Source organism: Actinomycetospora lemnae, from assembly GCF_028737315.1.
Taxonomy (GTDB): Bacteria; Actinomycetota; Actinomycetes; order Mycobacteriales; family Pseudonocardiaceae; genus Actinomycetospora; species Actinomycetospora lemnae.
Genome location: NZ_JAQZAO010000002.1, coordinates 398839 through 629524, shown reverse-complemented (window position 1 = coordinate 629524; position 230686 = coordinate 398839). Strand labels below are relative to the sequence as shown.

General features: G+C 74.9%; 217 protein-coding genes and 1 tRNA gene (2 of these 218 running past the window's edge). 122 read left to right on the top strand and 96 right to left on the bottom strand.

Annotation, left to right across the window (positions count from 1 at the left end; genetic code table 11):
* Positions 1-1997, top strand: partial view of a RelA/SpoT family protein gene (locus tag PGB27_RS06645; RefSeq protein WP_274199632.1) — the 3' portion only. Its footprint begins 301 nt before the window's first position; 1997 of the gene's 2298 nt are visible here — the last part of the coding sequence; its start codon lies off the left edge, out of view; the stop codon is at positions 1995-1997.
* Between the two features lie 16 nt (positions 1998-2013).
* Here PGB27_RS06645 and PGB27_RS06640 read toward each other — a convergent pair whose 3' ends face one another.
* Positions 2014-3339, bottom strand: a complete 1326-nt coding sequence (locus PGB27_RS06640) for an AI-2E family transporter (protein WP_274199550.1) — start codon at positions 3337-3339, stop codon at positions 2014-2016.
* A gap of 87 nt (positions 3340-3426) precedes the next feature.
* Between PGB27_RS06640 and pyk the strand changes: the two genes are divergently transcribed.
* Positions 3427-4845 (top strand): pyruvate kinase, encoded by a 1419-nt coding sequence (gene pyk, locus PGB27_RS06635; RefSeq protein ID WP_274199549.1) that lies wholly within the window; start codon positions 3427-3429, stop codon positions 4843-4845.
* A 1-nt stretch (position 4846) separates the two neighbouring features.
* Positions 4847-6031, top strand: a complete 1185-nt coding sequence (locus PGB27_RS06630) for a MalY/PatB family protein (protein ID WP_274199548.1) — start codon at positions 4847-4849, stop codon at positions 6029-6031.
* Positions 6032-6063: 32 nt separating this feature from the next.
* Here PGB27_RS06630 and PGB27_RS06625 read toward each other — a convergent pair whose 3' ends face one another.
* Both PGB27_RS06625 and PGB27_RS06620 read right to left on the bottom strand, forming a co-directional pair.
* Entirely contained in the window at positions 6064-6369 is a 306-nt protein-coding gene (locus PGB27_RS06625; RefSeq protein WP_274199547.1) for an antibiotic biosynthesis monooxygenase family protein, read from the bottom strand.
* 83 nt (positions 6370-6452) lie between these two features.
* Positions 6453-9446: an FAD-binding and (Fe-S)-binding domain-containing protein gene (locus PGB27_RS06620; protein ID WP_274199546.1), complete on the bottom strand. Its 2994-nt coding sequence runs from the start codon at positions 9444-9446 to the stop codon at positions 6453-6455.
* Between the two features lie 109 nt (positions 9447-9555).
* Here PGB27_RS06620 and PGB27_RS06615 point away from each other — a divergent pair, with 109 nt between their 5' ends.
* The 4 genes from PGB27_RS06615 to acs all read left to right on the top strand — a co-directional run bounded on the left by PGB27_RS06615 (position 9556) and on the right by acs (position 13103).
* A complete protein-coding gene (locus PGB27_RS06615; RefSeq protein ID WP_274199545.1) occupies positions 9556-9972 on the top strand; it encodes a CoA-binding protein in 417 nt (138 codons plus the stop codon).
* Entirely contained in the window at positions 9969-10484 is a 516-nt protein-coding gene (locus PGB27_RS06610; protein WP_274199544.1) for an STM3941 family protein, read from the top strand. Before PGB27_RS06615 ends, PGB27_RS06610 begins: the two co-directional genes overlap by 4 nt.
* The gene (locus PGB27_RS06605) at positions 10481-11092 is read left to right on the top strand and encodes a protein-L-isoaspartate(D-aspartate) O-methyltransferase (RefSeq protein WP_274199543.1); all 612 of its coding nucleotides are present in this window, start codon (positions 10481-10483) and stop codon (positions 11090-11092) included. Before PGB27_RS06610 ends, PGB27_RS06605 begins: the two co-directional genes overlap by 4 nt.
* 94 nt (positions 11093-11186) lie before the next feature.
* Positions 11187-13103, top strand: a complete 1917-nt coding sequence (gene acs / locus PGB27_RS06600; protein WP_274199542.1) for an acetate--CoA ligase — start codon at positions 11187-11189, stop codon at positions 13101-13103.
* Here the strand turns inward: acs and treZ are convergent.
* On the bottom strand, positions 13091-14866 hold the full coding sequence (gene treZ, locus PGB27_RS06595) for a malto-oligosyltrehalose trehalohydrolase (protein ID WP_274199541.1): 1776 nt from the start codon (positions 14864-14866) through the stop codon (positions 13091-13093). The genes acs and treZ overlap by 13 nt on opposite strands.
* Before the next feature lie 86 nt (positions 14867-14952).
* On the opposite strand from treZ, the gene PGB27_RS06590 reads away from it, so the two are divergent.
* Complete coding sequence (locus PGB27_RS06590) at positions 14953-20058, top strand: SpoIIE family protein phosphatase (RefSeq protein ID WP_274199540.1); 5106 nt, start codon at positions 14953-14955, stop codon at positions 20056-20058.
* Here the strand turns inward: PGB27_RS06590 and PGB27_RS06585 are convergent.
* Positions 20055-20708, bottom strand: a complete 654-nt coding sequence (locus tag PGB27_RS06585) for a response regulator transcription factor (protein ID WP_274199539.1) — start codon at positions 20706-20708, stop codon at positions 20055-20057. The two genes, PGB27_RS06590 and PGB27_RS06585, sit on opposite strands and share 4 nt — an antisense overlap.
* Positions 20705-22807, bottom strand: a complete 2103-nt coding sequence (locus PGB27_RS06580) for a sensor histidine kinase (protein WP_274199538.1) — start codon at positions 22805-22807, stop codon at positions 20705-20707. Before PGB27_RS06580 ends, PGB27_RS06585 begins: the two co-directional genes overlap by 4 nt.
* A 155-nt stretch (positions 22808-22962) precedes the next feature.
* Between PGB27_RS06580 and PGB27_RS06575 the strand changes: the two genes are divergently transcribed.
* The 5 genes from PGB27_RS06575 to PGB27_RS06555 all read left to right on the top strand — a co-directional run bounded on the left by PGB27_RS06575 (position 22963) and on the right by PGB27_RS06555 (position 27152).
* On the top strand, positions 22963-23706 hold the full coding sequence (locus tag PGB27_RS06575) for a hypothetical protein (RefSeq protein WP_274199537.1): 744 nt from the start codon (positions 22963-22965) through the stop codon (positions 23704-23706).
* A gap of 109 nt (positions 23707-23815) precedes the next feature.
* A complete protein-coding gene (locus PGB27_RS06570) occupies positions 23816-24856 on the top strand; it encodes an aldo/keto reductase (protein WP_274199536.1) in 1041 nt (346 codons plus the stop codon).
* Positions 24857-25158: 302 nt separating this feature from the next.
* A complete protein-coding gene (locus PGB27_RS06565; RefSeq protein WP_274199535.1) occupies positions 25159-25791 on the top strand; it encodes an alpha/beta fold hydrolase in 633 nt (210 codons plus the stop codon).
* A 313-nt stretch (positions 25792-26104) separates the two neighbouring features.
* Positions 26105-26284, top strand: coding sequence for a hypothetical protein (locus PGB27_RS06560; protein ID WP_274199534.1), 180 nt, complete (start codon positions 26105-26107; stop codon positions 26282-26284).
* A gap of 7 nt (positions 26285-26291) precedes the next feature.
* Entirely contained in the window at positions 26292-27152 is an 861-nt protein-coding gene (locus tag PGB27_RS06555; RefSeq protein WP_274199533.1) for a ferric reductase-like transmembrane domain-containing protein, read from the top strand.
* 156 nt (positions 27153-27308) lie between these two features.
* Here the strand turns inward: PGB27_RS06555 and nhaA are convergent, their stop codons facing one another.
* From nhaA to glgX, 3 genes are read right to left on the bottom strand one after another with little or no spacing between them, the layout of a single operon-like run.
* The gene (nhaA, locus tag PGB27_RS06550; RefSeq protein ID WP_274199532.1) at positions 27309-29201 is read right to left on the bottom strand and encodes a Na+/H+ antiporter NhaA; all 1893 of its coding nucleotides are present in this window, start codon (positions 29199-29201) and stop codon (positions 27309-27311) included.
* A gap of 11 nt (positions 29202-29212) precedes the next feature.
* Entirely contained in the window at positions 29213-31543 is a 2331-nt protein-coding gene (gene treY / locus PGB27_RS06545; protein ID WP_274199531.1) for a malto-oligosyltrehalose synthase, read from the bottom strand.
* Positions 31540-33753 (bottom strand): glycogen debranching protein GlgX, encoded by a 2214-nt coding sequence (gene glgX, locus PGB27_RS06540; RefSeq protein ID WP_274199530.1) that lies wholly within the window; start codon positions 33751-33753, stop codon positions 31540-31542. Before glgX ends, treY begins: the two co-directional genes overlap by 4 nt.
* A 122-nt stretch (positions 33754-33875) precedes the next feature.
* Here glgX and PGB27_RS06535 point away from each other — a divergent pair, with 122 nt between their 5' ends.
* From PGB27_RS06535 to PGB27_RS06515, 5 genes are all read left to right on the top strand, one after another.
* Entirely contained in the window at positions 33876-34304 is a 429-nt protein-coding gene (locus PGB27_RS06535) for an HIT family protein (protein WP_274199529.1), read from the top strand.
* 7 nt (positions 34305-34311) lie between these two features.
* Complete coding sequence (locus PGB27_RS06530; RefSeq protein ID WP_274199528.1) at positions 34312-34923, top strand: histidine phosphatase family protein; 612 nt, start codon at positions 34312-34314, stop codon at positions 34921-34923.
* A 7-nt stretch (positions 34924-34930) separates the two neighbouring features.
* Positions 34931-35587 carry a TMEM175 family protein gene (locus tag PGB27_RS06525; RefSeq protein WP_274199527.1) on the top strand — a complete coding sequence of 219 codons (657 nt, stop codon included), beginning with the start codon at positions 34931-34933 and terminating at the stop codon, positions 35585-35587.
* A 79-nt stretch (positions 35588-35666) separates the two neighbouring features.
* Positions 35667-37292 carry an MFS transporter gene (locus PGB27_RS06520; protein WP_274199526.1) on the top strand — a complete coding sequence of 542 codons (1626 nt, stop codon included), beginning with the start codon at positions 35667-35669 and terminating at the stop codon, positions 37290-37292.
* A gap of 61 nt (positions 37293-37353) precedes the next feature.
* Positions 37354-38913, top strand: a complete 1560-nt coding sequence (locus tag PGB27_RS06515) for an amidase (protein ID WP_274199525.1) — start codon at positions 37354-37356, stop codon at positions 38911-38913.
* A 168-nt stretch (positions 38914-39081) separates the two neighbouring features.
* Here the strand turns inward: PGB27_RS06515 and PGB27_RS06510 are convergent, their stop codons facing one another.
* Complete coding sequence (locus tag PGB27_RS06510; protein WP_274199524.1) at positions 39082-39309, bottom strand: DUF2630 family protein; 228 nt, start codon at positions 39307-39309, stop codon at positions 39082-39084.
* A 10-nt stretch (positions 39310-39319) separates the two neighbouring features.
* The gene (locus tag PGB27_RS06505; protein ID WP_274199523.1) at positions 39320-41575 is read right to left on the bottom strand and encodes a bifunctional lysylphosphatidylglycerol flippase/synthetase MprF; all 2256 of its coding nucleotides are present in this window, start codon (positions 41573-41575) and stop codon (positions 39320-39322) included.
* Between the two features lie 160 nt (positions 41576-41735).
* On the opposite strand from PGB27_RS06505, the gene PGB27_RS06500 reads away from it, so the two are divergent.
* The 3 genes from PGB27_RS06500 to PGB27_RS06490 all read left to right on the top strand — a co-directional run bounded on the left by PGB27_RS06500 (position 41736) and on the right by PGB27_RS06490 (position 44137).
* Entirely contained in the window at positions 41736-42647 is a 912-nt protein-coding gene (locus PGB27_RS06500; protein ID WP_274199522.1) for a cation diffusion facilitator family transporter, read from the top strand.
* A complete protein-coding gene (locus PGB27_RS06495; protein ID WP_274199521.1) occupies positions 42644-43210 on the top strand; it encodes a hypothetical protein in 567 nt (188 codons plus the stop codon). Before PGB27_RS06500 ends, PGB27_RS06495 begins: the two co-directional genes overlap by 4 nt.
* Before the next feature lie 87 nt (positions 43211-43297).
* Positions 43298-44137, top strand: coding sequence for a helix-turn-helix transcriptional regulator (locus tag PGB27_RS06490; RefSeq protein ID WP_274199520.1), 840 nt, complete (start codon positions 43298-43300; stop codon positions 44135-44137).
* Here the strand turns inward: PGB27_RS06490 and PGB27_RS06485 are convergent.
* Positions 44110-45705: a Na+/H+ antiporter gene (locus tag PGB27_RS06485; protein WP_274199519.1), complete on the bottom strand. Its 1596-nt coding sequence runs from the start codon at positions 45703-45705 to the stop codon at positions 44110-44112. The genes PGB27_RS06490 and PGB27_RS06485 overlap by 28 nt on opposite strands.
* On the bottom strand, positions 45702-46388 hold the full coding sequence (locus PGB27_RS06480; protein ID WP_274199518.1) for a class I SAM-dependent methyltransferase: 687 nt from the start codon (positions 46386-46388) through the stop codon (positions 45702-45704). The genes PGB27_RS06485 and PGB27_RS06480 overlap by 4 nt, the downstream gene beginning before the upstream one ends.
* Before the next feature lie 114 nt (positions 46389-46502).
* Between PGB27_RS06480 and PGB27_RS06475 the strand changes: the two genes are divergently transcribed.
* A complete protein-coding gene (locus tag PGB27_RS06475) occupies positions 46503-47444 on the top strand; it encodes a cation diffusion facilitator family transporter (protein WP_274199517.1) in 942 nt (313 codons plus the stop codon).
* Here PGB27_RS06475 and PGB27_RS06470 read toward each other — a convergent pair.
* Positions 47431-48390 carry a GlxA family transcriptional regulator gene (locus PGB27_RS06470; protein ID WP_274199516.1) on the bottom strand — a complete coding sequence of 320 codons (960 nt, stop codon included), beginning with the start codon at positions 48388-48390 and terminating at the stop codon, positions 47431-47433. The genes PGB27_RS06475 and PGB27_RS06470 overlap by 14 nt on opposite strands.
* A 111-nt stretch (positions 48391-48501) precedes the next feature.
* Between PGB27_RS06470 and PGB27_RS06465 the strand changes: the two genes are divergently transcribed.
* Together PGB27_RS06465 and PGB27_RS06460 are read left to right on the top strand one after the other, a co-directional pair.
* Positions 48502-49086 (top strand): hypothetical protein, encoded by a 585-nt coding sequence (locus PGB27_RS06465; RefSeq protein ID WP_274199515.1) that lies wholly within the window; start codon positions 48502-48504, stop codon positions 49084-49086.
* A 17-nt stretch (positions 49087-49103) separates the two neighbouring features.
* Positions 49104-49604 carry a methylated-DNA--[protein]-cysteine S-methyltransferase gene (locus tag PGB27_RS06460; protein WP_274199514.1) on the top strand — a complete coding sequence of 167 codons (501 nt, stop codon included), beginning with the start codon at positions 49104-49106 and terminating at the stop codon, positions 49602-49604.
* 15 nt (positions 49605-49619) lie between these two features.
* Here PGB27_RS06460 and PGB27_RS06455 read toward each other — a convergent pair whose 3' ends face one another.
* Together PGB27_RS06455 and PGB27_RS06450 are read right to left on the bottom strand one after the other, a co-directional pair.
* On the bottom strand, positions 49620-51122 hold the full coding sequence (locus PGB27_RS06455) for a hypothetical protein (protein WP_274199513.1): 1503 nt from the start codon (positions 51120-51122) through the stop codon (positions 49620-49622).
* A gap of 10 nt (positions 51123-51132) precedes the next feature.
* Positions 51133-51369 (bottom strand): hypothetical protein, encoded by a 237-nt coding sequence (locus PGB27_RS06450; RefSeq protein ID WP_274199512.1) that lies wholly within the window; start codon positions 51367-51369, stop codon positions 51133-51135.
* A gap of 20 nt (positions 51370-51389) precedes the next feature.
* On the opposite strand from PGB27_RS06450, the gene PGB27_RS06445 reads away from it, so the two are divergent.
* Positions 51390-52208 (top strand): (2Fe-2S)-binding protein, encoded by an 819-nt coding sequence (locus PGB27_RS06445; RefSeq protein ID WP_274199511.1) that lies wholly within the window; start codon positions 51390-51392, stop codon positions 52206-52208.
* A gap of 5 nt (positions 52209-52213) precedes the next feature.
* Here the strand turns inward: PGB27_RS06445 and PGB27_RS06440 are convergent, their stop codons facing one another.
* A complete protein-coding gene (locus PGB27_RS06440) occupies positions 52214-52948 on the bottom strand; it encodes a M50 family metallopeptidase (protein WP_274199510.1) in 735 nt (244 codons plus the stop codon).
* Positions 52949-53088: 140 nt separating this feature from the next.
* On the opposite strand from PGB27_RS06440, the gene PGB27_RS06435 reads away from it, so the two are divergent.
* Entirely contained in the window at positions 53089-54540 is a 1452-nt protein-coding gene (locus PGB27_RS06435) for an MFS transporter (RefSeq protein WP_408630024.1), read from the top strand.
* Here PGB27_RS06435 and PGB27_RS06430 read toward each other — a convergent pair.
* Entirely contained in the window at positions 54537-55562 is a 1026-nt protein-coding gene (locus PGB27_RS06430; RefSeq protein WP_274199508.1) for an aminotransferase class V-fold PLP-dependent enzyme, read from the bottom strand. The genes PGB27_RS06435 and PGB27_RS06430 overlap by 4 nt on opposite strands.
* A gap of 521 nt (positions 55563-56083) precedes the next feature.
* Here PGB27_RS06430 and PGB27_RS06425 point away from each other — a divergent pair.
* A complete protein-coding gene (locus PGB27_RS06425) occupies positions 56084-57484 on the top strand; it encodes a serine hydrolase (protein ID WP_274199507.1) in 1401 nt (466 codons plus the stop codon).
* A 30-nt stretch (positions 57485-57514) separates the two neighbouring features.
* Positions 57515-57796: a metal-sensitive transcriptional regulator gene (locus PGB27_RS06420; RefSeq protein WP_274199506.1), complete on the top strand. Its 282-nt coding sequence runs from the start codon at positions 57515-57517 to the stop codon at positions 57794-57796.
* Here the strand turns inward: PGB27_RS06420 and PGB27_RS06415 are convergent, their stop codons facing one another.
* The 3 genes from PGB27_RS06415 to PGB27_RS06405 form a co-directional block, all read right to left on the bottom strand.
* Positions 57797-58174, bottom strand: coding sequence for a hypothetical protein (locus PGB27_RS06415; protein WP_274199505.1), 378 nt, complete (start codon positions 58172-58174; stop codon positions 57797-57799).
* A gap of 95 nt (positions 58175-58269) precedes the next feature.
* On the bottom strand, positions 58270-59451 hold the full coding sequence (locus tag PGB27_RS06410; protein WP_274199504.1) for an acetyl-CoA hydrolase/transferase C-terminal domain-containing protein: 1182 nt from the start codon (positions 59449-59451) through the stop codon (positions 58270-58272).
* Positions 59452-59552: 101 nt separating this feature from the next.
* On the bottom strand, positions 59553-60740 hold the full coding sequence (locus tag PGB27_RS06405; RefSeq protein WP_274199503.1) for an acyl-CoA dehydrogenase family protein: 1188 nt from the start codon (positions 60738-60740) through the stop codon (positions 59553-59555).
* A gap of 71 nt (positions 60741-60811) precedes the next feature.
* Here PGB27_RS06405 and PGB27_RS06400 point away from each other — a divergent pair, with 71 nt between their 5' ends.
* Positions 60812-61399, top strand: a complete 588-nt coding sequence (locus PGB27_RS06400) for a carboxymuconolactone decarboxylase family protein (RefSeq protein ID WP_274199502.1) — start codon at positions 60812-60814, stop codon at positions 61397-61399.
* Here the strand turns inward: PGB27_RS06400 and sigJ are convergent.
* Positions 61371-62255 carry an RNA polymerase sigma factor SigJ gene (gene sigJ, locus PGB27_RS06395; RefSeq protein ID WP_274199501.1) on the bottom strand — a complete coding sequence of 295 codons (885 nt, stop codon included), beginning with the start codon at positions 62253-62255 and terminating at the stop codon, positions 61371-61373. The two genes, PGB27_RS06400 and sigJ, sit on opposite strands and share 29 nt — an antisense overlap.
* A 10-nt stretch (positions 62256-62265) precedes the next feature.
* The gene (locus PGB27_RS06390; protein ID WP_274199500.1) at positions 62266-63741 is read right to left on the bottom strand and encodes a peptide MFS transporter; all 1476 of its coding nucleotides are present in this window, start codon (positions 63739-63741) and stop codon (positions 62266-62268) included.
* 144 nt (positions 63742-63885) lie between these two features.
* On the opposite strand from PGB27_RS06390, the gene PGB27_RS06385 reads away from it, so the two are divergent.
* From PGB27_RS06385 to PGB27_RS06375, 3 genes are all read left to right on the top strand, one after another.
* On the top strand, positions 63886-65595 hold the full coding sequence (locus tag PGB27_RS06385) for an L-lactate permease (RefSeq protein ID WP_274199499.1): 1710 nt from the start codon (positions 63886-63888) through the stop codon (positions 65593-65595).
* A 125-nt stretch (positions 65596-65720) separates the two neighbouring features.
* Positions 65721-66284: a hypothetical protein gene (locus PGB27_RS06380; protein ID WP_274199498.1), complete on the top strand. Its 564-nt coding sequence runs from the start codon at positions 65721-65723 to the stop codon at positions 66282-66284.
* Complete coding sequence (locus PGB27_RS06375; protein ID WP_274199497.1) at positions 66281-67345, top strand: protein kinase domain-containing protein; 1065 nt, start codon at positions 66281-66283, stop codon at positions 67343-67345. Before PGB27_RS06380 ends, PGB27_RS06375 begins: the two co-directional genes overlap by 4 nt.
* Positions 67346-67418: 73 nt before the next feature.
* On the opposite strand, the gene PGB27_RS06370 is transcribed toward PGB27_RS06375, so the two are convergent.
* Together PGB27_RS06370 and PGB27_RS06365 are read right to left on the bottom strand one after the other, a co-directional pair.
* Entirely contained in the window at positions 67419-68225 is an 807-nt protein-coding gene (locus PGB27_RS06370; RefSeq protein WP_274199496.1) for a hypothetical protein, read from the bottom strand.
* Between the two features lie 32 nt (positions 68226-68257).
* On the bottom strand, positions 68258-68740 hold the full coding sequence (locus PGB27_RS06365; RefSeq protein WP_274199495.1) for a MarR family winged helix-turn-helix transcriptional regulator: 483 nt from the start codon (positions 68738-68740) through the stop codon (positions 68258-68260).
* 53 nt (positions 68741-68793) lie between these two features.
* Between PGB27_RS06365 and PGB27_RS06360 the strand changes: the two genes are divergently transcribed.
* From PGB27_RS06360 to PGB27_RS06345, 4 genes are all read left to right on the top strand, one after another.
* A complete protein-coding gene (locus PGB27_RS06360) occupies positions 68794-69609 on the top strand; it encodes a tryptophan-rich sensory protein (protein ID WP_274199494.1) in 816 nt (271 codons plus the stop codon).
* A gap of 71 nt (positions 69610-69680) precedes the next feature.
* Positions 69681-70286 (top strand): alpha/beta hydrolase family protein, encoded by a 606-nt coding sequence (locus PGB27_RS06355; protein WP_274199493.1) that lies wholly within the window; start codon positions 69681-69683, stop codon positions 70284-70286.
* On the top strand, positions 70283-71011 hold the full coding sequence (locus PGB27_RS06350; protein ID WP_274199492.1) for an MBL fold metallo-hydrolase: 729 nt from the start codon (positions 70283-70285) through the stop codon (positions 71009-71011). The genes PGB27_RS06355 and PGB27_RS06350 overlap by 4 nt, the downstream gene beginning before the upstream one ends.
* Positions 71012-71030: 19 nt before the next feature.
* On the top strand, positions 71031-72323 hold the full coding sequence (locus tag PGB27_RS06345) for an Nramp family divalent metal transporter (protein ID WP_274199491.1): 1293 nt from the start codon (positions 71031-71033) through the stop codon (positions 72321-72323).
* Between the two features lie 51 nt (positions 72324-72374).
* Here the strand turns inward: PGB27_RS06345 and PGB27_RS06340 are convergent, their stop codons facing one another.
* Positions 72375-73298: an NADP-dependent oxidoreductase gene (locus PGB27_RS06340; RefSeq protein WP_274199490.1), complete on the bottom strand. Its 924-nt coding sequence runs from the start codon at positions 73296-73298 to the stop codon at positions 72375-72377.
* A 50-nt stretch (positions 73299-73348) separates the two neighbouring features.
* Between PGB27_RS06340 and PGB27_RS06335 the strand changes: the two genes are divergently transcribed.
* On the top strand, positions 73349-73864 hold the full coding sequence (locus PGB27_RS06335) for a methylated-DNA--[protein]-cysteine S-methyltransferase (RefSeq protein ID WP_274199489.1): 516 nt from the start codon (positions 73349-73351) through the stop codon (positions 73862-73864).
* 415 nt (positions 73865-74279) lie between these two features.
* Here PGB27_RS06335 and PGB27_RS06330 read toward each other — a convergent pair whose 3' ends face one another.
* The 3 genes from PGB27_RS06330 to PGB27_RS06320 are packed head-to-tail and all read right to left on the bottom strand — an operon-like array spanning position 74280 to position 76913.
* Entirely contained in the window at positions 74280-75083 is an 804-nt protein-coding gene (locus PGB27_RS06330; RefSeq protein WP_274199488.1) for an SDR family NAD(P)-dependent oxidoreductase, read from the bottom strand.
* Between the two features lie 2 nt (positions 75084-75085).
* A complete protein-coding gene (locus PGB27_RS06325) occupies positions 75086-75937 on the bottom strand; it encodes a 3-hydroxyacyl-CoA dehydrogenase family protein (RefSeq protein ID WP_274199487.1) in 852 nt (283 codons plus the stop codon).
* Positions 75938-75977: 40 nt separating this feature from the next.
* A complete protein-coding gene (locus PGB27_RS06320; protein ID WP_274199486.1) occupies positions 75978-76913 on the bottom strand; it encodes a LysR family transcriptional regulator in 936 nt (311 codons plus the stop codon).
* Between the two features lie 108 nt (positions 76914-77021).
* Here PGB27_RS06320 and PGB27_RS06315 point away from each other — a divergent pair, with 108 nt between their 5' ends.
* On the top strand, positions 77022-78209 hold the full coding sequence (locus PGB27_RS06315; RefSeq protein WP_274199485.1) for an MFS transporter: 1188 nt from the start codon (positions 77022-77024) through the stop codon (positions 78207-78209).
* A 60-nt stretch (positions 78210-78269) separates the two neighbouring features.
* Here the strand turns inward: PGB27_RS06315 and PGB27_RS06310 are convergent, their stop codons facing one another.
* A complete protein-coding gene (locus tag PGB27_RS06310) occupies positions 78270-79187 on the bottom strand; it encodes an AEC family transporter (protein ID WP_274199484.1) in 918 nt (305 codons plus the stop codon).
* Positions 79188-79256: 69 nt separating this feature from the next.
* On the opposite strand from PGB27_RS06310, the gene PGB27_RS06305 reads away from it, so the two are divergent.
* Complete coding sequence (locus tag PGB27_RS06305; RefSeq protein WP_274199631.1) at positions 79257-80018, top strand: SDR family NAD(P)-dependent oxidoreductase; 762 nt, start codon at positions 79257-79259, stop codon at positions 80016-80018.
* A 21-nt stretch (positions 80019-80039) separates the two neighbouring features.
* A complete protein-coding gene (locus PGB27_RS06300) occupies positions 80040-80726 on the top strand; it encodes a hypothetical protein (RefSeq protein WP_274199483.1) in 687 nt (228 codons plus the stop codon).
* 3 nt (positions 80727-80729) lie between these two features.
* Here PGB27_RS06300 and PGB27_RS06295 read toward each other — a convergent pair whose 3' ends face one another.
* Positions 80730-81512, bottom strand: a complete 783-nt coding sequence (locus tag PGB27_RS06295; RefSeq protein ID WP_274199482.1) for a helical backbone metal receptor — start codon at positions 81510-81512, stop codon at positions 80730-80732.
* A gap of 76 nt (positions 81513-81588) precedes the next feature.
* Between PGB27_RS06295 and PGB27_RS06290 the strand changes: the two genes are divergently transcribed.
* Positions 81589-82974, top strand: a complete 1386-nt coding sequence (locus tag PGB27_RS06290) for a wax ester/triacylglycerol synthase family O-acyltransferase (protein ID WP_274199481.1) — start codon at positions 81589-81591, stop codon at positions 82972-82974.
* Positions 82975-83002: 28 nt separating this feature from the next.
* Here PGB27_RS06290 and icmF read toward each other — a convergent pair whose 3' ends face one another.
* Positions 83003-86236 (bottom strand): fused isobutyryl-CoA mutase/GTPase IcmF, encoded by a 3234-nt coding sequence (gene icmF, locus PGB27_RS06285; RefSeq protein WP_274199480.1) that lies wholly within the window; start codon positions 86234-86236, stop codon positions 83003-83005.
* 217 nt (positions 86237-86453) lie between these two features.
* On the opposite strand from icmF, the gene PGB27_RS06280 reads away from it, so the two are divergent.
* Positions 86454-87191: a proprotein convertase P-domain-containing protein gene (locus PGB27_RS06280; RefSeq protein WP_274199479.1), complete on the top strand. Its 738-nt coding sequence runs from the start codon at positions 86454-86456 to the stop codon at positions 87189-87191.
* Positions 87192-87221: 30 nt separating this feature from the next.
* Here the strand turns inward: PGB27_RS06280 and PGB27_RS06275 are convergent, their stop codons facing one another.
* Complete coding sequence (locus PGB27_RS06275; RefSeq protein WP_274199478.1) at positions 87222-87644, bottom strand: NUDIX domain-containing protein; 423 nt, start codon at positions 87642-87644, stop codon at positions 87222-87224.
* 198 nt (positions 87645-87842) lie between these two features.
* On the opposite strand from PGB27_RS06275, the gene PGB27_RS06270 reads away from it, so the two are divergent.
* Positions 87843-87998 (top strand): hypothetical protein, encoded by a 156-nt coding sequence (locus tag PGB27_RS06270; RefSeq protein ID WP_274199477.1) that lies wholly within the window; start codon positions 87843-87845, stop codon positions 87996-87998.
* Here the strand turns inward: PGB27_RS06270 and PGB27_RS06265 are convergent.
* From PGB27_RS06265 to PGB27_RS06210, 12 genes are all read right to left on the bottom strand, one after another.
* On the bottom strand, positions 87989-89095 hold the full coding sequence (locus PGB27_RS06265) for a nitronate monooxygenase (RefSeq protein ID WP_274199476.1): 1107 nt from the start codon (positions 89093-89095) through the stop codon (positions 87989-87991). The two genes, PGB27_RS06270 and PGB27_RS06265, sit on opposite strands and share 10 nt — an antisense overlap.
* Positions 89096-89133: 38 nt before the next feature.
* A complete protein-coding gene (locus PGB27_RS06260; protein WP_274199475.1) occupies positions 89134-89655 on the bottom strand; it encodes a 2'-5' RNA ligase family protein in 522 nt (173 codons plus the stop codon).
* The gene (locus tag PGB27_RS06255; RefSeq protein ID WP_274199630.1) at positions 89652-90521 is read right to left on the bottom strand and encodes an RluA family pseudouridine synthase; all 870 of its coding nucleotides are present in this window, start codon (positions 90519-90521) and stop codon (positions 89652-89654) included. The genes PGB27_RS06260 and PGB27_RS06255 overlap by 4 nt, the downstream gene beginning before the upstream one ends.
* Positions 90522-90591: 70 nt before the next feature.
* A complete protein-coding gene (locus PGB27_RS06250) occupies positions 90592-91344 on the bottom strand; it encodes a DUF5995 family protein (RefSeq protein WP_274199474.1) in 753 nt (250 codons plus the stop codon).
* Positions 91337-94507, bottom strand: coding sequence for a helix-turn-helix transcriptional regulator (locus PGB27_RS06245; protein ID WP_274199473.1), 3171 nt, complete (start codon positions 94505-94507; stop codon positions 91337-91339). The genes PGB27_RS06250 and PGB27_RS06245 overlap by 8 nt, the downstream gene beginning before the upstream one ends.
* Before the next feature lie 287 nt (positions 94508-94794).
* Positions 94795-95952 (bottom strand): cobalamin-independent methionine synthase II family protein, encoded by a 1158-nt coding sequence (locus tag PGB27_RS06240; protein WP_274199472.1) that lies wholly within the window; start codon positions 95950-95952, stop codon positions 94795-94797.
* A 73-nt stretch (positions 95953-96025) separates the two neighbouring features.
* Entirely contained in the window at positions 96026-97657 is a 1632-nt protein-coding gene (locus PGB27_RS06235) for an amidase family protein (protein ID WP_274199471.1), read from the bottom strand.
* Positions 97657-99219, bottom strand: a complete 1563-nt coding sequence (locus PGB27_RS06230) for an MFS transporter (protein ID WP_274199470.1) — start codon at positions 99217-99219, stop codon at positions 97657-97659. Before PGB27_RS06230 ends, PGB27_RS06235 begins: the two co-directional genes overlap by 1 nt.
* A 113-nt stretch (positions 99220-99332) precedes the next feature.
* The gene (locus PGB27_RS06225) at positions 99333-100151 is read right to left on the bottom strand and encodes an IclR family transcriptional regulator (protein ID WP_274199469.1); all 819 of its coding nucleotides are present in this window, start codon (positions 100149-100151) and stop codon (positions 99333-99335) included.
* A 4-nt stretch (positions 100152-100155) separates the two neighbouring features.
* On the bottom strand, positions 100156-101295 hold the full coding sequence (locus tag PGB27_RS06220; RefSeq protein ID WP_274199468.1) for a histidine phosphatase family protein: 1140 nt from the start codon (positions 101293-101295) through the stop codon (positions 100156-100158).
* Positions 101292-102230 carry a catechol 2,3-dioxygenase gene (locus PGB27_RS06215; protein ID WP_274199467.1) on the bottom strand — a complete coding sequence of 313 codons (939 nt, stop codon included), beginning with the start codon at positions 102228-102230 and terminating at the stop codon, positions 101292-101294. Before PGB27_RS06215 ends, PGB27_RS06220 begins: the two co-directional genes overlap by 4 nt.
* Before the next feature lie 44 nt (positions 102231-102274).
* Positions 102275-103189, bottom strand: a complete 915-nt coding sequence (locus PGB27_RS06210) for a catechol 2,3-dioxygenase (protein WP_274199466.1) — start codon at positions 103187-103189, stop codon at positions 102275-102277.
* A 137-nt stretch (positions 103190-103326) separates the two neighbouring features.
* On the opposite strand from PGB27_RS06210, the gene PGB27_RS06205 reads away from it, so the two are divergent.
* The 7 genes from PGB27_RS06205 (at position 103327) to PGB27_RS06175 (ending at position 108044) form a co-directional block, all read left to right on the top strand.
* On the top strand, positions 103327-104016 hold the full coding sequence (locus PGB27_RS06205) for a hypothetical protein (RefSeq protein ID WP_274199465.1): 690 nt from the start codon (positions 103327-103329) through the stop codon (positions 104014-104016).
* The gene (locus PGB27_RS06200) at positions 104013-104804 is read left to right on the top strand and encodes an IclR family transcriptional regulator (RefSeq protein WP_274199464.1); all 792 of its coding nucleotides are present in this window, start codon (positions 104013-104015) and stop codon (positions 104802-104804) included. The genes PGB27_RS06205 and PGB27_RS06200 overlap by 4 nt, the downstream gene beginning before the upstream one ends.
* Positions 104805-105608, top strand: a complete 804-nt coding sequence (locus PGB27_RS06195) for a 2-keto-4-pentenoate hydratase (protein WP_274199463.1) — start codon at positions 104805-104807, stop codon at positions 105606-105608.
* A gap of 46 nt (positions 105609-105654) precedes the next feature.
* Entirely contained in the window at positions 105655-106422 is a 768-nt protein-coding gene (locus tag PGB27_RS06190) for a 2-keto-4-pentenoate hydratase (protein ID WP_274199462.1), read from the top strand.
* A gap of 55 nt (positions 106423-106477) precedes the next feature.
* The gene (locus PGB27_RS06185) at positions 106478-106681 is read left to right on the top strand and encodes a 2-hydroxymuconate tautomerase (RefSeq protein ID WP_274199461.1); all 204 of its coding nucleotides are present in this window, start codon (positions 106478-106480) and stop codon (positions 106679-106681) included.
* A gap of 7 nt (positions 106682-106688) precedes the next feature.
* Positions 106689-107030 (top strand): Rieske (2Fe-2S) protein, encoded by a 342-nt coding sequence (locus PGB27_RS06180; protein ID WP_274199460.1) that lies wholly within the window; start codon positions 106689-106691, stop codon positions 107028-107030.
* Positions 107031-107126: 96 nt separating this feature from the next.
* Positions 107127-108044, top strand: a complete 918-nt coding sequence (locus PGB27_RS06175; protein WP_274199459.1) for a proprotein convertase P-domain-containing protein — start codon at positions 107127-107129, stop codon at positions 108042-108044.
* A 44-nt stretch (positions 108045-108088) separates the two neighbouring features.
* Here the strand turns inward: PGB27_RS06175 and PGB27_RS06170 are convergent, their stop codons facing one another.
* From PGB27_RS06170 to PGB27_RS06155, 4 genes are all read right to left on the bottom strand, one after another.
* Positions 108089-109429 carry an HNH endonuclease signature motif containing protein gene (locus PGB27_RS06170; RefSeq protein WP_274199458.1) on the bottom strand — a complete coding sequence of 447 codons (1341 nt, stop codon included), beginning with the start codon at positions 109427-109429 and terminating at the stop codon, positions 108089-108091.
* A 95-nt stretch (positions 109430-109524) separates the two neighbouring features.
* Positions 109525-109764, bottom strand: a complete 240-nt coding sequence (locus PGB27_RS06165) for a hypothetical protein (protein WP_274199457.1) — start codon at positions 109762-109764, stop codon at positions 109525-109527.
* Between the two features lie 11 nt (positions 109765-109775).
* Positions 109776-111125, bottom strand: coding sequence for a Rieske 2Fe-2S domain-containing protein (locus PGB27_RS06160; protein WP_274199456.1), 1350 nt, complete (start codon positions 111123-111125; stop codon positions 109776-109778).
* Positions 111126-111262: 137 nt separating this feature from the next.
* Positions 111263-112246 (bottom strand): GlxA family transcriptional regulator, encoded by a 984-nt coding sequence (locus tag PGB27_RS06155; protein WP_274199455.1) that lies wholly within the window; start codon positions 112244-112246, stop codon positions 111263-111265.
* Between the two features lie 72 nt (positions 112247-112318).
* On the opposite strand from PGB27_RS06155, the gene PGB27_RS06150 reads away from it, so the two are divergent.
* From PGB27_RS06150 to PGB27_RS06140, 3 genes are read left to right on the top strand one after another with little or no spacing between them, the layout of a single operon-like run.
* Positions 112319-113617, top strand: a complete 1299-nt coding sequence (locus tag PGB27_RS06150; protein ID WP_408630015.1) for an MFS transporter — start codon at positions 112319-112321, stop codon at positions 113615-113617.
* Positions 113614-114234 carry a carboxymuconolactone decarboxylase family protein gene (locus tag PGB27_RS06145; RefSeq protein ID WP_274199454.1) on the top strand — a complete coding sequence of 207 codons (621 nt, stop codon included), beginning with the start codon at positions 113614-113616 and terminating at the stop codon, positions 114232-114234. Before PGB27_RS06150 ends, PGB27_RS06145 begins: the two co-directional genes overlap by 4 nt.
* Before the next feature lie 10 nt (positions 114235-114244).
* A complete protein-coding gene (locus tag PGB27_RS06140; protein WP_274199453.1) occupies positions 114245-115021 on the top strand; it encodes an IclR family transcriptional regulator in 777 nt (258 codons plus the stop codon).
* Here the strand turns inward: PGB27_RS06140 and PGB27_RS06135 are convergent.
* The 3 genes from PGB27_RS06135 to PGB27_RS06125 all read right to left on the bottom strand — a co-directional run bounded on the left by PGB27_RS06135 (position 114987) and on the right by PGB27_RS06125 (position 119216).
* Positions 114987-116231 (bottom strand): MFS transporter, encoded by a 1245-nt coding sequence (locus PGB27_RS06135; protein WP_274199452.1) that lies wholly within the window; start codon positions 116229-116231, stop codon positions 114987-114989. The two genes, PGB27_RS06140 and PGB27_RS06135, sit on opposite strands and share 35 nt — an antisense overlap.
* Before the next feature lie 61 nt (positions 116232-116292).
* On the bottom strand, positions 116293-117414 hold the full coding sequence (locus PGB27_RS06130) for a PEP/pyruvate-binding domain-containing protein (protein ID WP_274199451.1): 1122 nt from the start codon (positions 117412-117414) through the stop codon (positions 116293-116295).
* Between the two features lie 20 nt (positions 117415-117434).
* Positions 117435-119216: a PEP-utilizing enzyme gene (locus PGB27_RS06125; protein WP_274199450.1), complete on the bottom strand. Its 1782-nt coding sequence runs from the start codon at positions 119214-119216 to the stop codon at positions 117435-117437.
* Between the two features lie 144 nt (positions 119217-119360).
* On the opposite strand from PGB27_RS06125, the gene PGB27_RS06120 reads away from it, so the two are divergent.
* The gene (locus PGB27_RS06120; protein WP_274199449.1) at positions 119361-120128 is read left to right on the top strand and encodes an SDR family NAD(P)-dependent oxidoreductase; all 768 of its coding nucleotides are present in this window, start codon (positions 119361-119363) and stop codon (positions 120126-120128) included.
* A gap of 7 nt (positions 120129-120135) precedes the next feature.
* On the opposite strand, the gene PGB27_RS06115 is transcribed toward PGB27_RS06120, so the two are convergent.
* Positions 120136-120945 carry an alpha/beta hydrolase gene (locus tag PGB27_RS06115; protein WP_274199448.1) on the bottom strand — a complete coding sequence of 270 codons (810 nt, stop codon included), beginning with the start codon at positions 120943-120945 and terminating at the stop codon, positions 120136-120138.
* 17 nt (positions 120946-120962) lie between these two features.
* On the opposite strand from PGB27_RS06115, the gene PGB27_RS06110 reads away from it, so the two are divergent.
* Positions 120963-121943: a methionyl-tRNA formyltransferase gene (locus tag PGB27_RS06110; RefSeq protein WP_274199447.1), complete on the top strand. Its 981-nt coding sequence runs from the start codon at positions 120963-120965 to the stop codon at positions 121941-121943.
* Here the strand turns inward: PGB27_RS06110 and PGB27_RS06105 are convergent.
* The 7 genes from PGB27_RS06105 to PGB27_RS06075 all read right to left on the bottom strand — a co-directional run bounded on the left by PGB27_RS06105 (position 121940) and on the right by PGB27_RS06075 (position 126545).
* The gene (locus PGB27_RS06105) at positions 121940-122650 is read right to left on the bottom strand and encodes a pentapeptide repeat-containing protein (protein ID WP_274199446.1); all 711 of its coding nucleotides are present in this window, start codon (positions 122648-122650) and stop codon (positions 121940-121942) included. The two genes, PGB27_RS06110 and PGB27_RS06105, sit on opposite strands and share 4 nt — an antisense overlap.
* A gap of 14 nt (positions 122651-122664) precedes the next feature.
* The gene (locus tag PGB27_RS06100) at positions 122665-123177 is read right to left on the bottom strand and encodes an SRPBCC family protein (protein WP_274199445.1); all 513 of its coding nucleotides are present in this window, start codon (positions 123175-123177) and stop codon (positions 122665-122667) included.
* A complete protein-coding gene (locus PGB27_RS06095) occupies positions 123174-123515 on the bottom strand; it encodes an ArsR/SmtB family transcription factor (RefSeq protein ID WP_274199444.1) in 342 nt (113 codons plus the stop codon). Before PGB27_RS06095 ends, PGB27_RS06100 begins: the two co-directional genes overlap by 4 nt.
* A 119-nt stretch (positions 123516-123634) precedes the next feature.
* A complete protein-coding gene (locus tag PGB27_RS06090; RefSeq protein ID WP_274199443.1) occupies positions 123635-124039 on the bottom strand; it encodes a tautomerase family protein in 405 nt (134 codons plus the stop codon).
* A gap of 1 nt (position 124040) precedes the next feature.
* Positions 124041-125075, bottom strand: a complete 1035-nt coding sequence (dmpG, locus tag PGB27_RS06085) for a 4-hydroxy-2-oxovalerate aldolase (protein WP_274199442.1) — start codon at positions 125073-125075, stop codon at positions 124041-124043.
* Positions 125072-125980 (bottom strand): acetaldehyde dehydrogenase (acetylating), encoded by a 909-nt coding sequence (locus PGB27_RS06080; protein ID WP_274199441.1) that lies wholly within the window; start codon positions 125978-125980, stop codon positions 125072-125074. The genes dmpG and PGB27_RS06080 overlap by 4 nt, the downstream gene beginning before the upstream one ends.
* 106 nt (positions 125981-126086) lie before the next feature.
* Entirely contained in the window at positions 126087-126545 is a 459-nt protein-coding gene (locus PGB27_RS06075) for a nuclear transport factor 2 family protein (protein ID WP_274199440.1), read from the bottom strand.
* A 75-nt stretch (positions 126546-126620) separates the two neighbouring features.
* Between PGB27_RS06075 and PGB27_RS06070 the strand changes: the two genes are divergently transcribed.
* From PGB27_RS06070 to PGB27_RS06040, 7 genes are all read left to right on the top strand, one after another.
* On the top strand, positions 126621-127952 hold the full coding sequence (locus PGB27_RS06070) for an alpha-hydroxy-acid oxidizing protein (RefSeq protein ID WP_408630014.1): 1332 nt from the start codon (positions 126621-126623) through the stop codon (positions 127950-127952).
* Positions 127953-127971: 19 nt separating this feature from the next.
* Positions 127972-128772 carry a histidine phosphatase family protein gene (locus PGB27_RS06065; protein WP_274199438.1) on the top strand — a complete coding sequence of 267 codons (801 nt, stop codon included), beginning with the start codon at positions 127972-127974 and terminating at the stop codon, positions 128770-128772.
* A 91-nt stretch (positions 128773-128863) separates the two neighbouring features.
* Positions 128864-129169 (top strand): hypothetical protein, encoded by a 306-nt coding sequence (locus PGB27_RS06060; RefSeq protein ID WP_274199437.1) that lies wholly within the window; start codon positions 128864-128866, stop codon positions 129167-129169.
* Positions 129166-129918: a DUF4383 domain-containing protein gene (locus PGB27_RS06055; RefSeq protein ID WP_274199436.1), complete on the top strand. Its 753-nt coding sequence runs from the start codon at positions 129166-129168 to the stop codon at positions 129916-129918. The genes PGB27_RS06060 and PGB27_RS06055 overlap by 4 nt, the downstream gene beginning before the upstream one ends.
* A gap of 111 nt (positions 129919-130029) precedes the next feature.
* Positions 130030-130818 carry an enoyl-CoA hydratase gene (locus tag PGB27_RS06050; protein WP_274199435.1) on the top strand — a complete coding sequence of 263 codons (789 nt, stop codon included), beginning with the start codon at positions 130030-130032 and terminating at the stop codon, positions 130816-130818.
* Positions 130819-130864: 46 nt separating this feature from the next.
* Positions 130865-131266, top strand: a complete 402-nt coding sequence (locus tag PGB27_RS06045) for a VOC family protein (RefSeq protein ID WP_274199434.1) — start codon at positions 130865-130867, stop codon at positions 131264-131266.
* A 154-nt stretch (positions 131267-131420) separates the two neighbouring features.
* Positions 131421-132077: a winged helix-turn-helix transcriptional regulator gene (locus tag PGB27_RS06040; protein ID WP_274199433.1), complete on the top strand. Its 657-nt coding sequence runs from the start codon at positions 131421-131423 to the stop codon at positions 132075-132077.
* Positions 132078-132133: 56 nt separating this feature from the next.
* Here PGB27_RS06040 and PGB27_RS06035 read toward each other — a convergent pair whose 3' ends face one another.
* Positions 132134-132928, bottom strand: a complete 795-nt coding sequence (locus PGB27_RS06035; protein ID WP_274199432.1) for an alpha/beta fold hydrolase — start codon at positions 132926-132928, stop codon at positions 132134-132136.
* Between the two features lie 120 nt (positions 132929-133048).
* The gene (locus tag PGB27_RS06030; protein ID WP_274199431.1) at positions 133049-133948 is read right to left on the bottom strand and encodes an enoyl-CoA hydratase-related protein; all 900 of its coding nucleotides are present in this window, start codon (positions 133946-133948) and stop codon (positions 133049-133051) included.
* A gap of 240 nt (positions 133949-134188) precedes the next feature.
* Between PGB27_RS06030 and PGB27_RS06025 the strand changes: the two genes are divergently transcribed.
* Both PGB27_RS06025 and PGB27_RS06020 read left to right on the top strand, forming a co-directional pair.
* Positions 134189-134455 carry a hypothetical protein gene (locus PGB27_RS06025; protein ID WP_274199430.1) on the top strand — a complete coding sequence of 89 codons (267 nt, stop codon included), beginning with the start codon at positions 134189-134191 and terminating at the stop codon, positions 134453-134455.
* A gap of 86 nt (positions 134456-134541) precedes the next feature.
* On the top strand, positions 134542-134778 hold the full coding sequence (locus PGB27_RS06020; RefSeq protein WP_274199429.1) for a hypothetical protein: 237 nt from the start codon (positions 134542-134544) through the stop codon (positions 134776-134778).
* Here the strand turns inward: PGB27_RS06020 and PGB27_RS06015 are convergent.
* From PGB27_RS06015 to PGB27_RS05995, 5 genes are all read right to left on the bottom strand, one after another.
* A complete protein-coding gene (locus PGB27_RS06015) occupies positions 134691-140387 on the bottom strand; it encodes an ATP-binding protein (protein WP_274199428.1) in 5697 nt (1898 codons plus the stop codon). The genes PGB27_RS06020 and PGB27_RS06015 overlap by 88 nt on opposite strands.
* Positions 140388-140489: 102 nt before the next feature.
* The gene (locus PGB27_RS06010; protein ID WP_274199427.1) at positions 140490-140711 is read right to left on the bottom strand and encodes a hypothetical protein; all 222 of its coding nucleotides are present in this window, start codon (positions 140709-140711) and stop codon (positions 140490-140492) included.
* Positions 140712-140722: 11 nt separating this feature from the next.
* Positions 140723-141385: a hypothetical protein gene (locus PGB27_RS06005; RefSeq protein ID WP_274199426.1), complete on the bottom strand. Its 663-nt coding sequence runs from the start codon at positions 141383-141385 to the stop codon at positions 140723-140725.
* Positions 141382-141948 (bottom strand): peptidase associated/transthyretin-like domain-containing protein, encoded by a 567-nt coding sequence (locus tag PGB27_RS06000; RefSeq protein ID WP_274199425.1) that lies wholly within the window; start codon positions 141946-141948, stop codon positions 141382-141384. The genes PGB27_RS06005 and PGB27_RS06000 overlap by 4 nt, the downstream gene beginning before the upstream one ends.
* Before the next feature lie 25 nt (positions 141949-141973).
* A complete protein-coding gene (locus tag PGB27_RS05995; protein ID WP_274199424.1) occupies positions 141974-142912 on the bottom strand; it encodes a nicotianamine synthase family protein in 939 nt (312 codons plus the stop codon).
* Positions 142913-142995: 83 nt separating this feature from the next.
* On the opposite strand from PGB27_RS05995, the gene PGB27_RS05990 reads away from it, so the two are divergent.
* Genes PGB27_RS05990 through PGB27_RS05980 form a run of 3 tightly spaced genes read left to right on the top strand, consistent with a single transcriptional unit; the run spans position 142996 to position 145054 of the window.
* Positions 142996-143364: an ArsR/SmtB family transcription factor gene (locus PGB27_RS05990; protein ID WP_274199423.1), complete on the top strand. Its 369-nt coding sequence runs from the start codon at positions 142996-142998 to the stop codon at positions 143362-143364.
* Positions 143365-143375: 11 nt separating this feature from the next.
* Positions 143376-144524, top strand: a complete 1149-nt coding sequence (locus PGB27_RS05985; RefSeq protein WP_274199422.1) for an adenylate/guanylate cyclase domain-containing protein — start codon at positions 143376-143378, stop codon at positions 144522-144524.
* A gap of 5 nt (positions 144525-144529) precedes the next feature.
* Positions 144530-145054, top strand: a complete 525-nt coding sequence (locus tag PGB27_RS05980; protein WP_408630013.1) for a VOC family protein — start codon at positions 144530-144532, stop codon at positions 145052-145054.
* 69 nt (positions 145055-145123) lie between these two features.
* On the opposite strand, the gene PGB27_RS05975 is transcribed toward PGB27_RS05980, so the two are convergent.
* The 4 genes from PGB27_RS05975 to PGB27_RS05960 form a co-directional block, all read right to left on the bottom strand.
* Entirely contained in the window at positions 145124-146230 is a 1107-nt protein-coding gene (locus PGB27_RS05975; RefSeq protein WP_274199421.1) for a hypothetical protein, read from the bottom strand.
* A gap of 239 nt (positions 146231-146469) precedes the next feature.
* Positions 146470-147252 (bottom strand): crotonase/enoyl-CoA hydratase family protein, encoded by a 783-nt coding sequence (locus PGB27_RS05970; protein ID WP_274199420.1) that lies wholly within the window; start codon positions 147250-147252, stop codon positions 146470-146472.
* A complete protein-coding gene (locus PGB27_RS05965) occupies positions 147249-148007 on the bottom strand; it encodes an SDR family NAD(P)-dependent oxidoreductase (protein ID WP_274199419.1) in 759 nt (252 codons plus the stop codon). The genes PGB27_RS05970 and PGB27_RS05965 overlap by 4 nt, the downstream gene beginning before the upstream one ends.
* 61 nt (positions 148008-148068) lie before the next feature.
* The gene (locus tag PGB27_RS05960) at positions 148069-149268 is read right to left on the bottom strand and encodes an MFS transporter (RefSeq protein ID WP_274199418.1); all 1200 of its coding nucleotides are present in this window, start codon (positions 149266-149268) and stop codon (positions 148069-148071) included.
* Between the two features lie 92 nt (positions 149269-149360).
* Between PGB27_RS05960 and PGB27_RS05955 the strand changes: the two genes are divergently transcribed.
* Positions 149361-150254, top strand: a complete 894-nt coding sequence (locus tag PGB27_RS05955) for an SDR family oxidoreductase (RefSeq protein WP_274199417.1) — start codon at positions 149361-149363, stop codon at positions 150252-150254.
* An 11-nt stretch (positions 150255-150265) separates the two neighbouring features.
* Complete coding sequence (locus tag PGB27_RS05950) at positions 150266-150721, top strand: MaoC family dehydratase (protein ID WP_274199416.1); 456 nt, start codon at positions 150266-150268, stop codon at positions 150719-150721.
* Between the two features lie 7 nt (positions 150722-150728).
* Here PGB27_RS05950 and PGB27_RS05945 read toward each other — a convergent pair whose 3' ends face one another.
* The gene (locus tag PGB27_RS05945; protein WP_274199415.1) at positions 150729-151055 is read right to left on the bottom strand and encodes a GNAT family N-acetyltransferase; all 327 of its coding nucleotides are present in this window, start codon (positions 151053-151055) and stop codon (positions 150729-150731) included.
* 261 nt (positions 151056-151316) lie between these two features.
* Here PGB27_RS05945 and PGB27_RS05940 point away from each other — a divergent pair, with 261 nt between their 5' ends.
* From PGB27_RS05940 to PGB27_RS05930, 3 genes are all read left to right on the top strand, one after another.
* Positions 151317-152177, top strand: a complete 861-nt coding sequence (locus tag PGB27_RS05940) for an esterase/lipase family protein (protein WP_274199414.1) — start codon at positions 151317-151319, stop codon at positions 152175-152177.
* Between the two features lie 114 nt (positions 152178-152291).
* Positions 152292-152585 carry a WhiB family transcriptional regulator gene (locus PGB27_RS05935; protein WP_274199413.1) on the top strand — a complete coding sequence of 98 codons (294 nt, stop codon included), beginning with the start codon at positions 152292-152294 and terminating at the stop codon, positions 152583-152585.
* A gap of 38 nt (positions 152586-152623) precedes the next feature.
* Positions 152624-153031: an OsmC family protein gene (locus PGB27_RS05930; RefSeq protein ID WP_274199412.1), complete on the top strand. Its 408-nt coding sequence runs from the start codon at positions 152624-152626 to the stop codon at positions 153029-153031.
* A gap of 125 nt (positions 153032-153156) precedes the next feature.
* On the opposite strand, the gene PGB27_RS05925 is transcribed toward PGB27_RS05930, so the two are convergent.
* Positions 153157-153405, bottom strand: a complete 249-nt coding sequence (locus PGB27_RS05925; protein WP_274199411.1) for a nuclear transport factor 2 family protein — start codon at positions 153403-153405, stop codon at positions 153157-153159.
* An 18-nt stretch (positions 153406-153423) separates the two neighbouring features.
* Entirely contained in the window at positions 153424-154200 is a 777-nt protein-coding gene (locus PGB27_RS05920; RefSeq protein ID WP_274199410.1) for an SDR family NAD(P)-dependent oxidoreductase, read from the bottom strand.
* A gap of 114 nt (positions 154201-154314) precedes the next feature.
* Here PGB27_RS05920 and lon point away from each other — a divergent pair, with 114 nt between their 5' ends.
* The 11 genes from lon to PGB27_RS05865 all read left to right on the top strand — a co-directional run bounded on the left by lon (position 154315) and on the right by PGB27_RS05865 (position 166128).
* Positions 154315-156618 carry an endopeptidase La gene (gene lon / locus PGB27_RS05915; protein WP_274199409.1) on the top strand — a complete coding sequence of 768 codons (2304 nt, stop codon included), beginning with the start codon at positions 154315-154317 and terminating at the stop codon, positions 156616-156618.
* A 1-nt stretch (position 156619) separates the two neighbouring features.
* A complete protein-coding gene (locus PGB27_RS05910; protein WP_274199408.1) occupies positions 156620-156937 on the top strand; it encodes a winged helix-turn-helix transcriptional regulator in 318 nt (105 codons plus the stop codon).
* A 22-nt stretch (positions 156938-156959) separates the two neighbouring features.
* A complete protein-coding gene (serA, locus tag PGB27_RS05905; RefSeq protein WP_274199407.1) occupies positions 156960-158159 on the top strand; it encodes a phosphoglycerate dehydrogenase in 1200 nt (399 codons plus the stop codon).
* A 152-nt stretch (positions 158160-158311) separates the two neighbouring features.
* Positions 158312-158385 (top strand) — tRNA-Leu (locus PGB27_RS05900).
* A 225-nt stretch (positions 158386-158610) separates the two neighbouring features.
* Entirely contained in the window at positions 158611-159240 is a 630-nt protein-coding gene (locus PGB27_RS05895; RefSeq protein WP_274199406.1) for an ANTAR domain-containing response regulator, read from the top strand.
* A 196-nt stretch (positions 159241-159436) separates the two neighbouring features.
* On the top strand, positions 159437-160627 hold the full coding sequence (locus PGB27_RS05890; protein ID WP_274199405.1) for a branched-chain amino acid ABC transporter substrate-binding protein: 1191 nt from the start codon (positions 159437-159439) through the stop codon (positions 160625-160627).
* A gap of 184 nt (positions 160628-160811) precedes the next feature.
* On the top strand, positions 160812-162011 hold the full coding sequence (locus PGB27_RS05885) for a branched-chain amino acid ABC transporter substrate-binding protein (RefSeq protein WP_274199404.1): 1200 nt from the start codon (positions 160812-160814) through the stop codon (positions 162009-162011).
* A 256-nt stretch (positions 162012-162267) separates the two neighbouring features.
* On the top strand, positions 162268-163212 hold the full coding sequence (locus PGB27_RS05880; RefSeq protein WP_456298473.1) for a branched-chain amino acid ABC transporter permease: 945 nt from the start codon (positions 162268-162270) through the stop codon (positions 163210-163212).
* The gene (locus tag PGB27_RS05875) at positions 163209-164414 is read left to right on the top strand and encodes a branched-chain amino acid ABC transporter permease (protein WP_274199403.1); all 1206 of its coding nucleotides are present in this window, start codon (positions 163209-163211) and stop codon (positions 164412-164414) included. Before PGB27_RS05880 ends, PGB27_RS05875 begins: the two co-directional genes overlap by 4 nt.
* Positions 164415-164530: 116 nt before the next feature.
* Positions 164531-165412, top strand: coding sequence for an ABC transporter ATP-binding protein (locus PGB27_RS05870; protein ID WP_274199626.1), 882 nt, complete (start codon positions 164531-164533; stop codon positions 165410-165412).
* Positions 165409-166128 (top strand): ABC transporter ATP-binding protein, encoded by a 720-nt coding sequence (locus tag PGB27_RS05865; protein ID WP_274199402.1) that lies wholly within the window; start codon positions 165409-165411, stop codon positions 166126-166128. Before PGB27_RS05870 ends, PGB27_RS05865 begins: the two co-directional genes overlap by 4 nt.
* A 14-nt stretch (positions 166129-166142) precedes the next feature.
* Here the strand turns inward: PGB27_RS05865 and PGB27_RS05860 are convergent, their stop codons facing one another.
* The 3 genes from PGB27_RS05860 to PGB27_RS05850 are packed head-to-tail and all read right to left on the bottom strand — an operon-like array spanning position 166143 to position 171063.
* The gene (locus PGB27_RS05860) at positions 166143-167735 is read right to left on the bottom strand and encodes an FAD-dependent monooxygenase (protein WP_274199401.1); all 1593 of its coding nucleotides are present in this window, start codon (positions 167733-167735) and stop codon (positions 166143-166145) included.
* 45 nt (positions 167736-167780) lie between these two features.
* A complete protein-coding gene (locus tag PGB27_RS05855) occupies positions 167781-170579 on the bottom strand; it encodes a helix-turn-helix transcriptional regulator (protein ID WP_274199400.1) in 2799 nt (932 codons plus the stop codon).
* Between the two features lie 40 nt (positions 170580-170619).
* Complete coding sequence (locus PGB27_RS05850) at positions 170620-171063, bottom strand: PaaI family thioesterase (RefSeq protein ID WP_274199399.1); 444 nt, start codon at positions 171061-171063, stop codon at positions 170620-170622.
* 161 nt (positions 171064-171224) lie between these two features.
* Here PGB27_RS05850 and polA point away from each other — a divergent pair, with 161 nt between their 5' ends.
* From polA to PGB27_RS05820, 6 genes are all read left to right on the top strand, one after another.
* Positions 171225-173915, top strand: coding sequence for a DNA polymerase I (gene polA, locus PGB27_RS05845; protein WP_274199625.1), 2691 nt, complete (start codon positions 171225-171227; stop codon positions 173913-173915).
* Positions 173916-173999: 84 nt separating this feature from the next.
* The gene (locus tag PGB27_RS05840) at positions 174000-175487 is read left to right on the top strand and encodes a flavin-containing monooxygenase (protein WP_274199398.1); all 1488 of its coding nucleotides are present in this window, start codon (positions 174000-174002) and stop codon (positions 175485-175487) included.
* Between the two features lie 501 nt (positions 175488-175988).
* Complete coding sequence (locus PGB27_RS05835) at positions 175989-178349, top strand: sensor histidine kinase (RefSeq protein WP_274199397.1); 2361 nt, start codon at positions 175989-175991, stop codon at positions 178347-178349.
* A complete protein-coding gene (locus PGB27_RS05830; protein WP_274199396.1) occupies positions 178346-178765 on the top strand; it encodes a roadblock/LC7 domain-containing protein in 420 nt (139 codons plus the stop codon). Before PGB27_RS05835 ends, PGB27_RS05830 begins: the two co-directional genes overlap by 4 nt.
* Positions 178762-179142 carry a DUF742 domain-containing protein gene (locus PGB27_RS05825; protein WP_274199395.1) on the top strand — a complete coding sequence of 127 codons (381 nt, stop codon included), beginning with the start codon at positions 178762-178764 and terminating at the stop codon, positions 179140-179142. The genes PGB27_RS05830 and PGB27_RS05825 overlap by 4 nt, the downstream gene beginning before the upstream one ends.
* Positions 179123-179722 carry a GTP-binding protein gene (locus PGB27_RS05820; RefSeq protein WP_274199394.1) on the top strand — a complete coding sequence of 200 codons (600 nt, stop codon included), beginning with the start codon at positions 179123-179125 and terminating at the stop codon, positions 179720-179722. The genes PGB27_RS05825 and PGB27_RS05820 overlap by 20 nt, the downstream gene beginning before the upstream one ends.
* Here PGB27_RS05820 and PGB27_RS05815 read toward each other — a convergent pair whose 3' ends face one another.
* Positions 179723-180700, bottom strand: coding sequence for a GNAT family N-acetyltransferase (locus PGB27_RS05815; RefSeq protein ID WP_274199393.1), 978 nt, complete (start codon positions 180698-180700; stop codon positions 179723-179725). It abuts the gene before it with no gap.
* The gene (locus PGB27_RS05810; protein ID WP_274199392.1) at positions 180697-181572 is read right to left on the bottom strand and encodes a class I SAM-dependent methyltransferase; all 876 of its coding nucleotides are present in this window, start codon (positions 181570-181572) and stop codon (positions 180697-180699) included. The genes PGB27_RS05815 and PGB27_RS05810 overlap by 4 nt, the downstream gene beginning before the upstream one ends.
* A 322-nt stretch (positions 181573-181894) precedes the next feature.
* Between PGB27_RS05810 and rpsA the strand changes: the two genes are divergently transcribed.
* Entirely contained in the window at positions 181895-183412 is a 1518-nt protein-coding gene (rpsA, locus tag PGB27_RS05805) for a 30S ribosomal protein S1 (RefSeq protein WP_274199391.1), read from the top strand.
* Between the two features lie 307 nt (positions 183413-183719).
* Here the strand turns inward: rpsA and PGB27_RS05800 are convergent, their stop codons facing one another.
* Positions 183720-183929, bottom strand: a complete 210-nt coding sequence (locus PGB27_RS05800; RefSeq protein ID WP_274199390.1) for a hypothetical protein — start codon at positions 183927-183929, stop codon at positions 183720-183722.
* A gap of 135 nt (positions 183930-184064) precedes the next feature.
* Between PGB27_RS05800 and coaE the strand changes: the two genes are divergently transcribed.
* Positions 184065-185102 (top strand): dephospho-CoA kinase, encoded by a 1038-nt coding sequence (gene coaE / locus PGB27_RS05795; RefSeq protein ID WP_274199389.1) that lies wholly within the window; start codon positions 184065-184067, stop codon positions 185100-185102.
* 65 nt (positions 185103-185167) lie between these two features.
* On the opposite strand, the gene PGB27_RS05790 is transcribed toward coaE, so the two are convergent.
* From PGB27_RS05790 to PGB27_RS05775, 4 genes are all read right to left on the bottom strand, one after another.
* Positions 185168-185695, bottom strand: coding sequence for a hypothetical protein (locus PGB27_RS05790; protein WP_274199388.1), 528 nt, complete (start codon positions 185693-185695; stop codon positions 185168-185170).
* A gap of 87 nt (positions 185696-185782) precedes the next feature.
* Positions 185783-186289, bottom strand: a complete 507-nt coding sequence (locus PGB27_RS05785) for a DUF402 domain-containing protein (protein ID WP_274199387.1) — start codon at positions 186287-186289, stop codon at positions 185783-185785.
* A gap of 79 nt (positions 186290-186368) precedes the next feature.
* Positions 186369-186785, bottom strand: coding sequence for a VOC family protein (locus tag PGB27_RS05780; RefSeq protein WP_274199386.1), 417 nt, complete (start codon positions 186783-186785; stop codon positions 186369-186371).
* A 27-nt stretch (positions 186786-186812) separates the two neighbouring features.
* The gene (locus tag PGB27_RS05775; protein ID WP_274199385.1) at positions 186813-187256 is read right to left on the bottom strand and encodes a DUF6069 family protein; all 444 of its coding nucleotides are present in this window, start codon (positions 187254-187256) and stop codon (positions 186813-186815) included.
* Positions 187257-187342: 86 nt separating this feature from the next.
* Between PGB27_RS05775 and PGB27_RS05770 the strand changes: the two genes are divergently transcribed.
* From PGB27_RS05770 to uvrB, 3 genes are read left to right on the top strand one after another with little or no spacing between them, the layout of a single operon-like run.
* On the top strand, positions 187343-188068 hold the full coding sequence (locus tag PGB27_RS05770) for a TetR/AcrR family transcriptional regulator (protein ID WP_274199384.1): 726 nt from the start codon (positions 187343-187345) through the stop codon (positions 188066-188068).
* The gene (locus PGB27_RS05765; RefSeq protein WP_274199383.1) at positions 188065-188460 is read left to right on the top strand and encodes a nuclear transport factor 2 family protein; all 396 of its coding nucleotides are present in this window, start codon (positions 188065-188067) and stop codon (positions 188458-188460) included. The genes PGB27_RS05770 and PGB27_RS05765 overlap by 4 nt, the downstream gene beginning before the upstream one ends.
* A 47-nt stretch (positions 188461-188507) precedes the next feature.
* On the top strand, positions 188508-190718 hold the full coding sequence (gene uvrB, locus PGB27_RS05760; protein ID WP_274199382.1) for an excinuclease ABC subunit UvrB: 2211 nt from the start codon (positions 188508-188510) through the stop codon (positions 190716-190718).
* A gap of 6 nt (positions 190719-190724) precedes the next feature.
* On the opposite strand, the gene PGB27_RS05755 is transcribed toward uvrB, so the two are convergent.
* Positions 190725-191384, bottom strand: coding sequence for a UdgX family uracil-DNA binding protein (locus PGB27_RS05755; protein ID WP_408630012.1), 660 nt, complete (start codon positions 191382-191384; stop codon positions 190725-190727).
* A 172-nt stretch (positions 191385-191556) separates the two neighbouring features.
* Between PGB27_RS05755 and PGB27_RS05750 the strand changes: the two genes are divergently transcribed.
* The 4 genes from PGB27_RS05750 (at position 191557) to PGB27_RS05735 (ending at position 195548) form a co-directional block, all read left to right on the top strand.
* Positions 191557-191979, top strand: a complete 423-nt coding sequence (locus PGB27_RS05750; protein ID WP_274199381.1) for a VOC family protein — start codon at positions 191557-191559, stop codon at positions 191977-191979.
* Between the two features lie 368 nt (positions 191980-192347).
* Positions 192348-193613, top strand: coding sequence for a GAF domain-containing protein (locus PGB27_RS05745; RefSeq protein WP_274199380.1), 1266 nt, complete (start codon positions 192348-192350; stop codon positions 193611-193613).
* 49 nt (positions 193614-193662) lie between these two features.
* Positions 193663-194718, top strand: coding sequence for a 2,3-butanediol dehydrogenase (locus PGB27_RS05740; RefSeq protein WP_274199379.1), 1056 nt, complete (start codon positions 193663-193665; stop codon positions 194716-194718).
* Positions 194715-195548: an acetoin reductase gene (locus tag PGB27_RS05735; protein ID WP_274199378.1), complete on the top strand. Its 834-nt coding sequence runs from the start codon at positions 194715-194717 to the stop codon at positions 195546-195548. The genes PGB27_RS05740 and PGB27_RS05735 overlap by 4 nt, the downstream gene beginning before the upstream one ends.
* A gap of 8 nt (positions 195549-195556) precedes the next feature.
* Here PGB27_RS05735 and PGB27_RS05730 read toward each other — a convergent pair whose 3' ends face one another.
* Positions 195557-197659, bottom strand: a complete 2103-nt coding sequence (locus PGB27_RS05730; RefSeq protein ID WP_274199377.1) for a protein kinase domain-containing protein — start codon at positions 197657-197659, stop codon at positions 195557-195559.
* 348 nt (positions 197660-198007) lie between these two features.
* On the opposite strand from PGB27_RS05730, the gene PGB27_RS05725 reads away from it, so the two are divergent.
* Positions 198008-198283 (top strand): hypothetical protein, encoded by a 276-nt coding sequence (locus tag PGB27_RS05725; RefSeq protein WP_274199376.1) that lies wholly within the window; start codon positions 198008-198010, stop codon positions 198281-198283.
* 24 nt (positions 198284-198307) lie between these two features.
* On the top strand, positions 198308-200263 hold the full coding sequence (locus PGB27_RS05720; RefSeq protein ID WP_274199375.1) for an ATP-dependent Clp protease ATP-binding subunit: 1956 nt from the start codon (positions 198308-198310) through the stop codon (positions 200261-200263).
* A gap of 51 nt (positions 200264-200314) precedes the next feature.
* Here PGB27_RS05720 and glmS read toward each other — a convergent pair whose 3' ends face one another.
* From glmS to PGB27_RS05700, 4 genes are all read right to left on the bottom strand, one after another.
* Positions 200315-202126: a glutamine--fructose-6-phosphate transaminase (isomerizing) gene (glmS, locus tag PGB27_RS05715; RefSeq protein WP_274199374.1), complete on the bottom strand. Its 1812-nt coding sequence runs from the start codon at positions 202124-202126 to the stop codon at positions 200315-200317.
* Between the two features lie 14 nt (positions 202127-202140).
* A complete protein-coding gene (locus tag PGB27_RS05710; RefSeq protein ID WP_274199373.1) occupies positions 202141-202398 on the bottom strand; it encodes a hypothetical protein in 258 nt (85 codons plus the stop codon).
* Positions 202399-202772: 374 nt separating this feature from the next.
* The gene (locus PGB27_RS05705; RefSeq protein ID WP_274199372.1) at positions 202773-203609 is read right to left on the bottom strand and encodes an ABC transporter permease; all 837 of its coding nucleotides are present in this window, start codon (positions 203607-203609) and stop codon (positions 202773-202775) included.
* Entirely contained in the window at positions 203606-206509 is a 2904-nt protein-coding gene (locus PGB27_RS05700) for an alpha/beta fold hydrolase (protein ID WP_274199371.1), read from the bottom strand. The genes PGB27_RS05705 and PGB27_RS05700 overlap by 4 nt, the downstream gene beginning before the upstream one ends.
* 308 nt (positions 206510-206817) lie before the next feature.
* On the opposite strand from PGB27_RS05700, the gene PGB27_RS05695 reads away from it, so the two are divergent.
* From PGB27_RS05695 to PGB27_RS05675, 5 genes are all read left to right on the top strand, one after another.
* Entirely contained in the window at positions 206818-207870 is a 1053-nt protein-coding gene (locus PGB27_RS05695; RefSeq protein ID WP_274199370.1) for a TerC family protein, read from the top strand.
* Between the two features lie 104 nt (positions 207871-207974).
* Entirely contained in the window at positions 207975-209093 is a 1119-nt protein-coding gene (locus tag PGB27_RS05690) for a hypothetical protein (RefSeq protein ID WP_274199369.1), read from the top strand.
* Complete coding sequence (locus tag PGB27_RS05685) at positions 209090-210091, top strand: ABC transporter ATP-binding protein (protein ID WP_274199368.1); 1002 nt, start codon at positions 209090-209092, stop codon at positions 210089-210091. Before PGB27_RS05690 ends, PGB27_RS05685 begins: the two co-directional genes overlap by 4 nt.
* Complete coding sequence (locus PGB27_RS05680; RefSeq protein WP_274199367.1) at positions 210088-211110, top strand: ABC transporter permease; 1023 nt, start codon at positions 210088-210090, stop codon at positions 211108-211110. Before PGB27_RS05685 ends, PGB27_RS05680 begins: the two co-directional genes overlap by 4 nt.
* 87 nt (positions 211111-211197) lie before the next feature.
* Positions 211198-211641 (top strand): response regulator, encoded by a 444-nt coding sequence (locus PGB27_RS05675; protein WP_274199366.1) that lies wholly within the window; start codon positions 211198-211200, stop codon positions 211639-211641.
* On the opposite strand, the gene PGB27_RS05670 is transcribed toward PGB27_RS05675, so the two are convergent.
* Both PGB27_RS05670 and PGB27_RS05665 read right to left on the bottom strand, forming a co-directional pair.
* Entirely contained in the window at positions 211584-213257 is a 1674-nt protein-coding gene (locus PGB27_RS05670; protein WP_274199365.1) for a sensor histidine kinase, read from the bottom strand. The two genes, PGB27_RS05675 and PGB27_RS05670, sit on opposite strands and share 58 nt — an antisense overlap.
* Positions 213258-213323: 66 nt before the next feature.
* Positions 213324-214190, bottom strand: coding sequence for an esterase/lipase family protein (locus tag PGB27_RS05665; RefSeq protein WP_274199364.1), 867 nt, complete (start codon positions 214188-214190; stop codon positions 213324-213326).
* A 52-nt stretch (positions 214191-214242) separates the two neighbouring features.
* Here PGB27_RS05665 and PGB27_RS05660 point away from each other — a divergent pair, with 52 nt between their 5' ends.
* Entirely contained in the window at positions 214243-215130 is an 888-nt protein-coding gene (locus tag PGB27_RS05660; protein WP_332843762.1) for an SCO6745 family protein, read from the top strand.
* Positions 215131-215132: 2 nt separating this feature from the next.
* Here the strand turns inward: PGB27_RS05660 and PGB27_RS05655 are convergent, their stop codons facing one another.
* A complete protein-coding gene (locus PGB27_RS05655) occupies positions 215133-215339 on the bottom strand; it encodes a hypothetical protein (RefSeq protein WP_274199363.1) in 207 nt (68 codons plus the stop codon).
* Positions 215340-215419: 80 nt separating this feature from the next.
* Here PGB27_RS05655 and PGB27_RS05650 point away from each other — a divergent pair, with 80 nt between their 5' ends.
* The 4 genes from PGB27_RS05650 to PGB27_RS05635 all read left to right on the top strand — a co-directional run bounded on the left by PGB27_RS05650 (position 215420) and on the right by PGB27_RS05635 (position 219781).
* Complete coding sequence (locus tag PGB27_RS05650) at positions 215420-216469, top strand: FAD-dependent oxidoreductase (protein WP_274199362.1); 1050 nt, start codon at positions 215420-215422, stop codon at positions 216467-216469.
* Between the two features lie 43 nt (positions 216470-216512).
* Positions 216513-218423 (top strand): translational GTPase TypA, encoded by a 1911-nt coding sequence (typA, locus tag PGB27_RS05645; protein ID WP_274199361.1) that lies wholly within the window; start codon positions 216513-216515, stop codon positions 218421-218423.
* A gap of 38 nt (positions 218424-218461) precedes the next feature.
* Positions 218462-219157, top strand: coding sequence for a DedA family protein (locus PGB27_RS05640; protein WP_274199360.1), 696 nt, complete (start codon positions 218462-218464; stop codon positions 219155-219157).
* Between the two features lie 114 nt (positions 219158-219271).
* Entirely contained in the window at positions 219272-219781 is a 510-nt protein-coding gene (locus PGB27_RS05635; RefSeq protein WP_274199359.1) for a DUF1360 domain-containing protein, read from the top strand.
* 22 nt (positions 219782-219803) lie between these two features.
* Here PGB27_RS05635 and gndA read toward each other — a convergent pair whose 3' ends face one another.
* The gene (gene gndA, locus PGB27_RS05630) at positions 219804-221240 is read right to left on the bottom strand and encodes an NADP-dependent phosphogluconate dehydrogenase (protein ID WP_274199358.1); all 1437 of its coding nucleotides are present in this window, start codon (positions 221238-221240) and stop codon (positions 219804-219806) included.
* Between the two features lie 147 nt (positions 221241-221387).
* Between gndA and PGB27_RS05625 the strand changes: the two genes are divergently transcribed.
* From PGB27_RS05625 to PGB27_RS05610, 4 genes are all read left to right on the top strand, one after another.
* The gene (locus PGB27_RS05625) at positions 221388-221897 is read left to right on the top strand and encodes a GtrA family protein (RefSeq protein WP_274199357.1); all 510 of its coding nucleotides are present in this window, start codon (positions 221388-221390) and stop codon (positions 221895-221897) included.
* 82 nt (positions 221898-221979) lie between these two features.
* Positions 221980-222798 (top strand): GH12 family glycosyl hydrolase domain-containing protein, encoded by an 819-nt coding sequence (locus tag PGB27_RS05620; protein WP_274199356.1) that lies wholly within the window; start codon positions 221980-221982, stop codon positions 222796-222798.
* 26 nt (positions 222799-222824) lie between these two features.
* The gene (gene hisD, locus PGB27_RS05615) at positions 222825-224153 is read left to right on the top strand and encodes a histidinol dehydrogenase (protein ID WP_274199355.1); all 1329 of its coding nucleotides are present in this window, start codon (positions 222825-222827) and stop codon (positions 224151-224153) included.
* The gene (locus PGB27_RS05610) at positions 224153-225289 is read left to right on the top strand and encodes a histidinol-phosphate transaminase (protein ID WP_274199354.1); all 1137 of its coding nucleotides are present in this window, start codon (positions 224153-224155) and stop codon (positions 225287-225289) included. Before hisD ends, PGB27_RS05610 begins: the two co-directional genes overlap by 1 nt.
* Positions 225290-225308: 19 nt before the next feature.
* Here PGB27_RS05610 and PGB27_RS05605 read toward each other — a convergent pair whose 3' ends face one another.
* On the bottom strand, positions 225309-225809 hold the full coding sequence (locus PGB27_RS05605; RefSeq protein WP_274199353.1) for a winged helix-turn-helix transcriptional regulator: 501 nt from the start codon (positions 225807-225809) through the stop codon (positions 225309-225311).
* A 102-nt stretch (positions 225810-225911) separates the two neighbouring features.
* On the opposite strand from PGB27_RS05605, the gene PGB27_RS05600 reads away from it, so the two are divergent.
* A complete protein-coding gene (locus PGB27_RS05600; RefSeq protein WP_274199352.1) occupies positions 225912-226571 on the top strand; it encodes a dihydrofolate reductase family protein in 660 nt (219 codons plus the stop codon).
* A gap of 8 nt (positions 226572-226579) precedes the next feature.
* On the opposite strand, the gene PGB27_RS05595 is transcribed toward PGB27_RS05600, so the two are convergent.
* The gene (locus PGB27_RS05595; RefSeq protein WP_274199351.1) at positions 226580-226834 is read right to left on the bottom strand and encodes a hypothetical protein; all 255 of its coding nucleotides are present in this window, start codon (positions 226832-226834) and stop codon (positions 226580-226582) included.
* Positions 226835-227003: 169 nt separating this feature from the next.
* Between PGB27_RS05595 and hisB the strand changes: the two genes are divergently transcribed.
* The 7 genes from hisB to PGB27_RS05560 all read left to right on the top strand — a co-directional run.
* The gene (gene hisB, locus PGB27_RS05590) at positions 227004-227609 is read left to right on the top strand and encodes an imidazoleglycerol-phosphate dehydratase HisB (RefSeq protein WP_274199350.1); all 606 of its coding nucleotides are present in this window, start codon (positions 227004-227006) and stop codon (positions 227607-227609) included.
* 34 nt (positions 227610-227643) lie between these two features.
* The gene (locus PGB27_RS05585) at positions 227644-227808 is read left to right on the top strand and encodes a hypothetical protein (RefSeq protein ID WP_274199349.1); all 165 of its coding nucleotides are present in this window, start codon (positions 227644-227646) and stop codon (positions 227806-227808) included.
* A 92-nt stretch (positions 227809-227900) separates the two neighbouring features.
* Entirely contained in the window at positions 227901-228617 is a 717-nt protein-coding gene (locus PGB27_RS05580; RefSeq protein ID WP_274199348.1) for a class I SAM-dependent DNA methyltransferase, read from the top strand.
* 41 nt (positions 228618-228658) lie between these two features.
* Positions 228659-229312, top strand: a complete 654-nt coding sequence (gene hisH / locus PGB27_RS05575) for an imidazole glycerol phosphate synthase subunit HisH (protein ID WP_274199622.1) — start codon at positions 228659-228661, stop codon at positions 229310-229312.
* A 136-nt stretch (positions 229313-229448) separates the two neighbouring features.
* Positions 229449-229883 carry a YciI family protein gene (locus tag PGB27_RS05570; protein WP_274199347.1) on the top strand — a complete coding sequence of 145 codons (435 nt, stop codon included), beginning with the start codon at positions 229449-229451 and terminating at the stop codon, positions 229881-229883.
* A 46-nt stretch (positions 229884-229929) separates the two neighbouring features.
* Positions 229930-230355: a YciI family protein gene (locus PGB27_RS05565; protein ID WP_274199346.1), complete on the top strand. Its 426-nt coding sequence runs from the start codon at positions 229930-229932 to the stop codon at positions 230353-230355.
* A gap of 10 nt (positions 230356-230365) precedes the next feature.
* A protein-coding gene (locus PGB27_RS05560) for an RNA polymerase sigma factor (RefSeq protein ID WP_274199345.1) crosses the window boundary here: on the top strand, positions 230366-230686 show its beginning. 945 nt of this gene lie beyond the right edge of the window; only the first 321 of its 1266 coding nucleotides appear in the window; its start codon is at positions 230366-230368; its stop codon lies off the right edge, out of view.

The window sequence follows — 230686 nt, the reverse complement described above, 5'->3', positions numbered from 1 at the left end:
ACGACACCGTCGAGGACACCGACTACTCGCTGGACAAGCTCTCGGCGGACTTCGGCGCCGAGGTGGCCCACCTCGTCGACGGCGTCACCAAGCTCGACAAGGTCCAGCTCGGCGCGGCCGCCGAGGCCGAGACGATCCGCAAGATGGTCGTGGCGATGGCGCGCGACCCGCGCGTGCTCGTCATCAAGCTGGCCGACCGGCTGCACAACATGCGCACGATGCGCTTCCTCAAGCCCGAGAAGCAGGCCAAGAAGGCCCGCGAGACCCTCGAGGTGCTCGCGCCCCTGGCCCACCGGCTGGGGATGTCGACGGTCAAGTGGGAGCTCGAGGACCTCGCGTTCGCGATCCTGCACCCCAAGCGCTACGACGAGATCGTGCGCCTGGTGGCCGACCGCGCGCCGAGCCGCGACACCTACCTGCGCACGGTGATCGACGAGGTCTCCGGGCAGCTCACCGAGGCGCGGGTGAAGGCCGAGGTGCTCGGCCGACCGAAGCACTACTACTCGATCTACCAGAAGATGATCGTCAAGGGGAAGGACTTCGACGACATCCACGACCTGGTGGGCGTGCGGGTGCTCGTCGAGGACGTCCGCGACTGCTACGCCGCGATGGGCATGGTCCACGCGCTGTGGCAGCCGATGCCCGGGCGGTTCAAGGACTACATCGCCCAGCCGCGCTTCGGCGTCTACCAGTCGCTGCACACCACGGTGATCGGGCCGGACGGGCAGCCGCTCGAGGTGCAGATCCGCACCCACGAGATGCACCGCACCGCCGAGTACGGCATCGCCGCGCACTGGCGGTACAAGGAGACCAAGGGCGCGCACAAGAACGGCTCGGCCGGGGACGGCACCCTCGAGCTCGACGAGATGGCCTGGATGCGCCAGCTGCTCGACTGGCAGCGCGAGGCCGCGGACCCCGGCGAGTTCCTCGAGTCCCTGCGCTACGACCTCGCGACCCGCGAGATCTTCGTCTTCACGCCCAAGGGCGACGTCATCACGCTGCCCAGCGGGTCGACGCCGGTCGACTTCGCCTACGCCGTGCACACCGAGGTCGGCAACAAGTGCATCGGCAGCCGCGTCAACGGCCGCCTCGTCGCGCTCGAGCGCGAGCTCGAGAACGGCGAGGTCGTCGAGATCTTCACCTCGAAGGCCGAGGGCGCCGGGCCGTCGCGCGACTGGCTGTCGTTCGTCGCCTCGCCGCGGGCCAAGCAGAAGATCAAGCAGTGGTTCGCCAAGGAGCGCCGCGAGGAGGCGATCGAGGGCGGCAAGGAGGCGATCACGCGCGAGGCGCGGCGCACCGGCCTGCCGCTGCAGCGCCTCGTCTCCGCCGACTCGATGACCGCGCTGGCCCACGAGCTGCGCTACCAGGACGTCTCGTCCCTGTACGCCGCCGTCGGCGAGCACCACGTCTCGGCCCGCCACGTCGTGCAGCGCCTCGTCGCCCTGCTCGGCGGGGTGGAGCAGAACGAGGAGGAGCTCGCCGACCGCGCGACGCCCTCGACCGTCCAGCGCCGCCGCGGGACCGGCGACGTCGGCGTCGTCATCGACGACATGGAGGACGCCGACGACTCCTCCGACGTCTGGATCAAGCTCGCGCGGTGCTGCACGCCGGTCCCGGGCGACGGCATCCTCGGCTTCGTCACCCGCGGCGGCGGGGTCAGCGTCCACCGCACCGACTGCACCAACGCCGACGAGCTGCGCAGCGAGCCCGAGCGGCTGGTCAACGTCCACTGGGCGTCGTCCTCGAGCGCGCTGTTCCTCGTCGCGATCCAGGCCGAGGCGCTCGACCGGCACCGCCTGCTCTCCGACATCACCAAGGTCCTCGCCGACGAGAAGGTCAACATCCTCTCGGCGTCGGTGACCACGTCCCGCGACCGCGTGGCGGTCAGCCGCTTCTCGTTCGAGATGGGCGACCCCAAGCACCTCGGGCACGTGCTCAAGGCCGTCCGCAACGTCGAGGGCGTCTACGACGTCTACCGCGTGACCTCGGCGAGCTGAGGGTCCCGCCGGCGACTCAGGAGGTGCGTCGGCGGATGAGGCCGGAGAGGCGTCCCCGCAGCCGCGAGGGCGAGGACCCGGTCGCGAGCCACTCGGGGCGGGCCGAGTGCGGGTCGAGCGGGTTGACCGTCGCCGGGTCGACCTCGCCGTCCGAGGGCCGGACCAGCGAGCGGATGCCGGAGTCGAGCACCGTCACCAGCGGCACCGCGAGCAGCGCGCCGGGGATGCCGGCGAGGACCAGGCCGCACGCGATCGGCAGCACGACGGCGAGCGGGTGCAGCTTGATCGACCGCCCGAGCAGGAGGGGCTGGAGGATGTAGCCCTCGATGTTCTGCACGAGCAGCAGCAGCAGGACGACGAGCAGGGCGTCGGTCAGCCCACCGCTGACCAGGGCGACGAGCACCGCGACGACACCGGTGACGACGGCGCCGAGGGTCGGGACGAAGGCGCCGAAGAAGATCAGCGCGGCGAGGGGGACGGCCAGGGGCACCCCGATGAGCCAGAGGCCGACGCCGGCGGTGATCGCGTCGGCGGCCGCGACGAGGACCGTCGCCCGGGTGTAGCCGACGAGGGAGGCGAAGGCGCGGCGGCCGGCGACGTCGGCCCGGTCGCGCGCCGCCTTCGGGACCCCGGACAGCACGAAGCGCCAGACGATGCCGCCGTCGTAGACGAGGAAGATCAGCGTGAACAGCGTCAGCAGCATCTCGGTGAACAGCTCGCCGACCGTGCCGACGGCGCCGAGCGCGCTGGTGGCGAGCGTCGCCTGGCTGGACTGGAGGTAGGCGATGGCCTGGTTGCCGATCGCCGTGAACTGCTCGTTGTTGAGCCCGAGCGGTCCAGTGCGCAGCCACTGCTGGATGCCGGTGAGGCTCGCGGTGAGCTGGGTCGTGAGGTCGGGCAGGCCGGAGATGAAGGCGAGCACGACGCCGTAGAAGACGCCGCCGACGATCGCGATGCCGGCGAAGAGGACCAGCGCCGTCGCGAGCGCGTGCGGCACGGGACCGAAGCGCCGCGACAGCGCGTGCGCCTCCGGCGCGAGCAGGGAGGCGGCGATGACCGCGAGCACCACCGGGATGAGCACCGCCTGCAGCAGGCCCATGACGTAGAGGACCGCGTAGCCCGCCGCAGCGAGCAGCAGCACCCGCCAGGCCAGGCCGCTGGCGATCTCCAGGGCGACCGGGACCTCCCAGCGCCGCGCCGGGGTCACGACAGGAGACGGTCCGCGGTCGACGGTGCTGCCGCCGGTGACACCGCCGGGGAGGTCGCCGATGTCGCGTGGCGGGCCCGCGGCGACGGCGGGTCCCGGGTCGTCGGGACCCGGGGGATCCGCCGCCGCGCTCATCGGCTCACCGTAGTCGGACGCCCGCCCGTCGGCTCCGGGTCCGCCGGAGCGCTGCTGGATCGGTGCAGTGCTGGCTAGCATGGGACCGTGAGCCGACGAGCCAAGATCGTGTGCACGCTGGGGCCCGCGACCTCCACCCCGGAGGCCATCCGCGACCTCGTCCGCGCCGGGATGGACGTGGCCCGGCTCAACTTCAGCCACGGCACGCACGCCGAGCACGAACGCATCTACCGGCTCGTCCGCGAGGCGGCGGACGCCGAGGGCCGCGCGGTCGGCATCCTCGCCGACCTCCAGGGCCCGAAGATCCGGCTGGGGACGTTCGCCGACGGCCCGCAGATGTGGGCGACCGGCGAGACGGTGCGCATCACCACCGAGGACGTCGAGGGCACCCACGACCGGGTCTCCACCACCTACTCCGGCCTCGCCGACGACTGCCGCGTCGGCGAGTCCCTGCTGGTCGACGACGGCAACGTGGCCCTCGAGGTCACCGCGGTGGAGGGTCGCGACGTCGTCGCCCGCGTGGTCGAGGGCGGCAAGGTCTCCGACCACAAGGGCATCTCGCTGCCCAACACCGCGGTGTCCGTGCCGGCGATGAGCGACAAGGACGAGGCCGACCTGCGCTTCGCGCTCGGGCTGCGCGTCGACATGATCGCGCTGTCGTTCGTGCGCTCGCCCGCCGACGCCGAGCTGGTCCACAAGATCATGGACGAGTACGGCGCCCGCCTGCCGGTGATCGCCAAGCTGGAGAAGCCCGAGGCCGTCGACGCGCTCGAGGCGATCGTGCTGGCCTTCGACGCGATCATGGTCGCCCGCGGCGACCTGGGCGTCGAGCTGGCGCTGGAGGACGTCCCGCTGGTGCAGAAGCGCGCGGTGCAGATCGCACGCGAGAACGCCAAGCCGGTGGTTGTCGCCACCCAGATGCTCGAGTCGATGATCCACAACTTCCGGCCGACGCGCGCCGAGGCGTCCGACGTCGCCAACGCGGTGCTCGACGGCGCCGACGCGGTGATGCTCTCCGGCGAGACGAGCGTCGGCTCCTACCCGATCGAGACGGTGTCGACGATGGCCCGCATCGTCGCGGCGGTCGAGGTCGGGCCGGCGTCGGTGCCGCCGATCCAGCACGTGCCGCGCACCCAGCGGGGCGTGGTGACCACGGCGGCGCGCGACATCGGGGAGCGGCTCAACGCCCGCGCGCTGGTGGCGTTCACGCGCACCGGCGACACGGTGCGCCGCCTCGCGCGGCTGCACACCCGCCTGCCGGTGCTGGCGTTCACCCCGATCCCCGAGGTCCGCAGCCAGCTCTCGCTGAGCTGGGGGGTGGAGACGTTCCTCGTGGACTGGGCCGACACCACCGACGCGATGATCCGCCAGGTCGACGCGTGCCTCCTGGAGATCGGGCGCTTCGCGGCGGGCGAGCTCGTCGTCATCGTCTCCGGCTCGCCACCCGGCACGGTCGGCAAGACCAACCTGCTGCGCGTGCACAAGATCGGCGAGGACAGTCGCTGAGGTGACGGACACGGCGCACCGGTTCGACGCCCTCACCGCCGAGCACATGCGGGCCGGCGGGTCGTGGAAGTGGTCGACGCCGGGGGAGTGGCACGGGCACGGTCGGTCGGGCCTGATCGGGGCGTTCGTCGCCGAGATGGACTACCCGGTGGCCGACGCGGTGGCGGACGCGGTGCGGGCGAGCGCCGACGGGTCGCGGTTCGGCTACCTGCCCGACGACTGGGTGGCCGACATGGCGGCCGCGACCTCGGCGTTCTGGGGCGACCGGTTCGGGTGGACGCCAGACCCCGCGTGGGTGCGCCCGGTGCCCGACGTGCTGACCGCGTTTACGGCGACGGTCCGGCACTTCACGCGCCCGGGCAGCGCGATCCTGCTGCCGACCCCGGCGTACATGCCGTTCCTCACGGTGCCGGCGATGCTCGACCGGCCGCTCGTGCAGGTGCCGATGGCGCGGTCCGGCGGGCGGTTGGTGCTCGACCTCGACGCGATCGACCGCGGTTTCGCCGACGGGGCGGGCCTGCTGGTGCTGACGAACCCGCACAACCCGACCGGGCGGGTGTTCGACGCCGACGAGCTCGCCGCGGTGGCCGAGGTCGTCGAGCGGCACGGGGCGCGGGTGTTCGCCGACGAGATCCACGCGCCGCTGACGTTCTCGGGCGCGCGCCACCGGCCCTACGCGACGACGTCCGCCGCGGCCGCGGGGCACACGATCACCGCGACCTCGGCGTCGAAGGCGTGGAACACCCCGGGGCTGAAGTGCGGGCAGGTCATCCTGTCCGACGCCGCCGACGCCGAGCACTGGACGGCGACCGGCTACCTCGCCGAGCACGGCACCGCGACCCCCGGCGTGCTGGCGACGACCGCGGCGTACCGCGACGCGCGCGGCTGGCTCGACGACGTGCTCGCCTACCTCGACGGGAACCGCGCCCTGCTCGCCGCGGCCGACCTGCCCGGCATCGACGTGACGGTCCCCGACGGCACCTACCTGGCGTGGCTCGACGCCCGCGGGCTGGGGCTGGACGAGCCCCCGTCGGCGTTCTTCACCCGCGAGGCGGGCGTGGTCATGACCGACGGCGCGGCGTGCGGCGAGGCCGGCCGCGGCGGCATGCGGCTCAACATCGCCATGGCCCGCCCCGTCCTCGCCGAGGCCCTGGACCGCATCGATGCCGCCGTCCGACTCATGTGAGCGATCTTCGGTGCTACAGCACCGAAGATCGCTCACGAAGGGTCGCGGCGGTCCGGCGGGGCGATCAGGTAGTTGTGGACCTCGGCCATCGTGACCTCGGGGCGGTCGATCCCGAGGTGCTCGAGGACCGGGGCGAGCCGCCCACCGACGAACCGGTCGAACGCCTCGGCCGACTCCCACACGTCCACGCCGCGGAACCCGTCGTCGGTCGGGACCGTGTAGTGGAACAGGCAGCCGGGTTCGGAGTCGCCGCCGCGGCGGAACTCCAGACGCCGGAGCAGGTCGTCGTACGTGGTCAGCGAGACCCCGTGGAAGGTGGTCTCCACCGCGATCGCCATCGTCGCCCCCCGTGGTGCGTGACACGGTCCCCGACGTCATCGTCGCGGGTGCCGGGGACGCCCGCCAGGCTCCGTCCGGCCGCTCAGCCGGGCCAGGGGAGGTCCTCCGGAGGGAGCCCCGAGGCGAGCAGCGAGGCGAGGTGGTCGCCGCGGCGGGTGGTGAGCTGGTCGATCTGGGTGCGGCAGGAGAACCCGTCGGCGACCACCGCGGTGTCCTCGGCGGCCCCGCGGACGCGGGGGAGCAGCACCTGCTCGCCGCACGCCACCGACACCTCGTAGTGCCCCTCCTCGAACCCGAAGTTGCCCGCGAGCCCGCAGCAGCCCGAGTCGAGGACCTCCACCTCGGCGCCCGCTCGCGCCAGCACCGCCGTCTCCGCGCCGTAGCCACCGGTGGCGTGCTGGTGGCAGTGCTGCTGGACGATGACGTCGCGGCCGGCGAGCCCGGGCGGCGTCCAGTCGGGGGCGCGCTCGGCGAGCAGGCGGCCCAGCGTCGTCGTCGCCGCCGCGATCGCCTCCGCACGCGGGCCGGGCAGGAGGTTCGGGGCGTCGTCGGTGAAGACTGCGGTGCAGCTGGGCTCGAGGCCGACGATCGGCATGCCCTGGCCCACCGCCGGGGCCAGCGCGTCGAGCGTCCGCCCGAGCACGCGCTTCGCGACGTCGAGCTGGCCCGTCGTCACCCACGTCAGCCCGCAGCACAGCTCCTGCGGCTTTCCCCGGGTCGAGCTCCGCTGCGCCACGTCTCCCGGCAGTCGCACCCGGAACCCCGCGGCCTCCAGCACCCGCACCGCGTCGGCGCCGGCCCGCGGGTGCAGGAACTCGGTGAACGTGTCCGGCCAGAGCAGCACCTCGCCGCGCGTCGCCGTGCCGCCCTGCGGGAACGGCCCGCGGGCGCGGTACCAGTGCGAGAACCGCGGGGTGGCGAACGTCGGGATCGTGCGGCGGGCATCGATGCCGCCGGCGCGCTTGAGCAGGCCCGCGGCCCGGGACGACGTCAGGCGGTTGACCAGCGGTGCCAGCGGCGACGCGACGCGGGCGATGGCGGGCAGCCAGCCCATCGACAGGTGCGAGCGCGGGCGGCGCCACGGCCGGCCCTCGTAATGGTGGTGCAGGAACTCGGCCTTGTAGGTGGCCATGTCGACGTTGACCGGGCAGTCGGACAGGCAGCCCTTGCACGCCAGGCACAGGTCGAGGGCGTCGCGGACCTCGGTCGAGCGCCAGCCGTCGTGGATGGGCGAGTCGGCGTGGCCGCGCAGCATCTCCCACAGCAGCCGCGAGCGTCCGCGGGTGGAGTGGTGCTCCTCGCCGGTGACCCGGTACGAGGGGCACATGACGTCGCCCTCGGTGCGCCGGCAGCGCCCCACGCCGATGCAGCGCTCGATCGCGCGGGTGAAGCGGCCGTCGTCGGACGGGTAGGCGAACGCCGACGGCGGGTCGGCGGGGTCGTAGTCGGCGCCGACGTGCAGGTGCTCGTCGAGGCGGTAGGGGTGCACGACCTTGCCGGGGTTCATCCGGTTGCGCGGGTCGAACACCGCCTTCACCGACTCGAACGCGTGCACGAGCTCGGGGCCGTACATGCGCTCGAGCAGCTCGCCGCGGGACTGGCCGTCGCCGTGCTCGCCCGAGAGCGACCCGCCGTACTTCACGCACAGGTCCGCCGAGCGCTCCATGAACGACCGGTAGGCCGCGATCCCGGCGGGCGAGCCGAGGTCGAACGGGATGCGCGTGTGGATGCAGCCGTGCCCGAAGTGCCCGTAGATCGCGGTGCCCTCGGTGAACCCGTACTCGTCGACGAGCGCGACCCACTCGGCCAGGTAGTCGGCGAGCCGGTCGGTGGGCAGGGCCGCGTCCTCCCAGCCCTCGTAGTTGTCGATCCCGGTGCGCGGATCGCGGGCGGACACCGCCAGCGCCGACTCGCGGATCGCGAAGAGCTCGGCCTGCTCGGCGCGGTCGGTGACGGTGAGGACGGAGCAGGTCCCCTCCAGTTCGGCGGCCAGGGCCCGCGCGCGTTCCTGGGCCCGGCCGGCGTCGTCGTCGCGCATCTGGGCCATCAGCCAGCTGTGGCCCGCGGGCATCGCGGCCATCGCCCGCTGGTGCACGCCCTTGGCCCGCTCGAACTCGACGATGTTGCGGTCGATGCACTCCAGGAAGTGCGGGGCGTGGGGGAGGATCGTGTCGACGGAGCGCGCGGCGGCGACGACGTCGTCGAACCCGAGCACCACCAGCGCGGTCTCGGGCGCCTCGGTGACGAGGTCGAGCTCGGCGTGCAGCACCGTGACCAGCGTCGACTCCGACCCGACCAGCGCCTTGGCGAGGTCGAAGGACGAGCCGGGCACGAGGTCGTCGAGGTTGTAGCCCGAGACGCGCCGCGGGATGTCGGGGAAGCGCTCGGCGACGAGCTGCGCGTGGTCCTCGGCGATCGCCCGCAGGCCCCGATAGATCTCCGCGCGGCGCCCGCCGGCGGCCTGGATCGCCGCGTACTCCTCCGCCGAGGTCGGCCCCACCCACATCCGCAGGCCGTCGTAGGTGAGCACCTCGAGGCGCCGGACGTTGTCGGCGACCTTGCCGAACACCTGCGCGGTCGATCCGCAGGAGTTGTTGCCGATCATCCCGCCGAGCGTGCAGCTGACGTGCGTCGCGGGCTTCGGGCCGTAGATGAGGCGGCCGGGCAGGGCGGCGTTGAGGTCGTCGAGCTTGATGCCGGGCTCGACGACGCAGGTGCGCTGCTGCTCGTCCACCGAGACGATCCGGGTGCAGTACTTCGACCAGTCGATCACCACCGCGGCGTTGCAGCACTGGCCGGCGAGGCTCGTGCCGCCGCCGCGGGACAGCACCGGCACGTCGTGCTCGCGGCACACCGCGAGCGCGGCGACGCCGGCGTCGATCGTGCGCGGGACGACGACGCCGATCGGGACCTGGCGGTAGTTCGAGGCGTCGACCGCGTAGGCGGCGCGCGAGCCGGCGTCGAAGCGGACCTCGCCGTCGACCCGCGCGGCGAGGTCCCGGGCCAGCGCCTCCTCGGGGCCCGACGGAGGGCTCTGCGGGCGCGTGCGCGGGGAGGGCAGGTCGACCGTGGCCACCGTCCGACCTTGGGCGCCCCTCGTCCCCGGCGCAAGTTCTCCCTCTCGTGAGCACTTTCCACGGCCATGGGCGGCGAAAGTGCTCACGAGGGTGCGGGAGGATGACGGCGTGGAGAGCGACGAGGCCGTCGGTGCGCTGCTGGGCAAGGTCCAGCGCGTCGCGGTCGTCGGCGTCTCCGACCGCTTCACCCGCCCCAGCTTCCGCATCGCCGCCTACCTGCTCGACCGCACGGCGTGGACGGTCGACCTCGTCAACCCGCACGTCGTCGAGACGCTCGGCCGGCTCTGCGCCCCGACCCTCGCCGACGTCCCCACCCCGGACCTCGTCGTCGTCTTCCGCGCGCCGGAGGCCTGGGACGCGGTCGTCGACGAGGCCGCCGCGGCCGGGGCGGGCGCGGTGTGGCTGCCCGGCGGGGTCGCCGACGCGGACACGACGGCCCGGACGGTCGCGCGCGCTCGGGCCGCCGGCGTGGCGGCCGTCGCCGACCGCGACGTGCGCGCGGAGCACAAGCGGTGGTGCGCATGAGCGACGTCGTCCGTGAGCCCGGCCGCCTCGAGGTCCGCGCGCCCCGCACCGCGCCCGCCGTGGCGCTCGCGACCGCCGTCGTCGGGCTCGCCGCGGGTGTGTGGCTGGTGCTCGGAGGCGGGACGGCGAGCGACGTCGTCGGCGTCGTGCTCGTCGTCTTCTTCGGGATCGGCGCGGTGCGGGCGGCGATGCGCCTGGTCCGCTCGCGCCCGCTGCTCGTCGCCACCGCCGAGGGCATCGACGACGGCGGGTCGATCGTCGCGGCGGGCTTCCTGCCCTGGTCGGAGCTCGGGTCGATCGACGTCCTGCCCGCCCGCGGCGGCGGGATGCTCGTCATCGGCGTGCGCGACCCCGAGGCGGTGCTCGCGCGCACGACCCCGGCCCGGGCGAAGGTCGGCCGCGCGCAGGCCGGGCGCCTGGGCAGCCCCGTCGTCCTGCCGCCGACGGTGCTGCCGGTGCCCGCCGAGGAGCTCGCCGCCGACCTGCAGGCACTGCGCCCGGACGACGCATGAGCGTCCACGAGCGGCGCCGCCACGCGATGGTCGCCGAGCTGCGCCGCCAGGGCATCCGCGACGAGCGGGTCCTCGCGGCCATGGCCGCGGTGCCGCGCCACCGGTTCGTGCCGGCCCACCGGGCGCACGAGGCGTACGGGTCGGGCCCGCTGCCGATCGCCTGCGGGCAGACGATCTCGGCGCCGGCGATGGTCGCCGCGATGGCCGAGGCGCTCGGGCTCACGGGCCGCGAGCGCGTGCTCGAGGTGGGCGCGGGCAGCGGCTACGCGGCGGCGGTGCTCTCGCGCCTCGCCGCCGAGGTCGTCGCGATCGAGTACCACCCGTCGCTGGCGGCCTCGGCCCGCGCCGCCCTCGCCGCGACCGGGCACCCCGTCGAGGTGCGCCACGGCGACGGCCGCCTCGGCGCCCCCGACCGGGCGCCGTTCGACGCGATCTCCGTGGCGGCCATGGCCGAGGGCGAGGTGCCCGCCGCGCTGCTCGAGCAGCTCACCGACGACGGCGTCCTCGTCTGCCCCGTCGGCCACGGCCGCCACGGCGACCTGCTCCGCGTGTTCGCGGACGGCCGCGAGGAGCGGCTCATGGCGGTGTCGTTCGTCCCGCTGCTCTGACGTGCACTGCGTGCTGGCGAGCAGAAAAGAGTGCTACAGCACGCTTTTCTGCTCACCTGCGCGGAGCGCACCACGCGGGGGCACCCGGGTGGGCATGAGCGACGTCGTCCCTCCCCGGCCCGGCCTCGCGGCCGACGCCAACGTCCCGGCCGCCGAGGCCCCGGCGCTGCGGGAGCGCGCGGCCGCGGACCCCGAGGCGTTCTGGCTCGAGCAGGCCCGCCGGCTGGAGTGGACGACGCCGCCGACCGAGGCCTACGACGGCGCCGACTTCCCCTTCGTCCGCTGGTTCGCCGACGGCACGCTCAACGTCGCGCGCAACTGCGTCGACCGGCACGTCGACGCCGGGCACGGCGAGAAGACGGCGCTGCTGTGGGAGGGCGAGCCCGGGGACGAGCGCCGCCTGACCTACGCCGACCTGCAGGCCGAGGTCGCCCGCTGCGCGCACGCGCTGACGGCGCTGGGCGTCGGGCGCGGCGACGTCGTCGTGGTCTACCTCCCGGTCCTCGTCGAGACCGTCGTGGTCATGCTGGCCTGCGCCCGGATCGGCGCGGTCCACTCGATGGTCTTCGGCGGCTTCTCGGCCGAGGCGCTGCGCTTCCGGGTGGTCGACGGCGCCGCGAAGCTCCTCGTCACCACCGACGGCCAGTACCGGCGCGGGCGGACGGTGCCGGTCAAGGACAACGCCGACGCCGCGGTCGACGGGGTCGACAGCGTCGAGCACGTCCTCGTCGTGCGCCGGACCGGCCAGGACGTGGCGTGGACGCCCGGGCGCGACGTGTGGTGGGACGAGGTCGTGGCCGGGCAGCCGGCCGAGCACGAGGCCGAGGCGCTCCCCGCCGAGACGCCGCTCTTCCTCATCTACACGTCGGGCACCACGGGGAAGCCGAAGGGCCTCGTGCACACCATGGGCGGCTACCTCACCCAGACCGCCTGGACCGCCTGGGCCTGCTTCGACCACCGCCCCGACGACGTCTACTGGTGCCAGGCCGACCTCGCCTGGGTCACCGCGCACACCTACGAGGTGTACGGGCCCCTGGCCAACGGCGTCACGCAGGTGCTCTACGAGGGCGCGCCGGACGCCCCGCACCGCGGCCGGCACTTCGAGATCGTCGCCAAGTACGGCGTCACCGTGTACTACACGGCGCCGACGCTGGTCCGGACGTTCATGCAGTGGGGCGAGGACGTCCCGGCGGCCCACGACCTGTCGTCGCTGCGGCTGCTCGGCTCGGTCGGCGAGGCGATCAACCCCGAGGCGTGGCGCTGGCTGCACACGCACGTCGGCGGCGGGCGGTGCCCGATCGTCGACACGTGGTGGCAGTCGGAGACGGGCGCGGCGATGGTCGCGCCGCTGCCCGGGGCCACGCCGCTCAAGCCCGGCTCGGCGACCCGGGCGCTGCCGGGCCTGTCGGTGCGGGTCGTCCACGAGGACGGCAGCACGTGCGCCCCCGACGAGGGCGGCCTGCTGGTCGTCGACCGCCCGTGGCCGGCGATGGCGCGCACCGTGTGGGGCGACCCCGACCGGTTCGTCACCTCCTACTTCGCCGACTTCCGCGACCGGGGCTGGTACCTCGCCGGCGACGGTGCCCGGATCGACGGCGACGGGTACGTCTGGCTCGAGGGGCGGGTCGACGACGTCATGAACGTCTCCGGGCACCGGCTGTCCTCGATCGAGGTGGAGTCGGCGCTGGTCAGCCACCCGCGGGTCGCCGAGGCGGGCGTCGTCGGGGCGCCGGACGCGACCACGGGGCAGACGATCGTCGCCTTCGTCGTGCTGCGCGACGGCGACACCGCCGATCCCACCGACGACCTGCGCGCCCACGTCACCCGCGAGCTCGGGCCCGTGGCCCGCCCGTCGCGGGTGGTGGTGGTCGACGCGCTGCCGAAGACCCGCAGCGGGAAGATCCTGCGACGGCTCCTGCTCGGCCTGACCCGTGGCGAGGAACCGGGCGACACGACCTCGCTCGTCGACCCCGAGGGCTTCGCCGCCCTCGCCGCGGACTACCGCTGCTGATCCACCCGCGTCAGCGCGAACGACTCCGGCGCCAGGGTCAGCGACCCGTCGCCGACGTCCACCCCGGACGGGGCGTAGAGCACCTCGCGGGCCGGGACCGGCAGGGTCGCCGGTGCCCCGCCGAGGTTCACCGCCAGGCGCAGGGTCCCGCGGTGCACGACGAGCGTGCGGGCCTGCGCGTCGTGGTCGACGCGCACCGGGTCGAGGTGCGGGTCGGTGAGCTCCGGGTGGGCGCGGCGCAGGGCGATGAGCTCGCGGTACACCCCCAGCAGTCCGGCGTGGGGCTCGCGCGTCGGCTCCGACCAGTCCAGCTTCGACGCCTCGAACGTCGCGTCGGCCGTCGGGTCGGGCACCTCCTCGGCGCCCCAGCCGTGCTCGGCGAACTCCTTGGTCCGCCCCTCGCGCACCGCGACCTGCAGGTCCGGGTCCTCGAAGCCCACGAAGAACGCCCACGGGGTGCGGGCGCCCCACTCCTCGCCCATGAACAGCATCGGCGTGTAGGGCGAGCAGAACACCAGCGCGGCCCCGCACCCCAGCAGGCCGGGCGAGAGCGTCGCCGAGAGCCGGTCGCCCGAGGCGCGGTTGCCGACCTGGTCGTGGTCCTGCAGGTAGGCCAGGAACCGGTGCCCGGGTGTGCGCAGCAGGTCGACGGGCCGCCCGTGGAGGCGGCCGCGGAACGTCGACCACGTGCCGGCGTGGTGGAACGGGTGGTGCAGGACCTCGGCCAGCGTGGCCAGGTCGCCGAAGTCGACGTAGTAGCCCTGGGTCTCGCCGGTGAGCGTCGAGTGCAGGGCGTGGTGGATGTCGTCGCACCACTGCGCGTCCAGGCCGTAGCCGCCGGCCTCCCGCGAGGTGATCAGCCGCGGGTCGTTGAGGTCGGACTCGGCGATGAGTGTCAGCGGGCGGCGCAGGTGGGCCGAGAGCGACGCGACGTGGTCGGCCATCTCCTCGAGCAGGTGGGTGGCGCGGGCGTCGCGCAGGGCGTGCACGGCGTCGAGGCGCAGCGCGTCGACGCCGTAGTCGCGCAGCCACATCGTGACGTTGTCGAGGATGTAGGCCCGCACGGTGTCCGAGCCGGGCCCGTCGAGGTTGAGCGAGGGCCCCCACACGTTCTCGCCGAGGAAGTAGGGCCCGAACCGGTCGAGATAGGCCCCGGACGGCCCGAGGTGGTTGTAGACGACGTCGAGCACGACGCCGAGACCGCGTGCGTGGCAGGCGTCGACGAACCGGCGGAAGGCCGCGGGCCCGCCGTAGTTCTCGGTGACCGCGTACCAGAGCACGCCGTCGTAGCCCCAGCCGCGCGTGCCGTCGAAGGCGTTGACCGGCAGGACCTCGACGAAGTCGACGCCGAGCTCGACGAGGTGGTCGAGGCGCTCCTCGGCGGAGGCGAACGTGCCCTCGGGCGTGAAGGTCCCGACGTGCATCTCGTAGATCACCGAGCCCGGCAGGGACCGTCCGGTCCAGGCCGCGTCGGCGGGGGAGGGCTCGACCTCGACCAGGCGCGACGCGGCGTGCACCCCGTGCGGCTGCCAGCGCGAGCGCGGGTCGGGCAGCGGGTCACCGCCGTCGAGGGAGAACGCGTAGTCGGTGCCGGGCCCGGCGTCGGGCACGCTCGCGTGCCACCACCCGCCGGTGCCCGCCGTCATCGGCTCCGTCCGGCCGCCCGGCCCACTCAGGACCAGCCCGACCGTCGTACGGTCGGGGGCCCAGACCGCGAACTCGTGTGTCACGGCCCGATGCTTCCCGACGGGCCGGTCGCGCATGCGCACTCGCGGCCGACCATGATGGTCGCCGGGTGCGACGACGCTCACGCGCGCGGGACGGGCACGACGGGCAGGAAGGGGAGGCGATGAGCACGGAGCCCCGCTCCGGCACGTCCGACCTGCTCGCCGGTGGGGGCCGGGTCGGTGCCGACATGGCCGGCGTCGACTGGGCCGCGACCCCGGTCGGCACGCCCGAGGAGTGGCCGACGCCGCTGCGCACGATCGTGCGCATGCTCCTGACCTCGCGGTTCTCCATGTGGATGGCGTGGGGCCCGGAGCTCACCGTCTTCTACAACGACGCCTACTGGCGCGACACCCTGCAGGCCAAGCACCCGTGGGCGCTGGGCAAGCCCGCGCGGGTCATGTGGTCGGAGATCTGGCCCGACATCGGCCCGCGGATCGCCTCGGTCCTCGACACCGGCGTCGCCACGTGGGACGAGGACCTGCTGCTCTTCCTCGAGCGCTCCGGCTATCCCGAGGAGACGTACCACACGTTCTCCTACAGCCCGCTCGCCGACGCCGACGGCTCGGTGGCCGGGATGCTGTGCGTGGTCACCGAGACCACCGAGCGCGTCATCGGCGACCGGCGGATGGCGACGATGCGCGACCTCGCGACGGCGATGGGCCCGGCGCGGTCGCGCGGGGACGTGCTGCAGGCGGTGGAGGGCACGCTCGGGGAGAACGACCGCGACCTCCCGTTCGCGCTGGTCTACCTGCTCGACGAGGACACCGGCGAGGCCCGCCTGGCCGCGAGCGCCGGCGCCACGCCCGGCTCGCCCGTCGCGCCGCGGGTGCTCGCGGACGGGGCGGGGCCCTGGGCGGCGGGGCTGTCGGGGGAGTCGGTCGTCATCGACGACCTCGCCGCCCGCTTCGGCGACGCCGTGCCCCGCGGGGCCTGGGACCGGCCGCCCGGGCAGGCCGTGCTCGTCCCGCTCGCGGCGGCACCGGGCACGGGGCCCGACGAGGAGACCGCGGGGCTCGCCGGGTTCCTCGTCGTCGGGGTCAACCCGCACCGGCCCTACGACGAGCGGACCGCGAGCTTCCTGCAGCTGCTCGGCGGCCAGATCAGCGCGGGGCTCGCGCACGCGGGCGGGTTCGAGGCCGAGCGCCGCCGCGCCGAGGCACTCGCCGAGCTCGACCGCGCGAAGACCGAGTTCTTCTCGAACGTCAGCCACGAGTTCCGCACCCCGCTGACCCTGATCATGGGACCGGTCGAGGACCTGCGGGCCGCGCCGACGGTCGATCCCGAGCGCTGGCGCGCCGAGCTCGAGGTGGTGCACCGCAACGGCCGGCGCCTGGGACGGCTGGTCAACAGCCTGCTCGACTTCTCGCGCCTCGACGCGGGACGGCGCCAGGCGCGGTACGTGCCCACCGACCTGGGCCCCGCCACCGAGGAGCTCGCCGGACTGTTCCGCTCGGCGATGGAGCGGGCCGGGCTGGAGTACGTGGTCGACTGTCCGTCCACGGGGCGCCCGGTCCTGCTCGACCGGGCCGCGTGGGAGCAGATCGTGCTCAACCTGGTCTCCAACGCGCTGAAGTTCACGACGGCCGGCCGGGTGTCGGTGCGGGTCGAGACCGCGGACGACGCCGCGGTGCTCCACGTCGCCGACACCGGCGTCGGGGTGCCCGCCGACGAGCTGCCCCGGCTGTTCGAGCGCTTCCACCGCGTCGAGGGCGCGGGCGGGCGCTCCGGCGAGGGCAGCGGCATCGGGCTCGCCCTCGTCCGCGAGCTCGTCGGGCTGCACGGCGGCGAGGTCACCGCGAGCAGCGAGTTCGGCGCCGGCACCACGATGACCGTCCGCCTGCCGTTCGGGCGGGCGCACCTACCGGCCGACCGGGTCGTCGACGTGCTGGAGCCCGTGCCCGACGCGCCCGCCCCGCCGTCCGCGGACGCGGAGTCGTTCGTCGCCGAGGCGATGCGGTGGCTGCCCGAGGGCGACGACGACGGCGAGTCCGAGCCCCCGGCCGGCGCCCCCGACGCCACGCGCGGCCGGGTGCTCGTCGCCGACGACAACGCCGACATGCGCTCCTACCTGCACCGGCTGCTCGCCCCGCGGCACGCCGTGCGCCTGGTGGCCGACGGCGAGGAGGCGCTGGCCGCGGCGCTGGCCGACCCGCCCGAGCTCGTCGTCTCGGACGTGATGATGCCCCGCCGCGACGGCCTCGAGCTGCTGTCGGCCCTGCGCGCCGACGAGCGCACCGCGCGGGTCCCGGTGCTGCTGCTCTCGGCGCGTGCCGGGCAGGAGGCCGCCGTCGAGGGTCTCGCCGCACGGGCCGACGACTACCTGGTCAAGCCCTTCACCGCCCCGGAGCTGCTGGCCCGCGTCGACGCGCACCTCCAGCTGGGCCGGGCGCGGCGCCGCGCGGAGGCCCGGTTCACCGCGATGGCCGACCTCGCGCCGGCGATGATCTGGGTGGCCGACCCCGACGGCGCACGCACCTTCCACAACACCGGCTGGCGGCGCTTCACCGGGCGCGCCGACGCCGACGACCGCGGGACGGCCTGGCTCGCCGGCGTCCACCCCGAGGACCGCGGCCGCTACCGCGCGCTGCGCGACCGGGCGATCCGCGCGGGGGAGGGCTGGGAGGCCGAGTACCGCCTGCGTCGCGGCGACGGGGCGTACCGGCGGGTCTCCGAGCACGCCGTCCCGCTGCCCGGCGACGGCGGGGTCACCGGCTTCGTCGGCAGCTGCGTCGACGTCCACGCGCGTTGGCTCGAGGCCGAGCGCCAGCGGTTGCTCGCCCGCGTCGGGGCCGAGCTCGACGCCGAGCCGGAGGTGGCCGGCCGCCTCGAACGCCTGGTCCTCCTGCTCGTCGAGGTCGGCCTCGCCGCCCGCGCGGCGGCCCGTCCCCTCGACGACGAGGGCGAGCCCGGCGAGGGTCGGGAGGCGCGGCGGCCGGACAGCACCACCGACGTCGCCGCGCCGTCCGAGGCCACCGCCGTCCCGCTGCCCGCCGGGACCTTCGGCGACGGCGAGCGACGGGCCCTGGAGCGGCGGTCCGCGGCCACCGAGGCGGGCGTGCTGCACCTGCCGCTCGTGGTCCGCGACCACCCGGTCGCCCTGGTCACCCTCGAGCGCGGCGACGGCGCGCCGGGCTGGAGCGACGACGACCGCGACCTCGTCGAGGAGATCGCCGCACGCGCCGCCCTGGCGCTCGACAACGCCCTGCTGCTCGCCGAGGAGCGCGCGACCGCCGCGCGCCTCTCGCTGCTGCAGCGCGCCAGCACCCAGCTCTCCGCGGCGGCCACGCCGGTCGAGGTCGCCGAGGTGACCGTCGGGCACCTCCGGGCGCTCTTCGGCGACACCGCCCGCGTCGCGGTGTTCGAGTACGACCCGCGCACGGGCGCCCTCGCCCCGCTCGCCGCGGAGAACGGCGACCCGCCGGTCGTCGGCCCGGACCGCTCGGACCCGACGCTCGTCGGCGCCGCGGTCGACGGCGGGGAGCCGTTGTGGCTGGTCGGCGGGCACGACGGGGCGTCGAGCGACCACCCGGTGCTGCGGGCGCTCATGCGCGACCGGGGCATCCGGGGCGCGATGGCGCTGCCGCTCGTGGCCGCGGGGGTGACCGTCGGCGCGATCGGCATCGGGCTGCCCGACCGCGCCCGCATCTCGCACACCGAGCGCAGCGCCCTCGTCGCGCTCGCCGAACCGTGCGGGATCGCGCTGGACCGGGCGCGCCTCTACCGCGCCGAGCACCAGATCGCCGACACGTTGCAGCGCAGCCTGCTGCCGCAGGGCCTGCCGACCCTCGACCGCATCGGGCTCGCGGTGCGCTACCTGCCCGGAGCCACGGGCACCCAGGCCGGCGGCGACTGGTACGACGTCGTCGACCTCGGCGAGCACCGCATCGCGGTCGCGGTCGGCGACGTGGTCGGGCAGGGCACGGCCGCGGCCGCGGTCATGGGCCAGCTGCGCACCGCGCTGTCGGGCTACCTCCTCGCCGGCCACGGCCCCGCCGAGGCCCTCGGCCTGCTCGACGGCCTGACCTCGCGGATCCCCGGCTCGCAGGCGTCGACGGCGATGTGCCTGATCCTGGACACGGTCACCGGCGAGTTGCGCCACGCCCGTGCCGGGCACCTCCCGGCCCTCCTCGCGCCGGCCGACGGCTCCCCGGTGCACTTCCTCGACGACCCCGCCGGCCACGGCCCCCTGCTCGGCCTGCCGCCCGGCCTGCGCGACCACGGCGAGGCCGTGACCACGATCGACCCCGGCACGGTGCTGGTCCTCTACACCGACGGGCTCGTCGAGCGGCGGGACGAGACCCTCGACGAGGGGTTCGACCGCCTGGTGACCTCGGCGGAGCGCCATCGCGACGCCGACCCGTCGACGCTCGCGAGCGCCCTGCTCGCCGATCTCGGCACGCGCTCCGACGACGTCGCCCTCGTCGTCGCCCGGTTCGTGCCGCCGCCGCTGGAGCTCGTCCTGGTCGCGCGCCCCGACTCGCTCGCCGTCCTGCGCCGCCGCACCGCGCGGTGGGCGCGGGCCGCCGGGGTCGGCGAGGTCCCGCTCGGCGATCTCCAGCTCGCCCTCGGCGAGGCCGCCACCAACGCCATCGAGCACGGCTACCGCGACGACGAGGGCTCGGGCCAGGTCGAGGTGGGCCTCGCGCGCTGCGACGACGGGTCCGTGGAGGTCCGCGTGGTCGACCACGGCTCGTGGCGTCCCGTGCCCGACGACCCCGGCTTCCGCGGACGGGGGCTGACGCTGCTGCGCGAGGTGACGCGCGACGCCACCGTCACGCCCGTGTCCGGCGGCGGCACCCAGGTCGTCTTCCGGGTCCCGCCCGACGAGGAGGACGAGGACGTCACCGGGTCGCAGGGGTCCGAGTCGCAGGGGTCCGAGCCGCGGGGGTCCGAGCCGCGGGGGTCCGAGCAGCGGGTCGTCGGCCGGCCGGCGCACCTGGAGGTCCGCGACGACGACGGCGGGCGGCACGTGGTGCTCCGCGGCGACCTCGACCTGGTGGGGGTCGCGGCGTGTCGCGACGCGGTGGACGCGGCGCTCGTCGACGCGGCGACCGTCGTGATCGATCTGCGCGACGTCGGGCACCTCGCGAGCGCCGGGGTCGGCATGGTGCTGCACGCGCTGCAGGACGCGCGCGGGCGCGGCGCCGTCGCCCGCCTGCGGACCGCGCCGGGCAGCCCGGCCGCCCGCGTGCTCGCCCTGGCGCTGCCCGGCGAGACCGGGATCTAGCCGCCCGTCCGCCCCAGTCCGGCCTCGCGCGCCCGCACGATGGCCTCGGCGCGGTCCGCGACGTGCAGCTTCGTGAAGATCGCCGAGACGATGTTGCGGACGGTCTTGGGCGACAGGAACAGCGCCGACGCGATCTGCGGGTTGGCCCGGCCCGCGGCGACGAGGTCGAGCACCTCGCGCTCGCGGGCCGTGAGCTCGGGGAACACCTCGACCGTGGCCTGCCGCGGCGCGAGGAACTCGACCACGCGCCGGGCCAGCGCCGGGCCGAAGATCGCGTCGCCCTCGGCCACCGCGGTCACCGCGCGCACGATCTCGTCCTTCGTCGCGCCCTTGAGCAGGTAGCCGCGGGCGCCGGCGCGCAGGGCGGCGAAGACGGTCTCGTCCTCCTCGCTCATCGTCAGCACGACGACGCCGATCGAGGGGTCGGCGTCGACGATGCGCCGGGTCGCGGCGATCCCGTCGAGCTCGGGCATGCGGACGTCCATCACGACGACGTCGGGGCGCAGCGCCGCCACCGTCTCCACGGCCGCGGCCCCGTCGGTCGCGGTGCCCACCACCTCGAGCCCGTCGACCGTGGCCAGCAGCCCGGCCAGGCCGTCGAGGTAGACGGGGTGGTCGTCGGCGAGGACGACCGTGATGGGCCCGGTCACGGGTCCTCCAGGGGGATCTCGGCGGCGACGACCGTGCCGCCGTCGGGTGGGCAGGACACGCTCGTGCGTCCGCCGAGCTCGGCGGCGCGCTCCCGCAGCGACAGCGTCCCGACCCCGGCGACGACGTCGGCGCCGATGCCCCGCCCGTCGTCGGTGACGGTGACGACGAGCCGCCCGGGCCGGCGCTCGAGCAGGACGATGGCTCGGCTCGCCCCGGCGTGGCGCACGACGTTGGTGACGGCCTCCGAGGCGATGCGGAAGGCGGCGACCTCGACGGCGGCGGGCAGCTCGCCCGGCTCGCCATCCACGACGATCTCGAGCCCGTCGTCCGAGAGCCGCCGGGCCTGGGCCCGCAGGGCGCCCGCGAGCCCGAGCTCGTCCAGCGCGGGTGGGCGCAGGTCGTGGACGAGGCGGCGCACGTCGGTGAGCAGGGCCCCGACGTCCGCGACGGCCTGCGCGAGCACCCCGTCGGCGGCCGCGGGGTCCGTCGCGGCGAGGCCGCGGGCGGTCTCGATGCGCAGGGTCACCGCGCCGAGCCCGGGGCCGACGCTGTCGTGGAGGTCGCGACGCAGCCGCCGGCGCTCCTCCTCGCGCGCGGTGACGAGGTCGACCCGCGCCTGCTGCAGCGACGCCGACAGGGCCCCGGCCCGCGCGGCGCCCGCGGCCTGGCGCAGCAGGTCGCCGAGCAGGCGCTGGTCGGCCTCGGAGAGCCGCCGGCCCTCCGCGACCGCGACCCGGCCGATCGTCTCGTCGCGGTAGCGGATCGGGAGGGCGACGGTCGGGCGGTCGGTGTGCCCGTGCTCGACGACGGCCTGGGCGCCGTCCGCCCGGTCGATCTCGACGCGCACGTAGGGCAGGCGGAACGCCTCGGCCACCGAGCGGGCGAGCGCCGCGAGCTGCTCGCCCGGCGCGGCCGCGGTCTCGAGCCGCCCGGCGAGGGTGGCGACGGCGGCGTACGGGTCGTCGCGGGAGCCGCGGGTCAGGCGGCGGGCGGCGCGCCAGAGGCGGCTGCGCAGCGGCGTGTAGAGCACGGCGACGACGGCCACCGCGAGCAGCGCCGAGTCGCGCCCGCCGAAGGCCGCGCCGGCGACCAGCAGCACCAGCCCGTCCACGGCGAGCACGAGCACGCCGAGGGCGAGGGCGACGACCGTCGTCGGCAGCAGCCGGTCGATCTCGTAGAGGCGCTCGCGCACGGCCGCGGTGGCGATCGCCCCGGAGGTCACGGTGATCGCGACGAGCAGGGAGAGCGTGGGCCACGGTGCGGGCAGCAGGACGCCGACCCCGACGAGCAGGACGTCGACCAGACCGGCCCAGACCAGCCAGCGCAGCTGGAGACGCCGCCGCCCGCGCGCGCGGTGGTGGCGGACGGCGACCACCACGAACGGCACGACCATCCCCAGCGGCACGAGCGCGAAGGCGACGCCGAGCAGCTGCGGCCAGAACGGCAGCGGGATCGAGTGGGGGTCGAGGTCGAGGGCCGCGACGCGCGGGGTGAACGGCATGCCGCTGCGCGCCTCGACCTCGCGGGACGGCACCACGAGCAGCACCAGCGGCAGCAGGGCGGTGCCCGCGAGGCTCGCGAGGGCGACCGGACGCCCGATCCGCCCGCGGGGCAGCCGGCCGTCGGGGAAGAGCAGGATCACGAGTGGCAGCGCGAGCAGCAGGAACGCGCCGTAGCGGGCGCTGACGGCGTAGGCGAACGACGTGCCCGGCAGGCCCGGCGTGACGTAGAGCCCCTCGACGATCCAGGCCGACGCCAGGCCCGTCAGCAACCAGCCCGCGCCCGCCGCGGTCAGGACCCACCCGACGGGCCGCCCGCGCGGGTCCGCGCCGCGCAGCACGAGCAGGCCGGCGGCGAGCAGGACCGGGCCCGCGAGGATCTCGATGATCCCGCCGCCCTCGTCCGGCCCGGTGACGACGTCGCGGTGGCGGACGGCGAGGGCGACGCACAGAGCGAGCACGACCAGCCCGGCCAGCGCGATGAGCCCGAGGAGGAGGTCGCGGGCGCGTCCCGTCTCCTCGGCGGTCACGAGCGGTGGCGGGGCCTCGGGCTCGTCGACGACCTCCGCGCTCGCGCGCTGCTCGGTCGTCGGTCGCACGCGACTGATCGTTCCAGGTCGGGGGCCCCGTGTCCCCGCGCCGCGGTCCCGTCGTGCGTCCCGAGTCGTGTCCCGGCGGCTCGGGACATCGTCGGGACGATCACGGGGCGCGCGGCCCTGCCGGGGCGGGACGGCCGGCGCGCAGAGTCCTCGCCATGCCACCGGCCGCCCGCCGCGACACCGACCGTTTCACCCGGGAGCCCGCCATGACGACGATCCGCACCACGCCCGCCCGTGTCCGTACCGACGCCGCCGCCGGGTCTGCGGCGACGCCGACCGAGGCCGTGCCCGCCCCCGGCGCCGCGCCCGGCTCCGGGAGCCCGGGGGTGCGCACCCCCGGGGACGGCGCCCTGCGGGCCCTCGGAGCCGGCCTCGCCGTCGGCGCCACCGCGTACGGCATCCCGTTCATGCTGTTCGGGGCGCAGGAGGCGGGCCTCGGCCGCTTCGTGATCGACCTGACCGGCGTGTTCTTCCAGCTCGGCGTGTTCTGCCTGCTGGCGGCGATGTGGCGCACGCAGGCCGCGGGCACGTCGCGGCTCGCCCGCACCATGATCATCGTGGAGTCGGTGGTCCTGGGGCTCGCGACCGTGCAGTCCCTGACGACGCTGCCGGCGATGGGCGGCGAGTGGAGCACCCTCGCGACGGTCCTCGACCCGTTCTGGCCGCTGTCGATGCTGGGCATGGCGATCCTCGGGGTGAAGGTGGCCGTGGCCGGCCGGTGGCGCGGTGCGCTGCGGGCGTGGCCGGTCGTCGCCGAGACGTGGATCGTCGTCGCCCTGCCCGCGATGATGCTGTTCGGCCCGGTCGTCGGCTCGATCGTCGCCGGCGCGCACTTCCTCGTCGGCTACGCGACCCTCGGTGTCCTGCTGGCCGTGCGCCCGGGCCTCACCCGCCGCTGACCGCTCGCTCGGTGCCGACCGAAGGGCCCCTCCGCTCGATCTAGTCGAGCGGAGGGGCCCTTCGCTCATCTCACGTTCCCGGGCGACCGATCAGGGGCAATCGATCGGCATGGAGTACCGCACTCTCGGACGGTCGGGCCTGCGGGTCTCGACGATGACCATGGGCACGATGACCTTCGGCGGCAAGGGCGGGTTCTCCAAGCTCGGCAGCACCGACGTCGAGGGCGCCACCCGCCAGATCGACCTGTGCGTCGACCACGGCGTGAACCTCGTCGACACCGCGGACATGTACTCCGCCGGCGTGTCCGAGGAGATCGTCGGGCAGGCGACGAAGAACCACCGCGACGACCTCTACCTCGCCACCAAGATGCGCTTCCCGATGGGCGACGGCCCGAACGACGGCGGCGCCTCGCGCTCCCGCATCGTCCGGTCCTGCGAGGACAGCCTGCGCCGCCTCGGCGTCGATCACATCGACCTCTACCAGCTGCACGGGTGGGACGGCGTGACGCCGCTCGAGGAGACCCTCGAGGCCCTGGACACGCTGGTCTCCAAGGGCAAGATCCGTTACATCGGCTGCTCGAACTACTCGGCCTGGCACATCATGAAGGCCCTCGGGGTGTCCGAGCGCCGCGAGTACCAGCGCTTCGTCTCCCAGCAGATCCACTACACGCTGCAGGCCCGCGAGGCCGAGAACGAGCTGGTCCCGGTGTCGATCGACCAGGGCCTCGGCATCCTCGTCTGGAGCCCGATCGCGGGCGGGCTGCTCTCGGGCAAGTTCCGGCGCGGCCAGGACGACCCGGAGACCTCGCGGCACCTCGGCGAGTGGTCCGAGCCGCCGGTCCACGACCGCGAGCGTCTCTACGACATCATCGAGGTCGCCGCGGAGATCGGGGACGCGCACGGGGTCTCGGTCGCGCAGGTGGCCAACGCGTGGCTGCTGCGCAAGCCCGGGGTCACCTCGCTCGTCATCGGGGCCCGGACCGAGGAGCAGCTCACCGACAACCTCGCCGCCGCCGAGCTCGCGCTCACCGACGAGGACGTGCGCCGCCTCGACGAGGTCTCGGCGATGCCGCTGCTCTACCCCTACTGGCACCAGAAGAACACGATCACCGACCGGCTCTCGCCGGCCGACGCGTCGCTGCTGGCCTGACGGGTCCCCGGGACACCCCGCACCGCCGGGGTGTCCCGGGACCGCCGGCCCGATCCGTCCTGGTCGCGCCCCTGTCCCTCGGGCGGTTCGGGGCGGGACGCTGGGAGGGCCGCTCCGCCGACCCGCCTGGAGGACGCCGTGCGCGCACCACCGACGCTCCACCACGTCACCTCCGCCGACGGCACGCGCCTCGCGCTCGAACGGGTCACCGACGGACCCCGCCCGCTCGTGACCTTCGCCGGCGGCCGACGGGCAGGGCGGTCTGGGCGGGGACCGCCCGGGAGCTCGACGGCCGCTTCGCGGTGTGGCTCGCCGACCGGCGCGGCAAGGGCGACTCGGGGGACACGGAGCCGTACTCGTTCGACCGCGAGCACGAGGACCTGCGCGCGATCGCGATCTGGTTCGACGGCGAGGCGGTGCTCGCCGCCCACTCCTCGGCCGCGGTCTGCCTGCTCGGGGCGGCGGCGGACGGGCTGCCCGCGTCGACGCTCGTCGTCGACGAACCGCCGTGGCCGCTCGGCGGCCGCGACGACCCGACCGGGGCCCTCGATGCGATGGAGGCGCGGCTCGCCGCCGGCGACCCGGAGGGCGCGCTGGAGATCGGCCTGCTGCGCCTGGTCGGGGTGCCGGAGCCCGCGCCGGCGGGGATGAAGCAGGCCCCCGGCTGGGCCGAGCGCGTCGCCAACGCTCACACCTGGCCCCGCGAGGGGCGGGAGCTGGAACGCATGCCGGCGGGGACCGACGTCCTGCGTGACGTGCGGCTGCGCACCGTGATGCTGCTCGGGGAGCAGAGTCCCGAACATCTCCGACGCTCGACCGCAGCGGTGGCCGACGCCCTGCCGGACGTCGAGGTCGTCGACCTGCCGGGCCAGGGGCACACCGCGCTGCAGACGGCGCCGGCGCTCGTGGCGGATGTCCTCCGGCGGCATCTCTGACGGCTTCCGGGTCAGGTCTGGACCCGGGATGCTCCGTGGCGTCAGCAGCATCCCGGTCGCCGTGGCGACGGTGGGCCGCGAGCGGGACCGCGACGTCGACCAGGGCGCGTGGGTGCGGGCGGACCGCCGCCGGTGATCTGCGGCGCAGGGTCGGCCGGAGATCGTGTGTCTCGACGTGCATGCGGGCCTTGGACGCCGAAGCCGACGCCGGTGGCGTGCCGCTCCTGTCCGGGCACTGATCGGTGGCGCCCCCTGATCCGGGTCACACTCCGCGATCGTCCATCCTGGACGGGCGACGAGGAGGGAGGCGCCGGTGCCCGGTCGACGCACGGCGAAGGCCGTCCAGCACGAGGAGAACAAGCGCACGATCGTCGAGCTGACCGCGTGGATCACGGTCGCCGCGGCGATGCTCGTGGTGGCGCTGCACGCCGGCATCTCCGCGTCCTCGACGGCGGCCGACGTCCCGCGGGTCACGACCGCCGAGTACCGCTGAGCGGCGCGTGATCGAGCTCTGGAACATCTCGCGGGCGCTCGGCCTCGTCGCGCTCCTGATGCTGGGCGTCGTGCTCGCGCTCGGCGCGCTGCACAACACCTCGCTGACCACGCTCCTCGGCCAGGCGCTGCCGCGGTTCGTGCTCGTCGCGCTGCACCGCAACCTCGCGCTGATCACCGTCGTGTTCGTGGTGCTGCACGTCGTGACCGTGCTGGTCACGCCGTACCTGCCGCTGCGCTGGTACCACGTCGTGGTCCCGGGGACGGCGTCGTTCAACCCGTGGCCGGTCGGGTTCGGGGCGCTCGCGCTCGACCTGCTGCTCGCCGTGGTGATCTCGTCGAGCCTGCGGAAGTACCTGTCCAAGCGCGCCTGGCTCGTCGTGCACTGGACGTCCTACGTCTGCTTCCCGGTGGCCGTCGCCCACGCCGTCGCCAACGCCTCGCTGCGCGGCGGGACGTGGTGGACGCTCGTGGTGCCGTTGGTCGCGACCGCGCTGGTCGTCGCGGCCCTGCTCCACCGCCGCGCCGCGCGCCGCCGCCCGTCGTCGGTGCCCCTCGCCGACCGCGGGCGCACCGACCCCGCCGAGGCCCGGAAGGCCGCGGACCACGCCACCGGAGCCCAGCCCGCGGTGGGCGGCGAGGAGCCGGCGAGCGAGGATGCAGCGAACGCGCGGTTCGCTGCTTCTCTGCGAACGACCGCGCCGTTCGCTGCGCAGCTCGACGACCACGCGGGCGAGGACGAGGGCTCGTCGGCCGGGCGGCACGCCGCGGACCCCGGGGACGGCGCGGACGCCGACGCGCGCACCGACACCCTCGGCGGCCCCGAGGCCCCGACCGTCGCCCTGCCCCCGCGCCCGCGCCGCCGCTGAGCCGGCCCGCTGGCACCAGCGAGCGGGGAGTTCGAGCGCCTAGAAGCCGCGAACAGCGCGTTCGCTGCGATCCGGGCGAGCCGCCAGCGCGCGTGAACGGGGAGTTCGCGCGCGTAGAAGCCGCGAACAGCGCGTTCGCTGCGATCCCGGCGAGCCTCAGCGCGGGTCGGCCGCGTTGCTCGCCTCGGCGGCCTGCTCCGCGCGCATGCGCTCGAGCTCGCCGATGAGGGTCTTGGCGTCGTAGGGCCCGAGGTGGCGCTGGGGCACGGCGTCGCCGGCGGCGAGGTAGAACGTCGGCGTGCCGGGCAGGTCGCTGCTGCTGGCGTCGATCTCGTCGTCGGCGACGTGGTTGTGCGGGCCGCCGTCGCGCAGGTCCTCCTCGAGGCGGTCGATGTCGAGCCCGAGGTCGGCGCAGTAGCGCAGGAGGTCGTCGTGCTCGAGGGCGTCGGCGTGCGCGAAGAACGTGTCGTGGACCTCCCAGAACCGTCCCTGCGCGGCCGCGGCCTCGGCGACCTCGGCGGCGTCGCGGGCGTGGGGGTGGTACTCCTCGAGAGGGAAGTGGCGGAACACGTAGCGCAGGTCGTCGCCGAAGTGCTCGCGGACCTGGCGGATGTTGCCCGTGGCCTTGCCGCAGAAGGGGCACTCGAAGTCGCCGTACTCGACGATCGTCAGCGGTGCGTCGACGGGCCCGCGGACGTGGTCGCGCTGCAGGTCGACGGGGCGCAGCAGGTCGCGGGAGGGCTCCTCGGGCAGCGACGACCGGGCCACCCGGAACACCACCGCGCCGAGCCCGAGCGCGATGAGCGACGCCGCGAGGACCCCGACCCGGGCCTGGTCGGCGAGGGCCTCGTCGGCGAGCGCGAGGTCGACGATGAACAGCGAGATCGTGAACCCGATGCCCGAGAGCGCCGCGCCCCCCGCGATCTGCGGCATCGTCAGCCCGGGCGCGAGGCTGCCCGGGCGCAGCCGGTGCAGGAGCGCGGTGGCGCCGGTGATGCCGACGAACTTGCCGCCCACGAGCCCGAGCACGACGCCCCAGGTCAGCGGCGACGTCGCGGCCGCACGCAGGGTCTCGGCGGTCAGGGGCACGCCCGCGTTGGCCAGCGCGAACACCGGCACGATGATGAAGGCGCTGTAGGGCTGCCAGAGCCGCATGAGGCGCTCGTTGACCGACACCGCACGCTCGAGCCCGAGCCGGGCGCTGCGCGCGTACTCGGGGTTCGGCGACTGGCGGAAGGCCCGCGCGAGCGCCGCCGCCCGTTCGACCTCCTTGCGCTTCGGCGGGTACACGGGCAGCAGCAGGGCGATGAGCACCCCGGCGAGCGTCGCGTGGACGCCCGACTCGTAGAGCGCCACCCAGGTCACCACCGAGACGACGAGGTAGCCGCCGCCGCGCCAGACCCGCAGCCGTCGCAGCTGCCAGATCAGGAGCAGCCCGCCCACCGCGACGAGCAGCGGGACGAGGTTCAGCTCGTCGGTGTAGACGAGCGCGATGATCGCCAGCGCGCCGATGTCGTCGGCGACCGCCAGCGTGAGCAGGAAGATCCGGAGCCGCTCGGCGCGTCCGGGACCGATCACCGCCAGCGCGCCCAGCAGGAACGCCGTGTCGGTGGAGATCACGACGCCCCAGGCCGCGGCCTGGGGTCCGGTCGGGTTGAGCAGCAGGAACAGCACGGCGGGCAGCGCGAGGCCGGCGACGGCCGCGGTGAGCGGGACCGCCGCCTTCGACCGGTCCCGCAGCTCGCCGAGCGCAAACTCGCGCTTGACCTCCAGGCCGACGACGAAGAAGAACAGCGCCATGAGGCCGTCGTTGACCCAGTGCTGCAGGTCGAGGTCGATCGACATCTCGCCGAACGAGATCGCCAGGTGCGTGTGCCAGAACGCGTCGTAGGACGCACCCCACGGCGAGTTCGCCCAGACCAGCGCGAGCACGGTCGCACCGAGCATGAAGACCGCCGCGAGCGACTCGCTCGAGTCGCCGCGACGGGCCTCCGCGATCCGCTCGAGGACGCCGTGCCACCGGGGACGGTTCTCCGTCACGTCGGTCATGCGGGGCAGTCTCAGGCAGGTCGGACCAGCAGCGCCACGGGGTAGCGGTCGAGGAGCTGTGTGAGACGCGGCGCAGCGCCGTCGACGGCACGTCCGGTCACGACGTCGGTCCAGTCGTCGGCGCCGCCGGGGAGCGGGAGCACGGTGTCGCGCCAGCCGCCCGCCGCCTGCAGGCCGACCGGCAGCCGGGTGGCGACGGCGACCAGCCGCTCGCGCCCCGCCGGGCCGCCCCGCGCGAAGGCGAGCGCGTGGTCGGCCGCCTCCCCGGAGGCCGGCAGCGGCGCGTAGCCGTCGAACAGCTCGGGGCGGAACCGGCGCAGGCGCAGGGCCGCCGTGACGACCGCGAGCTTCGTCGCCGCGACCTCCTCGAGGTCGTCGGCGTCGACCGCCGGCGACCATCCGCTGTCGAGGCGCTCGAGCAGCCGCCGGCGCAGGTCGAAGTCGACCGGGCGCCGGTTGTCCGGGTCGACCAGCGAGTACTCGAAGAGCTCGGTGCCCTGGTAGACGTCGGGGATGCCGGGCCCGGCCAGCTGCAGCAGCTTCTGGCCGAGCGCGTTGGACCGGCCGTGGCGGTCGATGCTCGCGACGAACGCCTCGATCTCGGCGACGGCGTCCGCGTCGCCCAGCACCTGGGCGGGCCACGCCGCGATCGCCTCGTCGACCTCGGGCACCGCGTCGACGTGTGCGGTGACGAGCTTGGCCTCCTTGGACGCCTTGGTCAGGTAGCCCTGGAGGCGCTCCTCGGTGAGGGGCCAGGCCCCGAGCACCGACTGCCACGCCAGCAGCTCCAGCGACGGCGAGGGCAGCGGGTGACGCGCCGCCGCGATGCGCAGGAACGCGCCCCACTCGGCGGTGAGCTCGCTGAGCACGGCCAGGCGGGCCCGGACGTCCTCGCTGCGCTTGGTGTCGTGGGTCGAGAGCGTGGTCATCGTCGCCGGGGTCGCCGCGTCGCGGGCGGCGGCCTTGGTGTGGAACTCGACGGGGGAGACCCCGAAGCGGTCCGGGGCCCCGCCGACCTCGTTGAGCGCGACGAAGCGGTTCCAGCGGTAGAACGTGGTGTCCTCGACGCCCTTGGCCGTCACCATGCCGCTGGTCTGCTCGACCCGGCGGGTGAGCCGGCCGTCGGGCTCCGCGGTCATCGCCGCGTGGATCCGCCGGAGGATCTCGGCGAGCTCGGGCCGCGCGGTGGCCGCGGTGTCGACGGCGCGGTCGAGGTCGGCGCGGCCCTCGGGCAGGTAGGAGCGGTAGACGGGGTAGGCGCCGAGCAGCTCGGCGACCGCGTCCTGCACCTTCTCCGGGTCGTCGTCACCGGGCACCAGCGCGGCGATGCGCTTGACCTCGGCCACGAGGATCTCGTCCGTGACCAGCCGCTTCGCGACGTGCTCGGTGACGGACAGGCCCTCGCGGGACCCCGTGTGCTGGGCGGTCACGGCGTCGATGAGCGCCTCGCCCCGCGGGTCGACGAACAGGCCCTGGACCTCGCGCAGCGCCTCGTAGCCCGTGGTGCCGTCGACGGGCCACGACAGCGGCAGCGCCTCGTCCGGCCCGAGGATCTTCTCGACGAGCAACCACGCATCCTCACCGAGCGCCGCCCGCAGCCGCCGGACGTAGGCGCCGGGCGCGGTCAGCCCGTCGGGGTGGTCGATGCGCAGGCCGTCGAGCTCGTTCGCCGCGCGCCAGCGCAGGACCTCGGCGTGGGTGACGTCGAAGATCGCCGGGTCGTCGACGCGCACCGCCGCGAGGTCGGAGACGTCGAAGAAGCGGCGGTAGGTCAGCTCGGCGTTGCCGCGCCGCCAGTGCACGAGCCGATAGTGCTGGCGCTCGTGCACCTCCTGCGGCGTCCCCTCCTCCCCGGTGCCCGGGGCGACCGGGTAGCGGTGCTCGTAGTAGCGCAGCTCGGAGCGGTCGTCGGAGAGCGTCAGCTGCTCGACGTCCTCGGGCGAGCCGAGCACCGGGACGAGCAGCGGCTGGGTGAGGTCGGCGTCGTACCAGTCCGCGTAGGGCGAGTCCGCGCCCTCGCGCAGCAACGACCACCACGACGGGTTGGCCTCGGGCACCGCCACGCCCATGTGGTTGGGCACCAGGTCGACGAGCACGCCCAGCCCGGCGCTCCGCAGCGCGGCGACCAGCTCGCGCCGGCCCTCCTCGCCGCCCAGCTCGTCGTTCGCCCGCGTGGGGTCGACGACGTCGTAGCCGTGCATCGAGCCGGGGGAGGCCTGCAGGATCGGCGAGCAGTACAGCGCCCCGACGCCCAGCCCGTCGAGGTAGCCGACGAGGTCGCGCGCGGCGGCGAAGGGCTGGTCGGGCGAGAGCTGGAGCCGATAGGTGGACGCCGGGATCACGCCTGCTCCGTCACGTCGGTGCGCTGCAGCAGGAGCATCGAGCGGGAGGTGACCGTGAGGACGTCGCCGCCCACGCGGTCGTCCAGGTCGTCCGGCAGCGGCGGGGTGTTCCAGGTCTGGGTGGTGCGGGTGGTGCCCACGACGACCTCGCCGGTGGTGGTGTCGAGCACGGTGGCCCAGCGGTGCGGGAAGCCCTCGCCGGGCAGCGTGACCTCGACGTCCTCGTGGTGGGCGTTGAAGATCAGGAGGAAGGTGTCGTCGACGACCCGCTGGCCGCGCGGGTCGCTCTCGAGGATGCCGTCGCCGTTGAGGAACACGGTGAGCACGGCGGCCTCGCCCGACTCCCAGTCCTGGTCGGTCATCTCCTCGCCCGACGACGTGAACCAGGCGATGTCGCGCTGGACCTCCGGCTCGCCGGCGGCGGGCCGGATCGGGCGGCCGTTGAAGAAGCGGCGCCGGCGGAAGACCGGGTGCGACGCCCGCAGCTCGGAGACCTTGCTCGTGTAGTCCATGAGCTCGGAGTCCGACTTCTCGGGCGACCACTCCATCCAGGAGATCTCGGAGTCCTGGCAGTAGCCGTTGTTGTTGCCGTACTGCGTGCGCCCGATCTCGTCGCCGTGCAGCAGCATCGGCACGCCCTGCGAGAGGAAGAGCGTCGCGAGGAAGTTGCGGCGCTGGCGCTGGCGCAGCTCGAGGATCGCCGCGTCGTCGGTGGGGCCCTCGACGCCGTGGTTCCAGGAGTTGTTGTCGTCGGCGCCGTCCTGCCCGCCCTCGCCGTTGGCCTCGTTGTGCTTCTCGTTGTAGGAGACCAGGTCGTTGAGGGTGAAGCCGTCGTGCGCGGTGACGAAGTTGACCGACGCGTAGGGCCGGCGGCCGTCGTCCTGGTAGAGGTCCGACGAGCCCGTCAGGCGCGACCCGAACTCGCCGAGCGTGCCCGGGGTGCCGCGCCAGAAGTCGCGCACCGTGTCGCGGTACTTGCCGTTCCACTCGGTCCAGCCGGGCGGGAAGTTGCCCACCTGGTAGCCGCCGGGGCCGACGTCCCACGGCTCGGCGATGAGCTTCACCTGCGAGATCACCGGGTCCTGCTGGACGAGGTCGAAGAAGGTCGACAGCCGGTCGACGTCGTAGAACTCCCGGGCGAGGGTGGATGCGAGGTCGAACCGGAAGCCGTCGACGTGCATCTCGGTGACCCAGTAGCGCAGCGAGTCCATGATCAGCTGCAGCGTGTGCGGCTGCCGGACGTTCAGCGAGTTCCCGGTGCCCGTGTAGTCCATGTAGTACTGCGGCTCGTCGTCGACGAGGCGGTAGTACGCCTGGTTGTCGATGCCGCGCATGGACAGCGTCGGGCCCTGGTGGTTGCCCTCCGCGGTGTGGTTGTAGACGACGTCGAGGATCACCTCGATGCCCGCCGCGTGCAGGTCGCGCACCATCGCCTTGAACTCCTGCACGTGCGCGCCGGGTGCGGGCGCGCCGGTGATGCCGACGCTCGCGTAGCCGTAGTGCGGCGCGAAGAACGCGATGGTGTTGTAGCCCCAGTAGTTGCGCAGTCCGCGCTGTACCAGCGCGTCGTCGTGCACGAACTGGTGCACGGGCATGAGCTCGATGGCGGTGACGCCGAGCCGCTGCAGGTGGGCGATCACCGCCGGGTGCGAGACGCCCGAGTAGGTGCCGCGCATCTCCTCGGGGACCTCGGGGTGCAGGTTGGTCAGGCCCTTGACGTGCGCCTCGTAGATGACGGTGTCGTGGTACGGCGTGCGCGGCGGGCGGTCCTCGTGCCAGTCGAAGAACGGGTTGACCACCACGGACTTCGGCACGTGCTGTGCCGAGTCGTCGTGGTTGGTCTCGTCGGGGTCGTCGAAGTGGTAGCCGAACAGCGCCTCGTCCCACGCGTAGGTGGTGCCGAGCGTGCCGTCGAGCGCCTTCGCGTAGGGGTCGATGAGCAGCTTGTGGCTGTTGCAGCGCAGCCCCTGCTCCGGGTCGTGCGGGCCGCGCACCCGGTAGCCGTAGCGCTGGCCGGGGACGACGCCGGGCAGGTAGCCGTGCCAGACGAAGCCGTCACGCTCGGGCAGCGGGACGCAGGTCTCCCGGCCCGCCTCGTCGAACAGGCAGAGCTCGACACCCTCGGCGACCTCGCTGAACAGGGCGAAGTTCGTCCCGGCGCCGTCGTAGGTCGCGCCCAGGGGATAGGACGTGCCGGGCCAGGGCTGCATCGGGCTTCCTCCGAGGGGGTGGGGGGTGAAACGCGGACGGGGTGCCCGAACGTGCCCGCCGAGAATACGGGCGGGGCCGACGACCCGACCCGGGCGACGCCGGCATCGCTACGATCCCCGCCGTGGCCACCGTCTTCACCAAGATCATCAACGGCGAGATCCCGGGACGGTTCGTCTGGTCGGACGAGCAGGTGGTCGGGTTCCTGTCCATCAACCCCCTCGGGCCCGGTCACGTGCTGGTCGTGCCTCGGGAGGAGGTCGACCAGTGGATCGACGCCCCCGACGGCCTGTTCGAGCACGCCATGGGGGTGGCGAAGACGATCGGGACCGTGATCCGTGACACCTGGTCGCCGCCGCGCGTGGCGCTCATGGTCGCGGGCTTCGAGGTGCCGCACCTCCACGTGCACGTCCACCCCGCCTGGGGGCTCGAGGCGTTCGACTTCTCCCGGGCCGAGAGCGACCCGGACCCGGCGGAGATGGACCGGCACGCCGAGGCGATCCGCGCCGGGCTGCGCGCCGCCGGGCACGGCGCCGCCGTCCCGGACGCCTGACCGCCCGATGCAGCTGCTGCTCGTCCGCCACGCCGAGCCCCTCGCGGCGACCGCCGAGCCGGGGGCGGCGGGCGCGGACCCGGCCCTGTCCGCGCGCGGGCAGGAGCAGGCGGACCGCTTCGCGACGTGGCTCGCCGGCGGCCCCGACCGCGACGGCGTCGCCGAGATCGTCACCTCGACGATGCTCCGTGCCCGGGAGTCGGCGGCCCCGGCCGTGCGCCTCCTCGGCACCCCGGAGCCGGCCGCCGTCGAGGACCTGTGCGAGTTCGACCGCGGGCGCGGGTCCTACCGCCCGGTGCACCTGCGCGACGACGCCGACGAGGACTGGCAGGCCATCCGGTCCGGGGTGTTCCCGTCGTACGTCGACGGCCCGGCGTTCACCGCGCGCCTGGTCGGCGCCCTCGACGCGGTCGTCGCGCGGCAGGACCCGCGGGCCACCGCGGTGGTCGTCTGTCACGCCGGCGTGATCAACACCTACGTCACCGGGATCCTCGGCATCGACCGTCCGCTGACCTTCCCGCTGCACCACACGTCGGTGACCCGCGTGCTCGTCTCGCGGTCGGGCGCCCGCCGGGTGAGCTCGGTGAACGAGACCCAGCACCTCGCCGGGCTGCTGTGATGTCCTGATGGCCGAGGCGGGGGAGGACGCGCAGGTCGACGAGCAGGGCGACTGGCTCGGGCCCGAGCGCCTGCTCGCGTTCAGCGACGGTGTGGTCGCCATCGCGCTCACCCTGCTCGTGCTGCCCCTGGCCGAGCTCGTCCCCGAGGTCGCCGAGCCGGAGACCTCCGGGCTGACGGTCATCACCGACAACCTCGCGGCGATCGGCAGCTTCGTCCTGAGCTTCGCGGTCATCGCGCGCTTCTGGGCGGCCCACCACCGGGTCTTCGACCGGGCGCGGCGGGTCAGCCACACCCTGGTCGGGGTCAACACGGCGTGGCTGTTCACGATCGTCGTGCTGCCGTTCCCCACCGAGATGATCGCCTCGTTCCCCGAGGACCCGTTCACGCTGCGCTTCTACGTCGCGACCCTGTTCGCGAGCAGCGCCCTGCTCACGGTGACCGCGGTGCTCGTGCGCCGCTCGCTGCCGGGCGACGAGGCCCAGGGCCTGCGCAACACGGCAGCCGGCGGCACCGCCCTGCTGTTGCTCCTCGTGCTCGTGGTGACGCTCGTGGCGCCGTCGCTGGGCTACTGGCCGCTGCTGCTGCTCTTCCTGACCTCGCCGATCGAGCGCGTGCTCGGGCCCCTGGTCGAGCGCCGCCTCGCGCGTCCCCCCTCCGGCTGACCCCTCCGGCTGACCACGCCCTTGTCGGCGGCCTCCGCACCGGCCAGGCTCGACGGGTCACGGTCGGTGGGGGAGGCGCATGAGCACGGCGACCGCGCCGCGCGCCCGACGGCGCACGGTCCTGGCGGCGATGACGGTCGCCAACGCGATGATCCTCGTGGACCAGACGGCGGTGCCGCTCGCGCTGCCCGACATCGCGCAGGACTTCGGCGTGAGCTCCCAGCTCGTGCAGTGGGTGCTCACCGCGAGCCTGCTGCCGCTCGCGGGGCTGCTGGTGCTCGGCGGGCGGCTCGGCGACCTGTTCGGGCGCCGGCGGGTGTTCCTGCTCGGCTCGGTGGTGTTCGCCGGTGCCTCGGCGGTCGGGGGCCTGGCGCCGGACTTCGCGGTGCTGCTCGCGGCGCGGGTGTGCCAGGGCGCGGGCGGCGCGCTGATGCTGCCCGCGACCGTGGCCATCCTCAGCGACGCCTTCGACGCGAAGGAGCGCGGCCAGGCGCTCGGCACGATGGGCGGCGTCGCGGCCACCGCCGGCGCCCTCGGCCCGACCATCGGCGGCCTGCTCACCTCGGGGGTGAGCTGGCGCGCGGTGCTCCTGATCAACCTCCCGCTCCTGGTGGTGACGCTGTGGGCGACGCTGCGCGCGGTCCCGCCCGACGGCCCGCGGCGCAGCGGGGTGCACGTCGACCTGGTCGGGGCGGCGCTGCTGGGCTTCGTCCTCGTCGGGCTCGTGTTCGGGTTCGCGCAGACGACCACCGAGGGGTGGACCGCGCCCGACGTCGTCGTCTCGCTCGCCGTGGCCGTCGTCGCCGCCGTGGTGTTCGTGTGGTGGGAGCGGCGCACCGCGGACCCGCTGCTCGACCTGGACCTGCTGCGCGAGAGCCGTGACTACCGCGGTGCGACGGTCTCGCAGGGCATCGCCGGCATGGCGGAGATGGGCCTGGGGCTGATCCTGCCCCTCGCGCTGGTGCTCAACCTGCGGCTGGACCCGGCACTCGCGGGCCTCGCGCTGCTGGCGACCACGGTGCCGATGGTGGTCATCGCGCCGCTGGTCGGCCGCTGGTACGACGCCGCGGGCGGGCGGCCGCCGCTCGTCGTCGGGTTCGGGCTGCTCGCCGTCTCCGGGGTCCTGCTCGCGCTCGGGATGCCGCAGAACGCGTTCTGGTGGCTGCTCCCGGGGCTGGTGGTCTACGGGGTCGGGCTCGCGGTGGTGCTCACGGTCAACGACCCGGTGAGCCTCGACACCGTGCCCGAGCACGCGCACGGCCAGGCCTCGGGGGTGTCGGCGACCGCCGAGCAGGGCGGGGGCGCGATCGGGATCGCCCTGCTCTACGCCCTGCTGCACCTGACCTACCTGCAGGCGCTGGCCGATGGGGCCGCCGCCCGCGGCCTGCCGCCGCTGAGTCCTGAATCCGGGGCCGAGCTGCGCGACGCGATCGAGAACGCCGAACAGACGGGGCTGCGGCCCTCGACGTTCGACCCGCGGGTCGTCGAGTACCTCGAGGTCGCCGAACGCGCGTCGGACCAGGGCTACGTCGTCGCGTTCCTCGCGGTCACGGTGCTCTCGGTGATCGGGATCGTCACCTCCGCCTGGCTCGTGCGCCGGCCCCCGGACCCCGACACGGCGGTCACCGAGGAGGAGACGCCCGACGTGGCGTGGGGCGAGGACGGCACCCGCGACGGACCGGGAGGCACCGTCACCCCAGCGTGACCTGCGCGCCCGTCACGCTCCCTACGGTGGGGCTCCCGCCCCGCGGCCGACAGGAGACGCCGTGCCCGTCACCCCTCCCACGCCCGAAGAGCTCGCCGCCCTGGCCGAGCGCGACCGCCTCGGTCTCGACCCCGAAGGACTCGCGGCCTTCGCCCCGCTCGTCGAGGGCTCGTTCGGCGCCTACGACCGCGTCGAGGAGCTGTGGGCCGCCCAGGCGCCGACCGCGCCGGACCGCGCCTGGTCGTGGCCCGCCGAGGGCGAGAACCGCTGGGGTGCGTGGTACGTGCGCTGCCGCGTCGAGGGGGCGCCCGACGGCCCGCTCGCCGGGCGCACGGTGGCCGTCAAGGACAACACCGCGGTCGCCGGCGTGCCGATGGCCAACGGCTCGCGCCTCGTCGACGGGTACGTCCCCCAGCGCGACGCGACGGTCGTGACGCGCCTGCTCGAGGCCGGCGCCACCGTCACGGGCAAGGCCGTCTGCGAGGACCTCTGCTTCTCCGGGGCCAGCCACACCTCGCACACCGGGCCCGTGCGCAACCCGTGGGATCCGACCCGCACCACCGGCGGCTCGTCGAGCGGCAGCGCGGCCCTGCTGGCGGCCGGCGAGGTCGACCTCGCCACCGGCGGCGACCAGGGCGGCTCGGTGCGCATGCCCGCGGCCATGAGCGGCATCGTCGGGCACAAGCCCACCCACGGCCTCGTGCCCTACACCGGCGCCTTCCCGATCGAGGCCACGATCGACCACCTCGGGCCCATGACCCGCACGGTCGGCGACGCGGCGCTCGCCCTCGGGATCATGGCCGGCCCCGACGGCCTCGACCCCCGCCAGCCCGACGCCCTCGCGCCGGTCGACTTCCTCGCCCAGATCGCCCGCGGCGCCGAGGGCCTGCGGGTCGGCGTCGTCACCGAGGGGTTCGGGCACGAGGGCCTCTCGGTGCCCGGGGTCGACGCGAGCGTGCGGGCGGCGCTCGACGTGCTCGCGGGCGCCGGGCTGTCGGTCGAGGAGGTCTCGGTGCCGTGGCACCGGCACGCCTTCGACGTGTGGACGGTCGTCGCCACCGACGGGGTCGTCGCGCAGATGATCGAGGGCAACGGCTACGGCATGAACTGGGAGGGTCTCTACGACCCGGACCTCATCGCGCACTACGGCGGGCGCCGGGCCGAGGGCGGGCACCTCTTCTCCGACACCGTGAAGATGGTGACCATGGCCGGGCGCCACGCGCTGGCCCGCGAGCACGGGCGGCACTACGCGATGGCGCGCAACCTCGTCCCGACGGCCCGCGCGGCCTACGACGCGGCGCTCGCCGAGCACGACGTGCTGGTCATGCCCACCGTGCCGATCCTGCCGACGACGCTGGTCGCCGAGGGTGCGCCGGCGGCGGAGAGCGTGACCCGGGCGCTGGAGATGATCATCAACACGGCGCCCACCGACGTCACGGGTCACCCCGCGACCTCGGTCCCGGCCTCGCCGGTCGACGGGCTGCCGGTCGGCATGATGATCATCGGTCGGCGCTTCGACGACGCCACCTGCCTACGCGTGGCCCACGCGTTCGAGCAGGCGGTCGGGGGCTTCCCCTCGCCGCCGGGGCTCGAGGCGCGGGCGGCGGTGCCGGCGGGCTGAGGGCGCGCCGGGGTTCCTGAGCGAAGGGCCCCTTCGCTCGGATAGACCAGCGAGGGGCGCCCTTCGCCAGCTCGAGGCGCCGGCCGAGGAGCGCGTTCAGCGTGATCGGCAGGCTCGGCGACCTGCGCGCCGTGCCCCCTCGCCTCGTCCTGCGCCGGGAGGCGGCGCCTACTGCAGGTAGTCGTGCACCTGCTTCTCGGTCGCGTAGCCCGGGTCGCCGCCGAAGTCCCGCCCCGCGCGACGGCGTCGCAGGGCGTCCCAGCACTGGTCGAGCTGCTCCTCGATCTGCGCCAGGCGGGCCCGGTCCTCGTCGTTGATCGCCTCCCCGTGCCCCCGCAGCCGGTGCTCCTCGTCGACCAGCGCGTGGATGGTGCCCAGGGTGTCGTCGTCCGCCATGTGAGCGAGCCTAGCCCCGCACCAGCGCCACGAGATCGCGGACGCGGGCGTCGGGGAGGTAGGCGCGCCCGATGCCGATCCCGACCCGCGGGAGGTCGGCCTCGTCGCGGTAGAGCAGGAACATCGGCTCATAGCGCGGCTGGAACTTGGCCTTGAAGGTGTGCAGCGAGCGGAAGCCGTAGTAGGGCTCGAGGAGCTCGCCCATGCGGTCGAGGACGCGGTCGAGCACCTGCGCGTCGCCCTCCCCCTCGGCCCGGGCCAGCGGCGCTCCGGACAGCGACAGGAACCGCGCGCCCTCGGCCTGGAACGTCAGGCACGCCGAGGCGATGAGGTACTCGACGACCGCCCGGAACCCCTCCTGCCGGCGGCGCATGACGTCGAGGGTCCAGCCGACCACGACGCGCTCCGACGGGTCGAGCTCCGCTCCACTCCGTCTCCCGGCGGGCCCGTACACCGGCAGCCACGAGGTGACGCCGTGGACGGTGCCCTCGGCGTCGACGGCGAGGCCGGTGCGCACCTCCGGGTCGAGGGCCTCCTCGACCCCGCCGAGCGTGAAGCCCATCTCGGGCAGGCCCTTGTCGCCGACCCACTCCTCGGAGATCGCCCGGACCTGCGCCACGACCGACCGCGGCTCCTCGGCGAGGTGCACCATCCGGTGCTCGATGCCCGCCTTGCCGGCGCGGTTGAAGGCGCTGCGCACGTTCTGCCAGGGCTTGCCCTTGAACTCGAGGCCCTCGAGGTCGATCAGCGTGTCCTCGGCGACCTGCAGCGCCCGCCAGCCGTCGGCCCGCGCGACGTCGGCGAGCGCCTCGGTGGTCGAGAACAGGCACGGCACCCAGCCGGAGCGCTCGGCCATCGCCCGGAAGTCCTCGAGCGCGGCGGACCGGTCGGCGGGGGCGACGATCGGGTCGCCGAGGGCCACCGCCACCCCGGCGTGGGCGCGGTAGGCGGTGACCCCGTCGGTCCCCGTGGTCGAGGCCCGCTCCGCTGCGTCTCCGGTGTGCGCGAGGTACCGGTTCTCCGGCCACGTCGCCATCCACGACAGCGTCGACCCGCCGTGGCGGTGCAGCGCCTCGCGGGCGACCTCGGGGCCACTGGCCGCCGCTCCGGAGCGACGGCGCAGCCGCCGGCGCGACGGGACCGCGAAGGCGTGGCGGCCCACGACCAGCCACACCACGAGCGCCGACCACAGCACCGCGTTCGGCACGAAGACCGCGAGGCCGACGAGCTCGACCTGGTCCATCTGTTCGGTGGCCTGCGCGTACACGACGACGCCGACCACGACGAGCCCCAGGAGCAGGTAGAAGGCGCCGAGCAGCAAGCCCGCCACCCACGCCGGGCGGCGCCCGCGGCGCAGTCCCTCGGCGAGCAGCAGCGCGATCGCCACCGACACCAGGGTCTCGACGACCGTCGAGTCCGAGGCGGTGTTGCCGAGGGGCCCGACGACCGGCACGACGAGGGTCAGCACCCGGATCACGGCGATGACGACGAGGCCCGCGGCGGCCACCAGGCGGAACTCGCGGCGGCCCGGCCGCCCGGCGGGTGACGGCACCGCGGCGGGCCCGGCGAGCCGGCGGCCGAGCGGCAGCGCGACGGCCAGCGCGAGCGTGTGGGCGGCGTCGGCGAGGTGGCCGAGGAAGAGCAGCCCGACGAGCGCGATCCCGGCCAGCACGAGGCGCAGCCGCAGCCGCCACGGCGCGTGGAGGGTCGCCGACGCGACGGCGAGCACGGCGAGCACGCCGGTGGAGACGCCGCCGGTCAGCGCACCCGCGAGCGCCACCGCCCAGACCCAGCCGGACGCCGCGAGCAGGGCCACCAGGCCGGTCGCGGCGAGCACCGCGGCCAGCTGGCCGACGACGAGCACGAGCGCCGTGCGCCCGGAGCCGAGGCGTCCCTCGGCCCACCCGAGCCCCACCGCCGCGACCAGGAGCCCGAGCACGGCGCCGACCGGGTGCGCGCCGACCAGCGCGGCCGACAGCGGCGTCCACACGTGGCCCTCGGCGAGCGCGGGCACGCCCGTGAGCACCGAGGACGCCCAGGACCGGTCGGCCGCGGGGCTCCAGAACGCCCCGGTCGCGATGCCGGTGACCAGCAGCAGGAGCACCGTTGTCGCGGTGACCGGCCGCCAGCGGGCGACGCCCTCGACCCGCGCCCGGGCGGCACCCAGCCGCTTCGGCGACTCCCGGCCGTCGGAGGAGTCGGAGGAGTCGGAGGAGTCGGCGGGGCCGGCCGGGTTCGCCGGCTCCCGCGGGGCGGTGACCGTCATCGGCGATCTCCTGAGCTGTCACACAGCGCGATGTCCCGCTCGCTCGGTGCGGCTGAACGGGTGAGCGTGCGACGAGTGTCCGACGGGAGCCTGCCGATGACAATCCTCTGGGTGATCGAACGTCTCGACGTGGGCGCGCGCGACCGTCACGATCACCGGCGTGGAGACGAGCGAGACCGGCGGCCGTGACCGGCGCCTGCTGCTCCTGTCGGTGTGGGCGTCGGCGGCGTTCGCCCTGATCTCGTCGGTGTGGGGGGTGCTCAGCGGCTCCTCGATGATCGTGTTCGACGGGCTCTCGTCGTTCGCCAGCATCGGGCTCTCGATGCTGGCGGTGTTCGCGCTGCGCACCTCGCGGCGCGGGGCCGACGAGCGCTACCCGTGGGGGCGGGAGTCGTGGGAGCCGGTCGTCGTGGTGGTCAAGGCCGTCGCGCTGGCCGCCCTGTGCGTGTACGCCGTGGTCGGCGGCATCACCGACCTCGTCGCCGGCGGCCGCGAGGTCGCCACGGGGTGGGCCCTCGCCTACGCGATCGTCGCGACCGTCGCCGGCGTCGTCGTCACGGTCCTCATGCGCCGGGGCGGCCGGTCGGACCTCGTCCGGGCCGAGGCCGCCGAGTGGTTCGGCGACACCCTGCTCTCGGTCGGCGTGCTCCTCGGGTTCGTCATCGCGGTGGTGCTCGTGGCCAGCGGGCGTCCCGACCTCGCCGCCTACGTCGACCCGGCCATGGTCGTCGTCGTGTCGCTCGCGTTCCTCCGCATCCCGGCGCGCCTCATCGGCGGGGGCATGCGGGAGATCCTCGCGATGGCGCCGCCGGCGCAGACCCAGGCGGAGCTCGACGACGCGGTCGAGGCGGTGCGCGAGGAGTTCGGGCTGGCCGAGGCGTTCCTGCGGGCATCGAAGGTCGGCGCGCGGGTCGACGTGGAGGTGGACTACGTGGTGGGGGAGGGGTCGTCGGTGCACACGGTCGCCGACGGGGACGTCGTCCGGCAGGCCCTGCACGACCGGCTCGCGGCGCTGGGCCACGAGCGCTCGGTGGTCGTCGCGTTCACGACCGACCGGCGGTGGGCCCTGTGAGCGGGCGCGAGGTCGTCGTGCACCTGACCCGCCCCGAGGACCTGGTCACGGTCGATCCGGCGGGCCTCTACGACGACCCCGACGCCCGCAGCGTCCCGGGCGCGGAGGAGATCGTCGACGAGCTCCTGGCCCGCGGGCGGCCCGGGCGCCACGACCGGGTCGTGGTGACGCTGCCGCCCGCGACGGCCGGACCCGACCCGGCGGCGACGGCCGCGCACCTGCAGACCGTCCTGCGCCGCTGGTGCGTGCGTCGCAACGAGCGGGGCGAGCGGGAGGGCGCGGTGCTGTGGCGCCAGGGCCTGAACTCGCTGCGCCCGGGCATCCCGCTGTTCCTGATCGGCCTGCTGTTCTCGACCGGCTTCCTCGAGCCCGACGTCCCCGCGTTCCTCCAGGACGTGCTGGGCAACGGGGTCTTCCTCGTCATCGCGTGGGTCGGGCTCTGGTACCCGCTGGACCTGTTCTTCTTCGCGCGCCTGCCGCTGCGCCGCGAGCACCGGGTGCTGGACGCGCTGCTCGCCATGCCGGTCGAGGTCCGTGTCCGCGAGGTTGCCCCACGCGAGTGACTCCAGCCGCCGCTCGGGTGAGGCGGGGTGCAGGCGGTGTCGCTCCGGGTGGATCCTCGCGCGCGCGAGCGTCGGACGGGGGGCGTCATGGGTGTCGGGGGCACGGCCACGCGGGAGGGGGAGTGGCTGGACCTCGTCGCCGACCTCGTCGCCCGGCCGCTCACCACCTGGCCGGTGGACCGCGTGCTCCCGCTGCTCGCGCGGTCGTTCGACGCCCCGGCCGGCGCCTACCACGGGCAGGAGGCGTGCGGTCCGGTCGAACGACGACCGTGGCCACCGGACTTCTACGACGACCGCCTCGCCGACGTCCAGTGCTGGAGCCGGCTCCACGCCGCGACCGACCACCCGCTGCTGCGCTACTACCTCGCCACCGGGCGGGCCGAGGTCATGCAGGTCGCCGACGTTCCGGACCGCGTCGCCGACCACCGCGTGCAGCAGCGCTGGCGGGCCGTGTGCGACGACCTGCTCGGCAGCGACGTCGTCTCCCAGGTCTCGCTGCCCGTGTGCCTGGACGAGCGCACCCACCGCGCGTTCCTCGTCGGCCGTGCCGACGAGTACTCGCCGCAGGAGATGGGCCTGCTGCGCCGGGTGCAGCGCGTGCTCGTCGGCCTCGACCGCCAGATCAGCGCGCACGCCCGGTGGGCGGCGCGGACCGGGGCGCTCGCCGCCCCCACCGCCGAGCAGGTCGGGCTGACGCCGCGGGAGAGCGTGGTCCTCGACATGCTCGCCACCGGCGCCACCGCCCGGGCGATCGCGCGGCGCCTCACGGTCGGCGAGCGGACCGTCCAGAAGCACCTGCAGCGGGTCTACGCCAAGCTCGGCGTCGCCGACCGCCTCGCCGCCGTGCAGCGCGCCCAGCTCCTGGGCCTGCTCCCACCGCCGGCCCTGGGCTCGGCCACCTACCGGTCCAGCATCGCTTCCTCGTAGTCGAGCCCGCGGAGCATGTCGCGCAGGATGCCCTCGTCGATGCGGCCCATGTCGCGGAAGCGCACGAACGTCTCGCGCTCGGCGCTGAGCATGCCGCGGCGCAGGCGGTTGAACACGACCGAGGGCGCCTCGCCGATCTCCTCGTCGGGGCGTCCGAGACGTTCCCACGGCTCGTTCGCGCGGTGCTGCGCCCAGGTCCGCAGCTGCTCGGTGACGTGCGCCGGCGTGCTGTCGTCGCTCATCTCCTCGAGGCGGTGCAGCGCGGCCTCGGCGGCGGCCTGCTTGACCTGGGCCTCGTCGAGGACGTCGCGCTGGGCGCCCTTGTCGCGCACGTGCAGGCGCTGGATGAGCGTCGGCAGCGTGAGGCCCTGGAGCAGCAGGGTGCCGACGGTGACGACGAACGCGGCGAAGACGACGACGTTGTAGCCGGGCATCGCCGGGCCGGTGTCACCGCCGTGGGGGATCGCGAACGCCGCGGCCAGCGTGACCACGCCCCGCATCCCCGCCCAGGAGATGACGAACGGCACCCGCCACGACACGGCGGGCCCTCGTCGTCGCACCTTCGGGAGCAGGCGCGGGAGGTAGATCGTCGGGTAGACCCAGGCGAAGCGGGCCAGGATCGTCACGACGAGCAGGGCCAGCGAGACGAGCAGGATCCGCCCGGCGTCGTCCCCGAGGCCGTCGACGACGATGCGCAGCTGCAGCCCGATGAGCGCGAACACCAGCGCCTCGAGCAGGGTGTCGAGCGCCTTCCACACGGCCTGGTCCTGCAGGCGGGTGGCGTAGCCCGCCTCGGGGGCCTTGTGCCCGAGGTAGAGGCCCGCGAGGACGACCGCGAGCACCCCCGAGGTGTGCAGCTCCTCGGCGAGCAGGTAGATGGCGAACGGCACGAGCAGGCCGACCGAGCTCTCCAGCACGCCGTCGTGCAGCGCCATGCGCACGCGGTGCAGCAGCCAGCCCGCCGCCGCACCGATCGCGACGCCGCCGACCGCGGCCAGCGCGAACTCCTCGAGCCCGGCGAGGATGGTCGCCCCGGTGCCGACCGTCGTCGTCGCGAGCGCCGCGGCGAGCAGCACCCGGAACAGGGTCAGCGCCGTCGCGTCGTTGAGCAGGCTCTCGCCCTCGAGGATCGTCATGATCCGCCGCTGCAGGCCGAGCCGGCGCCCGATCGACGCCGCGGCCACGGCGTCCGGGGGCGCGACGACCGCCCCGAGCACCAGGGCACTCGCGAACGGCAGCTCGGGCACCAGCAGCCACGCGACGACGCCGACCACCGCCGTCGTGAAGACGACGAGCCCCACCGCGAGCTGGCTGATGCGCTGCAGGTTCTCCCGCAGCCGCAGCGTCGAGCTCTCCAGCGCCGCCGAGTACAGGAGCGGCGGGAGGACGAGGAACAGGACGAGGTCGGGGTCCAGGGGCACCGACGGCACGCCGGGGACGAACGACACCGCGAGTCCGACGACGACGAGCAGCAGCGGCGCGGACACCGAGAAGCGGCGGGCGATCGCCGAGACGCCCAGCGCGACGACGAAGACGACGAGCAGGGCCCGCGGGTCGGTCTCGGTCACGGGGTCGAGGGCTCCGGGGCCGAGGTGTCCTCCCGCGACCGCAGCAGGTCGAGCTCGCTCCTGGTGGGCTTCTCGTGGACGCTGACGGCGTAGCCGCCGCCCTCGTAGGGTTCCTCGCCCTCCCAGTCCGCCGTGCGCGTCACCGGGCGCAGGCCCGCGGCGGCGCACCCGTCGTCGTAGGCGGCGAGGGTCGGGAACGGGACGCCGTCGGGCAGCGTGAAGGGCACGTGCTCGGCGTCGAGCCCGAACCCGGCGACCAGGAGGCCGCCGGGGCGCAGGTGACGGGCCAGGACCTCGATCACCGCGGCGTGCGTGCCCGGCGTGAGCAGCGGCCACAGGTTGCCCGCGGCGACGACGGCGTCGACGGGGTGGTCGAGGCGCAGCTCGGTGAGGTCGACGAGGCGCCAGTCGAGCTCCGGAGCCGCGGCCCGCGCCTGGTCGAGCATCGAGGCGTCCAGGTCGGCGCCGACCACCCGGTGCCCCAGCCGCGCGAGCGCGATGGCGACCCGCCCGGTGCCGCAGCCCGCGTCGAGGACGTCGCTCGGCCGGCCGCCCAGGAGCGCGTGCACCCGGCGCGCCTCGCCGTCGAGGTCCTCGCCCTGCGCCGCGAGGTCCGCGAACCGGGCGGCGTAGCCCGGTCCGGCCGTGCCGCCGGTGACCGTGAGCCAGGGATTGTCGGGCACCGGCACACTGTAGGGCCGGGTGTGGTGGCAGTGTGGTGTCCTCCGTCCGGGGGTATCGGAGGCGTGCGGCACGTCGCGTGTCGCATGCGTATACGTGCATGTATGGTCGGCGCCGTGGGTCACGGACACGGTCACGGCGGCGCCGCCGACGACCGCCGGCGCCTCGGCCTCGCGCTCGCCGTCACCGCCCTGGTGGCGGTGGTGGGTGCGGTCGGCGCGGTGGTCACGGGCTCGCTCGCCCTGCTCGCCGACCTCGGCCACGTCGGCACCGACGTCGTCGCGCTCGCGACGGCGGTGATCGCCGCCGGCCTCGCCACGCGGCCCCCGTCCCGACGGCGCACCTTCGGGCTGGGGCGCGCCGAGGTGCTCGGCGCCGCGCTCAACGCCGTCCTGCTGCTCGGGGTGACGGTGTGGGTCGCCGTCGAGGCCGTCGAACGGATCGCCACGCCCACCGAGGTGCCCGGCGCCGGGCTGCTCCTCTACGGCCTCGTGGGTCTCGTCGGCAACCTCGTCTCGCTCGCGGTGCTGCAGCGTGGCGGGGGCGGGATGAACGTGCGCGGGGCCGCGCTGCACGTGCTCGGCGACGCCCTGGGCTCGGTCGCGGTGCTCGCGGCCGCGGTGGTCACGCTGACCACCGGCTGGGTCTACGCCGACACCGTCGCCTCGCTGGTCATCGTCGCGATCCTCCTGCCGCGCACCGTCGGGCTGCTGCGCGAGACCGGGCACGTCCTGCTCGAGGGCACCCCGGCGGGCATCGACGTCGACGACGTCCACGCCGCGCTCCTCGACGTCGAGGGCGTCGCGGAGGTCCACGACCTGCACGTCTGGTCGATCAACGACCGCAGCCCCGCCGTCTCCGCGCACCTCGTGATCTCCGACGAGGGCTGCGCCACCGCCGACTGCGGCGAGCACGGCGTCCTCGACCGCGCGTCGACCCTGCTGCGCGACCGCTTCGGCCTGCACCACAGCACCCTGCAGATCGAGGCCCTCGAGCACGCCGACCACGAGGAGGCCTGCTCGCCGCTGCCCGCCGTCGAGGGCGTCAGACGGCCGTGACGAAGGCCCGGCGGTGCTCCGAGGGCGTGCGTCCGTAGACCTCGAGGAACGCCGTCCGCATCGTCTCGGTGGAGCGGAAGCCGCAGCGTGCGGCCACGCGCGCGAGCGGGACTTCCGTGGTGGTCGCGAGGTGGGCGGCGGCCTCGGTGCGCGCGCGGCGGACGTGCTCGGCGGGCGTGCGCCCGAGGTGGGCGCGGAACAGGCGCGTGAGGTGCCGCTCGCTGACGCCCGCGCGGGCGGCGAGCGCGGCGGCGCCGAGGTCGCCGTCGAGGTGCCCGGCGACGTGGTCGACCACCCCGCGCACGACGTCGTCGGCGGGGACCGGGGCGGCGACGTGCACGCTCATCTGGGCCTGGGTGCCGGGACGTTGCAGGTAGGTGACGAGCGCCCGGGCGACCTGGCGGGCCAGGGCCGGCCCGTGGTCCTCGTGGACGAAGGACAGGGCGAGGTCCAGCGCGCTGGTGACACCGGCCGAGGTGGCGATCTTCCCGTCCCGCACGAAGATCGGGTCGGGGTCGACGTGGACCGCGGGGTGCGCGCGGGCGAGCTCGGGGGCGAACCACCAGTGCGTCGTGGCCCGGCGCCCGTCGAGCAGGCCGGCCGCGGCCAGGATGCTCGCCCCGGTGCACACCGACGCGACCCGCCGGGCGTCGCGCGCGAGGCGCCGGACGTGGGCGAGGAGCACCGGGTCGGCCGCCGCCCGGGGGCTGCCGAGGCCGCCGACCACGACGAGCGTGTCCACCGGGCCCGTGTACTGCTCGAGCGCCCCGTGCGCCTCCAGGCGCAGGCCGGGCCGGCAGGTGATCGCGTGCCCGCCGGGGGTCAGGAGCGTGACGGCGTAGGGCGGGTCGGCGCCGAGGTCGTTGGCCGTCGAGAACGTGGAGCTCACGCAGGCGACGTCGAGCAGCTCGGCGTCCTCGTAGCCCACGATGACCGTCGCGCCCACGGCCGGGAGCCTAGCGCCGAGTGTGTCCCGTCGGACCCCTTCCGCAGGATTCCGGACACGACCTCGTCGATACCCCCGAGGGGTATCGGTGCCCGGCCATGCTCCTCGGCCATGACGACCCACGACACCGCACCCGGCACCACCCACGTCCGCCGGTCCCTGCTCCGGGCGCTCGCGCGGCGCTGGCCGATCGCCGCGGGCCTGCTCGCGGCCGGCGCGAGCCTCCTGACCGGTCCCAACGGTGCCGCTGACCTCTCCCTGATCGTCGTCATCGCCGCGTCCTGCTACGTCGCCGCCGCGGCCTTCGCGCGCCCGGCGATGGCGTGGTGGTGGGTGGCGGTGGCCACCGCGCTGGTGGTGGCGTCCAAGGTGCTCGACGTCTCGCCGCTGCTCGTGAACGCGGTGGCGGGCAGCGCGCTGGTGGTCGTCGGGGTCGTGCTCGGCGTCGCCCGCCCGGCGCTCGCGCGGCAGACGGCGGGGTTCGTGGGCTACGGCCTGGTGGCCCTCCTGGCGCTGGTGCTCCCGCCCGGCCCCGGTCTCGCGCTCGCCGCGCTGACGCTCATGGCGCACGGGGCGTGGGACCTGTGGCACCTGCGGCGCCACCGCGACGAGGTCCCGCCGGCGCTCGCCGAGGCCTGCGTCGCGCTCGACGTGCCCGCCGGCCTGGCGGTGCTGGTCCTGGCGTTCCTGGTGTGAGTGGTTCCATGGTCGGCGTGACGGTCACGCACACGGTGGTGGAGAGCCCCCTCGGCCCGCTCACCCTGCGCGCGGACGACGGCGTGCTCTCCGGCCTCTTCATGACCGAGCACCGGCACGGGCCCGCCGCCGACGCCCTCGGCGACGGCGACGACGACGGGCTGCCCGCCGCCCGCGAGCAGCTCGCCGCGTACTTCGCCGGCGAGCTCACCGCCTTCGACCTCGACCTGCACGTGCACGGCACCCCGTTCCAGCAGCGGGTGTGGGCGGCGCTGCGGGAGATCCCGTACGGCGCGACCGTGACCTACGGCGAGCTCGCCGCGACGATCGGGCAGTCGACGGCCGTCCGCGCCGTGGGCCTCGCCAACGGCCGCAACCCGGTCAGCATCGTCGTGCCCTGCCACCGCGTCGTCGGGGCGAGCGGCTCGCTCACCGGCTACGGCGGCGGCGTCGAGCGCAAGCGGGCGCTGCTCGACCTCGAGTCCGGCGCGCCGGTCGGCCTGTCGCTCGACGCCTGACGCGCCGACTGACCGTCAGCGACCGTCGCCCGTGCCCGCCTGCGCGGCGCGCTGGGCGGCGGCCTCGCCGTCGGGGTCGAACCATGGGTGGCCGGCCGGGGCTCCGGAGCCGGTCCCGGCCGCCGCGCCCGACCCGGTCGGCGCCGGCGCGCCGTTGCCCGGCCCCGCGCCGGAGCCGGTGCCGGTCGTGCCGGTCGTGGCGGTCGTGGCGGTCGTGGCGGTCGTGGCGGTCGTGGCCGGCTCGTCGAGCTCGTCGGCCGCGTCGGTCTCATCGAGCTCGTCGGCACCGTGGATGTCGTCGGCACCGTCGATGTCGTCGGCGTCCGCCGCCGGCTCCTCATCGACATCCTCGCCGACGACCACGGTCTCGGTGTCGCCATCATCCGCTGCCGAGGCTTCGGGAACCGAAGCGTTCGCCGGCGTCGAGGTGTCCGAGCCGGCGTCGCCGACGGCAGATGCTCCGGGCACCGACGAGGTCGCCGCGATCGAGCCCGTCTCGCCGGCGAGGTCGTCCTCGTCGTCCGCGGGCTCCGCGTCGGGGTCCGGGTCGGGGTCCCTGACGGCGGATGCTCCGGAAACCGAAGCATCAGGCGCGACCGGGGCGCCCGCCACGCCCTCGAGGTAGCCCGGGTACTCGGTGGTCGCGGGGTCGTCGTCCTCGGCCCCCTCGTCGGGGTCGCGGGTCTCGTCGGTCGACCCCGCGGGTCCGGTGCCGTCGGCCTCGGCGGCGACGTCGGTCTCAGCAGCGACGTCAATCTCGTTGGGGCCCTCGGGCAGCTCGTCGCCCGCGTCCTCGGGCCTGTCCTCGGGCACCGGCTCCTCGTCGCGCGGGCCGACGGTCGGGACGGGCGCGGCGAAGGGTGGCGGACCGGCCGGGCCGCGACCGGGCGGCGGGCCGACGGGTCCCGGCCGCGAGATCGACGGCAGGGGCGAGCTGCCGGGCCCACCCGCGGAGGTGCCGGGCCCACCCGTCGGGGCGCCGGGCCGGCCGGCGCCGGACGTGGGCAGGGGACCGGTCGGCGGCGCGAGGTCGGGCGGGGCGCCGGGGGTCGTGGTCGCCGCCGCACCGAGACCCACCCCGGCACCGGCGGCCCCCGCAGCGGCGCCGACCGGCAGCAGGACCGTGCCGGCGTCGGCGACCACCTGGTCGCCGCGGTCGTCGAGCAGGGCGTGGCGGCCGGTCGGGGTGCGGTCCTCGGGCGCCGGCGGCAGGCGGCGGAAGAGCGCGATGAGCAGCAGCGTCCAGGACACGACCTGCAGCAGGATCAGCACGAGCCCGAGGGCGCTGGCGACCGGCAGGAGGGTCTGGTCGGACAGCCCGAAGACGTGCAGCGAGGTCTCGGCCACGAGGAACGTCGAGATCAGCGTGACGACGAGCTGCACCGCGAGCCCGGCGATGGCCGGTGTCGCCACCGCGGGGATCGTCCGACGGCGGAGCACGGCCACCACGAGCCCCACGAGGACGGGGATCCCGACGGGGAGCAAGGCGGCGGCGATGCGGGCGCCCGAGTCGAGCATGGCGACGAACCTAACGGAACGGGACCGAACGACCGAGGAGCGACCTCACCGATGCGGGTCGGCAGTGGCGCAGCGTCACCGGGCACACGCGGTGCGTGGTCAGGACGCCGAGCCGGGCGCCCCGGCGCGTGCCGCTGCCGCGCAGGTCGTAGCGCAGCAGGACCGGGCCGAGCGTGCCCGCCCGGTCCACCCAGAACGTGAAGCGCGCCGGGCGGGGCGCGCGGCCGCGCGTGCTCGCGGCGGTCATGTCCGCCAGCATGGGCGTTCGTGGACAGGGAGACGACCGGCGGACAGGGCAACGTCACCGCCTCCCGTGCTGCTCCGGACGCCGACGCCGAGCGGGTCCGGACGGTCCTCGCGGAGGCCGACGCCGTCGACGGGTTCTTCGCGATCTCCACGCGCGTCGAGGAGTCCGCCGACCCCTCGTGGCGCCCGCTGGCCGAGCTCCTGGCGGTGCCCGACGAGGGGCCCGACCCGGTGGGGGAGCGCCTCGACCAGGTCGCCGCCGGGCTCGGCGCCGACCGGCGGGTCGCGGCGTCGCTGCTGGCGCAGTCGCTGGCGTCGCGGTCGGTGTCGGTGCTGCTCGCGACGGCCGCGGCCGGCGTGCTGCCCGACCTCTCGCCGGCGACCGTGCTCCACGCCCGTCCGTGGCCGGGCGGGCCGGTGCCGCTGTGGGTCGACCCCGAGCGGCTCACCGGCGTCGAGCTCGGCCCGCCCGACGACCCCGCAGCGGCGGCACTGCTCGCGCGCGCCCTCGCCGAGGAGCACGTCGCCCCGCTCGTCGCGGGCATCCGGGCGCGGGCGTCGGTGTCGGCGCGGGTGCTGTGGGGCAACGCGGCGGGGGCGCTCGGCGGGGCCGTGCGGGTCCTGGGCGGGGCGCGCCCCGACCGCCACGCCGCGGCGCTCGCCCTGGCCCGCGGGGTGCTCGCCCAGGAGCCGTTCGCCGGGCTCGGGGGCTTCGTGGCCGACCCCGGCCACCCCAGCGGCCTCGGGTTCCGCCGCACCACGTGCTGCCTGTACTACCGCGTGCCCGGCGGCGGGATGTGCGGCGACTGCGTGCTGCAGGGCAGAGAGCAGGTCGGGTAGCGGGTCTACAGCGGCGGCCACACCACGAGCAGGCGACCGGCCCCGAGCAGCGAGAACACCCCGACCAGCAGGAACAGGGCCACCCAGATACCGGCCGGGACGCCGGTGAGGCGCTCGAGCTGGTCGGCGTCGGAGTCGGGCGCGCGGCGCCGGGAGCGCTTGCGCTGCACCTCGAGCACCGTGCGCAGGCCGCCGACGATGAGGAACCACGTCACGAAGCACGCGAACCCGTACTGCACGTTCGCCGAGCCGTAGGCCGCGACGACGACGAACACCGCGCCGGTGAGCACCACCGAGAACACGCCGTAGGCGTTGCGGATGAGGATCAGGGTCGCGAGCAGCAGGATCACGGCGATCACGAGCATCGCGGCGATCTCGTCGGCGGCCACGAGCGCCGCCGCGCCGACCCCGAGCAGCGGCGGCGTCGCGTAGCCGGCGGCGGCCGTCGCGACCATGCCGGGGCCGTCGCGCCGCCCCCGCGACACGGTCACGCCGGACGTGTCGGAGTGCAGCAGGATCTTGGTCAGGGTCCGCCCCGAGCAGATGGCGACCAGGGCGTGCCCGCCCTCGTGCGCGATCGTCACGACGTTGCGCGCCAGCCGCCACGAGCCGTGCACGCCGACGACGAGCAGGGCGACGAGACCACCGAGGATCACCAGGGTGGCCTGGGTCTGCCCGAGGCTGAGCTGGTCGAGACCGTCGAAGGGCAGCTCGAGGGCGGTCGCGGGGCCGGTCGTCACGATGGGTGCACGGTAGCGGCGACCGCCGACGATCACGGGTCCGCCTCCTCGCCCTGTCACCGCCCCCGGACCTCGTCACCTCCCGGTGAGGCGGTCATGCTGGCGGCGTGACGGAGACCGTGGGGCCGACCGACGTCCGCATGGGCACCGCCCGGGGCCGGTGGATCCTGCTGACGACGGTGCTCGGGTCCGGGCTCGCGATGCTCGACTCGACGGTGGTCAACATCGCCCTGGAGCGCATCGGGTCCGAGTTCGACGCGAGCTTCGCGGCGCTGCAGTGGACGGTGAACGGCTACACGCTCACGCTCGCCGGCCTCATCCTGCTGGGCGGCTCGCTGGGCGACCGGTTCGGCCGCCGCAAGATCTTCGTCATCGGGGTCGTGTGGTTCGCGGTGGCCTCGGCGCTGTGCGGGCTCGCGCCGTCGATCGAGTTCCTCGTCGCGGGGCGCGCGCTGCAGGGCGTCGGCGGTGCGCTGCTGACCCCGGGCAGCCTCGCGCTGATCTCGGCGTCGTTCCACGGCGAGGACCGCGCGGCGGCGATCGGGGCGTGGTCGGGCCTGGGCGGCGTGGCGGGGGCGGTCGGCCCGTTCCTCGGCGGCTGGCTCGTCGAGTGGACCTGGCGCGCGGTGTTCCTCATCAACCTGCCGCTGGCCGCGGTCGTCGTGGCGGTCGCGCTGCGCCACGTCCCCGAGTCGCGCGACCCGCAGGCCGTCCCGCACCTCGACGTCCCCGGCACCGTCCTCGCGGTCGCGGGTCTCGGCGCCCTGACCTGGGCGCTGACGGCCGCAGGAGAGGGCGGTTCCCCGGTGTCGGCGATCGTCGGCGGCGTCCTCGGGGTGGTCGCGCTGATCGGGTTCGTGCTGGTCGAGCGCCGGTCGCGGGCGCCGCTCGTGCCCGGCGAGCTCTTCGCCAACCCGCGCTTCACCGGCACGAACATCATCACGCTGCTCGTCTACGGGGCGCTGGGCGTGAACTTCCTGCTCGTGGTGCTCCAGCTGCAGGTCGTGGCCGGGTTCAGCCCGCTCGCGGCCGGGACGGCGACGCTGCCGATCACCGTGATCATGCTCGCGCTCTCGGCGCGGTCCGGTCGTCTCGCCCAGCGGATCGGCCCGCGCTGGCCGATGACGATCGGGCTCCTGCTCGCGGCCGCCGGCATGCTGTGGCTGCGCGGCATCGGGCCCGACACGTCGTACCTGACCGACGTCCTGCCCGCCGTGGTGCTCTTCGGGCTGGGGCTCGCGGGCACCGTCGCCCCGCTCACCGCGACCGTCCTCGACGCCGCCGACGACCGCCACGTCGGCATCGCGTCGGGGGTCAACAACGCCATCGCCCGCGCGGCGGGCCTGCTCGCCGTCGCGCTGATCCCCGCCGTGGCCGGCATCTCGGGCCAGGACTACACCGACCCGCCCGCCTTCGCGGAGGGCTTCGCGAACGCCATGGCGATCGCCGCGGGGCTGCTCGTCGCCGGCGCCGTGCTCTCGGCGGTGCTGCTGCGTCCCGGGCGCACCGCCGAGCCGCCCCCCACCCGCTTCCGCACCGAGGACTGCCCGCACTGCGGCATCACCGCGCCGCAGCAGTACCCCCGCGACTAGTCCCGCGACCGACCCCGGACCGCCGCCACCACCTCGTCGGCGTCGTCCTCGGTGTTGTGCAGGTGGAACCCGAGCCGGGCCGCCCCGCCACGCACCGCGCAGCGCACGCCCGCGCGACCGAGCCGGTCGGGGGCGTCGGGGTGGCGCACCGACACGATCGCCGACTCGGCGGGTGGCAGGTCGAGGCCCACCCGGACGCGGTTGGCCAGGCCGACGGAGTGGTCGCGCACGGCCTCGGCGTCGAGCGAGGCGATCCACGGCAGGGCCACGGCCGCGCCGACCTGGGCGAGCCAGACGGGGGAGAGGTCGAAGCGGCGGGCGTCGGGGTGCAGGCGCAGCGGCAGCCCGTAGATCGCGTCCCAGCCGCCCGCGTACCAGCCGGACTGGACGGGTGCGATCCGCTCGGCGAGGCGGTCCGAGAGCGCCATCCACGCCGCGCCGCGGGGCGAGAGCAGCCACTTGTACCCGCCGGCGACGACGACGTCGGCCCACGAGAGGTCGGCGGGCAGCCAGCCCAGCGACTGCGTCGCGTCGAGGACGACGAGCGTGTCGGGGCCGACCTCGGCGCGCAGGGCGTCGAGGTCCACCACCGCCCCGTCGGCCGACGCCACGACGCTGACCGCGACGACGTCGGCCGCCCGGGTGCGCTCGGGCAGCTCGTCGAGGGGCAGCTCGACCACCTCGTGGCCTGCCGAGACGAACGGGAACGTGACGCTGGTGAACTCGCGGTCGGCGGTGAGCACCCGGGCGCCCGGCGGCAGCGACGCGGCGACGAGCCCGAGCAGCCCCGAGACCGCGGTGCCCAGCACCACCGACGACGCCGGCACGCCCACGAGCTGCGCGAACGCCGCCCGTGCCGTCGCGACCGGCGCGTCGAACTGCGGCGCCGAGGTCTCCGCCCGCCCCCAGGCCGTGACCGCCTCGGTCACCGCGGCGACCACCGGCTGCGGCGGCAGCCCGATGGACGGGGTGTTGAGGTAGACGCCGTCCACGTCGAAGGTCGTGCCGAACGCATCACGCACGATCTTCAGATTAGGCGTCGGTGGCGGGGGTGCGCGACGGCGTGCCTCCTCGAGGGGGGAACCGCCGGAGGCGCATCGCCACCCCCGGGGGTACGCGTGTCACACCGACACGGTGGTTCCGGGCGGGTGGTCGTCGATCACGCGGAGCGAAGTGGTGTGATGCTTCCGTGACCTCCCACCGGCCGCCGCGGTCGGGGCCGGACGGACCACCGGGACATCCCCGTCCACCCGGCTCCGGCGGGCCCGTCGCCGCGCCACCGCGCCACCGCAGCGGCCACGGTGGCCACGGCGCGCCCGCGGACCCGTGGGCGGACGCACCCGGCGGCGCCGGTGTCGCCGTGCTCGCACCGCCGCCGCCCGTCCGGCGGCACCCCGTCCCGACGGCCCACGCGACGCACGTGGCGCCGCCGCCGCGACGCCGCCCGGGTGCCCCCGACGCGGGACCGGGCGTGCGTCCGGGCGGGCACCCGCCCGCGGGACGTCACGGCGCACCCGAGCCGCGGCCCGGCACCGGCCACCCGGTGCCCGTCCCGGCCCCCGACCGCGCGGGTCCGCGCCACGGCGGCCGCCACGCCGGGGGCACGGTCACCGCGCCGCCGCCCGTCGGCGTCGACCCCAGCCCGTCCGGACGTCACGGACGCCCGGAGACCGCCCTAGCCACCGCCGCCGCCACCGCCGCCGCGCCCGCCGCAGCACCCGCCCGCCCCGCCCCGGCCCGCGCGGCGACGGCACGCGCCGCCGACCCCGTGCCCCGGGAGGCCCCGCGCCGTCGGACCGCGACCGGCACCGCGCCGGGGCTGCCCGTCCCCCTCACCCCCCGCCGCGCCGACGAGGCGCGCCGGAGCGGGCGCGCCGACACCGCCGACCGCGCCGTCACCGGCGGGCACCGCGCAACGGGCGGCCCGCGTCCGCGCACCGGCACGACACGCACCACCACGGCCACCGCGGCCTCCGGGGCGGCCACCGCGGCGGCCACCGGGGCGGCCACCGGGGCCGCCCCCCGGCGCCGCGGTCTGTCCCGCGGGCTGGGCGCCGCGATGGTCGGCGCCCTCGCCGCGGGCACGGTGATCACCCTGGACACGGTCTCGACCGGCACCGCCGACCCGCTGGCCTCGGCCGACCGCCTCCTGGCCGAGCTGCCCGGCGGCGACGAGCCCGTCGAGTCGGTCGGGCCCGCCACCGCCCCGGACGCGCCGCGGGTCGACCTCGCCGCCGCCGTCGCCGCGGGCGAGGAGGCGGGTGCGCAGAACGGCGCGACGGTCGGCGTCGCCGCCATCGACACCGCGACCGGGGAGCTCGCCCCCGGCTCCGGCGGCGACCAGCGCTTCGACACCGCCTCGCTGGCCAAGCTCTTCGTCGTCGTCGACATGCTCCAGCGCCAGCGGGACGGCGAGGTGACCCTCGGTGCGCGCGACCTGCGCCTCGTGCGCGCGGCGCTGAGCTCCAGCAGCGACCCGGCGATGAACGCCCTGTGGTCCCAGTACGACGGGCCGGGCGCGATCACCCGCGTGTCGGAGGCGATCGGCCTCGAGGACACCACCCCGCCCGAGGACACGTCGCAGTGGGGCGAGGTGCAGACCTCGGCGCGCGACATGGCGAAGCTGCTGCGGCACATCCAGGTCGAGCTGCCGCCGCCCGACCGCGACCTGGTGCTCGGCTCGATGGGCCAGGCCGTGCGGATCGCCGGCGACGGCTTCGACCAGGCCTTCGGGTTCCTCGACGGCCGCACCCCGGTCAAGCAGGGCTGGATGTGCTGCATCGCCGGGCGCGCCGAGGTGCACTCGGCGGGCGTCGTCGACGGGCGCTACATGGTCGCGGTGCTCACCAGCCAGCCCCCGGGGTACGACCAGGCCCGCCAGGTCGTCAACGCCGCGGCGGGGGCCGTGCGCGCGCGGCTCGGACCGGTGCCCGACGCCCGGTAGCCTCGGAGCACACCCGGCGCGAGGAGGGTCATGCACGGCTACGCGGACCACAAGGACGACCACCTGCGGCGGTTGCGCCGGATCGAGGGCCAGGTCCGCGGCATCGCCCGCATGATCGAGGACGACAAGTACTGCATCGACGTCCTCACCCAGGTCTCCGCGGCGACGCGGGCGCTGCAGAACGTCGCGCTCGGCCTGCTGGAGGAGCACATGAACGGCTGCGTCGTCGACGCCGCGAAGGCGAGCGACGAGCAGGCGGCCGAGAAGGTCCAGGAGGCCTCCGCGGCCATCGCCCGCCTCGTCCGGTCCTGATCAGGCGCGGGCGGGCGCCGTGCCCTCGACGCGGGCCCGCAGCTCGGCCGCGAGGGCCTCGACGCCCCCGAACCGCCGGTCGACGACGAGCTGGGTCACGACCGCCAGGAGCACGGACGGCCACTCGATCAGCCCGACGATCCCGGCGCCGAGGTAGAGCCCGTAGAGCACCAGGCTCGACGTCTCCGGGGTGTGGGCCCGGACCCAGAGCTTCACGGCCTCCTCGTCCCCGCGGTCGAGCGCGGCCAGGAGGTCCGGTGCGTCCCCGGGCTCCGGCGCGGTCTCCGAGGGCAGCGGGGGCGTGCGGGTCGGCGACCCGTCCGGCACGGCGGCGAGGTGGGCGCGGGTGGCGGGCAGGGCGGTGGTGCCGTCGGCCATGGGGTGTCCTCCGGGGGTCGGCGGGGTGAACACGTGCTGTCGGGCAGGCGTACCCACCCTAGGCGGCCGAGGGACGCCGGATCTCCGCGAAACGGTCAGCCGGGGAACAGCGGGTCGAGCGCGCGCCGGCGCTCGGCGCGGTCGAGGCCGCGCAGGTCGGCGACCCCGTGCTCGGTGACGACGACGTCGACGTCGTGGGCGCCCGTGGTCACCGGACGGGAGAGCCGCTCGACGCGGGTGGAGCGCCCACGGTGCTGCGACGCCAGCGCCACGACCGACAGCCCGCGGGGCGAGCGCGCCGCCGCGGCGGCGTAGTCGGGGTGCCCGCCGATGCCGCCGACCAGCGCGTCCGCGGTGCCCTCGACGTTGACCTGACCGTCGAGGTCGATCTCCACCGCGGTGTTGACGGCCACGAGCGGCGGGTCGGCGGACAGCCGGCTCAGGTCGTGGGTGTGCTCGATGCGGTGCAGCACCGGACGCCCGGCGCGCCCGCGGACGTCGGCCCAGCCGTAGAGCGCGGCGGTGCCGACGAGGTAGGTGGCGACGGGGTCGCCGATCAGCAGCCCGGCCTCGTCGAGGGCGACGACCCCGTCGCCGAGCAGCCCCGAGTCGGTGCGCACCCGCACCCCGGCCGCCCGCACCCCGTCGACGACGGCCGCGCCGAGCTGCCCGGGGCCCCACTGCAGGCGCACCCCGTCGGTGAGCAGGCCCGCGACGTGCCGCCCGATCGCGGCGTGCTCGGCGCTGGGCTCGCCCGAGGGGACGACGTGTGGGCCGTCGTCGACCTCGCCGAGCACGAAGACCTGCGCGTCGGGCAGGGGCGGCCCGGACGCGGCCCGCGGCAGCCCCCGGTCGAGCACGACGGCGAGCGGGACGCCCAGGTCGATCACCGCGCGGACCCAGCCGACCTCGGCGCCGAGGACCGGGCCCACCGGCCCGGGCGCCGCGGCCACCACGAGGACGTCGGGGCGCAGCGGACCCGCGACCAGCGCGGGCACCGCCGACAGGCGCGCCGGCACCGCGCGCACGTGACCGGCGTCGACGGCCCGGCGCAGGCCCCAGCCGGGCATGACCGTGCGGGCGTCGGCGAAGGCCTCGAGGTCGAGCCCGTCGGGCGCGCCGGGCAGCCAGCCGGTGACCAGGCGCAGGTCGCCGCGCTCGCGGGCGAGCTCGGAGAGCAGCGGGTACGCCGCGCGCGGGCTGCCCGTGCCGTCGGCCAGCGCGATGCGCGCGCCGGGCCGCACGAGCCCCGCGAGGATGCTCCCGTCGAGCGTCATGATCTCCGATCCAAGCAGGGTGGGCCGCGCACGTGGAGCGAGGGTCACCCTGGCTGCGTGGCACGCGGCGAGGAGTTTCTCGCTCCACCACGCGGGCCGGCTCAGCCGCGGGCGGCCGACCCGAGCAGGCCCCGGGCGATGATCACCTGCTGGATCTGGCTCGTGCCCTCGTAGATCCGGAACAGGCGGGCGTCGCGGTAGAAGCGCTCCACCGGCACGCCGCGCATGTAGCCCGAGCCACCGTGCACCTGCACCGCCCGGTCCGCGATGCGCCCGACCGCCTCCGAGCAGAAGTACTTCGCCGTCGACGGGCCCATCGTGGTGTCCGAGCCGTCGTCGTAGGCCCGCGCGGCCTCGCGGACCAGCGCGCGCCCGGCGTGCCAGTCGGTGACCGAGTCGGCCACGAGGCCCTGTACGAGCTGGTAGGCAGCGATCTTGTGCCCGCCCTGCTCGCGCTCGGTGGCGAACAGGCGCATCTCCTCGACCAGGCGCGCGGACATCCCCGTGCACAGCGCCGCGATGTGCAGGCGCCCGTGCGCGAGGCAGCGCATCGCGGTGACGAAGCCGCGGTGCAGGCCACCTCCCCCCTCCTCATGGTCTCCGCCGACCAGGTGCGACGCCGGCACCCGGACGTCGTCGAGGTAGACCTCGCAGGTCCACGAGCCGCGCTGGCCCATCTTCGCGTCGTGCTCGGAGAACGAGACCCCGGCCGCCGACGTGGGCACGAGGAACGTGGAGATGCCCTTGGCCGGCGCGACCGTGTCGTCGCCCGGCCCACCCCGAGTGCGCGCGAAGACCATGAGCACGTCGGCCAGCGGGGCGTTGGTGATCCAGCGCTTCGCCCCGGTGATCACGAACTCGTCACCGTCCCGGACGGCGCGCGTCGTCAGCGACGACGGGTCGGAGCCGGCGTCGGGCTCGGTGAGCGCGAACGACGCCACGACCTCGCCGGTCGCCAGCCGCGGCAGCCACTCGGCCTTCTGCTCCGCGGTGCCGCCGGTGAGCAGCACCTGGCCCGCGATGCCGTTGTTGGTGCCGAACATCGAGCGCAGCGACGGGGTCGTCCAGCCGAGCTCCATGGCGAGCTCGACCTCCTCGGCCATCGACAGCCCGATGCCCCCGTACTCCTCGGGGATGGCGAAGCCGTAGAGCCCCATGGCCTTGCACTGCTCGCGCAGCTTCTCCGGGACCTCGTCGGCCGCCTCGATCTCGTCCTCGCGCGGCACCACCTGCTCGCGGACGAACTCGCGGACCGAGGTCAGGACGTCGGCGAAGTCGGAGGCCTCCATGGCGGACACCGTGTCACGTCGCGCCGGGCTGCGCCGTCCTCCCGGTACCACGTCACGAGAGGAGTCCCCCGATGGCCCGCATCCCCCTCGTCGGCGACCGCGAGGCCGGCGTCCTCGGCCGCCTGGCCTACGCGTTCGCCCGCCGCCGCTTCGGCGACGTCCCCGAGCCCTTCGCCGCCCTGCGCCACCACCCGGGCCTGTTCTGGACCGCGGCGGTGGCCGAGTCGCTCACCGAGAAGGTCGCGACGGTCCTGCCGGCCCGCCTGCGCGAGCTCGCCGTGTACCGCACGGCGACGCAGGTGGGCTGCGCCTGGTGCGTCGACTTCGGCGAGATGCTCTGGATCCGCGAGGGCCTCGACGCCGACCACCTGCGGCGCGCCGCGGCCGACGGCGCGCCCGACGACCCGGGCTTCGACGCCGACGAGCGCGCCGTCCTCGCCTACGCCGACGCCGTGACGGCCCAGCCGCCGACCGTCACCGACGCCCAGGTCGCCGACCTCGACGCCCGGCTGGGCCACGCGGGCCTGGTCGAGCTGACCCACCTCGTGGCCGTCGAGAACCAGCGCGCCCGGGAGAACGCCGCCCTCGGCCTGCGCGCCCAGGGGTTCGCGGCGTCGTGCGAGGTGCCCGTCAGGCCCGGAGCTTCTCGGGGGTCATGACGACGTGCACCCCGACCGCCCGGCCGTCGGCGACGGTGAGGACCCCGACCATCGGCGGCCCCACCTGGTCCGGGGCGGGCAGCAGCATCCCCACCTCGCCGTTCACCGTCACCGGGCGGACGGCCGCGAGCAGCTCCGGCCCGGTCTCCTGGGCGAGCGCGACGAGAAGCCGCGCGATCCGGTCGGCCCCGCGGACCACCCGGCGGGCGGCCTTGACGATCCCGCCGCCGTCCGTGCGCAGCTCGGCGTCGGGGTGCAGGACGGCGACCGGCGCCGGCACGTCGCCCGCGGCGAGCGCCGCGAGGAACGCGTCGAGCACCCGGCGCTGCTCGGGTGCGGGGACCGGGTCGGGGAGCCGGCCCGCCGCGGTCGCTGCAGCCACCGAGCGCCGGGCCCGCGAGGCGTGCTGGCGGGCCGTCGTGGTCGTGCAGCCGAGGACCTCGGCGACGTCGTCGAAGCCGACGCCGGCGCCGTCGTGCAGGACGAACGCGACCCGCTGGTCGGGGGTGAGGTGCTCGAGCACGAGCAGGGCGGCCATCCGCACGTCCTGCCGGGCGGCGACGGCGTCGAACACGTCGTCGGGACCCGTGGTCACCAGCGGCTCGGGCAGCCACGGCCCGACGTAGCGCTCGCGGCGGGCGGGGGCCGACCGCACCCGGTCCAGGCACAGCCGCGACACCGTCGTCGCGAGCCACGCCCGGACGTCGCGCACCGCGGCCCGGCCCTCGTCGCCGAGCCGGTCCCAGCGCAGCCAGGCGTCCTGCACCGCGTCCTCGGCGTCGGCGCGCGAGCCCGTCAGCCGGTAGCCGACGGCGAGCAGGTGGGGGCGGTGCTCGGCGAGCGGGTCCGCGGTCACGCCGACGGGTCTACCGCACCCCCCGCATCGCGCGGCGGATCCACGGGCTCAGCGCGAACAGCGCGAGGCCCAGGACGATCGCCGCGGCGCCGGTGATGCCGAAGTAGGCGCCCTCGGTCTCGGGGGAGTAGAAGCCCGCGAGCGTGCCCGCCAGCGCCGAGCCCAGCGAGATCGACAGGTAGAACAGCGCCACCGCGAGGTTGCGGAAGGCGGCGGGCCCGACGCGGGTCGAGAGCGAGAGCCCCACCGGCGAGAGGTTGAGCTCGGCGAGCGCGAACACCAGCAGGATGAGCACGATCGCGAGCACCGGCGTGGTGTTCACGCCGCCGCCGGCCCAGGGCAGGAACAGCAGGAACGCCGCGCCCATCCCGCCGGCGCCGAGGGCGAACTTCACCGGCGTCGACGGGGCCCGGTCGCCGAGCGTGGTCCAGAGCACGGCGAACAGCGGCGCGAGCACGATGACCCAGAACGGCTGGATCGAGTTCACCCAGGCGATGGGCATCTCCCAGCCGAACAGGTCCCGGTCCAACCGCGTGTCGGAGTAGAGCGTCACGACGGTGAACTGCTGCTGGAACAGCGACCAGAACACCACGCTGCCGAGCCACATCGGGATGAACGCCCGCACGCGGCTGCGCTCGTCGTCGTCCACCTCCCGGCTGGTCAGCATGATCGCGAAGATCACGATCGAGATCACGGCGACGACGATCGCGACGCTCGTCGACAGGGTGGCCGCCGACAGGACGCCGGTGGCGAAGCCGACGCCGACGAGCACCACGACGGCGACCGCGACGACGGCCGGGCGCACCCAGGCGCCGGTCGGCAGCGGGTTGGGCACGACGGCCGCGCTGGCGGGCAGGCCGCGCCGGCCGAGCGTGTAGATCGTCAGGCCGAGCGCCATCCCGATGGCGGCGAGCCCGAACGCCCAGTGGAAGCCGGCCAGCTCCTGGGTCAGGCCGGTGAGGAGCGGCCCGACGAGCGCGCCGATGTTGACGCCCATGTAGAAGATCGAGAAGCCGGCGTCGGCGCGCGGGTCGTTGCGGTCGTAGAGCGAGCCGACCACCGTCGTCGCCGAGGTCTTCACCCCGCCGCTGCCCAGGGCGACCAGCACGAGACCGACCGAGACACCGGCGACCCCGGGCAGGACCGCGAGGGCGAGGTGCCCGGCCATGACCGCGATCGCGGAGACGAACAGCGTCCGTTCGGCGCCCAGGAGACGGTCGGCCACCCACGCGCCGACGACGGCCGCGAGGTAGACCAGGCCGCCGTAGGCGCCGATGACGCTCGTCGCGGACGCCTCGGGGAACCCGAGCCCGCCCTCGGTCACGGCGTAGTACAGGTAGTAGGCCATGACGGCCTGCATCCCGTAGAACGAGAAGCGCTCCCACAGCTCGACCGAGAACACGGTGCCCAGGGCCAGGGGATGGCCGAAGAAGCGGCGGTCGGTCGAGCCGGTCGTCGCTGTCGTACCCGGGGGGGTCGTCGTCACGGAGAGCAGGGTGCTCCTCGCGGAGCGCGATCGCCAGCAGCCTCACCGAGATTCGACGCCCGTTCGTGTCGACACCGAGCGAGGAAACGGGCACTCTGCGCCACCACGCGCGGCGCGGTGCCGGGCGGTCGGGAGGTGAGCACCGTGTACGTCCAGAACGACACCCCGCTCGGCGGGTCCCTGGCCCTGAGCTCGCTGGTCGCGGTGCTCCCGCTGCTCACGCTGTTCGTGCTGCTGGGCGGTCTGCGGATGCGCGCGTGGCTCGCGTCGCTGATCGGGCTGGCCGTCGCGCTGGCGGTCGCGATCGTGGCCTACGGCATGCCCGTCGGGCAGGCGCTGCTGGCCGGCGCCGAGGGCGCGGTCTTCGGGTTCTTCCCGATCCTCTGGATCGTCATCAACGCGTTGTGGATCTACCAGATGACGGTGTCGACGGGACACTTCGACGTGCTGCGCCGATCCTTCGGGTCGGTCTCCGACGACCAGCGGGTCCAGGCGGTGATCATCGCCTTCTGCTTCGGCGCGCTGCTCGAGGCGCTCGCCGGCTTCGGCACCCCGGTCGCGATCTGCACCGTGATGCTCATGGCCCTGCGGTTCAGCCCGCTCAAGGCTGCCGTGGTGGCGCTGGTGGCCAACACCGCACCGGTCGCCTTCGGCGCGATCGCCGTGCCGATCACCACGCTCGCCTCGGTGACCGGCCTGCCCGAGGAGGCCCTCGGGGCGATGGTCGGGCGGCAGACCCCGATCCTGGCCCTGTTCGTCCCGTTCGTCCTCGTCGCGCTCGTCGACGGCGCCCGGGGTCTGCGCGAGACGTGGTCGGTGGCGCTCGTCGCCGGGGTCGTCTTCGGCGTCGCGCAGTTCGTGACGTCGAACTACATCTCCCTCGCGCTCACCGACATCGTCGCCGCGCTGCTCGCGGCGGGTGCGGTGGTCCTGCTGGTCCGGGCCCGCCCGCCCCGACGCAGCGCGGTGGTGACGGACGCGTCGGAGGACGCCCGGGAGTCGGTGGGCGTGGCCGGCGGTGGGTCGGCCGGGGGAGGCGGCTCCGGAGGCGGTGCGGCCAGCACCGACGCCCCGGCGGGCTCCGACCACGACGACCACAGCCGGGACACCCGCCGGGACGTCGTCCTCGCCTACGCGCCGTACCTGATCATCATCCTGCTGTTCTCGCTGCAGCAGATCCCCGTGATCGACGACGCCCTGAGCGCCACGACGGTGAAGTTCAACTGGCCCGGGCTCAACGTCCTCACCGAGGCGGGGCGGCCCGTGTCGACGCAGGCGTTCACGTTCAACTGGCTGGAGTCGGCGGGCACGATCCTGCTCATCGCCGGCATCGTCACCGCGCTGGTGCTGCGCGTGCGGCCCGGCGTCGCCGTCGCCGCCTACGGGCGGACGCTCGTGCAGCTGCGCACCGCCATCGTCACGGTCATGGCCGTGCTGGCGCTGGCCTACGTCATGAACACCTCGGGCCAGACGCTGACCCTGGGCGGGCTGCTCGCCGGCACCGGCGGGTTCTTCGCCGTGCTCTCCCCGGTACTGGGCTGGCTGGGCGTCGCCGTGACCGGCTCGGACACCTCGGCCAACTCGCTGTTCGGCTCCCTGCAGGTCACCGCCGCCCGGGGTGCCGGTCTCGACCCGATCCTGCTCGCGGCGGCGAACAGCTCCGGCGGCGTCCTGGGCAAGATGATCTCGCCGCAGAACCTCGCCATCGCCGCCTCGGCGGTGTCCATGAGCGGGCGCGAGGGCGAGATCTTCCGCAAGGTGCTGCTGTGGAGCCTCGTGTTCCTGGCGGGGATGTGCGTGCTGGTACTGCTGCAGTCGACGCCGGTACTGGGCTGGATGGTCGTGCCCGGCTGATCGGGACGGCGGAGCCGGACGAACCGTTCGGCGACTGTTCACCCGAACGGGGATCGCGGACCGGGCGGACCGGGAACCGGGTGGTTTGATCGTCCTGCATGCCGTCGGGACGCGCGGAGGGGTTCATGGATCCGGTCGTCATCGCCGTCATCGTCGCGGTCGCCGTCCTCGTGATCGGGGTCGTGCTGGTCGTCGTGGCGCGCAGCCGCTCGCGGTCGCGCCGCGCTGCGCTGCGCAGTCAGTTCGGCGGCGAGTACGACCGCGTCGTCTCCGAGTACGGCGTCAGGGATGGGGAGCGCGAGCTGCGGGCCCGTCTCAAGCGCCGTCGGGAGCTGGAGATCCGCGAGCTCGACGAGGGCGAGCGCGACCGGTTCGGCAAGGCGTGGGACTCGGCGCAGTCGACCTTCGTCGAGAACCCGTCGACGGGCCTGCGCGACGCCGACCTGCTCGTCCAGCAGGTGATGCGGGAGCGCGGCTACCCCAACGAGCGTTTCGAGGACCGCGCCAAGATGATCTCGGTCGACCACCCCGACCTCGTCGAGCGCTACCGGGCGTCCCACCGCACGGTCACCGACGTCGAGGAGGGCAGCGCGGGCACCGAGGACATGCGCCAGGCGATGGTCGACCAGCGCTACCTGTTCGACGCCCTGCTCGGCGGCGGGGACGCGGCGCGGACCCGACGGATGTGAGCGCCCCGGAGGCCGGGGCCGGGTCGGGCGCCGCGCCGGTCCTGGCGGACCGCTACGAGCTGCGCGGGCTGATCGGCCGCGGCGGGATGGCCGAGGTGCACCGGGCGCTCGACCGGGAGCTCGGGCGCACGGTCGCGGTGAAGCTGCTGCCGGCCGAGTTCCGCGGCGACGCCGAGTACGGCGGGCGCCTGCGCGACGAGGCCCGCGCGGCGGCGGTCATCGACCACCCGCACGTCGTCGCCGTGCACGACGTCGGGTTCGCCGAGGGCGGCGAGGTCTTCGTCGTCATGGAGCTCGTGCGGGGGCGCACCCTGCGCGACGAGCTGCGCGACCGCGGCCGCCTCCCGCCGGACGAGGCGGCGTCGGTGCTGGTGCCGGTGTGCGAGGCGCTCGCCGCCGCCCACGACCGCGGGATCGTGCACCGCGACGTCAACCCGGGCAACGTCATGCGCTGCGAGGACGGCACCGTCAAGCTGATGGACTTCGGCATCGCACAGGTCGCCGACGTCGAGGGCTTCACCGGCACCGGCGTCGTCATGGGCACGGCCGCGTACCTCTCGCCCGAGCAGGTCCGCTGCGAGCCGCTCGACGGGCGCTCGGACGTCTACGCCGTGGGCTGCACGCTCTACGAGCTGCTCACCGGCGAGATCCCGTTCCGCGGCCCGAGCTCGGTCGAGGTGGCCTCGCAGCGCCTGCGCGAGTCACCGGTGCCGCCGCGCGAGCGCGAGCCGGCGATCTCCCCGGACCTCGACGCCGTCGTGCTGCGCGCCCTGGCCCTCGAGCCCGCGATGCGCCACCACGACGCCCGCGAGCTCGCCGACGACCTGCGCCGCTTCGCCGCGCCCGACCCCGTCCGGCGCACCGAGGTGATCACGCGGCCGGCGCCCGACGCCCCGGCCCGGCGTGGCCCGGCGGGCACCCGGCCCCAGGACGTCCCGCACGAGGGGCCCGACCCGGGCGAGAGCGAGCCGTGGTCGGCGGTCCGCCGCCTCGGGATCGCGCTGGTCGTGCTCGCCGTGCTCGTGCTCGTCGGCGCCGGGGCGCTCCTGGCCCTGCGCTGACCGGCGTATCAGCGAAGTGCCGTGGCAGACACTCAACGTCCGTATCGGTACTTCGATCACTCCTCGGCGCGGCTCAGGGCTGGCCGATCCGCCGCAGCGCGAGGCGCCCGTCCGCCGGGCCGGCCTGCTCCCACGCGCCGGAGGTGACGGTCCAGGTCCGCCCGTCGTAGGTGACGCTCTCGAGCGCGAGCCGCTCCGCGTGGGCGACGAGCCACGTCGCGATCGCCCACCCCTCCTCGGCCGGCTGCGCGCCCGACAGCCGCCGCGTGCCCAGCTCCGCGGCGGCGAGCTCGGCGACGGCGCCGCCCGAGGGGTCGGCGGGCGGAGCGGCGGGCAGGTCCGTGCAGGTCCACGACGCCGGCGCCTGCCCGAGCAGCGACACCGCCATGAGGCGCGCCTCGGGCTCGTGGTCGGCGTACGCCTCGGGGAAGCCGCTGCGCTGCACCGTCTGCGCGGCCACGGTGACGTCCATGCCCGCCCAGCCGGGGACCCGCAGGAGCGCGGTGTAGAAGGCGGTCGTGCTGTAGACGGGGTCGAGGATCTCCTCCTCGGAGCCCCAGCCCTGGCTCGGGCGCTGCTGGAACAGGCCGAGGGAATCGCGGTCGCCGCCGCGGAGGTTCGCCAGCCCCGACTCCTGGATGGCGGTGGCCAGGGCGACCGTCACGGCGCGGTCGGGGACACCGAGACGCCGGCCGACCCCGACGATCGTCGCCGCGCTGTCGGCCTGCTCCGTGCTGAGCGTCCACGTGGCGGGCAGGCCGGGGGAGTCGGGCGGCGCGGTGATCGTGCAGCGGGGACGGGCGGCGATGTCGCTGCGGGCGAGCACGACGATCAGGGTGACGAGCAGGGCGAGGACCGCGAGGACGACCGCGACGACCACCGCGAGGCGGGCCGGCGCGCCGATCGGGGAGCTCAGGACGACCCTCCCTGCGACACCTCGGCGCGGTGCTCGGCCACCGACGCGACGACCTCGGTGAGGAAACGGTGGACGACGGCCAGTTCGGCGGGCGTGTAGCCCCCGAGCACGGCGTCGAGGCGGGCGGCGAGCGGCCCGAAGAAGGCGCGCCCGACGTCGGCGCCCGCGGGGTCGTGGTGCAGCGTCACCCGGCGGCGGTCGGCGCCGTCGCGGCGGCGGTGGAGGTGCCCGAGGCGCTCGAGCCGGTCGACCGCGGCGGTCGTCGCCCCCGATGACAGGCCGACCTCCTCGCCGAGCCGCCCCGGCGTCAGCGGGTCGCCGTCGCGCTCGGCGCGCAGGACGGCGAGCAGCGCCGCGGCATCGGTGCGGTGCAGCCCCTGCCCGGCGGCGAAGGCGTGCCCCAGCCGCCCGGCCTCGTCGGCGTAGGCCTGGAGCAGCTCGACCAGGTGCTCGCGCTGCTCCCGGCCACCGTCCGTCACGGGGTGCAGCCTAGCGGCGATCGCTGTACTCTCGACAATCGAGAGGTTCGACGATGGAGGAGTTCCGGGTGACGACGTCGGTGCGGTCGCGGGTGACGGTGGCGGACCGGGTGCGGGCCGGGGCGCTGCTGCTCGGCGCGCTGGTGCAGGTGGTCGCGGGCGGGCTGGGCGGCTCGGGTGCGTTCGGCCTGTCGGTGGGCCAGGTGGCGCAGGAGAACACCACGGTCGTCATGCCGGTGCCCGCGGCGTTCTCGATCTGGGGCGTGATCTACGCGGCGCTGCTGGTGCTCGCTGTGCGCGGCGTGCTGCCCGGCCAGCCCGAGCGCCCGGTGCAGCGGGCCACGGGCTGGTGGCTGGTCGCGTCGGCGGCGCTCAACGCCGGCTGGATCCTCGCCTTCTCTGCGCAGGCGGTCCTGCTCGCGCAGGCGGTCATCGTCGCGCTGCTCGTCGTGCTCGCGGTGGCGCTGGCGCGGCTGACCGCCCACCCCGCGGACGGGGCGGCGGACCGCTGGATGCTCCACGGCCCCGTGGCGCTCTACGCGGGCTGGGTCAGCGTCGCGACCGTGGTCGGCGCGGCCACCACGGGCACGTTCCTCGGCGCGCCGGGCACCGGCGGCGTCGCGACGGTGCTGGGTGCGCTGGTCCTGCTCGTGACCGGGGCGATCGCCGCCGCCGTCGTCGCCCGCACGGCCGGGGCGCTGCCCTACGCGGCGTCGGTGGTCTGGGCGCTCGGGGCGATCGTGGTCATGGGCCCGCCGCTCGCGGTGACCGTCGCGGCGCTCGTGGCCCTGGTCGCCGTCGTGGCCGTGGCGGCCCGGCGCGTGCTCGCCGCGCCGCGGGGTCGGCGGGTGGCGGCGGCCTTCGGGTGACGCGGTCCGCCCTCGCTGCGACGCCCCGCCCCGCGTGGTGAGGGGATCACCGAGCGGAGGAGGGCACGCGGGTGCTGGTGTGGCTGGTGCGCGTGCTGGCGGTGGTGTGGCTGCTCGGGGTGCTCGTCGTCGCGGTCGGCACGTACGCGCCGCGGCTGCCGGTCGTCGGCTTCCTCCGGTCCTTCGTCACCGGGCAGTACCCGCTGCACGCGGCGCTGGCGGCGCTCGCCGGGGTCGGGCTGGGCGTGCTGGCCCGGGTGCTCGGGGCGCGGACCGACGGCGCGGTCGTCGCCGGCGTGGCGCTCGTCGCCGTCGTCGCCCTCGTCGGGGTCCTCGTCACGCAGGCCCGCGCGTCGGACACCCGGATCGACTGGTGGCAGGCGCTGACCGTCACCGGGCAGCCCGACGGCGGACCCGACCGCACCGAGCCCTACGCCGTCGACGAGCTCGGCCGGCCCCTGGTCCTCGACCTCTACCGGCCCACCGGGCCCGGCGCGCACCCGGTGGTGGTCTGGGTGCACCGCGCGCTGCGGGCCGCGGGCGTGCCGGGACGGCTGGTCGAGGTGCCGCACGCCGACCACGTCTTCGACTTCCCCTTCGGCAGCCCGGGCGCCCAGGCGACGCGGCCGCAGGTGGCCGCGTTCCTCGCCGAGCACGTGGGGACCCGCACGCCGTGAGGATCGAGGAGGTCGCCGACGGCGTGCACCTCGTGCGCGGGTCGGCGGTGAACTGGGTGCTCGTCGTCGACGGCGAGGCGGTGACGCTGGTCGACGGCGGCTACCCGGGCGACGCCGCAGCCGTGGAGGCCTCGCTCGCGGCCGTGGGGCGCGCGCCGGGCGACGTGGTCGCCGCCCTGGTCACCCACGCCCACGTCGACCACGTCGGCGGGCTCGCACCGCTGGTCGCGCGCCACGGGATCCCGGTGCTGACCAGCCCGGTCGAGGCACGCCACGCCCGCCGCGAGTTCCTCGAGCAGGCGGGCCCGGCCGACGTCGTCCGGAACGCCTGGCGTCCACGGGTGCTGACGTGGGCGGTGCACGCCGCGCGGCTCGGGGCCCTGCGCCAGGTCGCGCTGTCGGAGGCCCGCGGGATCGCCGGGGGTGCACCGCTCGACCTGCCCGGCCGCCCCGTCCCGGTCGCCACGCCCGGTCACACCAGCGGGCACACCGCCTACCTGCTCCCCGACGCCGGCGTGCTCGTCACCGGCGACGTGCTCGTCACCGGGCACCCCACCAGCCCGCACCACGGACCCCAGCGCCTACCCGCGTTCTTCGACCACGCGCGCGCCCCGCTCGAGCCCCTGGCGGGGCTGGCGGCGGATGTGCTGCTCCCCGGGCACGGACCGGCCTGGCGTGGCACGCCCGCCGAGGCCGTGACGCAGGTCTCCCGACGCGAGGGGTGATCGTGGTGGACTGCCCCGCATGACCGATCGGGGGACCGAGGACGTCGTCGCGGGCCAGCAGCCCCGCCGGCGCTGGAGCATCGTCGGACCGGGCATCGTCGTCGCGGCGACCGGCGTGGGCGCGGGCGACCTCGTCGCCACCCTCGTCGCCGGCGCCGAGTACGGCTACACCCTGCTGTGGGCGGTGGTGCTCGGCGTCGTCGTCAAGATCGCGCTGGCCGAGGCCACCGGCCGCTGGCACCTCGCGACCGGCTCGACGATCTTCGCGGGCTGGCGCTCGCTGGGCGCGTGGACGACCGTCTACTTCGTCGTCTACGTCGCGATCTGGGGGTTCGTCTACGGCGCGACGGCGATGACGTCGTCGGCGCTGCCGCTGGCGGCGATGTTCGGCGGCTCGATCCCGGCATGGGGCATCCCGTGCGGCCTGGTCGGGCTGGTGCTCGTGTGGTTCGGCTCGTACCCGCTGTTCGAGAAGATCATGACGGTGCTCGTGGGCGTCATGTTCGTCGTCGTCGTGGGGCTGGCGATCCTCGTGCTGCCCGACGTCCCGGCGATGCTCGCGGGCCTGGTCCCGACGCTGCCGGAGGGCTCGGGGATCTACACGCTCGGCCTCGTCGGCGGCGTCGGCGGCACGGTGACGATGGCGGCGTACGGCTACTGGGTCAACGCCAAGGGCTGGCGCGACAGCTCCTGGATGAAGATCATGCGGCTGGACAACCGCGTCGCCTACATCACCACCGGCATCTTCGTCGCCGCGATGCTCGTCGTCGGCGCGGAGCTGCTCTACACGGCCAACATCGCGCTGGTCGAGAGCGACCGCGGCCTGCTCGACCTCGACGCGATCCTCGCCCAGCGCTTCGGCCCGGTGATCGCGACGCTCTTCCTCGTCGGGTTCTTCGCGACGTCGTTCTCGTCGCTGCTCGGCGTGTGGCAGGGCGTGAGCCTGATGGTCACCGACTTCGTCCGCACCCGCCGCGAGGCCGTCGCCAGGACGCCGGAGGAACTCGCCGCGGCCGGGCAGCTCTCCGAGGACGCCGAGCGCAGCCTGCCGTTCCGGGCCTACCTGCTCTGGCTCACGTTCCCGCCGATGGTGCTGCTGTTCCTCGGGCGGCCGTTCGCGCTGGTCGTTGCGTACGGCGCGCTCGGGGCGTTCTTCATGCCGTTCCTGGCGATCACGCTGCTGTGGCTGCTCAACAGCAGCCGCACGCCGCGGGAGTGGCGCAACGGCTGGCTCTCGACGACCCTGCTCGTCGGCGCGGCGGTGCTCTTCGGCGTCCTCTGCGTCACGGAGCTGATCGACACGTTCGGCTGAGTACGTGAGCGAACTCCAGAGCCATGGCTCGAGAGTTCGCTCACGACGGGGTCAGAACGTCAGCACCAGCCGGCCGCGGACGCCGCCGGCCTCGAGGCGCCGGTGGGCCTCGGGCGCCTTGTCGGCGGGGATGGTGTCGGCGACGCGCAGGGTCAGCACACCCTCCTCGGCCTGGCGGCGCAGCGTCTCGAGGGCCGCGTGGTCCTCGGCGACCTCGCGCACCAGCACCGGGTGCCACGTGATCCCGCGTTCGTCGGCGCCCCGGTGACCGCGCACCGTCGCGATCTTGCCGCCGTCGCGGACCGCGTCGAGCAGCGCGTCGCCCTGCAGGGACGCGTCGACGACCGCGTCGACCCCGCCCGGCTGGTCGTCGCGGATGCGCTGGGCCACGTCGTCACCCCGCCGCACGACGACGTCGGCGCCGAGCTCCCGCACCAGGGCCTCGTCGGCCTCGGACGCGTCCGCGACCACCGTGAGCCGGTCGGCCTTCGCGAGCTGCACGACGTAGCCCCCGAGCGCGCCGGCGGCGCCGGTGACCGCGAGCGTCCCGCCCGGCGCCAGCGCGAGCGTGTCGAGCGCGAGGCGGGCGGTCAGGGCGTTCATCGGCAGCGTCGCGGCCTCGACGATCGACGCGGTCGCCGGCGCCCGCACCACGGAAGCGGCGGGCACGACGACGTGCTCGGCGTAGGCGCCGTGGCTGCCGTCGGGCACGACGATCGCCATCGCCGCGTCGCCGACGTGCAGCTCGGTGTCGGTGCCCTCGCCGATCTCGTCGACCTCGCCCGCGGCGTCCATGCCCGGCACGTACGGCGGCGGGTCCTTGCGCTGGCGCTCCGCGCGGGAGCCGTCCCGGACGAGGGTGTCGGTGGGGTTGACCGCCGCCGCCCGCACGCGTAGCCGGACCTCGCCGGGACCGGCGTGGGGGTCGGGCAGCTCGACGACCTCGAGGGCGTCGGGGCCTCCGTACGAATTCACTCCGATGGCACGCACATCCCCGGCCTACCCGGCGGGGTAGACCGGGACGCGTGACGCCCCCGGTGACGCCCTCCACCCGCCGCTTCCGCGTCGTCGACAGCCCGATCGGCCCGCTGACGCTCACCTGGGACGACGAGCGCGACGCGGTCGTCGGGGTGCACGTCCACGACCAGCGCGAGCGCGAGCCCGACCCGGCCTTCGGCGTGCCCGACGACGGCGCCTGCGCGGGCCTGGACGCCCTCGCCGCCGAGCTCGACGAGTACTTCGCGGGGGAGCGGGAGCGGTTCTCGGTGCCCGTCGACCCGCCCGGGACGGCCTTCTCGCGCGCGGTGTGGGCGGCGCTGGCCGAGGTGCCCTACGGGTCGGTGACGACGTACGGCGCGCTCGCGGCGGCGGTGGGGAAACCGCGCGCGGCCCAGGCCGTGGGGACCGCGAACGCTCGTAATCCGGTCAGTCTGCTCGTTCCGTGTCATCGCGTCGTCAACGCCGCGGGCGAACCCTCGGGTGGGGGACCCGGTATCGCACGCAAGCGATTGCTGTTGGCACTGGAGCGTCGGACCCCTTGACCCCGCCCGTGCCGGGAGTACCGTCGGAGGTGTCGCTGTGGTGCCGGCCACACGAGCTGAGGGTTGGTCCGCACCGCGCACACGACCGCAGTGGAATGACCGGGAAGAGGTGATGGATTGGACGCAGGGAAGACCCCGCACCGCATCACGAGGACCCGGTCGTCCCGGCGCCGCACCGCGCACGGGAGCTGATCCACACCAGACTCCACGCCGCTGAGCGCAATCAGTCGGTCGGTGGGACGACCGGGACCGTGCGGGTCCCGAGCTGACACTTCCTCCCAGATACGAACCGGCGTCCCCGTCACGGGGGCGCCGGTTCGTCTGTGTGCGGGGCCGGGTCCTCGGCGGTGATCAACGGGGACTTCGGACGCGTAGAAGCAGCGAACAGCGCGTTCGCTGCGTCCCCCGGCGCGCCTCAGTAGTGCACGACCCCGCGCTCGCCGCCCGCGGCCGCGACGGCGCCGCCGGTGACGCTGACCGCGCGGGGCGAGGCGAGGAACGCGACGACGTCGGCGACCTCGTCGGCGGTGATGATCCGCCGCAGGCTGGTGGCCTGCGCGAGCTCGGCGCGGACCTCGTCCTCCGAGCGCCCGCTCGCCGCCACCCGGTCGGCGATCATCCCGGCCGTCCGCTCGGTCTCGGTGTAGCCCGGGTGCACGACGACGACGCCGACGCCGTGCGGGCCGAGCTCGTCGGCGAGGTTCGCGGTCAGCGCGGCGACGCCGACGTTGCGGATCGTCCCGGCGATCGACCCCGTGCGCCGCGCGTTGAGGCCCGAGATGTTGACGATCCGCCCCCAGCCCTGGGCGGTCATGTGCGGCGCCACGGCCCGGGCGGTGCGCAGGTAGCCGAGCACCTTGGTGTCGACCTCGGCGAGCACCGCGTCGTCGGTCAGCTCGGTCAGCGGCGGGATCGACGTCCCGCCCGCCGGGCGCGCCGCAGCGTTGACCAGCACGTCGACGCCGCCGAGCTCGCCGACCGCCCGCTCCACCATGGCGCGCACCGCCGTGTCGTCGGTGGTGTCGGCGACGACCGGCAGCACCGTCGACGCGGGCCCGGCCGAGCGCACCCGCCCCGCCGCGCCCTCCAGCGTGTCCGCGTCGCGGCCGACGAGCACGACGTGCGCGCCCTCGGTCGCGAGCGCCCGCGCGCACGCCAGGCCGATGCCGCGCGAGGCGCCGGTGACGATGGCGACCCGCCCGCCCAGGTCGAGGTCCACGCTCAGCTCCAGTCGTAGAAGCCGCGCCCGGACTTCTGCCCGAGCTCGCCGCGCTCCACCTTGTCGCGCAGCAGCTGGGGCGGGGTGAACCGCGGGCCGAGCTCCTGCGTCAGGTGCTCGGCGATCGCCAGGCGCACGTCGAGGCCGACGACGTCGGTCAGGCGCAGCGGGCCCATGGGCCAGCGGTAGCCCAGCTGCATGCCGGTGTCGATGTCCTCGGGGCTGGCGACGCCCTCCTCGACCATGCGGATCGCCTCGAGCCCCACGGTCAGGCCCAGGCGCGAGGTGGCGAAGCCGGGCGCGTCGTTGACGACGATCGACGTCTTGCCCAGCGCGTCGACCCAGTCGCGGCAGGCCTGCGTCGTCGCCTCCGACGTCCCCGGGTGCACGACGAGCTCGACGAGCTTCTGCGCGGGCACCGGGTTGAAGAAGTGCATGCCGATGACGCGCTCGCCGGGCAGCTCCGCGGCGATCGCGCCGATCGACAGCGACGAGGTGTTCGACGCGAGCACGGCCTCGGGGCAGGCGCGGGCGGCGGCGCCGAGCACCGTCTGCTTGACGTCCACCCGCTCGGGCACCGCCTCGACCACCAGCGCGGTGTCCGCGGGCAGCTCGTCCACCGCCGTGGTGGGCGTGAGGCGGGCGACGAGGTCCTCGCGCGTGGTGCCCTCGGGCAGCTTCCCGCGCTGCGCGGCACCGTCGAGGCTCGTCGACACGGCCTGCGCCGCCGCGTCCAGCCGGGACCCGTCCGCCTCCACGAGCACCACCGGGGAGCCGGCGGCGAGCAGGACGTGGGCGATCCCGGCGCCCATCGTGCCGCCGCCGATGACGGCGGTCGTCGGGCGTGCGTCCATGCGGTGGGACCTCCTCGAGCGATCGTTCCGTGGGCCCGTGTCATAGCACGGCGGGCCCGCGCAGCGCCGCCGTGACGTGGTCGGGCATGAGCACCGCGTGCCGGGCGACGTCGCCGAGGAAGCGGTTGGTCAGGGCGTCGGGGTCGGCGCCGGTGTAGGCCGCGAGCTCCCGCTCGACGCGGGGGACCGGGCGGGCGACGGTGCCCGGGAAGTCCGTCGGGACGATCGCCGCGGGCACCAGCGACGGCCCGATCCCGGCCGCCGTGAGCAGGGGCGCGACGGCGGTCTGCTCGGTGCGCACCGCCACCCGCGGCCGGTAGCCGACGCGCTCGCAGGCGTCGAGCAGGACGTCGGCGAGCGCGTGGTCGGGCGCGTACTGCACCCACGGGACGTGCTCGAGGCGCGTGAGGGCGATCTCACCGCCGGCGGGGGCCATGACGTCGTCGGGGCCGAGGTTCGGCGGCAGCAGCACGACCATCTCCTCCTGGCCGAGCGTGCGCTGCCGCCCGCGCCACCGGGCGGGCACCGGCCCGACGCCGACGTCGGCCTGCCCGTCGGCGATGGCCGCGGCCAGCGCGTCCCCGTGGCGGTGCTCGAACAGGCGCACGGTGACGTCGGGGTTCTCGGCGCGCCACCGGCGCAGCACGCCGGGCAGCAGGCCGAGGCTCACCGAGTAGACGCAGGCGATGCGCAGCTCACCGCCCTCGGAGCCGGTGACCTGACGCGCCGCGGCGTGCCCGCGCTCGGCCGCGGTGACCGCCGTGCGGGCGTGGGGGAGCAGGGCCCGCCCGGTGGGCGTGAGGTGCACCGCACGCGGGAGGCGGTCGAACACCGACCCGCCCAGCTCTTTCTCCAGCGCCGCGATCTGCTGCGACAGGCCGGGCTGGGTGACGAACAGCCGGTCGGCGGCCCGGGTGAACGAGCCCTCCTCGACGACGGCGAGGAAGGACTCGAGCTGCCGCAGGGTCGGTGCCATCAGCTCATCTTATGGATTCTGGCACTGAACTTCTTCGACTTATGGCGGCTGGCGGCGAACCGTGGATCGGGACGACAGCAAGCCCGTCGAACCCCCGAGGAGCTCCCCGTGCCTCTGGCCCTGCTCGCCCTCGCCCTGGGCACCTTCGGCATCGGTACCACCGAATTCGTGATCATGGGCCTCCTGCCCGAGGTCGCCGGCGCCCTCGGCGTCCCGGTCAGCGAGGCCGGCCACCTCGTGTCCGCCTACGCGGCCGGCGTCGTGGTCGGCGCACCCCTGCTCGCCGTCGCCACCGTCAAGCTCCCGCGCCGCCCGGTGCTCATGGCGCTGATGGGCGTGTTCGCCGTCGGCAACCTGCTCTCGGCGATCGCGCCCGGGATGGGGTCGCTGCTGGCGGTCCGCTTCCTCACCGGCCTGCCGCACGGTGCGTTCTTCGGGGCGGCGTCGGTGGCCGCGGCCGCGATGGTCGGCCGCGACCGGCGCGCCACCGCCGTCTCGCGCGTGTTCCTGGGCCTGACCATCGCGAACGTGGTCGGCGTGCCGCTGGGCACGCTGCTCGGCCAGGCCGCCGGCTGGCGCGCCACCTTCGCGGTGGTCGGCGTGATCGGTCTGCTGGCCGTCGCCGGGATCGCCGCGTTCGTGCCGGCCGCGCAGCCCGCGGCGCCCGGCCGGGGTGCGCTGCGCACCGAGGTCGCGACCCTGCGCCACCCGCAGGTCGTGCTCGCCCTCGCCGCCGTGGTCTTCGGCTTCGGCGCGATGTTCGCCTGCTACAGCTACGTCACCCCGATGCTCACCGAGGTCGGCGGCTTCTCGACGGCCACGGTCACGCTGCTGCTCGCCGTCGTGGGCCTGGGCATGACCGCGGGCTCGGTACTGGGCGGGCGCGCCGCGGACCGGGCGCCGATGACGACCCTGTACGCCTGCCTCGTGGCGCTCGCCGGGGTCCTCGTGAGCTTCGTCGTCACGGTGCACCACCCCGTGCTCGCGGTGCTCTCGCTGTTCGGCGCGGGCATGTTCTCGCTGGCCCTGGGCCCGGCGATCCAGACGCGCATCCTCGACCTGGTCGGCGAGGCCCCGACGATGGCGTCGGCGGCGATCCAGTCGGCGTCGAACATCGCCAACTCCCTGGGCGCCTGGCTCGGCGGGATGGTCATCGCCGCGGGCCTGGGCTACCTCGCCCCGGCGGTGGTGGGCGCGGTGCTCGCGGTCGTCGGCCTCGCCGTCCTCGGGCTCTCCGGGGGCCTGGAGGTCCGCGTCCGTCGCCGCGACGCCCGGGCCGCCCTGGCCGCCGCCTGACCCCCTACGTGAGCAGTTACCACGCCTATAGGCGTGGTAACTGCTCACATGGCGACGTGGTCACAACGCCACCACGAGCAGCACCGGCACGCTGACCAGGGTCGTGAGCAGCGCTGCGTCGCGCGCCAGCGGGACGCCGGTGGCGAAGCGCACGGCGTAGCCGAAGACGTTCTGCGCGGTCGGCAGCGCCGCCGAGACCACGACCGCGAGCAGCGCCGGGCCGGTCAGCCCGAACGCCGACCCGATCGCCCAGGCCAGGAACGGGTGCACGAGGTTCTTGAGCACGATCACCGCGCCGAGGCACACGGGGTCGTCGTCGCGGCCCGGCCGCTGGGCGTGGGCGAGCGAGAGCCCGAACGCGAGCAGCATCGCCGGGACCGCGAGGTCGGCGAGCAGCTCGACCGGCTCGAGCAGGCCCTCGGGCACGGCGACGCCGGCCACGTTGAGCACCAGGCCCGCGACCGTGGCCAGCAGCAGCGGGTTGCGCAGCGGCGCGACCACGGCGTCCGCGAGGCCCGGCTCCTCACCCCGGCGGCGCGCGGCGACGACGTCGAGCAGCGTCGTGTAGGTGGGCGTCAGCACGGCCAGCTGGAAGATCAGCGACGGCGCGATCTCGGCGGCGCTGCCCAGCGCGTAGGTCGCGATCGGGATGCCGAGGTTGCCGGCGTTGAGGTAGCCGCTGGCCATCGAGCCGACGACGGTCTCGCCGCGCGGGCGGCGCCGCAGCAGGCCGACCGGGACGTAGAGCAGGCATACCGCCACCGCCGCGAGCGCGGTGACGACGAGGCCGGTCGAGAGCACGCGCGCGACGTCGGCGCGCAGCAGGGTGACGAAGAGCAGCGCCGGGCTCGCGACGAAGAAGGCGACACGCGAGAGCGTCTCGGTCGCCCCGTCGGGCAGGACGTCGAGACGCCCGACGACGACCCCGACCGCGACGACGACCCCGATGACGAGGAAGCCCTCCAGCACCCCGCTCACCGGTCGACCACGCCCGGCACCCTAGGAGCGCTGCGCACCCCGCGTGGCGTGCCCTACGGTCCCGTGACCATGGGCATCCTCGACCGCTTCCGACTCGACGACCGCGTCGCCGTGATCACCGGCGCCTCCTCCGGGCTGGGCGTGGTGTTCGCCACCGCGCTGGCCGAGGCGGGCGCCGACGTCGTGCTGGGCGCCCGGCGCGCCGAGAAGCTCGAGGACACCCGCAAGGCCGTCGAGGAGCGCGGGCGCCGCGCGCTCACCGTCAGCACCGACGTCGCGTCGCCCGACGACTGCCGCGCGCTGGCCGACGCCGCCGCGACCGAGTTCGGGAAGATCGACATCCTGGTCAACAACGCCGGCATCGGCACCGCCTACCCGGCGACCAAGGAGACCCCGGACCAGTTCCGCCAGGTCATCGACGTCAACCTCAACGGCTGCTACTGGATGGCCCAGGCCGTCGTGCCGCACATGCCGCAGGGCAGCGCGATCGTCAACGTCTCGAGCATCCTCGCGCTGACGACGGCCGGCCTGCCGCAGGCCGCCTACTCGGCGTCGAAGGCGGGGCTGCTGGGCCTGACCCGCGACCTCGCCCAGCAGTGGACGCCGCGCAAGGGCATCCGCGTCAACGCGCTCGCCCCGGGCTTCTTCACCTCGGAGATGACCGACAGCTACCAGGAGGGCTACCTCGAGAAGATGATGCCCCGCGTGCTCGCCGGGCGGATCGGGGATCCGGAGGAGCTCGCGGCGTCGCTCGTGTGGCTGGTGTCCGACGCGGGCTCGTACGTCACCGGGACCACCGTCACGGTCGACGGCGGGGTGACGACCACCTAGCGGTCGGGTAGCCCGGCGGTCATGGACGACACCCTCACCGAGGAGCAGAAGCTGACCGCCCGCGCCGTGCTCGAGCGCGAGGGACGTGGGTTCGCCGAGGAGATCGGGCTCGGACGCACCAACAACCCGGCGAGCCTGTTCGGTCTGCTCGTGGCGGCGGTGCTCGTCGCCCCCCGCGGCGAGGCGACGGGTCCCGCGCGCGCCGCGCACGAGGTCACCAACCGCTGGCACACCGCCTCCGACCTCGCGGCGGCGAACGAGAAGGACGTCGCGAAGGAGCTCGGCGCCGCCGTCGAGGGCTTCGACCGCGACGACGACCGCGACGACAGAGCCTCCGGCGACGCCGGGACGCTGGTGGCCCTCGCGTCCTCGCTGTCGGCGGACTGGGGCGGCGACCTGCGCGCGCTGCGCGACGAGGCCGGCCGCGACCCCGCCCGCGAGCGCGAGCTGCTCACCGCCCTGCCCGGGGTCGACGACGCCGTCGCCGACGTGTTCCTGCGCGAGGTGCAGGTGCTCTGGGAGGAGGTCTCCCCGTTCGCCGACGACCGCGCCCTGCGGGCCGCGGCGACGCTGGGGCTCGGCGAGACGGCCGCGGACCTGGCCCGCTACGGCAGCGACGCCGAGAAGACCGGGCGCCTCGCCGGGGCCCTCGCCCGGATCGAGGTCGAGGGCTCCCACGACGAGGTGCGGCGCACGGCCTCGTCGTAGCGACTACGGGGTCGTCGCGGACTCGTCCGCCGCCGCCAGCGCCTCGGGCAGCACGCGGGCGGCCTCGAGCAGGCTCGGCCCGTACCACGTGAGCAGACGCCCGCTGACCAGCGCGGACGGCGCCTCGAACGCCTCCGGGCCGTCGTCGGCGGTGAAGCGGTACGGCTCGTCGGGCAGCACGACGAGGTCGTGGGCCGGCAGGTCGGCCGGGTCGAAGCGCGGGTAGCGCTCGGGGCTGTCGGCCAGCACGTTCTCGACGCCGAGGCGGGCGAGCACCGACCCGGTGAAGGTGTCCGACCCGACCGCCATCCACGGCTTGCGCCAAATCGGCACCACGGCCCGGCGGGTGTGGTCGGGCAGGGCCAGCGAGTCCCACGCCGCGCGGGCGCCGTCGATCCACGCCGGGCGGTCGAGCCCGCACGCGGCGAGCACGCGCTCCAGCGAGCGCAGGGCGCCGTCGACGGTGCGGATGTCGGTGACGTAGACCGCGAGGCCGGCCGCGCGCAGCTTCTCGAGCTCCTCCGGCTTGTTCTCCTCGGCGTTGGCGAGCACGACGTCGGGCGCCAGCGCGACGATCGTGTCGATGTCGGGGTTCTTCGTCCCGCGGACGCGCGTCACCCCGTGCTCGTCCAGGTCGTCGGGGTGGGTGCACCAGTCCGTCGCACCCACCAGCAGGCCCGGCTCGGTGACCCCGACGGCCTCGGTGAGCGATGGGACGAGGCTGACCACACGCCTGACGGTCGCGGGGAGCGGGACGCGGCGGCCCTCGTCGTCGACGACGTTCATGCCCCCAGCGTGCCACCCGAGCGAAGTCCGATACCGTCGGTACCGGCATCTTCTGCGTGACCGGAGGCACACCGTCGTGGATCGTTGGGCGTCGGGCATCGACACCGCGTGGCTGCAGCTCGAGCAGCCCGCCAACCGCATGGTCGTGCACGGGGTGCTGTTCTGCGACGGGCCGGTCGACGTCGCGACGGTGCGGGAGCGGGTCGCGGAACGGTGGCTGCCCGCCTACCCGGGGCTGCGCCAGCGCCCGACGTGGTCGCCGAGCGGCCTCGGGCCCGTGCGGTGGGTCGACCACGACCCCGACATGACCGCGCACGTCGACACCGTCGCCCTCGAGGCGCCGGGCGACGACGCCGCCCTGACCCGGCACGTCGGGCGGTTGATGTCCCGCCCGCTGCCCCCCGACCGACCGTGGTGGGCGATGCACGTGCTCACGGGCTGGCAGGGGTCCGGCACCGCGGTGATCGTGAGCATCCACCACGGCCTGGCCGACGGCGTGGCGCTCAACCACCTCTTCCACGCGCTCGCCGACGACCCACCCGGCACCGACGAGGGCACCCCGGTCGCCTACGCCGCCCCGCCGAAGCGCCGGCGCGGGGTGCGCGACGTCCGGCTCGTGCGCCGCGAGATCCCGCAGCGCCTGCGCCGGCTGACCCGCACGGTGGCGGGGTCGTCACGGCCCGGCGGCGCGCAGGAGCTGGCGGCGACGAGCACGGCGATCGGGCGCTCCACCGCGCTCATCGTCCGCCCGCCCGCGGACGCCGCGACGGCGCTGCAGGGCGAGCTGGGGACGGCGAAGTCGGCGCGCTGGACGCGGTCGGTGGACCTCGCCGCGGTGAAGCAGGCCGGCAAGGAGCACGGCGCGAGCGTCAACGACGTGCTGTGCGCGGCGATCGCGGGCGCGCTGCGGACCTACCTGGGGGAGGACACGCCGCGCCTGCGGGCGGTCATGCCGACGAACCTGCGCCGCCTCGACCGCCCGGTGTCGCACTGGCTGGGCAACGAGTTCGGGCTCGTGCTGCCGACGATCCCCACCGACGAGCCGGACCCGGGCCGGCGCGTCGAGCGCGTGCACCGGGTGATGTCGGAGATCAAGCGCACCAACCAGGCGCTGGCCACGTTCATCGGGATCGCGGCCGCCGGGCACGGTCGCGCCGCCTGGACCCAGGCGCTCGTCGGGCGCTACGCCGAGGCGGCGTCGCTGATCATCACCAACGTCCCCGGCCCGGTGCGCGAGCTGAGCCTCGCCGGCACGCCGATCCGCGACCTGCTGTTCTGGGTGCCGTGCTCGGGGCGCCTGGCCCTGGGCGTGAGCATCCTGAGCTACGCCGGGCGCGTGCGCCTCGGCGTCGCCGCCGACACCGGCGTGCTCGGCGGCGAGGACGGTGTCGACCGCTTCGTCGCGGCCCTGGAGGACGAGCTCGGTGCGCTTCGCGCAGGTGAGCAGGAAGAAGGGCTGTAGCCCTTCTCTCTGCTCACCTGGGCGGAGCTCACATGGAGCGCCGGTACTGCCCGCCGACCTCGAAGAACGCCTCGGTGAGCTGGCCCAGGGTGCAGACGCGCGCCGCGGACATCAGCTCGGCGAAGACGTTGCCGCCCGAGGTGGCGACGTCCTGGAGCCGGCGCAGGGCCTCCGGCGCGGCGTCGGCGTGGCGGGCCTGGAAGTCGGCGACCCGCTGCAGCTGCCCCTGCTTCTCCTCCTCGGTGCCGCGGGAGAGGTCGAGCTCCGGCGCCTCCTGCTCGGCGTCCTCGGGCGGCAGGAAGGTGTTGACGCCGACGATCGGCAGCGTCCCGTCGTGCTTGCGCGACTCGTAGAGCAGCGACTCGTCCTGGATCTTGCCGCGCTGGTAACCGGTCTCCATCGCGCCGAGCACGCCGCCGCGCTCCGCGAGGCGGTCGAACTCGGCCAGCACGGCCTCCTCGACGAGGTCGGTGAGCTCGTCGATGACGAACGAGCCCTGCAGCGGGTTCTCGTTCATCGACAGGCCCCACTCGCGGTTGATGATCAGCTGGATCGCCAGCGCGCGGCGCACCGACTCCTGCGACGGGGTGGTGACGGCCTCGTCGTAGGCGTTGGTGTGCAGGGAGTTCGCGTTGTCGTAGAGCGCGCACAGCGCCTGGAGCGTCGTGCGGATGTCGTTGAAGTTCATCTCCTGCGCGTGCAGCGACCGTCCCGAGGTCTGCACGTGGTACTTCAGCTTCTGGCTGCGCTCGTTCGCCCCGTAGCGGTCCCGCATCGCCACCGCCCAGATGCGGCGCGCGACCCGGCCGATGACGGAGTACTCGGCGTCCATGCCGTTGGAGAAGAAGAACGACAGGTTGGGCGCGAAGTCGTCGATGTCCATGCCGCGCGCGAGGTAGGACTCGACGTAGGTGAAGCCGTTCGCGAGCGTGAACGCGAGCTGCGAGATGGGGTTCGCCCCGGCCTCCGCGATGTGGTAGCCGGAGATCGACACCGAGTAGAAGTTGCGCACCCCGTGCTCGATGAACCACTCCTGGATGTCGGCCATCATCCGCAGCGAGAACTCGGTGGAGAAGATGCAGGTGTTCTGGCCCTGGTCCTCCTTGAGGATGTCGGCCTGCACCGTGCCCCGGACGTTGCGGTACGCGTGCTCCGCGAGCTCGGCGCGCTCGTCGGAGGACGGCTCCCGCCCGTGCTCGGAGCGGAACGCGTCCACCTGCTGGTCGACCGCCGTGTTGAGGAAGAACGCGAGGATCGCGGGCGCCGGGCCGTTGATCGTCATCGACACCGAGGTCGTCGGCGACGTGAGGTCGAAGCCCGAGTAGAGCACCTCCATGTCGTCGAGCGAGGCGATCGAGACCCCGGACGTGCCGACCTTGCCGTAGACGTCGGGCGGGGTCGCCGGGTCGTGGCCGTAGAGGGTCACCGAGTCGAACGCGGTCGACAGGCGCTTCGCGGGCGAGTCCTGCGAGAGGTAGTGGAACCGGCGGTTGGTGCGGAACGCGTCGCCCTCGCCGGCGAACATGCGCGCCGGGTCCTCGCCCTCGCGCTTGAACGCGAACACCCCGGCGGTGAACGGGAAGTGCCCGGGCAGGTTCTCGCGGCGCAGGAAGCGCAGGACCTCCTCGTCGGCGGTGAACGGCGGCAGCGCGACGCGGTTGACCTTGTTGCCCGAGAGCGTCTCCCGCGTGAGCTGGGTGCGCAGCTCCTTGTCGCGCACGTGGACGACCATCTCGTCGCCGGCGTAGGCCTCGACCGTCGCCGGCCACGCGTCGAGCAGGGCCGCGGCCTCGCCCGGCAGGTCGCGCTCGGCCTCGGCGAGCACGGCGGGCAGCTCGCCGGCGTCGCGATCGCCGAGGGCCTCGACGGCCGTCCGCAGCGCCGCGCGCCGGCGCGCCGCCGCGACCATCGCGTCCGTCTGCTCGTGGTAGCCGCGCACCGTGCCCGCCACGTCGGCGAGGTAGCGGGCGCGCTCGGGCGGGATCGAGGCGGCGAACTCGGTCGAGGTCTTCGTGTCCGGGATCGTCAGCCGGCCCTCGCCGACCGTGAGGCCGTGCTCGCCGAGCAGCGTGCGCAGGTGGCCGTAGAGCGCGGTCACGCCGTCGTCGTGGAACGTCGCGGCGCTGGTGCCGAAGACCGGCATGTCCTCCCACGACGACGAGAACGCGTCGCGGTTGCGGACGAGCTGGCGCGCGACGTCGCGACGGGCGTCGTCGGCCCCGCGGCGCTCGAACTTGTTGATGGCGACGGCGTCGGCGAAGTCCAGCATGTCGATCTTCTCGAGCTGCGACGCGGCGCCGAACTCCGGTGTCATGACGTAGAGCGAGGCGTCGACGAGGTCGACGATCCCGGCGTCGCCCTGCCCGATGCCCGGCGTCTCGACGATGACGAGGTCGACCCCGGAGGCGCGCAGCAGCAGGATCGCGTCGTCGAGGTGCTCGGGCAGCGTGCCACCGCCGCCCCGGGACGCCATCGAGCGGAAGTAGACCTGCGCCCCGCCCAGGGAGTTCATGCGGATGCGGTCGCCGAGCAGCGCGCCGCCGCCCTTGCGCCGGGTGGGGTCGACCGCGAGGACCGCGATGCGCAGCTTGTCCTCCTGGTCGAGGCGGAAGCGGCGCACGAGCTCGTCGGTCAGCGACGACTTGCCCGAGCCACCGGTGCCCGTGATCCCCAGGACCGGCACCTGCTTGCCCTCGATCGTCGATGTCGCGCGCTCGCGGACGTCGTCGGGCAGGGCGCCGGCCTCGGCCACGGACAGGGCGCGCGCGAGGGTGGCCGGCTCGCCGGTGAACACGCCGTCCCAGCTCGACGGGGGCTGCGCGCCGAGGTCGACGTCGCACGCCCTGATCATCGTGTTGATCATGCCCGGCAGGCCCAGGCGCTGGCCGTCGGTGGGGGAGAAGATGTGCTCCACGCCGTGGGCGTGCAGCTGGTCGATCTCCTCCTGGACGATGACGCCACCGCCGCCGCCGTAGACCTTCACGTGCCCGGCGCCGCGCTCGCGCAGCAGGTCGACCAGGTACGAGAAGTACTCCAGGTGCCCGCCCTGGTAGGAGCTGATGGCGACGCCGTGGGCGTCCTCCTGGATGGCGGCGGTGACCACCTCGTCGACCGACCGGTTGTGGCCGAGGTGGACGACCTCCGCGCCCTGGCGCTGGAGGATCCGCCGCATGATGTTGATCGCGGCGTCGTGCCCGTCGAACAGGCTCGCCGCGGTGACGAAGCGGATCGGGTGGGTCGGGACGTACAGCTCGTCCGTCATGCTTCCCTCGCAGTCCTGTGGGCGCCTCCCGCAAATAGTAGGACGTCATAGCGTTTGACGTGGGGCGACGCGTGTCACTCACGCAACGAAGTCGTCGCTGGGCTCAACGGGTGACAGGTGGGTGTACGAAACCCGGAGATGATTACTGTGCGTCGAGGATGACAGGAGACTTCCTCCGGTCCGCGTCCCACCCGCTCCTTCCCCCCGGGAGACCGCCTTGACCACCCCGACCACGCCGCCCGGTCCGCCCGCCGACCAGGGCGTGCCGTCCGCCCCGACCACCGTCGTCGGGCAGCCGGGGTACGCCCAGCCCGGGTACGGCGCGTACCCGCCGCCGGGGAGCGGCGGGTACGGCGCCCCGCCCGCGTACGGCCAGCCCGCGTACGGCCCGCCCGCGTACGGCCAGCCCGCGTACGGCCAGCCCGCGTACGGCATGCCGCCGACCGGGGCGGTGCCCGGCTACGGCCCGCCGGCGCCCCGCGGGCGCGGGTGGATCGGCTGGCTGGTCGGCGGCGTCGCGCTCGCGCTCGTCGCGGGCGTCGTCGGCGCGTTCCTGCTGTTCTCCGGCGGCGGCACGCTCATCGCGGTGTCGACGACCGGCGCGGCGATCCCCGACGCCGACCCGAACGGCCTCACCGTGCCCCTCACCCTCGACGGCTCGGGCACGGTGCAGTCGGTGCACGTCGAGGCGTCGATCACCCACCCCTACACGTGCGACCTCACCGTCGTGCTGGTCTCGCCGCAGGGGACGCCGGTGACCCTCGCCGACCCGCCGACCTGCAGCCGCTCGACCCCGGACCTCGAGGTCAACCTCGACAGCACGACGCCGGGCAGCCCGCTCGCCCCGTTCGTCGGTCAGGAGGCCGGCGGGGAGTGGCGGCTGCAGGTCGTCGACGCCGTCGGCATCGACCAGGGCTCGCTCACCGGCTGGGGCCTGACGGTCCAGACGAGCTGAGTCGCGTCCCTCGCTCGTCGCGGGGCCAGCTCAGCGGGTGCGCTCGGCCTGCAGTGCGAGCACCCCGACGAGCGAGCCGGAACCCAGCAGCTCGCCCGTGAGCGCGAGGCGCAGCGCCTCGGCGAACGGGATCCAGCGGGCGCGGCCGGGCTCGTACGGATCGAGCGGGCGGTCGCCGGGCTCGCTGTCGGTCCAGACGTGCACCGACATCGGTGAGACGACCATGCCGGGCAGCGGCTCGAAGCTCACGAGCGTGCGCCCGGGGCCGGCGGGGCGGCGGCCGGTCTCCTCGGCGGCCTCCCGGGCCGCGGCCTCCTGGGGGTCCTCGCCGGGCTCGACGACCCCGCCCGGCAGCTCCCACCCCTCCCGGTCGACGACGTGGCGGTGGGTGCGCAGCACGAGCACCCGGTCCTCGGCGTCGAGGACGAGCGCCACGGCCACCTGGGGGAGCACCGCCCGTTCGTGGTCGAAGCGGTCCCCGGCCGGCGCAGTGACGTCCTCGACCTCGACGCGGAGTGTCCGTCCGGCATACGCCGTGTGCCGCGAATGGACGACCCAGGAATGGTCCGGTTGCGGTGTGTCCTCGTTCATGCGGCGGGGTAATTGGCAGTCCCGAGCAAGTGATCAATTCGTGACCGAGGAGTAGTAGCAGTGATCATCCTGGGCGTCATCCTCATCATCATCGGTGCCATCACCGGCATCTCGATCCTCTACACGATCGGCGCCATCCTCGCTGTCGTCGGCCTCGTGCTGACGATCCTGGGCGCGGTGGGCCGCGGGGTGGGCGGCCGCAAGACCTACTTCTGATCCCCGAGCGCGACGTGCGGCCCGTCCCCTACGGGGGACGGGCCGTTCCCGTCCGTGGCGCGGCGTTCGCGGTCCAGGCGCGCGACGAGCTCGGCCGCCGGCTCCCCGGTGACCGCCCCGTGGCCCGTGCCCGCCCAGAGGTGCACCGCCTCGACGTCGCCCATCCGTGACGCCGCGGCGCGCACCGGCCGGGTGAGGTGGTGCAGCTCCGGATAGGCCGCCGGGGCCGCGGCCGAGTGCTCGCGGGTGAAGCGGTTGACCAGCGCCCGCGCCGGGCGCCCGGTGAACGCCCGCGTCACCACGGTGTCGCGGCCACCCTCGCGCAGCGCCGCCCGGTGCGTCGCCGACGTGCCGGCCTCCGGCGCACCCAGGAACGCGGTACCCAGCCCGACGGCGGCCGCTCCCAGTGCCAGCATCCGCGCGACCTCCCGCCCGTCGTGGAGCCCACCGGCGGCGACGAGCGGCAGATCGGTCGCGGTCCGGATCACGGGCAGCAGGCGCTCGAGCGGCTCGGCGCCCGCCTCCGGGTCGCCGCCCGAGTCGAGGTGCACCCCGCGGTGCCCGCCCGCCTCGCGGCCCTGCACCCACAGCGCGTCGAAGCCCTGGACCTCCGCGGCACGGGCCTCCGCCACCGACGTCACCGTCGCGACGAGGCAGGCCCCGGTGGCGCGCAGCGCGGCGAACCGCTCGGCCGAGGGCAGCGCGAACGTCACCGACACGACGGCGGGCCGGTGCCGCGCCAGGACGGCGATCTTGTCGTCGACGGCGTCGTCGTCCACCCGCGGTGCCCCGAGCTCGACGCCGTACCGCTCCGCCTCGCCCTGCAGCGTCCCCGCGTACTCGCGGACCGCGGCGGCGCGCGCGGCGGGGTCCGGGTCGGGCGGCGCGGGGAGGAAGAGGTTCGCGCCGAAGGGCCGGTCGCTGCGGGCCCGCAGGTCCGTGAGCTGCTCGTCGAACGCCTCCCCGGTGAGGTAGCCGCCGGCGAGGAAGCCCATCGCGCCCGCCTCGGCGACGGCGGCGACCAGCGCCGGGGTGGACGGACCGCCCGCCATGGGCGCGGCGATCAACGGCACGTCGAGCGGGGGCAGCGTCGGCACGCCCGCATCGTGCCCCGCACCGCTCCCGGTCGCCGCCCCTATCCGGTGCCGCCGTCCCGGAACCGGTACTCGCCCACCGCGTCCCAGGGCCCGCCCCGGTAGCGCCACAGCCCCAGCCCGGTGATCGTCGCCGTCCACGGCCGATGGGTGGCCGCGAGCTCGGCGAGGGTGGCGCGGGCGGTCGCCGGGTCGACCTTGTTCTGCACGGTCACGTGCGCGCGCAGGCGCTGCTGGTCCTGGCGGGTGAGGTCGCCGGCGAAGCGCTGCGCGATCGCCCGGTGCACGTCCCCGAGGCCCGGCGCGTCAACGGGGTGGGCGACGCCGCGGCCCAGCGAGACCGGGGCCTCGATCGTGGCGGTGATCGGCGCCCGGTCGGTGACCTCGTCGAGCACGGCCGCGACCTCGTCCGCCCGCTCCCCGGGCAGCGCGTGGAAGAGCGTCAGGTGCGCGCCGACGACCCGCCGCCCCGCGGGGAACCAGCGCCGGCGCCGGGCGTCGAGCTCGTCCTGGCTCGCCGCGTCGAGGAGGGCGGTGACGACGAGGGGGTCGGTGTCGGTCACCGGCCCGCCCGCCAGCCGTCGGCGTCGTCCCAGGCCTGCAGCGTCCGGGGGCTCGTGAAGCGCCGCTCCTGCCCGGTCCGCGGGTCGGGGAACGCGAGCTCGCGCGCGAGCAGCTGCAGCGGAGCCCGGAAGTCGTCGAGCGGCACGTCGCGCACCTCCGGGTAGAACGGGTCCCCGAGCAGCGGCACGCCGAGCGAGGCCATGTGCACCCGCAGCTGGTGGGTGCGACCGGTGTGCGGCGTGAGCCGGTAGCGCGCCAGCCCGTCGCGGTGCTCGAGCAGCTCGACCAGGGTCTCCGCGTTCGGCTCGCCCGGGACCTCCTGCGCGGTCACGACGCCGCGCTCCTTGACGATGCGGCTGCGCACCACGCGGGGCAGGTCGAGCGCCGGGTCGTGCGGCGCAACGGCCTCGTAGACCTTCGTGACGCGCCGGTCGCGGAAGAGGTTCTGGTAGGTGCCGCGCCGCGACGGGTCGACGACGAACAGCACGAGCCCGGCGGTGACGCGGTCCAGCCGGTGGGCGGGGCTCAGGAACGGCAGGTCCAGCCGGTGGCGCAGCCGGACGAGCGCGGTCTCGCGGACGTGGCGCCCCCGCGGGATCGTCGCGAGGAAGTGGGGCTTGTCGACGACGACGACCTCGTCGTCGCGGTGCACGACCTCGACGTCGAACGGCACCGGCGCCTCGTCGGGCAGGTCGCGGTGGAACCACACCACCGAGCGGGGCACGAACGGCGCGTCCGGGGCCAGCGGCCCGTCGTCGCCGACGATCCGGCCCTCGGCGAGCATCGCGTCGACCCGCGCGGGCGGGACCGGCAGCCGCTCGACGAGGTGGTCGCGCAGCGTCGCCCACGGCCCGTCGTCGGGCATCCGCACCCGCGCGGGGTCCAGCCCGTCCCGGGGCGGGAGCGGGGGGCTGCGGCGGGGCACGCCGTCGAGGTTAGATCAGCGCGGTCGCGAGCCCCGTGGTCACCATGTCCAGCGTGGCCTCCGGCACGGTGCGGTAGCTCGAGCTGCCGCGGTGCCGCCACATGCGGTCGGCGAAGTCCCAGGCCAGGTCACGGGTGCCGGTGACGAGGATGTCGCCGAGGACGTTGCCCGCGCGGTCGAAGAACGATCCGTCGCCGCCGACGTCCGACCACGGGGCGTCGAAGCGGTTGCAGAGCTCGTCCATGTTGCGCTCGAAGATCGTGTTGATCGCGAGGTAGTCGGCGTACTGCTGCTCGACGGTGCCCAGCGGGACGCGGTGGCGCTCCCAGACGTCGAGCAGGGCGAACGCGAGGTCGAAGTTGACGTGCGCGTTGACCCCGGCCGCCGCGAACCGCCACGGCGCCGTGTCCTCCTGGCGCCGGTCGAACAGCACCCGCCAGCACCGCGGCGCCCCGGAACCGCCGCCGGCGTGGGCGACGATCGCGTCGAGGTAGCGGCGGGCGAACGCGATGTCCAGCTCGATGATGAAGTCGCCCGGGCACGTGAAGAGCCCGCCCTGCCGGTAGGCGTCCAGCACGTCGACGGTGATCTGGTGGTAGAGCCGGGTGAAGCAGGCGACGCCGTCCTCGGGACCCTGCGGGGGCAGCTTGGCCGCCCGGTCCGCGATCCGGTCGAGGGCCTTGATCACCTTCTCGACGTCCTCGGGCCGCGGGTCGGAGAGCTTCGCCAGCGCCTTCGCGTTGGCCTGGGGCGACTCAGCCACGGTGACCTCTCTCCGATCCGGTGGGTCGGGCGCGGACGCGCTGGAGCAGCGCCGCGGCCTGGGTGCGGGAGCGGGTGCCGGTCTTGGCGAGCACCCGGGAGACGTGGACCGCGACGGTGCGCTCGCTGATGTAGAGCCGGTGGGCGATCTCGCGGTTCGACAGCCCGTCGGCGAGGACGGCGAGGACCTCGTGCTCGCGGGCGGTCAGGGCGGCGAGCTCGGGGGCCACCGCGCCGCCGGACCCGCCGTGCGCCGTCGTCACCGCCGCGTCGCCGGCGTGGACGATGTCGAGGCGGGCCCGGCGCGCCAGCCGCGCGATCTCGTCGAGGAACGGGCCCGCGCCCATCTCGCTCGCGGTGGCCGCCGCCGCGCGCAGCGCCCGGGCCGCCTCCCCGCGCCGCTCGCCCGTGTCGAGCAGCGCCTCGGCGCGCCGCAGCAGGGCGTAGGCGGCGGGGTAGCGGTTGAGCTGCGCGCTCCACATCTCGGCGACCTGCCCCCACGCCACCGGGTCCGACGCCCCGGCGGCGCGCCCGGTCTCGGCGTGGCACATCCGCACGTAGGCAAGGACGACGCGGCGCAGCGCGGGCACGGTGTGCGGGATGCGTTGCTCGAGGTGGGCGACGTGGCGGGCGAGGCGGTCGAGCGCGGCGCGGTCGGGGGCCATGCCCCGGGCCGCCGCCTCGGCCTCGGCGCGCAGCCCGTGCCAGACCAGCGGCGCGACGAGGAAGACGTCGTCCGGCGTGTGCTCGGCGACGTCGAGACCCCGCGCGACGAGGGCCCGGGCGAGGTCGGGGCGCCCGCGCCACATCTCGACCCCGGCGCGCAGGGTCAGCAGCGGCACCCGGTAGCGCGAGGCCACGGTCCCGCGCCGGGGCGGCGTGCCGGCCCGGCCGTCGGGCGCCTCGCCGTCGCCGCCGCCCGCCGCGAGCAGGTCACCGGCCTCCTCGCCGGTGCCGTCGAGCGCGAGGAGGTCGACGGCGCGCAGGTCCTCGTCGGCCTCGACGAACTCGCCGCGCCCGACCTGCAGGCGGCACCGCGCGAGGCGCACCTCGAGCGCGTCCGCGCCGGTGGGGGAGAGCGCCCAGGCCTCGTCGACGGCGTCGGAGGCCTCCGACCAGCGGCCGAGCCGGAACAGGCCGTTGGCGGCGGTGGCGAGCAGCCGCACGCCCGCGGACCGTGCGAGCCCGAGATCCCGCATGCGCGCCACGCCCTGCCGGGCGATCTCGACGCCCTCGTGCAGCTCGCCCAGCGGGCCGGAGAGGAGGTCCGCCCAGGACTGGTAGGCGCGCCCGACCGCCGCGGCGTCGCCCGAGCGCTCGGCGATCATGAGCCCGTCGGCGACGGCGGCGAGCCCGGCGTCGGGGTTCTCGAGGTAGGCCAGGGCGAAGCCCAGCGTCGCGAGCATCGGCGCCTGCTCGGCCTGCTCGCCGTGCCGGCGCGACACCGCGAGCGCGCGCTCGGCCTCGCGCCGGGCGCCGCGCACGTCCCCGGTGATCAGGAGCGCCTCGGCGTGCGCGGCGTGCACGGCGGCGAGGGCGGGGTCGTCGCCGACGCGCCCCGCGGCCCGCCCGGCGTCGTCCAGCACCGCTACGGCGTCGCCCGTGCGCCCGGCGTCGAGCAGCGAGCGCCCGAGCCGCACCACCGCGGGGAGCTCGGCGGCCCCGGCCGCGGCGGGGTCGGGCACGAGCCGTTGCAGCAGGTCGACCGCGGCGTCGTACTCGCCGGCCAGCCGGGCGGTGTCGGCGGCGCGGGTCAGGAGGTCGCCCGCGTCGGCGTCGGCGTCGGCCGGGGGCAGCGCCGGGGGCCGGTGCCCGGGCAGGACCCGGGCCGACGGCGGGAGGGCGCGGGCGGCGACGAGGGCCAGCGCGGCCATCCACTGCCGGTACGCGGTGCCGAACTCGTGCATCTGCTCGGCGACGGTGGCCGCGTGGACGACGGCGGGCAGCGCCCGCTCGGGGTCGTCGGCGCGGGCCCAGTGGTGGGCGCGCCGCAGCGTCACCGCCGGACCGTGGTCCGGGTCGGACTCGCGGCCGTCGCCGAGGACGGCCTCGTACGCGAGGGCGTAGCGGCGGTGCAGGCCGCGGCGCTCCCCGGGCATCAGCTCGCCGGCCACCACGTCGCGCATGAGCCCGTGCCGCAGCGCGTAGCCGTCGACCTCGGGATCGACGACGACCATCGCCGCCTCCGCGGCCTCGCGCAGCGCCGCGAGCAGGTCGTCCTCGTCGTCGGCGCGGACCACCTCGGCGAGCAGCCGGTGGGGGACCGGCTCCTCGCCGAGCGCGAGGGCGGCGACGACGGTCCGGGCGAGCGGGCGCAGCCCGGACAGCCGGCCCAGCACGAGCCCGCGCAGGCCGGGGGAGAGGCCGTCCGTGGCGCCGTCGGCGACGGCGGCGAGGGTCTCGGCGATGATGAAGGGGTTGCCGCCCGAGCGGCGCCACACGAGCTCGGAGAGCGCCGTGTCCCCGCCGTCGGCCCGCACGATCTCGGTGACGACCGCCCGCGGCAGCGGCCCGAGCTCGATCGCGCGCACCGCCCGGTCGCGGGTGAGCTCGGGGAGCATCCGGCGCAGCGGGTGGGCGGCGTCGAGGGCCTCCGAGCGGGCGGTGGCCACGAGCAGGACGCGCTCGTCGGCCAGGTGCGCGACGAGCGAGACGACCAGCTCGCGGGTGGTGCGGTCGGCCCAGTGGAGGTCGTCGACGACGACGAGCACCGGGACCTCGGCGGCCACCGCCACGAGCACCCGGCGCACGAGCTCGAGCAGGTGCCCGCCCGAGGGCGGCGGCGTCCCCGGCCCGGGGTCCAGGATCGGGGCGAGCTCGTCGCGCCACGGTGCCAGGGCCGCGCGCGCGACCAGCACCGGGGCCGACGCGTCGTCGGGGGCCCGCAGCAGGCGCCGCAGCCCGGTGGCGACCGGCCAGAGCGGCAGCTGCTCGCCGACGTCGACCGCCGCGCCGGCGACGACGACCCCGCCGTCGGCCTCGACGCGGTCGGCGAGGCCGCGGACCAGCCGCGTCTTGCCCGCCCCGGCGTCGCCGGTGAGCACGACGGTCAGCGCACCGTCGGTGCGGGCCCGGTCCCAGCAGCGGGCGAGGACGGCGGCGTCCGCGGCGCGCCAGGGCCCGACCCCGCCGGCGTCGGCGTCGGATCCCCCCTGACCTGGCACGACGGAAGACGCTAGGCCGGACGAAACGACGCCGTCCAGTGGCGTACGCAGGCCCCGTCCTACCTAGTCATTTCTTCTGATGTGCCGCTCACGCGTGATCGGCGAGGCTCTCCCCGAGGGCGGGTCGACGGTCGTCGGGGGACCGGGAGGGAGTCGCTCGGACGTCCTCGCGCTCGCCCCGCCGTCCCCGGCCGGGCGCGCGACGGGAGGGGGAGGCGGGGCAGCGGGCGCCCGGGGGGACGCCGGCCGGGCCCCGCCTCCCCTTTCCGCGTTCGCTGCGGGGGAGCTCAGCCCCAGAGCCGCTCGGTGGCGATCGCGGCGCCCTGGCTCAGCGCCCGGAACTTCTCCCACACCACGCTCGGGTGCACCTCCGGCGAGTAGCTCGCCCGCGAGGAGAACCCGCAGTCCGCGCCGGCGATGACGTTCTCCCGGCCGACCACCGAGGCGTACCAGCCGATCATGTCGGCGATCAGCTCCGGGTGCTCCACGTAGTTCTGCGCGTGACCGAGCAGGCCCGGGATGAGCACCGACCCCTCGGGCAGTGCGAGGTCCTGCCAGATCTTCCACTCGTGCATGTGGCGCGGGTTGGCGACCTCGAAGGAGTAGCCGCCGGCGCGGATGCCGAGCATGTACGGCGCGACCTCGCCCATGCCGATGTCGTGGATCCGCGGGCCGTGGTTGAGGCCGTAGCAGGTGTGCAGCCGGATCTTCTCGGTCGGGATGCCGCGCAGGCTGTGGTTGACGATCTCGGCGTGCTCGCGGGCGGTGCGGTCGCGGTCGGCGGGCTCGAGGGTCGGGTCGGAGAGGATCTCGATCAGCCACGGGTCGTCGACCTGCAGCAGGAACCCCGCGTCGACGATCGCCAGGTACTCCTCGCGCAGCGCCTCGCCGACGGCCTCGTAGTACTCCCGGTCGGTCGCGTAGTACTCGTTGCGTCCGAAGCCGCGGGGCGAGGTCGAGGGCAGGAACGCCTCGACGACGCCGGAGACGCCCGCGAGCGCCTTCTGCAGGTTGGCCAGGTCGGTCTGCAGCTCGTCGTGGCCGGTGTAGCGCACCGGGCCCGTGCAGGCGATCTCGACCATCGGCGCGACCGTCTTCGTGTACTTGCCGAGGTAGCCCTCGTAGTACTCCGGGAACGCGTCGATCTCGACCTGCCACGACGGCGGCAGGAGGCGCTCCCCGGAGTCGGGGGCGAAGCCGTCCAGCCGGCGCTGGATGTAGGTCGCGAAGCTGACCTTGCCCATCTCGCCGTCGGTGACGACGTCGATCCCGGTCTCGCGCTGGCGGGCGACGGCGTCGGCGACCGCCTCGGTGACCTGCCGGGCGAAGAGGTCGGCGTCGTACGGACGGCCGTGCTCCTTCTCCCGCATTGTGTCGAGCAGGGCCTCGGGCCGGGCGAGGCTGCCGACGTGGGTCGTCAGGACACGGTCGGTGCTGCGCTGCATGTCACCGACGCTAGGAGGGCCGCGGGGAGCCGGGCACCACGTCGTTCCGGTGGGGCGAACGCCCCGGCATGCCTCAGCGCCCGGTCGTCAGGGCCACCGTCGCGGGGGGCAGCGGCGGGGGCACCCGGGCGTGCAGCCCCTCCTCGACGCCGGCGGCGAGCGCCAGCAGCCGGCCCTCCGACCACCGCGGTCCGATCAGCGAGAGCCCCACCGGCATCCCGTGCGACATCGCCATCGGGACGCTGGTGCTGGGGTAGCCGGCGGTGGCCGCGGGCCCGGCGGGGCTGACCGAGAAGTGGTCGCCGTTGACGAGGTCGGTGGGCCAGGCGGGGGCGTTGGTGGGCGAGACCAGGGCGTCCACGCCGGCCAGCGCCGTGTCGAGGTCCGCGCGGCTGCGCGACGTCGCGTCGGCACGGGCCGCCCGGTAGCGCGGGTCGGTGACGTCGCCGCGGGTCGCCGCGGCCTGCTCGAAGAGATCCTGCCCGAAGAACGGCATCTCCCGGCCCGCCTGCTCGCGGCCGAACGCGATGAGCTCCTCGAGCGAGCGCGGCCCCGACACCCCCGGCGAGCGCAGGTAGGCACCGAGGTCGTGCGCGATCTCCGTCGTCAGCGCGGCGTTGGCAGCGGCCTTCGCCCGGCTCGCGTTCGGCAGGCCCACGGGCTCGACGAGCTCGGCACCCAGGCTCCGGAGGCGGTCGAGCGCGGCGGCGTACGCGGCGTCGGTCTCCTCGCTCGAGCCCTGGTCCTCGCGCAGGACGCCGAGACGGACGCCGGTGAGCGGGCGGGGCACGACGGTCGGGGTCACCGGGTGCGCGTCGGCCTCGGCGGTCGACGGGTCGGCGGGGTCGGTGCCCGCCACGACCGACAGCACGAGGGCCGCGTCGCGCACCGAGCGCGCGATCGGGCCGACCGTGTCCTGGGCCAGCGAGTACGGCACCACGCCCGTGCGGCTGACCAGCCCGGTCCCGGGCTTGACGCCCACGACGCCGTTCGTGCCCGCCGGGCAGACGATCGAGCCCGACGTCTCCGTGCCGAGCGCGACCGGGACGAGCGCCGCCGCCACCGCGGCCGCCGAGCCGGAGCTCGAGCCGCACGCGGTGCGCGCGGGGTCGTAGGGGTTGCCGGTGGTGGCGCCCGTCGCGCTCCAGCCGCTCGCGGACTGCGACGAGCGGGCTCCCGCCCACGCCGTCATCGTCGTCGTCCCGAGCACGACCGCGCCCGCATCGCGCAGCCGGCGCACGGCCTCGGCCTCGGGCGGGCGGGAGTCGGCCAGCGCCAGCGAGCCCGCGGTCGTCGGCAGGGTCGGGCCGACGCTGGTGTTGCCCTTGACCATCACCGGGATGCCCTCGAGCGGCCCGACTCGTCCGGCGGCGCGGCGGGCGTCGCTGGCGGCGGCCTGGTCGCGGACCGTGGGATCGACGGCCATGACCGCGTGGATGCCGGGGTCGACGGCGCGGACGCGGTCCAGCGAGGAGGCGGTGAGCGCGGCCGCGGTCAGCCGGCCGCGCGCCATCGCGTCCTGCAGCGTGGCGAGGTCGGCGGTCTGGAGGTCGAGGCTCGCCGGTGCGGTCCCGGCGGGTGGTGTCTCCGCCGCAGCCGGGGTGCTCGGTGGGGGTCCGGCCTGGCCCCCGGTGGCCACCGGACGGTCGGCGCAGCCCGCGACCAGGGTCGCGAGCAGGGCGAGGACGGCGAGGAGGAGGCGCATCAGGGGTGGGGGTGTCCGTGGGTCCCGGCGGTGGTGTGGGGGTCGGTGGCGTCGTCGGTCACGTCGGTGGCGGTGCCGGAGGCGAGCCCGGTGCCCACGGCGGTGAGGTCGGGGACGGGCCGGCGGGCCCGGCGCCGGCGCACGACGTCGGCGAGGCCGAGGGCGGCGGCCGCGAGGACGCAGGCGAGCACCACGGCGAGCCCCGCGGCGAGCGCCGTGCCGAACTGCTGGCCGGACGCCGCGAGCACCGCGAAGAACACCGTCGCGACCAGCGCGATGCCGATCGACGAGCCGATGCGCTGCGCGGTCTGCTGCATCCCGCCTGCGGTGCCGCCCTGGTCGGTGGGCACGCGCTGGAGGGTCAGCGCCTGGTTCGGGGTGATCACGAGGCCGCTGCCGATGCCGGCGACGAGCAGCGGCAGGGCGGTGAGCAGGCCGGTGGACGGGTCGGTGCGCACCCGGACGACCAGCAGGGTCGCGAGGATCCCGAGGGCCATCACGAGCGTGCCGGCCAGCACCAGCGGGCGCCCGACCCGCGCGACCACGCGCCCGCCCCACGCCGCCGCGACCGCGGACCCGACGGCGTAGGGCATCGTCGCGAGCCCCGCGAGCAGGGCGGAGTAGCCCAGGCCCTGCTGCAGGTAGACCGTGAGCACGAAGAAGATCGCGGTGGAGCCCGCCATGTAGAGGGTGCCGAGCGCGGTGCCGAGGACGTAGCCGGGACTGCGCAGCACCCGCTCGTTGAGCAGCGGGTCGTGACCGCGCCGGGCGTAGCGCCGCTCCCAGGCGACGAAGCCGACACCGACCACGAGGCCGACCGCGAGCGTCCACCAGGGCGCGGCGGCCGGGTCGCGCTCGGCGAGCACCACCGGCAGGAGCACCCCGAGCACCGCGACGCCCAGGAGGACCGCCCCGATCGGGTCGAGGGAGGTGCGGGTGCGCTGGTCGGGTGCCGGGTCGGCGGGCAGGAGACGGGGCGCGAGCGCGAGGGCCGCCGCCGCGAGCGGGAGGTTGACGAGGAAGACCCAGCGCCAGCCCTCGCCCGGCCCGCCGGCGGCGATGAGCAGCCCGCCCAGCAGGGGCCCGATCGCCGTCGACGAGGCGTTGACCGCACCGAAGACGCCGAACGCCGTGCCGCGCTCGGTCCCGCGGAACATCTGCTGGATGAGGCCGAGCAGCTGCGGGTTGACCAGACCACCCGCGAGCCCCTGGACCAGGCGGGCGACCACGAGCCACGTCGCGTCCTGGGCGAGCCCGGCCGCGAGGCTCGCGAGGGCGAAGAGCACGAGGCCGGCGACGAGCACCCGCTTGCGGCCCCGGCCGTCGCCGAGCCGTCCGGCGGGGACGAGGGCGAGGCCGAACGTCAGCGTGTAGCCGGCGACGATCCAGGACAGGTCCGCCGGGCTCGCGCCCAGACCGTCCTGGAAGGCGGGCAGGGCGACGTTCACGATGCTGACGTCGACGAAGATCATGACACCGGCGAGCATGCAGACCGCGAGGGCCCGCCAGCGTCCGGGGACGGGTGTCCCGTCGTCGGTGCGCTGGTGATCCGTCGCGGGCACGGGGCCGTGGCTACCCGTGCCCGCGACGCGTCATGTCCCGGCGTGTCGCATCACCGAGGTGGTGGCGATCCTGGCGACCGGTGCCAGCGTGGACGCCAGGCTGGTAAGCCCGCTCAGCTCCGGGCGCGCTCCAGGTCGGCGGAGACGCGGGCGGCCGCGCGGCGCACGCCCTGGACGACGGCGGGCTTGCGGGGCCCGAGGATGCGCGAGGTCGGCGCGACCACCGACAGGGCGGCCACCGGGTGCGGCCGCCCGCCGCGGGTCAGCGTGATCGGCGCGGCGATCGACGACCAGCCGGGCTCGAACTCCTCGCGGGCCGTGGCGTAGCCCTGTTCCCGGGTCGAAGCGAGGATCTGGCGGTAGCGCAGCGGGTCGACCACCGTGAACGGGGTGTAGCGCTGCAGGCCCCGCTCGAGGATCGCGGTGACCAGCGCCGGGTCCGCGGCGGCCAGCACCCGGCCGGCGCTGGACGAGTGCGCCGGGTTGCGGCGGTGCTCGCTGCGGAAGCGGACGTTCATGGTCGCGGCCTCGGCGCGCTCGACGTAGAGCACGTCGGTGCCGACGACCACGCCGAGCTGGATCGTCTCGCGCAGCAGCTCGCGCAGCTCGCCCATCGCGGGCAGGGCGACGTCGCGCAGCATCAGCCGGTCGACGGCGAGCTGGCCGTACTCGAACAGCCGCAGGCCCAGGCGGTAGCGCCCCGAGCCGGTGCGCTCGAGCAGACCACCGGTGGCCAGCGCGGCGAGCATCCGGCACGCGGTGCTCTTGGCGATGCCGAGCCGGGTGGCGACGCGCGTGGCGCCGAGCTCGGCCTCGTCGGCGAAGCAGTCGAGCACCGCGACGGCCGTGGCCACCGACCGCAGCGGCGAGTCCTCCTCGCCGACGCCACCGGCGGCGTCGAGGTCGAGCGGGGGGAGGGACAGGACGGTCATCGACTCACGACTCCCCGATCTCTTCCCACCGCGGGAACTCGTCCGGCGGCGGCACGTTCACCTCGGTGACCCGGTTGCGGTACGACACGAAGGCGGTGCGGCAGCCCTCACGCATCTTGACCCGGATCTCCTCGGTGTTCAGCGGCTCGCCCGGGTCGTAGCCGTGGGCCCACGTGGCGAACGCCCGCATCGGCCCGGAGTGCGTCGCGGCGAGGATGCGGCGGTGGCTGACCGAGCCGTCGGGCTGCGTCGACTCCGTGATCAACCGGTGGAACCCCCGCCAGAAGCGGCGCACGCACATCGCCGGCGGCTCGAAGTACATCATCGGGATCGTCAGCCACTCCTGGATCGGGTCCGCCCCGCCCAGCTGCGTGCGGTAGAAGCGGTCGATCTCGACGAGCCAGCGGGGCCGGTCGCCGACGGCGAGGCGCTCGAGGGTCTCGTTGGTGGCCTGGTACTGCCGGAACGCCGAGGTGACGTCGCGCAGCCCGTCCGGGGTCCACACCCCGAAGTTGCGCAGCTCCGGGATCGGCTCCTTCTCGGTGACCTCGGCGTCGATGCCCCACATCTGGAGGCCGTCGGTGACGCCGTTGTAGAGCTGGTCGGCGGTCTGGCGGGCGCGGTTGGTGTCGGCGCAGACGAGGCGCACGCGGTCGCCGTGGTCGAAGCGCCGGGCCAGCTCGTGGCCCCGGCGGTGGGCCTGCCAGCCGCCCATGGGCGTGAGGCCCGCGTCGGTGGAGTAGCCCTGGGTGATGCCGTGCCGGATGATCGAGATCTCGCAGACGATCTTCTCGGACGCCCGGCGCTCCATGGGCGCCGCGACCTCCTTGCCGCGGCTCGCCTCGGCCAGCGCCGGTGTGAAGGTCCGGCCCTCGTACTCGACGGTCTCCGCCGGGGCGGCCCCGCGCTCGCGGAAGCGGCGCAGGTACAGCGGCGTGCCGTCACCCTCGGGCGGGGCCTCGGGTGCGGCCGGCGCGGCCGCGGCGCTGGCGCGGTCGGAGGTGGGCGCGTTGTCCCCGCCCCGGCGCGAGCGGTACCGGGACAGGTAGTCGGGGGCCTCGTACCGGTGCACCGAGCGGGCGTCGGGCCGGTCCTGGGACGCGGAGCGCAGCGGAGCCGGACCCCGTTGCTCAGTGCCGGTCACGAGTGCACCGTGAAGAAGCGCTCGTTGACCTGGCGGTGGTAGTAGAAGATGGCGCGCCCCATCTCCTCCTCGGTCCAGGTGATCGGCTCGAAGTCGGGGTCCACCCAGTAGCCGCCGGTGAAGAGCTCGTTGCGGTTGCCGGCCGGGTCGAAGAAGTAGGTCGTGTAGCCGCGGGTGACGCCGTGGCGCGTGGGGGCGACGTCGATCGTCACGCCGTGGTACGCGAGCGCGTCGGCGGCCTCGCGGATGCCGTTCCAGTCGTCCATCCAGAACGCGAAGTGGTGCAGCGCCCCGTTCGGCCCGGTGATGACGGCGATGTCGTGCGGGGTGTGGGAGTGCTCGAGGAACGTCGCGAGCTGGTGGCCGTCGTTGGCGAGGATCTGCTCGGTGAGCCGGAACTCGAGCAGCTCGGTGAAGAACGCCGTGAACGCCTCGACGTCCTCGGCCATGACGAACAGGTGGTCCAGGCGCGGCGGCGCGATGCCGATGAGGTCCTGGGGCCGGGGCGGCGGGTTCGTCCGCGGCAGCATGTTGCCGATGCGCTCGGTGCCGTGCGTCAGCTCCACGAGGTGGCCCGACGGCGCGTCGAAGCGGATCGCCTCGCCCCACCCCGGGCCGAGCTCGCGGGCGGCGAAGCGCTTGACCGGCACGCCGGCCGCCTCGAGCTTCGTCGTGAAGTGGTCGAGGTCGCCGGCCTCGTTGAGCTTGAACGACATGTGGTCGAGGCCGTAGGTGGGGGCCTCGCGCAGGATCACCGAGTGGTGCTCGCGCTCGTCCCAGCACTTGAGGAACACCCGCGGGGCGCCGTCCCTCTCGTCGCGCGCGGTCTCCACGAGGCCCAGGACCTCGGTGTAGTAGGCGGTCGCGAGCTCCAGGTCGGGGACCCGGACCTCGACGTGCTGCAGCCGGATGATCCGGTCGGAGGTGGTGGCCACGGTCGACGCTCCTTCGATGGTCGGACCCTGCGAGCAGGTCCTCGTCACGTGTGCATCCGCAGGAAGCGCTGGCTGACGACGTTCTCGTAGTAGAAGAGGCCCTTGCCGAAGTTGTCCTCGGTCCAGGTGAGGATCTCGGTGTCGGGGTCGACCCAGTAGCCGCCGGTGAAGACCTCGTTGCGGATGCCGAGCGGGTCGAAGAAGTAGATGGTGTTGCCGCGCGTGACGCCGTGGCGCGTCGGGCCCTGGTCGATCTGGACGCCGTTGTAGGCGAGCGTGTCGGCGGCCTGGCGGATGTGGTCCCAGTCGTCGAGCCAGTAGGCCCAGTGGTGCAGCGCGCCGTTCGGGCCGTTGACGATGGCGATGTCGTGCGGGGAGCGGGTGTTGCCCGCGAGCCACACGCCGAGCTGGTGGCCGTTCCCGTCGAGCACCTGCTCGGTCATGCGCATGCCGAGCACGTCGATGAAGAAGGCCGCGGACTCCGCGACCTCCTCGGCGTTGACCAGCATGTGGTCCATGCGCGGGGGCGCGATGCCGGGCAGGTCGGGCGGCGGCACCGGCGCCGGGTTGCGCTTGCCGAGCACGTTGCCGGTCTTCTCGATGTCCCAGACCAGCTCCATGATCTGGCCCGACGGCACCTCGAACCGGATCGACTCGCCCTGGCCGACGGCCTCGCCCCGGCTGACCCGCGACGTCGGGCAGCCGTACGCCTCGACCTTCTTCTCCAGGTCGTGGAGGTCGTCCTCCTCCTCCACGCGGAAGGTGAAGGAGTCCATCCCGGTGCGCGGGTTGTAGCGCATCCGCAGGGAGTGGTGGTCCTCCTCGTCCCAGCACTTGAGGTAGACGCAGTCCTCGGTCCGCGCGACCTGCTGGAGGCCCATGACCTCGGTGTAGTACGCGGTCGAGAGATCCAGGTCGGGCGTACGGACGTCCACGTGGGCCAGGCGCAGGATTCCCATGCCTCGGCTCCCTTCGGGCTGCCATCCGGCTTCCTTGACGGCGCGACGCTAACCGCCCTAGCGTTCCGGAAGGAAGCAGCAGCGTTCCGCACACCGGAACGCGGGCTCTTGACTCAGGCTCGACGGAGGGGGACGGCATGGCGGACCCGATGGCGATGCGCCGCGCGGTCGCCGGCTACGTCGAGGGCGTCCACCGGGCCTACCTGCAGCAGGCGACGACGTTCCCGCCCGCGGTGCAGGGGCGCCTGCCGCTGCTGGCCGCCGGACGCCTCACCGTCGCGGCGGTCGGCGCGCGCAACCTGCACATCCTCGCCACCACCGAGGGCCTCGGCCCGCCGCGCGGGCAGGAGGTGGAGGTGCCGGGGTCGGCCGAGGGCCTCGAGTGGGTCGTGCGCTTCTACGACCCGGTCGTCGTGCCCGCCCTCGGGCTGATCGACGAGTCCGACGGCCCGGCGTCGGAGAAGGTGCGGGCCGCACTCGGCATCTCCACGGTCGTCTACCACGTCGTCACCCAGCCCGGCTCCGGTCTGTCCCCGCACCACGCGGGCCACGTCGGCTCGGGCCTGGCGAGCGCGCACTCGGCCGCGGCGCGCGACTTCGAGCGCCTGCGCGACCGGGCCCGGGGCCGCGAGGCGCTGGTCGACGAGATGGAGGGCGCAGCGGTCGCCGGGCTGGCCCGGGCCCAGGTGCTGCTGGCCCGCGCGATCCGCCCGTACGACGCGGCGGTCGGCGAGGCCGTGGACGCCGCCCTGCGCCCGGGCGCGACGCCCGACCCGGACGCGGTGCGCAAGGTGCTGCTGGCGTCGTTCACGGAGGAGCCGGCGTGAGCGACGCGCCCCTGCAGACGGTCACCAATGCCGCGCGGCTGCTCAAGGCGTTCCTCACGCGCGAGGAGTCGCTCGGGGTCTCCGAGCTCGCGCGGCGGCTGGGCCTGGGCAAGAGCGCGGTGCACCGGCTGCTGACCACGCTCGCCGCGGAGGGGCTCGTCGAGCAGGACCCGCACACCGGCGGCTACCGCCTCGGTCTCGTCGTCTTCGAGCTCGGCGAGGCGGTGCGCGTGCACATGGACCTGCACGCCGCGGCCGGGTCGGTGCTCGCCCACCTGCGCGAGGAGACCGGCGAGTCCACGCAGGTCGGGATGCTCGACGGCCACGACGTCGTCTACGTCGACCGCCTCGAGTCGAGCCACGCGCTGCGGCTGTTCACCGAGACCGGTCGCCGTGTGCCGGTGCACTGCACCAGCTCGGGCAAGGTGCTCATGGCCTTCGCGCCCGAACCGGTCCGCGAGCGCTACCTCGCCACCGCGACCCTGGCCCGCCACACCGAGCACACGCTCACCGACCCCGACGAGCTGCGCCGGGCGCTGGCCACCGTGCGCGCCCGGGGCTGGGCCGACGCCGTCGACGAGCGCGAGATCGGCGTGGCGTCCCTCGCGGCCCCCATCCGCGACGCGCGCGGGGTCGTCGTCGCCGCGATCGGCATCGGCGCGCCGGTCAGCCGGTTCCGCGCGATCCCCCGCAAACGCCTGGCGCGCACGGTCGTCGAGGCGGGCGAGGCCGTGTCCCGCCGTCTCGGCTGGTCGGAAGAGGCACCCCTACTCGAGAAGGAGAGCTGAGTGGCCGTCACCGACGCCCCGGACGATCCGATCAAGGCGAAGGCGCGTGCGCTCTACGAGGCGCGGCGCACGCGGGTGCCGATCCCGCCGTTCACCGACAGCGAGCCCGACCTCGGGATGGCCGACGGCTACGCGATCCAGCAGGAGCTCGTCCCGCTGCTGCTGGCCGACGGCGACCGGGTCGTCGGGCACAAGGTCGGCGTCACGTCGGCGGCGATGCAGAAGATGATCGGTATCGACACCCCGGACTACGGCCCGACGCTGGCGTCGACGGTCTACCGCGACGGCGACGCGATCCCGCTCTCGCGCTTCATCCAGCCCAAGGTCGAGGCCGAGATCGTCTTCGTGCTCGGCTCGCGGCTGCAGGGCCCGGGCGTCGGGCCCACCGACGTCGCGCCCGCGATCGCCGGGGTCGCGGCGGCCATGGAGATCGTCGACTCCCGCATCGTCGACTGGCGGATCAAGCTCGCCGACACCGTCGCCGACATGGCGTCCAACGGCGCGGTCGCGGTGTCCTCGCGGCTCGTGCCGCTGGCGGGCCTCGACACCCGGCTGATCGGGATGACGTTCACGCGCAACGGCGAGCTCGTCGACACCGGGGCGGGCGCGGCGGCGCTGGGCGACCCGCTGGCGGTGGTGGCCTGGCTGGCGAACGTGCTCGGCGAGGCCGGCGTGGCGCTCGAGCCCGGTCACATGATCATGACCGGCGCCCTGCACGCGGCGGTCCCGCTGGCCGCGGGCGACGTGTTCCGCGCGGAGTTCGACCGGCTGGGGCCGGTGACGATCAGGGTGGTGGAGGACTGATGGACACGAAGCATCAGGGGGAGCACGCCGACAGGGGAGCTGGACCATGAGCGGCGCGGACGTCCAGGAGCTGGCGGCCCGGCTGACCAAGGCCGTCACCGAGCGCACCGCGATCGACCCGCTCACCGACGACGTCACCGACCTCGACCTCGAGACCGGGTACGCCGTCCAGCGCGTGCTGCGCGAGCAGGCCGGCCCGCGGGTGGGCTGGAAGCTCGGGGTGACGTCGCGGGCGAAGCAGGCCCAGGTCGGGGTGTCCGACCCGGTCTGCGGGTTCCTGCCGGGCAGCGCGGCGCTCGACCTCGGCGCGCCCCTGCGCACCGGGGAGCTGATCCAGCCCCGCGCCGAGCCGGAGATCGTGTTCGTGCTGGGCCGCGACCTGGCCGGCGAGCACGTCACCGCGGCCGACGTGCTCTCGGCGACCTCCGGGCTCGCGGTGGGCATCGAGATCCTCGACTCCCGGTTCCGCGACTACCGCTTCACGATGGCCGACGTGGTCGCCGACAACACCTCGGCGGCGCGCTTCGTCGTCGGCACGCCGGTGCCGCCGGCGGGCATCGACGTGCGCCTCGTCGGCGTGCTGCTGGAGAAGAACGGCGAGCTCGTCGCCACCGCCTCGGGCGCGGCGTCCCTGGGCCACCCGGCGGCGGCCGTCGCCTGGCTGGTCCGCCGCCTCGCCGCGTCGGGCGAGGGCCTCGCCGCCGGCGAGGTCGTCCTGTCCGGCGGCCTGACCGCCGCCACCCCCGTCGTCGCCGGCGACGTCGTGACCGTGACCATCGACCGCCTCGGGACGGTCGAGCTCGCCTGTACGTGAGCGAACTTTCGAGCCATAGCTCCGAAGATCGCTCACGAGGACCGGAGGCAACGCCATGCCGCTCGTGCAGATCACCCTCGCCCGGGGCCGCAGCCCCGAGCAGCTCGCCGCGCTGGGGGAGGAGGTCACCGCCGCCGTGACGCGTGCGGTCGGCGCCCCGGCCGAGAACGTCCGGGTCGTCGTCACCGAGTGCGAGCCGGAGCACTGGTTCGTGGGCGGTGAGTCGCTGGCGTCGCTGCGGGCCTCGGGCCGGCGGTGACCCCGCCGTGAGTCTGGTGCGCGTCGACGCGCCGGGCGTCGTCACCAGCGACGATGGCCGGCGCTTCGTCGTGCTCGCGGTCGAGGACGGCTACCGCGTCGTCGACGCCGTGTGCCCGCACAACCGCGGTCCGCTGGAGCAGGGCTGGGTCCGCGACGGCCACACCCTCGTCTGCCCGTGGCACTGGTACCGCTTCGACCTGGACACCGGCGCGTGCCCGACATCCCCGCAGCACGTGCTCGGCGTCCACCCGCTGCGCGAGGTGGACGGCGTCCTGTACGCCGACGTCGGCGACCCTCCGCGGGCGCTGTCGTGGTCGGAGCGCCTGCGGGCGCACGCCCGGGAGTAGCCGCTCCGTCACGTCCGTCCGGTTCCCGCTCGCGGGGCGGACCGGGTGGGGGAAAGGGGACCATCGGCGTGGCCGGTGGGAGGTATGTTGCCGCGCGTGTCCTCCCCCTTCGGCGGCTCCGGGTCCGAGGACCCCCAGCGCTCCGAGTCGTTCGGCTCCCAGCCCACCCAGTACGGCCCGACGGCCGATCCCTCGGCCGCCCAGGCGGGTCAGAGCCCCTACGCCCCGGGGCAAGGGCAGCAGGGGCAGGGCCAGCAGGGGCAGTACGGCCAGTCCGGCCCGCAGCCCTACTACGGCGGCTACGAGCAGCAGGGCTACGGGCAGCCGGGGTACGGACAGCAGCAGGGGTACGGCCAGGGCTACGGCCAGCCCCACGCCCAGCCCGGCTACGGCCAGCAGGGCTACGGTCAGCCGGGGTACGGCCAGCCCTACGGTCAGCAGGGGTACGGGCAGCCCTACGGTCAGCAGGGGTACGGCGCGCCCTACGGTCAGCCCGGCTACAACCCCTACGGTCAGCCCGGCTACGGCCAGCCGCCGAAGAAGAACAAGGCCCTGCCCTGGATTCTCGGTGGCGTGGCCGTCCTCGTCGTCGCGATCGTGGCGGTCGTCGTCCTCGTCATGACGCTCGGCGGCGGGCCCGTGCAGGCGGCGTCGACCCGGTCGGTGCCGATCCCCGACGCGAGTCCGGCGGGCATCACCGACGCCCTCACCCTCGACGGGTCGGGCACGGTGTCGGCGCTGCAGGTCAACGCGACGATCTCGCACCCGTACACCTGCGACCTGGTGGTCTCGCTGCGCTCGCCGCAGGGCGCGTCGGCCGTCCTCGCCGACAGCAACGACTGCGACCGCAACCGCCCCGGCCTCGTCCTGGCGCTCGACAGCCGCCAGCCCGGCAGCCCGCTGGCCCCGCTGGTCGGCCAGCAGGTCCAGGGGCCGTGGACGCTGGTCGTCGCCGACGGCGTGGCCATCGACCGCGGCACCCTCGACGGCTGGAACATCACCGTCGAGCGGTAGCGCCGGCCGACCGCCCCGGGGCCGGCTCCGTGCTCGTCCCGGAGTCAGGTGGGGACGCGGGGACGTCCGCCGGGTCGGGGTCGTCGTCCGGGGTCGATGATCCAGGGTGGGGTGAACCAGGGGCGCCCGTCGATCATCCGGATCGTCCAGTGGCCGTGGTGGACCAGCTGGTGGTGGAACGAGCACAACAGGCACATGTTGTCGAGCGCCGTCTCGCCGCCGTCGAGCCAGTGATCGACGTGATGGGCCTGGCAGCGGCGGGGCCGGCGGTCGCAGCCGGGAAAGGCGCAGCCGCCGTCACGCAGGTCGAGCGCTCGGCGGATGGCGTCGCCGGCGGTGCGCTGCGCGCGGCCGACGTCGAGGGGTTCGGACCTCGAGCCGAGGACCACGGGGATGACCGCGGCGTCGCAGGCCCAGCGGCGGGCGGTGGCGGGGTGGACCCGCGCTCCGGAGTCGAGCAGGCCGAAGCCGCCCCGCTCGCCGAGGGCCTCGCGGAGCCACCGGTGGTCGATGGTGATGGTGAGCAACGCCCGCCCGGGCCGCTCGACCCGCGGCGCACCGCCGGCGGGGTGGCCGCGGCGCGGCTCGGGGATCGACGCCGATGGCGCCTCGCTCTGGTCCTCGGGCCGGCCCTCGGGGCCGGTGGTGTCGGTGGCGATGCCGCGGGGGCTGCGGGCGTCGGCGACGAGGTCCTTGAGCCCGTCGACGCGGCGCCGAGCGAGCTCGCGCTGGTCCTCGGGCCCGCACCGGGTGGCGAGCCCGTCGATGACCTCCAGGAACGCCTCGCCGTCCACCGGGTCGCCCATCCGCCCGCGGAACAGCAGCGTGCCGTCGCGGCGGTGGCTGAACAGCAATTCGTCGTCCCGGCTCCGGGCCTCCTCGGGCGGCTCGTCCCCGTCGGGGTCGAGGTGCGCGAGCAGCCGGTCGGCCACGGCCTGCAGACCCCGCGGTCCCCACCGGGTGGCTTCGTCGGCCAGGGTCTGCTCGGCGTCGGCCCACGCGGGCGCGGGGAGGCCCTCGACGCGATCGAGGCGGCGCATGGTGGTGCGGATGATCGCGATGTGGGCCGGACCGATCTCGCCGGAGGCGGCCACGGTGGCGGTGCAGGGCAACCGCGGCGCCAGCGCCTCGCCGAGCAGCGAGCGCCGGGGGCACAGGTCGCGGGACTCGGCGACCAGCCTGCGGGCCTCCGCGGCGCTGATGCGCCAGAGCTCTTCGAGCAGCCGCTCGGTCGAGCGGTCACCGGTCACCTCCGCCACCGCGGAGCGGTCGAGCTCGGCGACCTGCTCCAGGCGCGTGTAGCCCTCGCGGCGACGGGCGAGCTCGCCGACGCGGGCACGCTCGAGCGCGGCCCGTTCCGCCGGCCCCGGCTCCCGTTCGCTCATGCGTTCGAACGTAGACCCGACCCCCGACAGCGAGGGCGCGCCGCTGAGACCGTCTCAGCTCCGAGCTGTGGTCCGGAGGTCTCCGGTGCGAGCCGTCAGTGCTCCGGCTCGTGCCCGACCACGGTCTCGCCGGTGGTCGTGACCTCGCCCGTCCAGCCGCAGGTCGCGCACCAGCAGTAGAACCGGCGGGCGTCGCCCTCCCAGAACTCGGTCGCGAGCCCCAGGTCGCGGGCGCACGCCGGGCAGAACCGGGGGGCGTCGCGGCGGTGGGCCTCGACGTCCGCGGCGAAGCGCCGGTCGATCTTCGCGCCGGGGGAGCCGTCGGGGACCGTCACGGCGGACAGTCTCACCGCGGGATCAGTCCCGAGTCCACCTGTGCCGAGGTGTCGGGCGGGAGCGTCGCGGTGCCGATGCCCCCGGCGGGGGTGAACGACGGGCGTCCGGCCTCCTGGTCCGCCTCGACGCGCGCGGCCGCTGACAGGTGCACCTGCCGGATGGTCTCGAGCGCGGGGGAGTAGCGCGTGGAGCCCATCCGGCAGAAGTCCAGCGCGAAGGTCGCTCCGCCGGCGTGGAACTTGTCCTTCTCGCAGGGCAGGTCGATGCGCTCGTGCGGCTCGCGGATGGTGCCCAGCGGGTCCTCGCCCTTCGCGACCGCGGCCATCTGCTGGCGGAACATCTTGCGCAGCATGGCGACGCCGATGTCGGAGCGGCCGAGGTGCTCGGTGGTCCGGTCGGTGATCGGCCCCTGCGTCACCCAGGCCATGATGTCCTGGCCCTCGACGTAGTTGACGACGTGGTGCCCGCGCTCGTCGAACACCGGGATCTCGTAGTCCGGCACCGTCTGCTGCTCCACCGGCTCGTAGCCCTCGGGGGCGTGGACGGTGTAGAGCATGAACCGGGTGGTCGTGCGGTTGATCGGCACGCGGATCTGCATCTGGTGGATGCCGCCGCCCCCGACCCGCATGTTGTACGGGAAGACCAGCGGGTGCCCGACCTTCCAGTCGTCGTTGTCCTCGCTGGCGCCGGCGAGCACGCGGCGCTTGATGATGCCCCACTCGAAGGCGTCGAACCCGATGCGCTGGTGCTTCTTGCCGAACGACGGCGGGGCCTCGAAGCCCTCGTGGCGTCCGATGAACTCGAAGTAGCGCCCGTGCAGGTGCTCGACGTGGTGCGGGTCGACGGCGTTCTCCATGACCTGCACGTAGTTGCAGGGGATGTCCGCCCAGCCGATGTCGCGGAACCCGTCCATGACGTAGACGTCGAAGCGCGGCAGCAGCGGCGCCGGATCCGGCCCGACGTAGGCCCACACGAGCCCGCCGAGCTCCTCGACCTTGCCGGCGGTGGCGCGCACCCGTTCCTGGAAGTTGGTGTTGTCCTTCTCGGCGGGCTGGTCGGTGCACGCGCCGTCGGTGTCGAACTTCCAGCCGTGGTACGGGCAGCGCAGCCCGTCGCCCTCCACGACGCCGTAGGCCATCGACGCCTTCCGGTGCGGGCAGGGCTCGGGGATGATCCCGTACCGCCCGGACGGGGAGCGCCACAGCGCGAAGAAGTCGCCGAGCAGCTCCACCCGCTTCACCGGGAACTCCTCGAGCTCGCGGGTGAACGCGACGGGGTACCAGTAGCGGCGCAGCACCTCGCCCATCGGCGTGCCGGCCTCGACGGCGGTGAGTTCCTCGTTCTGCTCGGCGGTCAGCACGTGTGCCCTCCCGGGGTGTGGCGGTGCCCCCGACGCTAGGCAGCGTGCGCACCGCCGAGAAGGGCGCCGTCCCGCTCCGCGGGACGGTGCGCTGCGCGCAGGTGAGCAGAGAGGAGTGCTGCAGCACTCCTTTCTGCTCACCTGCCGGCTGGCACCCGGAACCGCCGCCGGTACGCGAGCGGGGACAGGCCGACCGTCTCGGCGAGGTGGGCGCGCAGCGACGCGGCGGTGCCCAGCCCGACGGCCGCGGCGACACGATCGACGGGCAGGTCGGTGCCCTCGAGCAGGCGCCGCGCGCGGGCGAGGCGCTGCGCGACCAGCCAGGCGTGGGGTGAGGTCCCGGTCTCGGCGCGGAAGCGGCGGGTGAAGGTGCGCACGCTCATCGCCGCGTGGGCGGCGAGGGCGGCGACGTCGAGGTCCTCGTCGAGGTGCTCGAGCGCCCAGGCCCGCGCCGCGCCCGTGGCGCCCGCACCGGCCGCGGGGAGGGGGTGGTCGATGAACTGGGCCTGGCCGCCGTCGCGCCAGGGCGAGACGACGAGGTGGCGCGCGACGGCGTTGGCGACCTCCGCGCCGTGGTCGCCGCGCAGCACGTGCAGGCACAGGTCCAGCCCGGCGGCGAGGCCCGCGGAGGTGGCGACGTCGCCGTCGTCGACGAACAGGACGGACTCGTCGACCGCGAGGTCGGGGTGGAGGCGACGGAGGTCGTCCGCCCGGGCCCAGTGTGTCGCGACGCGGTGCCCGGCGAGCCGCCCGGCCGCGGCCAGCACGAAGGCGCCCGTGCAGATCGACAGCCAGCGGGCGTGCGCGGGCACGGTGTCCAGGGCCGCGAGCAGGTCGTCGGGCAGCACGCCGTCGCGGCGGGCGGGCACGTAGTGGGTGCCGGGGACGATGACGGTGTCGGCGGCGGCGAGCGCCTCCGCTCCGTGCTCGAGCAGCAGCGAGAAGCCGGCGGTCGACGCGACGCGCTCCTCGAGACCGCACACCCGCACGTCGTAGAGCGGGCCGTCCGGTCCCTCCGCGGTCCCGAACACCTGCGGCGGGATCTGCAGGTCGAAGCCGACGACCTCGGGCAGGGCGAGGACGGCCACGACGTGCGGCCGCGGACCGACGGGACCAGCCATGGCCGGATTCTTGCACGAGTTGGCGTTCCGGCCACTGGTCCACGTCCGGCCCGTCCCGCAGGCTGTCCCCTCGTGACCGAGACGCGGCCCGATGCCCCGACCCCGAGCGCGCCCCGCACCCGCACGTCGGCCTGGCCCTGGGCCGTCGCCGCCACGGCGTTCGTGACCCTGCTGGGCGCCTCGGGCTTCCGCTCCGCGCCCGGGGTGTTCGTCGAGCCGCTGCACGCGGAGTTCGGCTGGTCGACGGCGACGATCTCGTCGGCGGTGTCGCTGAACCTGCTGCTCTACGGGGTGGTGTCGCCCTTCGCCGCGGCGCTGATGGAGCGCTTCGGGATGCGGCGGGTGGTCAGCATCGCGCTCCTGCTCGTCGCCGCGGGCAGCGGGCTGACGGTGTTCATGAGCGCGGCGTGGCAGCTGGTCCTGCTCTGGGGCGTGCTCGTCGGCGTCGGGACCGGCTCGATGGCGCTGGCGTTCGTCGCGACGGTGACCGGACGCTGGTTCGTCGCGCGCCGGGGCCTCGTCTCCGGCGTGCTCACCGCCGCCCAGGCGGCCGGTGGGCTGGTGTTCCTGCCGCTCATGGCCCACCTCGCGGGCTCGGTCGGCTGGCGCCTCGCCTCGCTCGTCGTCGCGGCCGGCGCGCTGGTCGTCGTCCCGCTGGTCCTGCTCCTGCTGCGCGACCGCCCGTCGGACGTCGGCACCGTCGCCCACGGGGCCGCGCCGGGCGAGGCCGAGCCGGAGGAGGTGGTCACGACCGGAGCCGCCCGCCGCACCGTCGCCGTGCTCGCCGACGCCGCCCGCGCCGGGACGTTCTGGCTGCTCGCGGGCGGGTTCGCGATCTGCGGGGCGACCACCGTCGGCCTGCTCAACACGCACTTCGTGCCCGCCGCCCACGACCACGGCATGCCCGCGACGACGGCGGCCGGCCTGCTCGCGGTGGTCGGCGTCTTCGACGTCGTCGGCACGATCGCGTCGGGCTGGTTCACCGACCGCGTCGACCCGCGCAAGCTGCTGGCCGTCTACTACGTGCTGCGCGGCGCGTCGCTGGCGTTCCTGCCCTTCCTGCTCGCGCCGACCGCCGCGCCGCCGCTGTGGGCGTTCATCATCTTCTACGGGCTCGACTGGGTCGCGACCGTGCCGCCGACGGTCGCGCTGTGCCGGGAGCGCTTCGGGGCCCGCGCCCCGATCGTCTTCGGCTGGGTGTTCGCGGCTCACCAGCTCGGCTCGGCGATCGCCGCGGTCGGCGCCGGCCTGGTCCGCGACCTCACCGGCGCCTACGACGGCGCGTGGTGGGGCGCGGGCGCGCTCTGCGTCGTGGCCGCCGGGCTCTCGCTCGCGATCTCTCGGCGGGCGGGGATACCGTCGGTGCGGTGACGATCTCTGTACGTCCCCCGGCCGGCGACCGCGACTGGGGCGGGCGGCTCCCGCGCAACGAGACGCTCGACCTCGACGACGACCAGCGCGCCGCCCGCGAGGAGATCCTCGAGCGCTCCGCGCGCTGGGCCGAGCGCGCCGGGTTCGCGCCCACCGACGACGCGGGCGGGCTGATCGGCCCGTTCAACGCGTTCGCGCTGCGGCCCGCGCCCGGGCGGGCGTTCAACCGCTGGGTGCAGACCGACCAGCGGGGCTCGTCGCTGCCCGCGCCGATCCGCGAGGTCGTCATCCTCACCGTCGGCGTCGCCTGGCAGGCCGACTACGAGATCTACGCCCACGTCGCGGTGGCCCGGACCGTGGGGCTGTCCGAGACCGTCATCGCCGGGCTGCGCGCCGGGGACACCGACGGCTTCGCGCCCGACGAGCTCGCCGCCCACCGCTTCACCGACGAGCTCGTGCGCACCCACCGCGTCACCGACGCGACCTACGCGGCCGCCGTCGACGCCTTCGGCCGTGACGGGGTGCTCGACATGGTCCACCTCGCCGGCATGTACCTCGCGACCTCGGCGCTGCTCAACGCGTTCGAGGTCCCGGCGCCGCCGATCCCCGAGCCCTAGCCTCTCGGGCATGGCGGCGCGCCCGAGCTGGGAGCTGAGCTCGGTGCGCAACGCCGCGCGCCTGCTCAAGGAGTTCTCGGTGACCGACCGGGAGCTGGGGGTGGCCGAGCTCGCCCGCCGCCTCGGCCTGGGCACGAGCACCGTGCACCGCCTGCTCGCGACCCTCGCCGACGAGCGCCTTCTCGAGCGCGGACCGACGGGCACCTACCGGCTCGGGCTCGCCGTGCACGAGCTCGGGGCGACCGTCGCCCCGCACGTCGGGCTGCACGAGGCGGCGATGCCGGCGATGGCGGGCCTGCGCCACGCCACCGGCGAGACCGTGCAGCTCGCGGTGCTCGACGGCCTGCACTCGGTCTACGTCGAGCGCCTCGAGAGCCCGCACACCGTGCGCATCTTCGCCCGCGTCGGGACGCGGCTGCCGGCGACGACCACGAGCACGGGCAAGGTCCTGCTCGCGGCCCTGCCGCCCGAGGACCTGGACGCCCGGCTCGCCGACTGGACCCCCGAGCGCCCCACCCCGCACTCGATCGCCGACCCCGCGACGCTGCGCCGGCGCCTGCGCGACATCGCCGCGCGGGGCTGGGCGGAGAACCGTGAGGAGAGCCGGCTGGGCGTCGTGTCGGTGGGCGCGGTGATCCGCGACGCCGCGGGGGCGCCGGTGGCCGCGGTCAGTGTCGCCGTCCCCGTGGACCGGGCCGCCGCCGCGACGATGCGCCGCTACACGACGCTGGTGACCGACACCGCCGACGTCATCACCCGGCGACTCGCCGCTGGAGCAGGAGGCTGACGAACGCGACGAGCCCGAGCAGCGCGACGATCCCGGCGAAGACGACGCCCGCGGTGACCAGCCCGAACGCCGCCGACGCGACGCCCTCGCCGATCACCGGCAGCGAGATGCCGACGTAGAGCACGAGGAAGAAGCTCGACGCGACCTCGCTGCGCCGCTCGGGCGGGCTGCCGGCGTTCACCGCGCCCAGCCCGGCGCGGAAGCTCATGCCCTGCCCGACGCCGGCGACCGCGGCCCCGGCCACGAGCAGCGCGAGCGAGGCCAGCGCGAGCGCGGCCCCGACGCCGGCGACGCCGATCACGAGCGCGGCGCAGCCGACGAGCAGCGCGGGGCGCAGGGACAGCCGCGACGACGCGATCTGCCCGACCGTCGACGCCCCGAGCAGCGTGAACACGACGAGCCCGGTGACGAGGTGGTCGCGCACGCCGAGGACCTGGCCGAGGAACGACGGCGAGACCGCGGTGAACAGGCCGAGCACCGCGAACCCCGCGAACCCGGCGATGGCCGCGCGGACGAACACCCCGCGGACCTCGGGCGGCACCGACACCCGTTGCGGGCGCCAGCTGACCGGCCCCTCGGAGCGCCCCGTCGGCTCGACCACCGCCCACAGGAACGCGCCGACGACCACCACCATGACGATGTGCACCGCGTACGGGAGGTACAGGGGCGCGGGCAGGTACTCGGCGAGGGCGCCCGCGACGACGGGGCCCAGGCCCAGCCCCAGCATGTTCACGCACGCGGCGACCAGGCTGTAGCGGTTCTGCCGGCCCTCCGGCGCGAGGTCGACGAGGGCGGCGGTGGCGGTGCCGGTGAAGATGCCGGCCGAGAGCCCGGAGAGCAGGCGCCCGACGAAGAGCGCCGGGAGGTCGTCGACGAGGAACACGGCGCTGGAGACCGCGGCGAGCGCGAGGCCCGGCAGCAGCACGGCGCGGCGTCCGAGCTGGTCGGACAGGCGCCCGAAGAACAGCAGGGCCACCGTCACGCCCACGGCGTACGTCGCGAAGACCAGGGTCACCATGACCCCGCCGAAGCCCAGCTCCTGTTCGTAGATCGGGTAGAGCGGCGTCGGCAGCGTCGCGCCGAGCATCGTGACCAGGAACGCGAGGGCGACGACCACCGCGGCCGCGGGGCCCCGCAGCCCCCGGGTGGTGCGGGTGGTCTCGGTCGACGAGCTGATGGTGGTCCTCCGTCCGGTGGTGCACGATCGCACGCCGGACGGCGTGTTCCCCGGCCGCGCCGGCCCCATGCCGGCGAGTCCGGGGTGTGACCGACTAGCGCCCCGGGATGGGCTTGCCGGAGAAGAGGTACTTCTGGGCCAGGGCCACGGGGTCGTACGCGGTCGGCGCCGCCTCCTCGGGCGCGGCGGTCACCGTCACGGGCCGGGTCTGCACGATGCAGACCGGGTCGCCCGCCCGCCGGTGCCGGCTGATCACCCACTCCACGTCCACCGGGTAGCCGTAGTGGTCCTCGATGGCCCGGACCGCGGCGCAGATCGCGCCGACCTGCTCGTCGTCGAGCACGCGGCGGTCGGCCAGCTTGGCCGGCATGTCGATCTCGGTGACCGCGCCGACGGCGAAGTCGAACGCCGACACGATCCGCTTGTGCGCGACGTCGTACTTGAGGACCCGACCGTCGGCCTTGCCGATCTCGACGTGGTCGGGGTCGACGAGGCCCTGGACGATCGCCTCGCCCCAGCCCCAGCTGGTCTCGACGACGATCCGGTCGGACTTGCCGGTCACCGGGTGCACCGAGAACGCCACGCCCGACGCGCGGGCGTGGATGAGCTCGATGACCCCGACGGCGATCGGCATCGCGTGGTGGCTGATGCCGCGGCGCAGCCGGTACGCGAGCGCGCGGCCGGTGAACAGCGAGCCCCAGCAGTTGCGGACCGCGTCGAGCACCCGTTCGATCCCCGACACCCCGAGGTAGGTGTCGAAGATGCCGGCGAACGAGGCGTCGGCGGCGTCCTCGCCCGTGGCCGACGATCGCACCGCGACCGGCACGTTGACGTCGACGCAGCGCAGGCAGAGCTCCTCGTAGGCCTCGGTGAGCCGGGCCGTGAGGTCCTCGCCGATGGGCGTCTCGCGGAACATCGCGCGGATCTCGGCCGAGGCCTCCTCGACCTGCGCCTCGGACGGCGCTGACGCCTGCGACCCGAGCCGCCCGATCACCGCGTCGATCCGCGCGTCGAGGCCCGACTCCCGGCAGTGCCGGGCGTAGGCGTCGACGGTGACGGCGAAGCCCTGCGGGACCTCCACCCCCGACTGCAGCAGCTCCGCGAGCCGCCCCATCTTCGAGCCGCCGACCGCGATCGCCCGCTGCGGGTCGACCTCGTCGATCCAGACGACGGCGTCGCAGCTGTGGACCATGAGGTCCGGCGTCTCGGCGGCCATGCGTACCTCCGGGGCGGCGGTCACCCGGCGACTCCCGCGGGGGCGTCGGCGGCGGTGTCCGGGGTGGTGGTGGGGGCCTTGCTCAGGATCGTGACGGTGCCGTTCGTGCCGTCGACCTCGATCTCGTCGCCGTCGGAGATCGACAGCGTCGCGACGCCGACCGCGGTGACCGTCGGGACGCCGTACTCGCGCCCGACGATCGCCGCGTGGGACAGCATGCCGCCTCCGTCGCACACCGCGCCCGCGATCTTCCCGAACGCCGGCGTCCAGTTCGGCGAGGTCGACTCGCAGACGAGGATCGAGCCGGGCTCCAGGCGGTGCAGCTCGTCGGACGACTGGAGCACCCGGGCGATGCCCCGCGCGGTGCCCTTCGCGGCGGCGACGCCCGACATCACGGTCTGCTTCGCGGCGTCGGGGTCCTGCACGGCCTTGATCGACGCCGGGTTGAGCCCGAAGATCTCGATGAGGACCGGGTCCTCGACCGACTCGGGGATCGTCCCGAGCACCTTCGGCATGTCCCCGCGCTTGGCGTGCCAGTGGTCGAAGTACTGGCGGCGATCCCGGACGAGGCTGCGCAGCTCGCCGGCGTAGGGACGCCGCCCGCTCGCGACGTCCTGCAGCTCGGGCCAGAACAGGTAGAGCATGTCGTCCTGGTGGTCGGCGCCCTCGCGCCGCGCCAGCTCCTGGCAGCCCCAGCGCAGCGGCAGCATGACCTTGAGGTCGATGTAGTAGTTGTGGTCGTCCTGCCACCAGGGGAAGTTCGCGGCCTGGTTGGACGCGAGGCCGGCGTCGAAGACGGCCTGCTCCTCCCGGGTCAGCCCGGCGCGGGCGTTGTCGATGGCCTCGTCGCGCTCGGCGCGCGCGTTGCGGGCGGCCGCCTCGAAGTCGTGCTCGTCGTCCTTCTTGAGGAACGTCTTGACCAGGCCCAGCGGGATCGTGTTGTCCTCGATCCAGCTCGGCACGCCGACGTCGCAGGTCGCCTCGGCGCGCCAGCCGTAGATCTGCAGGAAGTCGTCGAACTCGGTCAGCCAGACCGACGCGGCGCCGCCCTGGCGGCCCAGCGCCTCGCGCAGCTGGTGCGGCTCGTTCTCCTCGAAGACCGCCGCGAGGCCGACCTGGCGGGCCTTGAGGGCGAGCTTGTAGAGCTCGCGGTCGGTCTCCATGATCTTGGTGTCCTCGCCCTGGAGGAACTTGCCGATCTCGGCCGGGTTGATCCCCATGTCGGCGCAGGCCCCGTAGAAGCCGAGGAAGTTCGCGAGCATCGGGTACATGACGCCGAAGTGGATCTCCATCGAGCGCTTGTGGTAGCGCCGGGCCTGGGTGAGCAGGTCGGTGAGGTCCGGGATGCCCGCGAAGTCGACGCCGCGGAAGTACTGCCAGGTGGCCTCCAGCTCGTCGCGACCGGCCTCCCAGATGGGGCGGTAGTTCTGCAGGAAGTGCGGGAGGTTGGTCGCGATGCGGTTGGCACGGGCCCCGATCTCGCGGGGGTCGGTCTCGGGGAGCGCGCAGCCGTAGAGGTGCGTGCCGGCGAAGCGGGCGGTGATCCCGCGGCCCGGCGGGAGGGGCAGCGCCTCGGCGGCGTGCTGGGTGCCCCAGCAGTAGCCGTCCGCGCTCCACAGCGTCGCCGCCAGCGGGGTCAGGCCGCGCGACCAGTGGAAGTCGAGGAACCAGAAGCCCTGCTCGTCCCCGGGCCTGAACGGGCCCGCCGCGTCCACGATGTACGGCGCGGCGAAGTGCTCGGGCCGGTAGCCCGGGTACCACTCGCCCGTGGCGAACTCGTCCACCGGCACCACGTTGGCCATCTGATCCTCCTCGACGATGAGCGCACGATCACCGTTCATCGCCTCGGCGCTGTGAGGCAAGCAACACGTTCCGCCACCGGGAACGTTGCTCGCCGCCGAACGGGCCCCTGGTGTGCCACTCGCGGCCGCCTAGGGTCACGCGCTGTGGGAGATCGTGCGGGCGAGCCCCTTGCCGTCGTGGTCGGCGCCACCGGGGCGCTGGGCGGGGCGATCGTGCGGCGGCTGCGGGACCGCGGCCTGCCGGTGCTCGCCGTCGCCCGTTCCCCGGAGGCGGTCGCGGCGCTGGCCGCCGACGACGAGGGCGTCGTGGCGTGCGCCGCGGACATCGGAGACGACGCCGCCGGCCCGGTGATCGCCGAGGCCCTGGCGGCGCACGGGCTGCCGGTGCGGATGCTCGTGCAGGCCGCGGGACTGCCCGCGCTGGGCGGCCTCGACGTCGTGGAGCCGGCGGCGCTCGGCGCGGCGGTCGCGCTCAAGGTCGGCGGCCTGCTGCGCCTGGTCCGCGCGGCCGAGGGGTGGCTGGGCGAGGGCTCGCGGATCGTCGCCCTCGGCGGGCACTACGGTGTCGAGCCCTCACCGCACGTACCGGGCGCGGGGGTCACCAACGCGGCGCTCGCGAACCTGGTCCGCCAGCTCGCCGACGCGTACGGCCCGCGGGGGATCACCGCGCACCTCGTCGCGCCCGGTCCTGCCGACACCGAGCGCCTGCGCCGGCTCTCGGGCGCGCAGGCCGACGCGCGGGGGATCGACGTCGAGGACGTCCTCGCCGAGCGGCGCGCCGAGTCCCCGCTGGGCGCGCTCGTCACCCCCGACCAGGTCGCCTGGGCGGTCGCGACCCTCCTCGACCCCGAGGCCTCGGCGCTCACCGGCTCCACCCTCGCCCTCGACATGGGCGCGCGGCGGGGCGTCTGACCTGCCCTCACCCCGGCGCGACCGCCACCACCGCCTCGACGACGGCGGGTCCGTGGCCCAGCACGGCGTCGTTGTGGTCGGCCCCGGGGACGGCGACGACCCGCCCGCCGGCCGCCGCGGCCACCGCCCGGCTCTGCGCGGGCGGGATGATGCGGTCGGCCTCGCCGAGGACGACGACGGTCGGGACGCGGGTGCCGGTCACGGTCGCGACGACGGGGAAGCGGTCGACCAGCAGCGCGCGGACCGGGAGGAACGGGTAGGCGAGCTCGCCGACCGCGGCGAGGTCGACGAACGGCGAGCGCAGCACCATCCCGGCGGGCGGCGCCTCTGCGGCGAGCCGGGCGACCACCGCCGAGCCGAGGCTCTCGCCGAGGTAGACCAGCCGGTCCGGGACGACGCCGCGCTCGCGGACGAGGTGCTCGCGCGCGGCGCGGGCGTCGGCGAGCAGCCCCTCCTCGCTCGGGCGCCCCGGGTTGCCGCCGAAGCCGCGGTAGTCGAACAACAGCACGTCGAACCCGCGCGCGGTCAGCGCGGCGGCGAGGGGCGCGCGCAGCGACCGGTCGCCGGCGTTCCCGTTGGCGACCAGCACCGTGACGTCGCGGCGCTCCCCGCGCGCCGGCAGGAACCACGCGCCGAGGCGCAGCCCGTCGGCGGTGGTGAGCGCCACGTCCTCGCCCTGCGCGAGCACCGTGCCCGCCGACGGGACCGGCCCGGACGAGGGCAGGTAGACCAGCGCGCGCTGGAACCACCACAGCCCGGCGACCAGCACGAGCGCCGCCACGAGCAGCACCCCGACGACCGTCACCACCGCGCGCACCCTCGCCCCACCTCCCGGTGTCCGACCCTGTCTGCCCGATTCGTACCGTCTCCGGCACGGGCCGGACCGGATCGTGGGAGGTGCTCGTGGACGTCGCGATCGTCGCCGAGGAGGCCGCGGGGGCACGCGCGTTGCAGCGTGTCGCCCGCAGCGACCACCGTCCCGCCGTCGTGCTGACCGCGAGCAGCCCCGACGAGGCCGGCTCCGTGGCCGCGACGGCCGCGGGCCTGGGCGTACCCACGCTGCGCGCCGACCGCGTCCGCGACCCCGCCCTGGCCGACGACCTGCGTGCGCGCGGGGTCGACGTGCTGCTCAACGTCCACTCGCTGCACCTCGTCCGCCCGGAGGTCCTCGACGCGCCGCGGGTCGGCGCGTTCAACCTGCACCCCGGACCCCTGCCCGAGTGCGCGGGTCTCAACGCCCCGAGCTGGGCGATCGCGCGGGGTCACGCGGAGCACGGGGTGACGCTGCACTGGATGGAGGCCGGGATCGACACCGGCGACGTCGTCGAGCAGGTCCGGTTCCCGATCACGGACGAGGACACGGGGCTCACGGTGTCGGTGCGCTGCATCAGCCACGGGCAGGAGCTCGTCGACCGGCTGCTCGCCCACCTCGATACGGGCACCGTGCCCCGCCACCCCCAGGACCCGTCGGCGCGGCAGTACTTCGGGCGCGGGGTCCCCCACGAGGGCCGGGTGCCCTGGTCGGCGCCCGCCCGCGAGGTCCTCGCCTTCCTGCGGGCCTGCGACTACGGGCCCTACCCGTCGCCCTGGGGCGTCCCGCGGACCTGTCGCAACGGCGCCGAGGAGATCGGGGTCGTGCGCGCGGCGGCCACCGGGCGGTCGTGCGCGGACCGCACGCCCGGCGAGGTGGACCGCGACGACGAGGGCCCGGTCGTCGCCACCGCCGACACCTGGATCCGGCCGCGCCGTGTGGTCGTCGACGGCCGGGGCACCGACCCGGCCGAGGTGCTGACGCCGGGGGACCGGCTCACCTAGATCACCTGCAGCCCCAGCGCCCGGCACACGTCGGCCGCCTGCTCGGTCGAGACGATCGCGCCGCGCAGCACCGCCGGCGTGTCCGGGGTGATCTCGCCGAGGTCGGCCCCGCGCAGGTCGGCGCCGGTCAGGCGGGCGTGGGTGAGGTCGGTGCCGCGCAGCGCGCAGTCGGTGAAGACGGTGTCGCGCAGGTCGGCGCCGGAGAGGTCGGCGTCGGAGAGGTCGACGCGCTCGAGGCGCCAGCCGCGCAGCGCGGCGTCGGCGAGGCGGGCGAGGGCGAGCGAGCAGCCGTCGACGGTGAAGGTGACCGCGAGGCTGCGCATCTCCGTGAGGTCGGCGCCGATCATGCGGCAGTCGCGGAACGCGGTGTCGGTGAGGCGGGCGCCGACGAGGCGCGCGCGGGAGAGGTCGGCGCCGAACAGGACCGCGTCGGTGAGGTCGGCGTCGGTGAGGTCCGCGCCGGCCAGCGAGCCGCCCTCGACCGCGACGCCGTCGAGCACCGCCCCGCGCAGCCGCACCCCGGCGAGGTCGCAGCGGTCGAGCACCGCGCCCGTGAGGTCGACGCCCGAGAGGTCGAGTGCGGCGAGCCGGCAGCGGCGCAGCACCCACGGCCCGCCGCGGCCCAGGGCGTCGCGGACCTCCTCGGGATCCGCGTCCGTGAGGTCGGCGTCGAGGACCTCGGGGCCGTGGGCGAGGGCGTCGGTCACGCCCGGGAGTCTCCTCAGCCGGGGATCGGCGCGCCCGAGGGCATCCCGGCGGCGACGAACTCCTGGTAGATCGCCTCCCACGCCGGTGTCCGGCCGCCGCTCGGGGCCACCGGGGTGCCGGCGACCGCCGCGTCGAGGGCGTCGAGGCAGAGCTCCCAGCCGGCCGCGTTGCGCGCGGCGGCGGGCTTCTCGTCGATGAGGTGGGTGAACGCCAGGCGGCTGCGCCCGCCGTCGAGCGCCTCGACCTCGAACCACAGCTCGTCGCCGCCCCACGAGAACGCGACCCGGCGCGGCGGCTCGTGCACGAGCACCGTGCCGGTGCCGCCGTCGCCCGGGGTCTCGAAGGTGTAGGTCACGGTGGCCCCGGGCTCCCAGGACTCCGGCGCGACGCCCGCCGGGAACCAGTGCACGAGCTCGGCGGGGTCGGTGAGCAGCGCGAACACGCGCTCGGGGGCGTGGTCGTACTCGCGGACGAAGCGCAGCGCGGGGCGTCCGTCGATCTCGAGGTAGGTGCCGGTGCGGGTCACGGGGTGTCCTCCCGGGGGTCAGCTGTCTCGTCGAGACGCCGCTCGAGGGCGTCGAGGCTGTCGGACCACAGCCGCCGGTACGGGGCGAGCCAGGCGTCGAGGGCGGCGAGCGGGGCGGGGTCGATCTCGTAGACCCGCCGCTGGGCCTCGGGCCGGGCGCGCACCAGCCCCGCCTCGCGCAGCACCCGCAGGTGCTTGGACGTGCTGGGCTGGCTGAGCTCGAGGGCGTCGACGAGCTCGCCGACCGCACGCGGGCGCACCCGCAGCAGCCCGAGCATCGCCCGCCGGTGCGGGTCGGCGAGCGCCGCCCACGTGCCGGTGTCGGGTGCGGTGGTCACGGCGCCGAGCATGCCCTATGGGGAATATTCCACGCAAGGCATGCGGTGTCGCGGCCGGTGTGGACGGGTGATCAACGGGGAGTTCGCGCGCGTAGAAGCCGCGAACAGGCCGTTCGCTGCTACCGGGACGCCCGCGCCGCGATCTCGTCCCGGCGGGCGCCGGAGGCCGGGACGCCGCCGATGGCCCAGTCGTCGGGCGGGACCTGGACGATCCGCCCGCGCACCCGCGAGCGCTCCACCCCGAGGTGCTCGACGATGACCTCGGTGAGGTCGGCGAGCAGGCGGTGGCGCTGCTCCACCGGGCGGCCCTCCAGCACGACGGCGGTGAAGTAGGGCGCGGGCGCGCCGCCGGCCTCCCCGCCCACCACGACGTCCCCGCGGGCGTGCGGCGTCGCGAACGCCCGGATGCGCTCCAGCGGCGACCCGAGCACCTCGGCGTAGCGCCGGCTCGCCTCGTGCAGCAGGCGGGTCACGTCGTCGGGATCGTGGTCGCCCTCGACGAGGTGGATCTCGAGGACGGGCACGTCAGCCCTGCTCCCGCTCGCGGGCGAGGTCGAGGGCGATGTCGATGATCATGTCCTCCTGGCCGCCGACGAGACCGAGCTCGCCGCAGCGGCGCAGGATGTCGGGCACCGGGACCTTGTAGCGCTCGCCGGCGTGCTCGGCGTGGAGCAGGAAGCTGGAGTACACCCCGGCCCAGCCCTGGGTGATGGCGTTGCGGTCCATCTTCGGCCAGCGGTGCAGGTAGGGGCGCACGACGTCCTCGGCGGCGTCGAGCAGGGCGGTGACGTCGAGGCCGGTCTCGATGCCCATGCGGTCGAACACCGCGGCGAGCACCTCGGTGGGCGAGTTCCCCGATCCGGCGCCGAGCGCGCACAGCGAGCCGTCGATCTCCTTGACCCCGACCTCGGCGGCGATCACGGAGTTCGCGACGCCGAGCGAGAGGTTCTGGTGGCCGTGGTAGCCGACCCACGCCTCGTCGCCGACCTCGGCGATCAGCGCCTCGAAACGGGCGCGGGCGTCGTGCATGAGCAGCGCGCCCGCGGAGTCGGTGACGTACGGGCACTGGCAGCCGGCGTCGACCATGATCCGGGCCTGCTTCGCGAGGTCCTCGGGCGAGGTCCGGTGGGCCATCATGAGGAAACCGACGGTCTCCATGCCCAGGTCGCGGGCGACCCCGAAGTGCTGGGGGCTGACGTCGGCCTCGGTGCAGTGGGTGGCGACGCGCACGACGTCGGCCCCCGCGTCGCGGGCGCGGCGCAGGTCGTCGACCGTCCCGATGCCGGGCACGAGCAGCACCGCGATGCGGGCCTGCTTCGCCTCCTCGCGGGCGGCGGCGATCAGCTCGAGCTCGTTCGTGTGCGAGAAGCCGTAGTTGAAGCTGGAGCCGCCCAGCCCGTCGCCGTGGGTCACCTCGATGACCTCGACGCCGGCCCGGTCGAGTGCGCGGACGGTGTCGCGCACCTGCTCGACCGTGAACTGGTGCGCCTGCGCGTGGCTGCCGTCGCGCAGGGTCGTGTCGGTGATGCGGACGTCGTGCCTGATCTCGGGCCGGCTCATGCCGCCACCTCCGTCATCTCCGCGGCGACGAGCTCGCCGACCTGCGCGGCGGCCGCCGTCATGATGTCCAGGTTGCCGGCGTACTCGGGCAGGAAGTCGCCGTTGCCCTTGACCTCGAGGAACACCGCGACCCGGCCGCACCCGCCCCACTTCTCCGAGGGCGGGTCGAACTGGGGCTCGGCGCGCAGCGTGTAGCCCGGCACGTACTGCTGGACGCGCTCGACCATCGCGTGGATCGAGGCCCCGACGGCGTCGGTGTCGGCACCCTCGGGCAGCGAGCAGAACACCGTGTCCCGCATGATCATCGGCGGCTCGACGGGGTTGAGGATGATGATCGCCTTGCCGCGCTCGGCGCCCCCGACCTCCTCGACCGCGCGGGCCGTGGTCTGGGTGAACTCGTCGATGTTGGCCCGCGTGCCGGGCCCGGCCGACCGCGAGGCGGCCGAGGCGACGATCTCGGCGTAGGCCACCGGCGCGTCCCGCGAGACCGCGGCGACGATCGGGATCGTGGCCTGGCCGCCGCAGGTGATCATGTTGACGTTCGGGGCGTCGAGGTGGTGGGGCATGTTCACCGCCGGGCACACCATGGGCCCGAGGTGGGCCGGGGTCAGGTCGATCGCGCGGATGCCGGCCTCGGCGTAGCGCGGCGCGTTCGCCTGGTGCGCCTTCGCCGAGGTCGCCTCGAACACGATGCGGGGCAGCGGGTCCTGGCGCAGCAGCCAGTCGACGCCCTCGGCCGACGCGGGCACGCCCATCGCCCGCGCCCGATCGAGGCCCTCGGACTCGACCACCCCGACCATCGCCGTGACCTCGATCCGCGCGCTGCGCGCGAGCTTGGCCAGCAGGTCGGTGCCGATGTTGCCCGGCCCGACGATCGCGGCCGGGACCTTCGCAGGCGCAGTCATGACCGCAGCGTGGCACCGGCCGCGCGGGGCGCGGAAGCACGACGTTCCCCTGACCGGGACGGCCTCTCAGCACGCCGCCCGGCGCCCGGCATCCGCGACACGCCGGTCAGGCGTGCGGGTAGCCCCGCGCCGCGTAGTCGAAGCCGCCGAGCTCGAGGCGCTCGTAGCCCGCGGCCTGGGGTGAGGCGTAGTAGGCGCGGATCTCGGTGATGCGGCCCTCGTCGTCGAACTCGTACCACTCCGCGCCGCGCAGGATCACCCCGAGCGAGCCCTTGTGGTGGGTCCACTCGCACACGGCCTGCCGCCGGGCCTCGTCGACCACGATCGCGTCGACGGTCCACGACGACCCGCGCTCGCGGGCCGCCGTCGCCCAGCGCTCCCCGATCACCCGCGCGCCGACCCAGGGCCCGTCGTACATGTCCGGCGGGAAGTAGTGCCGCGCGTCGTCGGCGAGGTGCGCGGCGACGGCGTCGGCGTCCCCGGCGGTGCAGGCGTCCATGTAGCCCCGCACCGTCGCCTCGAGCTCCGCGGCGGTCGTGCCGCCGACGCGTGCTGGTGTGCTCACCGCGCGAGCATGCGGAGCTCCCGACGCCCCCGGCAAGGCCGGTCCCCGAGGCCGGAACGACGGCCACGGGCCAGGATGCACCCCGTGACACCGAGCGGACGCGTGCGGCAGGACGAGGTCTACCGGGGCGGGATCACGGGGCGGCGGCCGGTGGTGCCGACCGCGTTCCCGGCGCTGGAGCGGCGGGCGCGCCGGGTGATGTCGCGGCGCGCCCACGCCTACGTCGCCGGCGGCGCCGGCAGCGAGGAGACCGTCCGCGCCAATCGGGCGGCCTTCGAGCGCCACCGCATCGTGCCGCGGATGCTGCGCGGGGTGGGGGAGCGCGACACCTCGGTCGAGATCTTCGGCCACCGCCACGAGCACCCCCTGCTGCTCGCCCCGATCGGCGCCTGCGACCTCGTGCACCGCCGCGCCGACCTCGCCGTCGCCGAGGGCGCCGCCCACGCGGGCGTGACGATGATCGTGTCCAACCAGGCCGGCCACCCGTCCGAGGAGATCGCGCCGCGGGCGACGGCGGGCTGGTGGTCCCAGCTCTACTGGTCGACCTCCGACGACCTCGTCGACAGCTTCCTGGCCCGCGCCGAGGCGGCCGGTGCCGGCGCGGTCGTCGTCACCCTGGACACGACGACGCTCGGGTGGCGCCCGCGTGACCTCGACCTCGGGCACCTGCCGTTCGCCCGCGGCCTGGGCATCGCGCAGTACACGTCCGACCCCGTCTTCGCCCGCCTCACGCAGGAGACCGCGGACAGGGCCTCGGACGCGAAGCGCAGCGGAGCCGGACCATCGACGCGGCGCCCGTCGCCGACGCCCACGCCGGCGGCCGTGCGCACGCTGCTCGAGATCAGCCGCCACCACCCCGGCGCGTTCCTCGACAACCTGCGCTCGCCGCTGCCGCGCGCCGCGGTCGAGACGTTCCTGCGCGTGTACTCCCGGCCGACGCTCTCCTGGGACGACATCGCCACCCTGCGCTCGCGCACGCGCCTGCCCGTGGTGCTCAAGGGCGTCCTGCACCCCGACGACGCGCGCCGCGCCCTGGACCACGGCGTCGACGGCGTGCTCGTCAGCAACCACGGCGGGCGCCAGGTCGACGGCGGCGTCGCGGCGCTCGACGCCCTGCCCGGGGTCGCCGAGGCGGTCGACGGGCGGGCACCGGTACTGCTGGACTCCGGCATCCGCAGCGGGTCCGACGTCGCCCGCGCGCTCGCCCTCGGCGCCACCGCGGTGTGCCTGGGCCGGCCCTGGGTCTACGGCCTCGCGCTGGCCGGGGCGGCGGGCGTGTCCCAGGTGATCCGCGACGTCCTCGCCGAGCTGGACCTCACCCTCGCCCTCGCCGGTGCGCGCACCGTCGCCGACCTCGAGCTCGCCCCGTTCGCCACGGCGGAACCCGCCGTGCAGGCGCGGGGCTGATCACGCCAGGGTGGTCGGCATGGTTCGGGAGACGGACGATCAGGGGGAGCACGCCGATCGGGGAGCTCGACCCGACGGGCGGGTACTGCTGATCCGCCACGGCGAGACCCACGGCTACTTCGACGACGTCGGGCTCACCGAGCACGGCGAGGAGCAGTGCCGCGCGAAGGCCGCCGAGCTCGCCGCGGACCTGCCCGACGGCGCCGCGATCGCGATGGTCCACGCGCCCACGGCCCGGGCCACCGCGACCGCGCGGACGCTCCGGGCAGTGCTCGCCGCCCGCCGCGACGACCTCGACCTCGGCGACCTGCGCCCCGACGCGCGGTTCGACAGCCTCCAGTTCCTCCACGACGGCGCAGCCCGGGAGTCGTCCGGGGTGGCCGCCCACCGGCTGCGGTTCGAGGAGAACGGGGCCGGCGTACCGGACTGGGTCCGCGCCTACGACCGCTTCGACACCGACTACGGCGCCGGCTCGCGCCTCGGTGGCCCGATCGACCGCTGGATGGACCTCGTCAGCCTCCACTTCGAGCCGCCCCAGGTGATCGCCTACCGGGCGTGGGCCGGGATCCGCGCCCTCGGGGACGGGACCACGCTGGTGTCCTCCCACTCGGCGCTGCTGCGCGGCTTCGCGGCCGCCGCGCTCGGGCACGACCCGGGCGAGCCGCGCAACCTCGAGCACGTCGAGGTCCTCCACGACGGCCGGCGCGCGCTCGTCACGTTCCGTGGTGAGAGCGCCGAGGTCGACGTGCCCGCCGAGCTGCCGCCGTGGCTCGACGCGTCCTACCTGGAGGCGGGGGAGCGGGCCACCCACCGCTGGTGACACGGACCCGTCGCCGGGTCGTGACGTTTCGGGCCCCCGGACCCCGCCGATTCCCCTGGGCCAACGCTGTCCAGATCGGGGAGCCCCCTCCATGTCCCTCGCCGAGACCCTCGCCCGCCTGCGGGCGCGCCTGACCGGGGAGAGCGGTCCCGTCGGCCCCTCCCGCTCGTCCGACGGCGACGAGTCGGACGCGGGCCACGACCCGCGGACGGCGGCGTCGCGCGTCACCGGCGGCGCCCACCCCGAGAACCGCGGCGACCAGGGCTCGGTCACCGGCACCGGCGAGACCGACACGTTCGTCGGCCGGGCCGCCGGCCGCGACCTCGGCTACGCCGGCGAGACCGGCGCCGAGGCCCGCCGCGAGGCCGAGCGGGACGAGCGGGACGAGCGGTCATGAGCGGTGGCGGCTCGGGTCCGATGCAGGCGAACCACCAGGTCGTGTGGGTGCACCGCGTCGGCGCAATGGTCGTCGCCGCCGTCATCGCGGTGTTCGGCGTCCTCGGCTTCGTCGGCGGCCTATCCTTCTTCGACACCCAGGGCGCCCCGATCGCCGGGCTGTCCACCAACGGCGCGCTGTCGACGATCTCGATCGTCACCGCGGTCGTGCTCGTCGCGGCCGCGATCCGCGGCGGGCGGCTGTCGTCGACCGTGATGATCGTGGTCGGGACGCTGTTCCTGGTCTCGGCGTTCGTCAACCTCTGGCTCATCGGCACGCCGTACAACCTGCTGGCCTTCCGCCTGCCCAACGTCTTCTTCTCGATCGGCGCGGGCCTGGTGCTGCTGTTCACCGGTGCGTACGGGCGGCTCTCGGCGAAGCTGCCGAGCGACAACCCGTACAAGCAGCAGCGGCGTCCCGACGACCCGCAGGACCACGGCGACGCCGCCGAGGCGCCCGAGGACTCCCACCGCCAGCCGCGCCCGTCGTCACCCGCCGAGGCCGACGCCGACGCGGCCATGGCGGCGGCCGAGCGCGCGCTCGTCCAGGGCGCGGCCGACGAGGACCAGCGCCGGCGCCTGGCCGCGGCCGAGGGCGCGCGGACCCACGAGGAGCGCCGCGCGATCTGGATGGGGTTCGACCGGTCCGACGAGCCGTCCGACCACCGGCTCGAGCACCGGTCCGACCAGCGGGGCACGACCATGGCGTGATCACCCGACCTGGTCGCCCGACCTGGTCGCCCGACCTGGTCGCCCGACCTCGACCCGACCTGGCCGTCCGGCCCCTGGCCCCGCCGTCGTGCGACTGATAGACGTGGACGCATGACCGTGAGTGCGCCCGCCGCCGTCCGCGTCGAGGTCGAGGGGTCGACCGCGGTACTCACCCTCGACAACCCGAAGCGCCGCAACGCCCTGTCGGTGGCGACGATGACCGAGCTGACCGCCGCGCTGCGCGACGCGTCCGCCCGCGACGGGGTGCGCGCGATCGTCCTGCGCGCCGAGGGACCCGCGTTCTCCGCCGGCCACGACCTGTCCGAGATGGTCGACCGGACCCTCGACGAGGAGCGCGAGGTCTTCGCGGTCTGCACCGAGCTCATGACCACCCTGCACGCGGTGCCCCAGCCCGTGATCGCCGCGGTCCAGGGGGTCGCGGTCGCCGCGGGGTGCCAGCTCGTCGCCGCCTGCGACCTCGCCGTCGCCGCCGACGTCGCCGTCTTCGGCACGCCCGGCGTGAAGATCGGCCTGTTCTGCTCCACGCCGATGGTCGCCGTGACGCGCGCGATCGGGCGTAAGCGCGCGATGCAGCTGCTGCTCACCGGCGAGACGATCGACGCCGCCACCGCCGCCGACTGGGGCCTGGTCAACCAGGTCGTCGCACCCGACGCCCTCGACGGGGCGGTGCGCGAGCTCGCGGCCAAGGTCGCCGACGCCAGCGCCGTCACCCTGCGCATCGGCAAGGAGGCGTTCTACCGCCAGGTCGACCTGCCCGAGGACGCGGCCTACGAGCAGATGCAGGAGACGATGGCGACGAACGCGATGACCTGCGACGCGCAGGAGGGCATGTCCGCCTTCCTCGCCAAGCGGGCCCCGCACTGGCAGCACCACGAGTAGCGCGCCCCCGCACCCGCCCGACCCCCCGAGGCAAAGGAGCCCCGCCATGGCCTTCCCCGGCCTGCAGCACGTCGCGATCACCGTCTCCGACCTGGATCGCAGCACCGAGTGGTACAACCGCCTCCTCGGTGCCGAGCCGGTGCTCGTGGAGGACGAGGAGGGCGGGGAGTTCCGCCACGTGGTGTACGCCCTCGACGGCGGCACGCTCTTCGGGCTGCACACGCACATGGGCAAGGAGTCGAAGGACCGCGCCGACGAGCGCCGCACCGGGCTGGACCACATCAGCTTCGGTCTCCCGGGCACCGCCGAGCTCGAGCAGTGGCGCGACAAGCTCGACGAGCTGGGCATCGAGCACGGCGGCATCAAGAAGGCGCACTACGGCTCGGGCATCTCCTTCCGCGACCCCGACAACATCGCCCTCGAGTTCTTCATCGCGCCCGGCACCTGAGCCGGCGTCGCCCGCAGCGAACGCGCTGTTCGCTGCTTCTACGCGCGCGAAGTCCCCGTTGATCACCAGGAGCACGGGGTGGTTGACCGCGGAGGTCTGGTCCTAGAGAACAACTCGACAGGTCGGTAGAAGTATCCGGTGGTAGGGTGCGGCTATGGCTGCACGGCGGGACTACTTCGACGGCTGCGGCGCCGCCCACGCGCTCGACCTCGTCGGGGAGCGGTGGGCGCTGCTGGTGGTGCGCGAGCTGGTGCTCGGGCCCAAGCGGTTCACCGACCTGCGGGCGGGCCTGCCGCACGCCAGCCCCAACGTCCTCTCCCAGCGCCTGCGCGAGCTCGAGGACGCGGGCGTGCTGCGCCGGCGCCGCCTGCCCCCGCCCGCCGCGTCCGCCGTCTACGAGCTCACCGAGTGGGGCCAGGAGCTCGAGCCCGTGCTCCAGGCCCTCGGCCGCTGGGCCGCGCGCTCGCTCCCGGAATCCGACAGCATCAAGGTCGACTCGTTCGTCCTCTCGCTGCGCACGATGTTCGACCCGGCCCGCGCGGCCGACGCCGACGTCACGCTGCAGCTCGTGCTCGACGACCAGCCCTTCCGCACCCGCCTCGCGCACGGCGTCCTCGACATCGAGCGGGGCGAGGTGTCCGGCGCCGACGTGACGGTGCGCTGCTCGCCGACCGTCCTCGCCGGCGTCGTCTACCAGGACCTGTCGGTGGAGACGATGCAGGCCGACGGCGCGCTCGAGCTCGCCGGCGACCCCGCGGCGCTCCAGGCGCTCGTCGACGCCGTGCACCTGCCGGAGCGCCTGCCCGCCTGACGGAGCCCCTGCCCGCCTGACGGAGCCCCTGCCCGCCTGACGGAGCCGGGAGGCCGTCACAGGCGCTCGAGAAAGCGGACGACCTCGGAGGTGAAGAGGTCGGTCCCGGTGTCCATGGCGACGTGCGCCTGCCCGGGCATGATCACGACGCGGGAGTCCGGCAGCGCTGCGTCCACGGCGTCGACGGCCGCCCGGAACTCGGCGGGGCTCTCGCCGCCGCTCAGCAGCAGTGTCGGTACCGCGAGGTCCCGGAAACGCTCCGGATCGAACCGGTAGGACCGGACCGCGCGCAGTTCCCGCGGGATGGTGTGTGCGGTCGCGACCCGGGCGCGGAAGGCGGGCTGGGACCGCATGGCCGTCACGGCCTCCGGCGGCACGTGCGCGACCTCGCGCGCCATGGTCGCGACCACCTCGTCCCGGTCGCCCGCCTGCAGCAGCGCTTCCAGCCGCTCGACGACGTCGGACGGGCGCGACGCCGCGCCCACCATGTCAGCGGCGGGCTCGTAGAGCACCAACGCACGGACGCCGTGGCTGAGCAGGGCGGCCTCGAGGGCGCACAACCCACCGTGCGAGTGGCCGAGCAGGGTCACCGGCTCACCGATCGCGTCCACCACGGCGGCCACGTCCTCGACCTCCCGCTCGAGGGCGTAGTCGTCGGCGTCGCCGCTGCCGCCGCGACCGCGACGATCGACGGCGTAGACGGTGCATCGCTCCTCGAGGGCCGGGAGCACGGGTGCCCACCGGCTGCGGTCGGCCGACGTCCCGTGCACCAGGACGAGGGGTGGTCCCTCACCGCTGCGCCCGTAGGCGATCGGCGTGCCGTCCTTCGACGTGACCGTCTCCTGGGGCATGGGTCCCCCGATCTCGATGCCGGGCACCCGTGCCTCGGTCCGGCCCGCGCCCGTGGTCCGGCCCGGTGTAGCAGACGGTCGCCGCCGTGGCGAGGTACCGGCACCGCAGTGGCGGGGGAGCTACCCCTCGTGGGGCCGGGCGGGCCACTCCGGCACGAGGTCGGTGTGGTCGCGCGTGCGCCGCAGCGGGAACCGGGGCGCCCGCTTCTCGAGGAACGCCGTGACGCCCTCGGCGGCGTCGGCGTCGCGGCCGAGCTCGACGATCGCCCGCGAGTCCAGGGCGTGCGCCTCCCACGGCGAGGCGGCCGAGAGCATCGACCACATCATGTGCCGGGTGACGGCGACCGACACCGACGAGGTGTTCTCGGCGACCTCCCGCGCGAGGCCGTACGCGGTGTCGAGCAGCGCCTCGTCGGGCACGACGCGCGCGACCAGCCGGCCCTCGAGGGCCTCGGCGGCGTCGAACACCCGGCCGGTCATCGCCCACTCCATGGCCCGCGAGATGCCCACCACCCGCGGCAGGAACCAGCTCGAGGCCGCCTCCGGCACGATCCCGCGGCGGGCGAAGACGAAGCCGAAGCGGGCCGACGCGCCCGCGAGGCGCACGTCCATCGGCAGGGTCATCGTGGCCCCGACGCCCACGGCCGCGCCGTTGATCGCGCCGATCACCGGGACCTGCAGCGCCGCGAAGCGCAGCGCCACCACGCCGCCGCGGTCGCGCCCGACGCCGCCGACCTCGCCGTAGCGCGCCGCCTTCGTCTCGGACGGGTCCCGGCCGCGGTCGTCGAACGTGCTGCCGCCCTCGCCGAGGTCGGCGCCCGCGCAGAACGCCCGGCCCCGCCCGGTGACGACGAGCGCGCGCACCGCGTCGTCGGCGTCGATCGCGTCGCACGCGGCCACCAGCTCGTCGCACATGCGGCCGGTGAACGCGTTCATCCGGTCCGGCCGGTCGAGCACGATCGTGGCGATCCCGTCGGTGACCGAGTACTCGATCTCCGTGTAGGCCCCGTCGTCCGGCACGCCCGACCTCCTCGTCGCTGGAGCTGGTGTCGTCCGCACCCTCCCGGTCCCGGGCGCAAACGGTCAACCCTGACCGCTCCCTGACGGCGGTTGCGCCGGACGGCCCACCGGTCCACAACGAGCCGGTCTCGGGTGTCGCTGAGCGTGGACACCGTCCCGACCGGGTAGGAAGGTCGTGAGTCCGGGTCGACGGCGAGGTCACCCGTTCCCACCCGGCGCACCGGCGCCCGAGGAGGACCCGTGACGACCATGACGCCCGACCCGCCGATCCCCGCCGAGAGCTCGGACCCGCTCGAGGTCGTCGTCGACCTCCCCGCGGGCTCGTCGGCGGCCACGCTGAGCTGCCGGCTCCACGGCGTCATCGGCGGGGCGGCGACGGGCACGGCCGCGGCGCTCACCGTCGTGGTCGAGGCCGGCGACCGGGCCGCCGACCCCGACGTCGCCCGCGTCCTGGCCTGCGCCCGCGACTGCGCCGTCAGCCGCGGGCTGGGGTTCGTCGTCCGCTGAGCGACGCCGGCCCCGAGCCGACCCCCGCCCCGAGCCGGCCCCTCGCTGAGCCGACACCTGTCGGTCCGGCGTGCTTTCCTGGAGCCATGTCGTTCGTCCATGGGCACCCGCGCGAGTCGGGCTGGGTGATGAGCCACTACCGGCGTCCCCAGCACGCCGGGGACGACCAGCTCGACCTGTCCCTGACCGCAGCCCTGCCCGCGCCGCGCGCGCAGCAGGACGAGGCCGAGCAGGGTCAGGACGAGACGCCCGAGGACGCCGACGAGCCGGACACCCGCGCCAGCGTGCGCTCCATCCCGCGCCGCACCGCGTCCACGAGGTAGGGCCGCAGCCGCTCGGGCTCGACGATCGCGTGCACCGAGCCCATCTCCTGCGCCCGGGCCACCGAGTGCTTGGTGTCGAACTCGTCGGCCACCTCGCCGAGCTTCTCCGAGCGCACGACCGGCCGGACGTCCGCGAGCTCCGCGCGCAGCTCGGCAACGTCCTCGCCGCGCTCGAGGCCCTCGCTGATGCGGCTCTCGAGGTCGGCGACGCGCGGGTCGGCGGCCGTGCGCTTGGCGACCTCACCCGAGAAGACGACCGCCGCGGCCGGCGCCCCGCCGATCACCGAGGCGTAGGAGCCCTCGACCGCGGCGATCTCCATCTCGTCGTTGAGCGTCCCGGAGAACACGACGAAGGCGCCGCCGTGGTAGCGGGAGACGACGCAGAAGACGATCGGCCCGTCGAAGTTGACCACCGCCCGGCCGATCTCGGCGCCGTACTCCAGCTGCAGGCCGCGCAGCGACTCGGGGGAGCCGTCGAAGCCCGACAGGTTGGCGAGCACCACCACCGGCCGGTTGCCGCTCGCGGCGTTGATGGCCCGCGCGGTCTTCTTCGACGAGCGCGGGAAGAGCGTGCCCGCCGTCCACTGCGCCGGGCCGTCGACCGGGGGCGGCCCGCGCCGGGGGAGCGGCTTGGACTCGATGCCGATGAGCTCGACGGGGTGGCCGCCGAGGTGGGCGTCGAGCACGACCACCGACTCGGCGGCCTGCATGTCCGCCCAGCGCTCGAGGGTGGGGTGGTCGGTGTCGGCGACGCCGCCCATGAGGGAGCGGATGTCGAAGGGCTTCTTGCGCTCGGCGTTGACGGCCGGGTCGAAGATCTCGCCGAGCCGGGTGAAGCCGTCGCCGTGGTGGGGCGCGCTGCGCACGTCGCGCTCGACCGGGTCGTCGGTCACGGCCTGGCGGGGGAAGCGCTCGCCGGGCACGACGTAGGTGTGCGCGTAGTGCGCGAGCAGGACGTCGACGGCGCCCGAGAGGTCGGGCGCCCAGTACTGCGCCTCGCCGTTCGGGCCCATGATCCGGTCGTAGCCGCCGATGCCGTAGTTGTCCTCGGCGGAGACGCCGCCGGAGTAGTCCAGCGACTGCTTGCCGGTGAGCACCATCGCCGAGTCCGGCGTCATGATCAGCACGCCGCGGGTGTGCATGAGCATCGTCGCCTCGGCGTTCCAGTAGGGCTGGGCGCCGACGTTGATGCCGGTGACGACGACGTTGATCTCGCCGCCGTCCTGCGTGAAGTCGATGATCGCCCGCAGCACCCGGGAGATCCAGTCCATGTTCTCCGTCCCGGAGTCCATGGCGATCTTCGCGCCGGCCGACACCGCGTACCACTCGATCGGCACACCGTGCTCGCGCGCGAGGTCGATGGCGGCGAGCACCCGGCGGCACTCGGGCTCGGCGATCGCCCCGAGCGCGCGGGTCGGGTCGCCGAGCAGCACGATGCGCGTGAGGCCCTCGGGCTGGCGACGGGTCGGCGTCGACACGATGCCGAGCACGAAGTTCGCCGTGTTGGCACCGTAGGGCCGGTCGACGGGGACCGGCGCCAGCGTGTCCGGGTCGAGGTCGTACTCGCTGAACGTGCCCGGCTCGCCGTCGGGGTCGGGGCTGCGCGTCATGAGCGGGATCAGCTCGTAGGGGTAGAGCGCGCCGCGCCGGGCCGCCTTGATGACCTTCTGCGTGTAGGCGTCGAGCTCGCCCATCGGGTGGCTCGGCGGGTCGGTGACCCGCAGCGTGAGCCCGGCGCCCGGCGGACGGCTCATGCGCAGGACCAGCTCGCGCTCCGGGGTCCGGAACCGCACCATGACCTGCTCGATCCCCAGCGACTCGGTGCGGGGCGCGAGCGTGCGCACGATGCCGTCGAGCTCGGCCAGCGGCACCTCGACGACCGGCCAGACGTAGAGCAGCACGCGGTTCCAGCGCAGGCCCGCGAGGTCGGCGTCGGCGGCGCGCGCCGAGCGCAGGCTGTCGAGCGCCGCGTCGAGGACGGCCTCGACCTGGGGCAGCGCGCGGATCGAGCCGTCGTCGTCGCGCAGCACCGTGAGGTCGCGGACGTCGCCGGTGACGATGAGCCGCTGGTCCTCGGGGACGTGGCGGCCCCGGGCGTGGAACAGGTGCACGTCGGTGGCCGACGGCAGCCGCGTGAGCTCGAAGTCCCGCAGCCGCCACAGCCCGAGCCGCTCGGCGACCATGGGGTGCAGGCCGCGGAGGGTGCGGTCCTCGACCGGGAGACGGAGCGCAGCGGAGCTCGACCCATCGGTCGGGGCGCCCTCGTCGTCGCCGCGGAAGGTGAACCAGCTCGTCGCCGCCCCGCCCTGGGCGCCCTCGCGCACCGTGCCGCGGATGCCGACGGTCACGCGCCCGACCGCACCCGGGACGGTGCCGATCGAGTCGCGGATCCGCGCCGCACGCTCGTCGGGGCCGTCCGGTGACTCGGGGCCGCGCGGGGAGGTCACGTAGAGGTCGACGAGGACGGTGTCGCCGGCCGGCAGGGCCTCGATCAGCTGGTGGAGGTCGGTCGAGACCGTCGCCGGCGCGGTGGCGCCCTCGGACTCGTCGACGGTGGCGACGGTCGCCAGCACGACGTACGAGGCGCCGTCGTGGGTGTAGCGGGCGATGAGCAGCGGGCGGCCGTCGTGCTCCTCGACGCGGACGTCGCCGAGGTCGCGGATGAGCCCGTAGTAGCGCCGGGTCATCACCTCGAGCATCGCCGCGTGGTGGCGGTCGCCGAAGACGCCGAGGATCGGCTCCCCGGACGCGACGATGTCGTCGATCTGCGCCGACCGGGTCGCGGGGTCGTCGGACAGGGCGTCGAGCTCGGCCCGCACCCGCTCCTGGGTCTGCTCGCGCTCGCGCTCGATGAGCGGGGCGTCGAAGCAGCGGAACCGCACCTGGCGCGCGAGGTCGCCGATCTGCGGGTGGCGCACCTGCGTCGCGGCCACGAGGTGGTCGAGCTCGGCGCGGTAGGCCTCACCACCCCCGGCACGGTCCTGCCCCACCGACTCGGGGCGACGCAGCCGCGCACCGAGCAGCGCCGCGACGACGGGCAGGTGCGCGCCGGCGCGGCGGTGGGCGAGGAACATGCGGTAGAGCGCGGGGCCGAGCAGCTCCGGCGCCGCGGTGAGGTCCGGGACGCCGTAGTGCGCGAGCGCGCGGCGCAGGCGCAGCCGGAAGGACTCGGGGAGCACCTCCGCGTCGGGGTCCCGCGAGCGCAGGTAGGCGTGGAAGTACTCCTGCGGGTTGCGCGTGGACTCCTCGTCGACGGCGGTGTCGTCGAGCTCGCCGGGCCCGGCCTCGAGGCGGCGGTTCCGGGAGAGCGCGGAGAGGTCGGCGACGATCCGCAGGATGCCGATCTCGTCGGAGAGCAGGTCCGGGTCGTCGGCCGGGAGCTCCTCGCGGGCCCGGTCGAGCGCGTCGAGCAGGGGCCGGGCCTCGCGCTCGTCGACGTCGTAGCCCAGGACGAGTGCGCGCAGGGCCGCGAGGACGTCGCGGGCGCGGGTGCGGGCGTCGGCCTGCTCGTCCTCGGGCCGGGGCGGGGCGAGGGCGGCCAGGCTGATCCGGCTCTCGCCCGCCGCCTCGGCGGGGTCGTCGGCGTCGGGCTCGAGGCGGACCAGGCGTGTGCCGCCCTCGACCTGGGTGTTGGCGTCGACCAGCACCTCGGCGACCCGGCCCGCGACCGGCGCGCGCAGCGCCGTCTCGAGCTTCATGCTCTCGACGACCGCGACGGTGTCGCCCTCCGCCACGGTGTCGCCGGGGGAGACGGGGATCGAGACCACCATCGCCGGTGCGGGCGCGCGCACCAGCCCGGCCTCGCCGCCCGCGATGCGGTGCACGGCGCCGTCGACCTCGACGAGGTAGTCCGGGCCCTGGGCCACCGAGAGCACGCCGAAGGTCTGCCCGCCGACGGTGAGGCGACGTTCGAAGCGCCCGGAGCGCTCGACGACCACGTCCACCCCGGCGCCGTCGCCGTCGAGCACGACGCGGTAGTGCGACGGCCGCGTCCGGGCCACGCGCAGCCGGTAGGACTCGCCGACGACGCGGACGTCGACCTGGTGCCACACCTCGTGGCCGACCTCGGGCCGTCCGCGCTCGGCGGAGAGGAACAGCCGCCCCTGCTGGCGGAACTCGTGCGCCTCGTGGGCCTCGACCGCCGCCGCGAGCAGCGCGACGTCGACCCGCCGCGGCGGCGTGTAGCCCTCGGCCATCATCGTGTCGAGCCACGTCGTGTCCGCGGTGCCCTCTCGGACCTCGGGGCGCGAGAGCAGGTCGAGCAGGAACGCCTTGTTGGTCGTGCCGCCCTCGACGACCACGGCGGTCTGGCGGATCGCCCGGGCGAGCCGCGCGCGGGCCTCGTCGCGGTCGCGGCCCCAGGCGATCACCTTGGCGATCATCGAGTCGTACTGCGGGGGGATGACGTCGCCGGCGGCCACGCCGGTGTCGACGCGGATGCCCGGCCCCGCGGGCAGCACGAGGTGGCGGATCGCGCCGGGCGCGGGCGCGAAACCGCGCTCCGGGTCCTCGGCGGTCAGGCGCGCCTCGATGGCGTGGCCCGAGGCCGGCGGCTCGATGGGGTCGACGTCGCCCAGGACGTCGGCCAGCGCGCCGCCCATGGCCACGTGCAGCTGGAGCTTGACGACGTCCACGCCGGTGACCGCCTCGGTCACCGGGTGCTCGACCTGCAGCCGGGTGTTGACCTCCATGAACGAGAGGACCTCGTTCCGCGGGTCGTAGAGGAACTCCACGGTGCCCGCGTTGACGTAGTCGGCCGCGCGGGCGAGGTCGGCGGCGCTGCGGCGCAGCAGCCGGTCCTGCTCGACGTCGAGCGCGGTCGAGGCGGACTCCTCGATGACCTTCTGGTTGCGGCGCTGGACGCTGCAGTCGCGGACCCCGAGCGTCACCACCCCGCCGTGGCCGTCCGCGACGACCTGCACCTCGACGTGGCGCCCGCCGCGCACGGCGCCCTCGAGGAACACGGTGCCGTCGCCGGCGGTCCGCTCGCCCTCGGCCGAGGCGCGGGAGAAGGCGTCGTCGAGGTCCTCGGCGCGCGCCACGAACCGGATGCCCCGCCCGCCGCCGCCCGCGGTCGCCTTGACCATGAGCGGGAAGCCGATCTTCTCGGCGGCCGCGCGGGCGGCCTCGACGTCGGCGACCGGCCCGCCGCTCCACGGGGCCATCGGCACGCCGACGCTCTCCGCGATGCGCTTGGACTCGATCTTGTCGCCGAGCCGGCGCATCGTCTCCGAGCCCGGCCCGACGAACGTGACGCCCAGCCGCTCGCACAGGGCCGCGAACTCGGCGCGCTCCGAGACGAACCCCCAGCCCGGCCAGACCGCGTCGACGCGCCGGGCGACGAGCGCCCGTTCGAGCTCGGCGAGGTCGAGGTAGGGGACCGGCCCCATGTCCTCGGGGTCGTCGGGGCCGATGAGCACCGCCTCGTCGGCCTCGCGCACGGCCATCGCGTGGCGGTCGACCGCCGTGTGCACGGCGATGGTGCGGATCGGGGGGAGCGCGCCCTCGTGCTCGGCGTTCCACTCCCGGACGGCGTTGATCAGGCGCATGGCGGGTTCGCCACGGTTGACGATCGCGAGACGCTGGAACGGACGAGGGGGCACGCTCACGGTCGCCGACCCTAACGGCGACGAGGGGTCGCGCGAGTCCTCGCGGCGGCCCTCTACGCCGGCAGGCGGAAGATCCGCGTCGCGGGTGGACGCCGGACCGGTTCAGTCGCGCGTGGGAGGCCCGGGGAACGTGAGCAGACCGGGGACGTGCCCGACGCCCCGCCCGCCCCGGCGCGGGACGGCGACCCGGTCACGCGGGGCCTCCTCGCGCAGGGCCCGCAGGAGGTCGGTCACCGACCGGCCCTCGCCGTGCGCACCGGACGGGGCACCGGATCGGGCGGGCTCCGACGCGGCGAGGTCGGTGAAGATCGGCGTGGGCTCCATCGCCGGCGACGCTAGCCGTGGGCCTCGTCCCTCGGCCGGACCTGCCCACGATCGTGGGCGGTGGCGTCACCCTCCTGCGTGGGCTGCGTGGTCGGGCTCCGCTGCGCTCCGCCTCCCGGCGGCGGGGTCCGCAGGACCCGGACCAGCCGCACGACGACGCCCACCGCCGCGAGCCCGCCGAGGGCGACGAGCACCGCCGTGCCCCACCCGTCGAGCGCGCCCTGGATGAGCACCGCGTGGCCCACGCCGAGCACGACGACGAGCCCGGCGAGGCTCCCGTGCACGAACCGCCAGGTGGCCACCGACCAGGGCAGACGCCGCCGCAGCAGCCCGAGCAGCGTGACGACGACGAGCAGCACCGTCGCGAACAGCGCCATGCGGGCCCGCGTCGGCCCGTCGAGCGACATGGAGTAGAGCGCGTCGTCGGGACTCTCGACGAACAGCGCGACCACGTGCACGGCCACGAGCGCGGCGACGATCCCGCCGACCCGGACGTGCGCGCCCACCCGGCGCCGCGTCAGCCACGGCTGGACGGCGAGGGCGGCGACCGCGACGCACGCCGCCAGCGTCGAGACCACGAGCACCGGCGAGGCCTGGGCGAGGTGCGGAGCCGCCAGCGCGAGGGTGACGAGCAGCGCGCCGCCGAGCGCGGCGACCGCGACGAGGCCCCTCACGACACCGGTGCCAGGGTCAGGTCGACGACGGCGAGGGTGTCCTCCGGGTGCAGGACGTGGCGCTGCCAGACCGACCGCCACGGGCTCTCGTCGGGGTCGTGGGCGACGTGGACGTTGGGCTCGCCGAACTGGGCGACGGCCGGGTCGCTGGCGACGCGGTAGCGGCCGTCGGGACCCGTGAGCACGGTCGTGCGGTTCTCCCGCTCGCTGCCGAGCGCGGTCTGCAGCCACACCTGCACGGGCACGCCCGGCAGCGGGCGGCAGGCGGTGTCGCGGACGGTCCCGGTGATGACCAGCCCGCGGCCCAGCGGCACGTCGAGCGGGGCGTCCTCGCGGTAGTTGTTGTCGCCGCCGGGGTTGGTGATCGTCGGGGCGCACGACGCGCCGGGCACGGGCGGGGGGAGCGCGGCGGCCGGCGCGACGGTCTCGCCGCCGGCCTCGCCGACCTGGCGCGCGCCCGTCCCCGACTCGTCGGAGTTCCAGAGCGCGGCGGCGATCACCGCCACGAGCAGCACGACCGCGCCCACCGCGACGGGGTGCGGGCCGGTGCGGGTGGTGGGCACGTCACCAGGGTGCCCTGCGCGCGCGTCAGGCGGGCACGCGGGCGAGCACCACGGAGTTGACGACGTCGGTGTGCGGGTGCAGGACGGCCAGCGGCTCCAGCCCGCCGAGCCCGTCGTCGGCGACGTCGAGCACGGGGTAGAGCAGGCCGCGCAGGGAGTGCGCGCTGCGCGCCAGCACGGTGGCCCCGGGGCGCATCTGCGCCCGGACGTGGGCGAGGGCCGTGGTCTTCGCGTCGGGGTCGAGGCCGACGAGGGCGGCGACGCAGACGAGGTCGTAGTCGGCGAGGTCGTCGAGGTCGAGCACGTCGCCCTCGCGGACCGTCACGTCGTCGCCGAGGGCCCGGGCCACCGCGTCGCCGAGCGCGACCGCCTCGGCGTCGACGTCGACCGCGTCCACGGTGACGCCGTGGCGGGCGAGCAGGAGCGCCGAGAGGGGCAGGGGTCCGGCGCCGACGAACAGGGCCCGCCGCGGCGCGAGCGGGGCGTGGCCGGCGACGGCGTGGTACTCGATGCGGGTCAGGTCGCGGTAGTTCTGCAGGTAGGGGAAGCGCTCGAGCGCGGCGGCGGGGTCGTCGGCGGCCAGGACGCGGCGGGCCCAGGCGCGCTCCAGGGCGTACTCGCCCGCCGAACATCGCGCCCGCAGGTCGGGGAGCCGGCCGGTGAGCTCCGGGTCGGCGAGGACGGCGTCGACGACGTGCCCCGGGCGCGGGGCCACGGCCAGGCCGACGAGGCGGGTGAACAGCGCGTCGGTGCCCGGGCCGGGCTCGAGCGTCGGGGCGGCGACGAGCGCGTCGTGCAGGGCGAGGATCTCGGCGAGGAGCGCGGCGGGTGCGTGCGCACCCGCGTCCGCGGCGGGACGCTCGGGGGTGCAGGCCCGCACCGGCAACCGGCTGGGGAGGTCGAGCGGGCGTTCGGCACGGCTGCGGGCGGGTCGGGCGGCAGGACGGTCGAACGGGGTGCTCATCGGGAGTGGACCTCCACCGGGCGGGGCGTCGTCGGCCGGTCACCCATGGAACACGATCTGTCGCCCTGGCACGATACGTAAACGTGTACGCAACTGACAACGTCGCCGGCCCGCGCGCGTTCGCCCGTCTGCCCGATCCGGCGTCCGTCGACGTGGCGGTCGAGGGCCTGCGGATGCTCGCCGACCCGACGCGGTTGCGGATGTTGTGGCTGCTCTGCGGCGATGAGCTGGACGTCTCGACGCTCGCCGAGCGGCTCGGGGCGACGCGGCCGGCGATCTCGCAGCACCTCGCGAAGCTCCGCCTGGCGGGCCTCGTCACCCAGCGGCGTGCCGGACGTCACGTCCTCTCGCGTGCGCGGGACCACCACGTCGGCGAGCTGCTCGACGTGCTCGTGCACGACGCGGGACACCGTCGGGCGATGACCGCGCACCCCGCGCCGGAGGCGCCGTAGGGTCCGGCGCCGTGGGGGAGGGAGCACCGCAGGCGGCGTCGGCACCGGACGGGCGGCTGGGCGAGGTCGTCGACGCGCTGGCCGCGGGGCGCACCGCCGCGCAGGTCGTCGACGGCGAGGGCCGCCTGGCGTGGGTGTCCGAGCAGATGCAGCTGCTGGCCGGCGTCGACGAGGAGACCGACCTCGGGATCGGGCACCACCTCGACGAGGTCCTCGAACGCGAGGTCTGGCACGACCTGCTGACCGCCGAGGCCGCCGAGACGTTGCGTCACGAGCTGCACCCGCGCCTCGCCGACCCGGAGACGGCGCCGCTGTGGGTGCTCGCGCTGGACCTGCGGGTCGGCGGGCGCCGGCGCGGCGTCGGCATGCTCGGGGTGACGCTGCGCCATCCCGACGGGAGCCCGCTGGGCGCGGTGCTGATCTACGCGCCGCTGCTGCCGGCGCGGGTGCTGGCGCTGGTCAGCGAGGGCGACGAGGCGATGTTCACGCGGATGGCGGACCTGTCCGCGCCCGCCCAGCGCCCGGCCGCCGTGGTGTTCGCCGACATCGACGGCTCCGGCCCGCTGTCGCGGCGGCTGCCGACGCCGGTGTACTTCGAGCTGGTCCGGGGCGTGACGACGGCGTTCGACGAGCTCGTCGGGCGCCACGGCGGGATCGTCGGCAAGCACGCGGGCGACGGGGCGAGCGCGTACTTCCTCAGCGACTCCCACGGGTCCGACGCGGCGGCGGCGAGCGCGGCGCTGCGGACGGTCCAGGAGCTCCCGGGCGTCGTGGCCGACGTCGTCGCGGACCTCGCCGAGAGCGGGGCGGAGATCCACCGCCAGGACTGCCTGATGAACATCGGCGCGCACTGGGGCGCCGACCTGTTCATCGGGCAGATCGTCACCGGCGGGCGCCTGGAGGTCACGGCGCTGGGCGACGAGGTCAACGAGTGCGCCCGCGTCGAGCAGGTGGCCACCGGGGGTCAGCGCCTGGTGACGAAGAACCTCGTCGAGCGCCTCGACGAGGACACCGCCGGTGCGCTGGGCCTGCGGCCGCGCAGCCTGACCTACCGGATGCTCGCGGAGCTCACCCGCAACGGCGGCGCGGCCGGCGGGAAGGCCGAGCGCGACGCCGGGTCGCTCGCGGTCCACGATCTGGGCCCGAGCGGGCTACGGTGACCGGCGTGAGCGCCGCCGAGAAGTCGTCGTTGATCAGCGAGGAGGAGCGGCAGCGGCTGACCGCCGCCCGCGACCGCATCCGCGAGGAGTTCCTCTTCTCCCGCGAGCACCGGCCGCCGTCGACCGGCAAGGGCATCCACCACACGGCCCTGATCTGCCGCGACGTGCGCACGACGGTGGAGTTCTACCAGAACGTGGCCGGCTTCCCGGTCACGGTGCTGTTCGAGAACCGCGACCTCGCGGGCTCGACGCACTTCTTCTTCGACGTCGGCAACGGCAACTGCCTGGCCTTCTTCGACCTGCCCGGCGTCGAGCCCGGCCCCTACGACGAGGTGCTCGGCGGGCTGCACCACATCGCCATCTGCGTGCCGGGCACCCAGTGGTACGGGATCAAGAGCCGGCTCGACGAGCGCGGGATCGAGTACATGGTCGAGTCGCAGGTCTCGATCTACACGCGCGACCCCGACGGCGCCCGCGTCGAGTTCATCATGGACCCGCTCGGCGAGATGTACGGCGAGGACACCGTCTGACCCACGGGTTGGTCAGCGTGGCGTCCACGCTTTCACTGGGTGACGGGAAAGCCCCCACGATCACGGAGCTCAGCAGCCCGACACCGCCGTGCCGCCCGAGAGGTCCTGGCGGGCGGCGGCGGTGCCGTCGCGCAGGCGCGCGAGGTGGTCCCCGACGAGCCGGGGGTCGGCGGGCCGCGGCGGGCGCGCCCGCACCGGCGGCCGGATCGTGCCGGGCGCCAGGCGGGCGGCGGGCTCGCGGATCGGGAGCCCGGCGGCCGTGAGCTCCGGCGTCGGCGCGTGCAGGGCGCTGCGCGCGGCGTCGTACCCGCCGTCCGCGGGCGAGGCCCAGGCCGGGTCGTCCTGCGCCGGGGCCGTCCCGGCGTCGAGGAACCAGGCGGAGAGCTCGTCGAAGATGGGCTCGTCGTCGGCCGGGCGACGGTGGGCGCCCCGGGTGCGGTTCGGCGGCTCGCTCCGGAACGCCGTCTCCTCGGGGCCGCCGTCGAACAGCGATGACTCCTGACGGGCCCGCGCGACCGGCTGCTCCGGGATCGTCGGCTGGTCGAAGGCCCCCGTCGGCTCCGAGCCGGCCGGGACCGCCGGCAGGTTCGGTGCCTCCCGCGGCGGGGGAGGCGGCGGGACCGTCGGGACGACCGGGATCTCGCGGGACGCGGGCGGAATGACCACCTCGGGCCTGGGCGTCGGGCGCGGGCCCACGTCGGGCTCGGACGGCGCCTCCGGTGCCGCCGCCGACGGGCCGGGGGAGGGCCGCGCGGGGCTCCAGCGCGACATGAGCTCCCGTACCTCGGCGTCGTCGACGGCCGGCACCCGCACGACGGGGACGCCGTAGCGGCGCAGGCGGAGGCGGAACCGCTCGGGGAGCTCGGCGTGGCGCATCCCGTCGAGCTGCTCCAGGTACTCGCCGCCGGGCGCCGGTCGGCCCGCGAACGGCAGGTCGTCCCGGACGAACCGCCACAGCGCGCGCAGGCGCTCGCGGCCGTCGAGGACCACCTCGCGCTCCTCCCCGCTGGCGATGACCAGCGGCGGGATCGGCCAGCTCCGCACGACGGTGTCGACGAGGAGCTGCTGGCGGCGTGTGTCCCAGGTGCCCGTGCCGGACCAGTCCGGGTCGAGCTCCCCACGGCCGATTCGCGCGAGCAGCACCTCGAGCTCGACGACGGTGTGGTGGAGGTCCATGGCTGACTCCGGGGCTGGCGGGTCCCGATCGCGCGACGGCCGACGCCCGGGGAGTCGAGCGTCGTCGCGCATCGTAGGAGGCCAGGTGCCCCGCGCGGGCGAGAAGGACACCACTGGGCCTTCCGCACGAACGGGGCAGCGCGGCCCGGTCGTGATGATCGTGGCAGCTTTCCTGTCGTTGGACGCCAGCGTGGACGCCAGGCTGGAACACCTCGCGAGCCTGGGCAGGGGCGCTCGGCTCAGCGGCCCTGCCAGACCGGGGCGCGCTTCTCGGCGAAGGCCGCGGCGCCCTCGCGGGCGTCGTCGCTGTCCAGCACCGGGCCCAGGATCTCGCCCTGGCGCCGCCAGACCTCGTCCGCCGGCCAGGTCGGCGACTCGACGATGACCTGCTTGCTCGCGCGCACCGCGAGCGGGCCGTTCGCGCCGATCCGCCCCGCCAGCTCGCGGGCGCCGTCGAGCGCGGCGCCGGGGGCGGTCAGGTGGTTGACCAGGCCCCAGCGGTGGGCGTCCGCCGCCGACATCGGGTCGCCGGTGAGCGCGAGCTCCATCGCCACCGCGCGCGGGATGCGCGTGGGCAGGCGCAGCAGCCCGCCCGCGGCGGCCGCGAGCCCCCGCTTGACCTCCGGGATGCCGAAGCTCGCCTCCTCCGAGGCCACGACGAGGTCGCACGAGAGCGCCAGCTCGCAACCCCCGGCGAGCGCGGGACCCTCGACGGCGGCGATCAGCGGCTTGGCCGGCGGGCGCTGGGTGATGCCGGCGAAGCCCCGGTCACCGACGTGCGGGCGCTCGCCGCGCAGGAACGCCTTGAGATCCATGCCGGCGCTGAAGAAGCCGCCCGCGCCGGTGAGGATGCCGGTGACCAGCGCGTCGTCGCCGTCGAGCTCGTCGAGGGCGTCGGCGATGCCCTGCGCGACCGCGGTGTTGACCGAGTTCCGTGCGCGCGGCCGGTCGATCGTGATGACCAGCGTCGTGCCCTCGCGCTCGGTGCGCAGGACCTGCTCGTCCGTCGACGGCGAGCTCATCGGGGAGCCATCCGGATCGCGCCGTCGAGACGGATGGTCTCGCCGTTGAGCATCGGGTTCTGCAGCATCGAGACCGCCATCTGCCCGTACTCGGCGGGGTCGCCGAGACGGCGCGGGTGGGGCACCGAGTCGCCGAGCGCCTTGCGGACGTCCTCGGACAGCGTCGCGAACAGCGGGGTGTCGAACAGCCCCGGCGCGATGGTGTTGACGCGGATCAGCTTCGAGGCGAGGTCGCGCGCGGCGCACAGCGTCATCGACACGACGCCGCCCTTGGACGCCGAGTAGGCCATCTGCCCGATCTGGCCCTCGAACGCGGCCACCGACGCCGTCATGATCATCGCGCCGCGCTCGCCGTCCACGGGCTCGGTGCGGGCGATCGCGGCGCCGCCGAGGCGCAGGGCGTTGAACGACCCGAAGAGGTTGACGCGCACGACGCGCTCGAAGGCCTCCATGTCGCCCGGCTCGCCGTTCTTCTCGACGACGCGGGTGAGGCTGCCGATGCCGGCGCAGTGCACCAGGGCGCGGAACGGCCCGGCGGCCTCGGCCGCGGCGACGGCCTGGCCCAGCGCCTCGGCGTCGGTGACGTCGGCGGCCACGAACTCGCCGTCGAGGTCCGCGGCGACCTCCTTGCCGTTGGATGACGGCAGGTCGGCGACGACCACGCGCCCGCCGGCCGCGGTGATCGCCTTCGCGGTGGCCAGGCCGAGGCCCGACGCGCCGCCGGTGACGAGGGCCGAGACGCCCTGCAGATCCATGATCGAAGTCCTCCCGTGGTCGTGGTGCGGACCGCACCGTAACCAGTCAGGACTGACCGTGTCACCGGGTCCGGCTGCCGGCGCGCGTCCCGGTCACCGCGGCGGCGACGCCCGCGACCCCGAGCACCAGCAGGGCGGCCACGACGACCGCCGCCCACGGCGCGACCGTCTCGATGAGCACGCCCGCCAGCGGGGAGGCGATCGTCGCGCCGACCATGAGCGCCGAGCTGTGCAGCCCGGTCGCGACGCCCCGGGCGGCGTCCGGCGCGAGGCGCCCGACGGTCTCGGCGGCCGCGGCCAGCGCGGGCGCGCAGAAGGCGCCGGCGGGCACGAGCAGCAGCGTGATCGTCCACCACGGCCCGCCGAGGGCCACCGGCAACGACCCGACGGCGAGCAGCGCGAGCAGCCCGGCCGTCGGCGGCGTCCGGCGCGCGGCACCGTAGATCCAGCCGCCGAGCAGCGACGCCGCGCACCAGACGGTGTTGGCGAGCGCGAACCACGCGGTCTCGTCCCGGGCGGTGAGCATCGCGACGACGGCGAGCTCGGTCGCGGTGAGCATGAGGATGGCCGCGCCGGTCGACGCGAGGGCCACGAGCATCGGGCTGCGCAGCCACGCTCGCAGCCGCGGCGGACGCTCCCCGTGGGCGACGCCCGGCGGGCGCACGGGCGGGTCGAGCACGGCGAGTGCCGCCACCGCCAGCACGAACGCGGCGCCCACGACCCAGGGCCCGCTGCCGGGCAGGGTCAGCGCCACCAGCGTCCCCAGCGCCGGCCCGACGGCGTAGGTGACCTCGACCGACATCGCGTCGAGCGCGAACGCGGGCCGCTGGTGCCCGGCCGGCACCGACGCGGCCAGCGACTGGCGCACGATCGAGAACGCCGGCGGCATGAGCAGCCCCGCGACGAGGGCGGCGGGCACGAGTGCGGTGGCGCCCAGCAGCGGCACGACGGCCCAGAACACCGCCTGCACGACGCCGCACAGCAGCAGGACCGGGCGCAGCCCGTGGCGGTCGATCAGCCGGCCGAGCAGCGGCGCCCCGAGCGCGACGCCCGCGGTGACCGCGCCCCCGACGAGCCCCGCGGCGGCGAAGCCGCGGTCCATCCCCACCGCGACGTGCAGCGTGAGGAAGACCCCGACCGCGGTGACGGGCAGCCGCGCCGCGAACCCGATCCCCACCAGCGGCGTGAGACCGGGCAGGCGCAGCACCGCGCGGTAGGTGGCGAGCGCACCGGGGCTGCCGCCGACCGCCGTGTCCGCCACCCCTCCATCATCACCCGCGCGTGCACCGCGATTCCCGCGACGATCACCCCGGGCACGTCTGTCCGCCTCCGCGCGCGGGCACACTGCCGACCATGACCGCCCCGACCGACCCGCCCGTCCTGCCCACCGCGAGCTACGCCGTCACCGGCGCCACGGGCCACCTCGGGCGCCTCGCGATCGACGCCCTCCTGCGGCGCGACGTGCCGGCGCGGAACGTGTTCGCCCTGGTCCGGGACCCGGACCGGGCAAAGGACCTCGCCGACCTCGGGGTCGGCGTCCGCGAGGCCGACTACGACCGCCCCGACACCCTCGGCCCCGCCCTCGAGGGCATCGAGCGCCTGCTGCTCGTCTCGAGCCCGACGGTCGGCAACCGCCTCGAGCAGCACACGAACGTCCTGCGCGCCGCCGACGCCGCGGACGTCGGGTTCGTCGTCTACACGAGCGTCCTGCACGCCGACGAGACCGAGCTGGCGCTCGCCCCGGAGCACGCCGCGACCGAGGACGTCCTGCAGGGCTCGGGCGTGCCGTTCGCGGTGGCGCGCAACGGCTGGTACGTCGAGAACTACACCGGCCGCCTCGACGAGTACCTCGCGCGCGGGGAGATCGTGGGCGCCGCGGGCGACGGCCGCGTCTCCGCCGCGACCCGCGCCGACTACGCCGAGGCCGCCGTCTCGCTGCTCACCGGCGACATCGCCGACCAGCAGGGCTACTGGGAGCTCGGCGGCCCCGCCTTCTCGATGACCGAGCTCGCCGCGGCGATCACCGAGGTCACCGGCACCGAGGTCACCTACCGCGACCTGCCCGCCGAGGAGTTCACCGACGTCCTGCGCAGCGCGGGGATGGACGAGGACACCGCCGCCTTCGTCACCGGGCTCGAGCTCTCCACCGCCCGCGGCGAGCTGGAGACCGACAGCCCGGCGCTGGAGAACCTCCTGGGCCGCGCGCCGACGTCACTGCGCGACGCGATCCGCGCGGCGCGGTTGTAGCTTCGCCGCTCATGGAGACCTTCCACGGACGCGAGGAGCTGGTCGCGTCGCTGGGTCGCGAGCTCGGGCCGGGGGAGTGGCTGGAGATCGGCCAGGACCGGATCGACGGGTTCGCCGACGTCACCGGCGACCACCAGTGGATCCACGTCGACCCCGAGCGCGCGGCCGGCGGGCCGTTCGGTGCGACGGTGGCGCACGGGTTCCTCACCCTGTCGCTGGTGCCGCTGCTCCTCGACGGCCTGCGCCGCGTGGAGGGCACGCGGATGGGGCTGAACTACGGCCTGGAGCGCGTGCGCTTCCCGTCCGCGGTGCGCTCGGGCACCCGGGTGCGGGCGCGCTCCACGCTCGTCGACGCCACCGACGTCGGCGAGGGCGGGCTCCAGCTGGTCACGCGCGTCACCATCGAGGTCGAGGGCTCGGCGAAGCCGGCGTGCGTCGCCGACCTCGTGACCCGCGCCTACTTCTGACGCGCGCTCACCCCGCGACGGGCCACCCCGCCCGGCCTGCTCGCCCGTCGAGGAACCGCGTGTCGACGCCGGTCTGGCGGTCGGGGTGCGCGGTGAGGAACGCCCGCACCCGCGGGCAGAGCGGCACGATGCGGTAGCCCCGGTCGCGCAGCAGCGTGATCGCCCCGTCGAGCAGGGCGGCCTCCGCGTCGCTGCCCGCGCGGCCGACGTGGGTGAAGGCGAGGACCGCCGCGTCCGCGCGCAGCCCGTACTCCACGTAGCCGAGCGCGGCGCCGTCGCGGCGCACCTCGACGCGGGACCGCACGTGGTCGTACGCGATCTCGTAGTGCTCCACCGCGGTCCCCCGACCCTGCGTACGACGCCTGCCACTCAGCGTGGTCGGTGCCGCCCGAGGGCGCAAGACGGCCGTCGCCTCGGCGAGTGACCGACGACGTCTGCTGAGACGGATGGGGCGTCCGGTGCGACGAACGGACCCTCTGCCGTGTCCTTTCGAGGCCTGTCGCCGGGGTGGGGGCATGTGGCGCAGCGTCGCCGGGTAAACCTCCGTTCACATCGGCTCCGCGTCATGGCGGCGCCGGCGCGAGGAGGTGGTCGTATGGACGCCCCCACACCGATCTGGCGATCGGCCGACCCCGGTGCCGAGATACTGCCGTTCCCGTCCTGGTGGCTCACGGCCACCGATCTCGCGCGGGCCTCGGTCGAGACCGCCGCGTGGCACACCGTGCGGCACGTCCTGCCGAAGGGCGGACGCGGCGACGGGCGCCCGGTGCTCGTCATCCCCGGGTTCTGCACCAGCGACATCGCCACCCGTGCCCTGCGCGCCCACCTGCGCACCCGCGGCTTCCACACCCACCGCTGGACCCTCGGGCTCAACCGCGGGTTCACCGACGAGATCCTCGACGGGCTCATCGACCGCTTCGACGAGCTCCACGCCCGGCACGGGCAGAAGATCGCGATCGTGGGCTGGAGCCTGGGCGGGCTCATGGCGCGCTGGCTCGCGCAGCTGCGCCCCGACGCCGTCGAGCGCATCGTCTGCCTGGGCTCGCCGTGGCGTGCCGAGGCCGCGGAGAACCGGGTGTCCGGCGCCTTCCGGGCGGCCGAGCGCCACTGGGGCTTCTCGTCCGACACCGCCGACGTCGTGGACCTCATCCGCCGACCGGTGCCGGTGCGCTCGATCGCCGTGTACTCGCCGTTCGACGGCCTGCTCCACGGCGAGGGCTGCCGGCAGGACGACGGTGACCTCTGCGAGAACGTCGTCGTGCCGGGCAGCCACTGCGGGTTGACCCACAACCCGGCCGCGCTCGTCGCCGTCGTCGACCGGCTCGAGGTGCCGCTGGACCGCTGGCGACCCTTCCGCTGGACGTCGGCCGTGTCGCACGGCTTCGCGGGGGACGGCCGCACGCCCGAGCAGCGGGAGGGCGTCACGCCTCCGGTGCCGGTCGCCGCGGTCGCCTGAACCGGGTCGGTTGCCCACGTCCGACCGCACCGACACGGTCGGCCGGGCGAGATGCGGATCTCACAGCCGTCCTCCGGCCGGAGGTGTACGACGGTCGGTAGGAGGTGTGCATCAATGGCTGATGTCTCCCGGCTGCCGTGGGCGATCACCGATCACTGGGACTGGCAGCGACACGCCGCGTGCCGCGGCATGAACTCCGACGTCTTCTTCCATCCCGACGGCGAGCGCGACCCCCGGCGCAGCCAGCGTGTCGAAGCAGCGGCACGCATCTGTGCGGGGTGCGCCGTCCGTGAACCGTGCCGTGACTGGGCCCGCCGCGTCGCCGAGCCCTACGGGGTCTGGGGCGGCGAGAGCGAGCAGGAGCGCCGCGAGCACCTCTCCCGCGTCCGCACCGACCGGAGCGCCTGACCGCCGAGCACTCTCGCGACGGTGGCAGGCTGGTGACCATGGACACGCCGACGGTGTGGGCCCGTGCTCACCTCGCGGACGGGGACGGGCGGGTGGTCCACGTCGACGTCAACGGACTGGCCGTCCCCTGCACCGTCCCCGCGGACGACGGCGTGCCGGAGGGGGCGACGTCCTACGGCCTGCTCGCCGCGTCCCTGTCGTCCTGCACCGCGATGTCGGTGCGCACGTTCCTGCAGCGCTGGGAGTGCGCCGGCAGTCCGGTCGAGGTGGACGTGGCGTTCGAGTCCGGGTCCCCGCCGGTCATGCACCGCCGCGTCCGCCTCGCCGCCGACCTCGACGAGGACGCCCGCCGCCAGCTCGCCGCCGTCGTCGACAGCACCCCGGTGACGATCCTGCTGCGCGACGCGCTCGTCATCGTCACGCAGCTGGACGTGCGGGCGCCCTGACCCGGCCCCTGGTCAGGCCCCGCCGTCCAGCAGCGTGTGCAGCCGCACGATGCGCCCGTCCACGGTGAGGGCGATGTCGGTGCCGGTGACGACGGGGTCGCCGTTCGCGGGACCGAAAGCCCAGGTCAGCACGCCGAGGCGCCGCTGGTCCGGGCGGGCGCGGTGGGGCGGAAGACGAAGGTCGACGGCGCGTCGGCGAGCAGCGCGGACACCTTGGCGTCGATCGCGTCGCGGCCCCGCACCGCGCCGTCGGGGTCCTGGAACAGCACGTCGTCGGCGTAGAGCTCGGCGATCACGGCGCGGCGCCGCTCCTCGTCGCGCTCGCCGAACACTTCGAGCAGGTTGCGGGTCAGGATGTCCTCGACAGCGGCCATGCGCCGATCATGCCCGCGTCACGACCGGGGCAGCGTGGTCGTGAACACGCGGTGCGCCGCGGCCTTGACCTGGTCGGGCAGCAGCCCGTTGACCAGCGCCTGGGCCTTCACCATCGGGGACCCGCCGACCACCGTCGTGCGGCCCTTCTCCAGCGCCGCGTACCCCTGGGCGGCCACCTTCGCGGGGTCGTCGACGGCCGAGCGGGCGATCAGCGTGCCCTCGAGGCCGGCGCGGCGGAAGAAGTCGGTGTTCGTCGGGCCGGGCATCAGCGAGGTGACGGTGACGCCGGTACCGCGCAGCTCGTCGGCCAGCGCCTCGGCGAGCGACTGCACGAACGACTTCGCCGCGTTGTACACCGGCTGGCCGGGCCCGGGCATCGTCGACGCGATCGAGGAGGTCAGCAGGAGCTTGCCCCGGCCCCGGGCCCTCATGTCGCTGAGCACCAGGTGGGCCAGGTGCACCACGCCGCGGACGTCGACGTCCACCAGCCGCAGCTGCTCGGCGACGGGGGAGTCGAGGAAGGTGCCGCCCAGCCCGACGCCGGCGTTGAGGGCGGCGGCGTCGAGGGGGCGCGGGACGGCCCCGGCCAGCTGCGCGACCCCGGCCTCGGTCCCGAGGTCGGCCTGCACGGCGAGCACCTCGACGCCGTGCTCGCGCAGTGCCTTTGCCGCGTCGTCGATCGCGGTGTCCTCCGCGTTGACGACGAGGTCGTGGCCGTGGCGGGCGAACTGGTGGGCGAGCTCGAGGCCGATGCCGCGCGAGGCGCCGGTGACGAGGGCGAGGGGGCGTGCCATGCGGCCGGGCCTACCCGGAGTCCGCGTCGGCGCACGCGTCGGCGAGACGCTGGAATACCCGTAGCCACTTCAACGCTTGTAGCTACTATCGAGCACGAGTGATGGGGTGACGAGATGACCGAGCTGCTGCTGGTCCCCGTCGACGACAACGTGGTCTTCCCGGGGATGACCGTGGTGGTGCCGGCCGCCGAGGTGGGGCCGGTCGAGGCGGGCGAGCAGGTCCTGCTCGTCCCGCGTCACGAGGGGACGTTCGCCGCGGTCGGCACGGTCGCCGACGTCGGCGGACGCACACGCCTGCCGAACGGGGTGACGGCGGTCCAGCTGACCGGCGTCCACCGCGGACGGGCGGGCACGGGCCGGACCGACGACGAGGGCCACCTCCGCGTGGAGGTGGAGGCCCACCCGGACGCGGTGGAGCGCGACGGCCGGATCCGCGAGCTGGAGACGACGTACCGCGCGGTGGTCGAGGAGATCCTCGAGCTGCGCGGTGACGACGGGCGGGTGTCGGCGGTGCTGCGCGGCATCGACGAGCCCGGGGCCCTGGCCGACACGTCGGGCTGGGCGCCGGAGATCCCGTACGACGACAAGGTGGCCCTGCTCGGGACGCTGGACGTCCGCGAGCGCCTGGAGCTCGCCCTGCGCCTGCAGCGCGAGCGACTCGCCGAGCTGCAGGTGCGCAAGTCGCTGCGCGAGGACGTCGAGTCCGGCGCGGCGCGCCAGCAGCGCGAGTACGTGCTGCGCCGCCAGCTGGAGGCGATCCGCAAGGAGCTCGGCGAGGGCTCCGACGAGACGGGCTCCGGCGAGGACTACCGCACGAAGATCGCCGAGGCCGGCATGCCGGACCACGTGCGCGAGCAGGCCGAGCGCGAGCTCGCCCGCCTGGAGCGCGCCGGCGACCAGTCCGGCGAGTCGTCGATGATCCGGACCTACCTCGACTGGCTGCTCGCCCTGCCCTGGGCGGAGCGCTCCGAGGAGCAGCTGGACCCGGCGGCCGCGCGCGGCGTCCTGGACGCCGACCACACGGGCCTCGAGGACGTCAAGGACCGCATCGTCGAGTACCTGGCCGTCCGCAAGCTGCGCCGTGACCGCGGCGTCGAGGACGACGGGAAGGCAGGGACGATCCTGACGCTGGTCGGGCCGCCCGGCACCGGCAAGACGTCGATCGGCGAGTCCGTGGCCCGCGCGATGGGCCGGCGGTTCGTCCGGATGTCGCTCGGCGGTGTCCGTGACGAGGCCGAGATCCGCGGCCACCGGCGCACGTACGTCGGCGCCCTGCCCGGGCGTCTGGTGCGGGCGCTGCGCGACGCGGGCACGATGAACCCGGTGATCCTGCTCGACGAGGTGGACAAGGTCGGCGCCGACTGGCGCGGCGACCCGTCCGCCGCGCTGCTGGAGGTCCTGGACCCGGCGCAGAACCACGCGTTCCGCGACCACTACCTCGACGTCGAGATCGACCTCTCGCAGGTGGTGTTCCTGGCGACGGCCAACCAGCTCGACACGATCCCGGGCCCGCTGCTCGACCGCATGGAGGTCATCTCCTTCGACGGCTACACCGTCGAGGAGAAGGTCGCGATCGCGCGGGACCACCTGCTCCCGCGGCAGATCCGCGGCGCGGGTCTGACGGTGGACGACGTGACCGCCGACGAGTCGGCGCTGCGCCTCGTGGTGTCGGAGTACACCCGCGAGTCCGGCGTCCGCCAGCTCGACCGCGAGCTGGGCAAGCTGACCCGCAAGATCGCCACGGAGATCGCGTCCGGCTCGGCCGGGGTCGTCGTGGACACCGACGTGGTGCGCAGGCACCTGGGGCGGCAGCGGGTCTTCACCGAGGCCGTCGAGCGGACCGCGGTGCCCGGCGTCGCGACCGGCATGGCCGTGACCGGCGCGGGCGGCGACGTCCTGTTCATCGAGGCCGCCGGGATGGCGGGCGACGAGGGCCTGGTCCTGACCGGGCAGCTCGGCGACGTCATGAAGGAGTCGGCCCGGATCGCCCTGTCGTGGGTGCGCTCGCACGCCGCGGAGCTGGGCATCGCCGAGGACGCGTTCACGGGGCGCTCGTTCCACGTGCACGTCCCCGCGGGCGCGATCCCGAAGGACGGGCCGTCGGCCGGCGTCACCATGGCGACGGCGCTGGTCTCGCTGCTGACCGGCCGCCCGGTGCGCCACACGGTGGCGATGACCGGCGAGCTGACGCTGCAGGGTCGCGTGCTGCCGATCGGCGGCGTGAAGCAGAAGGTGCTGGCCGCGCACGCGGCGGGCCTGACGCAGATCGTCGTCCCGGAGCGCAACCGCGCCGACCTCGACGACGTCCCCGCCGACGTCGCCGAGCAGCTGGAGTTCCACCCGTCCATGACCATCGACGAGGTCCTGTCGGTGGCGCTGGAGCCGGCTCCCGAGCCGGCGCTCGGGATGGCCGCCTGACATGTGCTCACGGGAGCCGGTACCGCCCGAGGTGCGCGCGCTGACGGCACTGCTGGAGCGACGCTGGTCGCTCTCGGTGCTCTACGCCGCGCACCTCGGTGCGGTCCGGTTCTCGGAGTTCGAGCAGGCCCTCGGTCAGGTGCCGCCCGCGACGCTCGCGGCGCGCCTGGCCGACCTCGAGGCGGCGGGGCTCATCGAGCGGCGGGTGCTCGACACCCGCCCGCCCCGCACCGAGTACGCCCTCTCCGCCGAGGGCCGGCGCCTCGCCCCGCTCCTGGAGGCGCTGACCACGTGCAGCCGCGACCGGCGACCCCGTTGACGGGGGGTCCTACGCTCACGGCGTGAAGGTGCTGCTCCTCGAGAACATCCATCCGGTGGCCGCGGACGCCCTGCGCGCCCGGGGCTTCGAGGTCGACGTGCGCTCGTCGTCCCTGAGCGGCCCCGAGCTGGTCGACGCCCTGCCCGGGGTGTCCCTGCTCGGCATCCGGTCCAACACCACGATCACCGCCGATGTCCTCGACGCCGGCAAGGACCTGCTGGCCGTCGGCTGCTTCTGCATCGGCACCAACCAGGTCGACCTCCCCGCCGCAGCCGAGCGCGGGGTCGCGGTCTTCAACGCGCCGTTCTCCAACACGCGCAGCGTCGTCGAGCTGGTGCTCGGCGAGATCATCGCGCTGGTGCGGCGGCTGCCGGAGAAGACGCAGCGCATGCACGAGGGCATCTGGGACAAGTCCGCGCGCGGCAGCCACGAGTTCCGCGGGCGCACGCTCGGCATCGTCGGGTACGGCAACATCGGCACCCAGCTCGGCAACATGGCCGAGGCCGTCGGCCTGCGCGTCATCTTCTACGACACCGCCGACCGCCTCGCCCACGGCAACGCCCGCCGCGTCGACTCGCTCGAGGCGCTGCTGGCCGAGGCCGACATCGTGAGCCTGCACGTCGACGGCCGTCCCGGGAACGCCGGCCTCTTCGGCGCCGAGCAGTTCGCCCAGATGAAGCCGCGCTCGATCTTCATCAACGCCTCGCGCGGCATGGTGATCGACGACGAGTCGCTGCGCGAGCACATCCTGTCCGGGCACCTCGCCGGCGCCGCGATCGACGTCTTCCCGATCGAGCCGAAGGCCCAGGGCGACGCCTTCGAGTCGCCGCTGCGCGGGCTCGACAACGTCATCCTCACCCCGCACGTCGGGGGCTCCACGCAGGAGGCGCAGGAGGAGATCGGGCACTTCGTCAGCGGCAAGCTGCTCAACTTCGTGACCACGGGCGTCACCGCGCTGTCGGTGAACCTCCCGGAGGTCGCGCTCCCCGCCGCCCCCAAGGCCTTCCGCACCGGCTTCCTGCACACCAACACCCCGGGTGTCCTGGCGGGGATGAACCAGGTCCTCATCGACCACGGCGTCAACGTCGTCAGCCAGGCGCTCGCGACGCGCGGCGAGCGCGGCTACGTGCTCACCGACACCGACAGCGCCATCCCGGACGAGGCGCTGTCGGACCTGCGGCAGTCGTCCCACACGGTCTGGTTGCGGACCTGGGCGTCGTGAGGGTGCGCCCGTCGTGATCGACAGGTCCTGGCGACCATGACGGGCGCCCGCTCGACGCGCTGAGCGGGCCCCGGGAGCCTCGGTGGGCGCCCTCTATGCTGGCGCGGACCGAGGAGCGCGGTCCGACGCAAAGCTACTGGACCATTCGGTCCGCCCCTGTAGACCAATCGGCAGAGTCGATGGACTCAAAATCCATACAGTGTGGGTTCGAATCCCACCGGGGGCACCGGCAGATCTCCCTGCCGGCGCGCGTTACGGCGTGCTCAGGAGGCAAGCGTCACCGTCGGGGGATCCCGTCCCGGCAGGTACGCTCCTGAATCGAAACGGCCTGCTCCGACGGTCGTCGCCGGCCCTCCGGCCGCGGCCCCGGGCAGGTCGGCCGTTCCTCCCAGGTCTCACCGGGGCGGCCCGACGAGGGCGGCGCGACGAGGCGATCACCGAGGAGCCGCTCATGAGCCAGTCGGCCGACACCATCAGCGAGACCGCGAGCGCTCCGGAGGGCCAGGTCCCCGCCGGACTGCGCGTCGTGGTCGCGGAGGACGAGGCCCTCATCCGCCTCGACCTCGTCGAGATGCTGCGCGAGGAGGGCTACGAGGTCGTCGGCGAGGCCGGCGACGGGGCGGAGGCCGTGCGGCTCGCCCGCGAGCTCCGTCCGAACCTGATCATGATGGACATCAAGATGCCCGGTACCGACGGGCTCGAGGCCGCGCGCACCATCGCGGGTGAGCGGCTGGCGCCGGTCGTCATGCTCACCGCGTTCAGCCAGCGCGAGCTCGTCGAGTCCGCGCGTGACGCGGGAGCGATGGCCTACCTGGTCAAGCCGTTCTCCAAGACCGACGTGGTGCCGGCCATCGAGCTGGCCGCGTCGCGGTTCGCCGAGGTCACCGCGCTGGAGGCCGAGGTCGCGGGACTCACCGAGCGGCTCGAGACCCGCAAGGCCGTCGAGCGCGCCAAGGGCCTGCTCATGGCCAAGAAGAAGATGTCGGAGCCCGACGCCTTCCGCTGGATCCAGCGCACCGCCATGGACCGGCGCACCACCATGAGGGCCGTCGCCGACGCGGTGGTCGAGACGTTCGGCTGACAGTACGCAGCGTGAGTGCCCCGACCGGGTGACAGGCGCTCGCCCAGCAGCCTGCTGACGCACTGACCAGGACAGACGCGTCCCTACCGTCCCCTGCGCGGCGGTCGCTCCGCCGTGACCTACCGTGGGCCCTCGCCACGCACCGGACGGCGAGGGGTTGAGGCGAGTGGGCGCGCGACGGCGACGTCGGTTCGGCATGGTCGCGGCGCTCTCCGCCGCCGTCGTCCTCCTCGCCGGGTGCGGGGGCGCGGGCGGGTCGTCGGGCGACGGCGGCGACTGCGACACCAGCCGCGGCACGCTCGTCGTCGGGCTCGTGGCGCCGCTGTCCGGGGAGCTGGCCTCGGTCGGGCTCGGCATGAAGAACTCCGCCGACCTCGCGGTGAGCCAGGCCAACGCGCGCTGCGCCGTGCCCGGCTACCACCTCGCCGTGCAGAGCCAGGACGACCGCGCCGACCCGGCGACCGGCGCCGCGGCCGCCCGGACGCTCGCGCAGGACCCGTCGCTCATCGGCGTGCTCGGGCCCTTCAACTCCTCGGTGGCGCAGGCCATCCAGCCGGTGCTCAGCGACGCGGGCGTCGTACAGATCTCACCGGGCAGCACCGCGACGTCGCTGACCCGGGGCGCCAACGCCGTGACCGCGCCGCTGCGGCAGTACCAGACGTTCTTCCGCACCGTCGCCACCGACGCCGTGCAGGGCCCCGCCGCCGCGACCTACCTGACGCGCGTCGAGGACCGGCGCCGCGTCGCCGTCGTCTCCGACGGCAAGACCTACGGTGAGGGCATCGCCGAGGAGTTCGCCAAGCAGCTCGCCACCGAGGGCGGCCAGGTGGCCGTCCGCGTCACCGCCCCGCCCGGGTCGCCCCGCGACGCGGTGGTCTCGCGCGTCGCCGCCGCCCGGCCGGACGCGGTCTTCTACGGCGGCGAGTACCCCGAGGGCGGGCCCCTGTCGGCCGCGCTGGCCGCGGGCGGCGTCACCGCACCCGTCATGGGCGGCGACGGCATCGTGAACCCCGGCTTCGTCACCGCCGGGGGCCGGGAGGGCGACCTCGGCACGTCGGTGGGCCCGCCGCCGGAGACGCTGCCGGCCGCGCGGGACTTCGTCGACGCCTACCGCCGCGCCGGCTACCCCGAGAGCATCGGCTCGTACGGGGCCTTCACGTTCGACGCGGCCAACGTCCTCGTCGACTCCGCCGTCCGCACCCTGGGCGACGACGGCGAGTGGAGCCCCGCAGCGCGCCCGGAGATGGTCCGCGCCGTCCAGGGCTTCCACGGCGACGGCGTGACCGGGCCGCTGTCCTTCGACCGCTTCGGCGACGTCAGCCGCGACGCGGTGACGGTGTACCGCGTGCAGGCCGGTGGCTGGTCGGTCGTCGGCCCCGCCGACTGAGCCCCGACCAGCGGATCTCCAACCGTCACGAGCGGATCTCCGTCCTGATCGGACGTCACGGTCCGAACACGACGGCCCCGCCGCTTGCGCGAGCGCCGCCGCACGCCTATACCTTCCACACCCGACCGGGCGAGCGATCACGCGGACCCGACGAGAATCCTGACAGCAGGTGACGGAGGTGGACGTGATCCGACGACGGCTCGCAGCCGCGGGTGCGCTCGTGGCGGCGGTGGCGCTGGTCCTCAGCGGCTGCGCCAACCAGGGGGGCGGTGAGCAACAGGGCGGAGGACCGGCGGCCGGTGCGCCGAGCCAGCCGACCAACGCGGAGCTGCCCGCCGGCAACGGTCAGGGGCGCTGCGCGCCGGGCACGTCGATCGGGTACGCGGGCACCATCGCCGGGCAGAACGCCGCCCTGGGCATCGCGATCGTGAACGCCGCGCAGCTCGCGGTCGACCAGCACAACCAGGCCAACCCGAACTGCCAGGTGACCCTGGTGCGCGCCGACACCGGCGGCACCCCGGACACCGCGGTCGGCCCCACCACGGCGCTGATCAACAACCCGGCCGTCCTCGGCATCGTGGGCCTGCCGTTCTCCGGCGAGTCGCGGGCCGTCGGCCCGGCCCTCAACGCGGCCGGCCTGGTCAACATCACCCCGTCGGCCACCAACCCGAGCCTGACGCAGAACGGCTGGACGAACTTCTTCCGCGGCCTCGGCAACGACGCCGTCCAGGGCCCGGCGGTCGCCCGCTACATCCAGCAGCGGCTCAACGCCCAGAACGTCTGCGTCATCAAGGACGACTCGGACTACGGCATCGGTCTGGCCACCCAGGTCAGCCAGGTGCTCGGCCCGGCAGCCGGCTGCCAGATCGACGTGAAGACCAACCAGCGCGAGTTCTCGGCCATCATCGGCCAGGTCCAGCAGACCAACCCGCAGGCGATCTTCTACTCGGGCTACTACCAGGAGGCCGCGCCGCTGATCCAGCAGCTGCGTGACGCCGGTGTGCAGACCACCTTCATCGGCCCGGACGGCGTGAAGGACGAGCAGTACGTCGTCAACGCGGCCGGTTCGGCCGACGGCACGCTGCTGTCCTGCCCGTGCGTGCCGCAGGAGGGCTTCACCGACTTCACGAACGCCTACCGCCAGGCCTTCGGCGTCCCGCCGCAGACCTACTCGGCCGAGTCGTACGACGCCACGACGATCCTGCTGCGGGGTCTCGACCAGGGCATCGCCGACCGCGCCGGGCTGCTCAACCACGTCCGCAACTACCAGGGCCAGGGCCTCACGAAGTTCTTCCAGTGGAGCCCCACCGGCGAGCTGACGAACACGCCGGTCTGGATGTACCGCGTCCAGGGCAACGCGATCGTCACGGACAGCCAGATCTGACCGACCCGTCCGGCACACTCGGCCGCGTCCCCGCGCAGCGTCGCGCGGGGGCGCGGCCGTCGGGTGTCGGACACCGTGATCCACCCGTCTCCCGACCGGCGCCGCCCGCGAGGGACACTCCCGTCCATCCCCCCGTGCCCGCCCCGTGCGGGCGCCCGACGCCCCCGGGGAGCGCGTCATCTCCACCGTCCTCGACCCGGCCGTGCTCACGCCGCTGGTCGTGCACACCGAGGCCTGGATCAACTTCGACGTCGGTCTGCTGATCGACCGGTTCTGGGCGAACACGATCAACGGGCTCGCCTACGGCAGCATCTACGCGCTCGTGGCCCTGGGCTACACGCTGGTCTACGGCGTGCTGCAGCTGATCAACTTCGCGCACTCCGAGATCTTCGTGATCGGCGTGTTCGGGGTCTACCTGACGTTCCTCGGGCTCGGGTTCGAGCCGGGCGCGCTGCCCAACCTGCCGCTGGCCGCGATCATCCTCGACCTGATCCTCGCGGGGATCGTGGCGATGGTGGTCGCCGGGATCGCCGCGGTCGGCCTGGAACGGGTGGCCTACCGACCACTGCGACGGCGCAACGCGCCGCGCCTCGCGTTCCTCATCACCGCGATCGGTGCGTCGTTCGCGATCCAGCAGGTCATCCGCATCGTGCGGGGCTCGAACCCCGAGGGCACGATCCGCCTGCTGCCGCCGTCGCCCGTGTTCACGATCTTCGGCGCGCCGGTGACGAACCTGCAGATCGTCATCATCCTGGCCTCGATCGCGATGTTCGTGGTCGCCGACCAGTTCGTGAACCGCAGCCGGCTGGGTCGCGGCATCCGGGCGGTCGCGCAGGACCCGGCGACGGCGACGCTCATGGGCGTCAACCGCGAGCGGGTCATCATGATCACGTTCCTGGTCGGCGGCGTCCTCGCCGGCGTGGCCGCGCTCTTCTACCTCATGACGATCCCGCAGGGCGCGGTGTACAACGGCGGCTTCCTGCTCGGCATCAAGGCGTTCACGGCCGCGGTGCTCGGCGGCATCGGCAACCTGCGCGGGGCGCTGCTCGGCGGCCTCATCCTGGGCGTGGCCGAGAACTACGGGCAGAGCCTGTTCGGCGGCGACTGGCGCGACGTCGTCGCGTTCGTCCTGCTCGTGCTCGTCCTCATGTTCCGCCCGACGGGCATCCTGGGGGAGTCGCTGGCGAGGTCGCGCGCATGACGGACACGAAGCGCAGCGAAGCTGGACCATCGGTGCGAGCCCGCTTCGCCGCCGTGTCGCACTGGTGGAACGGGCAGAGCCGGCCCGTCCAGTGGGCCTACATGGTCCCGGTCGTCCTGTTCCTGCTCGCCCTGCCGGTGCTCAACCCGCCGATCATCACCACCGAGCCGTACACCGACTTCCCGATCTCGCTGTTCAACGCGGCGGTGTTCGCGCTCATCGCGATCGGGCTCAACGTCGTCATCGGCCAGGCGGGCCTGCTCGACCTCGGCTACGTCGGGTTCTTCGCCATCGGCGCCTACACCGCGGCGCTGCTCTCGAGCCCCGACTCCGAGCTGGGCGTGCGCTACCCGTGGCTCGTCATCGTGCCGATCGCGATGGTGGTCACGATGATCTCCGGCGTCATCCTCGGGACCCCGACGCTGCGCCTGCGCGGCGACTACCTCGCGATCGTCACGCTGGGCTTCGGCGAGATCGTGCGGCTGCTCGCCGACAACGTCGACCCGCTGCGCGGCAACCGGGGCTTCCAGAACATCGCCCGCCCCGGCGGCGAGTTCCCGGACGGCACCCCGATCTTCAGCCAGACCGACGCGCTGGGCTTCTACTGGCTCGCGGTGATCATCATCGTCATCGTGCTGCTGTTCATGGGCAACCTCGAGCGCTCGCGGGTCGGGCGCGCGTGGATCGCCGTGCGCGAGGACGAGGACGCCGCGGAGCTCTCGGGCGTGCCGACGTACCGCTTCAAGATCTGGGCGTTCGCGATCGGCGCCGCCGTGGGCGGCCTGTCCGGCACGCTGTTCGCCGCGCAGGTCGGCTACGTCAACAACCAGCGCTTCGACGTCACGACCTCGATCCTCTACCTCGCCGCGGTGGTGCTCGGGGGCCAGGGCAACAAGGTCGGCGTCATCGTCGGCGCGTTCCTCGTCTCCTACATCCCCGACCGGTTCCAGTTCGAGCCGCAGTACCGGTTCCTGGTCTTCGGCATCGCCCTGATCGTGCTGATGATCTTCCGCCCGCAGGGCCTGCTCGGCATGCGCCAGCACCTGCTGACCTACGGCCGGCAGGCGTACCGGAAGCTGTTCGGGGCCGGGGCGGCGGTGGCGCCGAGCGGGCTCTCGGCGTCGTCGCGGGCGCGCGGCGACCTCCCGGAGACCACACCCGACGACCACGCGGGCACCTCGCCGCGCGGAGGTGGGGAATGAGCGCAGGAGACGACGTGCAGCGGAGCGCGACCCCGGTGGGGGCGACCCACGAGAGCACGTCGACCAGCCTGGACGTGCCGCCCTCCGAGGAGGGCATCCTCGAGTCCCTCGAGCACATGGGCGCCGCCGAGCGCGCCGAGCACGACGCGGCGGTGTCGGCGAGCGTCGCCCCGGCCCGCGACTTCGCCGTCGCGCAGGGGGAGACCCTGCTCGCGGTGGACGGCCTCACGGTGCGCTTCGGAGGCCTCACGGCGCTCGACGACGTCAGCTTCGACGTCAGGCGTGGCGAGATCCTCGGGCTGATCGGCCCGAACGGTGCCGGCAAGACCACGTGCTTCAACATCATGACCGGCGTCTACCGGCCGACCTCGGGCGACGTCCTGCTCGAGGGCCGGTCGCTGGCGCGGATGAAGCGCTACCGGATCATCCAGGCCGGCGTCGCGCGCACGTTCCAGAACATCCGGCTCTTCGGCGCGATGACCGCGCTGGAGAACGTCGTCGTCGGCACCGACGCGCGGCACCGGACGTCGGTGCCGGGGGCGCTGCTGCGGCTGCCGCGCCACCGCCGCGAGGAGCGCGACGCGGTGGAGAAGGCCATGGCGCTGCTCGAGTTCGTCGGCATCGCCGACCGCGCCGCCGACAAGGCCACCGCGCTGCCGTACGGCTACCAGCGGCGTCTGGAGATCGCCCGCGCGCTCGCGACGGAGCCGAAGCTGCTCTGCCTCGACGAGCCGGCGGCCGGCTTCTCGGCGTCGGAGAAGGACGCGCTCTCCGAGCTCATCCTCAAGATCCGGGACGACGGCTACACGGTGGTCATCGTCGAGCACGACATGCGCGTGGTGCTCGGCGTGACCGACCGCCTCGTCGTGCTCGACTTCGGCCGCAAGATCGCCGACGGCCTGCCCGACGAGGTCCGCCGCGACCCCGCGGTCATCTCGGCGTACCTGGGCGGCGCGGTCGAGGACGCCCCGGCGGGCGCGGGGGAGGAGGACGCATGAGCATGCTCGAGCTGGAGGACGTGCACGTCGCCTACGGGCGGATCCAGGCCCTGCGCGGGATCTCCCTGCGCGTCGAGGAGGGCCAGATCGTCGCGCTCATCGGCGCGAACGGCGCGGGCAAGACGACGACGATGAAGGCGATCTCGGGGATCCTCGGCCTGCAGTCCGGCACGATGCGCTTCGAGGGCGAGGACCTCACCGCGATCCGGGCGGACCTGCGGGTCGCCAAGGGCATCAGCCAGGTGCCCGAGGGCCGCGGGATCTTCCCGGGCATGACGGTGGCCGAGAACATCGACATGGGCGCCTACCTGCGCAGCGACCGGCGCAGCCCGGAGTTCGCCGCCGACCTCGAGCGGGTCTACGAGCTCTTCCCGCGCCTGGCCGAGCGCCGCTCCCAGGCCGGCGGCACGCTGTCGGGCGGCGAGCAGCAGATGCTCGCCATGGGCCGCGCGCTCATGGCCCGCCCGCGCCTGCTGCTGCTCGACGAGCCGTCGATGGGGCTCGCGCCCCAGTTCATCGCGCAGATCTTCCGGGTCATCGAGGAGATCAACGCGCAGGGCACGACGGTGCTGCTCGTGGAGCAGAACGCCACCCAGGCGCTCGGGCTCGCGCACGAGGCCTACGTCATGGAGACCGGCGAGGTCACGCGCTCGGGCACCGGGGCGGAGCTCCTCGCCGACCCGACGATCCAGGACGCCTACCTCGGGGTCAGCTGAGGAGCGACGCGCGCTCAGGCCACGGGCACCGGCTCGCCCTCGGACGGGACGAACGGGGAGTTCGTGCGCGTAGAGGCAGCGAGTCCAGGGGAGCACGCCGATAGGGCGTTCGCTGCAGGCCCGGACCCGAGCCCCAGGGTCCCGGCCACCGCGGCGTCGAGGGCGGTGACGGGGTCGGGGTCGACGGCGTCGTGGCGCCAGGCGACGTGGCCGTCGGGACGGACGAGCACCGCGCCGCCGCCCTCGAGCCGGTAGCGCCGGGCCAGCCGGCCGTCGGGGTCGTCGAGGTGCGGCGCGTCCACGCCGACCGCGGCGGCCGCCCGCCGCCAGGACTCCTCGGCCGTGACGAGCGTCAACCGCCCGTCCCAGAGGTCGAGCGTCGAGCGCCGCCGACCGTCGACGTGGACCCACACGTGCGGGGCCCGCTCGCCGGGGGCCGCGCTGAGCCGCGACGGATCGACGAGCGCATGGTCGGCGTACCGGGTGCCCAGGTCGCCGACCATGCCGTCGGCGGGGTCGGTCTCGCCGGCCCGCACCGAGCGGCGCGCGTTGCGCTCGCCGACCGGCCGGCGCTCGGAGACGTAGCTCGCGAGCAGTCCCTCGCCGGCGCGGCCCCGCGCCGCCCAGGCCAGCTTCCAGCCCAGGTCGTGCCCGTCGTGCACGGCGGTGTTCAGCCCGACGGCGGCGATCGGCGTCATGCGGTGCGCCGCGTCCCCGACGAGGAACGCCGCGCCCGCCCGCGAGGCGCTCGCGAGCTCGGCGGCGAGGTCGAACGCGGCGGTGCCGAGCAGCTCGGGCTCCAGGTCCGGCACCCCCGTCGCGGCGCGCAGCATCGCGACCCACTCCGCGTCGGTGGGCACGGCGTCCGGGCTGACGCCGAGGCGGGCGAAGCCCCAGCGGTCGGTCCCGGCCGCGGTCCCGAAGGCGATGAGCAGACCCGTGCCCTCCGGGTGCGTCAGCCAGTACAGCGCGTGGCGCGGGCCGCGGAGGACACCGGAGAGGTCGGCGCGGAAGAGCACCTGGGCCGCGGGGCCCAGGCCCCCGAGGGGCTCGGTGGCGATCCCGAGGGCGGTGCGCACGCGGCTGCGCGGCCCGTCGGCGCCGACGACGAAACGACTGCGCACGGTGTCCGGCGCGCCGGTGACCGTGTCCTGCACCCGGGCCCACGCGCCGCCGTCGTCGACGGCGAGGTCGGTGAGCTCCGTGTCGAACCGCACCTCGACGCCCGCCGCGCGAGCCGCCTCGAGCAGGATCGGCTCGAGGTGGTCCTGGGCGCAGCAGGCCGGGTACGTCGGGCTGACGGCCAGCGCCTCGCGGGGGAACGGGAAGCCGAGCGTGCCCTCGGTGAGCTCGCCGTCGGCGAGGGTCACCCCGGTGGCGCTGCGCGCGATCACGGTCGAGCTCGCGGCGCGGACGGCGTCGGCGACGCCCCAGGCGCGGAAGATCTCCATGGTCCGCGTACTGAGCCCCGAGGCCCGCGGATGGATCGAGGTGCTGCGGTGTCGTTCCACGACGAGCACCTGCGCGCCGTGGCGCGCGGCCGAGATGGCGGTCGCCAGGCCCGCGGGGCCGGCGCCGACGACGAGGACGTGGGGTGTGTGCTCCATGCCGTCGAGGGTGGTGGCCCGGCCCGCCCCGCACGTCCGTGGTGACTACCGATCCAACGCCCAGCTCCGCAGCCCCCCGCGGTCCGTGGTGCCGGTCTTGGCCAGCAGCCGGGCCACGTGGGTCTCGACGGTCCGGGTCGAGAGGTGCAGGCGGGCGGCGATGTCGGCGTTGGTGCGGTGGTCGGCGACGAGCGCGAGGACCTCCGCCTCGCGTGCGGTCACGCCGAGACGTCGCAGGTCCGGGGCCACCCCGTCGCCGGAGCGGCGGGTGGGCGCGCCGGCGGCCCGCAGCAGGTCACGGCACGTCCGGGCCAGGGCCCGCGACCCGGCGTCGTCGCCCTGTTCGTGGACCGCGAGGTCGGCGCGCAGCGCGGGCACCGGGTCGCCCCAGCCGTCGCGCACCGCCGCCTCGAGGACGATCGTGCGCAGCAACCGGTGCCACCACGGCCAGTCCGCGAGCTCTGCGGCGGCCGCGGTGACGAGGGCGTCGGCCTCTGCGGCGCGTCCGGCGCGTCCCGCCGCCATCGCGTCGGCGTAGACGAGCGCCGCGCGGTTGGGGACGGCGACGAGCACGGGGTGCCCGCGCAGGCGGTCGCGGGCCTGCGCGTCGCGGTCGCCGAGGGCGGTACGCAGCAGGGGCCAGAGGCCGTAGAAGGGGACCGGTGCGGCGCTGCGGTGGTCGAGCACGGCGGGCACGGCGCGGTCGACGAGGTCCGCGGCGCGCGGCAGGTCGTGGGCGAGCAGTGCGGTCAGCGCCGGCACGAGCGGGCCGAGGACGACGATGTCGGCGGGGAGGTCGGCCCGGGTGTACGCCCTCGCGAGCAGCGCGTCGGCCCCGGCGCGGTCGCCGGAGAGCGCCGTCGACGCGGCCGCGAACAGCTCGGCGGTGCCCTGCAGGGTGGCGAGCCGCAGGCGGCCGAGCTGCTCGATCGCCGGGTGCAGGATGGCCAGCGCCGCCCGCGGCCCGCGGACGTGCAGCGCGGCGTCCGCGCGCAGCAGATCGGCCTGGGCGGCGCGGGCGAGCATGCCGTGGCGCTCGGCCAGGTCCCGCGCCACGTGCAGGTCGGCGGCGCCGGAGTCGCCCCGGCTCATGCGCCGCGCTCCGAGGGAGAACAGCGCCTCCACCCGCCACGGCGTCAGCCCGTGCTCGGCGGCCACCGCCGCCGCGCGGAGCACGAGGGCGTCGGTGTCGGGCTCCGTGTCCGGCGACGCGACGGCACAGCGGGCCAGCACGAGCAGGGCTTCGCAGAGGGTCGCGGCGGTCTCGCTGCTCCCGTCGCGGGCCAGCGCCGCCTCCGCGGCGGCCACCGCCTCCCGGGCCCGCGGGGTGGCGACGGCGGTCGCGCCGGCCCCGAACGCGGCGTCGGCACCCAGCACGAGCGAGCGCGGGTCGTCGGGGCGAGCGGCGCGCCCGATCCACTCGCCGGCCTCGCCGTAGCGCCCACCGAGCACGGCGGCACGGGCCAGGCGCAGGCACAGCTCGGCGTGCTCGTCACCGGTGACGTCACCGAGGGCGGCCTCCCCGAGGGCGAGCGCGTCCGCCGCCGCTCCGCGCAGCGTCAGGACCCGCACCCGCTCGGCGGCGACGCGGCCGGGGGCCGCGCCCAGGGTCTCGGCGCGGCGCAGGAGCTCGTCGGCGTGGCCGAGGGCGCCGCGGTCGGCGTCGCGGCGGGCGAGGTCGAGCAGGAGCGCGACGGCGCGCCGGTGGTCCCCGGACTCGGCGTGGCGGGCGGCGGCCGCCTCCCGGTCGCCGGGCGCGTCGCGGGCCTCGAGCGCCGTGGCCACCCGCCCGGCGACGGCGGCGCGGTCCGGCGGCAGCAGGGCGGCGAGCACCGCGTCGCGGGTCAGGGCGTGGCGCCAGGTCAGGTGGTCGACGGCGGGTGCCAGCAGCCCCGCGGCGACCGCGGCCCGCAGCCCGTCGAGCACGGCGTCCTCGACGACGCCGGTCGCGGCCGCGAGCAGGCGGTGGTCGGGGTCGCCGGGCGCCACGGCCGCGGCGTCGACCACCACCCGCGCGGTCGCGGGCAGCGTCGCCAGGCGGCGGGCGACCAGCACGGCCCAGCTCGGCGGCACCGTCCCGTCGCCGGCGTCGAGGAGCTCGGTGACCAGGAAGGGCAGGCCCTCGGACCGGCGCACCAGGTCGGCGACCGACGCGCGGCCGGCGCCGTCGGACGCCGCGAGCGCCGCCACCTGGCCGGCGTCGAGGCGGGCCGGGCGCAGGACGGTGACGTCGGGGTGCGCCGCGAGCGCGACCACGGGGTCCGCGGTGGTCACCGGGCTCGCCGGACCCTCGTCGTCGCGCGCTCCCAGCGCGAGCACGACCGGCACCCGGCACACGGCCCCGGCGAGGTAGCCCAGCAGGTCGTGGGTGTCGGCGTCGGCCCAGTGCAGGTCGTCGAGGACGAGGACGGCGCCCTCGGGGTGGAGGGCGGCGAGCAGGGCGAGCACGCCCTCGCCCAGGACGACGGCCGCGTCGAGGGCCGGTCCCGCCGGTGACCCGACCGGCCCGTCGACGCCCGCGCCCGGCACGAGCCGGGCGAGCGCCGCCCGGAAGGGCCGCAGCCGGGGGGAGTCCAGCGGGGGCGCGCCCCGCAGGGACGGCGCGAGCGCCTCGGCGAGCGCGCGGTACGCGCCGCCCCCCGCGACCGCGCGGCCGGTCAGGACCCCGAGCCCGGCGCCTGCCGCCACGTCGGCCACCTCGGCGAGCAGCCGGGACTTGCCGATGCCCGCCTCGCCCGTGACCAGCAGCGTCCCGCCCGTGCCCGCGCGCAGCCCGTCGACCCGGGCGCGCACCACGGCCCGCTCGGCCTCCCGGCCGACCAGCGGGCGTCGCGGCGCCACCATCCGCCCATTGCAGCGCGGTGGTGCGCGTCTGACCAGGGGCTCAGCCGCCGGACCCCGGCGGGCGCGAGCGGTAGACGCAGGTCAGCTTCGCGGTGCAGACGCGACGCCCCTCGTCGTCGCTGATGACGATCTCGAAGGTGCCGATCGTGCGGCCGACCGACAGCGGCGTGCAGACGCCGGTGACCTTCCCGTCGAGGGCCGAGCGGTGGTGGGTGCAGTTCAGCTCGAGGCCCACGGGCATCCGCTCGGGCCAGCCGTGCAGCGCCGCGGCGGTCGACCCGAGGGTCTCGGCGAGCACGCCGTTGGCGCCGCCGTGCAGCAGGCCGAAGGGCTGCCGGTTGCCGGTGACGGGCATGGTGCCGACGACCCGGTCGGGGTCCCACGCCGTGATCTCGATGCCCATCCGCGCCGCGAGCTGCTCGTCGGGGTACTGGACGTCGATGTCGGGGACCGCGGCGGACTCCGGGGCCGAGGAGCTGGTCATCCCCGCAGGGTAGGGCGGGACCCGGGGCGGGGCCGCCCGGGCGCCCGGGGTGTGTCAGGGGTCGCCCCTAGACTCGGTGTGTGGCTCCGACCAGCACGGCAGCGCCGACCTCAGGCCAGCCCGAGACGACCCCGGACGCGCCGCCGAGCGGACGCGGGCGGCTGCTGCTGCTCGACGGGCACTCGCTGGCCTACCGGGCCTTCTTCGCGCTGCCGACCGAGAACTTCAACACCACCACGGGGCAGACGACGAACGCCGTCTACGGCTTCACGTCGATGCTCATCAACCTGCTGCGCGACGAGGAGCCCACCCACGTCGCGGTCGCGTTCGACGTCTCGCGCCAGACCTTCCGGGCCGAGACCTACGCGGCCTACAAGGCCAACCGCAGCTCGACGCCCGACGAGTTCCGCGGCCAGATCGACCTCATCAAGGACATCCTGGCCGCGCTCGCGATCCCGGTGCTCGCGGTGGAGGGCTACGAGGCCGACGACCTCATCGCGACGCTGACGACGCAGGCGGTCGCGCAGGGGATGACGGTGGCGATCTGCACCGGCGACCGGGACGCGTTCCAGCTGGTCTCCGACGACGTCACGGTGCTCTACCCGCGCAAGGGCGTGTCGGACCTCGTGCGCTACACGCCCGAGCAGGTCATGGAGCGCTACACGCTCACCCCCGCGCAGTACCCGGACTTCGCGGCCCTGCGGGGCGACCCGAGCGACAACCTGCCGAGCATCCCGGGCGTGGGGGAGAAGACGGCCCAGAAGTGGATCCGCGAGTTCGGGTCGCTCGACGCGCTGGTCGACCGGGTGGACGAGGTGCGGGGCAAGGCCGGCGACGCCCTGCGCGAGCACCTGTCGTCGGTGGTGCTCAACCGCCAGCTCACCGAGCTCGTCCGCGACGTCGAGGGCATCGGCATGGGCCCGGAAGACCTGGTGGTCCGGCAGTGGGACCGCGACGCGGTGCACCAGCTGTTCGACAACCTCGAGTTCCGGGTGCTGCGCGAGCGGCTGTTCTCCACGCTCACCGCGGCGGAGCCGGAGGCCGAGGAGGGCTTCGAGGTCCGCGGCGCCGCGCTCGAGACCGGCGCGGTGGCCGACTGGCTGGCCGACCACGCCCGCGACGGCAGCCGCGTCGGCCTCGCGTTCCGCGGGACGTGGGCGCACGGCACGGGCGACCTCGAGGGCATCGCGCTCGCCGCGGCCGACGGCGAGTCGGCGTACGTCGACGTCCGGGCGGTCGACGAGGCGGACGAGAAGGCGCTCGCCGCGTGGCTCGCCGACGTCGACGTGCCGAAGGCCGGGCACGAGGTCAAGGGGCCGAGCCACGCGGTCCGCGCGCGGGGCTGGCGCCTCGACGGGGTCACCAGCGACACCGCGCTCGCGGCCTACCTCGCCCGTCCCGGCGAGCGCAGCTTCGACCTCGCCGACCTCGCGCTGCGCTACCTCCGTCGCGAGCTGCGCGTCGAGGACAGCTCCGAGGGCGGTGACCAGCTGACCCTCGACGGGGGCGAGGAGGAGGCCGACACCGCGCTCGCCCAGGCCGAGATGCTGCGCGCGCGGGCGGTGTACGACCTGGCCGACAAGCTCGACGCCGACCTGGCCGAGCTCGGCGGCACGGCGCTGCTCACCGAGCTGGAGCTGCCGCTGCTCGCGGTGCTGGCCGACCTCGAGGCCGCCGGCGTCGCGGTCGACATCAGCGCGCTGCACGACCTCGAGTCGCAGTTCGGGGCGCGCGTGCAGTCGGCGGCGCAGCAGGCGTACGACGTCATCGGCAAGGAGATCAACCTCGGGTCGCCGAAGCAGCTGCAGGTGGTGCTGTTCGACGAGCTGCAGATGCCGAAGACCAAGCGCACCAAGACCGGCTACACCACCGACGCCGACGCGCTGCAGACGCTCAACGAGTCGAACCCGCACCCCTTCCTCGAGCACCTCCTCGAGCACCGCGACGCCACGCGGCTGCGGGTGACGGTCAAGGGGCTGCTCGAGTCGTGCAGCGACGACGGGCGCATCCACACGACGTTCAACCAGACGATCGCGCGCACCGGGCGGCTGAGCTCCACCGAGCCGAACCTCCAGAACATCCCGGTGCGCACCGCGGAGGGCCGGCGCATCCGCGACACCTTCGTCGTCGGGTCCGACTCCGCCGACGGCGCGTTCTCCGAGCTCATGACCGTCGACTACTCGCAGATCGAGATGCGCATCATGGCGCACCTCTCGCGCGACGAGGCGCTGATCGAGGCGTTCCAGTCCGGGTACGACTTCCACTCCGCCACGGCGGCGCGGGTGTTCTCCGTCGGCGAGGACGAGGTGTCGCCGGCCCAGCGCGCGAAGATCAAGGCGATGAACTACGGCCTGGCCTACGGGCTGTCGGCCTACGGGCTCTCCGCCCAGCTCCGGATCTCCACCGACGAGGCCAAGGAGCTGATGGAGGAGTACTTCGCCCGGTTCGGCGGGGTGCGCGACTACCTGCACCAGGTCGTCGCCCAGGCGCGCAAGGACGGCTACACCAGCTCGATCCTCGGTCGCCGCCGCTACCTGCCCGACCTCACGAGCGACAACCGCCAGCGTCGCGAGATGGCCGAGCGGATGGCGCTCAACGCCCCGATCCAGGGCAGCGCGGCCGACATCATCAAGGTCGCGATGCTCGGGGTGCACCAGGCGCTGCGCGACGAGGGCCTGCGCTCGCGGATGCTCCTGCAGGTCCACGACGAGCTCGTGCTCGAGGTCGCGGCGGAGGAGAAGGAACAGGTCACCGAGCTGGTGCGCCGCGAGATGGGCGCGGCCTTCGAGCTCGACGTACCGCTCGAGGTGTCGGTGGGCTTCGGGCGCTCCTGGGACCAGGCGGCGCACTGAGCCCGAGCCGTGCTGCCGAGCGTCACCAGGAGCGACGGGCGTCTCACTTGGTACGCGGCGGTACCACGCGCTACGGTGGTACGCGTGAGTACCGAGCACCTCGACGTGGTCATCGTCGGCGCCGGGCTGTCCGGGATCGGGACGGCCTGCCACCTCGAGCGCGAGCTGCCCGACCACCGCTACGCGGTGCTCGAGGCGCGCGAGGACCTCGGCGGCACCTGGAGCCTCTTCCGGTACCCGGGCATCCGCTCCGACTCGGACATGCACACCCTGGGCTACCGGTTCCGTCCGTGGAGCAGCGCGACCGCGCTCGCGGACGGCCCGTCGATCCTGGAGTACGTCCGGGAGACGGCGCAGGAGTTCGGCGTCGACCGCAAGATCCGCTACGGGCACCGCGTGACGCGCGCGTCCTGGGACTCCGACACCCAGCGCTGGACCCTCGACATCCCCGGGCGGGCGCCGCTGACCTGCTCGTTCCTGCTCATGTGCTCCGGCTACTACCGCTACGACCGCGGCTACACCCCGGAGCTGCCGGGCATCGACCGCTTCGGCGGCACCGTGGTGCACCCGCAGCTGTGGGACCCCGAGCTCGACTACGCCGGCAAGCGCGTCGTGGTCATCGGCAGCGGCGCGACGGCCGTGACGCTCGTGCCCGCCATGCTCGACGGGGACGGCGCCGCCGCCCACGTCACGCAGCTGCAGCGCTCGCCCAGCTACGTCCTCTCGATCGGGCGCACCGACCCCGTCGCGGCGACCCTGTCCCGGTGGCTGCCCCGCGCGGTCGCCGACCCGCTGACGCGGGCGAAGAACATCGCCCAGATCATCGCGCTCTACCAGATCAGCCAGCGCTTCCCGCGGTTCGTGCGCGGCCTGCTGCGCAGGGCGACGCAGTCGTCGCTGCCGGAGGGCTACGACGTCGACACCCACTTCAACCCGCGGTACGACCCGTGGGACCAGCGCATGTGCATGGTCCCCGACGGGGACCTGTTCCGGGCGATCCGCCGCGGCGACGCCGAGGTCGTCACCGACACCATCGACACGTTCACCGAGACCGGCATCCGCCTGACCTCGGGGCGCGAGCTCGAGGCCGACATCGTCGTCACCGCGACCGGGCTGACGCTGCAGATGTTCGGCGGCGCCGAGGTCGTCGTCGACGGCGAGCCGGTGCACCTGCCCGACACCATGGCCTACAAGGGCATGATGCTCTCCGGCGTGCCCAACCTCGTGTACATGATCGGCTACACGAACGCCTCGTGGACCCTCAAGGTCGACCTCGTGGCCGAGTACGTCGTGCGGCTCCTGCGCCACCTGCGCGACCGCGGTCTGGGCGTCGCGGTCCCCGAGCGGGACCCGTCGGTCGAGGAGGCCCCGTTCCTCGATTTCGGCGCCGGCTACGTGCAGCGCTCGATCGACGAGCTGCCGAAGCAGGGCACGCGGGCGCCGTGGCGCCTGGCGATGAACTACGCGATCGACGCGGTGTCGCTGCGGCGCAGCCGGGTCGACGACGAGGCGATGCGGTTCGTGCCGGCGAGCGCCGCCCGGGTGGCCGCCGACGAGCGCGCGGCGGGCTGACACCCTCCGCCGAGGGCGACCGACCGCTCGGTATGGCTCCGCGTCCGCGTGGGTAGACCACGACCGAGGCGCTGCTCGACCGATCACCGACGGTGGCCGTCCGGGTCCGAAGCGTTCGGTCCGCTTGCCCTGGTCCGGCCGGCCCACGGGCTGCGGCCGGTCGCCGCCCGGTGCCCCGAGCGGTACGGCACACCACCCTTCGGACGGCGTACCGCGAGACTCTTTCGGACGCAATTTCGGGCGCGTCGCGCGCCGTCGTTGCTCCCGTCCGTTCAGCGCATGCCCCGGACTCCTCCCGGCCGTCGCGTCGTGCGTCGTCCGGACGCGAACTGTGGCGGTTCCGGCTGCGCTCCGTGAAGTCGTGCACGGCCGATCGGGCCAGGGGAGGCCGGATCGTCGTACTCGTGCAGGAAGGGTGAACGGTGCGTGTACGGTTCCGCGCGATCGTCCCGGAGGGGCCCTGGAACGGACGACGGCCGAGAAGGACGGTGGAGCGACCGCATGACCCGTGTCATGGACTACCTCCCGCGCGGGGACATGGTCGACGACGCGGCGTGGCAGCGGCGTCACCGCTTCCTGCTGATCGTGCTCCTCGTCGTCGCGCCCAGCCTCGCCGTCTTCGGGCTGGCGGTGGGGGCGAGCGGCCTGGTCACGGCGCTGATCGCGCTGATCCCCCTGGCCGCCGCGGCGGGCGGCTGGTTCGTCCCGGGCCGGCACGCGGGTTCGCTGGTCGTCACCGCGGGGCTCACCGCCTCGTGCGCCGGCCTCGTGATCCTCTCCGGCGGGTACATCGAGGCACACTTCTCGTTCTTCGTGATCATCGGTTTCCTGACCCTGTACCAGTACTGGGTCCCGTTCGTGTTCAACATCGTCTTCACGACGCTGTCGCACGGACTCGGCACGCTGCTCGTCCCGACGCTGATGTTCAACCACCACGCCGCGCAGCACTCGCCGTGGGTGTGGTCGCTGATCCACGGGTTCGCCGTGCTGCTCGCGTGCATCGGCGTCGCGATCTTCTGCAAGATCACCGAGGACGAGCAGCGCCGCCGCGGCGCGCTGACCAAGGAACTGCACGACGCCCGGGTGCGCCAGCAGGAGTTCACGTCGGAACTGCTGCTCAACCTCGCCCGGCGCAACCAGAGCATGTTCCACCGGCAGCTCGACATCATCAACGACCTCGAGGAGCGCGAGCGCGACCCTGACGCCCTCGCGGACCTCTTCCGCCTCGACCACCTCGCGACGCGCGTGCGCCGCAACGCCGAGAGCCTGCTCGTGCTCTCCGGCGAGCAGCCCGCGCGGGTGTGGTCGGCGCCGGTGGCCCTGCGCGACGTGGTGCGCGCCGGCGTCGCCGAGACCGAGGACCTCGACCGCGTCACGCTCGTCGTCGACGAGCGCCCGCGCATCGTCGGGAGCACGGTCGCCGACCTCACGCACATCATCGCCGAGCTGGTCGAGAACGCGGCGCGCTACTCGCCGCCGTCCGCGCCGGTGGTGATCCAGAGCCGCGCCTACCACCGCGCGCCGGGCGCCCACCTGCTCGTCATCGAGGACACCGGCATCGGCATGCCGCCCGCGGAGCTCACGGCGGCGAACGAGCTGCTCGCCGACCCGCAGGAGGTCGACGTGTCCGCCGCGGCCCGGCGGCTGGGCTTCCACGTGGTGTCGCGCCTCGCCGAGCGGCACGGGATCGAGGTGTCGCTGACCCCGACGCCCGGCTGCGGCCTGACCGCCGTGCTCATGCTGCCCGCGGCGCTCTTCGCCGAGACCACGCCGACCGCCCCCGGCGGCGGTGACCGGTCCTTCCAGCGCGTGCCCGCCTCCGCGGTGCCCGTGCCGCGTCGCGGGTCGGCGGACACCGGCGAGCACACCCCGGCGTACGGGAACGGCACGGGGAACGGGACCGGGGCCCTGCCTGCGCCGCCGGTCTCGGGCCCGATCCCGGTCGACGGCCGGCACGCCTGGCCGGGCCGGGACGACCCCGCCCGCCCGGACGGCGACCCCTTCGCCGACGACACCGGCGAGCGCCCCCGCCGTCCCGCCCACGCCGCGCCCGGGGCCGACGACGCGGACGACGCCGAGCCGGCGGCGATCCCCGGCCCGCTCGGCGCGGACGGGACCGGCCCCCACGGAACCGGGGCCCACGGGACGAGCCCGCACGGCACCGGCACGGACGGGACCGGCATGGACGGGACCGGCACGGACGGCGCGGACGCGGGTGCGGCGGCGGTCGTCGGGGCGGGCGATGCGCACGACACCGTCGAGGACGTCCCGGCGCCCGACGTCTCCGGTGCGATCCCCGCGGCCCGCCGCGGCCTGATCCACCCGATCGTCGTCCCGCCGCCCGCGGCGTCGGACGAGGGCGGCCCGGCCCCGACCCCGACCCCGACCTCGATCCCGACCCCGACTCCGGCGCCGGCTGCGGCCTCTGCCCCGGCCCCGACCTGGGGCGCCGCGCCCGAGGCGCCGACGCCGCGCCGGTCGGACGAGGACGCCCCGGCCGTCGTCGGCCCCCACGGGCTCGTCCTCGCCCGCCGCCGGCCCCAGACCCACCTGGCGCCCGAGCTCATCCGCCGCACGCCGTCGATCCCGGCGGCCACCGTGTCCCACGCCGCCCGGTCCGTCCCGCCCGTGGGCGGCAACGGACATGCCGGGCCCGGGGGCAACGGCCACGGCGGGCCGGTCGGCAACGCCCACGGCGGCAACGGCCGCGGCGACCGTGGCGCGATGGACGCGCTGTCGGCGTACCAGGCGAGCCGGGCCGCGGCGCGCTCGGCGATGGGCGGCGCGGACGGCGGCCGGCCGTCGGGTCCCGACCCCGACCACCACCCGCAGCGCGGGCGCACCCCCGGGAGGCAGACGTGAGCGCACCGACCGACAGCGGACTGGACTGGCTGCTCTCGGACTTCGCGAAGGGCACGCACGGGGTGCGCCACGTCCTCGTGGTGTCCGCCGACGGGCTCCGGCTCGCGGTCAGCGACGGCGTCGACCCGCACCTCGCCGACCAGCTGTGCGCCGCGGTGTCCGGGCTCGTCAGCCTGGCCCGGGGCACGGCGACGCTGCTCGACGCCGAGCCCGTCACGCAGACCATCGTCGAGATGGACGGCGGCTACCTGTTCGCGACGTCGATCAGCCTGGGCTCCACGCTGGCGGTGGTCACCGACCGCACCGCCGACATGGGCCTCGTCGGCTACGAGATGACCATGCTCGCCTCCCGCGTCGGGCACGCCCTCACCCCGGGCGTGCACCACGGACGCGGTGGCGCCGCGTCCGCACCGTGAGCGTGGACCGCCGCCAGCGACCGCAGACCGAGGGCGGACGGGTCGTCCCGAACTACGCGTTCACCGCCGGCCGGACCCGGTCGGTCGCCGGCACCGACATGCCCATCGAGGCCCTGGTCACCGCCACCGAGCTGGGACTCGCGAAGGCGCCCGGCATGCCGCCCGAGGCACGGGCGATCGTCGAGGCGAGCACCGTGCCGCAGTCGCTCGCCGAGATCGGCGCGCTGCTCGACGTCCCCGTCGGCGTCGCCCGGGTGCTGGTCAGCGACCTCGCCGCCGAGGACCACCTCGCGGTCCACCTGCCCCTCGTCGGGGCCGACGGCCGTCCCCGACGCGAACTCCTGGAGAGGCTGCTCGATGGTCTCCGCGCACGGTGAACGGGCGGTCGGCGGTGCCCCGCCCGCCGAGCACCGGAACCTGCTCCCGCTGAAGATCCTCGTGGCCGGCGGCTTCGGCGTCGGCAAGACGACCCTGGTCGGGGCGCTCTCGGAGGTGCCGCCGCTGTCGACCGAGCAGCGGATGACGAGCCTGTCCGACGGCGTCGACGACACGAGCATCGTGCCGGACAAGACGACCACGACCGTCGCCATGGACTTCGGCCGCGTGACGATCGACGACGCGCTCGTGCTCTACCTGTTCGGCACGCCCGGGCAGTCGCGCTTCTGGTTCATGTGGGACGAGCTCGCGCGCGGGGCGGTCGGTGCGGTCGTGCTCGTCGACCTGCGCCGCATCGACGACTGCTTCGCCGCGATCGACTACTTCGAGAACCGGGGCGTGCCGTTCGTCGTCGCCCTCAACGAGTTCCCGGGCACCCAGGGGGTCGACGACGACCTCGTCCGCGACGCGCTCGCGGTGCCCGAGGGCTGCCCGCTCGTCCACGTCGACGCCCGGGACGACGCGTCGTGCACCCGGGCGCTGATCACCCTCGTCGAGCACGCCCTGGCGCACAGCGGGTAGTCACCGCAGCGCCGCCGCCGGCCGGACCTCCCACAGCGTCCACAGCGGCCGGTAGCCGTGGCGGGGCCAGAACACCGACGAGACCGGGTTCGGCGGGTTGTAGTAGAGGTAGGTCCCGCGGGCCCCGGGCGGCTGGAGGACCGGCAGGGCGGCGGCGACGAGCGCGTGCCCCACGCCGCGGCCGCGCTGGCCGGGCAGCACCGAGGCGCAGTTGACGTAGCCCCAGCGCCCGGGGGGCAGCAGGCCGGCGAGCCAGCTGCCCGGCGTCGCGTCGGTGAGCCCGCACTCGAGCAGCCCGACCATCCGGCCGTCCCGCTCGGCCACGAAGATCGGCTCGCCGCGCGCCCAGCGCTCGCGCAGGGCGGCCCGCTTCACCGCCTCGGCGTCGGGGCGCAGCACGCTGCCGCCGACCATGCTCGAGTAGGCGATCTCGTGCATCGCCAGCTCGACGCAGCCCTCGAGGTCGTCCTCGCCGGCGGGCCGCACGTCGAGGCCCGGGTCGCGGTCGACCACACCGGCGAGCGGGCCGGGGCGGCGCACCGCGAGGACCGCGAGCGGCACGAGGCCGTGGTCGAGGAAGGCGCGGGCCGCGGCGACGTCGCGGCTGGGCCAGGTGACGACGGCGGCCGAGTCGGCGGCCGCCCGCACGCGCCCCGGCACGCGGGCCGGCCACTCCGCGAGCAGCCCGTCCGCGCCGCGGCGCCCGCTGCGGCCGAGGACGGGGTGCAGCTCGGTGACCTCGGCCGCCGACCACAGCAGGGGCGCGCTGCCCGCCGGCCAGCTGTGCTGGGTGACGACGCCCGCGGCCTCGCCGCCCGGTCCGTCGCCCACCACGATGACGTCGCCGGGCGGGGGCAGGACCGCCGGCGGCAGGTCGGCGTCGAGCTCGGCGAAGCGCGCCTGCTGGTCGCGCAGCAGCTCGGTGAGCACGACCTCGGGGGAGCGTCCCGACGGCGTCGCCCGCGACCGGCCGATCACGACACGGTCCCCGGTCGCCGGCAGCAGAAGATCGCCGTGCCGGGGAACAGGCGCCCCCGCAGCGGCGACCACTGGCCCCACACCTCGTCGAGGTCGTCGGGCCACTCCGGCTCCACCAGCCGCTCGAGCACCAGCCCGGCGCCGACGACGTCGGCCACCCGGTCGCCGAGGGTGCGGTGGTGCTCGACGTAGACCACGCGCCCGTCGTCGTCGACCTCGGCGTAGGGCGTGCGGTCGAAATAGGACTGCGAGACGGTCAGCCCGTCCGGGCCCGGGTCGTCGGGGAACATCCAGCGCATGGGGTGGTTCACCGCGAACACCCACGGCGCCCCGGGCCGCAGCACGCGGGCCACCTCCCGCATCACCGCGCCCGCGTCGGCCACGAACGGCACCGCGCCGAAGGCCGAGAACGCCGCGTCGACGGTGGCGTCGCCCAGCGGGATCGCGCCGGCGTCGGCCTGCACGAGGGGGACGCTCGTCCCGGTGCGGGCGTCGGCGGCCCGGGCGTGGGCGAGCATGCCCGCCGAGAGGTCGATCCCGACGACGCGGGCGCCGAACCCGGCGAGCCACCGCGAGCAGGACGCGGCCCCGCAGCCCACCTCGAGGACGCGGGCGCCCCGCAGGGCCGCCGGGTCGCCGAGCAGGCGGGCGTCCGCCTCCCGCAGGCGCTCGGGACACCAGACGAAGTCGTCGTCGCCGAGGAAGGCCCCGTGCTCGGCCTGGTAGTCGTCGGCGTCGGCGTCCCACCACGCCCGGCTGGCCGCGCTCGACTCCGCCGCCCCGACCGGCCGGCGCGCGATCCCGGCCGACCCGAGGAGCTGCTCGGCCGGCACGCGCCCGCCCTCGACCGAGGGTGGGGGAGGCGTCGGCACCGGGGCATCCTGACACGCCCGGACGCGGGGGCGACCTCCGATGCCCGGGCGCCACCCGATCACGACACGCCGAGCCCGCACCCTGCGACACGCCGAGGCGGAGCAGGGGGTGCCCCGATTGCCGGGCCGTGTCGGACGCGGTTACGATGAAGGTCCACGTCAGTGGTCTCGCCCTGTCCGCGTGCTCCTCGCCTGCGGGTGGGCGGACACCTCGTCTCCGGTCTCGTCCGCGGGTTCGCCGGTGCACGCGTCAGGACGACGGCTCACTTCCGTGGTGTCCCTGCACGCTCGATCTGACCATGTTCCCGGAGCCGTCCACCGTATGTCCATCGACACCCACACCGCCCCGACGACGACCAGCCCCCAGGTGGCTGTGAACGACATCGGGTCGGAAGAGGACTTCCTCGCCGCCATCGACCAGACGATCAAGTACTTCAACGATGGCGACATCGTCGAAGGCACCATCGTGAAGGTCGACCGGGACGAGGTCCTCCTCGACATCGGCTACAAGACCGAGGGCGTCATCCCCTCGCGTGAGCTCTCGATCAAGCACGATGTCGATCCCAACGAGGTCGTCGCCGTCGGCGACGAGGTCGAAGCCCTCGTCCTCCAGAAGGAGGACAAGGAGGGTCGACTGATCCTGTCCAAGAAGCGCGCCCAGTACGAGCGCGCCTGGGGCACGATCGAGCAGCTCAAGGACAACGACGAGCCCGTCAAGGGCACCGTCATCGAGGTCGTCAAGGGCGGCCTCATCCTCGACATCGGCCTGCGCGGCTTCCTCCCGGCCTCGCTGGTCGAGATGCGTCGCGTCCGCGACCTCCAGCCCTACGTGGGCAAGGAGATCGAGGCCAAGATCATCGAGCTGGACAAGAACCGCAACAACGTCGTCCTCTCCCGCCGCGCGTGGCTGGAGCAGACCCAGTCGGCGGTGCGCAGCGAGTTCCTCAACCAGCTCGCCAAGGGCCAGATCCGGTCCGGCCAGGTCTCGTCGATCGTCAACTTCGGTGCGTTCGTCGACCTCGGCGGTGTCGACGGTCTGGTGCACGTCTCCGAGCTGTCCTGGAAGCACATCGACCACCCGTCCGAGGTCGTCGAGGTGGGCCAGGAGGTCAAGGTCGAGGTCCTCGACGTCGACCTCGACCGCGAGCGGGTCTCGCTGTCGCTCAAGGCGACGCAGGAGGACCCCTGGCGTCAGTTCGCCCGCACTCACCAGATCGGCCAGATCGTGCCCGGCAAGGTCACGAAGCTGGTGCCGTTCGGTGCGTTCGTGCGCGTCGACGAGGGCATCGAGGGCCTGGTCCACATCTCGGAGCTGGCCGAGCGCCACGTCGAGGTGCCGGAGCAGGTCGTCCAGGTCGGCAACGACGTCATGGTCAAGGTCATCGACATCGACCTCGACCGTCGCCGCATCTCGCTCTCGCTCAAGCAGGCCAACGAGGGCATGACGCCGGAGACCGAGTTCGACCCGGCGCTCTACGGCATGGCGGCCGAGTACGACGACGCGGGCAACTACATCTACCCCGAGGGCTTCGACCCGGACACCGGCGAGTGGCGCGAGGGGTACGAGTCGCAGCGCGAGGAGTGGGAGCGGCAGTACCAGGCGGCGTACGCCCGGTACGAGCAGCACATCGCCCAGCTCCAGCGCACCCAGGAGCAGGAGGCGGAGGCGGCCGAGGCCGCGCCGGCCAACTACTCCTCGGGCGGCCCGTCCGCCGAGGGCGACCGCGACGACGACGACGCCTCGGACCCGGGCCAGGGCCCGCCGTCCCAGAGCGGCGGCGGCGCGCTGGCCAGCGACGCCCAGCTCGCGGCGCTGCGCGAGAAGCTGTCGGGCGGCTGATCACCCGGTAGCGAGGCTCGACCGACGGGCCCTCACCCCTCGCGGGGTGGGGGCCCGTCGTCGTGTGCGGGGTGGTGGCAGCGAACGTGGTGTTCGCTGCTTCTACGCGCGCGAACTCCCCGTTGATCGCCGGGCCGGTCCGGCGAGGGGCACGTCGCGCATGATCATTGGGCCGGCACAGCTGCCGGACGTACCGGTCGCCCGGCCGCCGCGCGCGATCGTGGTGGTGCGGAGCGAGGGGCCCGTTCGCTGCGTGAGAGGGCAGCGAAGGACGCCCTCGCTGCTCGCCGGAGGACCGGCGAGCGGCTCAGGCCGCGGCCGGCATCCCGGGCGTCGCGGGCGCCGGCTCGAACGCCGGGCGCAGGTGCCGCGAGCCCGCGAGGAAGCGCTCGACCAGCCCGCGGCGGGCGATGTGCGGCACCGCCAGCGCGGCCTCGACCTGCGGCAGCGTGCGGCACCAGACGAGTCCGGGGGCGCCGAGGCGGTGACGTCCGGCGGTGCGGCGCGAACGGAACACGCGCTTCTCCCTCGAGTCGTGTGGTGCGGGTGAGGCAGCACCGTAGCGTTGTGACTCGTGTGGCGCGAGTGACTCGCCGCGCGACTCTCGACCCCGGGTCGAGTGAATCCGATGGCCGGTGGGCAGACTGCGGGCGTGCTGAGGCTCGGGCTCACCGGCGGGATCGGGGCGGGGAAGTCGACGGTGGCGGAGACGCTCACCGAACTGGGCGCGGTGGTGATCGACGCCGACCGGATCGCCCGCGAGGTCGTCGAACCCGGCACCGACGGGCTGGCCGCGGTCGTCGCGGCGTTCGGGGAGGACGTCCTCGACGAGGACGGCGCCCTGGACCGGCCCGCGCTCGGGCGGATCGTCTTCGGCGACGACGCGAAGCGTCAGCAGCTCAACGGCATCCTGCACCCGCGCATCGGCGCCCGGACGGCGGAGATGGTGGCCGAGGCCCCCGACGACGCGGTGGTCGTCCACGACGTGCCGCTGCTGGTGGAGAACGGGATGGGCGCGGCGTTCGCGCTGGTCGTCGTGGTGGACGCCCCGGTCGACGTGCGGGTCGCGCGCCTGCAGGAGACCCGCGGCATGAGCGTCGAGGACGCCCGGGCCCGGATCGCCGCCCAGGCCGACGACGACGCCCGCCGTGCGGCCGCCGACGTGTGGCTGGAGAACGCCGGGGCCGCCGGCGCGCTGCGCGAGCAGGTCGAGCGGCTCTGGCACGAGCGCCTCGTGCCGTTCGCGCGCAACATCGAGCACGGCGAAGCGGCACCCGTCCCGACCGACGTCGTGGCCCCGGCCGACGACCGTGACGTCGTCGCGCAGCGCCTGGCCGCGCGGCTGGCCGTCGTCGGCGGGGAGCGGGTGCGCCGCGTCGAGCACGTCGGACCGGGCGCGATCCCGGGCCTGCCCGCCCCGGACGTCGTCGACCTGCTCGTCGTGGCCGACCGTCCCGGCGACGAGCTCGCCGAGGCCTTCCGGGCCGCGGGCTTCCCGCGCACCGGCCCCGGCCGCCACGGCTCCGCCGACCCCGCCCGCCCCGCCCGGGTCCTCGTGCTCGACGGGAAGAGCCGCCGCGAGGCGAAGCGGGCCACGGCGATCGTCGAGGCCCGCGACCGCGCCCGTCGGGACCCCGACCGCGTGGCCGCCGACCCCGCCGCCGTGCGCGCCGAGGTCGCCCTGCCCTGATCAGGACGGGCGGCTGTGCAACGCCCGGCTGACCTGCTCGGCGTCGAGGTCCTCCGGCGCGGCGGTCAGGCCCGGTCCAGCGACCCGAGGCCGAGCGAGTCGGTCCACGTTCCGAGGTCGTGGCGGGTGTCGACGAGCTCGCCGAGCACGCGGTGCACCGTGCTCATGGCCTCGTCGGCGTCCGCGGGCGCGAGGACGCCCCCGGCGACGGCGGCGGCGAAGTCGGCGTCGTGGACGACACGGGCCGGCCGCCCGGGGACGACCTCGAGGCCGAGCAGGAGGTCGGTGCAGCGCCACTGCGCGCCGTCGACGGCGATGCGCACGGCGCCGATCTCGGTGGTGGCCTCGGCGGCGTCGGTGTCGCGCGGCAGCCGCCGGCGCAGGCGCAGGCCGTGGTCGGCGACGTACCAACAGGTCTCGGCCAGCACGAACGGGTCCTCGGGGCTCAGCACCGTCGTCCGCAGGCCCCACGGGGTGACGCGCCATCGGTCGAGCGCCTGCTCGAGGACCTGGTCGGGCGCGAGGAGGTGGGTGCGGGTAGCCGTCTGGGTGTCGACGACCTCGACCAGCTGGCGGGAGACGACGGGGCTCACGGCGGAGGACCCTAGGACACCCGTCAGGGGGTATCGGCGGCGACCCCTACCCGAATAGCAAACCTGTCATTCACGCTGTGATGCGCATCACGTCCACGTCAGGGTGACGTCCTGCGGGGCCAGCCATCGCTCCAGGTCGTGGCCGTGCTCCGCGAGTCCGGCGAGGGTGCGGTGACTCGTCGTGAGCGCCCGTTCGGCGCGCTCGGGGTCGAGCAACCCGGCGGCGACGGCCTCGACGAGCTCGTCGAGGTCGAGCACCTCGGTGCGCTCGCCGGTGTGCACGACGAGGTCGACGTAGTGGTCCTCGGTCCACCACGTCGTCCCGTCGCGGGTGACGTCGACGATGTCGATGTAGTGGTCCTGCATCCGCTCCTCGCCGGGCTTCCAGGAGAAGTCGGTGACGCGGATGCCGAGTGCGGGCAGCAGCCACGAGCGCAGGTGCGTCAGCGTGGGGTGGTCGGGCATCGGGCGCGACACGTAGAGGCCGAACGTCTCCTCGCGGTAGACGTCGACCGCCCGCACGAACCCTTTGGGGTCGGTGTTGGTGCGGGCCGCGACGTCGAAGGTCTCGGTCTTCGGCGCGTGGATGCCCACGGGCCGTGACCCTAGTGCGCGCACGACGGCACCCGCCCCCGTGCGACACGGGAGCGGGTACCGGACGGCCGATCGGGGGTCAGGAGGGGTCCTTCTCCCCGGAGGCGACGGCCGGGTCCATCCACACGACCTCCCAGACGTGACCATCCGGGTCGGTGAACGAGCAGCCGTACATGAATCCGTGGTCCTGGGCCTCCTTCCACTCGCCCCCGCCGTGGGCGAGTGCGGCGGCCTTGAGCCGGTCGACCTCCTCGCGGCTGTCGGCGGAGAGGGCGAGGAGGACCTCGGTGGTCTTCTGGGCGTCGGCGATCTCGCCGACGACGAAGTCGCCGAAGCGCTCGGTCGTCTGGAGCATCGCGAAGACGTTCTGCTCGATGACGAGGCAGGCGGTGCTGTCGTCGCTGAACTGCTCGTTGACCGTGAAGCCGAGGGCGCCGAAGAAGGCGCGGCTGGTGGCGACGTCGGCGACGGGCAGGTTGACGAAGATCGATCGCACGGTGGTCTCCAGGGGTGTCGGGGCTGGTCAGGAGCGGGCGCGCACGAAGAAGGGGATGAGGGCGCCGACGGCGAGGTGGACCGCGACGAGGGCGACGCGGGTCGCGGTGGTGGCCTCCACCAGGAAGACCGGGATCATCGAGGCGGCCACGATCACCGTGGCGAGCACGGTCCAGATCGCCGTGCCGTACCGGGTGAGGCGCTCGAGCAGGGCGAGCACGGCCCAGCCGGCCAGGCCGAGGACCACGGTGACCTGCGTGGTGACCAGGGCGTCGATGCGGACCGTGCCCTGGCTGTCGGCGATCCAGTAGTCGGCGCCGGCGAGACGGCCGACGAGCCAGACCGCGAGCGCCACGACGAGCGTGGCGACGACGCCGAGCGTCCGCCGTCGGCGGCGGGCGGTCGCCCGGGCGCGGACGGGGGAGGCGCCGGCGTCGGTGGTGGCGGTCGGGGCCGGGGCGGTGAGCGACATGGTGACCTCCGTCGTCGGAGAAACTGTGTCCTAAGGACACTGTGTACGATAGACACAGAAGTCGCGACGAGGCAAGGACGGATCGGATGAGCAGCACGACCGGGACGGACCCGGCCGCGGGCCCCCTCCTGTGGCGGACTCCCGAGGAGCCGACGCGCGGTCCGCGCCGCGGGCTGACCCTCGACGAGGTCGCGTGGGCGGCGGTCCGGGTGGCGGACCGGGACGGGCTGGCCGGGCTGTCGATGCAGCGGGTGGCCGCCGAGGTGGGGCTGACGAAGATGGCGCTCTACCGCTACGTCGCGAACAAGGAGGAGCTCGAGGCCGTCATGATCGACGCGGCCGTCGAGGAGCCGCCGGGCGCGGACGCGCTGACCGGGACGTGGCGCGAGCAGGCCGAGGAGTTCGCACGGATGGTCTCCGACGTCTGGACGCGGCACCCGTGGCTGCCGTGGGTGACGGTCGGCGAGCGGGTGATGGGCCCGCGCGAGGTCGGCTGGGTCGAGGCGGCGGTGCGGGTCTTCGAGCCGCTCGGGCTGGCCCCCGACGAGCGGATGGACGCGGTGTCGATGCTGTTCGGGCACCTGCGCACCACCCTCGCGACCGCTTCCGCCGGCACCCGGCCGTGGACCGCCGACCCCGAGGGCGGCAGCACGATGCGCGACCTCGTCGCCGCCCACGCCGACCGCTACCCGGCGCTGACCGCGGTGATGGCCGACCCCGGCCGTCCGGTCGTCTCCCGGTGGGACTTCGGCCTGCGCTGCCTGCTCGACGGGTTCGCGGCCGCCGCGGAGCGCCGGGAGGCCTCGCGGTGAGCGCGACCCCGGCGGTGCTGCACCGCTACCTCGCCGCGCTCGACGCCGGCTCCGTCGACGACGTCCTGGCCTGCTTCGCCCCGGCCGGGGAGGTGGCGTCGCCGCTCTACGGGACGATGCCGGCCGCGCGGTTCTACCCGGACCTGTTCGCGGACTCCGCGCCGTCGAGCACCGAGCTGCGCCGCGTGTACGTCGACCCCGCCGACGACCGGGAGGTCGCGCTGGCCTTCCACTACGCGTGGGTGCTGGGCGACGGCACGCCCGCCCCGTTCGACGTCGTCGACCTGGTGACGCTCACCGACGACCGGGAGCGGATCGCCCGGCTGACCATCTGCTACGACACCGCGCCCCTGCGCAGCTCGTGGCAGCGGGTGGCGAACGGGGCCGGCTGAGACCGCTCCCGGCCCCGTTGTCGGGGGGCGCGGTTAACCTCGATCCCATGGCGTTCGCGACAGAGGTTCCGGGGTCGGCCCGCGAGGGGGAGAACCCCGAAGGGCTGCCCGACGAGGCCCTCGCGCACTCGGAGTTCCGTCCGGTGGGCGAGATCGAGCGCACCGGGGGGCACTTCGAGGTCGTCAGCCCGTACGAGCCGGCGGGCGACCAGCCGGCGGCCATCGAGGAGCTCGAGAAGCGGGTCAAGGCGGGCGAGCACGACATCGTGCTGCTCGGCGCGACGGGCACCGGCAAGTCGGCCACCGCGGCCTGGCTCATCGAGCGGGTGCAGCGCCCGACGCTGGTGATGGCGCCGAACAAGACGCTGGCGGCCCAGCTGGCCAACGAGCTGCGCGAGCTGCTGCCCAACAACGCGGTCGAGTACTTCGTCTCGTACTACGACTACTACCAGCCCGAGGCGTACATCGCGCAGACCGACACCTACATCGAGAAGGACTCCTCGATCAACGAGGACGTCGAGCGGCTGCGCCACTCGGCGACGTCCAACCTGCTCTCGCGCCGCGACGTCGTCGTGGTCGCGTCGGTGTCCTGCATCTACGGCCTCGGCACACCGCAGTCGTACCTCGACCGGTCGGTGCAGCTGACCGTCGGCGACGAGCTCGACCGCGACCAGCTGCTCCGCGCCCTGGTCGACGTGCAGTACACCCGCAACGACATGGCGTTCGCCCGGGGCACGTTCCGGGTCCGCGGCGACACCGTGGAGATCATCCCGGCGTACGAGGAGCTCGCGGTCCGCATCGAGTTCTTCGGCGACGAGATCGAGTCGCTCTACTACCTCAACCCGCTGACCGGCGACGTGGTCAAGCAGGTCGACGACGTGCGCATCTTCCCGGCCACCCACTACGTGGCCGGCCCGGAGCGCATGGAGAAGGCGGTCAAGGCCATCGAGGCCGAGCTCGAGGAGCGCCTGGCCGAGCTGGAGCGCCAGGGCAAGCTGCTCGAGGCCCAGCGGCTGCGCATGCGCACCACGTACGACATCGAGATGATCCGCCAGGTCGGGTTCTGCTCGGGCATCGAGAACTACTCGCGCCACATCGACGGCCGCGGTCCGGGCACCGCACCGGCCACGCTGATCGACTACTTCCCGCAGGACTTCCTGCTGGTCATCGACGAGTCGCACGTGACGGTGCCGCAGATCGGCGGCATGTACGAGGGCGACATGTCCCGCAAGCGCAACCTCGTCGAGTACGGGTTCCGCCTGCCGAGCGCCACCGACAACCGCCCGCTGACGTGGGAGGAGTTCGCCGACCGCATCGGGCAGACGGTCTACCTGTCGGCGACGCCGGGCGACTACGAGATGCGGATGGCGGGCGGCGAGTTCGTCGAGCAGGTCATCCGCCCCACCGGGCTCGTCGACCCCGAGGTGGTCGTCAAGCCGACGAAGGGCCAGATCGACGACCTCGTGGGCGAGATCCGCACGCGGGTCGACAAGGACGAGCGCGTCCTCGTCACCACGCTGACCAAGAAGATGGCCGAGGACCTCACCGACTACCTGCTCGAGCTCGGCATCAAGGTCCGCTACCTGCACTCCGAGGTCGACACGCTGCGCCGGGTCGAGCTGCTGCGCCAGCTGCGGTCGGGGGAGTACGACGTGCTCGTCGGCATCAACCTGCTCCGCGAGGGTCTCGACCTGCCCGAGGTGTCCCTGGTGGCGATCCTCGACGCCGACAAGGAAGGGTTCCTGCGCAGCGAGCGCTCGCTGATCCAGACGATCGGCCGCGCGGCCCGCAACGTGTCCGGCCAGGTGCACATGTACGCGGACACCGTCACCGAGTCGATGCAGTACGCCATCGACGAGACCAACCGGCGTCGCGAGAAGCAGATCGCCTACAACCGCGAGCGGGGCGTCGACCCGCAGCCGCTGCGCAAGAACATCGCCGACATCCTCGACCGGGTCTACCGCGAGGCGGAGGACACCGAGGAGTCGGTGGAGATCGGCGGGTCGGCGCGCAACAGCTCGCGCGGGCGCCGCGCGGCGGGCGAGGCCGGCGGCGGCCGGGGTCACTCCGGCGTCGTCGAGCACCGCGACACGTCGGGCATGGCGCGCGCGGAGCTCGCGGACCTCATCCAGCAGCTCACCGACCAGATGATGGCCGCGGCCCGCGACCTGCAGTTCGAGCTCGCCGGGCGCCTGCGCGACGAGATCGCCGACCTCAAGAAGGAGATGCGGGGGATGGACGCGGCCGGGGTGAGCTGAGGGTCCTCAGCCCAGCAGCCCGCCCGCCACCTTCAGGTCCGCGACGAAGCCGGCCAGCATCTCGTCGCGGTCCTGCCCGCGGTCGGGGTCCGCGCGCAGGATCGCCGACGGGTGGATCGTCGGGACGAGCGTCATGTCGTTCCAGGGGCGGGGTTCGCCGCGCTCGGCGGTGATCCGGAACTTCGACCCGAGCAGCGCCTTCCCGGCGGTCGCGCCCAGGGTGAGCAGCACCTGCGGCTTCACGAGGGCGAGCTCGGCGTCCAGCCACGGCCGGCAGGCGCGGATGTGCCCGGCCTTCGGCGTCTCGTGGATGCGGCGCTTGCCCTGGTAGCGGAAGTTGAAGTGTTTGACGGCGTTGGTGACGTAGGCGTCGTCGCGGGCGATCCCGGCCTCGTCGAGGGCCTCGTCGAGCAGGCGCCCGGCCGGTCCGACGAACGGCGCGCCCTGCCGGTCCTCCTGGTCGCCGGGCTGCTCGCCGACCATCACGAGGCGCGCCGTCGCCGGCCCGGCGCCGAACACCGTCTGCGTCGTGTCGTGGTGGAGCTCGCAGCGCGTACATCCCGCCGCCTGCGCGCGCAGGGCGTCGAGGTCCGGCGGCAGGTCCGTGGTGGTGTCGGCGGCACCGGGGTGGGCGGCGTCGCCGAACAGGTCGAGCGGCTCGGTCACCGGACGGGGGTGCCCACTGCTCGCCACCGGGAACACGACCCCGCCTGACGCACGGGGTGTGTCAGCCTGGCGTCCACGCTGGCGTTGGACATCAGGAAAGCCCCCACGATCACCGGCGCGGCGCCCGGGTGCCGGACGCGGGCTGTCCGCCACCACGGCCACACTGTCCGCCATGGCCCTGGGAGTGCAGATCACCGTCGACGCCCACGATCCGCGCCGGCAGGCCGAGTTCTGGGCGCTCGCGCTCGACTACGTCCGCCAGCCCCCGCCGCCGGGCTTCGACTCGTGGGAGGACTTCGGCGCGAAGGTCGGCATCCCGGAGGACGAGTGGGACCGGCTGGACGCGGTGATCGACCCGGCCGGCGCCGGCCCGCGCGTGCTGTTCCAGAAGGTGCCCGAGGACAAGACGGTGAAGAACCGCGTCCACCTCGACGTCAACGTCGGCGCCGGCGCGGACGACCGGAAGGCCGTGGTGCAGGCCCACCGCGAGAAGCTCGAGGCCGCCGGGGCCCGGTTCCTGCGCGAGGTCGACGAGCCGGCGGGCTGGTGCCTGGTCATGGCGGACCCGGAGGGCAACGAGTTCTGCCTGCAGTGACCAGGTCGGCCGCCGTGATCGGCCGCTGCATCTCGACCCCCGCGAGGGTCACGCCGGCGGGCGTCGGGACGTCGACGCGGCGCACCTGGGTGAACCCGAACGCCGTGTCGAGCGGGACGCCGGGCAGCGTCGCCATGAGCACCAGGCGCGTGAAGCCCTCCTCGCCTGCGGCGCGGACGCTCGCCTCGAGATCGCCCGGCCCAGCCCGCGGCGATCCCCGGGACGTCGGCGTCGGTCGCCGTTCGCGGCGTGGGCGGCGTCCCGCGCCCGGGTCTGGCTCATGTGCACCCTCCAGCGCGGTCTATGGCGCCGGTCACGACGGCTGCCTAGGCTGCGGCGAGGTCCGTCGTCGATGTCGGGAGGTCACCGTGCCGCACCCCGACGACGGCGTCTGCGCGGTCACCCGCAGCACCGACCTGCGCCAGCACGCCCGGCTGCTCCACCAGGCCCACGACGCGCGGCTGTCGGGCAGCCGCCCGACGACGCCGCTGCGCCGGGTCGTCAGCCGGTCCTGGGACCGTGTGCTGTCGTACGGCGTCGCCCCCGACGGGCGGTCGCTGGACGACCCCGCGCCGCTCGAGGTCGTCGAGCGCCGCCGTGCCGAGTCGCCGATCAGCGGGGTGCTGCCGCAGCTGCGCGCGAGCCTCACGGCGGTGGCCGAGGACGCCGAGCACGTCATGGTGATCACGGCCGCGGACGGGTTCGTCCTCTGGCGCGAGGGCGCCGTGCGGGTCGGCCGGCTCGCGGACGACCTCGGCTTCCTCCCCGGCGCCGACTGGACCGAGGAGTCCGTCGGCACCAACGCCATCGGCACCGCGCTCGCCGAGCACGCGTCGGTGCAGCTCTTCTCCGCCGAGCACTTCGTCCGTGCCCAGCACCCCTGGACCTGCACCGCGAGCCCGATCCACGACCCGCGCACCGGCGAGATGCTCGGCGTCGTCGACCTCTCCGGGCCCGCGCCGACGGTCCACCCGACCACCGTCGCCCTCGTGCACACCGCGGTCCGTCTCGCCGAGACCGGCCTGTGGGCGGCGCACGAGACCCGCCTGGAGAGCCTGCGCGCCGTCGCGGCCCCGGTGCTCGCGCGACAGACCGGCCCGGCGCTCGTCGTCGACGACCACGGCTGGGTGGCGGCCGCGACCGGACTCGCGCCCCGCGACCGCGTCGGCGTCCCGCAGGCCGGCGAGGCGATGCTCGTCCACGGGCTCGGGGCCTGCCTGCCCGACCGCATCCCGGGCGGCTGGTTGCTCCGCCCGTCCGACGGCGCCGGGCCCGGGCGGACCCGCCTGCGCCTCGACCTGGACGCCGACCCGCCGGCGGCGCTCGTCGAGGGCCACGAGGTCTGGCGGCACACCCTCGGGCGCCGCCACCTGCAGATCGTCGCGCTGCTGATGCAGGCCGGGAGCGCCGGGCTCGACGCGGCCGCGATCAGCCGGGCGCTCTACGACGACGCCGACCACCTCGTCACGGTGCGCGCCGAGCTCTCCCGCCTGCGCCGCGTCCTCGGGGGCCTGCTCGCCGCCCGGCCCTACCGGATCGCGCCCGGGGTGGAGGTCGTGCCCCCCTCGCCCGCCGACACGGCGCGGCTGTTCGGCCCCGGCAGAGGTGCAACACCGCTGCAACCCTGGTCGTGACCCGGGTCACCCTCGTGGGATGTCCTCGAGGCAACCCCCGGGAGGACCCATGAAGGCTGCTCGCTTCCACGGTCGTGAGGACGTCCGGGTGGAGGACGTCCCCGAACCACACCCCGGTCCGGGCCAGGTGCAGGTCGCCGTCGAGTGGTGCGGGATCTGCGGCACCGACCTCCACGAGTTCCTCGACGGCCCGATCTTCACGCCGACGCCGCAGGCGCCGCACCCGCTGACCGGCGGGGCCATCCCGATCACGCTCGGGCACGAGTTCTCCGGCGTCGTCGCCGAGGTCGGCGACGGCGTGACGGGCGTGTCGGAGGGCGACCGCGTCGTCGTGGAGCCCTACGACGTGTGCGGGACGTGCGTGGCGTGCCGGTCCGGGCGCTACAACATCTGCCGGCAGCTGGGCTTCATCGGCCTCGACGGCGACCAGGGCGGGTTCGCCGAGAAGATGGTGGTCGACCAGCGCTGGGTGCACCCCATCGCCGGCCTCACCACCGAGCAGGGCGCGCTCGTCGAGCCCCTCGCCGTCGGCTACCACGCGACGAAGCTCTCGGGCCTGCAGCCGGGGCAGTCGGCCGCGGTGTTCGGGTCCGGGCCCATCGGGCTCGTCACGGCCGCGGCGCTCAAGGCGTGCGGGGCCGGGCAGGTCGTGGTCGTCGAGCCGGCCGACGCCCGCAAGGCCAAGGCGCCCGGCGCCGGCGCCGACCACGTCCTCGACCCCACCGAGGTCGACGTCCCCGAGGCGATCCGCGAGCTCACCGACGGCGCCGGCGCGGACGTGACGTTCGAGTGCGCCGGCCTCGACCCGGTCCTCGCGCAGGCCGTCGCGTCGACCCGCCCCGGCGGCACGTGCGTCAACGTCTCGATCTGGGGCCACCCGGCCACCTTCGACGTCAACTCGCTCGTCTTCTCCGAGATCCGGCTCATCGGCTCGCTGGCCTACGCGGGCCGCCACCGCGAGGTCATCGACCTCATCCGCGACGGCGTCGTCGACGTCGGGCAGTTCATCACCGGCCGCATCGCCCTCGACGACATCGTCGACCAGGGCTTCCGCGAGCTCATCGACCACAAGGAGACCAACGTGAAGATCCTGGTGCACCCGTGACGGGCCCGGGCGACGAAACGCAGCGGAGCTCGACCACCGACGCCGGGGACAACGCCGCGGGGACGCGCGTCGCCGTCGTGACCGGCGCCGGGCGGGGGATCGGTGCCGCGATCGCCCGCCGGCTCGCGAGCGACGGGCTGGCCGTGATGGTGTCCGACATCGATCCGTCCACCGCGCAGGAGGTGGCGCAGGAGATCACCGACGCCGGCGGGCAGGCCGCGTCGACCGCCACCGACGTCGCCGACCGCGACGCCTGCTTCGCCCTGGTCGCCGCGACGCGGGAGCGGTTCGGGTCGATCGACGTCATGGTCGCGAACGCCGGGATCGCGCAGGTCAAGACCCTGCGCGAGGTGACGCCCGAGGACCTGCAGACGATGCTCGGGGTCAACGTCGGCGGCGTGCTGTGGTGCCTGCAGGCGGCGGCCGAGGCGATGATCGAGCAGGGGCACGGCGGGAAGATCATCAACGCGGCGTCGATCGCCGGGCACCAGGGCTTCGACCACCTCGGGCACTACTCGGCGTCGAAGTTCGCCGTGCGCGCCCTGACGCAGGCGGCGGCCAAGGAGCTCGCGAGCCACCAGATCACCGTCAACGCCTACTGCCCCGGGATCGTCGGCACCACGATGTGGGACGAGATCGACGAGGGCCTCGGTGGCTACCTCGGCACCGGGAAGGGCGAGGCGCTGCAGCAGTACTCGCAGCTCATCGCGCTGGGCCGGGTGCAGACGCCGGAGGACGTGGCGTCGTTCGTCTCCTACCTGGCGAGCCGGGACGCCGACTACATGACCGGCCAGGCGGTGATGATCGACGGTGGGATCGTCATGGTGTGAGCGCCGGTTCAGGCGTCGAGCTCCACCCGGGTCGCGGTGTTGTCGTGGACGTTGGTGACCCAGAGATCGTCGCTCACGACCTGCATCGCACCGATGTTGGCGCCGATCCCGGTGATGGGATCCCCGGACGGCGCGCCGGTGGCGAGGTCGATGCGACGGATGTCGTTGGTGAAGGGGAAGGCCGCCCAGCCGACGCCCCGACCCACGTCGAACCAGGAGGCGGCGCCCAGGTCGATCTGGGGCCCGACGGTCAGCGTGGCCGTGTCGATTGGGCGCATGGTGAAGCGCACCTGGTCGGCGGGCGCGTTGACGTCGCCCAGCACGACGTAGAGCGTCCCCCCGTCGATCTCCATGCCGCCGACGTCGCTCGAGAACGTCAGCGGTCCGCCCACCACCGACTGTCCGTCCGGGGTGAGCACCGACAGGCTGCGGTCCCCGGAGTTCGCGACGTAGAGACGGTGGTTGGCGTAGACCATCGCCATCGGTGCGCGCCCCACGGGGAACGGCGGCGTCGGGTCGGCGGCCTGTCGTGCCATGTCGATACGGGTGACGACGTTGGCGTCCCGGTGGCTGATCCACAGGAACCCGTCGCCCGCCGCGATGCTCGAGATCGCGGCGGGCTGGTTCGTGTACACGGTGGTCACGGCACCGGTGGCGATGTCGACCCGGGTCACGGAGTCCGTCCAGTTGTTGACCCAGACGGCGCCGCCGTCGATCACGAGCTCGTAGGGCGTGCCGCCCACCTGGATCGTCTGACTGCTCATGGTCGTCGGGTCGATCTTCGAGATCGTTCCGTCGTCGTTGTTGGCGGTCCAGATGAAGCCGGCTCCGGGCTCGACGTCGAGCGCGTTGCGCCCGATCGGGACCGGTGCGCCGACGATCCGGCCGACGCCGTTCGAGGCGACGAGGGGGAGGACGGTCGCGGCGAGGAGCACCACAAGTGCGACGGCGGCGAGCGGGACGCCGGCCGTCAACCACCGCGGGCGTCGGCGGGGCGTCGGCGGCGTCGAGCCGGTGGGCGGCCACGACGCCGGGGGTGCACCGGGCGGCCAGGAGGTCCCGGGCGCGGGTGTCTGCCCTCCGCGCGCGAACAGCGAGCCGACCTGCGGGGAGCTGATGGGAGGCACGCCGGTCGGCGGGACGCTCATGGGCGGCGCGCCGGTCGGAGCCCCACTCCACGGGCCGGGAGCGCTGCGCGGCGCCGGGATCACCGGCGGGGGCACGACCGTGGTCGTCGCGTGCGGGGAGGAGGGGCCGGGCGTCCGGGGTCCAGCGGACCCGGCCGCTTCGGAGAACGCTCGCGCCAGCTCGACCGTCGTCGGGAATCGGTCCTCCGGGCGCTTGGCCATGGCGCGCCGGACGACACCGTCGAGCCGATCGGGCAGGCCGGGGACGAGTGAACCGAGCGCGGGCGGGCTCTCCGAGAAGTGAGCCCACATCAGCGCCGGGGCCGTGTCGCGCACGAACGGCATCCGTCCGGTGAGGCACTGGAAGAGCACGCATCCGAGCGCGTAGACGTCGACGCGTGCGTCGACCTCGCCGTCCTCGTACTGCTCGGGAGCCATGTAGCCGGGCGTGCCGAGGAGGACCCCAGTGCCCGTGAGGCCGCGCGGGTCGGCGGTGGCCCGACTCAGCCCGAAGTCCGTGAGATACGTGTGCGGGCGACCGTCCGCGGTGCCGACGAGGATGTTCGCGGGCTTGACATCACGGTGGACCAGACCCTGCCGGTGGGCGGTGTCGAGCGCGCCGGCGGTCTGCGCGACCACCTCGGCGGTGAACGCGGGCTGGAGTCGGCCGCGTTCACGCAGGAAGGCGCCGAGGTCGGGTCCGTCGACGTACCGCATCGTGACCGAGAGCTGACCCGCGTCGGAGTCGGCAGAATAGATCGGGACGATGTGGGGGTGCTCGAGCGCCGCCGCGATCTCGCACTCGCGGCGGAACCGCTGCCGGAACTCCTCGTCGCTCGCAAGCGCGCCGCGCACGACCTTCACGGCCACGGTGCGGTTGAGCGCTATCTGGAAGCCGCGGTAGACGACACCCATCCCACCGCGACCGATCTCCGCGTCGAGGCGAGCACCGCCGACCACCACACCGATCGTCGCCTCGCTCATGGTGCCCCCCTCCACCTCGATGACATGCTGTCACCGTCATGGAGCGACGGGATGCGCTAGAAGGGTGAGGCAAGGCTGCTGTCGCCGAGCAGCGTCGCCGTCGTCGTCACGCGGTGTTCCTGGTTGTCGGCGACAACCAGGCCGGGGGTGTCCGTGTTGACCATCGGAGTGGCGGGGGTAACATGGTCGACGTGCAGGCAGTGCGACTTCGCCGAGAGGTAGTACTTCGGCGCGCCGGGTGAGCCAGGGCCCCGGCGCGCCCCACCGCTCGTCCCGGTAGGGGCTCGCAGCGGTCCGCCGAGACCTGGCTCGGATCCACCTTTCGCACGGATCCACAGGAGCCCCGTCGTGACCACGCTCGAGCCGGCCCCCACCCGCCGTCTCTCCCGCCTGCCCCGCCCGTTCACGATCCTCACCACGGGCGGCATGCCCGGGGTCATGGACCTCGCGTCGGCGCTGTGCTCGTTCGGCTACCGCGTCCCGGATTTCTCGGTGGACGTCCACGAGGGCGTCAGCTGCAGCTGCATCCAGTGCACGGTGGCCCTGACCAGCGCGGAGTGCGCGGAGTTCGCCGACCGCGTCCGCACCCTGCCCGGCGTGCTCTCCGTCGAGCCCTCCTGCTGACGCTCAGCGGCGCATGATGGTCGGGTGAGCGACGACGCCCGACGTGACCGCGGACCCGACGACCGCGGCGGCCCCGACGACTGGTCGAACCCCCTCGAGCAGCTGATCGGCCGGCTCGTCGAGGGCTTCGGCGACCTCGGCAACGCTGGGGGCGGATTCGGCGGCTCGGGCGGGTCCGGCGGGCCGGGCGGTGGTGGCCGCACCGACACCCGCACGCCCGTGCTCGACCGCTTCGGACGCGACCTCACGGGCATGGCGCGGGCGGGGAAGCTCGACCCGGTGGTGGGCCGCGAGCGCGAGGTCGCCGCCGTGCTGGAGATCCTGGGACGACGCACGAAGAACAACCCGGTGCTGGTGGGCGACCCGGGCGTCGGCAAGACCGCGATCGTCGAGGGGATCGCCGCCCGGATCGCCGAGGGCTCGGTGCCCGGCGCGTCGGGACAGCGGGTGGTGGCGCTCGACCTCGCGGGCCTGGTCGCGGGGACGAAGTACCGCGGCGAGTTCGAGGAGCGGCTGCGACGGCTGGTCGACGAGGTCACCGCGACCGACCGCGGCGTCGTCCTGTTCCTCGACGAGCTGCACACCGTCGTCGGGGCGGGCGCCGGTGTCGAGGGGACGATGGACGCCGCCGACATCCTCAAGCCGGCCCTGGCGCGCGGGGAGCTGCAGGTCGTCGGGGCGACGACGATGGAGGAGTACCGCCGCCACGTCGAGTCCGACCCGGCGCTCGAGCGGCGCTTCGCCCCGATCACCGTCGACGAGCCGACCGTCGAACAGACCGTCGCGATCCTCGACGGGCTGCGCGAGCGCTACGAGCAGCACCACGGTGTCCGGCTGCCCGAGGACGTGCGCCGCGCCGCGGTCGAGCTGACGGCCCGGCACGTCCGCGACCGCTTCCTGCCCGACAAGGCGATCGACGCGCTCGACACCGCCGCCGCGCGCGTCCGCCTGCGCCGCGGCGCGGACCCGGGCGCGTCGCGGACGGTGGCGGTCGAGGACGTCGCGCAGGTCGTCGCCGACCGGACCGGCCTGCCCGTCGCGCACCTCACCGACTCCGAGCGCACCCGGCTGCTCGAGCTCGCCGACCGCCTGCGCCGCCGCGTCGTCGGCCAGGACCACGCGCTGGAGGCGGTCACCGACGCGGTGCTCGCGGGCCGGGCGGGCATGGGCCAGCCGGGCCGGCCGGTGGCGTCGTTCCTGTTCGCCGGGCCGACCGGGGTGGGCAAGACCGAGCTGGCGCGCGCGCTGGCCGAGGCGCTGCACGGCTCCGACGAGCGCCTCTTGCGCCTCGACCTCGGCGAGTTCCGCGAGGCCCACACCGTCAGCCGCCTCACCGGCGCGCCGCCCGGCTACATCGGCCACGACCGTCCGGGCGAGCTCACCGAGGCGGTCCGGCGGACGCCGTCGTGCGTCGTGCTGCTCGACGAGATCGAGAAGGCGCACCCCGACGTGCTCGCGCTGCTGCTCGGGGTGCTCGACGCCGGCCGGCTGACCGACGGGCGCGGGCGCACGGTGTCGTTCGCCGACGCCGTCCTGATCATGACGAGCAACCTCGGCGCCACGTCGCTGACCGAGGGCAAGGACCCCGACGACGCGCGGGGCAGCGTCCTGACCGCGCTGGCCCGCGCGCTGCGCCCGGAGTTCCTCGGCCGCGTCGACGAGGTCGTGCTGTTCACGCCGCTCGACCAGGAGGCCCGGCGCGCGGTGGTCGAGCTGCTCCTCGACGGGACCCGCGAGCGCCTGGCCGCCCAGGAGATCGGGCTGACGGTCACCCCGGCGGCGATCGACGCCATCGTCGTGCGCGGCCACGACCCGGCGCTGGGCGCGCGGCCGATGCGCCGGGTGGTGACGCGCGAGGTCGACCGGGCGCTGTCGCGGCGGATCGTGGCCGGCGCGCTGCGCCCGGGCGGGCACGCCACCGTCGACGCGCCCGATCCGGACGGCCCGCTGACCATCGAGATGGGCCTCCCGCCGTCGTGAGCAGAAAGAGGTGCTGGGGCACCTCGTTCTGCTCACCAGCGCGCAGCGCCCCTATTCGACGGTGACGCTCTTGGCCAGGTTGCGGGGCTTGTCGATGTCGCGGCCCAGCACCGCCGCGCAGTGGTAGGCGAGCATCTGCAGCGGGATGCCGAGGATGATCGGGTCGAGCTCGGGCTCGAGGCGCGGCACGCGCAGGACGGCGTCGGCGAGGCCGTCGGGGAGCTCGGCGTTGGTCACCGCGATGACGGGCCCGCCGCGGGCGCGGATCTGCTCGATCGTGCTGATGTTCTTGGCGAGCAGCTCGTCGTCGGGGACGACCACCACGCACGGCATCTGGGCGTCGACCAGCGCGAGCGGGCCGTGCTTGAGCTCGGCGGCCGCGTACGCCTCGGCGTGCACGTAGGAGATCTCCTTGAGCTTCTGGGCGCCCTCGCGGGCGACGGCCGCGCCGCGCACCCGGCCCAGGTAGAACATCGAGCGCGCATCGGCGTAGCGCCGGGCCACCTCGGCGACGGCGTCGCTCGACTGCAGCGCGGTCTCCACGGCGTCGGGGAGACGCCGCAGGCCCTCGACGAGGCGCGTGCCGTGGGCGGCGGAGAGGTCACGCACGCGCCCGAGCAGCAGCGCGAGCAGCGTGAACGACGTCGCCATCGAGCTGAACGCCTTCGTGGACGCGACCGACACCTCGGGCCCGGCGTGCAGGAACATGCCGGCCCCGCACTGGCGCGCGATCGCCGAGCCGATGACGTTGACGACGCCGACGACCCGCCCGCCCTTGCGCTGGAGCTCCTCGACGGCGGCGAGGGTGTCGATCGTCTCGCCGGACTGGCTGACCGCGACGTAGAGGGTCTCGGGGTCGACGAGCGGGTTGCGGTAGCGGAACTCGCTGGCCTGCTCGGCGTCGGCGGGGATGCGGGCGAGCTCCTCGACCAACCCCGCGCCGATCTGCCCGGCGTAGAGCGCGGACCCGCAGCCGAGGAACGTCACCCGGCGGATGCCGCGCAGCTCGCGCGGGTCGAGGCGCAGGCCGTCGAGGCGGGCGGTGGCGAAGCGGGTGTCGAGCCTGCCGGCCAGGACGCGGCGCAGGGCCGCGGGCTGCTCGTGGATCTCCTTGGACAGGAAGTCGGGGTGGCCGTCGAGCTCGTAGTCGGCGTCGTCGACGTCGACCGTCGTCGGCGGTCCGAGGCGCGAGCCCTCGTAACCGGCGGCGGTGAGCGTCGCGAGCTCGCCGTCGGCGAGGAAGACGACCTGGCGGGTGTGGCGCACGAGCGCGGCGACGTCCGAGGCCACGAACATCTCGCCGTCGCCGAGGCCCAGGACGATCGGGCTGCCGTTGCGGGCGACGACCAGCTCGTCGGGGTTGCGGGCGTCGAGCACGACGAGCCCGTAGGTGCCCTCGACGACGCGCAGCGCCTCGCGGACGGCGTCCTCGAGCGTGCTCGCGCCGCCGTCGAGGGCGCGGGCGACGAGGTGGGGGAGGACCTCGGTGTCGGTGTCGGAGCGCAGGGTCACGCCGTCGGCGACGAGCTTGGCCCGCAGCTCGTCGGCGTTCTCGAGGATGCCGTTGTGCACGACGGCGATGCGGCCCGCGGCGTCGGTGTGCGGGTGGGCGTTGCGCTCGCTGGGCTCGCCGTGGGTGGCCCAGCGGGTGTGGGCGATCCCGGTGCGCCCGGGCGCGTCGTCCTCACCGACCGCGGCGCGCAGGTCGTCGACCCGGCCGACCGACCGGGTCGTGCGCAGCGCCTTGCGGTGCGCGACGGCGAGGCCCGCCGAGTCGTACCCGCGGTACTCGAGGCGGGCGAGCCCGTCGACCAGGATCTTCGTCGCCGGACGCGCTCCGACGTACCCCACGATGCCGCACACTGCGCGGTCCCCCTTCAGCCGTAGACGATGCGTCGCAGGCGCCGCTCGCTCACCGGGCCGGGCGCGACCGGTCGGCGCGCCAGCTCGTCGGCGATCACCGTCCAGATCTCGGCGTTGCGGCGGTCGCGGGCCTGCAGCTCCCGGTGCCGGCGGCGCACGAACTCCTCGGTGGTCTCCGAGTAGTAGGCGACGACGTCGGCCACCACGCGCGCGGCGACCTCACCGGAGAGACCCGTCGACGCGGCCACGTGGCGCACGAGTTCGGGGTCCACATCGATACAGGGTGCCACGGATCGGTCTCAGGACCAGTTTCCTGCCCGATATCGGGCAGAAGAGTGCTCAGAAGGGACGATCTCGAGGTGCGACGACCAGCTCGAGGAGCCAGTGTCCCGCGTGGAGGACGGCGGCCGACACGGGGTCGCGCACGTGGGCGGGCTCGAGCCGCGAGGGGCACGGTCGGCAGGTCGCCAGCCGCGACGATCATGCGCTACGTGCCGTTCGCCGCCACCCGCAGCGCGACACGCCCGGGTGCACGGACCGCCGGCGAGGTGGTGGCGATCCTGGCGTCCCGTGCCAGCGTGGACGCCAGGCTGGCACACCCCGTGCGCCGGTCACCCCCGGGGCGACGACGGGCGGCAGGGGAGGGTCAGCTGGTGATGTCCTTGCGGCGGAAGTACCAGACGGCGGTGGCGCCGAAGGCGATGCACCACACCAGGGCGAAGAGGACGCCGTTGGCGAGGTCGCTGCCGTCGACGTCGAGGGTCAGCAGGTCGGCGAAGGCGAAGACCTCGTGGGTGGGCAGGAGGTTGCGGATCGAGCCCAGCGCGTCGACCGTGTCGAGGATCTGGGACAGGATCGACACCAGCACCGCGCCGCCGACCGCGCCGAGCGGGGCGTCGGTGACCACCGAGAGCAGGGTCGCGACGCCCGCCACCCACAGCAGGTGGATCGCCAGGTAGGCGACGGCGAGCAGGATGCGCACCAGCGCGGTGCCGTAGGGCAGCGACTCGCCGGTGGGGGAGAGGTAGTCGCCCGCCCCGTAGACCAGCGTGCCGAGCAGCACGGCCACCACCGGCAACGTGACGAGCGTGGCCAGCGACAGCAGCGCGGCGACGATCGCCTTCTGCCGCAGCAGGCGCACGCGCGGCACCGGGATCGCGAGCAGGTAGCGCAGCGACGACCACGACGCCTCGCTCGCCACCGTGTCGCCGAAGAAGAGCGCCACGACCACGACGAACAGGAAGCTCGCCGAGGAGAACAGCGCGAACACCGCGAAGTTGACCCCGGAGGCCTGCGCGAGGTCGGTGAGGCTGGTGGCCGCGGCACCGGGCGTGGGGTCATCGCCGACGGAGAACGCGATCCAGAGGATCACCGGGAGCAGGGCGAACAGCCCGAGCGTCACCTGCGTGCGCCGGCGCCGCCACTGGCGCGCGAGCTCCACGCGCACCGGCAGCGTCCAGGCCCCGTCCACCGTCGTGCTCACGAGCCCTCCTGCCCGATCAGCGCGAGGAACGCGTCCTCGAGACGGCGCCGTGGCCCGACGCCGCGCACGGAGAACCCGGCCTCGACCAGGGTCCGGACGACCTCGGCGCGGTCGACGCCGCCGAGGTCGACGAGCACCACGTCGGTGTCGGCGGGGTCGGGCTCGACGTCGCGCACCCCGTTGCGTCCCCGCAGCACCGAGACGGCCTCGTCGCGGCGGTCGGCGACCGTCACCGCGACCTGGCCGCCCGCGACGAGCTCGGCGACCTCGCCGGTCGCGACCACCTTGCCGCGGTGCATGACGACGACGTGGTCGCAGGTCTGCTCGACCTCGGCGAGCAGGTGGCTGGACACGAGCACCGTCCGGTCGCCGTCGCGGGCGTAGGACCGCAGCACCTCGCGCATCGCGTGGATCTGCGGCGGGTCGAGGCCGTTGGTGGGCTCGTCGAGCACGAGCAGGTCGGGCAGCCCGAGCATCGCCTGGGCGATCGCGAGCCGCTGGCGCATGCCCTGGGAGTAGGTGCGCACGGCCCGGTCGACGGCGCTGCCGAGCCCGGCGATCTCCAGCGCCTCGGAGAGCCGGGCCTCCGCGCGGGGCCGGCCGGTCGCGGCCCAGTACAGCTCGAGGTTGTCGCGCCCGGTGAGGTGCGGCAGGAACCCGGCGCCCTCGACGAACGCGCCGACCCGGCCCAGCACGGGCGCGCCCGCGACGACCCGCCGCCCGAAGATCCGCAGCTCGCCGGCCGTCGGGGCGATGAGCCCGAGGAGCATGCGCAGTGTCGTCGTCTTCCCGGCGCCGTTCGGCCCGAGCAGGCCCAGGACCTGGCCCCGCTTGACGGTGAACGAGACGTCGTCGACGGCGACGAGCCCGCTGGTCCACGCCTTGGAGAGCCCGCGCACCACGAGCGGGGTGTCCGCGAGCCCCTCCTCGAGCGCGAGCGCCCCGCCCGGTTCGAGGTCACGACGGCGGCGCCGGACCGCGAGGACCCGCGCCACCAGCCACGCGACGAGCACCCCGAGCAGCAGCACGCCCGCGGCCACGAGCGGGGCGGTCGGCACCGAGGTCCCGCTGCGCACGTCGCCGGGCACGGTCGGCACGGCGAGCGTCGCCGGACCCGCGGAACCCGCCAGCCCGATCCGGTACACCGCGGGCTGGACCGCGGCGGCGTAGGCCTGGTCGGTGGTGGACAGGACGACCTCGAGACGGTGGCCGGCGGCGAGCGTCGCGACCACGGCCGGGAGGCTCACCGTCACCTCGGTCGGCGTCGGACCCGGCGCCGGCAGCCGCAGCGGGGAGACCGCGCTGCCCAGCAGCGTGCGGCTGCCGGGCGCGCCGTCGCCCGCGGCCACGTCGTAGACCTTGGCGAAGAGCACCGGCTCGCCCGCGGGCCGCCCGGGCACCGACGCCACCGTCACCCGGACCTGCGGCGACCCGGCGACCACCGTCCGCGCGGGCAGCGGGTCGGTCGAGAAGCGCGCCGCCTGGCCGGGCAGGTCCGTGGCGAGCCGGCCGAGCAGGGCCGCGGTGCCCCCACCCGAGCCGCCGCCACCCCCGCCGCCGCCCGAGCCGCCGGCACCGCCCGAGCCCCCGTCGTCGGCGTCCTCGTCGTCGCCCGCACCGCCCCCGGCGGCACCCCCGGCCAGGCCCGCGAGCCCCGGCACCGACGAGATCGCCGACGGCGCGCCGCCGGCGGGCGCGACGACGTCCTGCGGGTCGCCGCGCAGGGGCAGGGCTGTCTGCGCCGTGCCCGCGCCCCCGTCGAGCCCCGGATAGACGCTCGCGGTGATCGTGCGCTGGGTCGGCGCGCGGCGCGCCTGCACCCCGGAGGGCACGACGTAGGTGAACGCGGTCCCGGGGTCGGGGGCGGTGCCGGCGAGGTGGTGGTCGAACCAGGCCTGCATGCGCTCGGTGGTGCGCCGGTCCGGGCCGCCGCCGTCGTGCCCGCCCGCGAACCAGCTGACGGCGACCGTCCCGCCGCCCGCGGCGATCTGGCGCGCGGTGGCGTCGGCCTGGTCGAGCCCGAAGAGGGTGTCGCGCTCGCCCTGGACCAGCAGCGTCGGCGCCGTGATGCGCCCGGCGACGCTCGCGGGCGAGGCGCGGGTGAGGACGTCCGCGAGCTCGGCGGGCTCGCGGCCGGAGGTGACGGCCGCGACGTACCCGGCGCAGATCTCGGGCAGGAACCGGCCGCAGACCTGCGGCGCGTCCTGCTCCTGGCCCGGCGCCGGTCGCGACCCGCTGCCGAAGAACAGCGCCGCCCACGCCCGCTTGAACACCCCGTCGGGCTCGGCGGCGCTCGCGGCCGGGGTGGCGGCGGGCGGGACGCCCGCGCGGTCGGGGAAGAGCGCCTGGCCGAGGTCGTTCCAGGTGATGACGGGGATCGTGGCGTCGACGCGGCGGTCGAAGCCGGCGAGCAGCAGCGACAGGGCCCCGCCGTACGACGCGCCGGTGGCGCCCACGCGCGGGTCGCCGGGCGCGTCCTGGCGCACCTCCGGGCGGGCCGCGAGCCAGTCGACGAGCGCGGCGGCGTCGGCGACCTCGTAGTCCGGGGAGTTCAGCGCGATCTGCCCGGTGCTCGCGCCGAAGCCGCGCGCCGACCACGCGAGCGCCACGTAGCCCCGCTCCGCCCAGGTGCGTGCCTCCGCGGCCACCGACTGCTTGCTCCCGCCGAAGCCGTGCGCGACGAGCACCGCGGGCGCCGGCCCGGTCGTCGCCGGCAGCCAGAGCGTCGCGTCCAGGCTCTGCGGCTGGTCGCGCGCCGGGCCGTCGCGCACCTCGATGCGCAGGTCCTCGCTGCGCACCGTCCCGACGCCACCGGGCGGGGGAGCGGCGGCGACCGTCGACAGCCCGAGCAGTCCGACGGCGAGCACGACCCCGAGGACCCGGAGCGGGCGGTAGATCACCCGCGCACGCTATCCCGCGGCGCCTGAGCCGGTCGTGAGCAACTCAGTGGCCGCCGCCGAGCGGGCCGGGTGCGCAACGCCACCCCGGGGTCGACGCACTCCGCCCTCACACGGCTGCCACACTGGCTCGCGGAGGGGAGTATCCCCACGCGTCGGCCTCGTCAGCACGGCCGCCGGACCGGTCGAGGTGACCGGTGCCGGTGCCCGGGGCCGTCGGTCGCCCGGTCCCGACCAGGATCGGGGCGGCGGGAGAGACCTCCGGTGTCCACGTCTGCCCTGACGTCGCCGGAGATCGGAGTCCCCGCCGTATGTACGTGCCGTTCTGGGTCTGGGCCCTGACCATCGTGGGCCTGCTCGCGGTGCTCGCGCTCGACCTCGCCATCGTCGGTCGCCGCCCCCACGAGGTGGGCGTCCGGGAGGCCGCGCGCTGGGTCGGCGTCTACGTCGGACTCGCGGCCCTCTTCGCCGTCGGCCTGTACCTCGTGGCCGGCCAGGACCCGGCGACGGCGTTCGTCGCGGGCTACGTCACCGAGTACTCGCTCTCGGTCGACAACCTCTTCGTCTTCCTGCTGATCATGAGCGCCTTCGCGGTGCCCAAGGTCCACCAGCACCGCGTGCTGCTCTTCGGCATCCTCATCGCGCTCGTGCTGCGCGGGGCGTTCATCCTCGCCGGCGCGGCGGTCATCGAGCGGTTCAGCTGGGTGTTCTACCTGTTCGGCGCGTTCCTCGTCCTGACCGCGATCAAGGTCGTGATGGGCAGCGACGAGGAGGAGTTCGAGGAGAACGCCCTGCTGCGCCTCGTGCGCCGCGTCCTGCCGGTGACCGACGACTACGTCGGCACCCGATCGGTCGTCCGCCGCCGCGACGCCCAGGGCCGGCTGCGGCTCACAGCCACGCCGATGCTCATGGTCATGATCGCGATCGGCATGACCGACCTGCTGTTCGCGCTCGACTCGATCCCCGCGATCTTCGGCCTGACCACCGACCCCTACATCGTCTTCACCGCGAACATGTTCGCGCTGATGGGGCTGCGCCAGCTCTACTTCCTGCTCGGCGGGCTGCTGGACAAGCTCGTGTACCTGTCCTACGGGCTCGGCGTGATCCTCGCGTTCATCGGCGTCAAGCTCGTGCTCGAGGCGCTGCACACCAACACGCTGCCGTTCCTCAACGGCGGCGAGCCCCTGGCCGTCCCGACCATCGGGATCGAGCTCTCCCTCGGCGTCATCGTCGGTGTGCTCCTGGTCACGACGATCGCGAGCCTCGTCAGGGTCCGGTTCTTCCCGGCCCCGCCGACGGTCGAGGACGGCGAGGACGACCCGGAGACGGCGTCCACGGGCGCGGACCGGACGCCGGGGGCCTGATCGCCTCACCACGCGGCCACCCGCCGTGCGTTTCGGTGGCACCCTCGACGGGAGATGCAGGAGAGCCCCGTCGGGACCGTCGGGTGAGGGGAGTCGGGACGCCGGTGGCGGCATGGTCGGGGCGGGTGCTGTGGCGCTGGGCGGTGGTCGCGGTCGTGGCGGCGCTGCTCGTGGGGGTCCCCGCGACGATCGCGGCCCGACCGGGCGACGCCCGCGCCGACCCCGAGCAGCTGCGTGACCTCGTCGCCGCGTCGGCCGACCGGCCGTGGACGGGGTACGCCGAGGCCCGCGCCGCGCTCGGGCTGCCGCGGATCGCGCAGCTCGCGGACGTCACCACGCTGCTCTCCGGCGTGACGCGCATGCGCGGCTGGTACGCCGCCCCGGACCGCTCGCGCGTCGACGTGCTGTCCGCGGTGGGCGAGCGCGACCGCTACACGACCCCACGCGGGCAGGCCGTCTGGGACTACGGAGCGGAGCTGCTGACGATCGTCGCCCGCGACCCGCAGGTGCGCCTGCCCCGCCCCGAGGACCTGCTCCCGCCGGAGCTCGCCCGCCGGCTGCTCGCGGGCACGACGGCCGCCGACCCGCCGACCGAGCTGCCGTCGCGCCGGGTCGCCGGGGTGGACGCGGCCGGGGTGCGGGTCACCGTCGCCGACCCGGGGACGACCGTCGGGGCGCTCGACGTCTGGGCCGACCCGGCGACCGGCCTGCCGGTCGCGGTCGAGGTGCGCGCCAGGGGGGTGGCCGACCCGCTGATCACCACCGCGTTCGGCGAGCTCACCCAGGGCCCGCCCGACCCGGCGGCCCTCGAGCCGCGCCGCGGCCCGGGGGCCGGCGTCACCCGCAGCCCGACCTCCGACCTCTTCGGCGTCCTCGGCCGCGGGGACGGCTCCTCGCTGCCCGCGAGCCTCGCGGGCCGCGAGCGGGTGCGCCCGGAGCGCGGCTTCCCGGCGCTCGGGCGCTACGGCACCACGCTGGGCCAGCTGATCGCCGTGCCGCTGCCGCCCGACCTCGCCGGCACCCTGCTCGCGGGCATCGACCGCGCCGGCGCCGGCCGCACCCTCACGGTCGAGGGCCAGGGCTCGGCGCTGGAGACCCCGCTGCTGACCCTCGCCGTGGTCCGCAGCGAGGACGGCGCGCAGGCCTGGGTGCTCGCGGGCCTCGTGCCGCCCGCGGCGATCGACAGCGGCGCCACCGACCTGCTCGCGGGGGGCCGGACGTGAGCGCGGGCAACGGGACGACCCAGCGGATCGGCGCCCGCCGCGACCCGGGTCGCCTCGTCATCGAGACCCGCCGCCTGACCAAGCGCTACGGCGCCCACACGGCCGTCGACGACGTCGACCTGCACGTCGCCGAGGGCGCGCGCTACGGCTTCCTCGGCCCCAACGGCTCGGGCAAGACGACGATGGTGCGGATGCTGCTCGGCCTCGTCTACGCCACCCGCGGCGAGATCACGGTGCTCGGGCGGCCGGTGCCGTCGCGGGTGGCCGAGGTGCTCCCCGAGATCGGGGCGATGGTCGAGGGGCCGGCGGCCTACCCGCACCTGTCCGGGCGCACCAACCTCGCGCTGCTCGACGCCGCGGGCCCGCGTCGCGACCGTGACGGCCGGCGACGCCGCGACCGCGTCGAGGAGGTGCTCGAGCGCGTCGGACTGGGCGCGATCGACCGCCGCCCGGTGCGCGCCTACTCGCTCGGCATGCGCCAGCGCCTCGGGCTGGCCGGGGCGCTGCTCAACCGCCCCCGCCTGCTCGTGCTCGACGAACCCACCAACGGTCTCGACCCCCACGGCATCCGCGAGGTCCGCGACCTGCTCCTCGAGCTCAACGCCGCGGGCACCACCGTCTTCCTGTCCAGCCACCTGCTCGCCGAGATCGAGGCGCTCTGCACCACCGTCGGCGTCGTCGACCGGGGCCGGCTGGTGCTCGAGGACGACCTCGACGCGGTGCGGGGCCCGACGGGCCGGCTCGTCGTCCGGACGCCGGACCCGGACGCGGCGGCGCGCGTGCTCGGGAGCGCGGTGGCCGAGCGGCAGGACCACACGCTGGTCGTCGAGGCGGCACCGGGCGGCCCGCCCGCGCTCGCCCGCCACCTCGTCGAGCACGGCGTGCCGCTCGACGGGCTCGTCGAGCAGCGCCGGAGCCTGGAGGACGTGGTGGTGGCGTTGACGGGACCCGGATCGGACACGTCGCGGGCGTCCCGCCGGAACGGGGCGCGCCCGTGATCGCCGTCGAGCTCGTCAAGCTCATCCGTCGCCCGCGGACCTGGGTGGCCGTGGGCCTGCTGTGCCTGCTGCCCGCGGTGGTCGCGGTCTTCCTCGCCACGACGCGCATCGCCCCGCCGCCGGGGCAGGGGGCGGCGTTCCTGTCCGCGGTGCTGCAGTCCGGCTCGCTCTACCCCGCGGCCGCGCTGGCCCTGGTCCTGCCGCTGTTCCTGCCGATCGCGGTGGCGGTGGTCGCGGGCGACGCGGTGGCGGGGGAGTCGTCGCAGGGGACGCTGCGCTACCTGCTCGTGCGCCCGGTGCGCCGCACGTCGCTGCTGGTGGCGAAGCTGGTCTCGGTCGTGGTGTTCGTCGTCGGGTCGGTCGTGGCGGTCGCGGGCACCTCCTACGTCGTCGGGGTCTCGCTGTTCGGGGCGGGTGACCCGGTGGCGGTGGTGCGCGCGCTGCCCGAGGTCACCGGTGGGGGTGACGACGCCGTCGCCGGCACCGGGCCCGCGGCGCCCGCCGGCGGCGGGGGGCAGGTCGGCAGCTCGGACGCGGCCTCGGGCGGGCAGGCCGGCGCCACCCGGCCCGGCGCCGACACCGGTGACGGCGCGGTCGTCGCCGACGACCAGGCCGCCCGGGAGCGCGCGCAGGCGTCGGTGTCGTCGCTGTCCGGCGAGGCGCTCTCGCCCGCCGACCTCGCCGCCCGCCTGCTCGGGGCGATGGGCTACGTGACGGTGTCGATGCTCGGCGTGGCGGCGATCGCGCTGTTCCTCTCGACGGTCACCGCGTCCTCCCTCGGCGCGACCCTCGGCGCGCTGGCCGCGCTCGTGACCAGCCAGGTCCTCGTCAGCCTCGACGCCGCCGCGGCCGTCACCCCGTACCTGCCCACCCGCTACTGGCTGGCATGGGTCGACTTCTTCCGCGACCCGATCTTCCTGCGCGACATCACCGCAGGCCTCTGGCTCCAGGCGGGGTATGTCGTCGTGCTCATGCTCGCCGCCTGGGCCAACTTCACGACCAAGGACGTGACGAGCTGAAACCGCCGTTCGGCCGGTAGTGGGAACGACAGGGCCGCGACTACGGTTCCTTGACACCGAACCACTCACGGACAGTGAGATCTCCTCGTGCCAGCAAGCGACGCGCTCGTGCTCCTCGTCGAGGACTCCCCGCAGGACGTCGAGGCCGTCGGCCGCACGCTCGCCCGGGCGCACCCCGGCGTGCGCCTCGAGGCCGTCGGCGACGGCACCACGGCCCTCGAGCGCCTGGCCGACCCGGGCGTCGAGCTCCCCGACCTCGTGCTGCTCGACCTCAACGTGCCGGGTCTCGACGGGCACGGGGTGCTCTCGACCGTCCGGCGGCGGGCGCCCCTCGACGGGCTGCCGGTGATCGTGCTGACGTCCTCCACGCACCCCCGCGACGTCGAGGCGTGCTACCGCGCCGGCGCCAACAGCTACGTGGTCAAGCCGGTCGACCTCACGGCGTTCCAGGAGGTGCTGCGCGGCGTCTTCGCCTACTGGCTCGGCACCCTCACCGAGCACGGCAGCGTGAACCAGAACGAGCTGCCCTGACCCTCGGCGGACTCCACGCCGATCCGCCCCCCGTGCCGCTCGACGATCCGGCGGCTGATCGCGAGGCCCATGCCGACGCCGTCGGCCCGCCCCGGGTGCAGGCGCTGGAACGGGGCGAAGACCTGGTCGCGACGCTCGGGCGGGATGCCGACGCCGTTGTCGCGCACGTACACCGCGCAGTCGTGCTCGCCCGATCCGGGCGGGAGGGGACCGAGGCCGACCTCGACCCAGCGCGGCTCGTCGGCCGCGTACTTGACGGCGTTGACGACGAGGTTGGTGAGCACCTCGCCGAGCTGCACGCGGTCGCCCCGCACCGCCGGCAGGCGCCCGTCCCGGCGCAGCTCCACGCCCGCGTCGCGGCAGCGCTCGGCGACGACGGCGGCGACCTCGTCGAGGACGCCCTCCAGGTCCACGACGACGGGGTCGAGGTCGCCGCGGCCCACCTGCGAGTAGCGCAGCAGGGAGTCGAGCAGCTCGTCCATGCGGACCGCGAGCAGGCAGATCGTGCGCAGCCGCCGCAGGGACTCGGCGTCGAGCGCCGGGGCGTCCTCGAGCACGAAGCCCGCGGTCTGGGCGATCGCGCGCAACGGCTCCTTGAGGTCGTGGGAGGCCGCGTAGGCGAAGGTGTCGAGCTCGGCGTTGCTGCGGGCGAGCTCCGCGTTCCAGGCGGCGAGGTCGTCGCCGCGGCGCGCCGCGAGCTCGGCCGCCACCTCCGCGCGGACCTGCTCGTCGACCTGAACGGCGAGCAGCAGCACGGTGAGGAGCAGCACCGCGAGCAGCATCTGCAGGTAGACGTGGCTGACCCCTGGGGCCACGCCGAGCGTCGCGGAGAACCCGAGACCCGCCGCCTCGCCCTGGGCGGCGGTCAGTGCCGTCCCCAGGCCGACCACCGCGACCGCGCCGACGCCGAGCCGCAGCGCGACCCAGATCAGCAGGAGCGTCGGCAGGAAGACCAGGACCAGCGTCTGCGACCAGAACAGGACGGCGGTGACGGCGACGGCCGCGACGGTCGCGGCGGCGGTGGCGAGCACGGTCCGGCGGGTCCAGGGCAAGGTGAGGACGCTGATCACCGCGGTGCCGACGACGAGGACGGCGAGCCCGTCGCCGAGCCACCAGCGGGCGACGAAGAGGTACCAGGGCCGGTCGCCGCCGGCGAGGGCCGCGACGAGCGCGCCGACGAGCCCGCCGACGAGCGGGGCGGCCAGGACGGCGCCGAGGAGGAAGCCGGTCAGGTCGCGCCGGCGGCTCAGGTCCGGCCGCCCGTGGGCGACGGCGCGGGTCAGCACCGCGCCGAGTGCCGGCTCCACGGTGTTCGCGACGGCGTAGCCGACGGCGGCCGTGAGGCCCAGCCCGGTCGCGAGGTCGATCGCGACCTCCGCGACCGCCGCGGCCAGGAGCACCGCGGGCCACCACCGTCGGCTGAGCACGCACAGCAGCGCCACCGTCCCTCCCGCCGCGGGGAAGAACGACGGGCCGAGCCCGTTGGGGTCGAACCACGACATGGCGGTGATCGCCCCGGCCGTGTAGCCGAGCCCGGTGACGAGGAACACCAGGCCGTGCCGAGCCGCCACCGGGAGGCGGGCGAGCGCCGGGCCCAGGGCGGCGAGCACGGACATGAGCCCATCGTGGGCGGCGGGCGGTGGCGCCCACAGCCGCCGTTCGTCAGATGACCGGGCGGTAGCTCAGGACTCCCGCGCACCCTCGGTGCGCAGGTCGTCGCACTGCGTGGAGTCGGCCGTGGGCAGGGGGCCGGTGCCCAGGGCGCGCAGGACGAGCCCGACCGAGAGCGGGTCGGTCGGGAGCCGGGAGTGGGTGACGACGGCGTCGGAGCACACGTCCTGCAGGCGCACGGCGTCGGTGCCCGGCAGCTCGGCCGAGTCGGGCGGGGTGACGGTCTCGTCGTCGGCGCTCCACAGCGAGAGCCAGGGCAGGCCCGGCGGCGCGGTGGCGAGGCCGGTGAGCAGCGCGCTGCCGGGGGCGAGCTGCTGGCAGGCGCGGGGGCACGCCCCCGGCACGAGCGCCCCGCCGGCCGCGGCGAGCTCCGCGCCCCGCAGCGGCGAGCCGAGCGTCACCACGCGCCGGACGGCGGGGGCGGTGCGGCCGCGGTCGAGGTAGACGCGCGTCGCGACCCCGCCCGCCGAGTAGCCGACGACGTCGACCGACGGGGCACCGTCGTCGAGGAGCCCGCGCACGGTGTCGTCGATCGCCGCGCCCTGGGCCACGAGGTCACCGGTGCCGCCCGACGGCAGCTCGACGATCACCGCGCGCCGGCCCTCGGCCCGCAGCCGCTCGGTGAGCGCGAGGAACGCGGCGCGGTTGCCGCCGTAGCCGGGCACGAGCACCACGGCGCCCGGCACGGCCGGGTCGGCGGGCGGCGGGACGCGGAACTCACGCGCCACCCCCACCCCGATCAGCACGACCACCACGGCGAGGAGCGCGAGCAGGGCGAGCACGAAGGCGCGCCGGCGCGGGGCCAGTCCGCCGAGCGGTGCCCGCTCGGGCCAGGACGCCGGGGGACGCCGCGGAGCGGAGCTCGACCCGGGCGGCATGACGACCAGTGTGCCCGGGACGCGGCACGGGTCGCCGTGAGACGGTGATCGCGTGGCCGCTCCCAGCACCGTCGCCAACGCCGACGCCGCCGCGCTCCTGGCGCGCCTCGAGCCCCTCCACTCGATGATCTACTTCGTGCCCGAGACGGGCGAGGAGATGGCCGAGCTGGGCATCACCCGCGGCGCGGACCAGTACTTCGCGCAGCGCTCGGCCCCGATGGGCCCGGTCGGGCCGGGTGTCGTCACGGCGACGTTCTTCAACTTCAACCCCGCGCGCGTGGCGCGGTCGGTGCCCGCGGTGTGGTCGCTCGCCGCGCCCGCCGACGTCGTCAACGCCCGGCTGCGCGGCGCCGACCGCGCCCTGCGCCGGCTGCTCGGCGGCGCCGCGTCCTCGGCGGCCGTGACCCGGGCGTCGGAGCTCCTGCGCAAGGCGTGCGAGGGCGCGGCCCCGGAGGACCGCCCGCTCTACGCCGCGCACGCCGACCTGCCCTGGCCCGAGGAGCCCCACCTCGCCCTGTGGCACGGGGTGACGCTGCTGCGCGAGCACCGCGGCGACGCCCACCTGCACGCCCTCGTCTCCGCCGGTCTCTCCGGCCTCGAGGCGCTGGTCACCCACGTCGCCACGGGCCGCGGGTTCACCGTCGAGTTCGCGCAGCGCAACCGCGGCTGGTCGCCCGAGCAGTGGGCCGAGGCGAGCGCCGGTCTCGCCGAGCGCGGTCTGCTCGACGCCGACGGTGGGCTCACCGAGGCGGGGACGGCGCTGCGCGCGGAGGTCGAGGACCACACCACGCGCATGTCGCTGGGCCCCTGGCGCCACCTGGGCGCCGAGGGGGCGGCGGAGCTCGCCGAGACCTCCCGGCCGCTGTCGAAGGCGGTCCTGCCGGCGTTCGCGGTCGAGGGCGTCTTCGCGCCCCGCTCGCCCCGCGCCCAGCAGGGCTGACCTCAGCGCAGCTGCTGCGGCGTGCCCGTCGTCCCGTCGACCTGCGTGCGGCTCCCGCGCCGCGCCAGCCAGATCCCGCCGCCGACGACCAGCGCCACCGGCACCAGCCACAGCAGCGCGCCGACCAGCCACTGCACGAGCGGCCAGACGACCCCGCCGACCACCACGAGCGCGCCGATCCCCACCAGTACCCAGACCACGATCCTCATGACGTCGATGCTGGACCTCGCTGCGGCCGCGCGGATCGGGGTGCACCCTGAACCCGGTCTCGGGGTCGGGAGGGGTGCACATGCGGGTGGTCGTGGTCGGCGCGGGCATCGTGGGGCTGGCGACGGCGTACACGCTGTCCCGAGCGGGTGCCACGGTGCGCTGCCTCGACGCCGGCGAGCCGATGGGCGCGCGCTCGGCCGGTGACACCCGCATCTTCCGCGTCGCGCACGGCGACCCCGGGCTGGTGGCCGAGGCCCGGCGCGCCTCGGAGCTGTGGGACGACTGGTCGATGACGGCGGGCCGCACGCTGGTCGGCGGCGAGCGCGCGATCGTCAGCGGCCCGCGGGTGCCGGTGTGGTCGGCGGCGATGACGGCGGCCGGCGCGATCCACCGCGTCGTCGGGGGGAGACGGAGCGTCCCGGGGAGCACGCCGATAGCAGAGCTCGACCTCGGGGACGGCGTCCTGCACGACCCCGCGGGCGGCGTGCTCGACCTCGCCGCCGCCGGGGCGTTCCTCCGGGAGGCGGTCGGGCCCGAGCGGGCGGAGGTCACGGCCGTGGACCGCGACGGCACCGTCCACCTCGCCGACGGCCGCGAGGAGCGCGCCGACCGCCCCGACGCCGTCGTCGTCGCCGCGGGTGCCGGCACGCCCGCGATGGCCGCGCCGCTGGGCATCGACGTCCCCGCGGAGCTGGAGCACCACGCCCGGTTCACGTTCGCCGGTCCCGCCGACCGGCCCTGCCACCTCGACGGACGGCCCGACGGCCCGCTCGCGAGCACCTACCAGCACCGCACCCGCGCCGGGCACTGGGCGGTCGGCGGGCACCTGCCCGACGAGGACACCGCGTGGGAGCTCGGCGCCGAGGAGGTCGCGCGCCGGTCACGTGCCGCGGTCGTCGACCACGTCCGGCGTCACCTGCCCGACCTCGACCCGACGCCGGTCGGCGAGCTGCGCTGCACCCCGATGCGCGGCGCCGGGGACGGCGTGCACCGGGCGCGGGAGGGCGCCGTGCACGTGGTGTGGGGCGACAACCTGGCCAAGCTCGCGCCCCGCATCGGGGAGCTCGTCGCGGCCGACGTGGTGGGGGACACGCCGGTCGGCGGCGGTGCCCGAGATCACGCCCCGTAACCTGGAGGGGACGTCCACTCCCTTTTCCGGCTGGAGTTCCTGCGTGTCCGTCACCGCCCCCGAGCGTCCCGAGCCCACCACCGGGCGCCCCGACCTGCGCAACGTGGCCATCGTCGCGCACGTCGACCACGGCAAGACGACGCTGGTGGACGCCATGCTGCGCCAGTCCGGCGCCTTCTCCGCGCGTGCCGAGCTGGTCGACCGGGTCATGGACTCCGGCGACCTGGAGCGCGAGAAGGGCATCACGATCCTCGCCAAGAACACGGCGATCCACCGCGACGGCGTGACGATCAACGTGATCGACACCCCGGGCCACGCCGACTTCGGCGGCGAGGTCGAGCGCGGGCTGTCGATGGTCGACGGCGTCGTGCTGCTCGTCGACGCCAGCGAGGGCCCGCTGCCGCAGACGCGCTTCGTGCTGCGCAAGGCGCTCGCGGCGCACCTGCCGGTGATCCTGGTCGTCAACAAGACCGACCGGGGCGACGCCCGCTGCGCCGAGGTCGTCGACGAGTCCCTCGAGCTGCTCCTCGAGCTGGCCACCGACCTCGGCCTGGACGACGACGTCGTCGCGAACCTGCTCGACCTGCCCGTCGTCTACGCCAGCGCCCGCGCCGGCAAGGCCTCGACCGAGCGCCCGGCCGACGGCACCGTGCCGGACTCGCCGGACCTCCAGCCGCTCTTCGACATCCTCATGTCGCAGGTCCCGGCCCCGACCGACGACCCGGACGGCCCGCTGCAGGCGCACGTCACCAACCTCGACGCCTCGTCGTACCTCGGGCGCATCGCGCTCTGCCGCGTGCGCTCGGGCCGCATCCGCCGCGGTCAGCAGGTCGGCTGGTGTCGCGCGGACGGGTCGGTGACCCGCGTGAAGGTCACCGAGCTGCTGCGCACCGAGGCCCTCGAGCGGGTGTCCACCGAGTACGCGGACGCCGGCGACATCGTCGCCGTCGCCGGCATCGCCGAGGTCACCATCGGCGACACCCTCGCCGACCCCGAGGACCCGCGTCCGCTGCCGCGCATCACCGTCGACGAGCCGGCGATCGCCATGACCATCGGCATCAACACCTCGCCGCTGGCCGGGCGCGACCCCAAGCCGGGCACCAGGCTCACCGCGCGCCTGGTGAAGAACCGCCTCGACTCCGAGCTCGTCGGCAACGTCTCGATGCGCGTCCTGCCCACCGAGCGCCCCGACGCCTGGGAGGTCCAGGGCCGCGGCGAGCTCGCGCTGGCGATCCTCGTCGAGCAGATGCGCCGCGAGGGCTTCGAGCTCACCGTCGGCAAGCCCGAGGTCGTCACGAAGAAGGTCGACGGCAAGGTCCACGAGCCGTTCGAGCGCCTCTCGGTCGACGTCCCCGAGGAGCACCTCGGCGCGGTCACCCAGCTCCTCGCGGCCCGCAAGGGCGAGATGCTGGAGATGGCGCACTCGGCGTCCGGCCAGGTCCGCATGGAGTTCCGGGTGCCCGCGCGCGGCCTCATCGGCTTCCGCACCGAGTTCCTCACCGAGACCCGCGGCACCGGCATCGCCAACCAGCTCTTCGACGGCTACGGCCCGTGGGTCGGTGAGCTGCGCGCCCGCATCTCCGGCTCGCTCATCGCCGACCGCCCGGGCCCGGTGACCCCCTACGCCATCCAGCAGCTCTCCGACCGCGGCGACCTGTTCGTCGGCCCGACCACCCCGGTCTACGCCGGCATGGTCGTCGGGGAGAACGCGCGGGCGGACGACATGGAGGTCAACATCGTCCGCGAGAAGAAGCTGACCAACATGCGCTCGTCCACCGGCGACGAGCTGGTCCGCCTCACCCCGCCGCGGCAGCTGTCGCTGGAGCAGTCGCTGGAGTTCTGCGCCGAGGACGAGTGCGTCGAGGTGACGCCCTCCGCCGTCCGCATCCGCAAGGTGATCCTCGACGCCCAGGAGCGGCACAAGGCGCGCAACCGCGCCAAGCAGCCGCGCTGATCGGGAACCCCGACGGCGTGACCGCACGTTGGACGATCATGCAGGCAACGGCCGCCGCCCCCGGCGGAGGCGGGATCGCCGGCTGGGCGAGCGACCTCATGGCGACGCTCGGGGCGCCCGGCGCCGGGATCATCGTCGCGCTCGAGAACGTGTTCCCGCCGATCCCCAGCGAGGTGATCCTGCCGCTCGCCGGGTTCGCCGCGGGGCGCGGCGAGTTCTCGGTGCTCTCGGCGATCGCGTGGACCACCGGCGGCTCCGTCGTCGGGGCGGTCGCGCTCTACCTCGTCGGCATGCTCGCGCCCGAGCACCGGGTGCGCCAGGCGCTGTCGAAGATCCCGATGGTGCACGTCGAGGACGTCCAGCGGGCCGAGGCGTGGTTCGACCGGCACGGCCGGTGGGCGGTGTTCCTCGGGCGGATGGTGCCCGGCATCCGCAGTCTCGTGTCGCTGCCCGCGGGGGCGCGGCGGATGCGCTGGTGGGAGTTCGGGCTGCTCACGGGGCTGGGCAGCCTGATCTGGAACTCGGTCTTCGTCTACGGCGGCTACGCCCTGGGCACGCGCTGGTACCTCGTCGAGCGGTACTCCGGGGTGTTCCAGGTGGTCGTGCTGGTGCTGCTCGCCGCGCTCGTGCTCGTCATGCTCGTCAAGCGCTACCGGCGCCACCGCAAGAAGGTCGCGGCGATGAACGCCCCGACCGAGGTCATCGACGCGGTGCCCGAGCGGCCCGAGCGCTGAGGCGCGCCCCGGGGTTCCGCCGACGCGCGTCCGGGTAGCCGCAGCGGTCCCCGGTCGAGCACGCGCCGGTTCTCTCGGCGTCCCCGGCGGGCGCCACCCCCCGAGGAGGCGCACATGGCGCGACTGGCGGAGATCGGACGCGAGGAGGCCGCGGAGTACCGCGGCGACAGCACCCAGCCGGTGGCGTCGCACGCGGCGTTGCTCGGCGTCTACCTCGTCGTCCTGGCGATCGCGACCCTGTCCGCCCGGGCCGCGGGGCGGGAGCTGCCCGAGCACGTGTCGGTCAAGGACCTGGTGACCATGGCGCTGGGCACCCACAAGATCTCGCGAGCGATCACCAAGGAGTCGGTCGCGAGCCCCGTCCGCGCGCCCTTCACCCATCACGGTGGTCCTGGCGGCCCCGCCGAGGTGATGGACGAGCCCCGCGGCGAGGGCGGCATGCGCCACGCCGTGGGCGAGCTGCTGACCTGCCCGTTCTGCCTCGACGTCTGGATCGTCAGCGCCTTCGGCCTCGGCCTCGTCGTCGCGCCGCGGCTGACCCGCCTCGTCGCGGGCAGCTTCTCGGCGCTGGCCGGCGCGGACTTCCTGCAGCTCGCCTACGCCCGCGCCCAGCAGGCGGCGTAGGGCCGGGGCCGGGGAAGGGCCGTCACCGCTCCTCCTGCGGGCGACCCTCCTCGGCCCAGCGGGTGTGGAAGGTGCCCTCGCGGTCGGTACGCCGGTAGGTGTGCGCCCCGAAGAAGTCGCGCTGCCCCTGGATGAGGGCCGCGGGCAGCCGCGAGGCGCGCAGGGCGTCGTAGTAGGCCAGCGCCGTCGAGAACCCGGGCGCCGGGATCGCGAGCTGCGCGGCGACGGCCACGACCCGCCGCCAGGAGTCCTGCGCGCCGGCCAGCGCCTCGGAGAACGAGGTGTCGGTCAGCAGCGTGGGCAGGGCGGGGTCGCGCCGGTAGGCCGCGGTGATCTCGTCGAGGAACCGGGCGCGGATGATGCAGCCGCCGCGCCAGATGGAGGCCACCGCACCGAGGTCGATCGACCAGTCGTACTCGTCGGCGCCCGCCTGGATCTGGTTGAAGCCCTGGGCGTAGGCGACGATCTTCGAGGCGTAGAGGGCCTGCTCGATGTCCTCGGCGAAGCCCTCGGCGCCCGCGCCCTCGAGCACTCCGGCGGGCCCCGGGAGGCCGCGCGCGGCGTCGCGCAGGTCGCGGTGCCCGGACAGCGAGCGCGCGAACACGGCCTCGCCGATGCCCGTCACGGGCACGCCGAGCTCCAGGGCGCCCTGGACCGTCCAGCGGCCGGTGCCCTTCTGCTCGGCCTCGTCGGCGACGACGTCGACGAAGGGCTTGCCGGTGTCGGCGTCCACGTGGTCGAGCACCTCGGAGGAGATCTCCATGAGGTAGGAGTCGAGGCGCCCGGAGTTCCACTGCCGGAAGGTCTCCGCGATCGCCGACGGCTCCATCCCGAGGCCCTTGCGCAGCAGGTCGTAGGCCTCGGCGATGAGCTGCATGTCGGCGTACTCGATGCCGTTGTGCACCATCTTGACGAAGTGGCCCGCGCCGTCGGCCCCGATGTGGGTGCAGCAGGGCTCGCCGTCGACCTTCGCCGAGATGTCCTCGAGCAGCGGGCCGAGCGCGTCGTAGGCCTCCTTCGGCCCGCCCGGCATGATCGAGGGCCCGTTGAGGGCGCCCTCCTCGCCGCCGGACACGCCCATGCCGACGAAGTTGAGCCCCTTCTCCGACAGGGCCTTCTCGCGACGGCGGGTGTCGAGGAAGTGCGCGTTGCCGGCGTCGATGACGACGTCGCCCTGCTCGAGCAGCGGGACGAACTCGTCGATCACCGCGTCGGTCGCGGCGCCCGCCGGGACCATCAGCACGATCCGGCGCGGGCGCTCCAGGGAGTCGACGAACTCCTGCGCCGACTCCGCACCGATGAACGCGCCCTCGTCGGAGAAGTGCTCGACCAGGTCCCGCATCCGCTGGGCACTGCGGTTGTGCACCGCCACCACGTGCCCGTGCCGGGCGAGGTTGCGGGCGAGGTTCCGCCCCATCGTGGCCAGGCCGCTGACGCCGATCTCGGCTTTCGCACTCACGCGGTGCAGAGTGCCCACCCGACCGTCCGTCACACCAGGGCCTGTCGTGATCGACCGTCGGCGGTGTCGCGGGAGTTCACCGGACCGTCATCCGGCCGTCGGCCGAATCCCGGCGGGCCCTGTCGCCGGCCCGCTGTGATGGCGGGCGTGACGGGGACCCCGGGCGCGCAGGATCGCTTCCGCCGGCTCTGCGCCGGCGTCGTCGGTGTCCTGCCGGGACCGCTGGGCCGCCTCGTCGCGCCGAGCATGGTCGGGTTCTGCCTGGTCAACGGCTTCACGTTCGCCGTCGACCTGCTGCTGCTCACGCTGCTGATCGACGTCGCGCGCCTCCCGCTGTGGCTCGGCATCACCATCGCCTACGGGACCGCGTTCACGCTGAGCTTCCTGCTCAACCGCTGGCTGAACTTCGACCCGGAGCGCCCGGTGGGCGTCCAGGTGGTGCTCTTCGTCGCCGTCGTCCTCGTCAACTACGCGGCGATCGTGCTCGGCGTGACCCAGGGGCTGGCCGCGGTCGGGGCGCCCTACCAGCTCGCCCGCCTCGCGGCCGGGGCCTGCGAGGCGGTGTTCATGTACGGCGCGATGCGGTGGGTGGTGTTCGGCCGCCCGTCGCTGCGGCGCTCGGGCTACGAGCCACCGACGTCCAGCGTCTCTTCGTGATCCGTCGTAACGGTTCGTCCCGGTTCGCCGCTCTGCTCCCGTGACGGCGACCCGTGAGGGGTCGCGAGGAGACGGGGGCGGGATGGACCGGGGGACGACGACGGGGCGCGGACGGGTGGTGGCCGCGGCCGCCACGGTCGGTGCGGTGCTGGTGCTGCTGGCCTCGACGTTGCTGGTCGCGGGCTCGGCCGCGGCCGCGCCGGCCCCGACGCCGCTGCGCACCTGCGAGAGGTTCGGCTCGTTCCCGCTCGGCGGGGGCGTGTACGTGGCCGCCAACAACGTCTGGGGCGCCGACACCCCTCAGTGCATCAGCAACTCCGGGGCCCGCGGCGACTCGGGCTTCGTCGTCGACACGGCCGGCCACGTCAACACCACCGGCCCGGCGGGCTACCCGTCGATCTATCGGGGCTGTGTCTACGGCTACTGCACCGGCGGGAGCCCGTTCCCGCGGCGCGTCGACCAGCTCGGCACCGTGACCTCGTCCTGGAGCACCAGCGGGCCGACCGACCCGGCGAGCACCTACAACACCGCCTACGACCTCTGGTTCGACCCGGACGCGAACCAGCCCGGCCGCAACACCGGGGCCGAGCTGATGGTGTGGCTGAACACCACCGGCGTGCAGCCGATCGGCACGAAGGGGCCCGCCGTGACCATCGCCGGCGCCTCCTGGGACGTCTGGCAGGGCACGCTCGACGGCCTGCCGGTGATCTCCTACGTCCGCACCGTCGGGACGACCTCGGTGAGCAACCTGCCGCTGCACTCCTTCGTGGCCGACGCCACCGCGCGGGGTGTCGTGCAGCCGTCCTGGTACCTGACCAGCGTCCAGGCCGGCTTCGAGCCGTGGACCGGCGGCGCGGGGCTGCGGACGATCTCCTACTCGGTCACCCAGAAAGGCCGCTGATCAGCTCGGACGCCTACCCTGGGCACGTGCTGTCCCGGATCGACCTGCGCGCCGCCGTCCCCGCCCCCGCCGAGCTGCGGTCGATGCTGCCGCGGGCCGCGGTCGACGTCGACGCCGTGGTCGAGCGGGTGCGTCCGGTGATCGACGCGGTGCGCGAGCGGGGGGCCGAGGCGGCGCTCGACTACGCCGAGCAGTTCGACCGGGTGCGCCCGGCGTCGGTCCGGGTGCCGGCGGCGGCGCTGCGCGAGGCCCTCGACGGCGTCGACCCGGACGTCCGCGCGGCGCTGGAGACGTCGATCGAGCGGGCGCGGAAGGTGCACGCCGACCAGCGGCGCACCGACAGCACGACGCAGGTGGTGCCCGGAGGGACGGTCACCGAGCGCTGGGTGCCGGTGGCCCGCGTGGGGCTGTACGCGCCCGGCGGGCTCGCCGTCTACCCCTCGAGCGTCGTCATGAACGTCGTGCCGGCGCAGGAGGCGGGCGTCGAGGGCCTGGTCGTGTGCTCGCCACCCCAGGCCGAGTTCGGCGGGCGCCCGCACCCGCTGGTCCTCGCGGCCGCGGCGCTGCTGGGCGTCGACGAGGTGTGGGCCGTCGGCGGTGCCCAGGCGGTCGCGCTGCTCGCGTACGGCGGGGTCGACACCGACGGCAGCGCGCTCGAGCCCGTCGACATGGTCACCGGCCCGGGCAACGTCTACGTCACCGCGGCCAAGCGGGTGCTGCGCGGGCGGATCGGCATCGACTCCGAGGCGGGCACCACCGAGATCGCGGTGCTCGCCGACCACACCGCCGACCCGGTGCACGTCGCCGCCGACCTCGTCAGCCAGGCCGAGCACGACCCGGCGGCCGCGTCGGTGCTGGTCACGACGTCGCCGGAGCTCGCCGACGCCGTCGACGCCGAGCTCGAGGCGCAGGTGTCCACCACCAAGCACACCGAGCGGATCACCACGGCGCTGTCGGGTCCGCAGTCCGGGACGATCCTCGTGGCGTCGGTCGACGACGGGCTGCGGGTGGTCGACGCCTACGCCGCCGAGCACCTCGAGATCCAGACCGACGACGCCCGCGGGGTGGCCGCCCGCGTGCGCAACGCCGGCGCGGTGTTCGTCGGCCCGCACAGCCCGGTCTCGCTCGGCGACTACTGCGCGGGCTCCAACCACGTGCTGCCCACCGGCGGCTGCGCGCGCCACTCCAGCGGCCTGTCGGTGCAGACGTTCCTGCGCGGCATCCACGTCGTCGACTACTCGGCGGACGCGCTCGCCGAGGTCGCCGACCGCGTCGTCGCCCTCGCCGACGCCGAGGACCTGCCGGCGCACGGGCAGGCCGTGACGGCACGCTTCGGCACGCGGAAGCCGATCTGATGTCCGACGTCATCGGCGCTCGTGTCGTCTCCCGGGGTGTCGCGCTCTCCGACCTCCCGCTGCGCGACGACCTGCGCGGGCGCAGCCCCTACGGCGCCCCGCAGCTGCAGGTCCCGGTCGCGCTCAACACCAACGAGAACCCCTTCCCGCCGCCGCCCGCGCTGGTCGACAGCGTGGCCGCGGCGACCCGCGAGGCGGCCGCGACGCTGCACCGCTACCCCGACCGCGACCACGTCGCCCTGCGCTCGGCGCTCGCCGCCTACCTGTCGCGCGCGACGGGCGTGCGCCTGGCGACCGAGAACCTGTGGGCCGCCAACGGGTCGAACGAGGTGCTCCAGCAGCTGCTGCAGGCCTTCGGCGGACCCGGGCGGCTCGCGCTCGGCTTCGAGCCGTCGTACTCGATGCACCCGATCCTCGCCGCGGGCACGCGCACCGCGTGGGTCCCGGCGCCGCGCCGCGACGACTTCTCCCTCGACGCCGCCCAGGCCGTCGACGTGGTGCGGGAGAAGCGCCCCGACGTGCTGTTCGTGACGACGCCGAACAACCCCACCGGACAGTCGATCGAGCTCGACGAGCTGCGCACGATCGCCGAGGCGGCGCCGGGGCTCGTGGTGGTCGACGAGGCGTACGTGGAGTTCTCGTCGGGGCCGAGCGCCGTGGAGCTGCTCGAGCCGCTGGGGCACAAGCTCGTCGTCAGCCGCACGATGTCCAAGGCGTTCGCGTTCGCCGGCGGGCGGCTGGGCTACCTCGCGGCGGCGCCGGCGGTGATCGAGGCGCTCATGCTCGTGCGCCTGCCCTACCACCTCTCGGCGCTCACCCAGGCCGCCGCGCTGGCCGCGCTCGAGCACGCCGACGAGACCCTGGCGCTCGTCGCCACCCTGTCCCGCGAGCGCGACCGCATCGCCGCCGCGCTCGCGGACCTCGGCGCCCACGTCGTCCCGAGCACCGCCAACTTCCTGCTCTACGGCGGCTTCCCGGCGCGGCACGCGGACGCCCACGCGGCGTGGCAGGCCTACCTCGACGCCGGCGTGCTCGTCCGCGACGTCGGCATCCCCGGGATGCTGCGCGTGACGGTCGGGACGCCGGCGGAGAACGACCGGTTCCTCGAGGTCAGCGCGGACGTCCTGCGTCCCTGACCGGCCTCGGCGACCGGCTTCAGCTCGCCGCCGCGTCCCGGGCCGCCTCGCGGGCGGCGCGCAGGCGCTCGACCACCGGCTCGCGGGGGTGGGCCGGGGCGGGCGCGCCGAGGTGCGTGACGCGCAGCTCGGCCATGAAGTCCTCCCACATCGCGGGCCCGCCGGCCTCGAGCAGCTCGGCGCGCACGGCGAGCTCCTCGGTGGTCTCGCGGTGGCGCAGGCCCCAGGAGCCGAGGGCGACGAACACCGGGATCAGCTGGATCGAGGCCTCGGTGAGGCTGTAGGTCGCGCGGCGGCCGCGGCCCGGGTCGTCGCGGGTGAGCATCCCGTCGTCGACGAGGCGGTGGAGCCGGTCGGCGAGGATGTTCGAGGCGATGCCCTCCTCGGAGCCCGCGAGGATCTCGCGGAAGTGCCGCTTGCCGCCGAAGGTGATGTCGCGCAGCACGAGGAGCGTCCAGTGGTCGCCGAGCGCCTCGACCGCCCGGTTGATCGGGCAGCCCGACCGTCCGTCCTGCCGCATCGCGCACCTCCGGAGCGAGAACTGGTTGCACTTTACCACTGCACCGCGCTAGCTTCCCCAACACCGGTTGCGAAGTGCAATCACTACGGCGAGGAGGACGCCATGGCCCGTCTGCGCGTGCACGCGTTCACCATCACCCTCGACGGCTTCGGCGCGGGGGTGGACCAGCGGCTCGACGCCCCGTTCGGCGACGGGGTCGAGGGGCTGCACGACTGGATGGAGCCGAGCTTCTCCCGGAGACGACGCGGAGCGGAGCTCGACCACGGAGACAGCCGGGGGACCGGCGTCGACGACGCCGCGTTCCGCGCGGGGGAGGAGAACGTCGGCGCGACGATCATGGGACGCAACATGTTCGGGCCGGTGCGCGGCGCGTGGCCCGACGAGAGCTGGCGCGGCTGGTGGGGCGAGGACCCGCCCTACCACCACGACGTCTTCGTCCTGACCCACCACGCGCGGCCGTCGCTGCCGATGGACGGCGGCACCACGTTCCACTTCCTCGAGGCCACGCCGGAGGAGGTCCTGGCCCGCGCGACCGAGGCCGCCGGCGGCAAGGACGTCCGCCTCGGCGGCGGCGTCGCCACCGTGCGGGCGTTCCTCGCCGAGGGCCTGGTCGACGAGCTGGACCTCGTGGTGGCGCCGATCCTCGCCGGCGCGGGGGAGCGGCTCTTCGAGGGCCTGCGCGACCTGCCCGCGGGCTACCGGGTCGACGCGCTGACCCCGGGCGAGTCCGGCGTGGTGCACGCTCGCGTGGTGCGTCGCTGAGCGACGGGCTACGGCCCCTGCCAGACGCCGCTGCCGTCGAACTTGTCGCGGCCGCCGAGGAAGCGCCGCATCGGGCGGATGTGCCAGCCCGTGCCCTTGCACCGGGTGCACTTGCGGTAGGTCACGCTGCCGAACGGGGCGTGGATGCGTCCGGAGAAGTTCGTGCACCTCTTGCAGCGTTGCCGGGGCCAGCGGAAGACCGAGAAGACGTACGCCACGACCACCACCGCGACGACGACCCAGATCAGCGTCACGCCGTCCACGGCGTCCCCCTCGCCCTCCGGAGCGATCGCCGACCCGCCGCCCCTCGTCCGTGTCGCCGGGACCTCCGGACGTGTCGGTGAGGTCGACGTTAGGTGACGGGCCGGCCGAGCACGATCGGCCGTTCGGTGCTGCCGACAGCGCCCGACGGCGGTGCGTAACCTGGGCACCGTGAGTCGCACGGGACGCGTGGAGCGCGTGACCAAGGAGTCGAGCGTGCTCGTCGAGGTCGACCTCGACGGCACCGGCCGCACCGAGGTCGCCACCGGGGTGCCGTTCTTCGACCACATGCTCGACGCGCTCGGCAAGCACGGCGCGCTCGACCTCGTGGTCCGGGCCACCGGCGACGTCGAGGTCGACGCCCACCACACCGTCGAGGACGTCGCGATCGTGCTCGGCCAGGCGCTCAAGCAGGCGCTCGGCGACAAGTCGGGCATCCGGCGCTTCGGCGACGCCTGGATCCCGATGGACGAGGCGCTCGCGCACGCCGTCGTCGACGTCTCGGGACGGCCCTACTGCGTGCACACCGGTGAGCCCGAGTCGATGGCCGGGTTCGTCGTCGGCGGCCACTACCCGACGGTGCTCAACCGGCACGTGTTCGAGTCCATCGCCTTCCACGCCGGCATCGCCCTGCACGTGCGCGTCACCGGCGGCCGCGACCCGCACCACATCACCGAGGCCGAGTACAAGGCGATCGCCCGCGCGCTGCGCGCGGCCACCGAGCCCGACGCCCGCCTCGAGGGGCCGGCGTCGACCAAGGGCGTCCTCGAGTCGTGACGGCGGGACACCCCGCGCGGGGGAGCCGGACGCCGTGAGCGGGAGCAGCGTGCTCGTCGTCGGCCTTCTCGCCCTGAGCGGTTTCCTCATCGGTGGCGTCGTCAGCTTCTGGTCGCGCAACAGGGTCGCGGCGGTGATCCTCGGGGTGCTCGCGGCCCTCGCCCTGGGCGGGGCGGTCCTGCGCCTGCTCCCGGCCTGAGACGATCTCCGCCGGTCCCCCTCGGATTCGGCGGGTGGCGACGGCCGTGCGGGGGGACAATCCTCGCGCACATCAGCACCGGGGGAGGCGCCGTGGACGTTCGGGGGCCCGTCCCACCCCCCGTCCCGGACCCGGCCCCGTCGCCCGACGTCGCGGCACGGATCGCCGAGCTCGCGGCCCTCGACGACGCGGCCGACACCGCCACCGTCCGGCGCATCTACGACGAGTGGGCCCCGACCTACGACGACGAGGACGTCGCGGCCGTCCTCGGCTACCCGTCCCCGGAGCGGGTCGCGGAGCGGGTCGCGTCGCTGGTGCGTCCCGACACCGACGTCCTCGACGTGGCGTGCGGCACGGGCCTCGTCGGCGCGGCGCTCGCGGCCCGTGGCTTCCGGTCGCTCGACGGGCTCGACGTGTCGCCGGCGATGATCCGCCGTGCCCGCCGCCGCCGCGTCTACCACGATCTCGGGCCCGCCGACCTGCGGCGCGAGGTGCCCGGCGCGGCCGCCAAGTTCGGCGTCGTCACCTGCGTCGGCGCGCTCGGGCCCGGCCACCTCGGTCCGCCCGCGCTCGGCGGCCTCGTGCGCGTCCTGCGGCCGGGCGGGCTGCTCGTCGTCGCGACCACCGACGAGATCTGGGCGGCCGGGCCCTACGAGGCGGCGGTGCGGCGGCTGGTCGACGGCGGGCACGTCCGGCCCCACGACGGCGACCAGGACGACGGCCACGTCGACGAGGGTCCGGGGCGGCTCGTGGTGCTCACCGCGCGCGAGGTCCCGGGCCCGGGACGCTCGGTAGCCTGGTGGTCGTGAGCTCGCCCGCCTCCGCACCCTCCGCACCCTCCGCACCCTCCGTGCCGCGCCCGCCCTCGCGGACCCCGCGCGTCGTCGTCCTCGACTACGGCTCGGGCAACCTGCGCTCGGCCGAGCGGGCGCTCGAGCACGTGGGCGCGGACGTCGAGGTCACCGCCGACGGCCGCGCCGCCCTGGACGCCGACGGGCTCGTCGTCCCGGGCGTCGGGGCGTTCGCGGCGTGCGCGGCGGGCCTGCGCTCGGTGCACGGCGAGCGGCTGATCGAGCAGCGCCTGGCCGGCGGGCGTCCGGTGCTCGGCATCTGCGTGGGCATGCAGGTGCTCTTCGAGCGCGGCGTCGAGTTCGGCGAGGAGGCCACCGGCGCCGGCCAGTGGCCCGGCACCGTCGAGAAGATCCGCGCCGACGTGCTGCCCCACATGGGCTGGAACACCGTGCGCGCGCCCGAGGGCAGCGTGCTGTTCGACGGCATGACGCCCGACACCCGCTTCTACTTCGTGCACTCCTTCGGCGTGCGCCGCTGGGAGCAGGAGGCGCCGGAGCACTTCCGGCCGGCGATGGTGACCTGGGCGCACCACGGCGAGGACTTCGTCGCGGCCGTCGAGAACGGGCCGCTGTCGGCCACCCAGTTCCACCCCGAGAAGTCCGGCGAGGCGGGGGCGCAGCTGCTCTCGAACTGGCTCGGGGCGCTGCGGTAGAAAACGGGAGACGGAGCGGAGCGGAGCTCGACCCGGAAATCCCGCCGCGGCCGGTGTCGAAGACGGCCCGCCCCGTTCGACGCCCGGGTGAGCGGCGGGGCAGAGGGTCCCGCCGACGGTCCGCGAGGAGAGCCCGATGCGCTACATGCTGATCATGTCGGCCCCGGAGTCGATGGTGGTGGGCGGCGCCGACGCCCCGTCGCCCGAGGAGGCCTTCGAGGCCATGGGCCGCTACAACACCGACCTCGTCGACGCGGGCGTCCTGCTCGCCGCCGAGGGCCTCACACCCAGCGCCGACGGCTTCGTCGTCACCCACGACGGCGAGCAGCCCTCGGTCACCGACGGCCCCTTCACCGAGGCCAAGGAGCTGGTGGCCGGCTTCTGGATCCTCGAGGTCGCCTCCCGCGAGGAGGCCGTGCAGTGGGCCCGCCGCTGCCCGATCGGGCCGGGCGTGCGCCTCGAGGTGCGGCGCATCGCCGAGCTGGCCGACCTCTCCGACATCGCCCCCGCCGAGGTGCTCGACGCCGAGGCCACCCTGCGCCGGCGGATCGCCGAGCGCGAGCAGGTCTGACCCCCGTCCACCCCGAGCTCCCCGACGACACCCCAGGAGGACCGAGATGCGCTTCATGCTGCTGCTCAAGTACGACGAGGCCGCCCAGGCGGAGACGCCGCCCGACCCGGCCGTGTTCGAGGAGATGGGCCGCTTCAACACCGCGATGGTCGACGCCGGCGTGCTCCTGGCCGGCGAGGGCCTGCTGCCCAGCGCCAAGGGCGCGCTCGTCGCGTTCGACGGCGAGGAGCCCACCGTCACCGACGGCCCGTTCGCCGAGGCCAAGGAGCTGGTCGGCGGGTTCTGGATCCTCCAGGTCGACTCGCTGGAGGACGCCGTGTCGTGGGCGCGGCGCGCGCCGTTCCGCCAGGGCGAGCGCATCGAGGTGCGCAAGGTCGCCGAGGCCGAGGACTTCGAGGGCATCGCCCCGCAGGAGGTCCTCGACGCCGAGGAGGAGCTGCGCGCGCGTCAGGCCGAGCAGCACGGGTCCTGATCCTCGGACGATGACCACGGCCACCGATCCCTACACCGTCCTCGAGACGGTGTGGCGGATGGAGTCGGCGCGCATCGTGGCCGGCGTCGCGCGCGTGGTGCGCGACGTCGGTCGTGCCGAGGAGCTCGCCCACGACGCCCTCGTCGCGGCCATGGAGCAGTGGCCCGCCGAGGGCGTGCCGGACAACCCCGGCGCGTGGCTCGCGGCCACCGCCCGGCGGCGCGCGATCGACATGATCCGCCGCGAGCAGACGCTCGCGCGCAAGACGGAGACCCTCGAGGCGGGGGAGTCGGGCGTGGTGCCGGGCGCGGACGCGGCGGTCGGGGACGGG

Excerpts from the sequence above, each read along its gene's own strand:
- PGB27_RS05975 (WP_274199421.1), bottom strand. The coding sequence starts at position 146,230 with ATGGACCTCCACCACACCGTCGTCGAGCTCGAGGTGCTGCTCGCGCGA.
- PGB27_RS06185 (WP_274199461.1), top strand. The coding sequence starts at position 106,478 with ATGCCGCTCGTGCAGATCACCCTCGCCCGGGGCCGCAGCCCCGAGCAG.
- PGB27_RS05695 (WP_274199370.1), top strand. The coding sequence starts at position 206,818 with ATGTACGTGCCGTTCTGGGTCTGGGCCCTGACCATCGTGGGCCTGCTC.
- PGB27_RS06240 (WP_274199472.1), bottom strand. The coding sequence starts at position 95,952 with ATGCAGCGCAGCACCGACCGTGTCCTGACGACCCACGTCGGCAGCCTC.
- PGB27_RS05635 (WP_274199359.1), top strand. The coding sequence starts at position 219,272 with ATGGCGCGACTGGCGGAGATCGGACGCGAGGAGGCCGCGGAGTACCGC.
- PGB27_RS06300 (WP_274199483.1), top strand. The coding sequence starts at position 80,040 with ATGGACGACACCCTCACCGAGGAGCAGAAGCTGACCGCCCGCGCCGTG.
- PGB27_RS05670 (WP_274199365.1), bottom strand. The coding sequence starts at position 213,257 with ATGTCCGTGCTCGCCGCCCTGGGCCCGGCGCTCGCCCGCCTCCCGGTG.
- PGB27_RS06130 (WP_274199451.1), bottom strand. The coding sequence starts at position 117,414 with ATGGCCGCCGAGACGCCGGACCTCATGGTCCACAGCTGCGACGCCGTC.
- PGB27_RS06510 (WP_274199524.1), bottom strand. The coding sequence starts at position 39,309 with ATGGCGGACGACGACACCCTGGGCACCATCCACGCGCTGGTCGACGAG.
- PGB27_RS05570 (WP_274199347.1), top strand. The coding sequence starts at position 229,449 with ATGCGCTACATGCTGATCATGTCGGCCCCGGAGTCGATGGTGGTGGGC.
- PGB27_RS05855 (WP_274199400.1), bottom strand. The coding sequence starts at position 170,579 with ATGGTGGCGCCGCGACGCCCGCTGGTCGGCCGGGAGGCCGAGCGGGCC.
- PGB27_RS05965 (WP_274199419.1), bottom strand. The coding sequence starts at position 148,007 with ATGGATCTGCAGGGCGTCTCGGCCCTCGTCACCGGCGGCGCGTCGGGC.
- PGB27_RS06420 (WP_274199506.1), top strand. The coding sequence starts at position 57,515 with ATGCACGGCTACGCGGACCACAAGGACGACCACCTGCGGCGGTTGCGC.
- uvrB (WP_274199382.1), top strand. The coding sequence starts at position 188,508 with ATGGCGTTCGCGACAGAGGTTCCGGGGTCGGCCCGCGAGGGGGAGAAC.
- PGB27_RS06345 (WP_274199491.1), top strand. The coding sequence starts at position 71,031 with ATGACCGATCGGGGGACCGAGGACGTCGTCGCGGGCCAGCAGCCCCGC.
- PGB27_RS06140 (WP_274199453.1), top strand. The coding sequence starts at position 114,245 with ATGGCGGCGCGCCCGAGCTGGGAGCTGAGCTCGGTGCGCAACGCCGCG.
- PGB27_RS05995 (WP_274199424.1), bottom strand. The coding sequence starts at position 142,912 with ATGAGCACCCCGTTCGACCGTCCTGCCGCCCGACCCGCCCGCAGCCGT.
- PGB27_RS06625 (WP_274199547.1), bottom strand. The coding sequence starts at position 6,369 with ATGGCGATCGCGGTGGAGACCACCTTCCACGGGGTCTCGCTGACCACG.
- PGB27_RS06235 (WP_274199471.1), bottom strand. The coding sequence starts at position 97,657 with ATGCGCCTCCTCCTCGCCGTCCTCGCCCTGCTCGCGACCCTGGTCGCG.
- icmF (WP_274199480.1), bottom strand. The coding sequence starts at position 86,236 with ATGACGGACGAGCTGTACGTCCCGACCCACCCGATCCGCTTCGTCACC.
- PGB27_RS05600 (WP_274199352.1), top strand. The coding sequence starts at position 225,912 with ATGGCCCGTCTGCGCGTGCACGCGTTCACCATCACCCTCGACGGCTTC.
- PGB27_RS06435 (WP_408630024.1), top strand. The coding sequence starts at position 53,089 with ATGGGCACCGCCCGGGGCCGGTGGATCCTGCTGACGACGGTGCTCGGG.
- PGB27_RS05870 (WP_274199626.1), top strand. The coding sequence starts at position 164,531 with ATGGGCGCCGCCGAGCGCGCCGAGCACGACGCGGCGGTGTCGGCGAGC.
- PGB27_RS06305 (WP_274199631.1), top strand. The coding sequence starts at position 79,257 with ATGGGCATCCTCGACCGCTTCCGACTCGACGACCGCGTCGCCGTGATC.
- PGB27_RS06570 (WP_274199536.1), top strand. The coding sequence starts at position 23,816 with ATGGAGTACCGCACTCTCGGACGGTCGGGCCTGCGGGTCTCGACGATG.
- PGB27_RS06010 (WP_274199427.1), bottom strand. The coding sequence starts at position 140,711 with ATGGAGCCCACGCCGATCTTCACCGACCTCGCCGCGTCGGAGCCCGCC.
- acs (WP_274199542.1), top strand. The coding sequence starts at position 11,187 with ATGAGCGACGTCGTCCCTCCCCGGCCCGGCCTCGCGGCCGACGCCAAC.
- treZ (WP_274199541.1), bottom strand. The coding sequence starts at position 14,866 with ATGCGCGACCGGCCCGTCGGGAAGCATCGGGCCGTGACACACGAGTTC.
- PGB27_RS05925 (WP_274199411.1), bottom strand. The coding sequence starts at position 153,405 with ATGGCCGCTGTCGAGGACATCCTGACCCGCAACCTGCTCGAAGTGTTC.
- PGB27_RS06060 (WP_274199437.1), top strand. The coding sequence starts at position 128,864 with ATGTCCCTCGCCGAGACCCTCGCCCGCCTGCGGGCGCGCCTGACCGGG.
- lon (WP_274199409.1), top strand. The coding sequence starts at position 154,315 with ATGACCGAGCTGCTGCTGGTCCCCGTCGACGACAACGTGGTCTTCCCG.
- PGB27_RS05605 (WP_274199353.1), bottom strand. The coding sequence starts at position 225,809 with ATGCGGCAGGACGGACGGTCGGGCTGCCCGATCAACCGGGCGGTCGAG.
- PGB27_RS06070 (WP_408630014.1), top strand. The coding sequence starts at position 126,621 with ATGCACCCCGTGACACCGAGCGGACGCGTGCGGCAGGACGAGGTCTAC.
- PGB27_RS06190 (WP_274199462.1), top strand. The coding sequence starts at position 105,655 with ATGAGCGGCGCGGACGTCCAGGAGCTGGCGGCCCGGCTGACCAAGGCC.
- PGB27_RS05655 (WP_274199363.1), bottom strand. The coding sequence starts at position 215,339 with ATGAGGATCGTGGTCTGGGTACTGGTGGGGATCGGCGCGCTCGTGGTG.
- PGB27_RS05930 (WP_274199412.1), top strand. The coding sequence starts at position 152,624 with ATGGACACGCCGACGGTGTGGGCCCGTGCTCACCTCGCGGACGGGGAC.
- PGB27_RS06640 (WP_274199550.1), bottom strand. The coding sequence starts at position 3,339 with ATGAGCGCGGCGGCGGATCCCCCGGGTCCCGACGACCCGGGACCCGCC.
- PGB27_RS06055 (WP_274199436.1), top strand. The coding sequence starts at position 129,166 with ATGAGCGGTGGCGGCTCGGGTCCGATGCAGGCGAACCACCAGGTCGTG.
- PGB27_RS06605 (WP_274199543.1), top strand. The coding sequence starts at position 10,481 with ATGAGCGTCCACGAGCGGCGCCGCCACGCGATGGTCGCCGAGCTGCGC.
- PGB27_RS06505 (WP_274199523.1), bottom strand. The coding sequence starts at position 41,575 with ATGACGGTCACCGCCCCGCGGGAGCCGGCGAACCCGGCCGGCCCCGCC.
- PGB27_RS06530 (WP_274199528.1), top strand. The coding sequence starts at position 34,312 with ATGCAGCTGCTGCTCGTCCGCCACGCCGAGCCCCTCGCGGCGACCGCC.
- nhaA (WP_274199532.1), bottom strand. The coding sequence starts at position 29,201 with ATGACCGACGTGACGGAGAACCGTCCCCGGTGGCACGGCGTCCTCGAG.
- PGB27_RS05910 (WP_274199408.1), top strand. The coding sequence starts at position 156,620 with ATGTGCTCACGGGAGCCGGTACCGCCCGAGGTGCGCGCGCTGACGGCA.
- PGB27_RS06405 (WP_274199503.1), bottom strand. The coding sequence starts at position 60,740 with ATGGAGGCCTCCGACTTCGCCGACGTCCTGACCTCGGTCCGCGAGTTC.
- PGB27_RS06520 (WP_274199526.1), top strand. The coding sequence starts at position 35,667 with ATGAGCACGGCGACCGCGCCGCGCGCCCGACGGCGCACGGTCCTGGCG.
- PGB27_RS06320 (WP_274199486.1), bottom strand. The coding sequence starts at position 76,913 with ATGGCACCGACCCTGCGGCAGCTCGAGTCCTTCCTCGCCGTCGTCGAG.
- PGB27_RS06065 (WP_274199438.1), top strand. The coding sequence starts at position 127,972 with ATGGTTCGGGAGACGGACGATCAGGGGGAGCACGCCGATCGGGGAGCT.
- dmpG (WP_274199442.1), bottom strand. The coding sequence starts at position 125,075 with ATGAGCCGGCCCGAGATCAGGCACGACGTCCGCATCACCGACACGACC.
- PGB27_RS05940 (WP_274199414.1), top strand. The coding sequence starts at position 151,317 with ATGGACGCCCCCACACCGATCTGGCGATCGGCCGACCCCGGTGCCGAG.
- PGB27_RS06525 (WP_274199527.1), top strand. The coding sequence starts at position 34,931 with ATGGCCGAGGCGGGGGAGGACGCGCAGGTCGACGAGCAGGGCGACTGG.
- PGB27_RS06125 (WP_274199450.1), bottom strand. The coding sequence starts at position 119,216 with ATGGCCAACGTGGTGCCGGTGGACGAGTTCGCCACGGGCGAGTGGTAC.
- PGB27_RS05970 (WP_274199420.1), bottom strand. The coding sequence starts at position 147,252 with ATGAGCTCGCCGTCGACGGACGAGCAGGTCCTGCGCACCGAGCGCGAG.
- PGB27_RS06155 (WP_274199455.1), bottom strand. The coding sequence starts at position 112,246 with ATGGCTGGTCCCGTCGGTCCGCGGCCGCACGTCGTGGCCGTCCTCGCC.
- PGB27_RS06255 (WP_274199630.1), bottom strand. The coding sequence starts at position 90,521 with ATGCCCGACGACGGGCCGTGGGCGACGCTGCGCGACCACCTCGTCGAG.
- PGB27_RS06610 (WP_274199544.1), top strand. The coding sequence starts at position 9,969 with ATGAGCGACGTCGTCCGTGAGCCCGGCCGCCTCGAGGTCCGCGCGCCC.
- PGB27_RS06080 (WP_274199441.1), bottom strand. The coding sequence starts at position 125,980 with ATGACTGCGCCTGCGAAGGTCCCGGCCGCGATCGTCGGGCCGGGCAAC.
- PGB27_RS06490 (WP_274199520.1), top strand. The coding sequence starts at position 43,298 with ATGGGTGTCGGGGGCACGGCCACGCGGGAGGGGGAGTGGCTGGACCTC.
- PGB27_RS05850 (WP_274199399.1), bottom strand. The coding sequence starts at position 171,063 with ATGACCAGCTCCTCGGCCCCGGAGTCCGCCGCGGTCCCCGACATCGAC.
- PGB27_RS05920 (WP_274199410.1), bottom strand. The coding sequence starts at position 154,200 with ATGGCACGCCCCCTCGCCCTCGTCACCGGCGCCTCGCGCGGCATCGGC.
- PGB27_RS05875 (WP_274199403.1), top strand. The coding sequence starts at position 163,209 with ATGACGGACACGAAGCGCAGCGAAGCTGGACCATCGGTGCGAGCCCGC.
- PGB27_RS06035 (WP_274199432.1), bottom strand. The coding sequence starts at position 132,928 with ATGCCCCAGGAGACGGTCACGTCGAAGGACGGCACGCCGATCGCCTAC.
- PGB27_RS06380 (WP_274199498.1), top strand. The coding sequence starts at position 65,721 with ATGGATCCGGTCGTCATCGCCGTCATCGTCGCGGTCGCCGTCCTCGTG.
- PGB27_RS05650 (WP_274199362.1), top strand. The coding sequence starts at position 215,420 with ATGCGGGTGGTCGTGGTCGGCGCGGGCATCGTGGGGCTGGCGACGGCG.
- PGB27_RS06045 (WP_274199434.1), top strand. The coding sequence starts at position 130,865 with ATGGCCTTCCCCGGCCTGCAGCACGTCGCGATCACCGTCTCCGACCTG.
- PGB27_RS05775 (WP_274199385.1), bottom strand. The coding sequence starts at position 187,256 with ATGTCGCTCACCGCCCCGGCCCCGACCGCCACCACCGACGCCGGCGCC.
- PGB27_RS06415 (WP_274199505.1), bottom strand. The coding sequence starts at position 58,174 with ATGGCCGACGGCACCACCGCCCTGCCCGCCACCCGCGCCCACCTCGCC.
- PGB27_RS05610 (WP_274199354.1), top strand. The coding sequence starts at position 224,153 with ATGTCCGACGTCATCGGCGCTCGTGTCGTCTCCCGGGGTGTCGCGCTC.
- PGB27_RS06020 (WP_274199429.1), top strand. The coding sequence starts at position 134,542 with ATGTCGTTCGTCCATGGGCACCCGCGCGAGTCGGGCTGGGTGATGAGC.
- PGB27_RS06400 (WP_274199502.1), top strand. The coding sequence starts at position 60,812 with ATGGCCCGCATCCCCCTCGTCGGCGACCGCGAGGCCGGCGTCCTCGGC.
- PGB27_RS05740 (WP_274199379.1), top strand. The coding sequence starts at position 193,663 with ATGAAGGCTGCTCGCTTCCACGGTCGTGAGGACGTCCGGGTGGAGGAC.
- PGB27_RS05895 (WP_274199406.1), top strand. The coding sequence starts at position 158,611 with ATGAGCCAGTCGGCCGACACCATCAGCGAGACCGCGAGCGCTCCGGAG.
- PGB27_RS05730 (WP_274199377.1), bottom strand. The coding sequence starts at position 197,659 with ATGAGCGAGGCGACGATCGGTGTGGTGGTCGGCGGTGCTCGCCTCGAC.
- PGB27_RS05750 (WP_274199381.1), top strand. The coding sequence starts at position 191,557 with ATGGCCCTGGGAGTGCAGATCACCGTCGACGCCCACGATCCGCGCCGG.
- PGB27_RS06210 (WP_274199466.1), bottom strand. The coding sequence starts at position 103,189 with ATGGGAATCCTGCGCCTGGCCCACGTGGACGTCCGTACGCCCGACCTG.
- PGB27_RS05565 (WP_274199346.1), top strand. The coding sequence starts at position 229,930 with ATGCGCTTCATGCTGCTGCTCAAGTACGACGAGGCCGCCCAGGCGGAG.
- PGB27_RS05620 (WP_274199356.1), top strand. The coding sequence starts at position 221,980 with ATGGACCGGGGGACGACGACGGGGCGCGGACGGGTGGTGGCCGCGGCC.
- PGB27_RS05820 (WP_274199394.1), top strand. The coding sequence starts at position 179,123 with ATGGTCTCCGCGCACGGTGAACGGGCGGTCGGCGGTGCCCCGCCCGCC.
- PGB27_RS05890 (WP_274199405.1), top strand. The coding sequence starts at position 159,437 with ATGGTCGCGGCGCTCTCCGCCGCCGTCGTCCTCCTCGCCGGGTGCGGG.
- PGB27_RS05935 (WP_274199413.1), top strand. The coding sequence starts at position 152,292 with ATGGCTGATGTCTCCCGGCTGCCGTGGGCGATCACCGATCACTGGGAC.
- rpsA (WP_274199391.1), top strand. The coding sequence starts at position 181,895 with ATGTCCATCGACACCCACACCGCCCCGACGACGACCAGCCCCCAGGTG.
- glgX (WP_274199530.1), bottom strand. The coding sequence starts at position 33,753 with ATGCAGCCCTGGCCCGGCACGTCCTATCCCCTGGGCGCGACCTACGAC.
- PGB27_RS05665 (WP_274199364.1), bottom strand. The coding sequence starts at position 214,190 with ATGCCGCCCGGGTCGAGCTCCGCTCCGCGGCGTCCCCCGGCGTCCTGG.
- PGB27_RS06575 (WP_274199537.1), top strand. The coding sequence starts at position 22,963 with ATGCCACCGGCCGCCCGCCGCGACACCGACCGTTTCACCCGGGAGCCC.
- PGB27_RS06360 (WP_274199494.1), top strand. The coding sequence starts at position 68,794 with ATGGAGGAGTTCCGGGTGACGACGTCGGTGCGGTCGCGGGTGACGGTG.
- PGB27_RS05950 (WP_274199416.1), top strand. The coding sequence starts at position 150,266 with ATGGAGACCTTCCACGGACGCGAGGAGCTGGTCGCGTCGCTGGGTCGC.
- PGB27_RS05865 (WP_274199402.1), top strand. The coding sequence starts at position 165,409 with ATGAGCATGCTCGAGCTGGAGGACGTGCACGTCGCCTACGGGCGGATC.
- PGB27_RS06295 (WP_274199482.1), bottom strand. The coding sequence starts at position 81,512 with ATGAACGTCGTCGACGACGAGGGCCGCCGCGTCCCGCTCCCCGCGACC.
- PGB27_RS05955 (WP_274199417.1), top strand. The coding sequence starts at position 149,361 with ATGACCGCCCCGACCGACCCGCCCGTCCTGCCCACCGCGAGCTACGCC.
- PGB27_RS06225 (WP_274199469.1), bottom strand. The coding sequence starts at position 100,151 with ATGACCGTCCTGTCCCTCCCCCCGCTCGACCTCGACGCCGCCGGTGGC.
- PGB27_RS05835 (WP_274199397.1), top strand. The coding sequence starts at position 175,989 with ATGACCCGTGTCATGGACTACCTCCCGCGCGGGGACATGGTCGACGAC.
- PGB27_RS05640 (WP_274199360.1), top strand. The coding sequence starts at position 218,462 with ATGCAGGCAACGGCCGCCGCCCCCGGCGGAGGCGGGATCGCCGGCTGG.
- PGB27_RS06465 (WP_274199515.1), top strand. The coding sequence starts at position 48,502 with ATGACGACCCACGACACCGCACCCGGCACCACCCACGTCCGCCGGTCC.
- PGB27_RS06050 (WP_274199435.1), top strand. The coding sequence starts at position 130,030 with ATGACCGTGAGTGCGCCCGCCGCCGTCCGCGTCGAGGTCGAGGGGTCG.
- PGB27_RS06170 (WP_274199458.1), bottom strand. The coding sequence starts at position 109,429 with ATGAGCGAACGGGAGCCGGGGCCGGCGGAACGGGCCGCGCTCGAGCGT.
- PGB27_RS05860 (WP_274199401.1), bottom strand. The coding sequence starts at position 167,735 with ATGGAGCACACACCCCACGTCCTCGTCGTCGGCGCCGGCCCCGCGGGC.
- PGB27_RS06410 (WP_274199504.1), bottom strand. The coding sequence starts at position 59,451 with ATGACGCTCGACGGGAGCATCCTCGCGGGGCTCGTGCGGCCCGGCGCG.
- PGB27_RS06325 (WP_274199487.1), bottom strand. The coding sequence starts at position 75,937 with ATGGACGCACGCCCGACGACCGCCGTCATCGGCGGCGGCACGATGGGC.
- PGB27_RS06205 (WP_274199465.1), top strand. The coding sequence starts at position 103,327 with ATGGCGGACCCGATGGCGATGCGCCGCGCGGTCGCCGGCTACGTCGAG.
- PGB27_RS06590 (WP_274199540.1), top strand. The coding sequence starts at position 14,953 with ATGAGCACGGAGCCCCGCTCCGGCACGTCCGACCTGCTCGCCGGTGGG.
- PGB27_RS06455 (WP_274199513.1), bottom strand. The coding sequence starts at position 51,122 with ATGCTCGACTCGGGCGCCCGCATCGCCGCCGCCTTGCTCCCCGTCGGG.
- PGB27_RS05770 (WP_274199384.1), top strand. The coding sequence starts at position 187,343 with ATGAGCAGCACGACCGGGACGGACCCGGCCGCGGGCCCCCTCCTGTGG.
- PGB27_RS06040 (WP_274199433.1), top strand. The coding sequence starts at position 131,421 with ATGGCTGCACGGCGGGACTACTTCGACGGCTGCGGCGCCGCCCACGCG.
- PGB27_RS06450 (WP_274199512.1), bottom strand. The coding sequence starts at position 51,369 with ATGACCGCCGCGAGCACGCGCGGCCGCGCGCCCCGCCCGGCGCGCTTC.